We start from the raw sequence: 230,686 nt of genomic DNA, 5'->3' as shown, positions 1-230,686 counted from the left end.
GAACGCCAATGAGGAGCTACGTAACCTCAAGCTTATTAATGGGAATAAGATTGACCACGACAAGGACAAAACTAAAGACTTCTCCGATGCCCGTGCAGGAGCTACTTGGATTTGTTCCATGGATGAAGTCGAGTCAACTGAGCACTTTGCTATGCCAGTAATCCAAGGAGCACGTAGAAAGTCGTAGATGCTTTAGTGCGATAAAATCCTGTTTTTTGGGATATTAAATCCTATTTTTTGGGACGTGAAATCCTGTTTTTTGGGACATGAAATCCCAAAATTTGAGCACAAAGAATATAAAGATGATAATAACCAATCTGAGCATAACCAATGCTAATATTCCCTCGCGTTGCGCGGGACTTTCTTCCAAGGAGTCTACCACTTTTGGTAGGCTCTTTTCTTATACCCTCCCCAACCCCTCCCGCGTCAGGACTTGCGTTGCCGCCTACTTGTTTCGGTCTAGTCTATATAAAGACTAAATAAGGGGAGGAGAAAGTGAATGAAGCAGTTCTTATCGGGATACAGCGGCTCTCACCAGTCGATGTACGTTCTACCGATTGGAGACATCCACTTCGGAAACAGGTACCACAATCCCAAATATCTTGACAAAGCATTGCAGTTTGCTGTTAAGAACCGAAATCGTACTCGCATTCTATTGATGGGAGACTTAATGGAGGTAGCTACTAAGACATCTGTAGGACGGTCTGTTTACGATGAAGCATACCCAACTCAAAGACAGTTTGAGATCGCAGTGGAGACATTTAGACCTGTAGCAGACCTTATAGACATTGTAATCGAAGGTAATCACGAGGAGCGAATCATACGAGACACCTCTTTTGAGATCATGCAAGAGTTTTGTCATCGAATTGGTCGTCCTGATGCTTATGGCAAGTTCTCTGGAATTGTGAACTTCAATCTTGGTAGTGGGCAGACATATTCCACATACGCATGGCACGGAGCCACTGGCGGTACAACGGAATCGTCTGTTATCAATGCCATGTTAAAGATGCGTGAGACTGCAATAGCGCATATGTACTTCATGGGTCACACTCATAAACTCCTGAAGTTTGAACGTGAAGTATTCTTACCCGCGCCTGGGAAAGACGAGCCTGTAGTACTCAAGCAGATGTTCGTCAACACAGGTGCATCCCTCGAACACGGCGGATACGGTGAGCAGAAAGGGTTCCCTGCGAGTCTCCCAGGATACGGAGTAGTTCAACTGTTCGCGGAGGAGCATCGAAAAGTGTTCCACAAGATTGATGACTTGATTTAAGAGGAGGTGTGACGAGTGGGTTTACTTGATAGATTTACAAGCCTGTTCCGCAGGAAGAAGCCCGAGCAACAAAGCCGACAGACCTATCAGCAGTATCAGCAGAAGGCTCCCGAAAAGAAGGGGTTCTTCGGTAATCTGTTCGGTGGCGGTAGTAAGCGCGGTCAACGACTTGCCGCAGGTGAGATTATAACCAGTAGTGACCCGTTGTGGACGGGTGAAAGCACTTCTGAGTTTGGCGGCACCCGTACCACGATTCCTAAGTTTGCATCGGGCGGCGGTGGCGCGGGTGGTGCATTACCTCGGAGAGTTCAGAGGGACATGCGTCTTGATGATCGGAGCTTGTCAGGCTCTTCCATTGAAGACCTTATCGACATCCTTATGGATGCTCACCCTGATATGTCCTTTGCGCTTTGGAACTTCCTGCGACTTGGGCGAGGAAAGTTCACCACAAAGGTGTACAAGGTCGGCAGTGATAAGAACGACAAGGCAGGGGAGAAGCTGATTCAACAGCTTTTCCAACGGCTTGAAGCTCCTAACATCATGCAATTTGAGCCATCTCACTCAATTCATAAGGTTCTGAACCAGTTGTTGCTTAGCGTGGTCACCCGTGGGGCGGGGGCACTTGAATTGGTTCTGACCCAGGATTTGCAGAACGTGGCTTTCCTGGCACCAGTTGACCCAGGGACGATCACATTCAAGTTTGAGCAAGACCGCTACGTGCCGTACCAAGACACTGACAAGGTAAACCTGGACATTCCTACGTTCCTGTACGAGACACTAGATGCCCGCGTAGACGACCCTTACGGACGATCTCCGCTACTGGGAGCAATTAACACGGTAATGTTCCAGATGCAGGTCTTGAACGACATCAAGGCGGTTGTCCATAACCAAGGTTATCCGAGGTTTGACATTACGATTCTTGAGGATGTTCTTCTACAAAGGATGCCTGTGAACATTCGAAATAACGAATTGGCAAAACAGAAGTGGTTGAATGAGAAGCTGAAAGAAATTATCGACATGTACAACAACCTGGAAGTCGATGACACGTTTGTTCACTTCAACAGCATCGAGATCGGAATGGTTGGTGGTAAGGGCGGCAGTGGTGGCGGTTCCTTGATCGACCCTGAGAAGCTGATGCGTGCTATAGATGGACTCATCACAGCAGGTCTCAAGACGCTCTCCACGATCTTGGGTAGACGCTCCACTGGTAACACTGAAAGCTTTGCCAAGATGGAGATTAAGCTCTACCTGAAGGGCGTAGAAGCCATGCAAGAGGTTGTCGAGCGTATTATGAGTCGCGCACTCACGCTGTACCTCAACATCATGGGTAAGCAAGGAATCGTGGAGTTTAAGTTCGAGCCAGTTGAAATCCGCACAGAGCTTGAGCAAGCACAATTCGAGCAAATAGCACTTCAAAACTGGGCGTACAAGCGTGACCAAGGATGGATTGACCAAGAAATGGCATCTATTGGTGCTGTGGGAACTCCTGCGGTGGCTGAGCCTGACTGGGAGCACTTGGGTAAGAGTACGGTTCAGAACAAGGATGGAAGTGACACGAAAGGAACCACAGACGAGAAGGACGCGACAGACCCCTCAGACACGACCAAGTGACGTTTGAGGAGAAGTGTCTACTCTAAGTTTAGAATAGATGAATCAAGGAGGTGTTCACATGCCAAGACCAACACCCGAGCAACTTGAGCGAATCAATAAATTCACTGCACGAGAGTTGACTACTGAGGAAGTATATGTCTTCCCCAACATGATGATTGACGATCAGGTGACTGCTTATTCGTCCAAGTTGCACCCGAACCTCCTTCGAAAATTCGTCAAGGACGCGAACAAAGGGGTAGGACTTCTTATGAACCATAACAGCAGAAGTCTACCCGTAGGTCGCTCTTTTGGTGCGGATATTCGTGAGGAGTTTGACGAGGAGTATGGGTACACACAATCTGTCTACGGACAGTTCTATATCGACCTTGGTAGGCAGACCGAGAGCGGTATGAGCACTGATGACATTGTTAAAGGGATTGACGCAGGTACGATCTTCGATACGTCCATTGGATTCAATGCAACACAGTGGAACTGCACAATCTGTAATCACGACATTAGAGATTACATAAACTGCTCTCACTTTCCTGGTGAGAAGTACGAGGTTAAAGGTGAAGATGGAGTTTACCGTACCGATACTTGTTACGTTATGGCGGGCGAGGACGGAGATGGTGAACTGTTAGAGAACTCCCTCGTGTATTCGGGTGCTTGTAATAGAGCCGCAATCAAGAATAACTTTTCTCGTGGTGGTGGCGTTAGCGGAGAAACCAAAGGTTCTAAACTACACTTAGTAGAGAACTTCAAAAACATTCCGTTAAACGCGACCATTACCCAGTATTACACGAAAGACGGTTCTGTACTATTTACGGATACTGATGATCGCACTGACGGTGCTGAATATCTGAAGCAAAGGAGTGAATCCGAAGTGGAATATGCAAAAATCCAAGCTATGTTCTCACAAGTAGGTGTTGAGATCACTGAAAACCTGACTGCTGATGAACTTACTGCAAAGGTTAAAGAAGCGTTCTCAGCAAAAGACTCGCAAGTTCAAACTTTGACTGCTGAACTTGAATCTGTTCGCGGTGAACTAGCTACAGCAACTACGGATTTAGAAGCTGAGAAACAACTATCTGCAACTAAAGACCAGGCTATCGAGGAACTTACTCGCACGAACGAGGAGCTGACGGAGAAGGCTGAACTGGGAAACACATATCGGCAAGACTTGACTAATCAAGCACTTGAGCTAGGTGTTCGCGCACAAGGCAATGCCTTTAACTCGAAGATGTACGAGAAGTTCTTGGGTACATTGTCTGTTGCTGAAATCAAGGAAGTCATTCAAGGATTTGATGCTGAAGTGAACACTCGCTTCTCAGGAGCGCGAGTTAGTGACGGAAGTACTGGTGGAGAGCAACGATTGAATAATGGTACTCCAAAGTCTCGTGAAGATTTCGAGAATGAGACAGAGTTTCGAAACTTCGTAGCCGATGAAGCTACCAAGTACTCAAAGGAACAAGGTGTTTCGATCACAGAAGCAACTAAGTTCATGTTTAAGAAATATTCTAAACAAGATGGGAGTGCTGAGTAATGGCAGGTCAATTCACGAGACATCAAAAGTCTTACCGCATTGATGCGAATAACGTCAACCCTGACACAGGGAAGAACGAGATTCCTCTGTACCGCATTGTCGAGCACAGCGGCGAAGACTTGACGAAGCTTGCAGGTGCCAACACTATCCCGTTGGGTGTCGCTGACAATGACGAACGAGTGGATGACCCGTTGCGTGATGGTGGTTCTCAAGCAGGACGCCAAATTGCAATCAAACTGGAAGGTATCGCAAGTATCAAATTGGCGGGTACCGTAGCGGTTACTGATCGCATCTACACGGTTGCAGGTGGTAAGGGTGATTCCGTGGACAACGCTCCTGCGGGCACTTACAACGTCTTAGGCTTCGCTGAAAAGGGCGGGGTTGCAGGTGATGTAATCCCTGTACGGATGTCGTACCACTTGTTCACAAAGTAATAACTGGGCTTCGGAGACGGAGCCTTCTTATCCTAATATTAACTAAGGAGTGACATAGATGCCAACAGTTCAGAAGGTGCATATCGACAAACCCTTGTCGAACATCTCCATCGGCTACAAGAACGAAGCGTATATCGCTGACCAAATCTTCAAACCGTTGGAAGTAAAGAAGCAGTCTGACCGTTACTACGTATACGGTATGGAGAAGTTCCGTACTCATAACGACCTTCGTGCCCCTGGTACAGAAGCGAATGAGATCAACTGGACGCTTTCCAATGATACGTACTTCACCGAAGGACATGCCCTCCGTCACGCTATTGCTGACGAAGAAAAGGCAAACGCAGATGAGGAGTTCGACCTCGAAACCGAGGGTACAGAGCTTGTTACCGAAGGTATCCTCTTGAATAAAGAGGTTGACGCGGCTAACCAAGTAATGAACGCGAACAACTATCACAATGATCTGCGGCTGACTCTCGGTACGGCAGGTACGTACAAGTGGAGTGACTACGAGAACTCCGACCCAATCCTGGACGTTCACAAGGCAAAGGAAGCACTTCACCAGAAATCGGGTATTCGTCCTAACACGATGATTATGTCCGAGCAAGTCATGAACGTGCTGAAACTTCACCCTAAGATCAAGGAAGTCATCAAGTATGTTGAGCGTGGAATCATCTCCACTGAACTGCTAAAAGCAGTGTTTGGCGTTGATAACTTCTTGGTCGGTTCAGCGCTAGTGTCTGACGCGACCAACGCAGGGTCTTACCAGCCTGGACAGCGTGAAGACCTGAACTACATTTGGGGAACCTCGGTAGTTCTTGCATACATTGCTCCACGTCCAGGCAGGAAGCAAGTGTCGCTTGGATACAGCTTCATGTGGAACAAAGACGGTAACGGTGCTGTCCAAGTGCGTAAGTGGTACGAGGTTGGTCGTAAGGCTACCATCGTAGAAGCTGAGCGTTGGTACAACCAAAAGATGATCTCGGATGTTGCGGGCTTCATCTTCGCAGATGCGGTAATTCCGTTCAGCGGCTAATCCGCGTCACAATAGGTCGCTACTGTAAGGCTATCGCCTAGCGGTAGCGACCTTTCTTATTCTAAACCAATTGAGGAGGGCTAACCCCTATGAAGAAGGCTGACGTAATCAAGGCACTCAAAGACCTCGGTGTACCTGCTGAGCAGATCGAGGAAATGGAATACAACGAGCTGAAAGCATTGCTCAAGGAGAAGGAGGAGGTTCAGGATGGACAAGCAGATGCAGGAACTCAAGGTGAAGAAGGGGGAACTGGCAAAGCAGTTGTCGAGAAAGAACAGCTTAAAGCCTCAAGCAATGATGGTACAGACAAAGCTAACAACGCTGAACCGCTAGTTGCTTTCGACTATCATCTACGACTGTACGAGAACAAGATCATCAGCGTACATCCGCAAGCTAAGCGGGTGGTCATCACAAACTTGGGTGAGGGAGACCTTTACTCGGATGTGGACGCGATTAGCTTCGACCCTGCTGACCGATTGGAGCCAGGAGCTTCTAAAGAGTTTAAGGGAGCCAACAAGGTGTTCGTTCGATCTGCAAGCCGACCAACGGTACGTATCGAGCAGTTTACTAACTAAGGAGGAGGGGCACCATGCTAATTCTAAGCGAAGGTTATGAGACATCTGTCAGGTCTAAGTTGGGGGCTAAGGAGTCTGAGCTTCCTAACCAGGAGATCAACCAACCTCTAATAACTGACCTCGCTGAAGCTGTGATTACCAAACGGGTGCCCAAGTACTCCGAAATCACTGATGCTGTCGATCTCCTACTTATTAAAAATGCTGTGGTCTGTTATATCTGCTACTTGGTTTGCCCGAGCATGTCACGGCGGGTGAACCAAGAGGTATCGACCATTGATGTGAAGTGGAAGAAGGACAAAGTGGACTGGGATGAAAGGGCACAGCAGTTCTTGGCTGATTGTGAGAACTCCTTAGGTCAGATCAGTACGGTAGAGGTGGACAACGGAAACGGTGATGCCGCATTGCTGACGGTCATCAAGTCCAACCGTAACTGGGATTCGGGAGCGTGATTAAGTGAAGGACATCAAACGACAAATCATTCTTGATGAGGGCACTCCCGTAGAGGTTATCGACTCCACGGGATCTGTTGTTGAATCTACAACTGCGCTCGTAGGTAAGGCAAACAAGGTTTCCTACGCTGAAATCTCCCTGGAAGCCCACAGGCAAGGGCAGTTCATTCCCGAGGTAGCTGTGGGGAACGGGAACCTAATCCGAAGCGTTATAACGGACACTCACTACCTCGTACTTGCTTCAATGGATGAGATCGTCCAGGCAGAGAAGATCGCCACCATCTGTCGGATGCTTGAGTGCAATAGCGGTATGACCCTTGAGCGAATTGAGGAGACCGCTGATGATAACGGGAACATCAAGAAGACTCCCGTTAAGGTGGCAGACAACCTAAAAGTCTATGTCGAGTCGGGGCGGGCGACTATCGAGCAGAAGAAGCCAGGACTACAGCCTGAAGTGGAGTTCCGCGTATACGCTCCGCTGATTGATGTAAGGCTCCTCGACAAGATCACATTGGACATCAACGGTAAGCAGGTACCTTTCAAGGTAGATGCCGTGGACTATGTTAGTTTTGCAGGTGTTGTCATTGCTGATGTTTGCACTGAGACAAGGAAGTGATGCGAATGGCGCGAGGAGGACGAGGAAGACCGTCACAAAAGAATAATATTATCTACTTCCAAGAGCAAGAGTTTTTGATTGCACTAAAGAGTGCTCTGAAGGAATCGACCATGACTATCAGGCAGAACATCCTTGCTACTGCTCTTGCAAATGCAAGGAAACTCGACATGAGGGAAAAGAAGACAGTTCGTATAGAAGGACAGCCTATCACGAGTGACCGTGACCGAAGAAACGATTTGATAAAGTCCATTGTGGCTCTACAGACTGAGTGGTTGTCAAGCTCTGTCGGTGGTAAAGCCAATACACTCTTGAGGATGGGTGTAGGGGCAATGGAGCAGGACGCATCGTTTAAGAAGTCGTATGTGGGTCTCTACTACGAGTACGGTATTGGGGGAAAGCAAGACCCTTCAGGTTACTGGATTGAAGTTATGGCTGACCCTAACCCTTGGCGTAGTCCAGGGCAGTATTCTGTAACAAGGTCTAAATTCAAACCTGAAGGGAGGAAAGGACGTTGGCGAGACCTCGGTGGGAACATACGTATCACTAAATCACCAAGGGGTGGTGAGAGGAATCCAGTATTAAAGAGGATTGGGCAAGACTTTAGCGCACAGTTTTGGTTTCGGAGTGCCTTTAAACAGTTCTCGACCAAGAAGTTTGTCCTAGACCAGTACAAGGCGGCAATCAATAAGGTAGACCCGAGAAAGTATATCGTTTCCAAAAAGACATTTACTCTCGGAAAAGACTAGAGGTGGAAAACTAAATGGCAGTAGTTGATTTGTATAACGGTATCTACAAGGTGTTAGCGAATGACACTGACGTTCTAAACTACTTAGGAGTAGGGGGTAGTACTAATAATCTCACGAAGGCAAGACGCATTCAGAAGCGTTCTAAGCCTACTAACTTGGTTGAGGATAACGTCCCACTCGTGGCTTTCTATACACCTAACGGAGGTCGCAATCCTGATAATCACTATGTGTACGTTTGCCCATTTGTCTTCGACATCTACACCAATGATGATGTGGATGCCGCACAGCGATTAGCAAATCGAATCATTAAGTTGTTTGATGGTGAGCTACACCCAATGCAAGGAATCGAGAGTTTCGAGTCTTATTTCGTTCAAGGATTCGAAACCGATGTGGATGTCACAAATATGTATTGCTTCACGGTAGTCATCGAGTTCTCGGTGACTCTTGAGGAGTAACTTTTACTAACTAAAAGGAGTGAACGAGATGGCAAAGAAAATGATTATCAAGGGCGTAGGTACATTCATGGCTAAACGCCTCCCTACTGACCCGTTGGGTGCTGTAGAGGTAATTACTCTTGGTACACTTCAAGACTTGAAAATCGACCTTAACGTAGAGCTTGAGGACATCTTCGGCGGTGACGGTCTGTTCGCAATTGACGTATTGGTTAAATCCAAGTCCATTGAAGTATCCGCAACGGACGCGAAGTTCGATCTGGATGCGATTCAGTTGATGATGGGTTCCACTGTTCAGGATCAAGTTAACTCCTTCGTGTGGGTGCTAAATGAACAGGATTCGGCTTCTGCTAGTACCGTCAACAAAGGGTATGCAGAGGTAACTCCTAACTTCGCGGATACTATCTACGGAGCTGACGGTGAGATGGCTGTTCGCTTGAAGGATGTTAACAAGTTGCTGAAGAAGAAAGCGTCCCTGGGTACTACACCTGACCTTGCGACTGATGAGTTCTACTTCGATGATACTAATGGAGTTGTTGTCTTGAACGCGGCTCACGTAGGTAAAGATGTCGTGATGAACTACAAGCGCGAAGAAGTCGTTGACATGGTAGACCTGCTTGTTGACGAAGTACCGTTCCCAATCACGGTTATCCACCACGGTACATTCCAACAAAAAGATGGTACGTTCGCGGGTGTAGAAACCGAGCTGTATATGTGCCGTGCAAAGGGTACGTTCAGTATCAACGCTCAACGTGCTTCCGCTTCTGCGTCTGCTATCTCACTGCAAATCCTAGACCCTGAACGGGCTGACGGTAAACTGGGTAGCATCAAACGCTTTAGCGCGACTTCTAGGGTCTAATCTATAGCTGAATAATCCTGGCAAGGTATCGAACGGAATCTGTGTCTTCCCCTGCACAGACCCTTGCCTTGCCAGGTTTTTTATTTTCAGGGGATATAAACTCAGGGGAGGATTACATAATGGAAACAGAAAAGGAACGTGCAGAGCGTGAGTTGGCTGAGAAGATGAATGCTGAAGCCGCTGAACGATTTAAGAATGACCCAAACAACAAGAAGGTAACTCAGGAGGAAGCAGATGCCGCTGAGAGGGCTTTCTTCGAGGATGATGAGGTTATTACTCTCCGAGATAAACGAAAATACCGTATCCCTCCGTGTAACCTGAAGGATGCCCGCCGATTGATGAAGCTCCTGAAGACGGTGAACGTAGATGCTATCATCCTAAACTTCATCCCAACGGACGATGCAGAGAACGATGAGAAGCGGCAAAACGACTTGTTCGACATCCTAGCCATGGCGTTCAAGAACTACCATCATATTGTTACTAAGGGAGAGAACGGGGAGTATATTGTGAACCGAGACTACCTGGACGAGTACCTTGATCTTAATACCGCACGTTCGGTGATCGACATCCTTATCGGTTTGAACGGTCTAAAAAAGTAGAACGCGCCGAGGGGGAGCCAATGGAGGGCACCGAAATCCGTGACGTGGAGACACAGGAGCCACTGCACTGGGGAGAGATTTTCTTCACCCTCCATAAGCATTGTGGACTGAACAAGTGGGAGATATGGGAGTACACACTCCCTCAGGTTGCGGAGCTGTGTAAGTCAGCCGATAAGTACATTCAGTTCGAGGTTGAGCTTATGACAGCACCTCTCCGTATGTTCGGTGGCGGTGGGGGAGAAGAAGCAGAAGCAGTAGGTGCTGACGGAACTATCAGACGTAAGAGAACCTTCGATGATGAAGACTATATTGAGATTAGCGAAGATGACATCGGTCTCTTAGCACAAGCTCTTGGAGGGTAAGTGAGTTCTATCCCGTTCTGCCTAAACTAAGGTAGGACGGGATTTTTTTATGAGGACGGTGATTATTTTGGGTGAGACTCAAGGACAAAAACACTCTTTAACAACCGAGATTCTTATGGACTTCGGTCAGTCCGTATCTGAGACTGGAAAGTTCGCGGGTGAGGTTACTAAACTGGGGGCTTCATTCAATGTCCTCTCGGACGCTGTTCATAAAGTAGCTAACGATTCTGAGCGTATGAACCTTGCTATTGGCGACAAGATTGCTAGAGCTGTTGCTGAAATCAAAGATGGTTCTAACATAAAGCTCAATGCAAATTCGATTAAGAGTGCGGTAGAGTCTGCTATTGCATCTAAGCTTATACACGGTAAGGTCAATATCGAAGGAGACCTGTCACCGCTTAGCGTAAACCTTACGCAAAAGAAGTGGAGTAGTATGACTTCTGAGGTAAGAGCTAAAATGAAAGAAGCCATTGAAGCGTCTTCGATTAAGGTAGGAAATGTTAAACCTTTCGTCTTCTCGGAGTACGGATTCCGTGAGCTTCAAGAGAGATTCAATAAGGAGCTTCAGAGCGCAATCTCTACACGTATGTCCTTCGCTTGGGGTAGTGTAACTAAGGAGATGAAGGACGGTACGATGGCTAGGGTTCCTAAGCCTATGAAGTTTGAGGTGAAGGAAGAAGACCTGAAGCATCTTATGAACACTGTATCCAATGAGTTCATGAAGCATATTAGTGACCCTAAGAACATTGTAGTCGGAAACATTCAGCCAGTACAGTTCGACTCTGCTCGTTTGAACATGGCTGTAGGACGTATCAAGGAAGCTATTGGTGACATTGACAAGCATTTGCTGAATGTTAACCTGGACGAACTGAAGAAGCTCCCTAACCTTGACAAGAGCATGATGAACTTCCGTACTGCGATGGAGACCACTGTAGCACAGATCACTCAACTTGACGCTGAGTTGAAAGGTCTTCGCCTTAACGGTCAGGAGAAGGAATTGGCATCCGTGCTTAGCAAAATTCAAGGTCTTAGAACGACAATCGTGGATAAAGTTGGTTTACTTATCACAAGTGTGGGCGAGGAGATCAAGAAAGTCCCACTAGGTACTAAAGAGTACGCGAACTACAAGGCTACTCTTGACAATGTTGGTCATATAGTAGACAGGCACATCCAAGCTGAGATCAATGGTATGGTTACGGGTTTGGCGGCTCGACTTGGAATTGACCCTGCAACAGGAGCATCCACAAAGGGCGCAGGTGAGAACAATAAGTGGATTGCCAGTATCAAGGGGGTGCAAGAGCTTCTTATTACTTCTGCTGAAAGTGCGGTTAAGAACCTTGCACATGCTGACTTAGGAATCGACTTCAACCTGATTATCAACCACTTCCGTGAATGGTCTTCTCAGATGAGAGCTAAGATGCTTCTTGACTCCCAACATTCCTTAGAGAAACTGACAGCACAGCTAACTGCAAGCAACAAGGAGGTTCTTGACTCTTTTTCTCAAGCCATTACTAGGGTTGCTAAGTTCCAATTTGAACCGACTGCTGTAGGTAACGTGATGGTAAACCTTCCAGTAGATCAGCTACGTCCTCGTGTTCTTGCTGAGATAGAGAAAGTAGTAAAAGAGATGGTTCAGGGATTCAAGGCAGTCCCTCACGGGGCGGCAGGAACAGTAGATACTGTTACCTTGCCTGAGAGTACTACTTCCTCTATCAATACTGCGTTAAAAGGTATTCTGATGGCTCAATCCGAGCAGTTGTTGGCTCAGCTTCGTGCGGGAGAAGGTGTAAAACCATCTGCTTCTGATCTTGCTCAACTTGATGCAGTAATGGCACAGGAGTCCAAAGAGCTGATTAAGTTGATCGTTGACCAAGCATCCAAGAATGCTCGAACCCTTGCTGAAGGAATCAGTGCAAACGGGTTCCAATCCTTTACGAAGGACGACCAAGCACGAATTAAAAAAGAGATGGAGATGACACTTCAGAAGACCGTTACTGAGTTTACGAAGGCAGTAGATTCTGCTTTTGGGGCTTTCACTATGACTGTCGCTACAGCTCAGTCCATGCACAGTAAGTTGAGTGAGGAACTGAACCGTAAGATTGCTACGAGCAATATCACGTTCCTCGATGCTAAGGAGCCTTTGGTTCTTACGGGAGCTGTCACAACCATTCAGAAGAAACTACATGAAGCTGTATTGTCCAATATCGCGGCATGGAAGCCTGACTCTATTCCCTTACATATCGCTACTGATGCTCCTGCTACAGCTATGCGTAATGCCATTCAATCCATGCTGAACATGGCTTCGAGCAAGGTTGTTGAAGGTGTGGGAGGTATTGCTGATGGTGCTAATGCGATCTTTCTGAACCCTAAGAAACTCCATAAAGATGTTAGACGTGCACTGGCTACAGCGGAAGGGTTTGATAAAGTAGCTGACTGGGAGAAGGCTTTCAAGGCGGGTGTGTCTCTTGAGAAGGCTACTGGTCAGATCATGGAAGAAGGGGTACGTACTGTACTTAACAAGTTCCATAACGCAATTGCGAAGAATACTTCCTCAGCAATTTCTGCATACAGCGAAGCTTTGGGGAAAGTAGACGTTCAACCTGATCTTACTAGCGTTCATGTCCTTGTAAGACGTGTTGGGGAGATGATGGACAATGTTCAGTTCCGTATGGTCGAGGTACTTACCAAGAACTTGGAATCCTTCTACAAAGGTGCTATAGACGGAATTAAGAATTTGCCACACATCACATCGAGTATTGGGTACCGTCCACCTGCGGGAGGTTCTTTGGAATTGACCTCTCAGCCATTCCCATTTGGAGAGCCGAGAGCGAACCTTCCTGTAGACACACGTTACCCTACAGCAGACAAGCCACCTAAAGGGTACTCAGAGTTCGACATGATGAATCGTTGGGAAAGGGAAGCACGAATTAGGGTTCTTAACACCAAGAACAGATTCGAGAAAAGCAACCTTTCCGAAGATCAAAGAAGTCGTTTGCATGACTTTCTTGACAACGACTACATGGTGCGGGTGCAGGAAGCTGTAAGTAGATTCCAGCAAGGTCATAGAGTAGGGGATATGTCTCCTTATCAAACCTTGCGTGAATCCATCCTTGATGCGTCTTTGTCACTGAGATACATGGTTGAGCAGTTCAGGAAGATTAACTTGGGTGCAACGACTCAATCCAATGTAGCGGAGATGAAGAACAAGCTGACTGAGTACCGAGGCAGTTCTGCTATCAAGATGGAGTCTCTAAGAACCAAATTTATCGGAAAGCTCAATTCTGAGCAAATGGGGGACTTGGAAGATCATCTTAGTAGCTTAAAACGTAGGGTAGACTCTCTTGCCAATGCTGACATTATTAACGAGGAAGACATCACAAAAGCTCAGAAGGCTATGAGACAGCTCAACCGCGAGATTGACTTGGTTGCAAAGGGATATGACCGAATCCTGAAGGTAAGTGGTATTGAGCGTGAAATCGACAAGCTTAGCGAGAAGATGAACCGTTTGATGGCGGGAAGTCTGTTGCCAGTTAATAAGATGGCTCGACTTGGTGACCTCATTAACGATTCATACGCTGATCATTCGAAGTTCAAAGACGCGAAAGAGTACTACGCTGACCTTGTTCGGGAAAGCAGACAGCTTAATGCTAATCAACGCCATGAGAAGTCCCTTCAAGTATCGAAGAACGCTCTTAACAGAGACCTCGAAACGCTTAGAATGGACAGCCTCGTTGACGAAGGGCAGTTGAGCCGCTTAGCTGAACTCATTGATCGGGCTATTGACCCTCAGGACATTGCTGAAGCCCGTGCTTTCAAATCTGAGCTTATGGCGATCAACCGTGAGCTAAAGAAGCAAGAGGAGATCAGACGTAAGCGCGGCGAGAAGATTGCAGAGTCTCCGATGTTGAAGGGTGATAAGGTAGTATTTACTGAGCAGTTGAACTCTGTTCTGAAGACTGTAGATGCCCTCAAAGGGTATGAAATTACTCAGATGAATGTTAATAATGCTACCAATACCTGGACGGTTAAACTAAGGGATGCTGAGGGTAATCTCAGAACTCTTACTGGTTCAATCGACAAAGCTACTGGTGAGCTGTTCAAGCACAGTGAAGCATTGCAGATGGTTACTCAGAACGCCATGAGAGCTTCCAGTTCCATCGGTTCAACAATCGGTAGGACGGGTGATATCCTCGGAAACTACGTGAGCAATCCTGTCCAGGATAAACGTCAGAATGGCGGCGGGATTAGGGGTGGATTTGGTACATCAGTAGTCAATACCATGCGGTACATCACAGCGGGTGCGCTTATGGGGTACCCTACAATGCTTCTGCACGAATCCTTCCAGTCTGCTAAGGAGTTTGACTATCAGCTTGCGAAGGCTAGGCAGAATTTCGAGGTTAAGTACCTGGAACCAGTTGGAGGTAACTACGAAATTACTGATTCCAACGGGGAGAAGGTTACAGCTCCACGAGTTCTTCCTAACATGTCCCGTCTTGGTGAGGTGTTAGTCGATGGGGCTATGAAAGAGTTGGAAGATCGCAACGGTGGTAAGCTGACAAAACAGAAGAGAGATGATGAAGTTGCTCTCGCTACAACCGAAGTAAAGGAGTACATGAAAACAGGGGTTGTAAAAGACCTTCAGATGATTGCCCTCCTAAACGGTCTTGATCAACAGGAGGTGGGTCTTGCTTACCACATCGCTTCCCGTAGGTACGATAACCCTTACGAAGCTACTGCTTTTGCAAGGGAAGTCGCTAAGGTACGTTCGATTGAGGAAGTTGACGTTGAGAAAACGGCTACGGGCTTTGAAGCCATCTCCTCGCAGTGGGGTATTAACGGTTATACTCTCCAAAAAGTCTCTAACATGATGATTATGGCGGCTAACATATCTCAAGCGAAGATCGAAGACCTTATTGCTACTCAACAAAAGGCAGGTTCCCTGTTCCGTAATGCCATGGGTAATAGGAGCAAAGAAGACGCATTGGCACACTCCATTGCCTTCTCGTCCATGTTCGTTCAAGCGACTGCCCGCTCTGGTACGGAGGGTGGTACGTTCTGGAAAGCTATCATTGAAAAGCCTTATACCAAACAGGGTCGAGATGAGCTTGTGAAAATGGCATCTATGAATCCTGAGCTGTTCGGAGACCTTAATCCATACAATAAGGACGGCTCCGCTAGGGACTTTGTAGACATCTTCGGAAGTATCCTTGAAACGAGCATGAAGATGACAGATAAAGACCGTATCGAGATGTGGAAGCCGCTGTTCCCTCAATGGCACACGGGTAGTGCGGCGGCTGTATCTGCATTCACTCAAGACCTTCAACATACCATGGAGAAGGTAATGCACGTCACAAAAGACGACAAGTTTGATGCCAACAAGGATGGGGAACTAAGCATTAAGGAATCCATAAATGCTTACGTTGAGAGCATCAAGAATGCAGATGAAGATACCTCCACGTACATCCGTGCAGGAATGATGGATACATGGAAGTTCCGTCAAAGCCAAGTCAAAACAGCATGGCAAATCTCCACATATGACGCTTGGGAGGAACTAAAAGGGGAGTTCTCTAACCTTGCAACTTACCTTACTTCTTTCTTGCGTATGATCGGTGAAAATGCGGGAGGTATTGTAGACACCATGGGTCTAATCGCTCGTATTATGGCGGGCGTAGGGGTTAAGATCGCATGGGGCAAGTTCAGTGATGCGGTGGACAATGCAGATAAGAAGAAACACGCGAAGAAAATTGAGAGCTACGGTAATGCCATTAATGAGAACGCTCGAATGGAAAATCTTAGACGCATTGGTATCCAAGAAGAGATCGCTCACCATCAGAACCGTGCGAACGCTAGAAACTCTTACAGAGCTGAGGTTAACACAAAGATCGTGGGTAAGGAGGGAGAAATTCACGGACTGAAAGCCAAACGCGACGAACACCAATCTCTCTATGAGAAGGCTATTAAGAAAGGTGATACAACAGCCGCTTCTTTCCACTCTGTAGAGCGAGACCATGCGGAAAGTACAGCCAAAGCTAAGGGTAAAGAGATTGAACAGCTTCGTAAGGAGCTTCAACAATTGGACCAGCAGGACGGAAAGACGAGACGTAGTCTTGAAGCCCTGGACGCTGAACTTGGTGACAATGGTAGGGCGATGGCTCAACTTCAAAATCGTGCTAGGGCACTGACATTGGCAATGGACGACATGGGAATCGACTCGACACAGCTGAAGAGTAACCTGAACTTCTTGAACCGTGAGTTCCAAACTGGCACCATAGATGCTTCTCGATATGATGCCGAGATCAAGAAGATCGGTAAGGAAGCAGGAATGTCGGACGGCGACATCTCGAAGTTGAAGCGAGAAGTTGATAAGCTCAACAAATCCTTCAAGGAAGGTGCCATGGATGCCACAAAATATGTCAGCAAGATGAAGGAGCTTGAACGTGCCCACCTTACAGGTTCCCTGGGTGTCCCTGGTGGCGGTGTTGCGAATGTGGGAAGTGCAGGTCACAGCGGTGTCGGTCTCATGGATATGGCTATGATGGGTCTCCTAGCCAAGGATTTGATTGGCGGCGGTAAGCGTGGTGTGTTCGGTAAGGTTAAGGACGTGTTCCAAACCAAGAGCCTGGGTTCACTGTTCAGCAAGAACACGCCTATGCGTGGAGTTAACGGCGAAATACTCCGCGACCTGGATGGCAAGGTCATCAAAGAGCGGGCTGTTAACGCTGAACGTGCCGCAAGAGCAGGGGCGGCAGGTGCAGGGGAAGCAGGGGCGGCGGCAAGAGCAGGTAAAGGTCTTCTCGGTGGAATCACCAAGGCAGGTAAGACTGTAGGGAAGTTTGGCAAGTTGCTACGACCACTGAAGGCGATTCCGTACCTCGGAACAGCACTTGCGGGGGCAGATGCACTAATGGCTCTTATTGACCCTCTTACTGCAATGGGAATGACCGACCATGAGAAGAAGGCAATCAGGTCAGAGAACAAGAAGGAGCTTGCTAAGGACTTCAAGGATTGGGAGGAGTCCTCTGGCTTAGGTGCTTGGTGGAAAGGTGCCAACCTTGCATGGGACGGTGTATTTAGTGGAATCGGAGCCGCGCTCGGTGGTAATAACTCTTCGTGGAGTGACTACTGGAAAGGGTTCAAGGCAGTAGGTGATGGTGACGGAAAGTACGTAGAGGAAACTCTCAAGAAAGAGTACAACTACGAACAGGAAGCCCTCGATGCTAAGGTAGAAGCCCAAATGGAGATTAACAAGAAGTTGGAGGAACAAAACAAGTACCATCCACTTGATACCAACAAGGATGGATTACTTGACCCTGCAACTGACGGTGCAAACCAAACGATAACATACGAAAGCCTCGATGCGCTTCTTCAGAAAATCAACGGAGAGCTTGCCAAGAGTGTAGGTAACAACGAGACTGACTACCAAGTAACACGTTCCCGACTTCTTATCAGCGGGGTTCGTGAGGACTCTAAGCAGATGCGTGACCTGATGGAAAACTACCTCAGGGAAAACATCAAGTTCTTCGACAAAGCCATCAATAAACTCCAAGAGACTTACGATATGATGGCAGATGGTGTAGAAAAGGACAAGGTTGGTGCGGAGCTGAACGATAAGAAGCAACAGAAAGCCCAATCCGAGCTTCAGTTGACAGGGGTCAAGAATAGTAAGATTGACGAACTTCAACGTAGGATGACTGACCAACTTGACCTTACTCAAATGGGGTACGACAAGAGGATGTACGAACTTCTGGCTAGTAACGGCGGGAAGGAAGACGCTCCTGAGGTTGTAAAGCTGAACAAGGAACGTATATCAGCAGTTAATGAGAAACTTGCGGGTTTCCAAGGTGAGTGGGACGTTCTTCTCAAGACTGGTGGGTTTAAACCTAACTCTGATGAGTACATGACCATTTGGAAGAATCTTCAGTCCATTGGCGTGGAACAGGCTAAGAACCTAGCTGAGATGAATAAGAAGATGAGCAAGCCACAGTCTACCTTCAACGTTCCGAGTGGTCTCAAGGTAATGGACTACTACGATTACATGACTAAGAATAATACTCACAAGAGTACTATAGTCGGTGCAGGTAACGTCACTGTGAATGTGAACATCGACAACATGACAGGCGACACCAAGGATGTTGAGAAGATGACTTCTGCGCTTGAGAATACCCTCAAGAAAAACAACAGCAACCAGTACCTTGTGAACCAGTTCGCGGGCAACGTAAAGGCGAACATGGGTAGTAACTACAAAGGAATCAAAGGAGGCTAAAGAATATGTCCCAACGTGACCCGTTTGGTTCACCCAATGATAAGTACAAGCGTAAACTGTTCGTTGACACTGGGGCGGGATTCGTGGAGGTAAAGGCTCGTATCATCGAGCCTTACTCCTCCCCATCCCCACAACCGCAGGTTAAGGAAATTAAGATAATAAATGCTCCATCACACTTCCATCAGATGGGGGTCTCATCTTATAAAGCCATCCTGAACATGTTATTTAAGGACAAGGAAGCATACCATGACTACGCTATGTTCGTAGGTTGGACTCATAAGTACTACGATGAGAAGGGGAACATATATCACGGGGTGGTTGAATCAATTAAGATTGACCCTGTGTTCTATCATCAAAGAGACCCTAACATAGATCAAAAGGGTTACAAGGTAGAACTTACAATGACCCTGATTAAGAAGGATGGGTATGATGCCAAGAGCGTCATGCAGTACCAGGATTTACAGACAACAGAAGGTAAACCTCACTGGGCGAAGGGGGCTGTGGATGAGATGGCAAACCTTGGACTTATCGTAGTCACTGAGCTTGATGGTACACCTATTCTATACTTCAGACCAGAGGATTATATCACGAGAGCTGAGTTCGTAACGTTCCTTATGAGAACAAAGAGATTACTAGAGCGAATCATCAGGGAGTAGGGCGACCTACTCCTTTTTCTGTCTATCCTAAAGTGAGGAGGTGTTTTCATTGCGAAAGTGGGTAGATGTTAACGAAGGTGACTGGTTCTACAACGACATTATGGAAGCCACTAACCTATATCTCGAAGACGGGGAACCGCTTGTAGCAGGTATTAATTACAATCAGTTCGCCGAGGGTAAGCCATTCCTTTTTGAGGAGATCAAAGCTGTCAAAGATCAGAAAGTCTTTAAACTTTCTGTCAAGATCGAGCCTACAGACGGTAATCCTTTGTATGTCTTTATTGACGGTGTTCAGACCATATACAAGATCGCAAAGACTAACACATCAGGTAAAACAGATGTTGAGTTGTTTGTGGGATGCAAGGATGGGCAGATCGTGGCTTTCTGTAGCTACGGAGCACCACTACTAGACCCTGATTGGAAACGACCGCCCAAGAGTTGGTTAGGCGATCTTCCAAGAACAGTAATTCCTAAAAACGACCTGTATTTCTACGACCCTTACAGCCGAAGCCACCAAGAGTATCTTTATGCTGGAGGGCAACCTCTAAAGAGACTAAGTATTCCAAAAGAGGTTTGGGCAAACACAATGGGTGATGTATCAAAGGTAACTGAAATTGCAACTAAAGCAATCGGGTACCGAACGGATGTTTACTGTGTAAGCCCAGGAGGTTCATTATTTCTACCATTTAACCTGAACGGGGTTACTTGCAAGTTCAATTACTGGATTGTAGAGAATGGTGCTTACAAGTTGATGAGTCAGAATGTAAAGGCGGTATCAACCAACCCTTCATATAATAACCGATTCTTTCCTAATGCGGTCATTACAAGAGGAGAAGCCTTCCATCTCATCAACAAACTAAGGAAGATTTTCTATTCTCGCTTCACTGATATAGACGCACCTACCAATGGAGTTAAGCAGACGGTAATAGCGTACCAAGGTCAGCGTGTAATCCGTATCAACGGAAACTACCCTGCGGGGGCGAAGAACCTGATAGTTAAGCTAAATGGGTCGAAGCGTGAGGTTGACAAGCACTACAAGGAGATTGATAACCACACTATCGTATTTAACTCCCCATTATTAGATGGGGATAAGGTGTATGTGGAATACGTTAAGGGTGAGAGCGAACGGTTTGAGGACATCGGAAGACCTTCAGCGTTCTACTATCAAAATAAGAATGAGAGGGTAGATCAAGCCGCTAATGTTTGGTGGAAGGTGTCCGTATCGGAGATGGAGGATGAGACCTTCTCAAATGGAGACCACCTCATCGAGGGTATACCTATTAAGAAGACCCTAAGTGGAGCGGCAGTGGTTACCAACATGGGAAGACCTGTTGGTGGAATTCAAACACCCGAAACGTGGTTCTTAGGAGACTCCGCAATGACCCGTGCGGAAGCTGTTACGTTCCTTAACAGATTTATAAAGTGGACTATCGAGAGATTTAAATAAGGGGGAGAGCAGTATGATTCCAATTTCAGAGGAGGTTTTAAAAGTCCTATCTCAACGCTTGAAACTAGGGGAGAGGTCTCTCCCTAATGTAAGGGTGGAGGTGGACAGGCTTGCCTTCATCCCAGGTCGTACTGAGGAGTTCAGGAACATTATTAACGACCCTAAACAGGTTACGCAGGTTAAGAAGGTTTGGATTACTGAGTCCACTGACGGGGTTTACGATGGGTCTACTTCTGCGAACGGGCAAGACATCTGCTTCCCAGTACAAGGTAAAACAATAGACACCATCACGATTACAGATGAGTTCGGAGCGAGCCGTGATGGCGGCAAGAGTCACAGAGGTATTGACCTATGGGACGATATGGGGAAACCAATCTTAGCGGCGTGGGAAGGTAAGGTAGTAAATATTACTCGTAATAGAACAGAAGGTGCAGGGTACTCTGTAACCATTAAACATGCGGGCGGTGTTATGACAAAATACATGCACCTTAGTGAGATCAATTGCTCCTTGGATGAAATTGTTACCCAAGGTCAGATGATTGGTAAGTTAGGGAATACGGGAAATGTTTATACTAACGGGCACAAAGTATCTGAAGCTGAACGTGCTGAGGGTAAAGGTCGTCACCTTCACTTTGAAATCTGGGATGGCGTAAACCAGGACTCCAAAACAGGTGAGGGAGGGAAGGCGGTTAATCCGAAAGCATACCTTACGGGACAGAGAAAGATGTACGGTGATACTGTGTCAACTGGAAACGTAGTGGACGAGGGTTTTGTAACAGGGTTTCCAGGAGAGGTAAAGCTAAGCGAGAACTTCGATAAGAGAAACTGGTACGAGAATGGAGTGTATAGGCTAGGATTTAACTTCCATCAAGTTGGTTCGATTCAAACAGGTTGGACTCTATTTGATTCAGGTGGAAAACTGGTATACACCTTTGGACAAAGTTCCACTACTGTTGAGTTCGAGATTGATGTCTCAAAGATGAGTATGCCTACTGAAGGACTTCTTAGTATTGGGCTAGGTACGAACTTCACGAGTTCAACGGACGGGGATTCGTTTACAGTCCTTATTGATGGCAAGGCTTTCGCAAATGTCACCGAATTCACTGGTGCCTACGACCTCTCAAAGCTAACAGAGCTGAAGAACATTGTAGTACCTGCTAATTCCAAGATCATAAAGATTAAAGTCGTTTATGGGGGGAAAATGCAGGAGTTCTATAAAGGGTTCCCTGAGCCTAAGAAGTTAGCGATTGACTACATCCGTATTCAAGAGTTGCTTCCCGCACCTCCGACAAACGATAAATCGGAAGAAGGTCTCGACCCTTCAAAAGGGTACTGGCATGAATTGGAATATAATACTTTCATTAATAACGAAATAACTCAAGTGGACTACTTACAAGTTGGTTCGTTCGTATACATGGATACCCAAGTTCTTCCGAATATCATTAATGTTGAAGTTGACAATCAGTACGAAGCAGAAGCAATGGAAGCGAGAATTTCAATCTCAAATCCAAGAGGTTATTTCTCCCCTGATTACAACCCTGCTTACTTTCCAGAGATGGTCGGAATCACCTCACCGTGGTCGTACTTCGTCAACGGTTTCCATATCGGGGTGCTTAGCGAGAACACACCAATCAGAATTTACATGGGTTACGGACTGCACCTAATGAGGGTATTCACTGGACTCATTGATAAGGTGGATATGACAGGTGAGGGTTCAATATTGGACATCTCTGCTAGAGACATGTACAAGAAAATAATCGAGAAAGTAATTAGCGAGAAGAAGGCTTACCCTGACGTAGGGCATGTAGACAATGTTCCCGACCCTGTTCCTCCATCAGGAGGTGGAGGTCGTCTGAACGAGATCATCTTAGCGGCTCAGACTCAAGCGGCGGCTTACGGAGTTCCCGATCACAAGTTTCTACTTGCTATCTGTAAGCATGAGACAGCCCTTGGTACGGCGGGCATGGGTACAGAAGCTAATGGTAGCTTCGTCTTGGGATACGGGTGTGTTAGAGATGGATACTGCCATCCTCAATATAAAGGTGTACAAGAGCAGATGAAGCGCGGAGCCGAGCGTATGTCGAAAGCATTAGCATCCCGTGGTAAGAAGGTAGCAACTAAGGCAGATGTGTTGTACTTCCATGGTGGCGGCGACATTGCTCCGATGGTTTGGTCAGGAGACCGAGATAACTGGGTTAATAGAGTTTGGACTTATTATCAGGAGATGCTAGCTAACCCAAGCAACTGGGAGAGAACTGCTTCGACTCCTTCTGCACCACCTGCCGCTAAACAACCTATGGACTTAGAGAAACCTGCATGGGTAAAGTCTACGGTCATCCTTGATCTTGTAAAACATGCAGGTATGGTCGGGTGGCGGGCAACAAGCGAAGACTTAGCCTACCCTGACTATGTAATTGACGAGACATACCTTATCGAAGTAAATCAGAAGACTGGTAGGGTTATTGTCCCTGTCCCTGGTCAAGAAGGAGAGTTTGAAGTCAAGGTTGCAAGCACTATCCTTACACCTAACGGATGGAAGAATCCTTTTGTAGAGGAATATGGAAGGACGTTTGAAAAGTATTCTACAAAGGTAGCTGAAGCCCTCTCTGAAGTCATAGGTGATCTCGCTTATAGGAGCTATTGCGACAGGTACGGAACCTACAGGTTTGAGCGAATTAACTACAATAAGCCAGTTGTTGCAGAGTTCACAGAGCATGAGAACCTAATCTCTATCAATAAATCCCTTGACTGGTCTCGGGGAAGAAGTCACGTAGCAGTCATCGACTCGGACGGAAACCACGGAAACTTCATTGATAAGGAGATTCTGCTTGAGTTGAAGGGGGAGATCAGAACGATGGTCGCTCCTGTGGCATGGGCTAAGACTATTGAAGCAAAGAAGGCTGTTGCAGAAAAGGCATTCTTCGATATGAAGCGATTGTGCCGAACTCTTCAAGTTTCCATCCCTGCTAACCCTGCTCTGGAATTGTTGGACAACGTGCTCATCTCGGATAAAACCACCACAACACGTTCCGTCTACACTATTAAGGGAATCAGAACTAGCTTCTCTATTGATAGTGGAATGATTCAAGTTATTGACCTCATGTGGTCTCAGAAAGGAGCAATAGTCTAATGGCGGGTATAGTTAATGATAACATAGTCTTTCCTGTCCTTGACCTCATCCATAGGGAAATTCGTAAGTATACCAACATCAACAATATGGAAGGCGACCCTCTTGAAGGGGTGCCTTCCGTTACTTTATTTAGGGAACACCCGATGGATGTTGACCGAGTAACGGGAGCTGACATGCTCTACGAATCTGCGTGGAAGATTTCAGTTTGGATGAAGTTTGGCTCGGAGGATGGTTTAGGATTTCCAGCGGGCGTTGGATACTCCCACCCTGATTATTCTTATTATAAGCACTTCCGCTTGACGCAAGTCACACAGCGGGCTTTTAATCCAAATGGCGAGTCGGTAGTCACTTACCACATCAGTCTAAACTATGATGATGAAGGACGCTTAACTGGGACAAGTGTGAATCGTATATAGAAATTAGGGGGTGGTTAGGTGGCATTTAATATTGTATATGTCGCGGGCGGAGTTATCGACAAAGTGCGCGAGTTGCCATATCCACACTTCAGCAAGAAAACTATCCCTTTCATTAGGGGTCAGATGTTGGACATACCTGCCGCTAAGACCACTAAATCTGACACATTTAGCCTTCCATACGATACAGAGTTCTTGTCTATCGCTTTCGCGGCAAGTCAGTACTGTGTAGGGGATTACTGGGAATTAACTATTGGAAAAGAAAAGGTGTGTCAGACTATTTTTACTAAAGAGCTTCCTGAGTCAGTCTCGATGGGTAACAGCTTTGGTATCGTTTACCCTATTGAGGCGGGAACTCCAATCAAATTTGACTTCGTAAACACGAGTGGTCAGGCAAAGTCGGTATGGTACAACATTAAATTCTTGAGATAAGGAGGGTGACAGGGTGGTATTACAGAAACCTCTAAACAATGTAGGTGCCTTTATTGATGGGGAAACTGAAGCACAGAACCTCATCTTTAGCTTGGCTGACGAGATTGTAGGGGCTAAAGTCCCTAGAATCGAGGGAGGCACTGATGCTAATAGGTGGGAGGGAGTTTACCAGTCTGAAGGGTCAAAGTGGGTTACTTATAAGAAGGATTACCACAAGGACATACAAGGTATGTATAAACATACTGATGGTAACCTCTATGAGGTGTACAAGATCCCAGACTGGACTGAAGCAAAGAACAGTAAGGGAGATTTTGCTGTTGATAAGGAAGGTAACCTTTGGGAAGTAAGGCAGTCTTACTGGGATGAAGCAGTCGAAGATAGGTCTGAGCCTAATTCATCGGATATTGGAAGACATTGTGGGAACTATCAGACAGGAAGGAAGATTCAGGTAGTGCAGTTCTCCTACATAGACAGTCTGACAAACGAGACCAAGTATGTAGACGTGCCAGGGTGCTTAGTTACTGTTGTTCCAGACGTTTCCGTTCCTGAGGGATACCGAGCCTATTTAGTTCGTCAGGTTATCAAGAAGTTGGACGGGACAACAGTGCCTACGTCTGAGTGGAATCAATTTGAGATTGTCACGGAGATGCCGACTGACTGGGCATACGCTATTAAGTTAGCGCCTAGAGGTAAGTTCCAGTACAACTTCAGTAGACCAGTTCAAAAATATGATAATTCTCCTGGTTGGAATTGGGGAGCTTTTGTTGACAGCTTCTACGAACCTACCAAGCAGTTATACAAGTTTAATGAGCGATTCTATGTAGCAGACCCGTTGCATCATGTACCCGCGCGAGCAGTTATTAAAGGTACTCCAACCGTTCCGACTGGAATCCCTGTTCGAGATTATTTCGTAATGTTTGAGCAACCCGATGACTGGAACTACATCAACGTATACTACGGAGAAGGTTTTGAGGGAAAGTTGGCTCAAGGCGAAGGGGCAAAGACCTATGATGGCATTTGTGACCCTGACACCATCAAGATTGGGGTGGCACCAAAAGTTATCGACCAGTTAAAGGCTCACCATATGTACCTGACATGGAATGACCCAGAAGCTGTTCAACCGTTCACTCCGCCATCTATTAAATGGAGACTTGACTATGACGGTAAAACGGAGATCGTAAGCCCTGCGGCTCACTTCTTCCATGGTAGGGATTCAACAACATCATGGTTGCCTAACAAGAAGAGAAGACCTGACTACTTGGTGGCGTATACAATGTCCGTGAATAATGATCGAGTGGTCTTAGTTCTTGAAGGAGACCCTTCGCCAAACATTCACGGGTACTACCGTAGCTTCGGGTACATTGGTAAGATCGTTTCATTCAACGAGTACGACCATGCAGGTAACTTCGGTGTTACAGTGGGTATGGGCGACTTGTTAACAGACATGACAGGTTTCACAAAGGAAGACGTACTTACTGACCTCAATCCTGAGCTGTACGCGAAGTATGGAGAGTATACTTCAAATGGGATGGATTCGATGTCGATGTTGAGGACGCGAAGTAACGTATTATTCCAACGATACTATCCTGCATTCATTACGCATCTCCCTAATTATCCATCGGTAGGTACACTTCCACCAGGTCTGTCTAAACTAATTGTTGACAAGGACGGTTTTCAAAAGTCGGTGTGGACGGACAAGTACCATGCAAGTCCGATCTACTTAGTCCATCAAGCTGAGGGTTATCGTGGCTACATGGACGGAGTTGTTGCAATCCACGACCATAACTTAATTAACCGTGACGAGCTTATCGTTGACACTGAGATTCATAAAGACAATGAAAATCCTGCGTTAGGTACCTGGACTGAAGTGTACAAGTTCTTCAGTATCAAGAGTCCATTGAACCTGTTCAAGCACTCACCATCACCTGACGTAATTACAATTGCGTTCTTGAAAGAGATAAAATAAGGGGGACTTCAACTCGATGGCAAACTTCAAATACGTTGAGACAATTACCACTTCCCAGGACGTACTGACACATATTAGAAACGAGGTTACTGGGTTTGATAGTTATCCGTTCGAGACTACAGCAAAGGAAGCTCAAGTGCAAAACCTGTGGGAAGTGTTCTATGAGGAGAAAGACGAAAATGACCGTGTAAAAGAACTTATTCTTCAAGGGGTAATTACGATTGGTACACAAGCCGCTCCGATTACCAAGAAGTTCTATGTAAGCTTCATCAACCATGCACTTGTTCCGCGTGTAACGTCACCTTCATCTAAACCTGCTTACGATGAACATAGTACCTTGACAGTTCAGTTGCTTGAAGGGCTGGAAGGTAAGGAGCCTGTAGAGCTTCCATTGACCACACGACCTACATTTAAGCTAACAGGTCACCCAGTACTATACCAATGGTCGGTTGAGGATTACACTCCTACTGACCGCAACAAAGAGAAGCCAGTGTATATGTACATCAACGTTATGAACAACCGACTGGCTATGGTGCTTGTTGCCGACCCTGCGGTTAACTTTTTGGACTACAAGAAATCATTCCTGTATGTTGGTGCCTTGAAGCCGTTCAAATACAACCTGAATGATGTGGATGGTAACGTAATGTTGACTGCGGGAGCTGTAATCGCGGAGCCTGACATCACCAAGATTGCTACCGATAAAACGTACTATTTTGGTCAGTACACATCAGCAGGTAACAACACCTTGCAAATGCTTAAAACGAAGTCGGGTATTGAGTTCCAACGTCACTACCCATCCTTCATAACGCAGGCTCCACCTAAAGGTAAAGCGTACCTTGACCCTGTTTTGAAAGACACTGGTCTGGAACTAGAACCACAAGGTTTCCAAGCATCCAAATGGACTTCTAAATACCACTTGTCACCAATCTACGTTGTCCATCCTTACGAGGGTTACCGTGGTCAGTTTGATAACTGTATTGCGGTTGCTAAGCACAACATTCTACATCTGGATGAGCTTATCATTGACGTAGAGGGAAAGGCTTGGAGCCAAGAAGTGTACCGATACTTCGATACGGATACAGAGCAAACCTTCATGAACCTTTCTGCTAACCAACGAATGGGTGTAGCAATTCTGAAGGAAGTCCGTTACCCAGTTGCTTAGTTAAACTGTATGATAGCTGAATCGTATAGATTCAGTGAGGGAACTTTCTGAGACTCCTCTCAGGAGTTCCCTTTTTTAATACAAGGGGGCGGTGACGTGAACCGAGTAGTAAACCAGTATGATTTTACTGTAATAGATTACACGACCACTCAGCACGGTTACCTATTCACCGTTGGGACTACAGGTAGCAGGAGCGAAGAATATCGGTTTATTTACATTCCTTACAGTCGCTATCCTAGTGTCCTTATGCTTGATTTCCATATTGCTCGATCTATCTCCCAGGGTATGAACCACGATCTTGTCGAAGCCATTCGTAAGGACACGGAATCCGAGGAAGGGTTCATCCTGCTAGGTGATGGGAAGCAGTCAAAAACGGGGGTAATGCACGAGAAATCAGAAGGTTCTACTTTCAATAATATAGGTAAGATAATGGAGTTTTCGTTTGAAGCCGAGAGAACGGCACTGATTGAAGCTCTTGAATTAAATGAGCAACCTAAAGCCCATAGACCCAACTTCCTGAAGGACGCATCACTTGATGCTGACATGGGAGAAAGTTGGCGGGTGGACAACGACAAGGAACTGAAGATCGTTCGTAATCTAGGACTTACCCGCAGGTTAGTTCAGAATCTCGGAAAAATTGACCCTAGTAAGATCAGCTTCAGAGAAAATGAGTTCGGAATGGTCGCTGACTACGCAGATAGTGCTGAGATAGATGATAGTGAATACGAATTGGTGATTAGTCAACTCGTGGACTCGGTAAGGGACAATCAACCCGACTTGGACTTGGCAGGGGTTTACGCCGAGGTTGAGCGCCTTGTTGGTCATTCCTCTGAAAACGCCCCACTATTAGAAGCTGTTGTGAACTACCTGAGGGACACCGAAAGAAGCGAGACCATCAAGGCTGAACGTGTCACACGGCATGATGTTGAGCTACTGTACCAAGACCTTCTAGGTATCCGTGTCAGCGATAAACACGCGACAGTCCAAAAAGCAACTATTACAGGGATCATAGTCACTGACAACCATGGCATTGTCGAACATTCATTTTCTATAGGTACGCGGATAGATAATGGCGCAAGATTGGAAGTCTTAAAGAAGTTGAGTGTGGCGGCAAGGAAAGATACCTTTGGTGGATCAGCGACAGGGGATGTCGTTCAAGCGTTAAGAGATTTCGAGGAGAAGATGCTCATTTCTGATGGAGAGTTAGCCCGCCGTGTTATCGCCCATGAGCTTACAACCCATCATAATGTCCTAGCAAAGCTGAAGGAAAGGAGATACCCAGCGCTTCTGATTAAAGAAATGCGGGCGGTTCGGGAGAACACCAAAGATCAAATCCATAGGCACAATAAGCTTGTCGGCGGTGTTCGTGTAGAGCACCGTTACGAGTCTATACTCCGTCCCAGTGATATTTTATGGCACCCTATTCATGCCCATAGAATTATTGACAAGAACCCTACTGTAACAGAGTCGGGAATCATTCTTGCCCACAGAGATATTGATACTCTAGTGCATGTAGAGCGAACATTGCCATGGGCGGTGCGGGACATTACTGAGCAGATGCAACTGATTGATACTCTTACACCTGCACAGCGAATCTTCGTTGAGAGTATGTACGTTGAGCGGGATAGACCAACCGCTCATCGAATAGCGGTGGTACGAGGGGTAGTTGATAGAGAGGAAGCTCAGCAAGCGTACCGAGATAGCACTGAATATGGATTTGTTTTCAGAGACTTGCAGGAGTCCAGAAGGGTCAGTAAGTTTGCGGGATGTGTAAGTCAGGAGAAACCACTGGCTAAGAGAGTGCTTACCGAAGCCATAGACGTACTCAGTAAGTATGCTCTTGGGGAGCGTGTAAGTAAGGTTGAAGCCTATATTGAGGAAGAGTTCTATGAGGGTAGGACAGAGCCTAGGAGTCTGCTTCTGCCTAAGGTAGATAGTGGTGCTGAAAGAACAAGTGCCTTCGACCTTGAAACAGCAGAGATGCCTTCCGCAGACAGGGAGTTTGAGCATGGCTTGTGGTTACTGGAGGATTACCTTGCTGATAAGGAAACAGTACGACCTACGATTCTGCATACTACGAACACCTATGATAAGAACCATGTTCAGAAGGACATGCACTTAGCTAATAAGCCTTTAGAGTTTGTCAGGGCACCTAAGCGAATGAATTTAGAGACTATCCTTCGATCAATTAGGGAGATCGGAAGACCTACGACAATACGTGACCCTTTACTAGATCAGTTAGAGGGCGGCGGATGGCTTGGCAATAAAGAGTACCAAGGATACCTCGATGAGGATATGATCGTGGGTGAACTGCTTCAGGATAACCCTGCTGTTATCATGGAAATGATGATCGAAGCTGTGCAAAATGCTGGGGCACCTGCATACTTGGATAATGACTTTCTTGGCGGGGTGAAGAAGCGTATTGATGCTCTGATAGATAGTGGTATCCTAACAGGCTCTAAGGACAGTACGAAATCAGGTATTATTACGCTGAACTTAGAGGGTGTAAAGGAGTCCTTGAATGGCGACTATGCCGATGACCAACTGCAAGCTTCTAAGACAACCCTAGACGGTGACATTGACGAGAGTCTTACCGTAGCTGAAAAGGGCGTAAAGGAGTCCTACCTAGTAAACGAATACTTCGAGGGAACTAAGACAAAAGAGACTTTGCACGGAGAGATTACTGAGGTCATTTACGGTGCAGATTATAGTTCACGACCAGCAATCATTCAGATTGAAGATTATCAAGGACATCTACCCACTGACAGAGGACTTTTCCCTGATGACCCTGAGTATATGGGAAGTAAGGGTGAGCGCGGCGGGATTACATCAGAAGAATACGCTATGGGTAGTAAGTACGAACGCGGCGGGTACACATCAGATGAGTATGCTATGGGTTCTAATGAAAGTCGTGAAGGGGAACTTCATATTGAGTTTGTAATGGGTAGTATACCCCGTGATCGCGATCGCACAGGAATCCTTCATGAGGAGTACAATCTAGGAACACCTAACATGCGCAATATGTATCTGAGCGAAGATTACATCTTAGGTAAGTCATTATCTCGTCAGATGCACCTTAGTGATAAGTATTCTATAGGTACGGCGAAGAACAGGGAGCTGTACATTAACGAGGATTACTCCATCGGAGCATTAAAACCACAACAAAGTATTATTGACATCGAGCATCCTCTTGCAATACTTCAACTTAGACAGACGTTTCTTAGGGATGAATATTCTATCGGAACAGCTCGGGATAGGGTTGGTTCTACGAGTGATGAGTACACTCTTGGATCAGCTAACCTAAGACAATTACACATCAACGATGAGTACACCATAGGTACCAGTAAAGCTCAGCAATCATTCATTGAAGATAGTATGAATGAAGCAGTCAGGGGAGATCGGCACGGAACCGTAAGTGACGACACCCTATTCGCTGTCCCTGGGCAAAGGCTGTCATTCCTAGATGCATGCGAAGTGTACGCTGATAAAAGCTCTAAGGACTCTGAAATTCAAATTGAAGTTGTAGCAGATAAATTAGTTCATCCCTCCATCATCGTCAAAGAAACAGTAGCCACTAAGTTGTCCAAAGGTGCCCACCTCCATGAGGTAGAAAACAACGAAGGGCTGTTCGGGGTGAAAGGTGCTAAGGATACGGTTACCAAGTTGTTATTGGAGGGCATCAAAGGTGAGAAGGTAGCAGAGACCATTTCCGAGTACTTGTTTGGTAATAAGCTTCCAAAAAACTCCTTTAACTTCGGAGATAAGACCATCTTCGCGGTAAAAGGGTTGAAAGAATCGGTCACGATTGAGGACACCTTAGTGGGCGATAAGAGAGTTAAAGATTCCTACCTATATGAAACCTTGTTTGCTACCAAGAACCCTAAAGACTCATGCCTTCATGAGAGCGAAGAAAGTAGTAAAGAGAAGCAAGGGGAGCTTGAGGAAAACCTTGTTGCAGATAAACCACAATATGGTTACCTTGACTCTTCGTTGCCACTTGGTGGCACCCCAGTTAAGTACGGAACTATCGAAGAGGAGAATTTATTTGCGTATAAAGGCGTTAGAGATACGTTCCTTCATAATACTCTTGCCGCGTTTAAAGGTGTCAGGGATGCAGAATTACCCTTCTCACTCGTTGTAAGCAAGGAATGCAGAGAAGCAGACATCCAGGATGAGTTGTTTGCTAGAAAGGATGTTAGGGATTCCCACCTTCATGAAACTATTGATGATGTATTAAAGCTCAGAAATGGTTCAATTGATGAAGGGATGTTATTTGGTGGCAAAGGTCTTAGGTACTTTCAGTTAATCGAGAACATATGCTCTTATAAAGGTATGAGGGGTGCTTATATCGAGGGTGATCTTACGGGTGGCACGGAAATTCGAGAAGGTCTTATGCACGAAGGGGAGTCGAATGTAGTTAAGTTAAGGAATGCAAGGCTTGACGAAGACATTATATTCGCAAGTAAATCAGATCGAAGTGCTCAACTGCATGAAATTGAAGGTAATGTTGTCAAGGAGAGGTACGGAGATGTAGAGGGGGATTTTTATGGTATCTCAATACAACGAATAGGCTACGTGGATGATGAGCTAACATACGGAAGAAAGATTCCTGATAGAGGATTCGTTGTGGGTGACGGAGAGATAATCGGTAAGAAGTTGACAGATGCAGGGTACACAAGTGATGAATACTCACTTGCTACTCATCTGAGCAGAGTTGGTTACGCTGAGAATGACTACTCGTTGGCTCATAAAGAGGATAGAGAATCTTACGTTGAAAGATCGCTTCCAGTCGGAACAGCTAATGCTAGGTTGTCAGAGATAGTAGACCCTGAATCCTTGGTAGCATCTTTTGAGGAGCGTTGTGCTCATGTAATTACGGGGTTTATCTTTGCAGAACGTCCTGAAGCACGGGCTGAGTATCTGGAACAACTCTTTGCTTTCCTGCCCGAGAGAACAGCGCATCTAATGGAGATCTACCATGAAGCGAAGATGGAGCCGCGAGACAGCTTCTTGCAAACTGATGAGCACTTAGCTTTCCGCGATCAGCCTGCTGAAGGGTATCTACCTATGATGGATACAATGGGGCAAGGGTTGATCTATGACTACTCCAACGACTTGCTCGATCAAGGAATGAACCCTGAAGACTGGGAGGGGGGGTTCGGAGTTCCCGAAGACTATGACCCTGATGACCCGTTCAACGTATACTACCCTTACTCTAAGGACATGGATGCGTTGGAACTATCTCAGACTGATGACTGGATGGAGTTTGGTAGCGGTTCGTGGGAACGTGATAGATTAATAGGCAAGTTCTATTCTAAGAGTGACACACCTATGGTTAGTGGTTGGTATAGAAACAACTTCCTATCCGATAAATACAAGTTTTCTATCGACTTCAAGGTAGATACAGAGAATGAAGGGGAGGGTGCGGGAATCATCTTTAAGTACTACGATCAGAACAACTACTGGATGTTCATGGTACACGGAGGAGACCCCGACAATAGCCTTGGTATGAGAGTTCCTATGCAGTTATACAAGGTGGTCGGTGGCAACCCTACTCCAATTGGTTCCCCCATGCAACCATTTAAGTGGGAGAAAGACAAGTGGTACAAGCTATCGGTGTCGGTCATGGATGGTAGAATCCAAATCTATACTGATTCAAAACTTCAATACGATTTGACGGGCACCGATTAACTCGGTGCTCTGTTTTTCGTATAGAGAGGGTGAGGGGTGATTTCATGGGACATACGTTTGGATTATTTACTAAGTCTCAAAAAGGTGTATTGTTCGCAAACATGCATGCGAAAGTCGCTGAAGACTACGACACAGGGAATCCTAACCATCCCAAACACCTGCCACAAAGCCCGAACGCCCCTAGGTCGGAAGTAGATCGTTACGGTGCGGAAAACAATCCGATACTTGGAGATCAAGGGTATGGTCAGATCGGAAGGTGGCAGACGGTTCAGCTTGATGCGCTAGAGAATACGATTGACCAAATCATTGAGCAGTACCTAAGGGACAAGTCGTGGTATGCCAGTGTAAGGTGCCGTGAAGCATTATGGAATATGTACCGCAGGATTGAGTGGTGGGTGCAACAACAAATGCCGCCTGACAAGACACAATATCAGAGGGTGTTGCAAATGATTAGGGATTGTATCTACAAGATTCTTGAGAACGCCGAGGAGCCAGGGGGAAGTCATCATGGAATATCCCTACCTACGTGCCCTGCCCCCTACTATCACCACTATAGCGGAAACTACTTTAACCATTTCGATGCTAGAATTTACGAGATTCCACTGTTCTTAATGAAGAAGGATGTACCGTTTTCCCACAAGTTTCCTGACTTCTTCCGCTATGTGTCTACCACGGAAGACCAGGAGTGGGTAACTGTACACTCTGTAGGGAAGAACGAGCAGTCGGGTGCGGAGATGATTTTGAAGCTCGACCTTGGATTACTTGAAATTGGTAACTCCTCCAAGATTACGTTTAACTGGCGTGTGAAGCGTTATGGGCAGGTACGGTTCAAGTACCTTGCAAGTGCTAAACGAGGGAACGGTTTGCTATTTTACATTAACGGTCAGCAGGTTGGTGGGGAGTGGAGCGAAAGTACAGGGTGGAAAGAAGTGGCGTTTACGCTACAGCCAGGACAGATGTACAAGTTCGATTGGCTAATTAGAAAAATGCGACCTGAAGTTTGGCAACACAACGGCATTTATATTAAAGACATCGAGGTTGTAGAGATCGTAGACACAAGTAAACCACCTGTGCCATTAGACTATGATGTTCATGGTGAAGAAACTTACGCAATAGAACCGTGGGTTGTGTACTCCTCAGAGAGCATTGTTCAGGCGCACTTCAAAGGCTTTGTTATCAATGACAACATCCGTTCCAAGACGCTGACGATGGAATTAGAAAATAACTGTGATGGTGAAATTTCATTCGCTTACAAAACTGGTATTGACGACTACCCTGAAGACAATATAGATTACGATATTTTCTTCGATGATCTATTCGTGAGCAAGACACAGACGGGATACGGGGAACACGGGAGTATCGCTGAATCCCAACACGGGTACCCTTGGTTACTTGACGGTAAGCAATCTGAGACAGTGGAAGATGACGCCCAGATCACCTATGAGATCATTGTGGGTAAGAACTGTAAGGTTGATTTGACTGGAACCCTAGAAATGTTGTGTCCACCTAGGGAGATCGACCACTACGAGCCTTACAACTTTGGTATAGGTGTCGGGGAGTACAGTTGGTCGATGTCAGGAAACCCAACGTGGGTTAATCATGGTGATTGGCTTAGACTTGATGAACCTGAGGAGGGGCGCAGTGTTGCAAGTACCTCTGTTAATCTTCCAGATGATGGTTGGTTCATATTTAGTTTTGAGCATGAGTTAAGACCAACGGAAAGATTTGAGGTTAGGGTCAACGGAGACCGTGTGCACTATAGCAAAGGTGATAGAAGTGGGACTGAAATTGAGATTCCATTGAAGGCGGGCTATAGCACAATCAGCTTCTACATTATTGATTCTCAAACTGAGACTCCATTCACCTACGACTTTAACAGACCGTTTTACTACGGGAAGGGGTCAGAAGGAAAAACCTATACAGTAGAGTCTCCGATGGGGAGTACAGTGGATATCACCCGAGATTGGAGTGTAACGGATGGTGGGGCGAAAACCACCAATGATGGGGATGAGATAACCTACGATATTACACTTAACCCTCACTCTAGTGTAACTATCAAGGAGCACATGAGAATCTTTCCTTCTATGGATGACGGGTACGACCCTATTACGGGAGCAAGCCGTGACATTCTTGAGTTTGAGGAACTTTTTAATGAACCCAATAGATATAACCCTGCCCTAAGTTTTGAAGGTAACTGGAAGTGGGTTGACATGGCTGTTGAAGCAGGTCACGCGGGTGGGGATGGTGTTATGTTGGCACAAGGTCATAATCAGACTCATATAGCTAACTTCTCAGCGAGAATGAGGAACCCAGGATATATAACCTGGCAGTACGGTGGGAAATTTGACCCAGGCGAAGCACTTGAGCTTCAGGTAGATGGGGTTACTGTTTGGACAGGGAATGTTAACGGTGGAGCGGTAGGAACAAACTGCATGTACCCACTACCACCTGGACGACATGATTTCCGTTGGGTTTACAAAGATGGAACGAAGTTCACCCCAGGTAGTAATGGCGGTTCTGGAAGCGAGAGCGGTGCGGGTAATGGCGGTTCTTCTGGTTCCTCTGGAAGTGACCTTTGGGGAGAGCGGTGCTATCCAAAGGGGGATGCGACCAGTAAATTGGACTACGGGCAGTCAGATGGTGAAATATATTCTGATAGAACCTCTGCTTGGAGATGGGGTAGTGGCGGCAACAAGACTTACTACGATGGAAATGGAGTGGCTGTGGGTCACGGTGTTGAATTTGATGGCGGGGTAATAACTCGGGATTTCTACGCCCCTTATTTCGGGGAGATCAACTACCTTGAGAAGCTGAAAGTTTACCCTATCAAATACGCCAAGGTGGATGGTCTTCGTAGTATTGACACTACAAAGATGATGGCAGATGACGGCGAATATAAAACACCTGTCTACCGTGGGAAATATTACGGTCTCCCTGTTACTGACTTATCTCCGCTAAATAACAAAAAACCAAACGATGAAACTGTGGCACCAAAAGAATTGGATTCTAAATATACACGGAAGATATTCGACAAGTTCTATACCACAGGGAAGTTCAAACTAGACTTCGATTTCTATAGCTACTTGAAGAATAGTGAATATCAGGGTGCTCGGTTGCGTGTATGGTTAGTCAAGGATTCTGATTGGAGTAACCCTATAATTCTCGACAATATACGCCATAACTATGGGGGTAACTATAAGAAGGATTATCGTTATCTCGGTGATACTGATTGGACTACTGCCAAGCACTTCTCAGTCACCAAGAACCTGTCTCCTGGGTGGTACTGGATTTGCATTGGTGTCACGGATACCAAACCTGATAGAGACCAAGACCCTCATACAAAACTTAATTGGTATACCGCTATAAAGAATTTAACTCTCAAGGTAAGTGACCCAAATAGCGTCAACGGGGGGCAACTTGTAGATCGACCTCTTGTTGACTACGAAACATATGTATGGGTTCGCCTTACAGACCTCACCACAGGTATGGTGGTTTATTCTGATAAGTACTACGGAAATGCGGGCGAGGTCGCGGAGTACATGATAGACCTAAATGGATATGTGGAACCAGGTCATGCGTACAGTGTTTCGTACACCTTGAGTAAAGGAACTGGCGTTGCTGAGGGAACCTCAGGACTTGACGCGGGAGCATTTACACTAAGTAAGGGTGGCTTCCAAGAATACTGGGATGCTTACTGCTCCGATGCAAATGGCAACGTGTACCGTGTAGGAGATTCTCCGCACCCTGACACGGGGTGGTGGAAAGACCCGTTTCCTGACACTGATCTTGATGACGGAGGTAGCTACGCGTGGCTTGATGTAATCAGACTCTACGAAAACCGCTTAGACCCTTGTAGGAATACTAGAATTGCTATTGAGGTCTACGAGGAAGGAGATCGAATTGATAGATGGTATGTTACCAGTTTTGATGATGAGCTTGTAGAGATACCCATTAAAAACGATTCTGACCAAAAGAGAGACTACAAAGTTGTTGTTAGATTAGATCAAGGATGCCCAGGTGACGGAGCTATGATATGGGGCGGCGAGATGGATATGCACGATGAGGAGCCTGTTCCCCCTTCATGGGCTGAGGTAACCCACTTCGAGGTGTGGGATAACAAGCCTATTTGGATGGGCGGGTGTGACGGAAGCAGTATGAGGGTTCAAGTCCTCAGGGAAGACGGACAATCCGTGTATGACCAGACTTACTACGGAGATGGGTATAGCTCCTTTGGCGTTAGCCAATTGCTCCCTACGCCCTATACTAAGTACAAGGTAATCATCACAACAGACCAAAAGGGAACTATCAGCACTTGGACAGGAAAAGAGTACTTCACGACCTTCCGATTGCATGAATTCAAGGCTTACGAATGGTTTAGGTTTATACCAAAACCGTACAACTCGAAACTTGAGTTTTTCATAGATGGTGACTTGATTCAGACATTTACGACAGAGGGAGGGTATTACACCTTCAAATATCCTGTTATGAAAGGTAAACATGTATTCCAGTGGAAGTTCACTACCCACATTGAGACTGGTGAGCGAAGTTGGGAGTTTGCTCAACTAGACTGGGTGGAATTGACTAACTGGATATGTGAAGACGTGCATGTTACCCCGTACTGTGAAGGTGGCGGGGGCGACAAGTGCATAGAAGCCCTGATTAAGTGCTTACTTGAAATATGGAAGAATCGTCCAAAGATGTGCGTGATAGGTAAGCGCATATGGTTATTCACGTAAAGAAAGGGGTGTCCGTATGGGAGTTGCTAGGTTAGTAGAGTCAGGAAGGATTTACGAAGATAACTTCACTAACTCTACCCTTGACCCCAAGTGGGAAGTGCTTCTCAACGACCCTACCCGATATGAAGTAAGTGGGGGCAACCTTGTTCTCAAACATGGTGCCTCTACACTATATATGTTCCTCAAGCCGTTGACGGATGAAAAGCAGTTCGTTATGGATGTGAAGAACAGCTACAACCCTGATACGGGAGGTTGCTATGGAGGGATTGTCGTTTTCATTGACGAGCACAACTACATGGAGATCGAGGAGTTCTTAGATGCATCATTACCTGAACCTTTACTGAAGACGTACCCGTGGATTCGTCTTGTGAGGGATTATAACTACTATACTGCTTACTGGTCGGAAGACGGGTTCACATGGAATATCATTGGTTTGGTGGAACTGGGTGGGGCACCAAAGATCGGTTTGTATCTTAGGGGTGATGGAGATCATCCAATGACTGTTGAGTACATCAGAGTCAACAAAGGAACGAGCGTGACCGTTGATAACCTTACCAAAGGGACTGTAGTTGATTTGATCGACAGCAACGGTGTCGTACTTGAATCAAGGGTTTGTAGGAGCGAGGAGACATCGGTCTCTTTCGACATGGATAAGTACCCTTACCCATTCCTTGGAAACTTTGGGGTGGGTCTTACTGACGGGAACAGGTACCAAGCAATGGACACAGTGAAGCTGTACAAAGGAGACCTCCTCTACTTTGAGGTTACACCTGACCTTTACTACAAGGAGTCTAATCCCGAGACAGACGGTTACTTCGATATTCTCCTGTACCCGAACACCGACAGGTTCCTGGGTTACCTGACAGCGGGTGGCGCGGCAACACAAGAGGTTCAGATGTTCGCTAAGAATCCCATGATGATGGGCGACTTCAAGGATGTGACCTTCGCTTTGACCGCGGGAACGAACAAGGTTCAGATCGCTCCTGATGTCGGCGGTGTTCCAGGCTCGTACAGCTACTCGATTACAGCGTTCAAGATCGCCCCTGGAGAGTCCTACAAGTTTTGGTTGAGGATGGCGCGGGAGGAGTCACAGGACAGATACACTTCGCAGGTTAAGTTTTCTCTGAAGATGTACTCGACTTACCTGTGACTTAAAATAGTCGAAGTCATGTCGTATAGATAGATTAGGGACAAGATTGGAGGTGATCAAATGTCTGTAAGAATTAACCAGTCTCATACGGATTTACTCAAGAGCCATAAAGAGCTGACCGACATTGGAACCCGAACACATGAGGAGATCGACTCTGCTCTTGCTGAGTTGGAGGTTGCCCGAGGGTCTGAGCTAAGCCTTGGTAACCGTATAGATGAGATCGAAACAACAGCGAACGACAACAAGACATCAGTGAACGACCATGAACAGAGGATTACTGATCTTGAGACTCAGGTCGCTACCAACACGAACCACATTGAGACAGCGGAGAAGGATATTCTCAACATTGCGGAGGACGTGTCCAATCTTCAGACAAGCAAAGCCGATCACGAGAAGCGGCTTAGTCTTGCTGAGACTGAAATCAAGGGAGCGCGGGGAGCGAAAGTGTCCATTGCTGACCGATTTGATACCTTAGAGGATTATATCGAAGAAGTAGCCAAGCAACCGATCACCGACCTCAGTGTTACAAACCCCGTGTATCAGGATGCGACCAACAGTGTTCGAGTTACGATTCAGGCAGGGCGGGCAAGCATTAACAAGGTCATTGTCGATAAGTTCACTCAGACATTTGATGTCCCGAACATTGCGGCGAATACTTCTTACTACATCTTCCTTCACGAGAATGGCTCCTATTCATACAGCACAGACAGCCAAGAGCCACAGGATGCCATCATCATCGGCGGGATAGACGTAGGTCTTTCTCCTACTACTTCCCTGACTCCATTGGACTTCAGGTATTTCCTTACCAAAGGCTCATTGGAGAATGACCTCAGTAATCTTGAGCAGAGAGTGACCGATCTCGAAACGGAGATTGCAGATCATGCCACTGTGATCAGCGACCACGGAACCGCGATCACAGACCTGGAAACATCTCTGACTGCGGTGGAGACCGAGCTAAAGGACTCACGCGAGGATAAGAACGGTGTTGTGTACGATGCGTTGAAGGACAGGCTCGATAACATGCAGAGCCGCCTGGAACTTGCGGAGAGCCGAGGAACGATGGAGCACCAGTCAGTATTCCATTTCACCTCGCCACCTGATGTAAGGCTGAAGCCACAGAGGGACTTCACCATCCCCAAGTACGTGATCGGCTCCAACTCTGCTGAGGTGTTTTTGGACGGTATCCGCATGGACGTAGGTGATGACTACATCGAGTATAGCGATACCGTAATCCGCTTTACATTTGATGTTCCGAAGGAAGCACGGGTGACTGTGATCGGCAGGGGTTCGATCATCAATACGACCTCCGTCAAGGATTACACTTACTACCCTGACGGTAAGATCAAAACTGAGACAATAGTCGGGGGTATTAACCGTACTGTGGAGTACTTCTATGACGCTGACGGTAATCTTGAACGTCAGTCGATCTTGGAAAGTAACGGTCAAAGCAAGAGTATCGAGTACCAAAGAGATTCTGAAGGGAAGACCCTGCGTGAGATCAACAATGGTGCAATGTACTATGTCTTGCAGGGAGGAGCTACCTATGACGACACCGATGTTAAGAGGAGATTAGCGCTCCTTGAGGGGGCGGGAGTCGAGCTTGATATCATATACAACTACTTTCCTAACGGGGATATTGAGTCAGAGGAAATCTACTCTGTAGATGTTATTCCTCAGCTCTTAAAGAGAACCTGCTTCACCTACAATACTGATGGTAGTGTTGAAACAGAGACATTGATTTACGATGGTCAAGGAGTTAAGAAAGCCTTCGAGTACGATGGCTCGGGGAATATCAAGGGAGTTAAAATTAGAAAGGTCGTGATATAAGTGGCACATACTGTTCAGGACGTGAAATTTGCTCTACATTCGATCATGGATAAGTTTGTAGGGAATAACCAAGAGCATTATACGAGCGAAGAGATTAGTGTAATAATCTTTGCTTTTGAGAGTAATATACTGTTTGACGGTGTGGCACAGAAGTTCCTGCCATCACTTCGGAATCTTCCTAATATTCCTGATGTTGTGTGGGAGGAGAATGATACGGAGGAAGACATCAAGATGAAGACAGACACAAGGGACGAAAAGATTAAAGAGCGGAGTGACATGTTGAAGGTTATCCTCCTCACAGTTTTTAAGACAAGTATGCTACGTGAGTTGAGTATTAGATTCGGAACCTAAAGGAGGTTGTGTACATATGGCTGAAAATATTCTTCTAGGTGGCTTGAGGAGGTATGAGTTTTACTCCTACTGTTCCGACTTCCCCCAGGAACTAAACAAGGTAGTTAACCAGGACTTGTATGGAGATATTCATTGGAAGTGGACATATATTCCCGATAACCCATACGCAAAACCAAAGGCATCGAACAGTTCACATAATAGCTACCCTAATGAAGGAACTATTACAGCGCAGAATGTTAAAGACCCTAGTCTTTTCTTCACCATCTGCTTGAACTACAGTTATTTCTATAGTAACTCAAAGTATCCAAAAAGGAATTATGTGCTTAGGACTGGTTTTCGTAACAATGGAGCGGATGTAAAACCCGACCTGTTCACGGATGTAGGGGCAATAACAGAAATCCCTTTTCACGTTACCACTGAAAGTACGAGTACCAGTGATTATTTATATAATGTCTACTTCAAGTGGTCTCTTCTCATTACCGACAGGTACATCTTTCTGTACGGGGAGCCACAGACCTACCAAGGGATAGCAATTCCTGTAAGAATATACTTTGGGCGGTTAAAACCATTTGAAGCTGAAGACCCGTTAATAGCGAATGACTTCGTAGGAGTATTCTCTCACTACCCTTGTGGTTTAAATGACGCAAATGACGAGCTAAAGTACCGAGCAGGTCGTGGGTATGTACGAAGCTCAAGAAACGGAACAAAAAACGCACTGTATCACTTCGCTACCAGTTCTCAAGTACCGTCACCAGGGGTGGGCGGTAGATTCTTCATATCGCCTTTCTACGTATGGCATGCGACCGAGGGGGTTCGTGGAGAGTTTCAAGGAGTTAGGACAGCAGTGCTGAAGGACGCAAGCAAGTACCCTGATGGCTCCATCTTAGACCTGGGAACCGAGCGTTACCATGTGTTCCATGCCTTTAGTGAGTCGAACCCTGACTCCTATGAAGGGTGGTATGCAACAGATGGTAAATACTACAAAGGACAACCCTACTTCTTCGACAGCCCGCTCCTTCTTGGAGGAGGTCAGAGGGTTCTATTATTCGAGATCGAACGGGAGGTGTAGACCGATGACTATGATTCGCAGGTACGAGTTTACTTGTCAATTAAGCGTATTCGCTCAGAATCTTGTGGATGCCCTAAAGGATACTGACCCCTACTGGGGTGCTTTATACTCCACAAACACAGACTATGCTAATTGGGGTAACGCCGTACTAACCAACAAGAAAGCTCCTAAAATGCGGTTCACAATAAGTATGTATGCTCATAGTTGGGGTGTCAGCATCAGGTGGGGGATGGTAAACGATGGAGAAATCAACCCGAAGCCAGACCTGTGGGTTAGCCCTCCTAGTGGGGTTGACAAGTTCCAGACGGAGACCCCTCTAATGTGCTACAGCAGTCAGTACAATATTAAACACAAATGGACAGTTATTACAAATGAGGGCATCATGTTCCTTCATGGTGAAGTCCAAGACTATCATACCTATGGGTACCCTGTACGAATTTTTCTTGGTCAGTGTCAGGCTCTTGAGAAGGAAGACCCTGCAATTGCCGATAAATTCTACGGCATATTCCCTCACATGCCTTTTGCGCTGAATCATGATGATTATGCCGATCAGTATGACACCTCGCGAGGGTTTGTAAGAACGTCCCGAAATGGCACCCCTAACCAAATGTATAACTTTGGAACAGAGTCACTTCCTTCCCCTGGGGTAGGTAAAAGATATTATGTGACTCCATTCATGGTGTATCACCCTCAAGAAGGGGTACGTGGTGAGTTCAAGGGGATGAGTTCTATAGTGTTCAAGGATGGTGCTCAGCACCCTGACGGTTCCATATTGGACTTAGGAGTTGACGGTATATACTACGTGTTCCATGTGGTTGATCAAAACTACCCTAACCAAGATCAAGGTAGATATTACTACCACTCAGGGGGTAGTAGAATGAGTTCCCGTCCTAAATTCTTTCACGGGGCACAGTTGCTTGGCGGTGGTCAGAGAGCTTTGCTATTCAAAATCTAGGGGGTGTTCTTGAGACATGGCAACATTTTCAGGTAAGGTTAAAATGAATGAACTATTCGCAAATATCGTGCAGGGGTTTAAGACAATAGTTGGCTCCCCTTGGTCTGTTTACTATGAGAACGCAAGCTCTATCGTGTTAAAGTCAGTAGGAACTTCAGGATCGGATAAGTTGTTCTTCCGACTTGAAGTAGGCAACACCAAAGATTCTACAGGCAATAAATTGGTTGTAGGGATTGCTGAGGATGCTATTTCCTCAGACGGAAGTGTGCCTGTAGATAAGGTTGAGTTTAAAAAGGACTTCCTATGCCACAGTGATCTTGTCGATACAAACCTTCTGATTGAGTACCAAGTATCGTTACAGGCTAACCGCATTATCATCTACCTCCAAGGTGATGTTAACTCAGTTACGGGTATCGCAAATCTAGGTTATTTCGGGATTCTGAACAGATACGCTACTGAGACTGATTCATCAGCAATGGGTATTGGTCTTAGCTACTACGGTGATAACGGAATTAGGACGCTGAGAGATAAGGATAAACTGACAGTTAATAACATCTACGATGCTTACTCGGCTATGTTACCTGTTAACCCAGGTTGGGGTTCCTTGTACCACTTAGCCCCGCTGATTATGTGCAACGGGGTTGAGGGTGCGCGAGGAGAGATCATCGACATATACGCTGTTCCGTCAGCAGGAGTGTCTTACGGTGATGAGATCAAAGTAGCGGCGAAGACGTACAAGGTTTACTCCTTATCAATTGGTGGTCAGAGCTTTCTTACGGGCGCTACTGTAGCCGTACTCATGACCTAAGGCGGTGATCGTCAATGGCTGTGCATAAGGGAAATATTGTGGGAACCGCCGCTAACGGTTCCCTTTATACTAAAAGTAGGCTTGCCACGTATTTCAGCATTGGCTATAACTTCGATGAACTCCCATCTGTTTACGATGGTAGAGAAATGTCATACAGCGTTGGTGAGCTAACCTCGATGTCCCATAACGTAGATATATACAGATGGGGAACATGGCGTGAACTGGATACACACGGGGATGACCTAGTGGGGTATATTACGGATAAGTATCAGTATGGGAAACGTGTTAAGGAAGGGCAGTCTATCTCGCTAAACTTAATGCCCATGGAGCACATATTAAGTAGCGTGAATGGTGTCGGGTTAATAAGAGAAAGTATCCGAGGGATAAGAGTCAAGGAGAGTTACGCAGGTAATGAATCAGTCATTAAAATCCTTATTCCTAAGCACCAGGATAACCTGATAGGAAAGACATGGGGGAATTGGACGGATGGTGGTAGTGGTGGTACAGCTATAACACATTTACGTCCTCGTAGGTACCCTGATACACACATCCCGAGAAGGAGGGAGGACACTTGAACAGAACATGGAAGCTGATTGAGGAGATGAGGAAAGTGTTCTTACCAGTATCGTTTAACTGGGAAGTCAAATATGTCGGTGGTGGGACGAAGGCGTTGGTCGCAATCCCGATGGAGCATCCGAGGTTTCTCATTAAAACACTGAGGGTAACCCCATCAAGAGAGACCAATGTGGAGCTGAACGTATTAAACAGCGCGGGAACTACGCCAGAGATTCTGTACTTCAACAATGCCCAGTACTCCACGGGCAACTTCCTTGAAGGGATTTACGACATGATTGACCTTCCCTACGAGGATGCTGATGGGACATCCACTCTTCACCTGTCTATTAAAAATCTGGGAACTGACGTTGCTGACTTCAAGATTGAGGTTACTGGTCTGACTACAAGGTAGGAGGTGAAACCGTGGATATTGTTTCTTTCAGCAAGGCGGCGAAAGTCGAACGGGAGGTTAAGCAAGCTCGGGACTCCTATGCGTCCCTGGACAGCAGATTGGATGCAGTATCTATTGGGAACGTAGTTTCCGTAAAACTGAAGACCGAGCTTCCCTCCAATGGAGAGATAGGAAGGCTTTACCTCGTTCGTCAGGACAGCGGTAATCAGAACAACCCAACGACCTACACCTACAGCGGTGGAGAGTACGTTAAGGCAAGCGGAGATCGTGTTTCCAATCATGCTGATAATGGAGCCTTAACGATCAATGGGTCTAAGACCGTGGTTTACACCCATCCTGACACTCACAGTGCCGACATCTTGACGGATGGCAACAGCAAGGTGGCAATGACGGTAGGGGAGAGGGATAAGCTCAAAGCAATCGAAGATGAAGCCAACAAGTACGTTCACCCTGATAACCACAGTGCCGACATGATTACGGACGGAGTGACCAACGTAAGCATGACTGTAGATGAACGAGCGAAGCTGAACGTGATCGACCAGTGGGATGCAATCAGCGACTTGGTTGAATACAAGGACGTTGTTACCTACTCCGCTTTTGATGGCGTGGGGAGGGTAGTGAGGCAGGTGGTCACCGACTACTATGTGGAGCAGAACGTCAAGGAGCCAATGCTTACTATACCTGATAACCCTGACGGATTCACTGAGGGAGAATCTTTCCTGGTAACATCCATTGGGGAGATTTACCTCTTTGACGGTACTGACTTCGTGGTGCTCCCGACACTGGTAGACGTGGTTTACCAATACGATGCGGCGGGGTTGCTTGAGAACAAGTCAATCTCGACAATGGGTGCCACTCCGACACAGACGCACTACAGGTACATCTACGATTCCAAAGGCAACCGCATAGCCGTTAAGAAATACTAAAGGACAGCTCAAGGCTGTCCTTATTTTTGTGCTAATGGATGACGCATGACCGCACTTCGCGCCCGACTCTTACTTACCTGGGCATATATCTTAGTGGTCTCAGGACTACTGTGCCCTAAGAGTTCTTGAATGTCGCCAAGATCTGCTCCGTTGTCTAGCAGGTGAGTGGCAAATGAATGTCGGAATTTATGTGGGGTTATCCAGTCAAGACCTGCGGCACTTCTCCATTTGTTAACGATCTCGTTGATCTGCCGCTTGCCTAGGTGCCCACCAGTCTTAATACTAGGGAACAGCCATTCTTTTCCATGCTCTGCCGCTAGTGACTTCATATACCCAAGGGTACGAGGGAAGATAGGGACGATTCGTTCCTTGTCTCCTTTACCAACAACCCTCAGTTCACCCTTCCTGAAGTTGATCTCATCCACCCTAATGGAGCACAGCTCCTCTCTACGAATACCTGCCCCATACAATACCTCGAAAACCGTGCGATCTCTCAAATTATCAATAATATCTAATAGTCTATCTATATCTTCTGCATCTACTGGTTTTGGTAACCTCTTAGGCTTCTTCATGCCTTCTATGGATGCCGCAGGGTTGTATTTCATTTTTCCTTTACGCACTAGAAAAGTGTAAAAAGACTTAATTGCTGATAGCTTTCGACTTACGGTAGCAACCCCGTCACCTTCAGCGCGACGGTGGGCGAGGAACGATGAAACATCTTCTGAAGTTATCTTCGTAATAGTCTTATCAATAAATGAAGTGAATTGGTTTAAATCCCTTCCGTAACCATCCACAGTGTTCAGAGCAAGGTTCTTCTCGTTCATCATGTAGTTGTAAAAATCCTCAAGTAATCTCATGAAGGTTCCTCCATATCACATAATTTGATCGCTCATAATCTTGAGTATAATCCTGATGATTCTTTCCTGTCAACTATTTAACACTCGCCTACCCGAGTCGTATAGAGCAAGTAGGGGGTGTGTATTTACCATGGAGGAGAGATTCACAACAAGGTTTGCTTCATCCGAGAAAGAGTTTCTTACTCAGTTTGGAGTTAACTTTGGCTTCACCCAAGTTCACAGCAAGGTAGACAGATGTTATTTTCTTTCGAGTGATGCCAAGGCTCTCTACCACAATCTAAATCAGTATGCGTACAACGGTAGCAAGGAGTGCTTCCCGAGCCAAGCCCTGCTTAGAGCTGAACTAGGGTGGTCTAAGAACTCGGTTACCAAGTATGTCAAAGAACTTAGAGAGAAGGGGTTAATCAGTACTATCCGCAATACAGGGAGACCTTTGATGTACCTTATTGAAGAGCTTCATAAGGTTCCTGTAATCGCACACTCGGAGATAGTACACGAGGTTCGTAAAGAGTTGTTTGGTGCGGACGAGCGTGAGGTATTCACCAATGCCTTGGAAGTTTACAAGGTGTCTGGTGAGTTCGGGATCATCAGTAATGCTGATAACCCCTTGGATTATCGAGAGATAGTTTTTCAATGGTTTGTACGGTTCAAGGGGGAGCCTAAATCGCAAGAGACTGTCGAGGTAATTGAAGAAGCTCCGAAGCCTTTAGCGCCTAGAAGTCGTCAAGTGACGATTGTTAATACAGAGGGCGTGGAGAAGGTTGGAGACCCTACAAAGCCTGAGAAAGGCAAGAAGAAGGGAGTCAGCAAGAACCCTGATGAAGCTCCAGTAGAGGACTGGAATACCAACCATTTCCGCACTTACTTCATGCGGCAGTATCAGAACAAGTACCATAATACCTACTCTTGGACAGAGGAAGACCAAAAGACGATGGGTAGGGTAGTAGGTTCCAAAGAGGATAACAACACTCTAAAGGAATCCATCGACAGATTTTTCAGCATTGACCAGTTCTCTCCTAAGACTGTTAGGTTGTTCGGTTCCACCAACACCCAGGCTGTTCTGGATGAGTTCTTTCGGACGGGTAAGCTCCCATGGTATATGACCAAGGATGAAGAGAAACCACGGCTAGAGGAGGACTCAAGCGGTGAGCAGTACGACTTATTTAGTTAGGGGGAATGAACGTGAAAGCGCCATATGAAGATTGTACAAAATGCTTGGCAACACCTTTCTGTAAACGGTATTCGGGAGAAGTGGTAACTCCTTCTTTCCCTGAGTGGTGTAACCCGAAGTTCCGATTGGACAAGGCACTAAAGCTATCTGAAATCCCTAAGAAGTTTCTGAAGGCTAACATCTACAACTATACCGTTGATGACGACAACAGGTACGTCTACGAAGGTCTCAGCGAATACATCCATAACATCGTGGAGGAGGTTGAAGAAAACGGAACCAACTTCTTCTTCTGGAATACAGGTGCAGGAACAGGAAAGACATACAACGCTACAGTACTTCTGAGCCAGTACATCTACAAGACGTGCATGACAGGAAAATTCGACTTTGAGAATCCCCTCGGGCTGTTCGTTAGCTACACCGATCTGATGGACGATTTACGTTATCGCAGAGATGACGAAAGTGTTCAGCGGCGGGTTGCGTTAATCAAAAAAGTTCCGTTCCTTCTATTAGATGATGTTGGCGCGGGTACAACATCGAAGTTCACGGCAGAGCAAACTTACCTCATTGTCAACGAACGTTTCAATGAAGGGCTTGCTACGATTTGTACGTCAAACTTCAATTCTATAGCACTTCAACATGTGGAAGTATTAGGCAAGCGAACAGTATCTCGACTGATGTCGGACTGTGTGGGCATCCAGATTGAAGGAAGGGATAGACGAGTAGGTTCAGCTAAGGGGGTCATCAAACGTGCTTGAGGAACTTTCATATCTTAATCATTGGCTAATCAGCAAAGACCCTTACCTCATGCGGAAGCATGGGATAGATAGCACCTACTTTATTGCCCTTCAGGATGTCGTCCAGTGGGTTGAGAACTTCCGTAACGACATGAACGGGCATATGCCAACCATTGAAACAGTGGCAGTAGAGTTTGAGGATTTCAGGGTTCTGAAAGAACTTGACCCAATAGAGTACTGCGTGAATGTCTTGCGAGAACAGCGGGCGTATATGGACTACCGTCCAGTTCTTGTAGAGAATGCTAACCTGACGAACGAGGGCAAGACTCTCGAAGCTATGTGGAAGATGCGTAACGATCTTGATGTAATGCTCAAGAAGTTTACAGGAAACATAGGGCAGTACGAATGGACGAAACACGCTGAAGATCGCTACAACAAGTACATGGAGAAGCACGGTCAGACAGGTCTGTCAGGAATAACCACAGGCATTAAAGGATTAGATGATCTTACGGGCGGGTGGAAGATGGATGACTTGGTTCTTCTAGCAGGTCGGACGAACGAGGGTAAATCATGGGTGGGCGAGTTCTTTGCTTACGTGGCATGGCTGTCCTTTGTTAAAGCGAACATTAATGACCCTATCATCTACCTAAGTACAGAGATGCCTGAGCTTGAAGTTGCTTATCGGATGGATACCTTTAGGGCGCACTTCAGTAACCGCGCATTGAATGAGGGGCGACTAATGGATGCTGAGCTGTACCGTGAGTACACCCAGGAGCTTATGAAGAAAGACCAACGCATGGTCATCCTCTCACAAGACTCTAACCGCGGTAAGCCTTTTACTCCAATGGACATACGAGCGATTATCGAATCCGAGCGACCAGGGCTGATCGTGCTTGACCAGTTGTATGACCTTTCGGACGGGACGGGGGAGAGAGATATTCGCCGTCGCATTATCAACGTGACCAACGGCATCCGTGAAGTGAACCTCAGTACGAAGACACCTACAATCATGTTGGCGCAAGCAGGTCGTGATTCAGCGAAAGATCAGAAGAAAAACCCGAATGCCGCGCCCGAGCTTCACCAAATTCAGGAGTCGGACAATCCTGCACAGAAAGCTACGAAGGTTGTCACCCTTCGTAAGATTGACGATATCTTCAAGCTCTCGTTAAAGAAAAACCGTGGTGGTAAAAAGGATGAGGATGTCTTCATGCGTACCGACCTTGACACTGGTATATGGGAAGAAACTACAAAAGAAGAAATGGTGTTTTAGCTCTTAACTCTTGGCTCCCCTCCTCGTATAGAGGAATTAGGGAGCCATTTTATTTTAAGGAGGTACTACCTGATGAATGTACAACTCACGGCTCATTTCTACTTTAAGGGGAATGGCAAGAAGAAGACCGTCACCTGGGTTGAGAGCAATCCAATAATTCAGCAAAAGGAAAAAGAAACTGGAAAGGTCATCCGTGAAATCCCTCTAAATGCTGATGAAGTTAAGCAAGAGTACCGAAGGCTTTTCACTAAACACAAGAACGAGGGTAAGGCGATTACGTTGGAAGATACAGACGATGTAGCCCATATTATTGATCTCACAGAAGTTCGAGACATCGAGCTTACTGCACAAGAGGAGGATGAAGATGCTGTACAGACTGACATTCGCCCTGAGTAGGGACGAGATTATTACCACTGAGTTCCGAAGCTTTGCATCTGACATTGTAGGAGCTACTGAAGAAGCGTTTTCCTTCATTGAAGAAAACCATGGCGCAATCACAACAGTTAGTCTCGTAGCCTTCAGTTTGCTCAAGATCGAGGAATCCGATGGAAAACAAAATTAACGTAGCCTGTAACGGTTGCGATTACTTCAATAATTGCCGCAAGGCACTGGTGATCGGTGGGGATAAAATCCCTGCCAAACACCAAGATCGAGTGCCTATGAGATGCCAGAACGTGGTTCAGCAAATCTGCCGCGATTGCAAATGGTACCTCGAAAACAAGTGCGCATCGTGGTTTGAGCTGAACGGCAAGAAATCCCGTCATCTACTTAAAGTATGCCCGAAGAAAGTAACCAAACTCTAGGAGGTAATTTTAATGCGTGATTATCCATTGGACAAGCATGTACTGCCTATGGGAGGTACTTCTGTAAAGGATGGTTCAAAACTTGAAGCCTTCCTCAGTGACCTTAACTACATTGCTGAGGAGAAATGGGACGGTTCTCGTTATCTCTCAATCTTCGGCAGATTCTTCTCACGCCGTATCAGTGATGTTGACGGTATCCCTGTCGAGAAGACTGATCGGATTCCACACCTAGCCGAACACCTTTCAATCTTCCCTGGAATCATTCTTGATGGAGAACTGTACATTCCAGGCAAAACATCAAATGAGGTTACTTCAATACTTGGGGCAAAGGCAGATAAGGCTATCGAGCGTCAGGAAGAACAAGGAAATCTTCTGTACATGGTCTACGACATCCTGATGCTTGAAGGTGAATGGTTGATCGACAAGCCATGGCACGAACGCCGAGCTGTTCTTGAGCGAGTATTCCCAATGGTAGCTAACGATTACATGAAGCTCTCGCAGTATGTTCGTACTGACAAGAAAGAGTTCCTTGAGAGTATCTTGGCTCGTGGCGGCGAGGGCGTGATGCTGAAGAATGTGAATGGCAAGTACGTTCCAGGCAAGAAACCTGCGAAGAACTGGATAAAGGTTAAGACAGAGATTGATGATGATGTGGTCATCATAGGCTTCAAGGATGCAGTCCGAGAGTATACAGGCAAAGAAATCGAAACATGGTCTTACTGGCTTAACCCAAGCGGCGAGAAAGAGCTTGTTCTTAATACCTATGAGGTACTGGACGTTAAACTGTTGGAGGACGGTGAACAGGTGTACATGCCTATTGAGGGATGGGTTCCTGTTACCAAGTTCTTCTTCAATGACTGGGTTGGGGCGGTGAAGTTCGGGAAGTTCGGGAAGTTCAATGAGCACGGGAATCTGATTGAGTTAGGCGAGTGCTCTGGCATTACAGAGGAGCTTCGTAAGGACATGTCAGAAAATCCTGACAAATATATCGGAGAAGTTATGGAGATCAAAGCCATGCAGAAGACAAAGGATGGATTTTACCGTCACCCACAGTTCTCACGTATGCGTGACGACAAGAACGCATCGGAGTGTGTTCTATGAATTGCCCAAGATGTGAGCATGAACTGATTTGGGGTGGCGACTTCTCTTTTGAAGACTACGGGAGGGAAGGGGATGGAATTGTCTCTAACCTCTCTTGCCCTTGTGGTGTGTACGTTGAGGTTTCTATTCCAAATGAACGAGAGGATGAAGAAAATGCAAACAGTAATCTACGGTAATCATGATGAGAAAACAATTGGACAGTTCAACACTTGTTTGAGTACAGGTAATGTGGTCGGCGGTGTTCTATGTGCAGACGGTCACTTCGGATATAGCCAACCAGTCGGCGGTGTGATCGTGTATGACGGTCAAATCTCTCCTTCAGGAGTTGGGTACGATATTGGTTGCGGCAATAAGGCAGTACGCACGAACCTTCAAATCGAGGACGTTCAGGACAAGCTACCTTCCATCATGGACGAGGTTGCTCGTAGAATATCCTTCGGTGTCGGTCGGACTAATAGTGAGCGTGTCGATCATGAGCTGTTTGATGATGCTGACTGGGCTGTGTTCGCTGAACTGGGTGTTCTTGAGAAGATGAAGTCTTTAGCCCAGAACCAACTGGGAACGGTAGGCTCTGGAAATCACTTCGTAGACATCTTCGTTGAACCTGCCACAGGAGCTATCTGGATTGCGAACCACTTTGGTAGCCGTGGGTTTGGTCACAAGACAGCTAGTGGGTTCCTGAACATTGGCGCGGGGCGTGAGTTCTTAGGTAAGACTCCTGGGGAAAAAATGGAACAACCACCAACACTATTTGACCTTGATACTGAGATCGGGGATATGTACTACCGTGCAATGAAGTTGGCAGGTCGGTACGCTTATGCAGGTCGTGACTATGTGATTGACCAAGTGCTCTCCATCCTGGGAGCCAAAGCAACTTTCTCAGTGCATAATCACCATAACTATGCTTGGAAGGAAAACCACTTCGGTAAGGATGTGATCGTGGTTCGTAAAGGAGCAACACCTTTGGCTCCTGGTCAAACAGGCTTCATTGGTGGCTCAATGGGTGACATCTCTGTGATCGTCCAAGGGCGTAACACCGAGGAAAGCGAGAACGCATTCTACAGCACTGTCCATGGTGCGGGTCGCGTAATGAGTCGTACACAAGCGGCAGGGAAAATGAACTACCACACTAGGACTCGTTCGGGTGGTGCAATCTCTCAGGAGATGATGGGTGACGCTATCAAGAAGTACGGCGTTGAGTTGCGTGGGGCGGGAACCGATGAAAGTCCGTTCGTGTACCGCAAGCTCCAAGAAGTACTGGACGCTCACGTGGGAACACTTGACATCCTGAATGTGCTCAGACCTATCGGCGTGTGCATGGCGGGAGCTAACGAGTTCGACCCTTACAAAGACTAGGGAGGAAGACATCAATGGCAGTAAGGCTTGAATATAACGGGAAGAAGTATAAGAACGTGATCGAATTAACTCGTGAAATCCCACTAATGACTTCGGTCATGGTGGGGTGGTATGACGGGGCAGAAGTGCTCGTAGCAAACGCGGGGGCACTGTGTTACGACACGGTACAGGTAGCGCACGATGATGAGACCTTGATACCTAATAAGATTGGACAGAGGATTTCATTACACTGCCGAGATAGTCACCACAACACAGTGATTGAGCATGGCTCGGCTACATTCGTGAAGAAGGTTCCAATCTTCGTTGCACGGCAGGACTTGAGGGCACGACTCGCATCATTCGATGAGCGTTCCCTGCGATACTGTCGGGCGGCAGACGGTGGATTGACCTACTATGTACCCAACTATCTGGAAATGTCCTATATATCAAGGGTAATGGATAAAGACCCTGAACGGGCGGGGTTCTTACTCGGTATGCGTCAAGAGTGGATTGACGATCACGAACGGGCAATATATCGGTACTCGAAGTATACTGACGAGGAGCTGAACGACTTTTGGGATAGCCTTGACCTAAACCCTGAGCGTATTCGTGAGACCATGAGAGCGCGGCTCCCTGTGGGAATTAATACTGTGTATATGGACACCCGAAACCTGTGGTCGTGGATTCACCACGCAGAGAAGCGGTTGTGCTTGAGGGCACAGGATGAGATTCGGCGCATCCGAAGACAGGAGACCCACCAACTGAAGAAAGTTTTCCCTACGATCTTTGGTGATGTGAATATGCCTTGTTACATGGCGAGTGGTTGCCCTGAAAAAAAGAAATGCGGGTTGATTGAGTTAGATGAGAGTGGGAAGTGGGCATTACCATTCTACAAAAAGAGTATAAGCACTTAGGATATATGTCCCGAGATACATCTTGGGGCATATCTTTATACCTAATGAATGGTTGGCTGTTAATGAGAGCTTTTGTTGCTTGTCTAGCTGTACCAGTTTTAGTTAATATAAATAGACATAGTTGGGTAGACGGGAGTGAAGATGTAATTGATAGCAGGGACTTCGAGAGAACACTCGCTAAAATAGCATCAAGACTGAGAAAAGAATTTATCGAGAGGGGTCCAATTGAAACAAGGGTTGCAGTAATGGGTGAATTAATCATCATTAAATACACTGCTAAACATACATACCCTGAGTCGTTTATGCTTAAACACATGCAGACGCACCCTAGTCAGGCTTATAACGATTACAAGATAAAACTGGGAGACGCAATGAAGGAGGAATTTAACCCTGTTTTTGCTTTTATGCACCTTGGATTACAGATTAGAGAGATTAAGATTGTATATTTTAGTCCTGATTTCTCGGAACAGGTTACTGTAATGAAGATGAATATGGATGTAGAAGTGCTACTAAAGAACGAAGAAATTCGTTTATCGTAAGTCGGGTATTACTGGTTAATTCAGCAGGTAGGTACTATTGAACTATTTTTGTGTTGACTCATTACATACCTTTCCCTTATAATTCTACCTGTGGCGATCAGATAGACACTACACCTTGATGAAGCCTTTGGTAATCCTTTATACATAAAGACCATATTTCGGTAATTGGGAAGAAGACAAGTCAGACCAAGACCGACACATTCCACCTTCCTAGGTAAAACCTAGGGATGTGTTCTGTGTTGGTCTTTTTTGTATGTTTCTTGTTGCCTTAGTTAAAGTGTTATACCCACATTATTTGATTGAATCAGAAAATAAAAATCTCCCCTTAACAATTCTTAACTCGCTTCGTATAGAGCAAGTGTAAGGAAGTTTTAACATTTGGCATCGAAATAAATTTTGTGAGGTGGTAAAATATTACTTGCGAACATTAGTTCTCATTTGATATTCTTGTAAAGTGGAGATTTGTCTTGAAAAATACTCTAAATAAATGCTCTTGCATTTTAGTAACGTTTAACTTTTAATTGTGAGGAGGGCGAATCATGGAAAACTCTCTACTGTCCTCTTATCAGCTAGAGATTGAAGAAGTCCTTGATGATCTTAGAGGTTACTGGATTGAGAGAAATATCTCTCGATACAACGTAACAGCTTTCTCTAAGGTCATAAATAAAGGAGCGAACATTATGTTTTGCTGTCCCTCGCATGACGAGAACAATCCATCATGCGGAATTGAGAGTACTTACCCTTATAGATGGAACTGCTTTGGATGTGGGGCAGGTGGAAGTCTTGCAGAACTAGTCAAGATGGCAGTAGGTTTTCCTAACGAACTACTCGGGATGCAGTTTATTATAAAGAACTACCTCGTGGTTAGCTCAAATGAGCGCAACCCTATTGATATGGAGAGCATACTCGATGGCGGCACCAAGAAAGACAGAACGCGCTCTTTACCTGAAGAAGAAGTACTTCGCTTTACAAAAAAAAGGCATTCATACATTTATGGTCGTGGTTTCTCGGAGCACACAATCAGCAAGTATGAAGTGGGCTACGATGAAGAAACCAAGGCTATCACAATCCCAGTGAGGACAAGTAAGGGGTTAGTAAGATTCATCAAGAAGCGTTTTGTTTCACGAAAAGGGTTCCTAAATGAAAAAGGTATAGATAAGAAGGATATTATTTACGGTCTATACTATATCTTGCAAGCACCTAACCCTATTACTGAAATTTACTTGAATGAGTCTGAAACCGACACTATGGCTTGCTACGAAGGACGTTTACCTGCTGGTGCTATTCTCGGACGGGTACTGTTTGTAGATCAAATTAGGGAACTGATGCGGGCGGGGATAAAGACAGTCAACTTATTCTTCGATAACGATAAAGCGGGAGTCGAGTGTACGATCAAGGCTTACGAGCTGATCTCAAAGCACTCCGCTATTAGGGTGAATGTTGTACTGTACCCTAACCGCCAATACGGAATTACTGACATCGAGGAGCAGAAGTATAAGGACTCAAACGATCTACTGAAAAGTAACATGCTAGGTACCATTAAGGTAATTCCTTACCTCCAATATGAGTCACTGGTAAGAGAAGCAAGGTTCCTAGACATCGAAGAAATCAAAACATCGACTAAAACTAACATTGGGGGAAAATAAAATGTCAACTACTACTTTAGGTTTCGATGAACTGTTTGCTATTGGTGATATGGATGCTTTCTTGAGTAAGGCTCAAGACAAGTGCCGCAAAAAACTAAGAGGTAAGACGTTCGCGGGCATGGAGAAGAATGACGTAACCCAGGAAGTTATGATTAAATTGTACAAGTCCCTTGACAAGTATGATGCCGATAAAGCAAAGATGTCTACCTTCGTTGACCACTTGATCAACAACAAGATTAAGGACATGTATCGTAAGTGTATGTCTGAGAAAAACTTGAGTGTGGTAAACGCTGTTCAAATTTTATCTACTGACCTCGATACGGATGATGAAAATGTTAACGGTGCAAGCTTTGTCCTAGGTCACGAAGGGTACGGTTTCGAGAACTTCGAGTTTGTGACTGATATTATGGATAATATGAAGCTGAACGACCGTGAAAAGGAAATCTTCAAATTACGTTCTTCGGGATACGAGTTTGTAGAAATTGCTGAAATTCTTGGAGTCTCAAAACCTCGTGTATCTCAACTATGGAAAGGGATTCGTGAGAAGTACGAAGCACTCTAAACAAAGTTATACATACCCCAAAAGCCCTGAGAGATCATACTCTCAGGGCTATTTTTATGTCTTCAGGTATCTCCTTGTTTGAAAATTATTAGCTCTTGCACTTAATTATCTCCTGAACACCTCGTATAGAGAAAGTGAGGGGCAAGAAGCCCACCACTAAAAAACGAAAAGGTTAAGGTGAACAAACATGGCAATGCAAAAAGGTCTTGGTGCAATTCGTGACGCGGCAAACAACTCCACATCTATGCTGAAAATTATGCCTAATGAGTCGGCTGTAGTTCGTATCCTGACTCCTGCTGAGGAGATTATCTCTATCTGGGAGTACACGTTAGAAATCAACGGTCAATGGAAAACAATTACGGCACTACCACGCAACGAAGACCCGTTGCAAGGTAGCGGTAATAAACCTGGATTCAAGTCCTACTTGGAAGTGTACGACTACACTGATAAGAGGGTTAAAATCCTCAAGGCATCCCAGACTATGGGTACCCAGTTGCTTGGTCTAATTGAGGAATACGGTGATCTAACGAAACGTGACTTCAAGATCGCTCGTCAAGGTGAGAAGCTGAAAACGAAATACCAGTTCTTCGCTCGTGACCTTGAGCCATTTACTGAGAAGGTTGAACGCTTGAACATCGAAGCTTTGATTGAAGATCAAACGCTGACCCGTGATGCAATACTGGCATTGATGAACACTATTGGTAATGTTACTGATGCTCCGAGTGGTGATGTAAGTAATAGCGGAAACCAAGGTGGCGGCTCCAAGAATAACGATGACTTTCCTTTCTAAGAAGAGGGTCATCTATAAAGACCTAACCGCTGATATTATCATTACGGAATACCTGATGGAGCAGGAATTTATGAAACTGTTTGAATTAGGTGAAATGTATGATGTAGCTCAGTGGATAGAACTCCCCGAATGGAATGAAAAGATCGCGAAGTGATTCGCGGTCTTTTTATTTTAACTGTGGTCAGATCATGTCGTATAGAGAACTTGAGGGAGGGGTTATGTTGACCAATGAGGAGTTAGCCGCTAAAGAGGTTGACGTATACCGCGTACTAAACTAAATAAGAGACTCCTCAAAGCACCCTTAACTGGGTGCTTTTCTTTTCGTATAGAGAAAGTAGGAGGTGGTTGTGAGTGAATCTCGAAGTGGTGGAATTACCTAAGCGTAAGAGAGCATCACGCAAGAAAAATGCTATCGAGGAGACAAGTGCCCTAGAACTTACAGAACTCCTTGAGAGCCGTGAAGCCAAGACTGAGAAAAAGAAGTCTCGTGCTAAGGTGGGCGTAACGGAGAAGTCAGCCGCTAAGAAGGTCACTAAGAAAGAACAGCAGATTACAGAGATGGCAAACAACACAGTCTTGCCTGACTATTACCACATGGTTTGGACTATGGAGGAACTGGACGATATGTGCAGTTGGCTACGTACCCAAAGTGTTGTGGCGGTGGATACGGAGACAATGGGTGTCAATCCGTTTGCTGACGAGATTGTGGGTATCAGCGTGTATGCACCTCACAGAGGATATTACATTCCATTGAAACACGTTGAGGAGATTTGCTTACCACGAGAACTTGTAGCTGACATGCTACGCCCAATATTTGAAGACAGAAGCACAAAGTTCCTTCTGCACAACGCTAAGTTTGATATGCACATTTTATGGAACTGGATGCGGATTCGTCTAGTCCCTTGGCTCGATACTATGATCGGTCAGGCTGTGCTCGATGAGAACCAGTCGAAGGCACTCAAAGATATGGCACCGTTTTACTTGAAAGTAGAAGCAGATAAGTTCTCCACACTGTTCGGTAAGGTCACGTTCGATAAAATCCCGATCAAGCTTGACCCTAACACTCGGACTGGGTGCTTAGCGGGTTACTACGCCATTAAGGATACCGAGCTTACTTATCGTATGGCTGAGTTCCAGGGGCGGGCGTTGAATCGTGGGAACCTCAAGAAATTATACGATCTGTTCTTCGATATAGAGATGCCATTTCTCGACATCGTATGGAAGGCAGAGCAAGCAGGGGTTCTTCTTGATCGTGAGTACCTAGTAGAGAAAGTTGCAAAGGACTTACACAACGAACTTGAGCTTCTTAGACAGAAGATTTGGTCTTATACGGGAGAGATCAACCTTAACTCCCCTGTACAGCTATCTGAAGCCCTCTATGTAAAGCTAGGGCTTCCTAAGGTCAATAAGGACAAGCCAACAAGCACCGACAAGAAAACTCTCAAAAAGCTGAAGAAGGCACATGAGGTGGTAGGGTTCCTCTTAGAGTTTCGTGAGAAGGTTAAGTTGACTACTGCCTTTGCTGACAAGCTACCTAAGAGCCTTGTTAACGGTCGAGTACATACGTCATTCAACCCTGTTGGAACCAAGACGGGGCGAATGAGTTGTAATACCCCGAATCTTCAGCAAATACCCGCTAAGGTTGGTGGACTCATCCGTAACGCCTTTATTGCTGATGACGGACGACTCCTAGCTTCTATCGACTTCTCGCAACAAGAACTCCGAGTACTTGCACATGTGTCGCAAGACGAGACCTTGTTGAAGATTTACCGAGATTGCTTGGATGTTCACAGCATGACCGCTGTAGGGATGTGGAATCGAAACAATGACAGTGTTACTTACGATGACTTCGAGTATCGCCGTGGTATGAAGGAGCTGTTCCTTGACCCTGACGGAAATCTCGTAGAGGTCAAGCTTATGGATGCTGAGTATGTTCGTAAGCTATTCAACGAAGAGAAGATCAGAACCAAAGACCCTGAGACTATTCGAATGGATGTCGAACTGGGTATTAAGTACGAGAAATTCCGTAAGGATGCGAAGGTAGTTAACTTCGGTATTATCTACGGAATGTCTGAAAAGGGGTTAGCAGAGACCTTAGAGATCACCGAGGAGGAAGCAATCGAATACATCAAGGGTTACTTCGATGCCTACCCAGGAGTTCTAAAATGGATGGCAGAACAACGCAAACTGATGAATGAGCTTCAGTATACGGAGACAATGTTAGGTCGCAAGCGCAGAGTCTACGAGGAGATGCAGTCAGGCAAGAAGTGGCTCATCGGTCGTGGACATCGAATGGGAATTAACGCAGTAATTCAAGGTTCTTCTGCTGACATGGTTAAGCTTGCTTCGATTAAGCTCCAACCTCTGCTAGAGGAACTGGACGCGAAAATCGTGATGTGGGTGCATGACGAGATCATCTTCGATGTACCCGAAGACATTGGTATGGACAATCTTCGCAGAATTGCTGACATCATGTGTAACGCGCTTCCACTCGATTGCGGATTAAAGTCTGACATCGAGGTAGGTAAGAAGTGGGGTCAAAAAATGTCTGAGGATGATCTTTCTATGTTCTTGGAGGAGGATGCGGCATGATGCAAGTCAAAAGCGGCGTGTGGGTCAGGAACTCTGACCCTGAAGTTCGCATTTTAATAGAGCGGGTCTACAAATCCAAGGACTATGTGGACTACTTTTACTTCATGTGTAAGTACACGGGCGGCGGCAGAATCACAAAAGCCGAACTGCTTGATCAATATACCCGAGAGAAGAGAAATGAGGAAATTTGAAATGGTAATGCCTAAAGAAATCGAGCGTAAGTTCTTAGTACTAAACCCTGAGGAAGTCTTGGCTCAAGACTATCGAATTGTCACTAATACAATGACATATCAATCATACCTTGCGACAGGGAATTCTGAAGTTCGTGTTCGTCATACCGAGATGCAGGACGATAATAACCAAACCATTGACCACCACTACTTCTTGACTATTAAGCATGGTCTTGGACTGGTGAGAGATGAGTTGGAGAACCGCATTTCACAGAACACATACTATCAAATTAGTGACTTGATTCCTGAGAAGCACATCTCAAAACGCCGCAAGGAACTTTCTATCGAGATTGACGGGGTAGAGCGCTTAGTTGAGTTCGATCACTACGAGGACATCAACACCTTCATTATTGAGATCGAGTTCCCGTCTGAAGAAGAAGCAGAAAAGTTTATCCCTCCTTCTTGGTTCGGTAAAGAGGTAACTGAAGACAAGAGCTACAAGGCTCAGAACATTTGGAAAGCTCTAAACAATAAAAAATAAACTGGGGGAAAATGTAGTCATGACACCTATTCTTGAGATTAATAAAGGGTTCTCAATAAGTGATGCCCGTAATCTACCTGAAGGTAACTGGTTCAAAGAGAAGGGTTACTTCATGCAAGGCAAACCCAAATCATACACTCCTATCCATGTGTACCTAAAAGAGCAAGACCTCCGTTTGTATTTCTGGTTTGACCATGACTTCTCTGAATGGTTCCGAAAGTACCTGACTCTTACAGGCGACTACGAGGGTAATGCTCTCGAAATCTATGGGATGTACTCAGAGCAGAGGGTCAAGGAGCTAAATAAACACGAAGCTAACCTTGGTGACAAAGCTATCGAAAAGAGCTATAGCTATACTCTTGGTGGACGTAAGTTCTACTTCGTTGAACGCTTCGTAAACGTGAAGGTCGAAGTCTTGTGGCGTAAGGGTGGTTACTAATGCAAATAGCCATCTTCACTGATGGCTCGACATCTGCTAACGGTAAGCCAAACTGTGTTGGAGGGTGGGGAGCTGTGCTCCTCGTCCTTGACAATAACAGGCAAGTGCTTCACTACAAGGAGCTGTCGGGCGGTAAGAAAGGGACGACCATCGGAGAGATGGAACTGATGGCGGCATATGAAGCCATCAGAAGTCTGGACTTCGACAAAGCAAAGCATTGGAACATCCACATCGTATCCGACAGCCAGTATGTAGTGAACGCCTTCAAGGAGCGTTGCTACAAGTGGAAGATGGAGGGATGGGTTGACCGACCAAACCTTAACCTTATCAAGTCAATATACCGCATGTCCGAATACCTCAATGTCAAGTGGCACTGGGTTAAGGGGCATGACGGAAATAAATACAACGAACGAGCTGATGAGCTTGCAAAAGAAGCCAAGGAAAGGATGAAGGAATTGTGACGGTAGTAGCTTGGATTTTCCTAACTGTATTCGGGCTTATTGGTTTCTTATTCCTTCGCAAGTTGATGTTGGAGAAGGTGAACAAGCACGAGCTGTACTTGATGCTGTTCTCTATCATTGTTACCGCATTATCTGCGGGTGTTATATGGGGAGGGTTGTTCCGATGAGTCTAAAGAAACTTGCGAACATGGTAAAGAAGGAACAGAAGGCAAATAACAAGACCCCTGAGGAACTGTTTGTAGCTGTGCTCGACAAATTCCTCACTGGTCGTGACAATAAACGGTCAGGTAGATTGGCGTTTAACCCATCGAGCTACTACAAATGCGGGCGTATGCAGTTCTACAAGCTGACGGAACAGCCCGCCAAGAAGAAGCGTTATCCTCGCTCCGAGCGCATCCTTGACGTTGGTACTCAGCTTCACGAATGGGTTCAGACCCAGGTACTTATGAAGATGGATGGAGACGACAATTCCACGATCAAGCTGATTCCTCTTGAGGAACTTCCTACCTACGGAGCTGAAGGCATTGAGTGGATTAAAGAGCATAACGCCCCACCAATGGAGGTTAAATTCGTGGATAACCGATGGACGAAGAAGTTCCCGATCTCCGCAATGGTGGATGGGGCGTTGACATTCATGAACAAGGACATTCTGTTTGAGTTCAAGACCATTAACCCAACGGACTATGAAAAGATTATTGAACCGCTAAAAGACCACCTGAAGCAGGGTGCTATCTACTGTTTAGGAACAGGAACGAAGTACGTGATGTTCCTTTACCTTAACAAAGGTAACCAGGAGTGGAAGGCTTACATGGTTGAGTACCGTCAGGAGCAATTGGACTGGGTGGTAGCCCGCATCACTACTATTGAGGACTACGTTATTCGTGGGGAATTACCTCCTAAGGAGGAAAGTGCTAATTGCAAGTACTGCGAGTTCAAGTACCTATGTGACGCAGACATAAAGGAGCCGAAGAAGAAATGACCGTGATGAAGTGGGAACAGGAGCGTCGAGAGTGGGTCAAGTCGTTGAAAGAAGGCGACAAGGTTGCTTATTACAACACTATACAACATGGGTCTGAGAGACGATACAAGATTCTGACCGTCAAGAAGATTACTTCAAAAGGAAAGATTAGACTCTCTGACGACACTCTATTTGATGAGAAGGGAGACTATCGTTCTGGTACGGGATGGTACAGAAACTTCTACCGTCTTGAGCCAGTTACTAAAGAAATTATCGACCACATACGTAGGACTAAAATTCTTTACGATCTCAACAACACCAAGTTCGATAGCCTGACGTTGGACAAACTTGAAGAAATCATAAAGATCATCTCTTAACAATCACCACCTCGGTTCGTATAGAGAAAGTGTAAGGCGATTTAAGAACATCGAGGAGGAATTAGGATGAAAGAGCAACCAAAAGTTAGCCAGTTCTTCAATATCCGTAAGAACATCATAGAGATGGTTAAAGCCTTCCCTGAAGTTAAGGAGAATTACAACGAGCTTATATCTACCTACTGGGTACTATACGATAACCTGAAGGATATATCGGAGATTTGCAAGTCTACACCTGCTGAGACGATTACTCGCCAGTTCCGCAAATTGGTCGAGCTTGGAGAGGTTACACCACCTGTAAGGGTTCTTGAAGCTCGACAGGAGAAAGCTCGTGAGTTCCGAACAGAGTTCACAGCATTAGGGGGATGAGATGATGTTTAATAAGCAGGTTGATCCACAAGTTCTCACTGTAATAATACTTCTTTTCTTCTATGCTCTCGGCGTACTTAGCGGATTTTTGTACTACGGGGGTTAAGAGATATGGGAGATAAGTTATGGAAAGCATTCGAACGATGGGTAGGTAAAAACATATTTGACGGGGCTAAGCGGAACATGGGGTCGGGGGCAATCAACAAAACCGACCAAGGTGAAGATCGTACTGGTGATGTCATTCACCCTACCTACGAGATTGAGTGTAAATGTTATCAGAAGATTGCGGTATTTCGTTGGTGGGACAAGCTGAAGTTGGAAGCCAAAAAATCAGGTAAAACTCCTATATTAGTCATGAAAGAAAAGGGAGATAACCAGGATGTACTAGTGACTATTCACTATACCCACTTTAATGAACTGAAAGAAACAAAGAAAAAATTGGAGGAATTGACATGAACAAAAAATCAAAAGTATGGCTTGTCGTTGGTATTTGGGTGAACCTTTGGAATATTGGACTGAATTGTTACGTCCTTTGGCTAATAGCAAAGAAATTTGGTCTGTAATTGCCTAAGAAAAAATTGGGGGATTTATAGCAAATTTAATTCTCCTCGTTTTGGATTTGATTACATTACCTACTATGGTCGCTAATGTATATGTTTGAGGAAATATATCCAACAAAACTGAAAGGTGCGAAGTAATTAATGCCCACTATTACTCGACAGCATATCGAGCAAGGCATCGAAAACTTCACGTCAAGAGAATCTACCAAGTCTAAAATAGCTAAGGCGGGTCTACCAGTCCCGCCGAAGCCTGAGGACGCTGTGAATGGGGTTGACCTTTTCACGGAGTGGGAACAGATGAAACGAAGGTACGGTGGGGTGGCTAACGTGCCATTCTCCGAGCTAGGTGACTTCCTTGACAGGTGGACAACGATGATCTCCTATGCGAGATACTGTGAAGCCTTAGCTGACATCGACCAAGCTACTGCTCGGGAGATCAGGGACACAATCAAGAAACAATTGTACACGATACAGGAAGGTAGCCGCGAATTACGGGATGCCTCAGTTCATACGGAGCCTGTTTATATCGAATGGGAACAGACGTATACACAGAACCTCGCAACATTTATCACATTCCGCGCTCTACGCGAAGGATACGAGCACCGCGCAAATGCGATCTCTCGGGAGATAACCCGTAGGGGTAACGATAATCTGGATACGAGAAGACAATTGAACAGGGGGAATCTGGCATGAGTAAGGATTTTCGATTGGTTGAGTTGGGTCACGAGCTTTTGGGGTTGCGTCTGAAGAAGTCTGAGATTGAGATTGCTGAAACCCGAATCAAGGACGTTATCGCGGATATCCTTCGGGAGGAAGGCGTTGCAGAGAAAGTGGTTCCAGTGGATGAGCTTCATTGCCTTGCGTTCAAAAACAACTACCGTTACACGAAGTCCTTCGACAAGGATGGTCTCGCATCTAAGACTGGTCGTGAGCGTGATGAACTGGACTACCAAGGGGTGTCTGCTCTCGTTGAGAAGCAAGTCGTCACTTCCCATGTAGTTGGTCAGTTCCTCAGCGAGAATAAGTCTGAGTTTGTAACAGTTCGCAGACGCAAGCTTGAAAAGAAAAAGAAGTAAGGAGGTAGCGGCATGGAGATGAGCTTCCACAACTTAGTTCACGAGAAGATTATCCCGTTCATGCAGGGGAATAATCTCACGGATGGTACATTTAAGACCTCCGTGGGAGACTCCGCTGTAATCAAACGGGATAAGCACGGCTTCTACAGCGTGAAGATTACCACAAGGGAGGATGTACGACTTGGTAAGGTTTGATGTTGTGGTCAGGGATGGTAGTAGTTACGTAACGATATCACAGGGTTTCGAGCGAACTGTAATGGCTACAGGCATAGCCCTCGCTGACTTCAAGAAGTACCCGAAGATTAACAATGAGTACTCATACAGTGAGTATGTGTATAAAGTCCTTGGCGGGTTCACAGACTTGCTTCGCGCTTTGAATGAGGTTGATAAGTTTGATGAACGGTCGCTCAACAATGCTGTCGGTGCATTCGCTCCCTTCGTAACCATGAAGAAGGGTTGGGCAGAGATAGAAAAATTCGCAGAGGGGGAGTAATCAATGTCTGAAATCACCATTGACGAACGTGACGGTGAGAGAGTAAAGCTCCTCAATCAATTCCGAAAGGAGTTCGGGGAACAGTCGATGTTTCTCCTCGGTAAGTCCGAGAAATTGTTCGACATCAATGTTCGCTCCTCAGGTTCCTTGATGCTCGACCTTGCACTTGGCGGCGGGTACGCCCAGGGTCGAATGGTGTTCCTGCGCGGCGGTGAAGCGGCAGGTAAGACAACCTTGGCACTTATGGCTATCGCTGAAGCACAGCAAGTAGAGCCTGAACGCGACAATGCAATCATTGACTTGGAAAATGCCTTGAACCTTGAATGGGCTAAGACGTTAGGTGTTGACACTGACAAGCTGTTCATCTCTCAGCCAGATACATATGCTGAGAAAATCTACGGAATGATTCTGTCGATGCTTCGTAGTAAACGGTTTGCTTATATCGTACTGGACTCTACTGATGGTCTGATGTTGAAAAGCGAGATGGAGAATGATGACTTTGAGAAGGAGAATCGGGTGGGTGGTACGTCCAAGTTGAACTCCTCTGCAATGCGTAAGCTTGTCAATTCAGGTGAGTTGAAGAATTCTGGAACCACGTTGATATTCATTCAGCAGTTAAGAGACAAGATCGGAGCCTTCTCAATGTATGGTACACCTACAGATTCCTCAGGCGGACGAGCTTTCAAGCATAACTCCACCCAAACACTAGACGTTAGTAAGGGTGAGTTCTTTGCTAAGGGGTCAGGGGCGTCCAAAGTAATCCTTGGTCAGCAATCCAAACTCAAGGTATCCAAGAACAAAATCGCTCCGCCTTTTAAGACAGCTACCATTGATCTGTATTATGCACACGGCATGGACAGAATTATGGAGCTTGTGTCGGTAGCAAAGGAAGTCAGTGTACTAAGCGGTACATCCTGGCTTAAACTTGTTGACCCTACCACGGGAGAGATTGTACCTGATGCGGAGGGCAAGGAGCAGAAATGGAACGGTATCGCCAAGGCGAAGGAAGCAATAGAACAGGATGTTCAAGAAAACGGCGGTCAGCTTTACAACCTGATCTACGATCTTGTGCAAAAAACAATCAGGGGGTAAAAACGTATGGAAGCCATTGCTTGGGGTATTGGGGTTGCGGGGGTAGCTTATGCTACCTCCTTATCTTTAGGCTACTTACTCAATTATTTACTAGAGAAGAAAGCTCAGAAATTGTATGAGGAAGCTATTAAAGACTTAGTAGAAGAAAACAAAGAACAAATTATTGAGAACGTAGAGGGTGCGTTCACAACTAAGATTGCTCACTTCATGGAACAGGAGCGTTTAGCAAGAAAGCGAGAGGAGATCCTTCATGTCTAAGAGCCAAGGTCAGATCGCATCTAAACGTCAGGAGATGCGTATTACGCGCAGTTTACAGATGATCAAACAGGAAGCAAAGCGTGTTATGGCTTCAGGGGCGTTGTGGTTTGCAAAGAGTGATGTGGTAACACCGCTCTTTCAAATTGAAGCCAAAACTAAGGCAAGAAATTCTAAGTCTATAACCTTGAAAAAGGAGTGGATGGAGAAGATCGAGCAGGAAGCGTTCGATAACAGGAAAATTCCTGCTTTGGTATTCTCTTTTGGTGACAGCACTGACTACTTCGTATTACGAGACAAGGACTTCTACGCGATGGTTGAGGAGCTTTCTGAGTTGAGGGGGAAGGTGTATGGCGAGCAGTCAGATAACAGTTAAAGTCTGCGAGTTCTGCGGCAAGGAGTACAAGGATGATGATCGTTACGGTTATTGCCTTAACCACGAGTACCCTGTACGTCCGAAGCTGAAGCAGATTACTCGTGACAAGCAACGGGTCGGCGGGACGTTCAAGATTGTGGATTGGTTCTCAACCCGTGCAAGTGCAGGGTTAACTATAGAGCATGGGGAGACTGGTGAACAGTTCAACGTTTATATGTCTGATCTGTTCAAATATCTCGATGGTAAGGAGCTTGGTACTCTGACTCTTGAAGAAATCAAGAAAGGTCAAGCCTATGGATGGATGGTGTTAGATAATGCTTAGTGCTACAGCAGTTGGTTTCACAGTAGATGAGGTTACCCAGTTTTCCCACATAGCCTGGGCACTTCATGACCCTAGATCAGCCGCCGACCTGACGGAGAGAGAGTACATGCTTATGGCTAAGCAAATGGTATATCAATCAGATGTACTTGTATGCAATCTTAATCGTGAAGGACTTACTCCTGATGAGGTCGTCTTAATCCATTCTGCCTATACTAACTCTACACCTATTCTAGCAGTAGGATACAAGATTCTAACACCTCTCCTGAAAGAGATGGTGTCTCATCGTTTTGCTGATCTTGAGCATCTTGTTGACCATCTAATGGCTAACTACAAAATATCGAAATAACGGGGAGGAGAAGCAAAAAGATGGCGTTACTTGTAACTACACGACCTGCGGAAACAAAAATCATTAATGGCAAATGGGTTCTCGGTGAGGACTTTCTAAGCAAGTATCGCGGAAAACAACCTAGATGGGGCTTTGACGGTCTCGGTTGGGTAGTATATGTACGTACTTATGCACGGACAAAAGAGGATGGAACCCTTGAATCCATGCATGAAACGGCTGAACGTGTTACCTTGGGTAACTTCAACCTGATCATGACTGAAGGTAACTTCGTTGGACAAATAGACCCTACGGTAACGAAGGAGGAAGTAGAACGCTTCTATCACCTGTTCTTCAACCTTGCTCTCACACCGCCTGGACGAGGTTGGTGGATGAGTGGTACCGCATATGCCCTTACTTGCGGGGATGCCTTGAACAATTGTTGGTATACCGATGTGGTGCCCCAGGCTCGTCACATCGGCGGCAAAGTGCTTCACTCCACCCCGTTCGTGTTCACTTTCGATCAGGCTATGAAAGGCGGCGGTGTGGGCGCGGGCATCTACAAGGAGAACATCGACCAATTCGCTGTTACTTCCAACGAGGTTAAGCTCACGTTTGTAGTGAACAAGGGCAACGCAGTCATTCCTGAGCTAAAGCAGGTCGGAGTCAAGTTCATAACGAAAGAACAGTACACTTCCCGAATGAAGAAGAAAGGCAAGAACCACAAAAAGAACATCCGTTACTTCACTGTGCCTGATAGCCGAGAGGGTTGGGATGAAAGCTTAGCTAAGACCATCGACCTTCACTTCGAGAATCCTTCTAAGTATGCTTCCAAGCCAATTCGTCTATACGTAGACCTGTCTCTCATCCGTCCTCGTGGAGCGAAGATCGCTCGTTTCGGCGGCACAGCTAGTGGCTCAATGCCTTTAGCTAAGGGTCTCACGCAGATCAACAGCATCTTCAATCGTTCTGCTCAGGAGAATCGCCGCATTACTACCGTAGAAGCAGGTGACTGTATCCAAATCATCGGTACCGTGGTTGTAGCGGGCAATGTCAGACGAACGGCATTAATCCTTATTGGTGACGAGGACGATGTAGCGTTCATTGAGTCCAAGGATTACTCTAAGATGGGTCTTGAGCCTTCGCAGTGGAGATGGGCTTCCAACAATTCCATCATTATCACTTGTTCGACTCCTCGTGAACGTTTGAAGGATGCCGCAGGTTCGATCTACTTCAATGGTGAACCAGGAATTGTAAACATCGAACTTAGCCGTAATTATGGTCGCATCATTGACGGATTACAGGCACTTATTGATGGTCGTGCCCGTGGGACTAACCCTTGCGGTGAGGTTACGTTGGAGGACAAGGAGCCGTGTAATCTATTCGAGATCAATCTCGTGCGTTGCCGTGAGCTTGGGGTATCGTGGGAAGAAGCGGCATATCTAGCAACTCGTTACGCATATCGTGTGACCTTCATGCCTTATGAGTGGGACAGGTCGCGTGAAGTAGTGTATGAGAACCGCCGCACGGGGGTGGCAGTGACAGGGGTCTCTGACTATGAACTCTTGTACTGTGATGGAGACTATGACCTTCTTGCGAAAGATTTAGAGGAGCTATATGGTCATGTAGTGATGACTAACAAATACCACGCTAAGGCTCTAGGAACAAAGGAATCCATAAAGAAAACGACTGTTAAGCCTTCAGGTTCACAGTCCAAAGTAATGGGTGTGTCAGCGGGACAACACGATCACTGGGGTGAGTACTTCATCCAACGTATGCGTATCGCGGCAGATGCCCCTATTATGGACTTGATCTTCCAGTCGGGCTACCCTGTTGAATATGCTATCAACGGTCGTCATAACGATGGTACGCCAGTATATGATATGAACACTTGCGTGGTCGAGTTTCCTGTTAAGGCACCAACAGCAGGTCACCCTAAATTCCGTTCCTCCGCAGAAGTTCCTTTAATGGAGCAAGCTGAACGTCAGGCACTTCTACAAACGTACTGGGCTGACAATGCAGTATCGGCAACCCTAACGTTCAAGAAGGCTGAGAAACTTCCAAATGGTACTTGGAAGAACGGAATTCGTGATGAGGATGTAGTGGACGAGATTACTGAGGTGCTGACTAAGTACCAAAACGTGTTTAAATCCACTTCACTACTGCCACACCAAATTGGAACCTACGATCAAATGCCTTGGGAAACAATTGACAAGGTAGAGTATGATCGCCGTGTAGCTGAGTTGAAGGGGCGTCCTTGGGATTTTATGCAAGGCGGCTTGAGAGCTGTAGAAGATGAGCTTGAGCAAGATTGCGTAGGCGGGGCTTGCCCGATTCGTTAAATAAATAAGGCGTGATTCCTTCGGGAGTCACGCCTTTTTAAATTTGGAATCAACACGAATAGACCGATCCGCGTCCAGATCAGCCTAAGGTCTTGAATTTCCCAGGTATGTAAACGACAAAACCTCTGCGACTAGCCACAGATTCGTGTAAAGCAGTGGTACCACATTAGCTTTATACCCAATTTAACTTCTTATTATTCATGTCGTATAGAGAAATTAAGGAGGTGAAATTAGTGCGGAAAGAATGCACAAGCATAACCCCGTTAGAAAGAGAAGCTATCATGCGGTTCGTGGATGGTAATTTTACCTTTACTACTGATTGTCTATCAGGAATGTTAAGCCGAGGTCTAGTGAGAGCTAATGTGATGGAGTCCTTGGCTAATGGTGACATCATAGAGTACATCTTCGAGGGAAACAAGAGTTGTATCCTTGTGAAGTCTCGGATGAAGTTCTCAAACAAAAACGTCCTAGTAACCTTGCAATTGAAATCACGAGAGATCGTGAGTGTTGCATGGGAATCCGAGAGGGATACACCTAATCAATCGGAGTATAGCTCTAAGCTTGACATCATAAAAAACTTGAGCAAGCACGCTTAACTTAGGTTAAACCGTGTCGTATAGAGAAAGTGAGAAAGCGAAACGCTCTAAAACAAATTTGGAGGAATGACAAGATGCCACAAGTTATCAAAGCAAAAGACCAAGCGATCACTGAGGAGATCGTAAAACGCCTAATCGGTAAGTTCGTTCACGTCCCTACTAACTTCCATGATGTTGCTACACCTACTGGCGCGACTACCAAGGTCAACGTTTGGTTCGCAGGTGTTGTGGCAGGGTACGAGAAGGCTGTCATCGGATTCGACTATGAGACAGGTGAGTTCAATGAGAAACCAAAGACCTTCTTCAACGTTCACCTGACTGATGGTATGGGCTATGTTCTGACCAATGACTACGACCTTGAGATCAACGAACTTACTGAAGAGGAGTTCACTCAACTGGTTGAAGAACACAAGGAAGCCCAGAATACCCCTGAGATCATCCTCCCTGAAACACCGAAACTACAACTTCTTGACGGTGACAAGTAATGCGCGTAACTAAACATGCTCCAGAGTTTGCTACTAAGACTTTTGCCGCCACCTCTGCGGGTGAGGTGGACGCGAAGATTGATGAGTGGCAGGACTCCAATCCAAATGCTCTTGTTCTAGGTATGGAGTTGTCGAGCCACTGGAACGAACTTAATCAACAAGTTGAGTACGTTGTACTAATGACATATCAGGTAGGTGAAAAAGATGGGGTGTGAAAATTGTGGTAAGAAAGGCAAGGTGCAAGAGGTTCATGGGTTCATTCCTTACAAACGTATGGATACTAGCCGCCCAGGTTTCAACAAAGAGAATCCACGCAATGCAGGGTACGACATGTTTGCGAGACTTGATAAACCTGTAAGTCTCGAACCTGGGGATGTGGCAGTTATTCCATTGAACGTAGCTACTGAGATTCCTGCGGAAGCGGTGGGGTTGTTGTTCCAACGTTCCTCTACGTACCGCAAATGGGAAGTGAAGCTAACCAACGGTGTCGGTGTAATGGACTCCCTGTTCTGCGGGGATGACGATGAGTGGGCGGCTGAGTTCAAGAACGAAAGCAACACACGTATCATCATTTATGACGGAGATAAGGTCTGCCAAGCCGTGTTTCTTCCATTATATATGAAGGAACTGTACGAAGTGGCAGGGTTGAGTAACGAAAATCGCGGCGGGTTCGGTACTTCATTCGATAATGCAAAGGAGCTAAGCAGATGAATCCAGTGATTGAGAATAACTTTATGTACCACGCTCCAAATGAGGAGCAACGAAAGGCTTTTGAGGAGTTACGTGAGCAGTACAAGCAGATGGCTTACACCATCGGGCGACTTTGCCCGAACTCCCGTGAACGCTCCACTGCAATGACCAACTTGGAAACATCCATGTTTTGGGCAAATGCTTCTATTGCCCGCAACGGGGCGGTGAGCTGATGAGTGTCAGTAAACCTACTTTCTATCCACTGGTGCCGCTCAACAGAAAGGGAACTCAGACGGGGCGATTCGACTCCCGCCGACCAAACGTTTCCCAGTCTCCTCGCTCAAGCAGTAATGGCTTCGGCAGTTACTACGACTCCCAATCGTCCCCGCCCTACTACGAAGACAACAGCAGTAGTTTCGGAAACGACAACTGCGAAGGGAACGACTCAGGTTCATCCGATAGCGGCTCTGAGTAAATTCAACCATTACAGGAGGTAACCAAATGTTCAAAATATTACTAGCATTATTCATGAAAGCACCTAAGCACCGCATGGCGCGGGCACAAGGAAAGGTCAACGCTCATCTGAAGACGTTTCAGAAAGCTCGGGACGGTATTGATGTAGCAATTGATGACCTTAATGCCGCTAAAGCAGAAGCATTGCGCCGTGAGGAAAAGCTGAAGGACAAGCTTAATGTCCTTAACACTGAGAAGTCGGGCATTGACCGTGAGATTGCACAGAACTCCAAGCTGATCTCTAAGTTTGATGAGTTCTTGACTAAGGAGGACTAACATGAGACTGATTGCGGTTGAGGGGATTGACGCAAGCGGTAAAGAAACTCAGGTCAACAAGCTGTACCTTGCCCTGAAAAACAAGGGGTACGATGTGGCAGTCGTGGGATTCCCCCGCTACCACACCCCAATTGGTCAGGTTCTCCTTGACTACTTCAAGGGAGAAACCTCCCTGACGACTGAAGCGGTTCATATGCTTCTCGAAGCAGACCGCCAGGACTTCATGGAAGACCTCTTGCTACTGGAAGAAACGGGCTGTGAGTACGTGATACTTGATCGGTTTACCCTGTCTAATCTAGCTTTTGGGGTTGCCCGTGGAGTTGAACTGGACTGGCTTCGCGGTCTCGCGGAGAAGGTTCGGCAACCCGACATCACGTTCATCTTGGACATCTCGGCAGAGACTTCGTTCAAACGTAAGGTTAATCGAGACATCCTTGAACAGGACGCTGATTTACAAAACAGGGCGCGGGTCGTGTATCAAACGTTGGCTCGTAGGCTGTCTGAGGAAGAAGATTACCTCGTTCATGTCATTGACGCGAACACGGCAACCCCTGATGCACTTCATGAGGTGCTGATGTCCCATATCGAAACGCTGTACCTGGGTGTACAGTACCCCGAGGTGGCGACTGAAGAATAACCACAGGAGGTGAGAACATACCTTGGTCGCTCGTAAAAGAATCGCAGTAGTCGCTACGGCGGCAATCGCATCCGTGGTGATGTACGGAGGTCTTACGACCCCTAAGGGAACAGAGAATGAGCCTGTGGCAAGTACTACCGTCACTGAATCGGTTCATAAAAGAGAGATTAGTCTCGCGCCTGTTGTTCCTCTGGTACCGCAGGTGGGAGCAGAGCCTAAGAAAGCTGAGACAGTTGAGATAGCTAAGAAAGTAGAGAAACACGAAGTAAAAGCCGCTGAGGTGGTCAAGAAGGATGTGTCGGATATTGTTCCCCCGTCACACGAAACTATCGCGGCGGTGCTTGAGAAGTACATCGAGATGCACCATGGGAAGGCAGTCAGTAGGGATAAACTTCTAAAGTATATATCCTGGGCTGATACCTACACCCAGGATACGGAGATCGACCCTCTATGGATTCTCGCCATGATGTGGCAGGAAAGCAGGTTCCTTGAAAAGAGCAAATCATCCCATGGAGCTATTGGACTCCTACAGATTCTCCCTAGCACCGCTAAGTCCTTCGGTGTAAGCCCTAGTGAGCTTAATGACCCCGAGACAAACATTGACACTTCCATCAAGTACCTGAGCTATCTGTTAGACAGGTATGATGGTAACCTCCGCACGACTACTATTGCTTACAACCAAGGAGAAGGTAATGTAGCGAGAGGTAAGGCACGTTCCTGGTATTACACCAGTGTGAAGAAGCACTACGACAAAATGGCTCGGATGCTTGAGGAAGCAAGACAAGACCGTTAGGTTTTCATGAAACTGCCATAACCTACGGTAAAGGCTTCATTACAACCAATCATTCCGAGGAGGATTTACCCCAATGGCAAACACAAACGAAGTTGTATACAAGAAAGACCTTGTAGCTGAACTAGCTGATAAGGAGAAAATTACAAAAGTGGAAGCGGAGCGGCGCATTGACATTGTGCTAGATATGGTGACTGATAAGCTCGAAAATGGCAAAGATGTCAAACTGGCTAACTTCTTCAACTTCTTCAATCGCAAGCGCAATGCGAAGAATGCGAAGAATCCACAGACAGGTGAAGACATGGTTATCAAGGCTACTAAGACAGTAGTCGCTAAGATGACAAAGCCACTTAAAGACCGCATCCAAGGCAAGAAGTAGACCTTCAAAGCCAATGGCGGGGGTTTGTTGAAATACAACGGACTCCCGCCATTTTTATACCCAAAAGACAACGAGGAGGGCACATATGGAGAACTACCCTGACCACATTACTGATAATTTAGCCGTTTCTAACAATTACTATTCGATGGATTTGACAGGTAATATCCACAGGTGCAAGGTGGACGAGAGTTTCCTCGGAGACTGTATGTTGGTAAACGAGAACCTAATATGGCACTCGGTTCATAAATACATCGGCAAGCCTGAAGCGATTGTCAGAAATCACTGTGTAGAGAAGGATGACATTCTTCAATTAGGTAGAATGGGGTTCATCAAAGCTGTTAAGGCTTTTGACACGGAGCGGGGCGTGAAATTCAGCTCATTTGCTGTAACAGCCATTGTAAGGGAGATCAGATGCTTCCTCCGAGACAGTGCCAGTATTATCCGCCCAACCCGCACGGCAAATGAGCTAATTAACCGAATCAATAGGGTAGAGTACGAAATGGGTTACCTTCCTAGCATCTCCGATATTGCTATGATGCTAGATGAGGATGAAGAGAAGATCACTAAAGCCCTTCGGGTAGGAAAAGGTGTAAAGTACCTTGATGAGCCTGTAGGGTCGGATATTCAACAATCTCAAGTGGTGACCCTTCTTGACATAATCGACAGCGGCGAGGGTATCGAGGATGGTGTAGTAGATAGAGTATATGTGGACGCTGTAATAGAGTCTGTGAAACGAAAGCTCAATGAGAAAGAACTTAGTGTTCTGAAACGAAGACTAGAAGGATTTAATCAGACTCAGACCGCTGACATTGAAGACATTAGCCAAATGAGAGTATCGAGAATTATGAGAAAGGTAGCTCGGATGCTTGATAGCCATGAATATGATGTCGGGGTATAAGCAGACTAGAACAAGGAAAATATTAGGGGGAAGGGATTGATACTGATGAGCGAGGACAGTCAGCAAGAGGGGCTAATGGTGGAGGATATTGTGGTTGATATGGGTCACAGTACGTTAATCGTAAGTGGGTCTCCTTCCCCTGAAGCCTGTGAGCGGTTCATTAAGATACTGTCGGAGATGAAAGCCGAACAGCGTTCTAATCGCATCAAAGCCTGATAAAACGCCCAATCTGATAGTTGTCAGATGGGCGTTTTTGTATTAAACTGAGGAAAGAATATACATGAGGAGTTAGTAAAAGAGCCAAGGAAGGGTGGTAGGGAGAACCTTGAGTAAGTATGAAAAACACGACATAAGGCACGTAGCCATCTACCTCCGTAAATCTAGGGGAGATGAAGATAAAGACCTAGATAAACACAGGGATGAATTGGTAGAACTGTGTTTACGGAATGATTGGCAGTATATCGAATACGCGGAGATCGGGACAGGGGATTCCATCCTCGCTCGTCCCAAAATGCAACAGCTTTTAGTGGACGTAGAAGCACAATCATTTGATGCTGTAGTGGTAATTCACTATGACCGACTCGGGCGGGGTGACAAGGTTGACCAATCCCGAATAGAGAAGACATTCGCTATGTCGGACACTCTTATCATCACCCCTCAGAAGGTATTTAACCTGAATGACGAGTCCGATATGATGCTCGCAGACTTCCAAGGGATGATCGCCCGCCAGGAGTACAAGGCAACGTCAAGACGTATGCGTGGTGGTAAGCGGCGGGGTGCTCTAGCGGGTAATTGGAGTAATGGAACGCCACCGTTCCCTTACATATATAATCGTTTAACAAAGAAAGCTGAACCTAGTGAGATCAACCTTCCAGTGTACCGTAACATGATCGAGAGTGTGCTCAACGGGTACACGACTACTGATATTGCCTGGGACTTAAATAAAAAGGGTATCCCCTCTCCACGCAATCAGCTTTGGACTCCTGAGGTAGTAAGACGCATCGTTTGCGATGAAGTTCACCTCGGGAAAGTCATTGTCGGTAAAAAGACAAAGCACCCAACGATGGGGACGATTATGCTGAAGCCTAAAGAAGAGTGGGTTGTCGTGAACAACGCTCACAAGGCAGTTAAGACTCAGCGAGAGCATGACAAGATCATGTTTATCATTAGCCGAGAGCGTGAAACCCCTAACGCAGGGAAAGCGGGAAAACACGCTTTCTCAGGGATAATAAGGTGCGCTATTTGTGGTAACACATTGGCGATACAGAAACGGTCTAACCGCCCCCATGACTTATTGAAATCTTGTAAACACTATGACCATTGGGGTAACCGATGCATTAATATGGGGAGTTCAATGGAGATCATCGAGGAGAACGTCTTACAAGCGATACTGCTTAAAGAGTTAGAGTTAGAGGAAGCCATCAAGAAGGGTGTGACTCTGGATGACATCCGCAACCTTCTGGCTATGTCTGAGAAGAAGCTTGAAGAAATCAAGGAGCAAGAGAAGGCGATAGATCGCATCTATAATGCCTACGAGAAAGGTGTTTACTCAGATGAAGTGTTCGCTGAACGGAAGGATAAGGCTGAAGCTGTTCTGTACAAGCTGACCCAAGAGTATGAGTTCATACAGAAAGAGTCAGATAATACACAGAATGCAAGGAACGAGGATATGCTCGTTACCATCAGAGAAGTTAGGGATATAATTACGGAAAGCAAAGACCCTAAAACATGCAATCGTGCTTACAAGTCAATCATCCACAGTATCATGTGGTCTAGGGAATCAATTGAATGTAAGCCAACGGTAAAAGTAAATTTTCTGTAGGGGTTTAGCGCGTCTAAACGGTCAAATTCTGACCTGTTGCTAGTTGGCTCTTTCAACGACATCACACGGAAGCGTTATCTTACCCATTTCAAAAGTAGGCTTTGGTTTTGCTTCTGGAGGTAGTGAATTCAAGATTACTGGAGATCATCATCCTGACCACAGCCATCCATTTGGTGGAGGTAGTGGTGGAGGTGTGTCTATTACTCCTGTTGCTTTTTTGGTTGTCGGTAAGCAAGGGGTTCGTTCTATTCCACTGGAAAACTCGACACATTTGTACGATCGCATCCTAGACTCCATTCCACAAATTGTGGATAAGTTCTCCGGTATGTGTAACAACAAGAAGAATCAAGGTGAGGAAAGCTGTTCACATACGGGAACATATACACACCAAGTGCAAGAAGATCTAGGGGATTTGCTAGATAAGCAATAAAATGTGGATATGTTTCACTGATAAAAAAGAGCCGTTGGGGGATCATCTCCTCAACAGCTCTTTTTTGCACTTCCAAATACCTGTATTACTGCTCTAGTTCAACTAGAAGATCCCCTACCTCAATGCTATCTCCTTCATTAACGTGTATAGCTTTAATTGTTCCGTCCGCAGGTGCTTGGAGGGTTGTCTCCATTTTCATTGCTTCACTAACAATTAAATTATGTCCACGGGAGATGGAATCGCCTGGTTTTACTAATACTTTTAGAATTTTACCTGGCATAGAAGCGCCAATATGGCCTGGATTCTTACGGTCAGCCTTTAAGCGTACCGAAGCCGATACTTGTGCAGATAGATCACGTACCGTAATAATACGGTTTTGGCCATTCAAATCAAAGTTTACTTTGCGGGTTCCGTCAGGGAGTACTTCTCCAATATTGTTGAGTTTAATAATTAAGGTCTTCCCTTGTTCAATCGTAACGGAGGTTTCTTCACCTAAACGCAAACCATAGAAGAAAGTTGACGTTTCTAAATTGGACAGGTCACCATATAGTTTGGTTGTTTGTTCATATTGTAGGAACACTTGTGGATACATGATGTAAGATAGAACTTCCAGATCATCCACCTTGCGTTCCGCTTTTTCTTCTACTTCTTGTTTTACCTTGTCAAAATCGATAGAGGAAAGCAATTCACCAGGTCGGCATGTAAATGCTTTTCGTCCTTTTAAAATAATATGTTGTAGCTTTTCTGGGAAACCATTAGGCGGTTGTCCTAGATAGCCTTGGAAGAATTGAATAACACTGTCTGGGAAATCAATTCGATCCCCTTTTTCATAAATGTTCTCTTCATCCAAGTCATTTTGGACCATAAACAGAGCCATATCACCAACTACTTTGGAAGAAGGTGTTACTTTTACAATATCGCCAAACATTTTATTGACAGTGCTGTACATTTTCTTTACTTCGTCCCAGCGACCTTCTAAACCAACGGCCTTTGCTTGTTGCTCTAAATTAGAATACTGACCACCTGGCATTTCGTGTTGGTAAATTTCAGCACTAGTGGATTTCATATCGCTGGCAAAACCTTGGTACATCGGGCGAACATCTTCCCAGTAATCCGATAGTTTATTGAAGCCGTCTAGATCAAGCTTTGTATCCCGTTCAGTTCCTTCTAGCAAGGCTACAAGGGCATTAAGGCTTGGTTGAGAGGTGAGACCAGACATAGAGCTTACAGAAGCATCTACAATATCTACCCCTGCTTCAATAGCTTTAACTAACGTAGCACCACCATTACCAGAACTGTCATGTGTATGCAGATGAATCGGAATGCCGATCTCCTGCTTCAGAGCATGGACAAGCTGATAAGCCGCATATGGTTTTAAGAGTCCTGCCATGTCCTTGATAGCAAGAATGTTGGCCCCTGCTTTTTCTAGCTGTTTGGCAAGCTCTATATAATAAGATAGGGAGTATTTTGTTCGATTTGGATCAAGAATATCGCCGGTATAACAAATGGCTGCTTCTGCGACCTTGCCTGATTCACGTACAGAATTAATGGCAAGCTCCATACCAGGCAACCAGTTTAGGCTGTCGAAAATACGGAATACATCAATCCCATTCTCAGCAGATGCTTTAATAAACGCTTTAACGCCATTGTCTGGGTAATTGGTGTAGCCAACTGCATTTGCTCCACGCAACAGCATTTGGAACAAGACATTTGGAATTTTTTCGCGTAACAGACGCAATCGTTCCCATGGTGATTCACTTAAGAAGCGCATGCTGGTATCGAATGTTGCACCGCCCCACATTTCCAAGGAAAATAAATCTCCGCCCATTTTACCCGTTGCTTCAGCGATAGCAAGCATATCGTAGGTACGTACTCTTGTAGCAAATAAGGATTGATGGGCATCCCGGAAGGTGGTATCTGTAAGCAAAACTTTATTTTGGGCTTGAATCCATTTTGTTAAGCCTTCAACGCCTTCTAGCTCCAAAATTTGTTTTGTACCGGCCGGATAAGGCTGGTCAAATGGTGTTTTTGGTACACGAGGAGAATGAAATAGCGGTTTCTCCTCTTTAGTTAGCCCAGGATAGCCATTAACTGAGATATTTCCAATATAATTAAGCAAACGTGTACCACGGTCTTGTACACCAGGGAATTTGAACAATTCCGGCTTTGAATCAATAAACGAGGTATTATAATTGCCTGATAAGAAATCAGGATGTGTCACCACGTTTTTCAAAAATGGTAGATTGGTCTTGACCCCGCGAATCCGAAATTCTCGTAAGCTACGTAGCATTTTACGTGAAGCTTGTTCAAACGTATTTGCATAGGTACAAATTTTAACAAGTAGGGAGTCATAGTATGGTGTAATAACAGCCCCAGGGTACCCATTGTTTCCGTCCAAACGTACGCCAAATCCTTCGCCAGAACGCCATGCCAGCAATTTCCCAGCATCAGGGATAAAGCCGTTTTCTGGATCTTCTGTCGTAACGCGACATTGGATGGCATAGCCGCTCATTGTAATGTCATCCTGCGAAGTAATACCTATTTGAGGATCGCTTAAATGTAAGCCTTCTGCTACACGGATTTGGGTTTGCACGATATCAATGCCAGTAATCAGCTCTGTAATCGTATGTTCTACCTGAATCCGTGGATTTACCTCAATAAAATAAAATTTATTATCTGGTGTGAGTAAAAACTCAACGGTCCCTGCATTTGAATAACCAGCCGTTTTCATTAAGGTTAGGGCGGCTTGGCAGATTTGTTCACGTAGCTCGTCAGAGAGTGTTGTACTTGGTGCTACTTCTACGACTTTCTGATGACGGCGTTGGATAGAGCAATCGCGTTCAAATAAGTGAACCAGATTACCATACTGATCTCCTATGATTTGTACTTCAATATGTTTTGGATTTTCTAGGTATCGTTCCAGATAAACCTCTGCGTTTCCAAAGGAAGAGTTGGCTTCTGAGCGGGCCCTTTCCAATCCTTCCTGCAATTCCTCTGGACCCCGAACAATTCGCATACCTCGACCGCCGCCGCCGGATACCCCTTTGATAATGATAGGGAAACCTGATTGACGCGAAAAATCTAAGGCTTCATCCAAAGATTCAATGGAGTCTTCCGTACCTGGGATGACTGGGATACCAGCCTCAATTGCCAGTTTACGGGCTTCTACTTTATCACCAAATTTTTTGATTAAATCTGAAGAGGGACCAATAAAAATAATTCCTTCTTCCTTACAACGACGAGCAAACTCCTCATTTTCCGATAAGAAACCATAACCGGGATGGATAGCATCGATATTGTGTCTCTTAGCAATCTCAATGATTCCCTCGATATCCAGATAGGCTTCAATTGGTCCTTTTCCCTCGCCAATTAAGTAGGATTCATCGGCTTTAAATCGATGTAGTGAAATATTGTCTTGCTCTGAGTAAATGGCAACAGTACGAATTGTTAACTCAGTAGCTGCGCGGAAAATGCGAATAGCAATTTCTCCACGGTTTGCTACTAGCAGTCTTTTAATTTTTCTCTGCTCCATGATTTTTCTCCCCTATCGGTATGTAAGTGGTAGGTCAACAACTCTATCATGTGCTTTCTTTCCATGATACAAAAAAACACTTGTATTTACATTATTTTTTGTACCATTTTTCTTGCCTTTTCAGCTAATGAGACAAATTCGTGACTTTATCTACAACTATACCCAAAAAAGGTAGTTTTGAACAAAACGATAAAGAAAGTTAATTTTTAGATTTTCATAAGGATGGTCAAAATAACTCAATTAGAGAGGAAACATACTTTTCTTCTCCTACGAAACATTATAAAATAGGTTAGCGTTAATCAAGAATCATAGATTGCACCGTTATGTAATGTGAATAGGAGAATACTTATTATGAAACTAATGATCGTGGTGGTGGTTACCATGTTGATTAGCTGTGTAGAAACGGTGTCCTATGCTGCACGACTTTCCGGTGCACGTACAGGAAAAATTGGTGCTTCTACTTCGCTTTTCAACATATTGGTGTTATTCGCCCGGTTTGCTGTTATGAGTCAGTCCATTCTGTTGGCCTCGATGCTTGAAGCTGTTACTCGTTTTAAGGATAAGATTCCATTCATGAACTACGAGGAATTAATTAATGATTTGTTAATAAATTTTCGCATTGTTTTGTTTGGAATGAGCATGGGTATCGTGTTGGGGATGTTTCTGTTGCCTACAGTTGCACGTGTGCTAGCCATTGGTACACGTAAATTGGATAAGCATGGTAGTGTTCCTAAAATTTTTCGTAGAGAAGGCATCCTGCGTCTATTTTGGAAAATGCCCTCCCAATTTTGGATTCCATCGTTTCGAAATAATTGGCAGATTATAAAAGAAACCCGTATAGGTGCTAATTTCTTTTGGATGAATGCCATTATTTTTTCATTCTATTCCATTGCTATCCTATCATCGCTGTATGCAGGGGTCCTCGTGCCCGATCATCGTACGGTAGCGAACCAAATGGCTACGGTCATTAATGGAGTGGGAACCATTTTATTGGTTATTTTTGTTGACCCGATCTGTTCAAAGCTACTCGATGATGTAGTTAGTGATGCACGACCTTATAAGGATTTAAAGGTTACGGTATTTCATCTCGGTGCTGGACGGTTACTGGGTACAGTAATTGCACAAGTTTTACTATTTCCATTTGCCTACTTGATATCACTCATTGCACCACATATTTAGGAAGAACAAGAATAGTACTACTTGGAATGCCCGAAACGGCTGTTAGGTGCTTCCTCTTACTAGCAGTATATAAGTGTGACCTTCACAGCGCAATTCCTCCCAAAATGGGGAATGCGCTTTTTTTGCTGTTTATCTGATGAAGTCCACAAAGGGCATAAAATTTCTACTAGACGTGAAAAAAGGCAGTATTTAGGAGGGTTTTTAAATAGCAAATAAACTCCTGCCTATGTTAGGTAGTGGAAGCCAGATGATAAAATTAAAATAATCTGATCCTGATATGGATGGTGTATTTTGCATGAAACGGTTTACCGGTTCTTTTTTTTGTCCAAATTAGGGAGAGGAGGGAATCATATGGACCTGCTTAGAAGAGAGCCAGTGGAGATTTGGAGACTACTTATTCCACGAAAACAGTGGTTATTTGCTCAAGATACTGATCCCAGCGAATTTATTTTTGGCTATCGAGGTAAAGTGTATGTAGTAAACGAGGATGGTTCTGTGATTTCACTACCTAGACCCCTACAAATAGATCGGATGAGTGTTGTTCAACTACTCGATTTAATGGTGATGGGCTCGGGTACATTTGATTACGATGATAATGGCATTTTTGATGTGGGTGGTGTGTTGAAGGATATGGGCTATATGGCGGCCATTGGATCGGAGAAGTATGATTATCATGTAGAGATTGTTAATACTCTTGATCCAGATACGATGAGTAGCCGCTATACTCTAAAGGGTGTAAGCTTCACATTTGCCTTATATCACGCTATCCTGCGATGTCATGAGTTAAATCTAAAAAGTGACGGGCTATTTGAACATGAAGTGAAAGAAATCGTAAAGATTGAACCTAGAAAACATAGATCGAAACGCTATTTACATTAAGAATTACATTTTTAAACGTTTTGATAGTGAAATGTTTCATAAAAACATGTATGATAATTGTACTACATAGTTACAAAGTTAGAGGAGGGTTACCTATGTCTACAATTGAACGTCAAGGTGTCGTTACTTTTAAAGACCAACCAGTTACACTACTAGGTCCAGAAATTAAAGTGGGAGATACAGCTCCTGAGTTTTCCGTGCTTGCAAACAACCTAAGCCCAGTTACACTGGCTGATTCCAAAGGTACGATTCGTCTTATTTCTGTAGTGCCATCCTTAGATACAGGTGTTTGCGATCAACAAACTCGCCGTTTCAACGAAGAGGCAGCTAAATTAGACAATGTAACAATTCTGACCGTTTCTGTAGATTTGCCATTTGCCCAAGCACGTTGGTGTGGAGCTGCTGGCATTGATAAGGTTCAAACTGTATCTGATCATCGTGATCTTTCTTTCGGTTTGGCTTACGGTGTAGCTATTAAGGAACTTCGTTTATTGTCCCGCGCAGTATTCGTTGTAGATTCTAATGATAAAGTTGTTTACGTAGAATATTTGCCAGCAGTAGGCCAGCATCCTAATTACGAAGCAGCAATCGAAGCGGTAAAAGCAGCGAAATAAGGAAGGGAACATTCGCTGTTTCTTTTTTCATAAAGGAAATAAAAAAGTCTTCTCAATTAGAGAGGGCTTTTTTCGTTTGAAAAAGTTAAGTGCGATAAAAAAATTTTAGCATTTAAGAATAATGGTTCTCTATGGTTTTTTTGTATGAATAAATGATAACAATTGGCAAAAATGTTGACTTTTATAGATGTGCTACCCCATAATATGGATAAAATTGTTTTTATAAAATTTTAATTTATCACATAATTCATTCTACTACTCGTGCAAAGCAGGTGACCTATGGAGAAAAAACAGACCGAACCTTTGCTGGAAATCTCTAACCTAGAAGCTGGCTTCCGTATTAACAAACAATTTTACAATGCGGTAGATGGTGTTTCCTTTACGGTTGATCCTGGCAAAGTGATTTGTATCGTTGGAGAATCAGGTTGCGGAAAAAGCGTCATGTCTTTATCCATTATGGGATTGTTACCAAAAGAAACAGGAAAAGTGGCAAATGGAAGCATTCTTTTCCAAAATAAAAATTTGGTGGGACTCCCAGCAGATGAATTGAATAAAATACGTGGAAAAGAGCTGGGAATGATCTTTCAAGAACCTATGACAGCATTAAACCCCGTGTTTACGATCGGATTCCAGATAGAAGAGGTTTTGTTTAATCATCTGAAAATTTCGAAAAATGAGGCAAGAAGTCGTTCCATTGAATTGCTCTCACATGTTGGAATCCCACGACCAGAAAAACTTGTAGACCAATATCCTCATCAACTATCGGGAGGAATGAGGCAACGTGTCATGATCGCCATGGCCATTGCATGTCAGCCAAAGCTACTGATTGCCGATGAACCTACTACTGCATTGGATGTGACGATTCAGGCACAGATTTTAGAACTATTACGTGACATTCAATCCAAGAGTGGGATGTCTGTCATGCTGATTACACATGATTTGGGAGTAGTAGCTGAGATGGCAGATGAAGTGATGGTTATGTATGCCGGTAAAATTGTGGAGCAAGGTAGTGTAGAACAAATTTTTTATGAGCCAAAGCATCCATACTTACAGCTGTTGTTAGAGTCTATTCCTAAATTGGATGAAAATAAAGACCGACTATATTCCATAAAGGGAATAGTGCCATCACTGGTCAACATGCCAAGGATAGGATGCAGATTTGCTTCCCGATGTCCAAAAGTCATGCCAGAGTGCACCGCGGTCTCGCCAGAGCTAGGTGATATTGGTGATTCACATAAAGTGCGTTGCCTACTTTACCCTCAAAGCCAACCTAACGAAATTGCGGAGGCGTCGCTATGAACCAAACCACTGCTCATACAAAAACAAAAGCTTTGCTAGAAGTCAAGAATCTTAAAAAATATTATCCAATCACAGGTGGCTTATTTAAACGAAAAATTGGTGAAGTGAAGGCAGTAGACGATATTTCATTTGTGCTAAGAGATGGAGAAACACTTGGACTGGTAGGGGAATCAGGCTGTGGAAAATCGACAGCAGGACGTACCATCTTGCGGCTAACGGACCCGACAGCCGGTAGCATTTACTTTGATAATAACGACATTACAAGCATGAAAGGAAAACAGCTATGGGATACTCGTCAACATATGCAAATGGTTTTTCAAGATCCCTACGCTTCGTTAAATCCTAAGATGATGGTAGGACATTTGGTGGCTGAACCAATCCGTAATTACACCAATCGGACGGAAAAAGATATAAAAGCTGAGGTTATGGAGCTACTTATACGTGTCGGGTTACCAGAAGAGGCTTATTATAAATATCCTCATGAATTCTCTGGTGGTCAACGTCAACGGGTTGGGATTGCAAGAGCACTGGCGTTAAAGCCTAAATTAATTTTGGCAGACGAGCCTGTTTCGGCTTTAGATGTATCAGTCCAATCACAAGTGTTGAATCTTTTGCAGGATTTACAGGAAGAATTCAAATTATCCTATTTGTTTATAGCTCATAACTTAAGTGTTGTTAAACATATCAGTGATCGGATAGGGGTTATGTATCTCGGGCGATTGGTTGAAGTAACCGATAAGCATAGCTTGTATAAAGAGCCATTACATCCATACACACAAGCGCTACTATCTACAATTCCTGTTCCTGATCCACGAGCTAGATTCAACCGAGAGCGAATTATTTTACAAGGAGATGTTCCTTCACCTGAGAAGCCTCCTGCTGGCTGTGCTTTTCATCTTCGCTGTCCATATGTAAAGCAGGAGTGTAAAGAGATAAAACCGAGCTTGAAGGAGGTGAGCGAAGGACATCAAGTTGCTTGCCATTTATATTAGTCAACTAACTTTAATTAGAATAAAATAAGGGGGATTATTACATGAAAAAGAAAAATACAGTTGTTTTGTCAGCTTTTTTAGCTCTATCAATGGGCATAGTAGGGTGTTCTAAGCCAGCGGATACAACACAAACCAAACCAACTGAGCCAACACAAGCGGCTACCACTGAACAACAACCTAAAGATGGTGGAAAAATTGTCTATGCCTATGAAAGCCCGTTTCAAGGCTTATTGGATCGTGGTTTTTATGAAGGGGATGACGATGATCGAATCCTGCGCTTTATGATGGACCCCTTGCTAGATACAGGAGATGATTTGAAAACCTATTCGAAGATCGCTTCCTGGAAAGAAAGTCCTGACCACTTAACCTATACGTTTACCCTTAAAAAGGGCGTAAAGTGGCACAATGGTGATGAGTTGACGGTTGAGGACTGGTTATATGCCTTTGAGGTAATAGGACATAAGGACTATAAAGGATCACGCTATTCGAATGTAAAAATGATTGCAGGAATGGATGAATATAATAAGGGAGTTGCAAAAACCATTTCTGGTGTAAAAATTATTGATCCGTACAATATTGAAATCAAAATTAAAAAACCTATGGTAAATTTCTTAGATAATATTTGGTCGAATCCAATGCCGAAAAAATATTATGCAGGCATCTCTGTAAAAGACCTACCAAATTCTCCAAAGGTTCGTCAGCAGCCGATCGGACTTGGACCATTTAAAGTGAAAAAAATTCAACCAGGTGAGTTTGTTGAACTAGAGCGTTTTGATGATTACTGGCAAGGCAAACCTCGTTTGGATGGTGTTATATATAAAGTCATTGACGGAAAATTAGCAAATAGCTTGTTGAAAAAAGGCGAAGTTGACATTATGGCAATTCCGCGTTCCCAGGTTAAAGAGATAGAAAAAAATGATAATTTGATATTGAAAGAAGTGGATGAGCTAGCGTATAGCTATATTGGATTTAAGCTAGGTCATTGGGATGAAAATAAAAAGGTAAATGTGATGGATAATCCAAAATTTGCTGATAAGCGGTTACGTCAGGCGATGGCCTATGCGCTGGACCGTAAAGCGTTGGCTGATGCCTTTGAAAATGGTAAGGCTGTACCACTTAACTCACCAATGCCACCTGTGAGCTGGGCAAAGGTTCCTGCTGACCAAATTAATGCGTACGAATACAATCCTGAGAAAGCAAAACAGCTATTAGACGAGGCTGGATATAAGGATATTAATGGGGATGGATTCCGGGAAGATCCGCAAGGTAAGAAATTCACAATTAATTATGATGCGATGACACGTGACGAGACTGCCGAACCTCGGGCACAAGCAGTGATGCAATTCTGGAAAGAGGTAGGTTTAGATGCAAAGCTAAATGGTGGAGCATTAAAAGAATTTAACCTATTCTATCGAACAGTCGAAAAAGATGAGCCAAGTGTTGAGGTGTTTGCTGGAGCTTGGGCTCTGGCAAATGATCCTGATCCCACAGGTTTATGGAAAATAGATGCTTTCTGGAATTTCCCTCGATGGGTAAATGCGGAATCAGACAAATTGATTGAAGAAGGAATTAGTGAAAAGGCGTTTGATGAAAATTACCGTAAAGAAGTTTATTTTAAATGGCAAAAACTAGTCAACGAAGAAGTGCCGATGATTATCTTGCACGCTCGTAAGGATATTACCGCGTATAACAAACGTCTACAAGGCGTTCACACCAACTCCTTTACCAACCAGATAGATACACATAAATGGTGGGTTACCAACTAATACAGCTGTAGAACAAGGGGAGTGTACGAATGGTTGCGTTTGCGCTGCGGAGATTTTTTACCATGATTCCAATTTTGATTCTGATCTCCATTGCGGTGTTCACCCTGGCAAAATTAATGCCAGGGGACGCCCTTTCGGGGAAGATTGACCCTAATAATGCCAATCCTGAGTATATAGCCAAAATGCGAGAATCACTCGGATTTAACGATCCGATTCCTGTTCAATATGGACGCTGGGTGGGTGGCTTTTTACAAGGAAATTTAGGTGATTCATTCAATCATAAAATGCCAGTTACTCAGCTAATTGGTGAACGGTTACCTAATACCATTTTTCTGATGAGTATGTCCTTGATTTTTACTTATCTGGGCGCTTTGGTGATGGGGATGATTGCAGCACGGCGTCGTTTTACATGGATAGATAATATCATTGTGACGCTAAATTATGTTGGATATGCCATTCCATCGTTCTTTGCAGCTATTGTGTGCATATATGTGTTTGCCATTTTATTGGGCTGGGTACCCGCGAGCGGTTCCATCGGCGTGGATGTTGATCAGGGAACCCTATCTTACTATTTGAGCAAAATAGGACATACGATTTTGCCTGCTACTGTACTAGGTCTATTTAATACGGCTGCCTATACACAATTTTTGCGCAACGACATTATCGAAGGAAGCGGCAAGGATTATGTACGTACAGCAATGGCAAAAGGCACAGGTGAAACAGCTATTTATAACAAGCATATTTTGCGCAACTCTCTTATCCCGATGGTAACATTTCTAGGACTTGATATTGGTAACCTACTTGGGGGAGCGGTAATAGTCGAAACCATCTTTACTTATCCTGGACTGGGACAACTCTTTATCAACTCCGTTAACAACCGAGATTATTCTGTCGTTATGTCGATCACTATGCTGCTAACCTTTATGGCGCTATTAGGAAACCTGATAGCGGATTGGTTGTACAGTGTCGTTGATCCTCGGATACGATTGAAATAGGGAGGAAAGAGGTATGGAACCCGTAATTACAACTAACAGTCCAGAGGCTTCTGCTCATCAGGGGAAGCGTCGGGGAACTTCTCCATGGGCTATCGGAATGCGCAAGTTTACAAAAAATAAGCTGGCAATCGCTAGTATCATTTTTCTAGCATTGATCTTTCTAATCTGTTTTTTAGCAGACTTTTTGACTCATTATGATCCCATTAAGATTGATATCCGCAATTTGAACCAAGCCCCTAGTTCTGAGCATTGGCTAGGTACAGATAAAGGGGGACGTGATGTTTATACACGCCTTTTATATGGTGGACAAATTTCGCTCACTATTGGTCTCTCCATTACCTTATTTGTCGTGATCTTCGGTACCCTAATAGGGTCTATGGCTGGTTACTTTGGCGGAGTGGTGGACAATTTACTTATGCGTTTTACGGATTTTATTATTACATTTCCGTTTCTCATTTTCGTTATCGTATTAAACTCAGTCTTTACGGCCTCGGGTGTATTGACACTTATTACAGTGGTCAGTGTACTTAGTTGGGGGTCTACCGCGAGGATGGTACGCGGAAAGATTTTAGCAGAAAAAGAGAACGAATATGTGCATAGTGCTGTCTCAATTGGATGTACGCCCGCACAGGTTATTATCAAGCATATTTTACCTAATGTTATCTCCACTATCATTGTACAAGGGGTTTATCTGTTGGCTTCCATGATCGTAGTAGAGACAGGGCTTAGCTTCTTAGGATTTGGTGTTCCTTCTAACGTACCATCGTGGGGGAATATCATGTCAGATGCAGTCTCTCCAGAAGTAATTGAACAACAATGGTGGATTTGGCTACCAGCAGGTGCTTGTATTACGTTGACAATTTTGGCGATTAACTTCGTAGGAGAAGGATTAAAAGACGCTTTTAATCCGAAATCACTACGCTAGCAAAATACACAACTATCTTAGACGAAGCTCTTCTTGCACTGTTTTCTCTTTAGAGGACGCAGAGTGAGGAGGGCTTTTGTGCTATACTAACGGTAATCATTTCTCAGAGCGAGGATATAAATATGAAAGAGCTGTTATTACGTTTTCATGCAAGTGAGCAACAAGCAGGGCGAAGTTTGCGAGAGGTTCTACAAAAAGACTACGAGATATCTCGTAAACTGTTGATCCGAGCTAAATTCAGTGGTGAAATACAGATAAATGGAGAGCTTGCTTTTGTAACAAGAATTGTAGAAGCAGGAGATATTATTACGATCTGGATGGATGAGGAAGAATCTGAAAATCTTGAGCCCGAGGCAATGGATTTACAGATTCGATATGAAGACGAGGATGTTTTAGTACTAGCTAAGCCTCCCGGAATAGTAGTCCACCCTACTGGCATGCATGTAACAGGTACCTTGGCAAATGGTGTCATACATTACTGGAAGCAAAAGGGGGAACGTCGTAAATTTCGTCCAGTGAGTAGATTAGATAAGGATACCACTGGGCTAATTATTATTGCTAAAAATCAGTGGGCGCATGACCGATTCTCACGTATGCAAAAAGATCGAAGCTTAAAAAGACGTTACCAAGCTCTCGTTCATGGATGTGTAACCACGCAAAGTGGAGTAGTTGATGCACCAATTGGCCGCAAAGAGGGGTCCATTGTAGAGCGGGAGGTTCGCCCAGATGGACAGCAGGCGGTGACACACTATCAAGTGTTACAAAGCTCAGATGACATAAGCCATATTCAGCTACAATTAGAAACAGGACGAACACATCAGATACGTGTCCATATGAGTTATTTAGGTTATCCATTGCTTGGAGATGATCTATATGGAGGAAGACGTGAGCTCATTGCAAGACAAGCGTTACATGCCTTTGAGCTACGATTTAAACATCCACGAACTGGTGAAGAAATATATCTAACAGAGCCACTTCCAGAAGATATGCAGAAAATCGTAGAATGTTCAGAATAGTTCTAGTCAAAGTAAAGCATTTGCTTTATTATGGAAGAAGGAGGGGGGAGGGATCATGGCAAATGTGCCCCTACCTCGTTATACCGACGACGCTTACATTTTAGCCACAGGATTTGCTCAATTACCTAAGGGAACACCTTTGACAGATACCCAAAAGATGTTTGCCTGTTCGTTAGTGATTGATAGTCGAACGGACCAAGTAGTTGATGCATCATTTACTTTTTTAATGGGGTTAAATGAAGAGTTTATTCGGGGATTGGTAATCGGTGTATGCTTGCCATTAGAATGGGATAAGCTACAGGCAACCATTCGCAAACGAGCTTTGGTACCGACACAAGGGACAGTGTTGCAAGCTCTCCGCTCTGCACTGGATCGATATTTGGAAGGTAAGCAATGAGTAACACATAAATCTTAGATATCTTGAATATGTAATAAGATAGCAGAGAGGCACTGGGTGTTTATGGGGAATAAATCCTAAGAAGATTTTTCTCAATGAAGTAGACATAAGCCAGTTGCTCATACTGCCATACAATAAGTGACTCGAAAGGAGGATTCCTTTTGGTTTTTCTTGTGTGGTTTTATGTGCAACTGGTTTTTTTGTTTATGTATAAAATAGGAGGTGAAGTCATGAAATTAGTTAGTTATCAACGAAAAGTAGAAATTACATCGGTAGGAAATCAGTTAGAATGGCGTGCTGGCTTGTATGTAGGTAAGGGAATAATCGACATAGCTCATGCAGTGAAAGGTGCTCCATCTACCATGCAGGGTGTATTAGACGAATGGGACAAATGGTACCCATGTTTACTTGAACAACAGCGAGTAGAGTATGGCGGTTTTATTTCTATGGAAGAGGTACAGCTTGGTGCTCCTATCCCTCGACCGCCCAGTTTCCGAGATTTTTATGCCTTTGAGCAGCATGTAAAAACGTGTCGGCAGCGTCGAGACCTTGAGATGGTCCCTGAGTGGTATCAGTTACCTGTCTTTTATTTTTCAAATCCAGCTGCGTTTGTGGGTACAGAAGCTAGTATCACTATCCCCAAGCAAACGATGTCTTTGGATTACGAGTTAGAGATCGCTTGTGTCATTAGTAAAAAAGGGATTGATATACCCATAGAAAAAGCAGACGAGTATATCGCTGGCTTTATGATTCTAAATGACTGGAGTGCACGCGATATTCAACGAGAAGAAGTGAAAGTGGGGCTTGGTCCTGCCAAGGCAAAGGATTTTGCAACCTCCACGGGTCCTTGGTTAGTTACTGTTGATGAACTACAAGGCCGCCTTATCCCCTCCTTAAAAGGCAATCGCTATGATTTACAAATGACGGCGAGCATAAATGGCAAAAAGTACTCACAGGGAAACTTTGTAGATATCTATTATACATTTGCCCAAATGATTGCCCGTGCTTCCGAAGCTTGTTTTTTGTACCCTGGAGATGTTATCGGCTCGGGCACGGTAGGTAGTGGATGCTTGTTAGAATTAGGCGGTGGAGAACAGTACAATTGGCTACAGCCAGGAGATGTTGTTGAATTGGAAATCGATCATCTGGGTACGTTGCGCAATACTATTATAGAAAAATAAGGGGAGGAATGATTCATGCCATTTTACGCAAAAATGGGTGAAGTACCACACAAGCGTCATACCACATTTTTCAAGCCAAATGGTGAGTTGTACCGTGAGCAGTTAATGGGAACAAAAGGATTCTCTGGAATTCAATCCATTTTGTATCATCACAATCCTCCTACACAAGTGACGGAAGTAAAGAAAATTGCTACTATTGATATGGAATATGTTGAGCGAGAGGAGCTGCGTCATCAGCATTTTTTGAGCTTTGACGCTCCAAAAGGTGGAGACCCTATTCTTGGCCGTCGTTACTTATTGGGAAATGATGATGTGGTGATGGCTGTCTGTTCACCAACTGAAAAAATGGATTATTATTATCGGAACTCGGAAGGAGACGAGGTAGTCTTCGTTCATCAGGGCGAGGGGGAACTTCAAACCATCTTTGGCACAATTTCGTATCGGCCTGGAGATTATTTGGTTATTCCGATTGGGACGACCTATCGAATTGTACCATCTACGGAAGAGACTCGTTTCCTTGTGATTGAATCTCAAAATGAAATTGTTCCACCTAAACGCTATCGAAACGAACATGGACAGTTGTTGGAACATTCTCCATTCTGTGAGCGGGATATGCGTCTGCCAGAGCGATTGGAAACCTACGATGAAGAAGGTAGCTTTGAAGTTCGTGTCAAACAAAATCAAACATTATATAGTTATACGTTTGATTTTCATCCGTTCGATGTTGTTGGTTGGGATGGTTATTTATTCCCTTATGCGCTGAGTATTCATGATTTTGAACCGATAACGGGTCGGGTGCATCAGCCACCTCCAGTTCATCAAACATTTGCTGGTCAGAATTTTGTGATTTGTTCCTTTGTCCCGCGTTTATATGATTATCATCCGCAGGCTATTCCAGCACCGTATTACCACAGTAACGTAGAGAGTGACGAAGTACTGTACTATGTGGATGGTAACTTTATGAGTCGCAAAGGTGTGGTAGAAGGCTCCATAACGCTACATCCAATGGGTATTCCTCATGGGCCACATCCGGGTAAGATCGAAGCAAGCATCGGTAAAAAAGAGACGAAAGAGTTGGCGGTCATGCTAGATACATTCCGTCCGTTAAAAGCAACAAAACAGGCTCTCGCAGTAGAGGATACAGCTTATATGTATAGCTGGTTACCTGTAAAAGAATAAGGTAAAAAGGAGGAATGGCGTGTGGAGTTACGAATAAGCGATTTAGATAGACAAGAAAAATATAAATTACTAATAGGTGGCATAATTCCTCGTCCCATTGCCTGGGTTACATCGCATAATCAGCTAGGTGTGGTAAATGCAGCTCCATTTAGTTATTTTAATGTTGCTTGTATTGAACCGATGATGATATCCATATCGGTTTCGCGTAAACCGGGTCAGGTAATGAAGGATACAGCTCGAAATATTTCTGAAACAAAAGAATTTGTCGTTAACACAGTAGATGTGCATAATGTTGCGTTGGTTAACGAAACTTCAGCCGACTTTCCAGCTGATCAAAGTGAGGCAGAGGCGCTAGGGCTTGATCTGGTCCCTTCTCAAGCAATAAAGGTACCGAGGTTAGCGTTATCTCGCATCCATTTTGAATGCAAGCTACACCAGATTGTTACTTTAGGCGAGCCTGCTGCTTCTGATTTAATCATTGGCGAGGTTGTGCATGTGCATGTCGATGATTCCATGTATTTTAATGGAAAAATCGATGCTGAAAAATTTGCTCCTGTTAGCCGTTTAGCAGGGCATACGTATGCTACGTTAGGTGAATTGTTTGATCATCCTCGACCTGTGTATGATCCAAAGAAATATTTGTAAGCAAAAAGGCACCCTCTGAGTGAGGATGCCTTTTATTTTATTTCTTGAGTTCAATACCCGCCAGCCATTTTTCTACTATATCTGGGTGAGCCGAAATCCATTCGTTGGCTGCATCATCGGGCTCGATGCCTTCCTGAATACGAACCATTACTTGAGCCATATCATCCGGAGTCCATTTAAACTGGCGCAGGAATTGATACGCATCTGGTAAGTCCTCTTGTAATCCTAAGCGGACGATCGTGTGAATTTGTTCGTCTTCACCAAATGAATTTTTTGGATCGTCAAGATACTTTAATTTCATTTTGGCGAACATCCAATGTGGTGTCCAGCCTGTGATAACAATTGGTTTTTGCTGGCTATACGCTTTTTGTAGCTCAGTAGCCATTGCCGCGGATGAAGCCTCCATTAGAGTCCAATCCGTTAGTTGATAATCCTGGAGCATTTTAGTAGCCGCCGACATCAGACCAGCCCCAGGTTCAATACCAATAATCGTTGCTTTGGTAGCATCTTTTATATCAGAACGTCTTAAGTCTTGAATAGACGTGATATTCATATATTCTGGAACAACCAAACCAAGTCGTGTACCTTCTAAATTTGCTCCTAAGTCTTCTACATGATCTTTATTTTTAGCGTAGAAGCTAGCGTGCGTTTTCGGTAGCCAAGCAGCAACAAGGGCATCAGCACTTTTGGTAGCAACGCCTGTCCACATTGGACCTGCTTCGACCTGCAACATATTAACTTGATAACCTAATCTTTGTTCTAGCACTTGTTTGACTACATGTGTACTAGCAATTTCAGAATCCCATGCTACATAGGAAAGGGTAATGTTTTTCGCATTGCCTCCATGACCAACTACACCATTTACAATGCTAGAAATAACCAAAATGGCAACTGAAGCTAAAATCAATGGCCTACGATGTTTCACAGTAGCCTTTGCTGATTTCTTCTCTTGTCCTTTAATGAGCGTTTGGGTAAATCGATCCAAAATGATGGCTAGAATAACAACAGCAATCCCTGCTTCAAAGCCTACACCGGTCTTTGTTTGTGTAACGGCACGGTAAACATCCGAACCCAAGCCTTGTGCCCCGATCATAGATGAAATAACAACCATCGATAGCGACAGCATAATGGTCTGGTTAATCCCAGCCATAATGGAAGGAATGGCTAATGGGAATTGCAGCTTGATTAATTTTTGCATAGGGGTAGAGCCAAATGCATCTGCTGCTTCCACTAAATCCTCTGGGACTTGTCGAATCCCTAGATTCGTTAGGCGAATCGTTGGAGGAATTGCAAAGATAACAGAAGCGATAACACCTGGTACCACGCCTAGTGAAAAGAATGTAACCGCTGGTAGCAGATATACGAATGCTGGCATGGTTTGCATGAAATCTAGAATTGGTGTAACGATGTTTTGAACCGTATTTTTCTTTGCGCACCAAATCCCAATCGGCACCCCAAGAAGAATAGAAATCATGGCTGCCGTTAGAACCTGGGCTAACGTCATCATTGTTTGTGGCCAATAACCAAGGTTATATATGAGGAGTAACCCCAATAAAGAGAAGAGAGCCATTTTCCAACGTGCTACAAAATAAATAATCAGGGAGAACAAGACGATAAAGAGCAGAGCAGGAATATTAATAAATAGCCACTCAAAACCGCTAACCAAACCGCCAATAATAGCACTAATCACGGCAAATAAAGGACCAAAGGAAGCATCGAACCATGCTTCTAATGATTCAATCCATGAACCTAAAGGAATTTTAAACATATTCATTATACTGGTTCACCGCCTTCTGTGTTGCCTGAGAGTGCGGCTAGTACGGCTCCGCGAATGATAATTCCCTGCAATCGATTTCCCTCATCTACAACTGCTACAGGGACCCGAGTAGAGCTTACGGTATCAAAGAGATCATTGAGCACCGTATCAGGAGCAACAGTAGGAACCTCTTCCTTTATTAGAATATCCGCTAGCTTTTTACCCTCTTTCACTGCTTGAACGGCATCATCAGCAGTAATGGCTCCTAATAAACGTTTATGTGTGTCTACCACATATAAAGTAGATACACCACGTTCTTGCATAAATTGCAAAGCAACACGCGGGCCACGTTCCAATGTAATGGTTTCAGGGCGTTTCATAACATGAGTAGCTGTGAGTACCTTGGACAAGTCTACGTCCTCTACAAAGCGTTCTACATATTTATTAGCCGGGTTGGTCAAAATTTCTTCCGGTGTTCCAACCTGGACGACATTTCCATCCTTCATTAAGGCAATACGGTCACCAATCCGTAATGCTTCATCCAAATCATGCGTGATAAAAATAATGGTTTTTTTCATTTTTGATTGTAATTCTAATAGTTCATCTTGCATCTCTTTGCGTATCAAAGGATCAAGGGCACTAAATGCTTCATCCATCAACAATACATCAGGATCATTAGCTAATCCACGAGCAAGACCGACACGTTGTTGCATACCACCGCTAAGCTGATCGGGTAAAGAGTTTTCCCAGCCTTTTAAACCAACCAATTCTAGGGATTTCATTGCTTTTTCTTGTCTTTCCGCTTTAGGTATGCCAGATACTTCCAAACCATACTCTACATTCTCCAATACTGTGCGATGTGGAAAAAGAGCAAATTTTTGGAAAACCATTGTAATATTTTTACGGCGTACATCACGAAGATCCTCATGATTTAAGGACACGATATCCTTTCCATTAATAAACACATGGCCATCTGTCGGCTCAATTAGACGATTTAGTAGTCGTACTAATGTGGATTTACCACTACCGGACAGCCCCATTATAACGAATATTTCTCCAGCCTCTATGGAAAAAGAAGCTTGATTTACCCCCACAGTCATTTTTGTCTCTTTGAGGATTTTTTCTTTTGTCCAGCCCTCTTTGAGCAGAGGTAATACTTTTTTTGGATCACGTCCAAATACCTTTGTTAAGTTTTTGACTTCAATAATTGGCATGAAGACACTCCCTTCTTCTGGTAATTTCTTTCTTTTGCTCCCAGAGAAAACGTTTAATTTAGTAACTAAACGCTCCGGTAAGTGTATGAAAAATGTATGAACATGAGCAAACAGGAAATAACTTGATCAAGTACGTACAGAAAAAACTTTACGCACTTTATGTACAGTATACTCCATTTTTCGTAAAATTTCACCTATACCCAGTCCTTTACTAGGGTATGGTTGCCTCCTACAATAAAATCGATATAATGAAAGATGAAGTTTGACCTGTCCTAGGAGGTAAACAACAATGGATGAATTTGAAGGACTTCCTGAAGAGCTTCAGGTTGCCATTCAAAAAACGCGCCATCGCATGATTGAAACGGTTGGTAAAAACATGGATTTATTTGGAGTGACGCAATCAGTTGGTCATTTGTATGGCATGATGTACTTTTCACAAGGCCCAGTTACTCTTGACGAAATGGGTCAGAAGATGGGAATGAGCAAAACCAGTATGAGTACTGGAATGCGAACCCTGATAGATCTGAAAATGGTCAACAAAGTTTGGAGCAAAGGTTCTCGTAAAGATCTTTATGAAACAGAACCAGATTGGCATCAAAATCTGGGTGATTACTTTTCGATTCGTTGGCGCAAATCAATGGAAAGCAATGTGCATCATTTGCACAAGTCCCTCAGAGAACTACAAATTCTGTTAGATAAGTACGGAGACAATCCTCAAGCTCACTATTTAATTAAGGGTGATATGCTTAAAATGCAACATGCACTGTCTTATTATAAGTGGTTAGAAAAATTAATCCGTTCCTTTGAAACAGGTGAGATATTTACTTTCTTACCTAAGGAGGATGAGTAATACGACAATACAAGTGTAGCGCTGAGGGAGTCCTTAGCGTTTTTTGTTTGCTCCAAAAAAAATACTAATTTATTTGTACCCATATATTGCTTGCTCAAAAACATTTATAAAGAGTTTTTACTTTAGCTTGCTGTTATTTGTGATAGGGGGAATTTGGGTTATTCGTCAAAATGATTTGTTTTTTCCCGAACAAACCTCCGTAATCGGACACGGATTCAGGTATAACAACCAAATCATAATCTGTCCCACTCCCTGAATTTACCGGCATACCATATGGAGTAAAGTTATCTTGATTTGTTGCTGTTTGTGGATGACTTTGTAAAAAATAGACATGCGGATTAGATTTAATGGTAGCTGGTATGCCTTGTATTTGACTTGAATGGTTCCTATCACAGCCAGCTACACAAAGCAATCCTAGGCCAATACACAATACGGTTATTGCTTTTGTCTTACTCACATTGATCACCTCATCAATAGCGTGAGCAACCTGATCCTTTTTATGCAAGCCTGTCTCCGCCTATAGACGGAGGAAAAATCCCACTCTAGCCAGTTTTGAACAGTAGCTGATTTCGGTATCCTAGTAGTATCAAGAACAGGTATATATATTGAGAGGGGATGCGCCTATTATGAATCGTATCTATCGGTCCCAATCTGATAAAAAAATCTTTGGGGTTTGTGGCGGTTTCGCTGCTTATCTAGGAATTGATGCGACATTACTACGTTTGGTAACCGCTGTTGTCACCTTTTTTACAGGGGTACCATTATTGCTGTACTTCTTACTTGCTTTCATCATGCCAAAAGAACCAATGTGGGAGCAGGCACGTTATCAGCGACCACAGCCTGAATTTGCATCAGGATTTTATCAAGAACCTTTCTATGAAAAAACAAACTATGATAAAGGTTTAGATCAAGAAATGGAACGACTGGAAAAAGCCGCAATGCGTCAAGAAATAAAACGGCTTCGTGCGGAATTAGAAAAATATCAGTCCTGATGCAAAAGAAAGTGGAAACAATATGCTGTCGTTGCATATGATGTAAGGTGGTTCGTTGGATCTTACATAGGGAGGGAAACGATAGTGTATATCGGTGTTTTTGATATGCAAGAGCGCTTAGATCAAACACGAAAGATGCTTCGGGATAAAAAGCATCTGCTTAAGATGCTAGAAGAAGACGTTCGTGGTTTAGAAAATGATGTCCAAGTGTTAGAAGAGATGCTGACAACATGTCCATCGGTTACAAACAAATAATGACATGCAAAAGAGGCACAAGGGATTAGGTAGCCTCTTTTGAGTTTGTAAGGAAGTATATTTACTGTCTAAAGCTGGCAATACATAAGGTTATGGACAGAAGGTTGATTCCTTGGACAGTTTGGGAGATAATAGTTTCTATACTGTAGGATGAGGTGGAAGTTAATGTCAACGACTGAACTATTGTTAAAGACGAATTTTGAAGGGCGTGTATTGCGAACGTTGCAATCCTTTTTCCGTCGCAACAACGACGTTCTTTTAAAAGAAAGTCTAATCGCGACCGGTTTAGAAAAAGAAGACGTTGAACATGTTATGACAATGATTCATAACAAACATACGGTTAGCGAAATTATGGTAGTTCTCCATGAACGTAATGCATTTGCTCGCGGCCAACAAGCAAAATAAAGTCATGAAAGGGACCAGCGCATTATGGAGCGTGGTTCCTTTCTTTTTTATTGAGCCAATTTATAAGCAAACATGTTGTGTATTTGTATGCAACCAATGATGGACAAGGACGTCATATTGGGTAGATAAAGACAACTTGAACTTACTTGCTATGATTTGGCACGATATATAGAGAAAGGAAAGGGAAGACCTGAATGAATGAATTTATTAATCATTTTGGCGGATATATCTCACAATATGGTTACTTTGCTCTATATGGACTATTCTTTTTTGGCTTGATTGGCTTACCTGTTCCTGAGGAGACACTTCTGGTGTTTTCAGGGTTTTTGGTATCTAGGGGAGACCTGTATTTTCTACCAACCTTTTTAGTCTGCTATCTAGGCTCCATAAGTGCAATGACGGCAGCTTATTGGATTGGATTTAAATTGGGGCATCCTTTTATTGAAAAGCGTTTGAAGCGTTTCGAAAAAGGGTATCGAGTGTTTAAAAAGACGGAGGAATGGTTTCAACGTTTTGGAAAGTGGGCCATTCCCATTGGCTATTTTTTGCCAGGGATTCGTCAATATACTGCTTACTTTGCTGGTATTACAGAGTTACGTTTTCGTACCTTTGCTATTTTAGCCTATGCAGGAGGGGCATTTTGGACGGCTTTGTTTGTTAGTTTAGGTTTTATTTTAGGCGAGAGCTGGGAGAGAGTCTTCCAATTAGCTATTAAAAAAGTGACTATTTGGATTCTACTCATCTTTGTTGCAGTGGTTCTTGTGGTATATATTTATCAGCGTGTTCGGAAAAAAAGAGCAGGAGGAAAACCAGATGAATGATGAACAAATTATGCTGATCCCAAAAAATCATCAACGATTTTATGATAAGCTAAGAGAAAAAGTGGAGAAGTTCATTCGTGGCAAAGGCATGCGGGAGGATTCTACTCAATATATTCTACTTGCCCCTGATCTATTTGTGCTTTTGGCCAGATTGCTAGTGGACAAGCGAGTTGCTACGAAAGCCAAGGCTACAGCAGCATTTGCCGTTGCCTACTTTATTTCACCTGTAGATTTAATTCCTGAGGTTCTTACAGGGCCTATTGGTTATTTAGATGATATAGTACTAGCTGTATATGCTTTACATAAGATTCTTAGTAGCACTGAGCAAGTCATTGTCCAAGAGCATTGGAACGGAAAAGATAACTTGCTACAGGTGATTACGGATGTTATTTCGAAAGCGGATGATTTAGTAGGGACTCATATCTTGAAAAAGATTGAAGCCCTCCTTTTCCAAAAAACAAAGGGGAATTAGATATGAAATTTTTGGCTGATTATGTGGAGGGAGAACGCGTAATCGCCTTTTGTCTCGTTAAAAGTAGAGAAATTGGCGTTGCTAGTAACCAGAGCGAATATATGAATTTAGAGATTGGTGACAGATCTGGTAGCTTGCCTGCAAAGATTTGGGATGTCACGGATGAGCTTAAAGAAAATCTTCAAGTAAAATCGATCATTAAAATTGATGCACAGGTCCAAATGTACCGTGGTAAAAAGCAATTGGTCATTCAACGAGTACGCCATGCTACTCCTGCGGACGAGGTTTTAATGGAATCTCTAGTCCCTACTTCTAAATATGCGACAGATGAATTGTGGACAAGGCTGGAAAGTCATATATCCGATATTCAAAGCCCAACACTGCGAGCCATCATTTCACATCTGATCGGGAAAGAAGACGTTTATGAACGGATGCGTTCTTTCCCTGCGGGTGTACGTATGCACCATCATTACTACTCAGGCTTATTGGAGCATATCGTCTCTTTATTGGATTTAGGCAAACGCTTATTACCTCTATATCCGCAGGTAGATCATGATGTATTGCTTACAACCTGCATCTTACACGATATTGGAAAACTGTATGAGCTATCCGATCCAGTGGCACCAGAGTATACGACTCCAGGACAGTTAATTGGTCATTTGGTTATGGGAGTAGAGATGGTGACGAAAGCATGTACAGACTTAGCTATTCCATTGGAGGATAGTGAAGTGTTGCATCTGAAGCATTGCATTTTAAGTCACCATGGCGATTTGGAAATGGGATGGGGAAGCGCTGTTTCCGGTAAGACACCAACCGCTGTCATTTTCCACTATCTTGATCAAATTGATAGTAAAATGAATGCGTTAGGAAATACCTTACAAGAGATGCCTGAAGAGCAAGAATGGCATTATGCACCCGTGTTAAAACGGAAGGTATGGAGAGGTTTTTAGACGACTACAGATAAGTGTATGTTTGTTAAAGGAAACGCGTGTAACCAGATGTAGCCTTCCTAGAAATTAGAAATTGATAGTAAAAAAGCTGACGTAGGCTGTATCCTACTTCAGCTTTTTTTGTGAGTAACGGACATGGGGGGGTGAAGCAATATTTCCTCCTCTATCCTTCCCGTTCGTAAGCGCAAGATTCTATTTCCTAGCTTGTACGCTTCTGCCTCATCGTGTGTGACTAATAAGACGGGAATGTTCCAGAGCTGATGCAAGCGAAGCAACTCGTCCTGACACTCTGCTCTGGTTGCAGGATCTAGGGCTGATAGAGGCTCATCTAAAAGCAATAAATCTGGTTTGATTGCTAAAGCACGAGCCAATGCAACTCGTTGCTTTTCTCCACCTGAGATTTTACTCGGAAAGCTTTTCCACAAATGACGAATACCTAGCGTTTCGCAGATTTGCTCCAAGAAGGCCTTATCAACAGCCTGTTTTCTGGAATGAATCCCGTACAAAATATTTTTTTCAACGGTCATGTGAGGAAACAATGCATAGTCCTGAAAGACATATCCGATATTTCGTTTTTGGGGAGGTACGCTTTTTACAGGAGTGCATAATGCTTGTCCGTGTAGTGTAATTTGAGCTGCATCCGGAGTGAGCAAACCAGCGATACATTCCAAGATACTGGTTTTCCCTGAGCCAGATTGACCAAACAAGACGACAATTTCGTTATGAACAGTAAATGATACTTCTAATGCGAAATGCGCACGTTGTTTCATGAGTTGGACCTGTAGCATGGAAATACCTCATCTACATAAAAGTGACTTCTAATCTTTAAACTGCGTATGACGATTTAATGTATGTTTACTCCACCAGTTAAGCCAAAGTATGGTACTAAAGCCGATGGCAACGATAATAGCTACCCAAAAGGCGGCGATTTCCATACGCCCACCCTCGACGGCAAAATAGATGGCGATGGGAAGTGTTTCCGTTTTCCCAGGAATATTACCAGCTAACATGAGTGTTGCTCCGAATTCACCCAGCGCTCTTGCAAAGGAAAGCACAAGTCCAGCCAAAAGCCCGGGCCAGCACAAAGGAAACGTGACGGTCCAAAAGACCCTCCAAGCAGAAGCGCCAAGCATAACAGCTGCTTGCTCGTAGCGTCGATTCATATTTTGGAAGGCAGCGTGAGCGGCTTGATACATCAGGGGAAATGAGACCACAGCAGAGGCGATCACTGCTCCTACCCAGGTAAAAACAATTTGAAATTGAAAAGCTTCCAATAAAAATTTACCTATTAATCCGTTTTTACCAAACAGTAGAAGCAGACCAAAGCCTACTACAGTGGGAGGAAGCACGAGAGGCAATAGAAACAATGCCTCCAAAATACTTTTGCCAAAAAATTGACGACGCGAGAACCAATAGGCGATAAATAATCCGCTGATAAATACAACGATAGTGGAAATCCCCGCTACCTGCAACGACAGGTAGAGCGGGGAATAAGAGATGTCAGGCATGAAAAAGTACCCTCACTTTATATTGCTTTGCATATACATGATTGAAAGGTTGCTTATTTTACAGGGTGAAATCCGTATTTTTCAAAAGCAGCTTTTGAAAAATCAGCGGTGAGGAATGTTAAAAATTCTTGAGCTTCCTTTTGATGCTGTGTAGCTTTTACTATAGCTGCTGGGTAGACAATGGGGCTATGCCACTCTTGCTTGGCAGTTGCTAGAATTTTGATCTTATCAGATGTAAGTGCATCACTTTTATATACGACACCCAGTTCGGCATTACCTGATTCAACATAGGTTAATACTTGACGTACATCTTTTGCATAAACCATGGTTGGCTTCATTTTTTCCCATAGACCTAATTTTGTCAAGGCTTCCTCCGTATAACGACCGACTGGGACGGAGCTAGGCTCACCAATCGCAAATTGCTTACCTGCCTCAGGTGCTATTTTCTCAAATGAATCAACGGAAATGGTACTTTCTTTTGGAGCAATTAATACCATCTCATTTGTGACTAGTTCGGTTTGGGAGTCTTCGATGATCAGGCTTTTATCTTTTAACGTATTCATATCCTTGGAACTAGCAGAGATGAAGAGATCGCTTGGTGCTCCCTGTTCAATTTGTTGGGCGAGTTTACCTGATCCACCGAAGTTATAGGTCAGTGTAATTTCAGGATGGTTTGTTTCATATTCTTTTTTTACATCTTGGAGCACATCGGTCATGCTTGCTGCGGCAGACACAAAGATTTCCGTCTTGGTTTGTTGGGATTTCGAATCAGTAGTAGGTTGGGTGGTCGATGGAGCGGGAGTGGAACAGCCTACTGTTGCAAGTAATAAGGAGAAACTGACCAAACTGCTCAGAAAGGTTTTTTTCTTGCGTGATGTTAACATGAAAGACTCTCCTTCAATATAAGTAGTTATAATTAATTATATTTAGATATAACTAATTAAGAACATTATAGCTTGGATTACTAGTTATGATAAGATATTTTTACTATCGAAGATTCGGTACTTGAAAAGGAGGCTATTCATGACGCAAAACATCTCCTATACGACAGAAGAAGTTGCCAATATTTTGCGAGTATCCAAGCTGACAGTATATGACCTCATTAAGAAGGGGGAGCTGTCTGCTTATCGGGTTGGTAGACAGATGCGAGTAGATGCAAGCGACCTAGAATCCTACAAGCAAAAAACAAAATCGAAAAAAGGTGCTTACACCCCCTCCTTTTCACAAGCGGGAAAACCTATCGTAGCTGATCAACCATCTTCTAGTGGAGTACAATCTATTATTATAAGTGGACAGGATATGGCGCTAGATTTGTTAGCTTCTCAGCTAGAAAAGCAAACAGGCCAACTGAGAGCGCTACGTTCCTACCAAGGAAGCTTGAATAGCTTGGTTTCTCTTTATCGAGGAGAAGCGCATATTGTGAGTACACATCTATTTGATGGAGACAGCGGGATCTACAATGTACCTTATGTACAACGTATATTAACGGGGCGGCCATACCTGATTGTTCATATGATGGCTCGCCAAGCCGGTCTATATGTAGCGAAGGGGAACCCCTTACAGCTACGTACGTGGGCTGATTTACAAAAGTCAGGAGTCAGAATAGTCAATCGGGAGGCGGGTTCTGGAGCGAGAGTTCTATTAGATGAGCAATTGCGCCTTCATCAGCTTGATCCATCTCGATTATATGGCTATTTTGATCATGTGGAACATAGTCATTTAGCAGTTGCAACGGCTGTGGCGAGGGGATCGGCTGACGTAGGGATTGGAATTGAAAAAGCTGCTAGGATTGTAGACGTGGAGTTTATCCCCTTAATCAAAGAGCACTATGATCTGGTAATGTTAGTGACGGAAGAGAGTCATTATTGGGTAAACAGTCTCCTGAAATTGTTACAAAGTGAAGCTTTTAAACAAGAACTACAGGCTATCGGGGGATATGATGTAACGCTCACGGGCCAGACCAAGCTGAAGGGTCCTATTCATTCTTGGTGATAAATTACTTTACAAATGATCAAAATCCCGGTATGCTATAGGGTATAAACTTGATACGAATGTGTTATGGAGGAGCCTGTCATTAGATGGGCTCTTTTTGTCGTTTTTTACATCCAGCTTTTGGATAATATAACAAAATAAACTTCATGGGAAAGAAAGAGAGGTTATCAAGTGGATAATCAAGCATTACTAGCAATTGCGATTTTTCTCATTACCTACGCTTTTATTATCAGTGAAAAACTGCACCGCACAATTGTTGCGATGGCAGGGGGATTGCTCATGATCCTCACGGGTATAGTTACCCAGGAGGAAGGGATTCATCATATTGATTTTAATACATTAGGCTTATTAATCGGGATGATGATTATCGTGAGCATAACCGCACAAACAGGGGTGTTCACCTTCGTAGCCATTAAGGCCGCTAAAGCAGTAAAGGGTGACCCGGTTAAAATTCTGATTGCACTGAGCTTAATTACAGCTCTTGCGTCTGCTTTACTGGATAACGTAACGACTGTTCTACTCATGGTCCCTATCACATTTAGTATTGCTCGTCAGTTGAACGTAAATCCGATTCCTTATCTGATTAGTGAGATCATTTGCTCCAATGTTGGGGGAGCTGGGACACTGATTGGTGATCCGCCCAACATCATGATAGGGAGTGCTGTACCCGAATTAACCTTTGTGGCTTTTCTGGTACATATGGCTCCAGTCATAGCTATTATTTTAGTTGTTGTAATTATTTACTTGCTACTTGTTTATCGAAAGGGATTAAAGACAACTCCAGAATTACAGCAAAAACTAATGTTACTAGATGAAAAACAAGAACTAACGAATCCTACTTTATTAAAGAAGTCATTAACAGTGCTTACGCTGACCATTATTGGCTTTGGCTTGCATGGTGTATTCCATTTAGAATCAGCCACGATTGCATTAGTAGGAGCATTCTTATTACTACTGTTAACAGGAGAGCATTATTTAGAAGAAGCTTTGCTTAAAGTAGAATGGAATACGATCTTCTTCTTTGCAGGGTTGTTCGTATTGGTATCTGGTCTGGTTAACACAGGTGTTATAGCTTCCTTAGCTGAAAAAGCAATCGAATTCACACAAGGTGATACAATGAAAACATCGCTAATCATTCTGTGGATGAGTGGGATTGCATCTGCATTTGTTGATAACATTCCATTCGTAGCAACAATGATCCCCATGATTAAAGAGATGGGAAGCCTTGGTATTACTAATCTGGAGCCACTATGGTGGAGTCTTGCGCTTGGTGCTTGCTTGGGTGGGAATGGTACGATTATCGGTGCTAGTGCTAACGTAATTGTTGTAGGAATGGCTTCGAAAGAAAAATACCCAATTAGCTTTGGGATGTTTTTCAAGGTTGCGTTCCCGATCACGATCATTACATTGCTCGTATCTCACTTATACGTCTATTTGCGTTATTTCTACTTTGCTTAACAGTATCTAAATATGTTTAAAAACCATCGAAAGAGGCGAGAGCCTTAGCCGATGGTTTTTTGCTACTAGTCTGCTTTTGTAAGATAATACATGGAGCAAAAAACATCGATCAGGTAAGGGAAGTGGCCGGAGTGTTGCAAGTTACACAAGAGCTCGCGCAAGAAATTGTTACTAGGATGATGAAAGTCATTGGTTATAACGTAAACGTGATGGATGAGCGTGGATACATCATTGCTTCAGGAGATAAAAAGAGACTGCATCAAAAACATGAAGGTGCGGTTATTGCTATTGAGCGTCGAGGTCGTTTTGAAGTGTATCCAGAAGATGTAAAGCGTTTGGTTGGTGTGCAGGCTGGGACCAATTTAGTTATTCAATTTCAAAATGAAATTGTGGGTGTCATTGGCATCACCGGTGATCCACGTGAAGTGACGAAGTATGGAGAGCTTGTCAAAATGACAGCAGAAATGTTTCTAGAGCAATCCTATTTGCTAGAGCAGGCCAAGCTGGATAAACGGTTACGGGAAGATTTTTTGTTGTCGATCATACATTCTGACCAGCAGGATATATCCTTATGGAAGGAACAGGCAAGGCGACTGCAAATCGATTTGTCCATTAAGAGGGTGGCGGTTGTCATTGAATTAGTGGATATAGGAATTTCTGATGATAGTGCTTACACGACATTACGCCAAATGGTCGGTTTATTGGAGATGCGTGATACCATTGAGATGATGGCTATTAAGAATTCAAAACAGATTGTTTTAGTGAAAGAATCACGTCATTATCGAGATAAGGAAGCAATTTGTGAAGGTGTTGAACAAATTTTATCATTGCTAAAAAATCAGCTCATTACACCTATTAAGGTTTCAGTAGGAAAAGCTTTTTCAGGTGCAGAAGGGCTACGGTATTGCTATGAGTCTGCTCAAGATACTTTACTAGCTGGTAAAGCTATGGCTCCAGAATTAACGGTTTATTACTATGATGATTTTTTAAATGAGACACTGATGGTATCGGTTCAGGATTCTTGGAAATCAGAAGAGATGATCAAGGTGTATAAGAATCTTATCGCACAGGATAAAAGCGGAGAGCTTCAGCAAACCCTTCAAGTTTATATGGCAGAAGAGGGAGAGCTGAATCGAATTGCTAAGCGGCTCGTAATTCACCGTAATACGCTCAGGTACCGACTACAACGCATTCATGACATCACAGGAAAGGACCCTAAGCGAATCAGTGATTTAATTTCGTTACAATTTGCTATGTGGCTATATAAGCTAAAAAAATGATCATGTAGTAAATAAGTAACAACTTCCAATTCTGCCAACTGAAAAGAATTTATTGTGCAAATGAACAAAAACTCCTTGTCCGTAAGGCGGGAGTTTTGTTTTAGTGGCTGATGAATCCGCTTTCATGAAAGCGCTATGATATAGACAGGAAATAAAAATGAGACAAATAGAGCAAAAGTCAGAAGGAGGAGTCATACATGGATGTAACCGTAAGCGTTTTCGGGGCATTGGCGGCGTTGATTGTAGCTATCGTTCTTATTTTACGTAAAGTGCCACCTGCTTATGGAATGATTGCTGGTGCCTTGGTTGGTGGCGTCATAGGCGGAGTCAATTTGCCGGATACTGTTACCCTAATGATTGAGGGAACCAAGGGTGTTATACCAGCTGTCTTACGTATCCTTGCAGCTGGTGTTTTGGCAGGGGTACTAATTGAATCGGGAGCAGCATCCACGATTGCTGAGACCATTGTGAAAAAAGTAGGCGAAACGAGAGCACTACTAGCCCTAGCTATCGCAACGATGATTTTGACAGCTGTGGGGGTTTTTATTGACGTAGCAGTAATTACCGTAGCTCCGATTGCTCTAGCGATCGCGCTGCGCGCTGATATATCGAAGATGGGTATTTTGCTTGCGATGATTGGAGGAGGTAAAGCTGGTAACATCATGTCACCGAATCCTAATACAATCGCAGCGGCAGATACATTTCACGTACCATTGACCTCTGTGATGGCCGCCGGAATTATTCCAGCTCTCATTGGAGTAGTTGTGACCTACATGATTGCAAAAAGATTATCGCAAAAAGGAAGTAAAGTAGCGGCAAATGAAAGTAATGAAGTTGATAGAAGTAAGCTTCCGAGCTTTGGAACAGCGATTTTAGCACCGCTTACAGCTATTGTTCTACTGTCTTTACGACCTCTATTTGATATCAATATCGATCCGTTAATTGCTTTGCCAGTGGGTGGTCTTGTAGGAGCAATTGCAATGGGACGGATAAAGAAAGTTAATCAGTACGCGATATATGGGTTAGGTAAGATGTCTGGTGTAGCAATCATGCTGATTGGAACGGGAACGCTTGCCGGAATTATTGCTAACTCAGAACTAAAAGGTGTCATTATTTCTGCATTGACTGCTTCTGGTCTCCCTGCTTACTTGTTGGCACCAATCAGCGGTGCGTTGATGTCTTTGGCTACAGCTTCTACAACAGCTGGTACTGTGGTAGCAAGCTCTGTATTTGGCAGTACGATCGTTGAGTTAGGTGTAAGCTCACTAGCGGCGGCAGCGATGATACATGCAGGTGCGACTGTATTTGATCATATGCCACACGGAAGCTTCTTCCATGCTACGGGTGGTAGCATTAATATGGCAATGAAAGAACGGTTACGCTTAATTCCTTATGAGACAATGATTGGTTTTGTACTTGCTGTAATTTCTACTCTTTTATTTGGTATTTTTCAAATTATGGTATAAAGATGGCGAGTACGACACATGAGAGGAGAGACAACGATGAAATTCGTTATTGCACCGGATTCTTTTAAAGAAAGTCTAACGGCTATGCAAGCAGCAGAGGCAATTGAAAAAGGAGTAAAAGAAGTCTTCCCTAACGCTAAGTGTGTTTTGATACCAATGGCAGATGGTGGAGAAGGAACGGTTCAATCGCTGGTTGATGCAACAGGTGGAGAGATTGTTACTTGCCAAGTAACCGGTCCTATGGGTCAACCTGTGAAGGCATTCTATGGTTTATTAGGTGATAAAAAAACGGCAGTCATTGAAATGGCAGCAGCTTCAGGCTTGCACCTAGTACCACGAGAACAGAGAAATCCGCTTGTAACAACAACGCGAGGTACTGGCGAATTAATTCTCCATGCTCTGGACTCAGGCGTCAAACATATTATATTAGGTCTTGGTGGAAGTGCAACGAATGATGGTGGTGCGGGTGTAGCACAAGCGCTAGGTGTAAAGCTACTAGACCGTAACGGTAAGGAGCTTGGTAATGGAGGCGGAGAGCTTGATAAGCTTGTTCAGATCGACATAAGCGGTTTGGACCCCCGTTTGCAGCAAGTAACCTTTGAGATAGCGTGTGATGTTGATAATCCTTTGACAGGACCAAAGGGAGCTTCCGCTGTATTTGGACCACAGAAAGGCGCAACCCCTGAACAGGTAGCCCTACTGGATCAAAATTTAGTACATTATGCTAAAAAACTGAAAGAATGCCTTGGAAAAGATGTTGATAGGATCGAAGGAGCTGGGGCAGCAGGTGGTCTAGGAGCAGGTGTGCTAGCTTTCTTTCAATGCGAATTAAAACGAGGCATTCAAATTGTAATAGAGGCAACTGAGTTAACTAAACATGTACAGGACGCTGACTTTGTCATCACAGGGGAAGGGCGTGTAGATTTCCAGACCATCCATGGAAAAACTCCGATTGGTGTAGCCAAAACAGCTAAGCTATTCAATGTTCCAGTGATCGGAATTGCGGGTTGTGTGACAGAGGAGAGTAAGGTTGTACATGAGCATGGAATCGACCTTTTATTCCCGATTATCCCTCACTTAGCTCCCTTGGAAGAAATTTTGCAAGAAGGCGCACAAAATATGGAGCGGACGGCACGTAATGTGGCAATGTCTTTGAAACTGGGTGCCATGTGGCAGAAGAGTAAATAGAAAACCAAAAAGCCCTTCTCATCAGGAAACTTGCTGAAGTTTCAAGTGATGAAAAGGGCTTTTTATCAGGTTACTATTCAATCGTGTGATGTCTTTTGCGTGTAGCTGATTTTTTAGGTGGTATGATGGCACTCTCCATTTTTTCGTACAAAAGAATACCCTCATCGATTAAGCCTACTACACGAGGGAATTTTGGAAGTAACCTGTGAATAGCATAAGCACAACTCATTCCAAGCACCATACCGGATAAAACGTCTGTTGGATAATGCACACCAATGAATACGCGGGAAAGGGAGACACCCACAGCAAGGATCATCCAGAAGCGTCTACCCTTTGGTTTGATGTAATACCAGTAGGTAGCTGCGATGGCTAGTGCTGCTGTCGCATGGTCACTTGGAAAAGAAGCATCCGCATCATGTGGTACCAATGGTGTAAGTGGTAATGTGACGAATGGTCGCTCACGATGGATGAGCTGTCCTAGCAACCAACTTATTCCCATGGAAATACAACAGACAATAATGGTTTGGATAATCATTCGCTTATTTTTACGATTTCCAAAAAACCAATAAACTGGGATGCTCAAATAAAACAGGTATTCTGCATATTTAGCTAGAAAAATACTAATCCAGCCGACAACTGAATAGGAACCAGCAAAGGAGCTGAGGGCTTGTACAACAGTAGAATCCAACGTTATTTCCTCCAGTTCATAAACTCTGTCAAACAACCTTTCCCCATTATATACCGTAGGGGTAGTAAATCCACCACCAATCCTTACTATTTTATCTCCATCTAAAATCAAAGATGGAAGTATGCTTTCCATAGGCTATTTACCATTACGTTTGAGGAAAGAAAAAGGTTACGAAGCTAACGAGTTGTTTTAAAAAAATGACTGAAGCCTAGATAGGATAAGCATGTATGCGATTACAATGGTGGCTAGGCTGTTACAAAATCACATTCAGTCATAAAAAAACAATAGTAAATGTAGGATTTTCTGCTTTGATGTAGAATATAGGTTACTATTCCGTCTTGTGGAAAGTCTTTGCAATGCAGAAGGAGAATGTTTCATGAATAGGCCAACATATACCATCGCTAGTTACATCAAGAAGGTTTTTCGGCCAGGGGAGCGTTCACTTCCAAGAACTGATATCATTACGCGCTTGGAAGAGCAATTACATCTTATGCCAAATGGAAAAAGCGCGGAAGAAACCCTCTCCGAAGCCATGCAGCTTACTGAATCGCCCATAAAGGTTGGCAGAACCGAAGCGATACTAGAGCTTACTTACCAACCACATCAATTATTTGATCAGGCATATCGTTTTGTGAGAAAATCTCATTCTCCCAAAAATTTAGACCAAATGATGCGTGAATTGCGTCAACATACCCATTTTTCCTGGAATCAGATCACAAAATTGCTGATACTGGATAAAGATCCTCGTTTCATTCAGTACGTTGGAGATGAACGTTGGTATCTTGCTGAATGGAAACTGGCCAATGACTCCATTTATGAATTTTTGGTTAGTAAGGAAATCGACAGACTCTCCATCCGCCTTTTGTTCCACATGGTGGAAAATGAGTTGAAGCTGTCCATTAAAGAAAGCATGTTTGTACCGGAATTGGACGGGCGCTTTACTGTTAGTGGTGAAAACATTTACGTAAATGGCCAAGATGATAAGGTAATAGCTGTGCAGGAAATGGAAACAGCACAGGCACAAGTAGCTACGACAGATACTGTGATTGAAATCGAACAACGAGCACTTGACCAAACCGAGCCACAAGGAAAAAATTTAGAGGCCGTACAGGAGGAAAAAATCATGATTACAACGCAAACGAAAAACGTATTAGCAGAAGTAGAACAGCTATTAAATAAAGCAGTTTCCCTTTTGGATCAACGCAATGCAGAAATGTCCCAAGAGGTAATTTCTCATTTCCAAGAGAGTAACATGGATGCGATTGAAATTTTGATGAAAGAGAAACATAAAAACGAACAGGTAGTTACCGACATTAAAACCATTGTGACTACACTTGATCAAGAATAATGAAAGCAGAAGAGTCCATTTGCATGGAAAAGAGATTTTATGTGATCCGTGAGATCATTTTGCAGTATGAGGCTCGCTTAAAGCATATGGAAATGATGGTGGTACAATTTTTTTCCACCAATCAATTAGAAGCGATATCTGAATGTGTTGCTGAACGTGAGAGAATTGAGAAGCTTATTAAAAAGCTACAACAATTTGTTGAAAAATGGGAAGCATACACAGATATGAGTATTGATTACTAGGCATTCGGGTAGAATAACTTGCAATCAATTCGGGAAATGCGATATAACTAGAAGGATTGTGGCAATTCCTAGCTGAAGGTTAGCTGGGTCGAAAGGAGAAACAACCCCCCATGTCAGTCGGTAGAAATGAACTGTGTCCATGTGGCAGCGGTAAGAAATATAAAAAGTGCTGTGGTGTTGTGACGGACATTGCCCATGTACGTATGGCTCGCGAGCAAAAGCTGCGCAAAGAGTTTGCTACTTGGACAGAACGTCTAACCAAGTATGTGGTGCAGCATGTAAACGATATAGAAATAAGTAGAGCTAGAGACCGTTTTGCTGAAGAAACAGGTCTTACTCTAAAAGAGCTGTTCCAACCACGCTGGATGGACCATTTTATGAATTGGTATGTGTTCGATGTGAAAAACGAGGGTGTTTCTGTCCTTGAACATTTCATCGCTCAATACGGTAAACGAATGGATCAAGAGATAAAAGATGGGTTATTGCATCTTCAATTAGGTCTATACGAGATTACATCTGTTACAGAAAATATGACTGTTGTTACTGATTTGTACAGTAATCAGGAACACAATCTAATCTCTTCCCAATCTGTTGTGTTAAAGCCAGGCCAGTTATTGCTCGGTAGATTGATTCCGCTTGGCTTCCGTGATTCTATCTTCTCAGGTAGTCTAATGGTCAGCGCTACTTTAAAGGCAGAATTGCTATCGATAGTGAAAAAGCTGGAGAGTGCTGGGAGAGAAGCTATTTCACTAGCTCTTTACAAGCGTTTAAATGAACAGGGTGTAAGCTATGAGCAGGAGCCTGAGGAAGAGAGTATGGTTCGCTTTGTTTATGAAGGCGTGCATGCTCCTGAAATCAGACGCTTATTAAAAACACACGGGTCTGATCTTGCCCCTGTCAAGTAGACAACTTTAAACAAGCCCCATCTAGGCTACCTGAGTTCGGTATTCTATCGGACTCAGGTTTTTTAATCGAGATTGAAACCGTTGCTGATTATAGAAATTAATGTAACCGTGAAGAGCTTCTTCCACTTCTTTATCTGTTTGAAACGAATGAAGGTACAAACACTCTGTTTTTAAATGCCCAAAGAACCCCTCAATACAGGCGTTATCTAAACAGTTACCTTTTCTAGACATACTTGCTACGATTTTATATTGCTGAAGGAACTGGTTATACTGCTTTGAGGTGTACTGGTATCCTTGATCACTGTGTAGGAGGACTCCGCTTACATCCCGCTTTTTAATCGCTAATTTTACGGTATCCATTACGAGTCGTAAATCATTACGTTTGCTTGTTTTGTAGGCAACAACTTCGTTGTTATACATGTCGTATATGACAGACAGATAAAGACGGCGACCATTAAATAGTATGTAGGTAATATCTGTAGCCCATTTCTCATTTGGCCGTGAGGCGCAAAAATTTCGATTCAGCTTGTTTTCGGAGATGACAACCTTCTCTTTGCGCCCAAAGAATTTTCGTTTTTTACGGATTAGCGCTTGTATCCCAAGTTCCTTCATAATGCGATACACACGTTTATGATTGACTTTTAGCCCGTACCTTCTAAATAACCACACTTTTATTCGGGGATACCCGTAAATACCTTTGACCTCTTGATGACACTCCATGATCATTTCTCTTAATTTTTCATTTACCAATTGTTTTGAGGTGGGGTGTTTCTCACGAGAAAGCCACTTGTAAAAACCACTACGAGATACTTTCGTAATTTTACACAATAAAGTAATAGAATACTTTTTAGACAATTCTTTAATAAGCTCGAAAAAACAGCATTTATCTTTCGGTTTCACCTCTTTTCTAGACCTAGCCACTTTTTTAAGAATTCGTTCTCTGCACGTAATCGAACTATCTCTTCCTCCGTACTCTCTGGCCTTATTCGTGGTCTTCCTCTAAGAGGATTTTTTGTTCTCCCGCGTTTTTCATCTAGTCCCTGTATACCTTCCTTTCTATAATGATCAACCCATCTTCTTAAAATAGAAGGGTCACTAATGCCGAGATCCCTTGTAAGTGTTTTGTACCCTTGTTCACCGCTCAAATAAAGCCGTACGGCTTTTAACTTAAAATCCTTTGAATATGTTTTTCTAATTTCCCCCATAGAAAATTCCCCTCCTAGTTAATACAGTAAGGGGTCTTGCTTCTTACTGTCTACTAAAAGGGGATAATATCAGTCCTTTGAATCAAAAAAGCAAGAAGCTTCTCAAGAGACTTGGGTTTATGCTTCGCAAAAGGATGAGTTCCTGATTCGCTCTTTGGATAGTGCTTTGTTGGAACTTCATGAAATAGCAGCTGAATTGATTTTAGAAAAAAATCGACTAACGATTGAAGGCTATAAACCAGGCGTCGAAAAGGCGAGTGATGCGCTTCAACTAAGTGCTCCCACTGAAGAGATAGCTATTGATCAATTAAGCTCGACAGGAACCAAATTGACGAAGGGTACTTTGTTTATCACGAGTGCGCCTACATTACCACCTAAAGTATTACAATGGGCTATCCAGAGTTACTTTACAGAGAAGTGGTTGCAGACGTCTCAGATGGAGCTTCAGGATGTACCACCATTGCTGGTAGCTGCTTCTGATAAACAAGAGTTAAAAAATATTCTCAATCAAATTCTGGAAAAGCTAGAGCATGAGGAATCGATGGGACAAGGTCTTGCGCGCTTTATGAATATTGAAGTGCTGAAAACCAAACTGTCCATGCCGAATCATCTACATCATGTTGCTAATTTGTTGGACCGTCCGTTAATCGAAGGTCTACCAGAGAGCATTTTTACTGTTCGCCCAGAAGTGCTGGCTGATATTGCGTCTTTCGTAGAGGAAATGACAACAGGAAAATCTGAGCTAACGATGAAAAAATATGATGAGACGATGAATTTGTTCCGTACATTTATTCGTAATGCATTTGGTCCTACTTTTGATTGGAACACATTACGTATTCAGCATGTTGCTTATTTCTTAGCACATGATGTGTTGGAACGTGTAGATACGCCTTCCAAAACATTGGCAACCAATCTGCTTTCTGTATTGACAGCGTTCTTTAAATGGCTAGATAAGAAGCACCAGACTTTATTGTCTACTGATATGCTTACATTGATTGGTCATCTTAAAGAAGATTTACCTGAAGCATACCGTATGCGTACGTTACTATCCAAGGAAGCTAATCATTCTTTGCACCAAGCCACTCTACAACCGCAGGTGGTGCTAGAAGAAATGTTAGCTTATGCTGGACCTGAGCATGTCTTGATGCGTCAAAATGGTGAACAACTATCATTTGTAACAGAACAAGAAATAGTGATGAGCGAGGGTTGGAGTATGTTTGCTATCGCTGGTCTTGTAGAGGATGGTACACTCCGTCTCTATGGTGCTCCAGAGATTTATCCACCTGCCATCACTGATTTGGTGATAGCTGCGACTAAACAAAAAGCGTAATTTACTTTCATCCCGTCTTACTAGTTGAGTGAGACGGGATGTTTTGCTTATGGTCAATTATGAATGGAGAAGGAAGCATACTCACACAATAGAGAAAGCAAGATAAAAGGAGGAGAGCAGATGGCAAAGCAAATCAAAGGTAAAAGCGATAAGTATCATATTCGTCATGGCGGAGATGCGCACCATAGTGGTCAAAATGCAAGGCATGAGAATGAAAGTAAGCCGGTAAAAGGCTTTAGCCAAGCACCTCATGGGATGCAATAGCTCATCTGTAGACTCCAAATAGTATCTCGCTAGCTTCATTTTTCCTGCCCCCTTTCGTTTCTTATTAGCGAAAGGGGTTTCTAATTTCATAGACATTTTTCTACAAAATCCCACATGCTTGTGATATGATAGAGGATGTAGTTTTTAGCAAAAATAGGTGAAAAGCTCTATTTCACTTCCCGAAAACTCAATTTATAATGATGGGAATTGTGAGACAAGAGGCTTGAGTTGTAATGTTGATTGTAACCTTTCGGAGATATTGGCTGTCTTATCAAAGGAACATAGATTGCGAGTGACAAGATTATTTGTCACATAAGGAGACTGATTACATATGCAAGAAACGGTTGCGAACACGAGTAAGCGCACCGCTTCCAAACCGAAGAAACCTAAGAAAAAGAAGACAAAGCTGCGCATAATTCTACTCACCCTATTAGCCTTACTGGTTTTGGGTGGCGGGGCATATGCCTATTATGTGTACCAGACAATCGATAAAGCTATGGATAAAGCAACGGAAGATCCTTATCAAGACGTAACCAGTACATTGCCTGTTGATACGAGCTATAGCTCCAGTAAACCTATCTCTGTTGTAATGTTAGGACGAGATTCGAGGCCAGAGACAGGCTCGGCTAATACCGACGTAATGATTGTGGGAGTTATTGATCCTGATACGAAAAAGGTGACAATGATCTCCATTCCTCGAGATACTCGAGTAAAAATTCCAGGCTACCGCGGATATCATAAGGTGAATGCTGTATTTGCCAACGGAGAGGTTGAGCGCCGTCAGGCAAAAGCAAAGGGTGAGACACCTACTGAAAATGGGATCACCTTAACGAAAAAAACTCTTGAGCAAGTATTAGGCATTCCAATTAACCACTATGTTGAGGTTGATTTTAATGGATTTAAAGCGGTCGTGGATGCGGTAGGTGGAGTGGAAGTCAACATAGATCGTCGACTTGTATACGATGATCCAACTGATAACACCCATATTAACCTTAATCCGGGTCAACAAGTGCTGAATGGGAAGAATGCACTTGATTATGTGCGTCATCGTCACGATAATCGCGGGACCAAGTATTATTCCAACGACTTTGATCGAAACCAACGTCAGCAGGAAGTAATAAAAGCGATTATGAATAAGATGCTATCGATCGAAGGTTTTGCTAAATTGCCTAAAGTGATCGAGACCACTGGCGATCATGTGCACACTGATTTTAGCAAGCAACAAATACTAGGAATTGCAACTGATTTTAAAAGCTTTAACATGGATAATTTTATCGTAGTTGACAGTGGGGCTTTCTGGAGTTCAAGTACAAGCTACACATTGCTACCAACGAGCAAAAAAGATGAGATTCGCCAAGCCCTACAGGCTGCTATGAAACTAGACAGTAGTGAATTGGCTAAAATTGATTACAATGACTCTCCATTTGATAATCAAGTAGTGGAATATGTAAACAATTCCAAATCAAATAAGAAGCAGCAATCAAGTAAACCAAAGGAATCGGTAAACAAAGTCCAATCGGAAGCAAAAGGTTCCGAAACAAACAAAGATGCTACCTTGAATGAGCAACAACAAGGTAACGAACAAGAGCTGCTAGATAATAATGGACAAAACGGTGTAAATGGTTCGGGGAACGATGGCTTGGATAACAATAATGGAAGCTCAGGACAATCAGAGAGTAATTCACCACCAGCTGATATTATTGACGCACCTAATTTCCAGCAAAACACTCCAGCTTCTAACAATGAAATGACACCTCCACCAGTAACTATTACGCCATCTTCAGGTATGAGTTCACCTTCAGTTGGACGGGTAACACTTCCGGAGAGACAGGTGTCTTAAAAGGTTGGACAGCCAACGAGAATAGAGATAGTAGGATATCTATAGCCCCAAAAATATAGTAGCAGGCCAGCTGGAGAACCCCAGCTGGTTTTTTTTGCAGATAAGAATTTATAACTCAGCTTTTTTAGCATAAGTAGACAGGTAATCCTTTATCCTTTATATAACTGGGAAGGTTGCTCATCAACAGTATAGTAAGGGTCTGCGTGTATATGAGGACAAACTCTCGGACTTTCGCTAAAGTAAAAAATAACCGTCAGAGTAAGTCCTGCCCGTTATTCTTAGTTGCAGGCTTTTGGATTTATAAAAATTTTCCAAATAAATTGTTGCAAAGGGAAAGGGGCTAGTTACCAAAGAGTAAAAACATGATAAAATAAAAGGAACAATCAGAATATTTATAGTGGTATATGTTATGTATGAATGACATTGGCTGTAAGGGAAAGGGGAGATAGGTATGACACTTTTTTTGGTGAATACGGGCCTTGTTCTTTTATTCTTGTATTTTATCAGTCATCAGAACGAAGATGAAATCCTGTATGATGAAAATTATTTCCTCGAACACCCTTCTGCGTTGGAAGAATATCAACAAATGCCAATTGAATTTCAGAATGCCTTCTTCCGTAAGCATAAGGAGTGGCTAAAAGAAAAGTATATGCTTGGAGATAGTTACCTGCTTGGATACTGTCCAAATAAAGATGTCAGGCGGATATGGCTGTCGGAATTTCTCAATAAAAAGGACTGCCATCCGACATCATGAATAAGAAAGCAATCTGTCCCCTTTTTTATGAAAGCGGTTTCTTTGTGTGTAACTTTACGGCTTCCTCGGATTTCAGTATGATGGATGAAGTGCATCATGAGGAGGAAGAAAACAATGTTAGATATATTGGTAGCAAAAGTAGATGAGGAACTTTCAGCCTACGGTGTAACCACAGAGGTATTGCTAAAAACAGAGCGCTCTATTTTAGAAGGGGAAGAGTACCACGAAGTAGAGATGAGATTTATGGAAGATGAAACAAGAGAAGGTGCTCCGGTCGCTGTTATTCATTTATTTCCGCTTGAAGAAGCAAATATGTGTGAAATTGAAGTAGAGGTTACTTATCCTGTAGAGGGACGAGATACCAATGCTTTGTGGCAAGCTGCTCAAGCAATTGTGCCAGAGATCGCCATCACAAGTAAAAAGCGCATGCTATCGCCAGATCAGGACTCACAGGTGGAGTGGATTGCTGATTTTCATTTTATGCTTCCGTTACATCCAATGGATGAGAAGGTTGAGTGGGAAACAGTAATTACAAACATGGCAGCACATATAGGAAAATTGGTTCGTATTAGTTATTAATCTGCTAAAGGCAAAAGGCTCTCAATCGAGAGCCTTTTCTTTAACCATAATTCCAGTTTTTTCTTCATAAATTTTAAATAAAGCAGCCATATCCTCCAGTGGATATTTTTCGCAAGCTTGTTGGTACATTTGTTCAGCCAACTTATTGATAGGCATGTCCAACTCGTAGGCTTTTGCTAATTCTCCAGCAATACGCATGTCTTTATATAACAATTGATTACTAAAGCGTGCATCAAAATCACGTTGGTGTACCAATGGAACGATACGATGCAGCATTTTGCTATCACCTGTACTTGCTGATAGAACCTCATACAACTGAGTTGTATCAACCCCTGCTTTGGTAGCCAAAATGAAGGTTTCTGCTAAAGCAGCCGTATGTACACCAATAATGTAGTTATTCATCAGCTTAGCAATACTACCATTACCGATTTTTCCTAAGTAAAACAAATTTGTTCCGAGTGCTTCAAATACTGGTTTAGCTCGCTCATAATCGTTTTCTAAGCCACCACACATGATAGCTAGAGTTCCGGCAGTAGCCCCCATAGGACCGCCACTGATAGGAGCATCCATGTAAGATCCACCTTTTTGTGTGATAGCATCAAACACACGTTGATTTAATAATGGGCTTATTGTTGAGTGATCAATAACCAGTGTTCCCGTCAGATCGGCGCTTAGAATGCCATTTTCTCCAAAATAAACTTCCTCAATTGTAGAGGGAAGAGGTAAGCAGGTAAGTAAAATATCTACCTTTTCCGCTAGATCAGCAGGATTTTTAGCTTCAACGGCGCCTAGAGAAACAGCTTTGTCTATAGGACCACGACTTCTCGAAACAACATGCACAGAAAATCCAGCCTTTAGTAAATTTTGTACCATAGGTAGTCCCATCGTACCTAGTCCAATAAATCCAATCGTATCCAGTGTAATCTCCTCCAATTTTACATTACTAATGCTTACGCTTACGCTTACGTTTTATTATAACAGGGCAAACAAACATAGTCAGAAAAAAAGGAATTTTTGAAGTCTGTAGAGAAATGAGTGAACATTCATTCAAAAATAGAAAGCGGGGATTTCGGATGCTATCGCATATTTTCCAACCGATTCAAATTGCTACACTAAAGCTGCCTAATCGTGTCATTATGGGTTCCATGCATGTGGGATTGGAAGCATTAGATCATGGATACGAGCGTCTTACTGCCTTTTATGTAGAGCGTGCAAGAGGGGAAGCAGGCTTAATTGTTACGGGAGGGGCCGCAGTCCTACCAGAAGGAGGTGGCGGAGCAGGCTTTACGAACATTTATGCAGATGAGCATATTCAGCCACTTTATAACATGACCCGTGCAGTCCATGAAGCTGGTGGAAGGATTGCACTACAGCTGTTCCATGCGGGACGCTATGCTTATAAGGAAATGACAGGTCTCGATCCTGTAGCTCCATCTCCATTACAAGCACCAATTAATCGAACTGCCCCTCTTGAAATGAATGAAGAATTAATTTTACATACCATTCAAGCTTTTGCAGAGGCAGCGCGTCGAGCAAAGGAAGCAGGGTTTGACGCTGTTGAAATCATGGGCTCGGAAGGCTATTTAATTAATCAATTTTTATCACCTGTGACCAATCAGCGTTCAGATGGATGGGGAGGAGACTTTGAACGACGTGCACGATTTGGACTGGAGGTAGCTAGGCAGGTTAGGAAAGCTGCTGGTCCTGGGTATCCTGTTATCTTTCGAATGTCTGGACTTGATGTCATGCCGAACAGCACAACGCTAGAAGAAACTGTTCAATTTGCTGTACGACTGGAGGAACTAGGTATCGACGCCTTAAATATTGGCATTGGCTGGCATGAGTCGCAGGTGCCAACCATTTCAATGATGGTTCCTCGTGCTTCCTATGTCTGGGTAGCAAAGGAGATTAAAGAGGCAGTTGGCATTCCGGTTATTGCTAGTAATCGTATAAACGATGTTCGTTTGGCTAATCAAATCGTTGCAGAGGGACATAGTGATCTTGTTTCCATGGCTCGTCCATTTTTGGCAGACCCTTATATTGTAGCTAAGAGCAGAGCTGGGCGTTTTGCTGAGGTTAACACATGCATCGCCTGTAATCAGGCTTGTCTCGACCATATTTTTGAAGGAAAGACGGCTTCTTGTTTAGTTAATCCATTAGCAGGGCGTGAATGGGACATCAGTATTACACCAGCTGAAAAGATCAAGAAAGTGGCAGTTATCGGAGCAGGTCCAGCTGGGATGGAAGCGGCGCGTGTGCTGGCATTACGCGGGCATGACGTGTCATTATGGGAGAAGAATAATCGATTGGGTGGTCAACTTAATTTTGCCAGTCAGGTACCTGGGAAGAGTGAGTTTAAGGAGACGCTCCGTTACTATGAGAATGAGTTACGTAGGCTTGGGGTACAGGTGCATCTGGGGGAGGAGGCAACCAGTGATAAACTTGTCACCGAAGGGGTGAGTGAAGTCGTTCTAGCTACTGGAGTAACACCACGATCACCTGAGCTTCCAGGAATAGAGTTACCACATGTCGTAAGCTATGCTGATGTTTTTACAGGAAAGGTACCAGTGGGTCAACAGGTAGTGATCATTGGGGCAGGGGGAATTGCCTGCGATTTATCACATTTACTGGTAACGAACACCACCCTGTCAGCAGAATCAGGCCAATACTTGGCGGAGTATGGAATCGTGTCTGCCAAATCATATGTTAGCATGCAACATAACAAGCGTTCTATCACACTTTTACGCCGTGGCAAACATGTTGGAACCGGATTAGGTAAAACCACTCGTTGGGCTGTTCTATCGTTATTAAAGAGGCATGGAGTAATGATGAAAACAGAAATTGAGTACAAAGAAATTCTACCAGATGGTGTGCGTATTATAGAGAAAGAACAAGAAGTATTTATTCCGGCTGACACTGTAATTATTGCAGCTGGAAGCACACCTAATCGGATACTTGTGGATTCTTTGCCACCTGATATGAAAGTTCATCTGATTGGTGGAGCTAAAGAAGCAGGGGAATTGGATGCAAAACGAGCAATATGGGAGGGCATGAGCGTGGGGAGAGAAGTGTAGTGTTTAAAAAGCTGGCGCATGACAGGAGCTTTTAGTGCTACATGAAGTCATGCTTTACTTTTTTCCATCACATAGAATCACAGAATTGAAGTGCTCGAACGAAAATATTTCAAAAAACCTCTCACCCACTTTTATTAATTACTGTGGGTAGAGAGGCTTTTTAGATGATAAGAAGGGAATAAACTTTTCTCTTTATGAAATGTAAATTGAATAGTCGTCCCCTGCCCAAGCTCACTTTCCACCTGAATTTCTCCTCCATGTGCCAATGCTAACTCTTTTGCAATTGCCATGCCTAATCCAGTTCCTTGGGCCAATCCTTCTGTATTCGTTCCCCGATAGTAGCGTTCGAATAATTGTTGGGTAACTTCGGGTTCCATTCCTGTACCACAATCGCGGATCGTTAACGCGAAGCCCTCTGCATCCAGACCATCCGTTTCACATGCTGACAAGCAAATTTCAATTGGTGTACCTACAGGATTATGCAGGATGGCATTTGCAATCACATTATCAACCATCCGCTGAAAGGCGTACGAGTCTACAGGATAATGAATGGTTTTTAAGGCTGGTTGAAAGGTAAGAGCTGCCTCTTGAAATGGAGGATGATTCAAAAAGGAAATAATAGACCGTCGAACAAGCTCATTAATATCCTGAGATGTAAAAGTAAGCGAATAAGCTCCATTTTTTAAACGATAGGTCATGCTCAAATCATTTATTAATGCATCCATATAAGCAGATTTTTCGCTCATAATAGAGCCAAAATCCTGAATTTCTTCCGGTGTCCATTCATAGGTTGTATTCTCCAGCATCTTGGAATATCCCAGTATCGAGGAAAGAGGAGTCTTTAGGTCATGTGAGACACCCGCTATCCATTCCTCACGAGTTTTCTCTAGTTGATTTCGAATTTCGTTGTTACGTTGTAAGCATTCAACAAGATGATGCATAGACAGCATAACTTCCTGATAGATGCGATAGTTACGTTTATAGCTACCGGATTTGGTGAGACTTTTAGGTAACCCATTCCTATCTTGGGGTTCCTCCCATGTTCCTTTCGCGATCTGCTTCAGCCATTCTAATAAATGTAGCATAGGTGTTCCAAACCGATGTCCATACCAAAGAGACAATAATAAAAATAAGGTAATGATAGCGATTAGCAGGACAATGATAGTGACACCAGCAATCTGATCCTCGGATGAAAGGGAAATCAAGCTTGTAGGCTCACCTGAAGCAGTGGTAGGTACATGGAGAATCCAGGTTTGTTCCGTTTTATCATCATAGGTGGTGAAAAGATGTTCTTGATAGCGGGCTGGATACTGTACCCGCAGCGTTAATTCTTGCACAGAATAGTGGTTTAGGGCATTAGGTGGTTTCGATAAGGAAGCAATTTCTGTCCCGTTTGCATCTAGGATTTGAACCCACATATTCCGTTGAATTATTTCCTGTTCTAAGGAGGGTGGGATAGATAATCTGTCTGATTGCAGGGTTGCAGCTTTGCTAATTTGTTTAATTAGTTCTGCCTCCCTGTATTTAACCCCATATAAAAGTGTGTAGGTTATACCATCTTTAGGTTCAATCCAAATGTACAGAGAGTAAGGAAACTGCTTTTCACCGCTCCAAATCGCATGAATTTCTCCAGGTTTATAGTGAGTTGGCACATCAGGAGGGGTCAAGTAGTTGGAGGTTACTACTCCGTTTTCATCAATGGTTTGCAACCAACCTCCTGTTCTTTTCACCAGAGCCAGCATGTCAGGGTCAAAAATAATATTCCCGTTCTCTAAGCGTAGTGTGGTTACTAAATTGGATAAACCTGCACGAGTAAAATCTCGGTTCATCTCTAGCTCATTGATTTTGGAGCGCATAAAAGAAAAAGCAACAGTGACTAAGCCAATCGAGATTAATGAGGCGACCAATAATAAGGAAATGAATTGAAGGATAAGTCGATTCTTCATATTCATACTGACTTGGCCCCGTGCTGAAGTAGCTTGTAACCCAGTCCTCTAATAGTAATTAGATAGATTGGATTACTTGGAATTGGTTCAATTCGTTCACGAATCCGATGAATATGTACCATTACCGTATTGTCATCAGAAAACGAATCGTGTCCCCAAACGTGTTCATAAAGCTGTTGCTTGCTAAAAATCCGATTAGGATTCTGGCATAAAAATAGCAAGAGCTGATAAACCTGAGCGGGGAAATCGACAACCTTGTTGGCTACTCTCACTTCTCCAGCTTGTTCATCTAACTGAAAATGGCCAAAATTATAGATTGTAGTCGGAATGATTGGCACTGGCTCACGTTCTGTTGATTGTAAATAACGACGGAGATGGGCTTTTATACGGGCGACCACTTCTAAAGGATGAAAGGGTTTGGTAATGTAATCGTCTGCACCCACCGCAAAGCCAGACAGTTTATCTAAATCCGTATGCTTTGCTGTTAGAAATAGTATGGGGGCATTGGTATGTAATCGTAGTAATGGACATATCTCTATTCCGCTTTTTCCAGGCAACATGACATCCAATAGGATAAGATCATAGGTTTTAATCTGACAGGCATTCAAGGCATCTTCGGCTGAGGTTGCCACATCCACATCCTCAAACCCTTCTTTAGAGAGAACGGTTGTTAGCATTTTACCGATGGCTAGCTCATCGTCCACCACCAAAAGTTGTGCATGAAGCATGCACCATTCCTCCTTTATGTATGTATCCTTTCCCAAATGCTTCTAGGGTTTATCATACCATGATTCTGAAGGGATTTTAGACACTCGATCTTAACTCAGTCTTAACGAATAAAGGAGGGAAGTAGGAGGACAGGGGTACAAAGTAAGCTACTCGTAAGGCAGAGTTTCGTGAGTTGTAATGTTATTTTGATATGGTTATAGAGAAAATTTCGAGAGGGGTTTATTCATGAAACGATCTATTTGCCAACCTATTCTTTTAGTAGTTGTGGTGGGGATAAGTCTCACTGCTTGCGAACAACAGATGGTTAATCAGTCTGGGAAAGAACAAGTAGTGCAAAAAAAGGAGATTGGAAGCACTATGCAGCCCATCGAGCCCAAGCAATTAGGTGATGTATTTTTACACGAAGAGTATGAGCGGATCCATGCACAAATGTCTCAGGAATTTCAGCAGCAAGTAAGCCTAGAGCAGCTAAAACAAATTGCCCATCCTTTTCAGGAAGGAATAACAGGCTATACTTTACAGGCTACTGTACCGATAGGTGATGGACAACAGCAATATCTGTGGCTTGATCAAAGTGGGACAAAGGGATTAAGTTCTATATTTGACCAACAACAAAAAATTGGGGGGCTTCAAATTATGCCGCTCAAAACTTTTCCACAGACGGATCAAACCTTCACCAAAAATGTCTATTCTCCCCCTCTCAAACAGGATTGGTTTGTCTTCTGGGGAGGGACCAATGAATTATTTAACTATCACTATGATTATGAAAGTCAACGCTATGCCTACGATTTGGTTATCATGAAGCAAGGAAAGTCCCATCAGGGTGACCCTACTAAGAATGAGAGCTACTATGCTTACGGGCAGGAGGTAAGTGCTGCGGCAGACGGAAAGGTAGTCAAGGTGGAAAACGAAATCCCTGATAATGACCCAGTTGGCACGACGAATAAAACACAACTGCTCGGTAATCATGTGATTATTGACCATGGGAATGGCGAGTACAGTGTCACTGCACATTTAAAAACAGGATCTCTTACAGTAAAAGTAGGAGATCAGGTAAAACGAGGCGAGGTCATCGGCCTGTGTGGAAATTCAGGTAATTCTAGTGAGGCACATATTCATTTTCAAGTCTCTAACTCACCTGAGGTTATGGAGAATAAGTCAGTTCGTATTAAATGGGAAGGGAATGTCAACCCGATACGTGGCGAGATCATGAAGAAGGGCTCATAGAATTTTACGTGAAAGCTGTCGAGATACCTCGGCAGCTTTTTTTGCCGGGACATCATAGATTTACATTGGTTTATCAGAGAACCAACAAAATGAACTATAAATAACATTTTAATTTTGATTGCAAGAAATAAAGAAAACGTAGCAAGAAGCATGAGTATAAAGCTTCTTGCTACGTTTTTTTCTACACAGATAGGGATTTATTAGCTTCTATTATAAATCGAGTAAGCGAAGTGATAGACACTGTCTACATTAGAATTCAGCTTCGTTGATCCACTTGCTACTACAAGCGGAATCACATCATAATAGTGTATAAATGAGTAGAGGTAGTGGGTGTTCTGACCGATAGCTGGACCAATTCCGTTAACAGCGATACTAAAATTACCATTCGCATCAGCTGTTCCTGTACCTGAATAGACTGTATTATTCAGACGCGTCACGACATAAACCGTAATGGGAACGTTATAAGCAGGGTAACCATTGGCATCGAATGCTTTTCCATGTACGGTAATATTATTTTTAATTCTCCATTTTTTTCCCTGTGAATAATCGACTAATCCTTCCACACCTCCATCTGAGTTAATGCTACTGATGACAACAGAGCTAGCTACTGATTGGTCTTTTACACTTAACGTATAGGTCTGAGAATCACTATAGCCTGATGAAGAGAGAACACGGACAAAATAGTCACCTTTAGGGAAATTAATGAGATACTGTTTGTTTTGATCGAGGCTAGCAAGTACATTTGCTGCTGCATCTAATATATCTGCACGATAAACGGTACCTGGAATTTGATTGTTTAAAGTGACAGAGATTGATTTTGGTTCTAGTACGTGGAAGTAGCTCCAATCTTCATCGAATGGGTTATCAATGGTTTGGGTATTGGTAAAGGTGGTGGATTCTTTCTCATGAGCGAGCCATGCGTTGTCATCGGGTTCAGAGGTGTCGTAGGTAGTGGAGTGTTTAACTACGAGAGCAAATGTATTAGCTGTATCAAAGCCTTGAACTGAGTTTACGGCTATGTAGTAATAGCCTTCAGGGGCGATGCGGGCAACCTGTTCGTTTTTCCCCGCTTGATAGGAGGAGATAATTTCTTCTTCAAGTTTCATCGTATTTTCATTTAATTTAAAGAAATGCAGATCATAATTGACGTCAGTGGAGCGAACCGTTTGAAGGAAAACGGTTAATTTTCCAGGCTTAGTATTATAGAAAGCATACCATCTAATTTCGCCTTCCTTATTGATGGTACCCGAGTGAATGGAATCGATCGTGATTGGCTTCGCGTTATTTGCGTCCGTATTTTCTGCTTCAGTTTCGGCAGTAGCGGATTTTTTCTTTTTGGCGGTTGACAGAGTGTCATCAATGTCGACAGTCTTTTCTTCAGGCTCAAGTAGGTCTTCTGCACCTTCTTCAACAACTAGCTTATCTCCTAGAGGTTTTCCTAGCTTTTCTGAGCCTAAATCTACTTCTTTAATAAGGGACTTGTCTTGCTTTTTCTTTGTCTCTTGCTCTTTCACATGTTCTTTCTCTTCTACTACTTCTTTGGCAAAACTTACATTACTAAAAGCGGTTGTAAAGAGAATAGCGACCGATAATAACACTTTTTTTAACATATAAATAATAAACCTCCCTTTGTGATGAAATTAACATCTTGAATACTATATTATCAATAAATTACATAATATTCCATTCTTATTTATTACATTTTTTTGAATTTAATATAAAAATTTAATTGTGGATTTATCCTAATAGATTAGTTTCTACTATTACAAACTAGGTAAGATGTGGTAAAACTAGAGAAGAACGGAGGAGAATGAGATGCATTCCATGATTGTAAGCAAGATTGAAAGTCAGTTAAGTAGCTTTACGCAGGCAGAGAAAAAAGTAGCAAGCTATATTGTGAATCATGCCGAATTAATTCCAACCATGACAACAAAACAAATTTCCAAACAATCGGGGGCAAGCGAAGCGAGTGTCGTTCGGTTTTGTAAATCAATTGGGATGAGTAGCTTTCAGGCGTTTAAGTTGGCACTAGTTCGGGATTTAACCCGCTCAGATATGAATATGAGCGACTTCTCCATCATTAAAAAGCAGGATGAGCCATATGAATTGTTTCAAAAAGTCCAGTATCACAATAAGACTGCGATTGAGGAAATATCAACTTCTCTCGATAAAAGGGAATTAGAAAAAGCCATAGAGGCCATTTTACAGACGAAAAGCGTCGTCTTTTATGGTGTAGGTGGTTCTTCAGTGGTGTCTTTGGATGGTTGTCATAAGTTTAGAAAAATCGGCTATTATTCTGAGATGACCACCGATTTTCATATGATGCTTCCGGTAGTGTCCAATATGAAAAAAGGGGAAGTATTGATTGCTATTTCCGTAAGTGGTAATACAAAAGAGGTACTGGAAATTGTACGTTTTGCTAAAAAGAAACAAGTGATTGTGATCGCTATTACCAATTTAACGAAGTCTCTTTTGTATAAAGAAGCTGATATTAAACTATGTACGCCAAACATTGAACAGGATTTTCGAGTAGGTAGTTTTGCTTCCAGAATCATGCATTTAACGATTGTGGATGCCTTATATGTCAGCGTGTTTAATCAAATAGGAGAAACGGTAATTGAGCACTTTAATGAAATTCGTGAAGAGGTATTAAAGTCTAGCAGGTAGGAAGGGAGACTAGATGCGCGGATGCTTGCCTTTATGCTGCATCCTTGCTCTTTTGCCTACCTATTTTTTTGTTCAATAATGAAATGTTGATTCATAAATTAAATAAAATAATTGACGTTTTATTTCAAAGTGGTAAAATGAAAGCGGAAACAAAATAGGAGTAGAAGGTGAGCGCATGCTGGAGAAATTGGTAACAGAGACACGTAATAATAGAACGATGAATTTGGACCAGATGACGATCCTAAACGTATTGCAAATCATGAATGAAGAAGATCAAAAGGTACCACTCGCCATTGCAGCTGAACTGGAACAGATCGAAAGAGCCATTCAGCTAGTGATCCGATCCTTTAAACAAGGTGGGCGACTCATTTATATAGGGGCTGGTACCAGCGGGCGATTAGGAATCCTAGATGCAGTGGAATGCCCTCCTACTTTTGGTACTGATTTTGAGATGGTACAAGGATTGATTGCTGGGGGCAAAGAGGCTTTTGTCGTTGCGGTGGAAGGTGCCGAGGATAATGCTGAGCTTGCTAAAAATGATTTGCAAGCCATTGGATTAACTGACAAAGACACCGTTATCGGGATTGCTGCCAGCGGACGTACACCTTATGTTATCGGCGCTCTTCAGTATGCGAGCAGTGTAGGAGCCAGCACGGCCAGCCTCGCTTGCAATAAGGGTGCGGAAATTAGTCATTTTGCTCATGTAGCAATCGAGGTAGTTCCGGGTCCTGAAATCTTGACTGGTTCCACTCGACTAAAGGCGGGAACAGCACAGAAGCTCGTGTTAAATATGATCTCTACCTGTTCGATGATTGGTGTTGGCAAAGTGTATAAAAACCTGATGGTAGATGTTCAGCCAACTAATCTAAAGCTGGTGGAACGTTCCAAACGGATTATCATGCAGGCTACAGAGGTCAGTTACGAGCACGCTTCCCAATTCTATGAAAAGGCTAACAAGAATGTAAAAGCAGCAATCGTGATGATTTTAGCTGGATGTGAGTATGAAGAAGCGCTAGAGCGCTTGCAAAAGTATGAAGGATTTGTCCAGCATGCCCTACAGCAACCGTCAGAATAGTGACGCAAGTAGAAATACAACCATTATAAACAAATCGATTCGACAACATGCATAGTGGGGTGTAACACTAAAGGCAGGTACTAAGCAGCTATCGAAAAGTATTCCGATATCATCAGGTTTGTATATAAACCTAACTGCTGGTATCCAAGGGCTTCCCCCGCTCTTGTAGCAAGTGCTTTATCCATCAAAGGTTACAAAAAACTTTCATACATGCAAAAGGAGGAATCATAATGAAGGTATTATTCGTATGTTCCGCAGGGATGTCCAGTGCTATTGTGGTAAACGCTCTTAAAAAAGAGGCAGATAAGCATGGGGTAGAGATGGAAGTGAAGGCTGTCAGTACACAAGAATTTGCTGAGGAAGTGAAAAATGGCTGGAATGTAGCCATGGTAGCTCCTCAGGTACGTCACCGTTTTGATCAGTTAAAACAAGAAGCGGATGTAGCGGGAGTGCCGTGCGAACTGATTCCACCTCAAGGCTACACACCACTTGGTGGAGCAACATTATTTAAAAAAGTACAAGAAGTAGCAAAGTAATCAGACACCTAGAACATTTCTTGTAAAGAGGATGTACGCAGGAGTAAAGGGGGAAGTAAGACATGGACGCTTTTGTGCAATTTCTAGATAAACACTTGTCAGGTCCTATTGCTCGTATCGCTGAACAACGACATTTACGTGCAATCCGCGACGGGGTTATCTCCGCTTTACCATTTATTATCGTAGGTAGTTTCTTCTTAATCATCGCTTTTCCACCGTTGCCACAAGATTGGGCAATTACCATGTGGGCAAAAGAGAATGCAGGTCAAATTCTAATTCCTTATCGTTTGACGATGTTTATCATGTCGCTCTACATTTCATTTGGGATCGGGCATAATCTAGCGAAGAGCTATAATCTTGATCCGTTGGCCGGTTCACAATTAGCAATCATGGCATTTCTAATGACGATTGCGCCTAAAGTGATGGATGGTGTAGGTTTTGTTCTTCCTATGACCAATCTAGGCGGACACGGCTTGTTCGTAGCGATGCTAGCTTCTATTTTTGCCGTAGAGGTGCTGCGTTTCTGTAAACAGCGCAATTTAATGATAAAACTTCCAGATCAGGTACCACCTTCCTTGCTACGTTCCTTTGAAGCCTTGATTCCAGTAGCAGTAGTACTTCTGGTCATGACAATCATTACTGTTGTCTTCAAAATTGATTTACATGGACTTGTTGATAAAATTATTGCACCGCTAGTTAAAGCAGGAGATAGCTTACCAGGTATTTTAATCCCAGTCATTTTAATTACTTTCTTCTGGGCATTTGGTATCCATGGAGTTTCCATTGTAGGTACGATTGCCCGTCCACTATGGGAAGTGTATTTGGCCAAAAATGCTGAGGCCGTTGCCGCAGGTCAAGCGATTCCGCACGTGGCACCTGAAACCTTCTTTCAATGGTTTATCTGGGTTGGGGGATCTGGTGCGACACTTGGTCTCGTCCTATGCATGCTGTTGTTTGCCAAATCAAACTATCACAAGACATTAGGGAAAACTGTCATTGTACCAGGGATCTTCAATATTAACGAACCAGTTATTTTCGGGATGCCAATTGTGTTAAATCCAGTGCTGATTATACCTTTCGTTATTGTTCCCGTTATTACAGCCTCCTTGTCGTATTATGCTACTGTGCTCGGGTTGGTGAATCCGACCTACATCATGGTACCGTGGACACTGCCAGCACCAATTGGAGCTTATCTGGCAACTGGTGGGGACTGGAGAGCCATTATACTGGTCGTAATTAATATCCTAATTTCATTCCTTGTCTACATTCCATTCTTTAAAATGTATGACAAAAAAGTAGTGGAACAAGAAAGAGAAGCTGAGGAAACAGCAACAATCTAAACATGATGTAAGATAAAGAGAGGAGGGACGTGGAGCAAAGGGAGCTTATGGCATTCTTTGTCCACGTCTCTTTTGTTTTAGTAGCATACATGAGGAATAAGTAACTAGGGTTCTACGACATATAGGGGAGGAATGGACAATGGAAGAGAGCAACAAGCTTATGAAATTTCGTTGGAAAAGCGCCTTTTTCTTTTTTACGTTTGTTGTGGGTTTAAATTTGCTACTCACCCCGCTCCTGACGTGGTTGGGACTATCCCAACGAGCAAGTCTGTTTCTAGTAAATAGCTTGGCTGGAGGCATAGGAGTTAGCATGGTCATGCTCTACTTTGAAGGCAAATATAAAAGTCGTAAGCAGGCCATCACATTTATCATCGGTTCATTGGTGGTTTGTACGGCGGCTAGTTATTATCTCGTTTACTTGTATTAAGATTACCAATATTTCCTCAAAAGACTAGAAATCTACGAAAAAGTATAGGAGAAATGGGACAGAGAGGAGAAACTAAGATGAATAAAAAAGGGATTAAAATTGTAACGATCGGTGGCGGCTCTAGCTATACTCCGGAGTTGGTGGAAGGTTTTATTAAGAGATATGCTGAAATGCCAATCCGTGAATTATGGCTGGTAGATATTGAAGAGGGACGAGAGAAGCTACACATTGTGGGTGAATTAGCCAAACGCATGGTCAAAAAAGCGGAAGTACCGATGGAGATTCATCTAACGTTGGATCGCAGGGAAGCTCTACGGGATGCTGATTATGTTACGACACAGATGCGGGTTGGATTACTGGAAGCGCGGATTAAGGATGAACGGATTCCATTAATGCATAACATGATTGGCCAGGAAACAAATGGAGCAGGTGGATTATTTAAAGGATTGCGTACGATACCTGTGCTGTTACAAATCGCCGAGGATATGCAAGAGCTTTGTCCGAATGCGTGGCTAATTAACTTTACCAATCCGGCTGGTATGGTAACAGAAGCCTTATTGCGTTATGGTAAGCATTCTAAAGTCATTGGTATTTGTAACGTACCTATTACCACAAAGATGACGATAGCAAAGATGCTTGATATTGATGTAGGACGACTTCATATTGATTTTGCTGGACTTAATCATCTTGTATATGGACTTCGGGCTACTGTTGATGGAAAGGATGTAACCGAGCAGGTCTTGCACATGTTGGCTGACCCGGAAAAACAATTATCTATGCGTAATATTGCTCCAATGCCTTGGGAACCAGCTTTCTTGCAAGCATTAGGAGTGATCCCATGCCCATATCACCGTTACTACTATAAAACACAAGATATTTTAGTAGAGGAATTAAAAGCATTCGCATCAGGAACCACGCGAGCAGAGGTAGTAAAACGGTTGGAAGACGACCTATTTGAGCTATATCGGGATGAACATCTACAAATAAAACCTCCACAATTGGAAAAACGAGGTGGTGCGTATTATAGTGATGCCGCATGTAGCCTTATTTCCTCTTTGTATAATGGAACAAATGATATTCAGACATTAAATGTTAGAAACAATGGAACCATTCAGGGGATTCCTAATGATTCGGCTGTAGAAGTGAATTGTATCGTTACGAAGGAAGGCCCAAAACCAATCACAGTAGGCGAGTTACCTACAGCTATTAATGGACTTGTTCAACAGATTAAATCGTTTGAACGAGTAGGAGCAGAGGCGGCTGTGACTGGTTCCTATGAGAAAGCATTGTTGGCATTAACTATTAATCCTCTAGTGCCAAGTGATGAAAAAGCTAAGGCTGTTCTAGATGATTTGTTAGAGGTACATCGTGATTATCTGCCTCAATTTTATAAAGAGGAGCAAGCTTGATATGGCCTACGTGATCGGACTTATGTCAGGTACGTCTTTGGATGGCATTGATGTAGCCCTGGTCGATATTCATGGAAAGGGTTATGACTCACAGGTTAAGCTACTTGATTTCATGACACTTCCATTTGCTCAGTCTGTGCGCGAGGAGATTGTGGATAGCTTGTCACTTGATCGCTCGAACGTACAGTTAATTTGTAGTCTTAACTTTAAACTGGGAGAATTATTTGCTGATGCCGTAGAAGCCATTTGTAGGCGGAATCAGCTTGACTTTACCAGTGTTTCTGTCATTGGTTCCCATGGTCAGACGATCTATCATCAGCCCCAGTCAAATGGACAGTATGTAGCATCCACTTTGCAGATCGGTGAACCTGCAATAATTGCCTATCGTACCAACACAACTGTCATTTCCAATTTTCGCACCATGGACATGGCTGCTGGAGGACAAGGAGCTCCTCTTGTACCTTACACTGAGCTGATCATGTACCGAGATCAGGAGAAGTCGCGGCTGTTGCAAAACATTGGTGGGATTGGTAATGTAACCGTCATTCCTAAAGCAGCTCAGTTACATGATGTGTATGCCTTTGACACAGGTCCAGGTAACATGATTATTGATGAGATATGTCGAGTATGCTTCGGTACAGCTTATGATAAGGATGGGGCATGGGCGGCTAAAGGAGTTGTGAATGAGGCGTTGCTTGAACAGTGTATGAGCATCGATTATATGCAGCTAGCACCACCTAAATCTACAGGTAGAGAGCTATTTGGGAAGCAGTTTGTAGAGAGGATCATACGAGAAAATACCCATCTATCCCCATACGATTTACTTGCTACCATGACGATGTTTACAGCTAGCTCCATTGCTTATCATTACAAGAAATTTATCTTTCCCACATTACAGGTGGATGAGGTGATTATTGGAGGTGGCGGTAGCTATAACAAAACGCTACTCTCCATGTTACAACAACAGCTGGGGAATACGTGCAAAGTTATCACACAGGAAGATGTCGGATTGTCATCCGAGGCTAAGGAAGCAGTTGCATTTGCGTTGTTGGCCCATGAAACATTACACCGCCTGCCAAGCAATGTACCAACTGCAACAGGGGCCCGGGAACCTGTTATTTTGGGGAACGTAACGTATCCTCCGAGAAGAGTGTAAAGAATAGCAAGTAGGATATGAATAGGAGTGGATCAAGATGCAAAACGAAATGAACAACGAAATCAATAACAATGAAACAGCCATTTTCGAAATTATCGTCCACAGTGGAAATGCTCGTGGTCTTGCTTTTGAAGCCTTGTCAGCAGCCGAAGAGTACAACTTTGATCAAGCGGCTGAGTTGATGAAGCAGGCACAGGAAGAATTAACACTTGCTCACCACACACAAACAGAGTTAATTCAAGCTGAATTAAACGGAACACCTGCGGAGAAGACATTATTAATGATTCATGCACAAGACCATCTTATGACCTCAATGAGTGAGCAAAAGCTAATTGAGCATATGATTCGTATTTTACAAAAAGTAAAAGCAGAGACTTCAAAATAGACAAGGGAGGGTTTGGTATGCATCAGCTAGGTATCTCTATTTACCCTGAACATAGTACAGTCGAGAAGGACAAAGCGTATATCGCACTAGCCCATCGGTATGGTTTCACACGGATTTTTACTTGCCTATTGTCTGTTGAGGGTGATGCTGAGACAATCGTGCAGGAATTTAGGGAAACCATTGATTATGCTAATAGTCTAGGTATGCAAGTCATCGTAGATATAGCACCGCGTGTTTTTGGTAAACTGGGCATTTCCTATGATGATCTATCCTTTTTCCATCGTCTAGGTGCTTATGGCATTCGTCTTGATATGGGATTTACTGGTCATGAAGAAGCGATGATGACCTATAATCCATATGGGCTAAAAATTGAGTTAAATATGAGCAGTGGAACGAAATACATTGATAATATCATGACCTACCAGCCTCAAGTAGATAATATTTTGGGCTCACATAACTTTTATCCTCATCGGTATGCAGGTTTATCATTGAAGCATTTTGAAGCTTGTAGCAGACAATTTAAAGAAAAAGGAATTCGAACAGCGGCGTTTGTTACTTCGCAGGCAGCTACGTTTGGACCATGGCCCGTGACTGAGGGGCTTTGCTCACTGGAAATGCACCGTACGCTCCCTATTAGTACACAGGTTAAACACCTGTATTCAATGGGGCTGATTGACGATATCATTATCGCAAATGCTTATGCGTCAGAGTCTGAGCTGCGTGAAGTAAGTGAAGTGAATCCTAATAAATTAACATTTAGGGTCGAACTACATGAGAGTATTACATCTCTTGAGAAAAAGATTGTATTAGAAGAGCCACATTTTTATCGTGGGGACGTTTCCGATTACCTGATTCGTTCCACACAGTCTCGCGTGAAATATAAGCAAGAGGATTTCCCACCATCAAACACACCACACATTCGCCGTGGAGATGTACTGGTGGAAAATAATCTATATGGACAGTACAAAGGAGAACTACAATTAGCTTTGCAGGATATGGAGAATTCAGGTAAAACAAATGTGGTTGGTCGTATTGCTGAAGAAGAAATTTTCTTGTTGGATCAATTACAGCCATGGGGTAAGTTTGCGTTTGTGGAAAAAGCGTAAATAAGGTGAGTGAAGAAATTGGCCTATATCATCGGAGTTGATGGCGGCGGAACGAAAACAATAGCAGTAGCCTACAATTTTCAAGGCACAGAGCTTGCTAGGGCAGAGAGCGGATACGGTAATGTCCTGGTGCATACAGAGACAGCTATCTCTCATATGATCCAAGCCATTGAACAATGCCAGAGTGCAATTGATGATGATAGTGAATGTGTCTATTTATTTTTGGGGCTAGCCGGAATTGAGGGCGGAACACATCGGGAAGTAGTAGAAACAAGTCTACAAGAGCGTTTTGGGATACCCCTCACGATCACAAATGATGCTCGAATTGCCCATGCGGCCTGCTTGCAAGGGAAAGACGGTATATTGACTATAGCAGGTACGGGAGCGGTAGCGCTTGGCGTGCACAAAGGTCAAAGCTTGATGACGGGAGGATGGGGGCATCTACTAGGTGATGAAGGTAGTGGATATTGGATTGGAATTGAAGCTCTACGTCAGTTGATCCTAGAGGAAGAGTGTGGACTTGAATACAGTTCATTAGGCCAGGTGCTGGTCGAAAATTTGAAGATCCAAAAGGCAGCACAGATGAAAGGCTTTGTCTATTCTTCTTCAAAGGATAAAATCGCAGCCCTAACTCCATTAGTTGTGAGAGAAGCGGAAGCTGGTGAGCCGAATGCGCAACGAATTCTACGGATGGCAGGAAAATATTTGGCCCAAATGACGATTCGTTTGTATCATAAATCCAAGTTTGAAGCACCTGTTTCCATTGCTCTAAAGGGTAGTGTATTGACCAAGATTACCATTGTCCAAAAGGCGTTTTACAAAGAAGTAAAAAAATTGATACCAGACGCCGTATTTGTTATAGACGAGGTTTGTTCTTCTAAAGGGGCTTATTATTTGGCAATGCAAGCAATGAGTGAGCAGTGAGCAAAACAGATAGAGCATCAGAGCAAAACGGCCACGTAGGATAGAACAAAATAAACAATCCATAATCAAGTTTATCAGGAGTAGTAGAAAGGAATTTGTCCTTCTATCGCTCCTTTTTTATTTCCATTGTCTCATATTTCAGTTCTAATTCATTAGCTATATGTGAAAATACCCAAGAAATTAGCTAAAGATGTATCTTAAATAGTGTATTTTACCCACTAAAATTAGTATAATATAAAATTTTTGTAATATTATTGAAATTTTCAGAACTATCTGTCACAATAACGATATTGATAGATTTTACTCCTATCATGTAAGTCTAGTTATAAGGAGGGTGAATGATGAAAAAAGTAGTAAAAGTAGAACTCTCGGATAACAAAAATGTAAAGCAAATGAAAGATTTAATGTGGCGTGTAGTTGTTGATGTTTGTTTGTAATGTAGTACTTTTTTTAAAAAGTAAAATTATCTTTCAACGTAAAGGAGAGTTTTTACTGTGAAAAAAGTTGTAAAAATTACGGTCAACAATGAAAAAGTAGCTGAACTTAAAGTGTTGCATCATCCAATTATCACCATGGTTTGTAAATATTAATGTTAAAGGCAAGAGCACGTATTTTATGACGCGTGCTCTTGTTTTCTTATCGGAAGAAGGCATTTCTATCAATCGAAGAAGGGATAGGATAAAATGAATTCCTTTCACATGATACAGCGTTATAAAGAACTTCGTCAGCTAGCTCATCATACCGATCAATGGTTGGAGTCTAAAATGGGCTCGGACCTCTGGGTAGATGGAATTAATGTATTTTTAACGATCGAGCACGAAGATTTTGTAGAGGGCCTTGAACAGTTTCAACAACAATATACATATGAAGTAGAAGGTGTCACGAATTGCCTCAGACAGCTACAGCTGTATGCACGACATTCGGTTGCACAAGGTGAATTTGCGCTGTATCAGGCTTTGGCAGTGGGAATGACATGGTTATCTTTGCAGGAAGAAACGAATGGTCTACATTTTAATCTGCCTGTACAAATTACCAACCATTCTATTGCACTTTTATTAAGTCCAACCTACCTAGCCGTATGGGCAAATAGCTATAACGCTGGCATCGAGCTCTTTTTAGACATAGATTCCACATTACCTACCTTGTTCCGACCTGAACACGGGAAAATTTATCAGAATGCAGGCTCCTACCTCCGTGGGGAAAATCTCAAATTTCCATTCCAAAATTATTTTCATGAGATTGCTCATATTCTCTTGTTTCACGATGTGTATCAAAGGGTACTGGGATCAGAGGCGGAATGTAGAAGCTATTGGACTCACATCGAGGGATGTATCTATGCATTAGAAGAACAGGTACTAAGTGAGCTGATGGAAGTGCAGACAGACTTGCATATTATTGATGATGGTTACGGAAATATGCAGGGCTTTGAAGATTTTGCTGCCTTCCGGATTCAGCTTTATCAAGGAAGTGAGGATTCTTCTTTGACAGGAGAAACATTGCGGACCTATGTGAAGAGAGGAATGCAATTGGGGGAAGGGAATTTTCACATTCCAGATAATATCGTTAAACAAACGATTTTGTCTAATCATGAATTAGAGGAATGGGAACTGAAATCATTACATACACATTGTTTTTCCTTTGTGAAAGCTCTACAAGCTCATAGTGCTTGGGGAGTTAAAAGCTATGCAAGAAATACGTTACCTGTCTTCAGAGAAACGGTAGAATTGCTACCTGCTCATGCGTATTGCATGAAAAAGCTGGAGGAATCACTTCAGAAAAAACCATGGCCAGACGTGCAATCTCTCCTATCCAGTGAGCCGTTCCCACTTCTAGATTCGAAACAACGTAAACAGCATAAGCAACTATGGAAATGGAGAGAATTATTGTCACGTCTGGCGGAGATTCGTGGATATTTAGAACAGCGCTCTGATCAACTTCTAGAGCAAAATAATCACGAATTATCAACGATGTATACAAGCATTCAGCAGGCTCTATTACCTGTGGCAAAGAAAGTAGCAAGTTGGATAGTAGAGCATGAAGCCACTGTGGAATCAGAGCAACAACACCAGCTTCGCTATGAATCTGTCCAAAAGGAGATCAGTGAAATTCTTCAAGGTGTTCAGGAAGAAGAGGGGCAAAACCGTTTACTTTCCTTTTTACATGTACCATATTCGTATGTTTTAGAACCGAATTGAGAGAAGGGTAGCTATAGAAAGTCTGATTCTCTTATAGGAGAGTCAGATTTTTGCTGTTTTTCCTATGACATCGATTTGGTTTTAACGGACTACACATAAGGGTATAGAGAATGTGAGGGGGGATGAAGATGGAATGGGAGTTACTCCTACGTTTATTTGTTGGTGGTTTATGTGGCGCGCTTATTGGATTTGAGCGTAAAAGTAGACAGAAAGCTGCGGGATTGCGTACCCATTTCCTAGTAGCGGTGGGCAGTTCATTGATCATGATTGTTTCTAAATATGCTTTTTTTGATGTTTTAGGGGATTCTGTCAAACTAGATCCAAGTCGTATTGCGGCCAATGTGGTGAGTGGGATTGGCTTTCTTGGAGCCGGGACGATCTTAGTACAAAAACAGTCTATTCGTGGCTTAACAACAGCAGCTGGTTTGTGGGCTACAGCGGGTATTGGACTTGCTATCGGTTCAGGTATGTATGGCATCGGGTTTTGTGCCACGATTCTGGTGTTGATTGGGTTGGAAATTCTAGATCGTAGCTTACAATTGCTATTTCCCAAAACGATGCACCTAGTTGTTCATTTGCAGGAACAAAACCACGTACGGGATGTTATTGATAAATTGGCCAATAAAGGAGTTACAATTACGACCTATCAAGTTGAAATGCCCAATGAACAAGAGGACACAAAAACAATTCTAGATTTGCAGATTCAGGCACAGATCTCTACAGAAATAAATCACATGCTACTAGAAATTCAAGATATGAGTGGGGTTACATTTGTACGTATGGATAAATAATCCGATGAATAGAAAAATGCCCGCCAATCTGCATGTTTTAGGCGGGCAAATACTTGCGGATATCAGACTATCCATGATTTAGTTTACTTGGTTATTCGTATTTTCTCAAACGTAATAATTGGGTTTTTTGAGAAAGTTATCATAATTCTTTTATAGATATCCTCACAAGGAGATGGAATAGGAAGCAATACCGAAAAAAATATAATAGCAAAAAATTGATAATGAAAAAAGGCTCGAAATTAGAGGAAAATGTCGAACGATAAAGAAAAAAGTTTAGAGTAAAAAGAAAAACAAAAGGGAATTTTCGGAAAATATAAATAAGATTTCATATTATTCCTGCTTCAAGATGATTTAAGTTTAGACATTACTAAAATATCTCTTGCATAAAATTTGGAAATAAATACATAAGATAGGGATTATACACTTGTAAATAATAGGTGCGATGAGACGGACAGGGAGTGGCTGTTAGTTTATCGCACAAATTTATCTGTAAATGTAAAGTATTTACAGTGTTTTACTTATGCTGTCGCTTTATTGGAGTTTTTGTCGAAGCACTTTCTTTTCTAACGATTTCATTGCACAATAAAAATAACTTTATAGCCCTTTAGGGTGAAGGTGGCGTGGAAATGGGCGAGCACATGATATTATTAGGGAAGCGTCATTTTCTTAATGCACAACAGCAGAATATTCGAGTAAAAGGTTGGAGATTCTGTTTGCCTGCAGGTTGTCGATTTATAGCAACGAGGGATGGCTATCCAGAAAATGACCATGCTATCAGTTTGTTTAAGAAATCAGAAAAAATAGCACAAATGATCTTGCGTAGATCTGATGGAGAATTTCAATTTATTATGGAAGCAGTATCTAGTGATTATGCAGTAGAAATAATTGGGTTATCAAAAACAGTTGTTTTTCAGGAAAAGTAGGTATAATAGGCTCAATTTAACATAGGCACCCCTCATCGGGTGTCTTTCTTTTATCGGTTTTTAAGCAGATAGGAATAAATTTATGATGGTATTCATAGGCTTTAATTTATCAGGCTTTCCTTGCCTACAAATTTTTCAGATTTATCCACAAAACAATCTAATCAAGGAAGTTTTCTTTACCAGGAAGCTGTCTTGGTGTAACGTAGAGATAAGAGTTGCGTGTGAGAAATGGCTAGAGGAGGAGTAGCATGAATACATTGCAAATTGGTGATTGTAAACTAACGTGGATGAAGGGTGGAATGACCCAGTTAGACGGAGGAGCGATGTTTGGAGTTGTTCCAAAGGCTTTGTGGAGTAAACGCTACCCTTCTAATGAACTCAATCAAATTCCGCTACGTTCCGACCCTATTCTTGTACAAGTTCACGGAAAAAATATATTGATCGAATCGGGAATGGGTACAAATCGCTTAAATGACAAACAGAAACGTAACTTTGGTTTGGTTGAAGAATCGGAATTATCAGAATCCCTTCAGGCAGTCGGGTTACTTTTTGAAGACATTGATATGGTTCTGATGACTCACATGCATTATGATCATGCAAACGGATTAGTAAGTGTTGCAGAAGATGGTAGTCTCTATTCTACTTTTCCTAATGCCACTATTTATATCAACGAAATTGAATGGAATGAATTACGTTCTCCTAATATCAGATCTAAAAACACGTATTGGGAAGATAATTGGCGCCCTATCGAGAAACAAGTGTGCACATATGCCGACCAAAAAGAGATTGTGCCAGAAATAAAAATGGTACATACAGGCGGTCACAGTGATGGACATGCTATCATTTTGTTTGAAAGTAAAGGTGAGAAAGCTTGTCATATGGCGGATATTATGCCAACACATGCACACCAGAACCCACTCTGGGTTATGGCTTATGATGATTATCCAATGACGTCTATCTATGCAAAGGAAAAATGGTTGAAGGAAATGATATCCCAACAGGCGTGGTTTACTTTTTACCATGATGCCAAGTATCGAGCAGTGAAATGGAATGAACAAGGTCAGATGCTTCAGTCCATACCAATTAACCATCACTAAGGTGTTTTTCACTCTAAAGGGATAAAAATTAAGTTTCTAAAAGGAAGAATGGCGGTGAAACAACATGCAATTGCATCGTGCGCAAAGAGTGTGGTATTGGCTTGACTTTATGCTGGTACTGATTACTCTGTCTCCCATTATTGCGGCGATCGGTTTTTACACCCAAATGCCCGATAAGCTATTAGTAGCGACGAGGATTGGGGAAAAGACCGGATACTATCAGGATAAACTGCTGTTTCTCCTTATTTTTAGTCTTGTCCAAATCGTAGCACCCATTTTGTTACGAGCATTTATTACGATCTCTCGCCAACGAGAACGGCAGACGAAACAGATGGAGATTTGCTTTGATTTATTACGAATAGCTCAAGCAGTAGTATTTAGTACGATGTATTGTTTATTGATATTGCAAAATTTACTTATTCCTATAGGCATGGAAATGTATATCATGATTCTAGTAGGGATTATTTTGTTAGTTTATGGATATTTGTTGCCGTGGATATCGTATTTACATCCGTTGGGTATGCGTACGTCCTGGACCAAAACCGAACAAGAGGTCTGGGTTAATACTCATCGTAAGCTGTCCGTATTCTGGATGCTGACAGGTGTAGTCTATCTGCTATGTCCGTATTTACCAGGATGGCTGGGCTTGGTGTTAATCATCTCTTCCGTGTGTCTAACGATTCTATCTACTTATATTTACTCCTACTTATATTTCCGCCGTGGGAAAGGAAAACAGAACAAGCCATCCCTAGAAGCCTAGGCTTCGAAGGGGATGGTTTTTTACATGTCCTTTTTGGTGCAATCATGATTTTCGTGTATCTAAAGACAAACGAACAAGGGAAGCCGCTTGAACTAAACCGCCGCCAAATCCGTATAGGATAGCTGTGTCGTCTTGTTTAATTTGTTGGGTAGATAAAGCCATATCTAAAGCAAGGGGTATGGTAGCACAGGAAGTATTTCCGAAATATTCCAGACTGTGTAGGGTTCGCTCTAATGGAAATCCACTTTTTTCGCAAATCGATTCAATCATTCGTAAGTTAGCACTGTGTGGCACAAACCAATCTACATCTAACAAGGAAAGATTGCTTTGTGCTACCAGTTGGTTCATTCCCTGAGGTAATTGCGAGACCACCCACTTATATAATTCCCGTCCATTTTGATAGATATTTCCCTTCCCAAGAAGTTCTACATCTCCCATTTGTTTAGAAAGACCTGAACGATATAAATGAATCCCGCCATTACCATTGCTGCTAATGAAGGAATGAAGGAAGCTAGGGTTCTGTTCATCACGTTCTACAAGTGCTGCACCTGCGCCATCTCCAAACAAAACACAGGTATTACGGTCGGAATAGTCAGTTACTTTTGATAACGTCTCGCCGGCTACTACAAGAATTTTTTTATGTAGGCCACTACTTATAAGGGAATTTGCCATGTGTAATCCATAGACAAAGCCAGCACATGTTGCATTTAGATCAAGTGCTCCAGCTGAACGAATTGATAGCTTAGCCTGTAACTGACTAGCTACACTGGGAAAAGCATAGTCTGGGGTGGAGGTACATACAAGAATGAAATCAACATCTTCTACTTCTTTATCATACGCTTGCTGCAAGTGCTGAACGGCTCGTAGACAAAGATCGCTTGTAAATTGGTTGGGTTCAGCTATGCGTCGCTCTCGCATGCCAGTTCTTCTAACAATCCATTCATCGCTAGTTTCAACTAATTTTTCTAGATCAAAATTAGTGAGTCGCTTGTCTGGAACGTAAGAGCCTATAGCGGTGATACGGGCTTTAGAGGACAAAGCATGCGGACCAAAATGTTGTGAAGAAGAGCTTGTAAAAGTATTCGAGTAAGCAGACATCGGTAAGACCCCATTTCTTACTTAATTGAAAATGAATTATTTTATTATCTGGTATTAGTATCAGGTACTAATAATGAAAAGTCAATAGTTTATCCCCATTACATTTTTAGATAATCCTAATCAAATTTTTCATATGGAAGAATAGGTAGCTGTCATTGACTTTTCATTTGAATATTTCTACAATTTGGGTTATCTGAAAAAGATAAAAATAGATAAAGGGGAGTAAAGAGATGAACAGACTACGAGCATACTGGCAAGAATTTCACCCTATAATACACTCCTTACTTATCGGGACGATTTTTGTACGAGCGGCTAGTTCTATGAGCATGCCATTTTTGGCCATTCATTTATCAAAGACAACGGATCTGAGTCCAGTCATGATTGGTATTACAATTGGGGCTGGGCCTCTGGCATCTACAGTGGGCGGATTTATTGCAGGAACGTTATCTGATTTGTTTGGACGAAGAAGAATTATGCTGTGGGCTTTGTACACCTGGATACTTGTTTTTTTAGGATTTGCGATTGGAAAAAGCGCAATCTTTTTTATTTTACTTAACATTTTGGCGGGATTTTGCCGCTCATTTTACGAACCTGTATCGCAAGCACTTATGGCTGACTTAACAGAACCAGAGCGACGCTTTCGAGTTTTTTCCATGCGATATCTGGCCATTAACATCGGTGTCTCTGTAGGTCCTTTGCTTGGGGCTTATTTAGCCTTATTAGGAGGGGCTCTTCCGTTTATCGTAACGGCGATTATATATTTGCTCTATGTCATAAGCCTACAATATTTGTTGAATAAATTTGGTATCAAACAAATTGAAGGTCAAAAGAAAGAAAAGGTTACATTTGCCTCGGCTTGGAAGGTAGTACGTCAAGATGTCGCTTTGCGCTATTTTATTGTCGGTGGCATCCTAGTCTCAGTAGGCTATTCACAAATGACTGTGACCTTGTCTCAATTCGTTCAGGGAATGTTCATTGACGGAGCCATCCTATTTTCATATCTCATGAGCTTAAATGCAATAGTGGTGGTTGCTTTTCAGCTTCCGTTATCCAGATGGGCCGAAAAAAAGACCCCGTTGTTTAGCCTTGTAACTGGAACGATCATGTATGCCATGGGCTTGTTAGGCTTCGGAATTTCATCAAATTGGTGGGCGTTTATGATTTCGATGTGTGTCTTTACCATTGGGGAGATCTTAACCTTCCCTGCTTCCACGGTTTTCATTGATTATTTAGCACCTGATGGTATGCGCGGGACCTATTTTGGCGCCCAAAGCTTTCATAATCTAGGGCAATTTTTAGGGCCGGTGCTAGGGGGATATTTACTCGGAGTATATAATGGAACGGTTATGTTTACGATCATTGCCTGTATAACACTTTTTAGTATTCTGTTTTATACCCAGGGACGTAATTGTTATACTGCTCGTACGGGTGAGCCCATGACGATGATCCGGTAGGAAAATGAGTAACAGATAAAAAAACTGTCGGGAAGCATAAGTTCTCGACAGTTTTTTGTGTAAGTGGATAATACGAAATCGAATTATTTTACTGCCTGCATAATTCGATTTGCTATACGTTCATATCCAGCATGATTAGGATGGAAATGGTCCGTGTATAAATAGGCTTTCTCCTTGTTCCAAAATAGGTCATAGGACGGTATTACTAACACGTTATGATAACGTGCTGAGATGGTAGCCGCTTCATTATTCCATTCCTGTACATGGGTACTTGATTCTTGTTTGAACTCTGTATCGCCAAATGGATTATAGAGAGAGGTGTAAAAAATAGGTGCTTCTGGATTTATAGATCGAATTTGTTTTACAATGGCTTCATAGTTGATAGTAAGTTGGGTTGAAGCATCCAATAGTTTTTCAAGATCAAATTCAAATATACCACCGCTTTGGCGAAACAAATCATTCCCCCCAATCGTAAACAATATGAGGTTGGCCTCGGAAATCAGGCGTTTGACATTTGTTTGTTTCAGTTGGTTTACTAAATCTCCTGATTCACTGCCACTAATGGCTAGATTGCTTAATTGAATGCTTTGATTACGCTCTTTTTCAGCTCTTTGTTTAAAAATCCCAATATAGCCTAATCCGCTTGAATCTCCTAGCCCACGTGTTAAGGAGTCACCCAACGCTACCATTTTTAATGTGCCTGTAGTGGGCAAGATAGCAGGAGGAGGAGTTTCTGATGTTTGGTCTTGTTTGGGGGCCTGAAGCTCAGCTGTGCTTTTGTCAGCTAAATGCACTGGCGTAAAAGCAAAGCAGAAGCCAACTAATAGAGCAAAAAAGGATAAGCAAGCCAGTAGCAGCAACCATTTGGTTAACGGATGTTGTTTAGATCTGAGCACAGAGAACCTCCTTATCATAGAGCATGTCCATGTCATGTCTTGTTACATTGTACTTCTATTGTACCATTCTGGTCTGTGATCAAACCAGAGAGGTTCATGTGGAAGAAAAGGCATGGGGAATCTGTCCTTGTGAAAGAATAAGAAATCCTATGTTAACGAATTTACAGATAGAAAGGTGGGAGACATGTGGCAGACAAAGTTCTTTCTGTTGCTCGTTTACAAAAATCAATTAGGAAAAAACGACTGATTCATGATATTACATTTGATGTGCGGGCAGGGGAGGTATTTGGTTTTCTTGGACCCAATGGAGCTGGAAAAACCACCACAATTCGTATGTTGGTCGGGCTTACCAGACCTGATGCGGGAGAGATAAAAATTGGTGGCTACTCTTTGCAAAACAATTTTTTGAAGGCGATTGATCAGGTGGGATGTATTGTCGAGAATCCTGAATTGTATCCCTTTCTAACAGGGCAGGAGAACTTAGAAATGCTTGCTCGAATGAGTAAAAAGGTAAGCTCTGAGAGAATTCGTGAAGTAGTAGAACTGGTGGAGCTGACGGGAGCGATTCATGAACGAGTAAAAACTTATTCGCTTGGTATGCGTCAGCGTTTGGGAATTGCGCAAGCGTTACTACATCGTCCCCGCTTACTCATTTTAGATGAGCCTACCAACGGATTAGATCCGGCTGGTATTCGTGAATTGCGGCAATTCATACGTCGTCTGGCGCTGGAAGAAAGAATCGGTGTCTTTATTTCCAGTCATATGCTAAGTGAGATTGAGCTCATGTGTGACCGTGTAGCTATTATTAATAAGGGACGAGTTATTTCAATTGGTCAAGTCAAAGAATTAATGGAGCAATTCGCTGATCAGGTTAATTGGAAATTTATAGATAATAATTTACCGAAGGCTGTTGAGCTGATGCAGGCAAGTCCACATGTATATGAACTTATGGCGTTGTCAGATGGCAGAGTGAAGTGTCGAATGGATACGGATAAAATAGCTGAAGTTAACCGTGCCCTCATCCTGGCAGGAGTACATGTTACTGGCATTGAAGAAAAGGCTGTTACATTGGAAGATCTCTTCCTTACACTAACTCAAGATAAATCACTAGATGAGGAGGGGAAGCATGCTTGATCTGGTGTATAATGAAAGCTTAAAGCTAGTCAAACGTAAGCGCTTCTATGTAGTCGTCCTCATTTTGCTTATTCTGATTCCGCTATTTACATATGCGCAATATCAATCAGTAGAGGTGGCTAGAGCGCAAATTGGTACAGATGACTGGCGTACCATTCTGCAACAAAAGATTGTAGATACCCAAAATAGATTGGCTTCCAGTCGTATTCCCCCCGAATGGAGAGATTTTCTAAAAACCCAATTAGAGCTACAACAGTATTATCTGGATCATGATATCGATCCTTCAGCACCAGGAGCAGTTACGTTTGCACGTGGATTCATGGATCAGTCTGTTGGGCTGTTTCTACCGATGATTATTGTAATTTTAGCAGTTGATCTCGTGTCTTCAGAATTTAGTGAAGGGACAATTAAACTGTTGCTGACAAGGCCAGTCAAACGTTGGAAAATCCTTACGAGTAAATATATTACACTTCTATTGTTCACCTCGCTGACCTTGTTGTTATCTTTGGTACTAGCGTATGCTATTTCAGGGGTTGTCTTTGGCTATGGAGGGTGGACGATGCCTGTTTTAACAGGTTTTAAGGCGACAGGAGAAGTCTTACAAACCTCACAGGTATTCGTATTAGATCAATGGAAATATATTTTGATGCAATATGGATTAGGTTGGTTCGTTTGTGTCGTGGTTGGTACAATATCGTTGATGATCTCTGTATTGGTGAGAAGTACAGCGGCTGGTATGGGTATTATGATGGCTGCTCTCATTAGTGGAGCTATTTTGACCCAAATGGCCTCTACGTGGGAACAAGCTAAGTATTTATTTAATGTAAATTTACAGCTTACGACCTATCTAGCAGGAAGTTTGCCACCGATTAAAGGGATGAATCTCCCTTTTTCCCTTGGAGTATTATCTATTTGGGGAGTCGTTTCTTTAGTGATTGCCTATGTAGTGTTTACTAGACAAGATGTTACATAATGAAGATATAACCAAAAACCCTCTAGCTACCGCTTTACCTTTGGCTAGAGGGTTCTTTTATTTGGTCTGGCAAACGCCATCAAGCTATGACCAATTCATGGTTTTTACAATATCCATTAAATCTTGCAAGCTCATTCCTTTTGCTGTTGCAATCACATAGAGCGGTTGGGAAGACTTGGTGGTAATAAGGTGAACAGCATGCTGCATTGTGTTTTTTTCTTGAGAATCGAAAGTTACTCCGATTGCTTTATCAGTACCAACATAGAAAATTTGCGGAGAACCCGCAAAGGTCCCTGGAATGGACAAGGTGCGTTTTTGCGTGTCATTACGTAGTACCTCTAGCTTAATCTGAGCATCACCATGATGATAGACAGAGGTTTGGGAAGTAACATGCTTACTTGTTTCTGATTCATAATGAATAGCAACAGAAGCAAGCTTATAATCTGCCTTGACTAAAGCAGCAAGTGGCATATCAGAAGATTGCTTTGCTTTTTCCAAGGAGGTAAAGCTGGAGAAGGTTTGTGGTTTCTCCTTTTCCTTCTCTGCCTCTTGGGTGAACATTTCACTTGTTGCGCCACCAACTGACTCTACCTTATTTTCGTCTACGGAGGGAGCCTCAGTTGCTGTCAAGGAATTATTTGGGCTTGTTACGCCTCCTTGATTCTCAGGGCCCGCTATTGCCATGTCATTCAATTTTTCTAATTGATCAGAGGACAGTGTAGACTCTGAACCAGAATTTTGATCAGCTTTTTTCTCTGTTGCACTAGAAGCTGTTACCGCATGCTCTTTGGACGCTGTTTGCATCGGAGATAGTGAGCGTGAAGCGAGCAGAGAAGACGAAGCTGGCTTATTGTTTTGGTCTTGTTGAACGGCTTGTTTACTATTATCATGCATAGCAATTGCTGAGTTTGCGGAAGGTGCTTGCGATTTCTTTGCCTGAGCTACCGCCGTATCTTTGTCACTTTTAGCCTGCTTGATGTCCTTCTTCTCTGTTGTTCCTTCCGCTTTTTTCAAGCTAGGTGCAGGAGCTTCTAGTAATTTTTCTTGTGATGTAGCTTTTGGATCAGATACTTGCGCATTAGTTTCAGGTGATCCTCCCCCGATAGGAGCTTGCTTGGTGTCAATTTGTGGTGACTGAGCCATATAGGAAGTAGACCCCTCAGGAGTTGGTGCATAAGCTACCTGTGGAGGCTGAATTTGCTCCGTACTGTTACCTGTAAATCCTCCATTTAAAGCTTGAACACCCACAAGTCCCATGACCAAAAGTACACTAGCGGCTCCCAAGACAGGATAGGAAAGGAATCTAAAGCGTTTAGCTTTAGGCATGCTACTTACTTTTGCTTGATCAGTTGCTGCAAGTGGAATGATTCCCGGTTCTGTTTTTTCAGATTGACTAGAACTTCCATGATGTTGAGGAGAGGCATATATCTTATTCATAATACTGTTTTCTAGGTCAATGGAAGGTTGTGGAATCTCTTTTAGGAACAGGTTTTCCTCGCTAGATGACCATTCATTCTCTAGCCAAGCCAAGCATTCATCACAGGTTTCTAAATGGGAAAGAGCGATATCGTCGTCAACAGTGTTAGTCCATTTTGCCTTAAATTCATGGCAATTCATGTACGAGTCCTCCTTCCATTTTCGTTAACACTTTGGCAAATTCTTGCCTTGCTCGTAAATATCGAACTCGTGCTGTAGACTCTGCTACCCCAAGTAGGGAAGCTATTTTATCAAAGGGATATTCGTGCGTACAACGAAGCACAATAACTTCTTTATAGGAGTCAGATAGCAGTTCGAAAGCTTCGGCGATGGTCTTCTGTTGTTCTTTTCGCAAAAGCGATTCTTGTGGTAATTCATTCTGCACTCCTGAAGGGACGAAAGCCAAATGTTCATCCGTATCATGGAACTTCCGGCGCCGGAGAAAGTCAATGGTACGATTCCTTGCTAAAGTATGGAGCCACGTAGATAGTTGACTTTCACCTCGATAGGTGTTCAGCTTTTCGTAGGCTTTGATAAATACCTCTTGGGTCAGGTCTTCAGCGTCAGCCTTGTTATTTACCATCTTATATATGAAGATATAGATCATATGCTGGTATTTTTGAATAATGTCACGAAAAGCTTCGACGTCCCCTTGCAAAACCTGTTGTACAATTTCACTGTCGGTTTGCATCGAAGTATTGCCTCCCTTCACTTCATCTGACGATACGTTGTTTTCAAACGTTTCAGTTGATCTTTTTGATTTTTATCCATAAATATTTCCAATTCTCTTACATGACGAAACAGCATGGATAGTCGTAGTAAAAAAGCCGGTGCATGCAAAGTTTCTTTCCCATTCTATCATTTTTTTAGGGAAAAAAACGTTACAAAAACTAGGAAAGGATTGGGACATATCTTACGCTTTACTTTACTACGTTTCCAGATCTGATGTATCTACATCAGGTTCAATAATTTGATAGTGATATCCTTGTTCTAATAGAAACATCTGACGTTTGCTAGAAAACTCCTGCTCACGGGTATCCCGTGACACCAGTGTATAAAAATAGGCTTGGTTGGTTGCCTTGGGACGCAAAATACGACCCAATCGTTGAGCTTCTTCTTGTCTTGAACCAAAAGTGCCTGAGATTTGAATTGCGACATTGGCATCGGGCAAATCTACAGCAAAATTGGCCACTTTAGATATCACTAACTGTTTGATTTCCCCACGCTTAAACATGTCATAATAGCGACCACGGTCTTCTTCAGGTGTTTTACCTGTGATAAGCGGTAATCTGAGTGTATTAGCCACCAATTCTAATTGTTTGATGTACTGACCAATAATTAGGATTTGATCGTCTTTATGCTGCTTCAGCAGTTTTTTTATCCAGTCCACCTTAATGGGATTCTCCGCTGCTAATCGATATTTTTCACGTGTGCCTGAAAAGGCATAGGCCTCACGATAGATTGAAGGGAGTGGTAGTCTTACTTCTTTACAGAGGGCTGTTGCGATCCAGCCCTGAGCTTCTAAAGCTTTCCATGGCATTTCGTATTTTTTGGGACCAATCAGTGAGAAGACCTCGTCTTCTTTTCCATCTTCACGTACTAGCGTAGCGGTTAAACCTAATCGGCGTTTGGCTTGAATGCTCGATGTCATCTTGAAAATGGGAGCAGGGAGCATGTGTACTTCGTCATAAATGATTAACCCCCAATTATGGTCCGTAAATAAATTCATATGGGGAAACTCTTCTCCACCTCGCTGTCTCGATGTCACCATCTGATAGGTTGTAACTGTAACAGGCCGCACCTCTTTTTGTTCACCAGTATATTCGCCTACCATGTCAGCGGTCAGGGTGGTTTTTGTTGTGATTTCGTTGATCCATTGTCGGACAGATGTCGTACTTGTTGTTAAGATGAGGGTCGCTGTCTCAAAGCGTGCCATGGTACCAATCCCAATGATGGTTTTTCCGGCTCCACAGGGCAAGCACAAAACACCACTGCCACCATAAGCAGTACCGTTGGCATAAAAGGCATCCACGGCGGCTAGTTGATAATCTCGTAATGCAAAAGGAGTTCCTGCTCTATCGTGAGGCACAAGCTTCATTGGGCACGGTTCACCCTCCTGATAGCCAGCTAAATCCTGCACAGGATAGCCAAGCTTAATGAGAGCCTGTTTTACCAGTCCACGTGAGTAAGGCTTCAGTATATACAGACTATCCGAACGTTTTTCTTCTATATAAGGTTGTAGAGATTGGTAGCCCATGACTTCAGTCAAAATAAGAGGGTCAATACTGGTTAATCCGATTTGATCCTCGTATGTATGCATCTGAATCAATCCATATCTCGCAAACGCTCTTTTTACCTCATCTGCGACAGAAGGGGGAAGTCCGTATTTACTGTAACGGCTCAGGGCATCTAGGATTTGTTCTGCTTGTAGCTGACTTGCCGCTGCATTCCACAAAGAAAGTGGAGTTAAACGGTAGGTATGTATATATTCTGGGCTTTTAATGAGCTCAGCAAAGCCACTAATTGCTTGTCTTGCTTCATCAAATAAGGGATTCTCAACTTCTAGTAAAATACTCCGATCACTTTGTACAATTAGTGGTAAATGGGGTTGAAAAGACACGTTCGTCACCTCATAGCGGTATCAATACGCCAATGGTACCATATTTGGGGACGAAAGGGAAAAGCAGGGGAGGGCTCTTATTTTGATTCAAAATCAAGGGCTCAGGTTACAATAAAAGTACCTTTATAGAGATAGGAGGGAAGAATGTGGAATCGGGTAGCATTCTTGGGACAAGCATTAATTTATTGTTTGTTCTGTTTCTTGTTTTCCTAAATGGGTTCTTTGTAGCAACTGAATTCGCCCTGGTAAAAATACGTGAATCTCGAATTACTCAGCTTGTAGCAGAAGGTAATGTAAAGGCTAGATTAGTTGATACATTATTACATCAACTAGATGCTTATTTATCCGCAACCCAATTAGGAATTACACTTGCTTCTTTAGGATTAGGCTGGATTGGAGAGCCAGCGATAGCGCACTTATTGCATCCCGTTTTTACATATGCAGGGATAACAGAGCCATGGATGAGTTCGATATCCGTTGTGATTGGATTTTTGATTATTACATTCTTACATATTGTGTTAGGGGAGTTGGCACCTAAGTCATTAGCTATACAGCGGCCTGAACAGGTCTCTCTATTTGTAGCACGTCCAATGCAAGTGTTTTATAAGGTGATGTATCCCTTTATTAAGCTGTTAAATGGAGCAGCCTCCAAAATCTTACGCTTGTTTGGTATTGAACCTGTATCGGAGCATGAAGCGGCACATACAGAGGAAGAAATTCGTATCTTGGTCAATGAAAGTCACAAAAGTGGATTAATTGATAACACCGAATTGATGCTAGTAGATAATATCTTTGAATTCTCGGAAACGACAGCTCGCGAAATCATGGTACCTCGAACAGATATGGTTGTGCTCGATATTAGGGACAGCTTTGAGGATAATTTGGATATCGTGAGTACAGGTAGATTTACCCGTTATCCCGTGGTAAATGGGGATAAAGATCATGTGGTTGGAATTTTGCATATCAAAGATATTTTAACCTATGCTTTAAAGGAAATAGAGAAGGAACGTCATTTAACCGATTTATTACGCCCTGCTTTATCTGTACCAGAGACCATTTCTATCAGTCAATTATTAACCATGTTGCAAAAACAACGGAGTCAAGTAGCTATATTAATTGATGAATATGGTGGTACAGCTGGATTACTTACACTCGAAGACATTGTGGAAGAGATTGTAGGAGACATTCAGGATGAATTTGATGATGAGCGTCCTGAGATCGAGCAATTTAAACAAAAGGAGGAAAGTATCGTTTCTTTTGATGGTCGTATGTTGCTTGAAGAAGTGAATGATTATCTTAATATACAGCTAGACACCACAGAAGTAGATACAATTGCTGGCTGGATTTACACCAAAATTACCCATCCTCCAACTTTAGGCATGAAAGTATCAGAGGGGGAGTATGAATTCGAAGTTGGAGAAGTGAACCATTTGCGTATTACGCGTGTTTTTGTTAAGAAGCTGATAAAAGAAAACGCGGAAACATAAGCCACCTAGTAAGTCCCTGCATAGGATATCAAATAGACATGATATTCGTGGAGGGGCTTTTGTGTATAAGATCATTTCATTTCCCAAAACGCTTGGTTATAGTATTTGTGCAAAAAAATTGGCGGAAAATCAATCCATTATGCCCTCAGTTAGGCATTGTGCATCGGTTGGTTGTTTCTTAGTAGCGCAGGATGAATTTGAAAAGTTAACTAAATTAATTGGCCAAGAAGGATATACGGTATCAAATGAAGTACAGGTGCGTTTACACAGCCAGGATAGCCAGGATAGCCAGGATGAAATTCCATGGGGTGTAGAGCATATGGGGGCTCCTGCCCTGTGGCATGTAACACAGGGCAAGGGAATCAAAGTTGCCGTCATTGATACTGGTATCTCACATTCTCACCCAGATTTGAAGGGACAGGTAAAGGGAAAAGTATCAGTGATAAGTGGAGCAGGACGGAACAATCTGGGAGGTCACGGTACGCATGTGGCAGGGACCATAGCGGCTGTAGCTAATAATCGTGGTATTGTTGGCATTGCCCCACAGGTTGATCTGTATGATGTGCAAGCGTTTGGAGCGGATGGAACAGCTAACATCAGTGACATCATAGCTGGACTGAATTGGGCTATCGAGCAGAAGGTAGATATTATTAACATGAGCTTTGGAACGAGTGAAGATCATCCTGCTTTCCATCAAGCTTTACGTGTAGCCTCCAAGAATGGAATCAAGCTCGTAGCATCCGCAGGTAATAATGGTGGTGGATTAGAGTATCCCGCTGCCTATCGTGAGGTAATTGCGGTAGGGGCGATCAATCAACAGGCAAAATTGGCTGAATTTAGCGCAAGAGGCAGAGGATTGAACACAGTTGCCCCTGGTGTTGGCATTAAATCGACCTGGCTCAATAAAGGGTATCGTACGTTGGATGGTACTTCTATGGCAGCTGCTCATATTTCGGGATTATATGCATTACGTCTAGCACAACAGCGTAGTAGAGCCACGAATCGTTTTAATAAACAGGCGAATAATCGTAGAAATAAACGAACAAATATACAGGAAGAAGCGATTGAAAAAAATCATGAAAAGAATCTTGTAAAGAAACATGAAAAGAAATCTGAAAAGAAATCTGAAAAGAAATCTGAAAAGAAACATGAAAAGGATCGAAAAAATATCGAGGAGAATAACCCTGCACATAACCGTCGAAACAGATTCAACCTTCTTTCTTTATTTAAAAGACGCTGACATGCAACGAAGGGATGACAAAGTGAATGCATTATGCGCTTGATTATTATGTGAAAACAGCTCCTTCTTATCAAACAGCAACTTCTATTTTTAAAGATGAATGGATTAGCATCTTTCCAGCAGAATATCAAGTTGATGGGGGCTTTGCCCCCTTATTTGAAGATGATCGTGCCATCTGGGCGATTGATAAGTTGGGAGGAGTAGCAGGTAAATCGGTACTGGAATTAGGCCCGATGGAGGGGGCACATAGCTATCTGCTGGAAAAAAAGGCGGATGCCGCTAGTATTCTGGGAATCGAAGCAAATACCAAGTGCTTTTTGCGTTGTTTGGTAACAAAAGAAGTAACTAATCTGCAACGTGCACGCTATCTATGTGGGGATTTTGTAGAATTTTTAAAACAGACAGATCAAACTTTTGACGTTTGTTTCGCCTCTGGTGTCTTATATCATATGGTCAATCCGATTATGGTACTGGGATTGCTAAAGGAACGATGCAAGCAAATGTACTTATGGACGCATTATTTTGATGAAAATATCCTACAGCACTCGGTTGATTATCGTCTGCGATTTAGCGGGAGCCAATCAGCTTTAGAGTATGGCTTTGCCCACACGTTATATCAACATAATTATTTGCAAGCACTGGATAGTAACCTGTTTATTGGTGGAACACTCCCCTTTAGCAATTGGTTGAGTAGACAGGATTTACTTGCAGGTCTGCAGCATGTTGGTTTCCAAATAGACGCAATTAGCTTTGATGATCCGAGCTATCCTAATGGTCCGGCTCTTGCCATAGTTGCAAGTGTTCGAGAGTAACTAACTGAATGATCAATTCAAATAGATAACCGGGGGACACAGCATAACTCCTATGATAGTAAGGCATCATACGAGGGGGCTTGCTTTCTCGGTTTTTTTGGCTTTTTATATGAATGGAGCAGGAAGGAGAGGTGAAACTTTCCAATCGATTTGATACAATTACAAGATCAGATGGATAAAGGAGATTGGTATCATGCGTATTCTACTTACAAACGACGATGGCATCGAAGCGTTAGGTATACGAACCCTTGCGGAAGCCCTTCTTCCTTTACAGGACCTTGAAATTTATGTGGTTGCTCCGAGCGAAGAGAGAAGCGGAGTGGGTCACGGTGTTACATTTCGTGAAGCATTAGCGCCTGCACCGCATGATTTTTATGGTTTACCAGTAAAGGCCTGGAGCGTAAATGGAAATCCTGCTGATTGTGTAAAGGCGGCATATTACCTGCTATTTAAAGATCAAGAGCGTCCAGACCTTGTGTTATCCGGAATTAACGTAGGTGCTAATTTAGGAAAAGATGTTTACTATTCAGGGACATGTAGTGCAGCTCGAGAAGCTGTAATTCTAGGCATACCAGCTGTTGCTTTGTCCTATGATAATTATCATAATCCAGCAAGTTTTGGTGAAGTAGGAAATATTATTAAACCCCTGCTAAAACAATTTATGGAACAAACCAAACAAAAACAAATGCCACAGAAAGTGTTCTGGAATGTAAATGTTCCTGATTTGCCCCAAAGCCAAGTTAAAGGAATAATCCCAGCTGTTCTAGCGTTTGATTTTTATCACGACGTGTACAGTCCATCAGACTCGGGTTATTTTCTGGGAAGGGAGTATCCTGATCAATTGGAAAACCAAGGTACGGAGGAGGATTTTCAGTTGTTAAAAAAGGGATATACGACTGTTACACCTATTCATATCGATTCCACTGATCGAAAGTTACTGGAGAAAATGAAAGAGTGGCCACTCTTAAAAAAATAACCTAAGGGGAGAGTAACAAATGGCAGAAATGCAAATGCAACCCTTACTTTCTTTCCCTGGACCGTCTCCTGATGCTCATACATCAGGGGAGGTTCTCTCTACAGATGCTTACGCTTTCTTGTACCAAATCGTGAACGATGAAGGCTATCCCTGTTTCGGACGATTAAATGATCAAGGTGTAGCTGAGATTTACCTGGTATTTGAAGATATTGATGCTTTTAGTCAAGCCGTGGAGGGACTTAGTACGGTCGAGTTTCGTACGTATGAGGAGCAATTGCTTCTGATCGTATGGACAAAATATGAGAAAAGTGCCCCACTGGGTTTCCCTCTTTCGTTTATTCCACATGTACCTGCTGAACGCACTTGGCTTCATGCATTGTTAGAGCAGCCCAATCTGGAGCTGTTTTTTTTAGCAAGGGAACAAGGCATGCTAGTTCACATCTTCACGGAAATACTTACCTTTTCCTCTAATGAAAGATCGGGTGTTACTCAAATGCTACAGGAGTTGGAAGAGCGTACTCACATGCCGATTGTGTTAGCAGGCTCAGATCAACAAGAAGGCAAGAATGAGATAGTCTCTAAATCTGCGCTGGAATTACCAGATGATGTCTTGTTACAACCTGGAGAAGCATATGATTTTCTTTATCAAATCCATGTGCAGAAGTATCAGGATAAAGCGGAGCATGTCTTAATGGAGAGCTTGTATCAAGCATTACACATGCTAAATAGACATCCAATCAGTCGTATTCGAGAAGCGGATCTTCTTGTCTGGGTCTTTGGGGATGAGCAAAGGTTCTCGATCTATACAAGCCCTTCACTACGTGACATGTATCCGACTCAGCAGGATGATCCGTTTTTGGAATTATTTCGTCGGTTTACGGCTTTTCAAAACATTCGAGGAATATCTCCAATAAAGGAAGGAGCGTTTCCGATTTTTCAACGAAAAGCGGGATGTTTTTACCACTTGGAATTAAATGATGAGATGCAAGGCAAGCTTGCTCGACTTTTTTCTCATATGGACAAGAAAAGCGTAAATCCATTTGTCTAAACATACAGAAAACTAGACATGTTTCAACAAAGGATTAGACATGCCAAAATGCGAAAAGGAGTATAGATAAAAAGTGATGGGGGTGTAGGTAGTGAATTCTTCCCAACAAGGCAGTATCGCACTTATTTCTCAATCCTTTCAAGGTCTACAAAAAGAGGTAGAGCAGGTTGCTCAATCATTGTCTCTTCGCACGGAAGGAGGAGTACGACTTTCTATGCAGGGAGAGGCGTTTGCAAACACCTTTTGTGCTGACTTTACTCTTTGGGATTTGGCAGGTGTCATTACGCTGAAAAGCAAACCAGGTAGATACGGGATGAATCGTGACAATAACCAAGATATACCAGTAATCATGAGGTTTTCATTTACTTACAACTCGCCCAGGGATGCAGAAACTATTAAACAAAGAATCAACGAATATTTTTCGTACGAAGCAGAAGTTCACTGGAATGTTGCTTCGACGGAGCAAACGAAGCAGATGGATTTAGCGGTTCATTTCGAATATCAACCGCAACATGATATTGTAGCTGCATATATTCGCTATGTATTGGGCATGATAACGGGACGAAATACGGCTGCCTAAGTGTGGCTGGAAAAAGGACGCTCTATGAGAGGGTCCTCTTTTTTACTGATGGGGATGAGAAAGGACTGAATATCTATTGGTAAAACGCCTATTTATAGCCTTACATGTTCCGACCGATGTAATTGCTTATATTGAAGCTGCCCAGCTACAGGTGAAGCAGGAGCTTAGTGCCGATCGATGGCAACCTTTACATAACTTACATTTAACCTTGCATTTTCTGGGGGATGTTGATGAACAAAAAATTCCAGAGCTTACGAAGGATATCCAGATTGTTAGTTCAATTATCCGTCCCTTTTCTTTGTCCATTGATCATTTTGGTTCGTTCCCTCAAGTAGGCAAGCCACGAGTATTGTGGTTGGGACTGCAAGGGAATATAGAGTCTTTGCAACAGATGCATCTCCTTTTGGGGAAACGCTTAGACCGTCATCAAAACATACAGTATGACAAACGATCGTATGAGCCTCATGTAACCATAGCACGCAAGCCAAAATTACATGAAGAGCGGTCCCTCCCGTTAGCCGATTGGTCGCACCGGTTTTTACCCCATCCAAAACCTAGCTGGAGGGTAGAAGGAATTACCTTATTTCAGTCGGAATTACGACCAGAGGGGGCTATTCATACTCCGCTATTCACTAGTTTATTAGGCGAAACAACGAACTTATAGAAAAAAACGCCGTTTTGCCGTTCAAATTTGCTCACCATCTGAATAAACTTAGTAAAACAGAAGATCGCGAATGAATGCGATCACCATGATGAGATGTCAGATGCTGAGAAAGCGGTGGAAATTCAAAATGAGTGAGTTTACTACCGGGGTATTATATCCAAGACGATACGAAAACAAACTGATTAAACAACTACCTGATTCAAAACAACCCTATTTTCATAAGCGGTTAAATGATGAATGGAATGTGTTTTTTCTGGAAGATGAGTGGGTACAGACAGCGGAAACTCTTCAATATTTATTGGATTTATCCAAACTCGGAGTGGCTCTGTTGTGGTTTCATGATGCGGAGGACAGTGGTTGGGGGTTCCGTTTATTTGATGGCGGCTACGAGGTATCGTCTGCTACGATTAGCTATATTTTAGATATGGAATTGGCGGAAATGGAAATGAAGCGGAGATATCCAAGTATAATAGATCCAGATGACTATATGAAAGAAGAAGAGCTACGCAAGGAATATGATGAACTAATTGATACAATTATTACCTCACAGATATATCGCCAGGAAGTGCAGAAGGGATTATCTCGCTGTAAGCCACAGCTGTTCCGTTCCTTTTTGCCTCCCAAGCAGATTCAGCAACTCCATTCTTTGTTTGACCTCAACATTCTAGTCGAAATTGATAATGAAACGGGTAGTAGTCTACTGTATGATTCAGTGGATTTGTTTAAGGAAATCTTAGGGATTGAGGAAATGATGTGGGTTAATTATTCGTATTTAGCAAGCGGTGGAAGAGATAGTGGGCTGGCATGATGTTGCGTAAAAAAATTGATAGGAAGATCATAACCTTCCCAGTAAAAAGTAAGGAGCAGAGGCTTTGCCAAGCAATGATGCGGGCAAGGTCTTTGTTGCGTTCATTTTGTACATATTAAAGCCTACATTTGTTTCGGAAAGCGGTCGCAGATATTATTCTGATTAGGATTTTATTACAATCACTCAACAACTATGGCGACTCATTTTGATATACACAAATGAGCCGCCGATAATCGCTTACGCTTCTGATGTAACAGGCTGAATCCATTGGGCAAAAATAGTAGGGAGATCAAGCAAGAGGAGCAGACGCTCTCCTTCTTGTGCAATGCCTGCTAAATTGGAGCCATCTAATCCTGCAACAACTGGTGGAGCCGTTTTTATGGAAGAAGGCGCAATTTTGGCTACTTCTGATACGCCATCCACAACGATACCTGCTTCAAATCCGTCTATCTTAAGAACGATAAAGCGGCTCTCCTCCGTAAGCTCAATGGATGGTAGTCCAAACATTTTGCGGATTTGCAAGATAGCAAGGATATTCCCACGCAGATTAATGACACCTTCTACGTACTCAGGTGATTTAGGAACCTTTGTAATAGGCATAGGCTTAACAATCTCCAAGACATTCTCCAACGGAAAACCAAACGTTTCATTACCCATGGTAAATAAAATATAAGAAAGGGCCTCGACTTCGCTCTGCGATTGGTTAAGGCCTAGTTGATCTTGATTTAATTCCATGAGGCTTCCCCCTTTCTATTTTTCCTTCTAAAGTATGTTTATTATATCATCTCAGATCGAAACCGGAATCGTTGCTTTTAGAAAAGCCGTTTATTATCTTTTTCGATCTGAGATTTATTAGTATTAAAATGTTCGTGGGACCGATCAAATCAATATATAAATAGCTTTTTGTGCAGGACGGAAAGGTTTTTTTTAGATTAATAAAGAATACGTAGATCTTTTTTATTAGTACAAGCATGAAAACGTTAAAAGAAACTATTTGAATAAAATGAAAATATGGTGTTTTTTTTCAGTTTATTTTTGTCTAAATATTTAAATATAAATAAAAGTTCATAAAAAATAAGTAAATACCATTTTTTCCAATTACAATATATGTATAATTAAATTATAAGGTGATTGAAAAGTTAAAAGTGTTATTTTTATAACAACTTATAAAAGGAGGTAGTAACTAGAGAAAGATGTAGCATTTAGTCTGTTTTGAAAACAATGAATTGGAAAGCCCCGAACAACAAATCATGAGTGAATCGTTCAATATTGATTTAGGAGGGACTACTAGAATGTTGACAAAAATGAGTCTCGTGCAAGAAAAAAGGGATAAAACTTATGAACAAGCCCTTGAACTAACGAACGTAGAAAAATCTCTTTGGATAGCACACCAAATGAATCCAGCGTCATGCAATGAACCTCTTGGAATTAAGATGCAAGGGGAAGTTTCTCTTTTCCTTTTGCAAGAAGCTTTAGATAGAATCGTTCAACGACATCCAGCTTTGCGTATGATCTTTGTTCGCCAAGATGAAGAAATCCCGCAAAAAATGATTTTACCTCAAGTAGATGTCCCAATAACTCCGCATGATTTTGCATCTATCCCGTTGTTAGAGAAAGAAAATATGATTCAGGATACATTAGAGCTTTTACGAATAGAAGCATTTTCGCTGGAAGAAGGACCATTATTACGCCCTCATTTAATTAAAATAAGTAACGAAGAATATCTATTTTTTATTGTTTTCCACCATATCATTTATGATGGATGGAGCTCTGGTATCTTTTTACGCGAACTGGCTACCTTCTATACAGCCTTAAAAAGGAAGGAAGAAATTGATCATAACAATCAAGAAGATAAAGTAATTGCTAAGATCCTACAAGCTACTGAAATGGGAGCATTAACTTATCATGAATCTGATACATACTGGGTAAATAAGATGCAAGGCTCTATTCCTTACGTGGGATTCTCTTCTGATCTTTCTCCTTCTAAAGGCTTGTCTTATCAAGGAGATTACGTAAGCTGTCTACTTGACTCTGCTCTGATGCGAAGGGTGGAGAAATATTCGAAAGACATGCAGATAAGTGTGTATCGTGTTATGCTAACGGCCTATTTTATCCTTTTACATCAAATGACTATGGAAGAAGATATCGTAGTTGGGATGCCTGTAAATCTAAGACCTAGAAAAGATTTTGAAGAAATTTTTGGTTATTATATTAATACTCTTCCTATCCGTATTTCTTTGGCTGATGTTCAAAATTATGATCAATTACTTAAGCAAGTTGACCAAAATGTTAGAGAGGCATTGCAACATCAAAACTATCGAAGTGAATATTTAATAGAAAATACCAATTCAGCTGAAAAGGGAGATAGACCGATAGTTTCTACTGTATTTAATATGGTAGGTCTTCCTACAATTGAACTTGAAGGACTTGAAGCGGAGGTAACTTACCAATTCAAACGTACGACGCTATTTGATATCGTGTGGAGAGTAGTAAAAAGCCAAGAGAAGGAGTATATGATAGAGGTAGATTTTAATACCGACTTATATCATTCGAATACGATTGAAGACCTTCTACAACACTATATTCATACATTAGAAACCTTAATTCAAAATCCCGAAGCATCTTTACATACATTGTCATTTCTTATTGAGCAGGATTATGAGATTTATGGAAAAATAAATCATAATCATTCGGATTTTCCGACAACGAAAACGTTGGATCAGCTTATAGATGATCAAGCTTCTCAATTTCCAGACCGACTAGCGATTACTATGGGAGAGGAAGCTATTACTTATAAACAATTGCAGGATCGAACGAATCAGCTAGCTCATTATCTTCTTCAACATCATCTCAAGAAAGGTGAGCGGGTTGCCATAGTAATGGATCGTCATATTGATACCATCGTTGCCATGATAGCGATCTTAAAAGCAGGTGGAGCTTATGTCCCTATTGATCCAGATTTTCCTGCCGAACGCATACAATATATGGTTACAGATAGCGGAGCAACTCATTTGATAACGAGAAGGAAATGGGCGCATAAGCTTCAGACTGATTTTGGATGCTGTTTATTATGGGAAGAGATACCTACAGATCTTTCTGTTGATTCAGTTGAATCGTTTCATATTGCTGAGGATATTGCTTACATGATCTATACCTCAGGATCGACTGGTAATCCAAAAGGTGTATTATTGTCCCATACTGGAGTTGTAAACTTAATTTACTCTTTAAAGGATAAGTACAAATTAACAGAAAAAGATGTATATTTACAATTTGCTTCCTTTATTTTTGATGCCTCGGTGTGGGAGATTTACTCTAGCCTGCTATGTGGAGGAAGACTTCACCTGCTTTCAGATCTAGACCGAACATCTCCAGAAAATTTCATCCAGACCGTGAAAAGCGTCAAAGCAAATTATTGTGTTCTTCCAGTCATTTACTTTAAACAATTATCACAATTGCCTGAGGAGACTTTAGAGCAATTACATTCATTTAAAGCAATTTTTATTGGCGGTGAAACATTATCACCAGAAGCAGTACGTATGTGGCAGCGTAAGCTAGGAACGAAGATTCTAATAGCTAATGCCTATGGACCTACAGAAGCCACTGTTTGTAAAACCATCTATGATATCAAAGAAATGCTGCCAGAGGAGAAACAGAGTATCCCAATAGGAATGCCTCTAGCAAACAGCGAGATCTCTATTTTAAATAAACACGGCATGCTCTGCCCAATAAATGTCCCAGGAGAAATCATTATTGGGGGAGTAGGATTAGCAAAAGGTTATTTAAATCAAGCTGAACAAACAGAGGCAGCTTTTGTTTCACTTGCTCTTCCTAACCAACCAGAGAAAAGGTTTTATCGGACTGGGGATATAGGGCGTATTCTACAAGATGGTAACTTGGAATTTATGGGGCGTATGGATCATCAGGTGAAAATTAGAGGCTATCGAATAGAACTAGACGAGATTGAAACGGTTTTATTACAACATCCCAAGGTTAAGGATTCTGCTATCGTTGTTTATAGAGACGATCATGATCGTACTAGATTAGTAGCTTTTTATATCACTGCTGATTCTGTTGAAGAGGCATCAACGGATGAATTAGTAACCTACCTGAATCAAAGGCTGCCCGTTTATATGGTACCGGAGCATTTCTATTCTCTTTCATCAATGCCTCTCTCACCTAGTGGAAAAGTGGATCGGAAGTCATTAGCTCAAGAAGCTAGATCACTTTTAGCAACGGAGAATAAGACATATATATCACCCAATACGTCTACAGAAAGAGCTGTAGTAAAAATTTGGGCAAAAGTGCTTTTGATAGAAGAAGCAAAAATCAGCATTAATGATGATTTTTTTGCACTAGGAGGTCATTCATTAATAGCTATTAAGGTAATCAATCAGGTATATAAACAGCTGAAAGCCAAAATCGAGCTTAAGGATTTATTCCGGTATCGTACGGTTGAACGCTTGGCTATATTCATCGACGAGCAAGCTACTACAAATACTGCTCATCAAATAAACACTGATAAGAATTTATTACCACACGTAATTGAACAAGAGCATTATACATTATCAAATGCCCAGAAAAGGCTATGGTTTTTAGAAAAATGGAATAATAGCGCTGGCGTTTATCATGTTCCGATACAGGTGAAAATCAGACCAGGCCTTGATCCTGATCTGTTCAGACAAGCTCTAGAAATGCTGACTGATCGACATGAAATTCTGCGTACTACATTTGTGGAATTCCAAGGTGAACCTAGACAGATTATACACAATACTGGCGAGTTAGCATTTTATCATAAGGATGTATCTCATTTGTGTGAAGAAGAGCAGATCGCTTTGATTGAAACAGAGATACGAAATGATGTAAAAGAGCCATTTGACTTGTCTAATGGACCTTTGTTTAAAATCTCGGTATATTCGCTTACGGATGAGTTGAGCCATCTATATTTAAATTTTCATCATCTTATCACGGATGAATGGAGTCTACAGCTACTCCTGCAAGAATGCATGGAGGTGTATCATGCCTATGAGCAAGAGAATCAGCCAACCTTACAACCTATTGAGCATCGGTATATTGATTATGCAGAATGGCAAGAACAAAAGCTCAAGGAGGGCTATTGGAAGGTTGAAGAGTCATATTGGCTTGAACAGCTAAAAGGACCTTTACCAGTCCTAGAATTACCTATGGATTTCATTCGACCTAAAGAACAAACCTTTGAGGGCGAGACCATTGATTTCCCACTTACTAAAAAGCTCACCCAGCAGCTAAAGGAAGTGGGAAAAGAAGAAAGTGTTACGATGAATATGCTATTATTGGCAGCTTATTTTAAACTTCTAAGCCATTTCTCTGGACAAGAAGATATCATTGTGGGGACTCCTATCGCTGGGCGAATACATGAATCCTTGGAACATATACAAGGTTTTTTTGTAAATACATTAGCTATTCGGATGGATATTCAATGCATGGATACCTTGCAACAGCTTATCCAAAAGGTAAAGGAGACCACCTTATCGGCTTATCATCATCAAGCTTATCCATTTGATAGTTTAATAGAGCTGATAAATCCTGATCGGGCTGAAAACCAAACACCTATCTTTTCAACCATGTTTACCTTTGAAAATAATCTGAACCTAGAGCAGGGTGACTATCAATTAGAAGTGCTTCCATGCGATATCCATACAAGTAAATTTGATCTTTCCCTAGCCGTAAATGAGAAAAATCAGCAATTACATCTTACGTTTGAATATAACAAAGATTTATTTACACAAGCCACCATCTCTCGATTTGCTCGTAGCTTGGAAAAAATCTTGGAAGCGATCATCAACCAGCGACTGTCTGCACCACATTTGCTAGATTTATTGACAGATGAGGAAAAACATCTGTATCAGGAAGTAAATCGTACACAAGCAGCGTTTCCTTCCGATCAAACCATTCAAGAACGGTTTTATGAACAGGCAAGCAAGTATCCTAGTAAAGTAGCAATTTCAATGGGAGAGCATTCCCTTACTTATGAAGAGGTAGACCAAGCTTCTAATCAGGTTGCTCATTATTTACGTCTTAAAGGAATGAGACCGCAAGAGAAAGTAGCCATATTACTTGATAGAAGCATCGAGAGCATAATTGCTATGCTAGGTATTTTAAAAGCAGGAGGAGCTTATGTTCCGATTGATACGGGTTATCCAAAGGATCGAATTGAATATATCTTAGAAGACAGCAAAACTTCATACATGATTACAAGAGATGCTCAAATGAAAGGCTTATCACGTTATACAGGTGTCATCGTACGAATGGAAGATGTGTATAAGCTTGAACAAACAAATTATGTGGAAACCTTGAATACTTCAGAGGATTTAGCCTATGTCATTTATACATCTGGCTCAACAGGGAAACCAAAAGGTACATTACTGCGCCATCGTGGAGTTCTTAATCTGATTCAGTGGAGGAAGGACCAGTTTCAGGTAAACAGCGAGGATACTTTTGTTCAGTTTGCTTCCTTTAGCTTTGACACTTCTGTTTCTGAGATATTTTCAGCTTTGTTACATGGAGCTAGATTACACATCTTATCTGAAGATGAGAGATATTCTGTCAGCGCATATGCTCATGCAGTTCAAAAGGTGCAGGCTACAATCACGGATTTACCAATTGTATTTTTCCATAATGTGATTGCTTCCTTGAGTAATACGGAAGCAGAAATGATCAAAACGTTACGTATGATGATGGTTGGAGGAGAAGCGTTACTAGCTGAATCTGTGCGAGCATGGCAAAACAGATTTGGTCAGCAGACGTTGATTATCAACGAGTATGGACCAACTGAGGCTACTGTTTCTGCAACTTTTTATCCAATTAATCGGATTGAACCTGAGCAAAAAAATGTTCCGATTGGAAAGCCTCTTGCCAATACCAAGATTCATATCCTTCATTCTCAAAAAACTCCATGCCCAATTGGTGCAATTGGTGAGATTTATATCGAGAGTGTCGGACTTTCGCCAGGATATTGGAATCAAGAGCAGAAAAATGAAGAAGTATTTATTTCCAATCCGTTCTCTCATGAGTTTGCAGACATACTTTATCGAACAGGTGATTTAGCAAGATGGTTACCAGACGGCAATATTGAATTCGTAGGTAGAAGAGATGATCAGATTAAAATAAGAGGTTACCGTGTAGAACTGGGTGAAATAGAAGAGACCCTTTTACAACATCCATTGATTCAGCAATCTGTTGTTTTAGCAGTAGATTCAGCAACTGGGAAAGTTCTTGTCTCCTATTACACTACGAATGGAAAACAAGAAATCGAAGTAAACGAGTTAAACTCCTACTTATCTGGAACGCTTCCAGAATATATGCTACCAAGGCATTACATTCATCTTGAGGAGCTTCCGTTAACGCCGAATGGTAAAGTCGATCGAAAAAGCTTGATGCAGAACTCTCCACATTTAGTAACGAAAGAAAGAACCTTTACTATGCCTGAGACGGAGATGCAAATAGAAATTGCGCAAATTTGGGAACAAGTGTTGGATGTGAAGCCTGTTGGACTAGATGATGATTTTTTTGAATTAGGTGGACACTCCTTGAAAATCATGCCTGTTCTTGTACAACTGAAGCCAAAATATCCTATGATTCGGATTCAGGATTTTTTCAAATTCCGTACAGTAGCAAAGCTTGCTCAATATTTAGAAGAAAAGACAGAAGAAAGTGCACAAATCGTTGAGCAACAATCTCAGATAGCTACCAAGCCTGTAACAAATCATATACAGAAAAAGAAAAGAGAAAGATCAGTGTCTAGCATTACTGTGAATATACCGAAAGGAGTTTTTCTTACTGGTGCTACTGGTTTCTTAGGTGCGTATATTCTGAAGGAACTACTTGAAATACCTTCCATTTCCATCTACTGTCTCGTACGTAAAACGGGCGATGCTTCAATTGATAGAAAACTAGCTGAAAAAATGGTCTTCTATTTTGGGCAAGGAATTCTTTCGCAGATGAAGGGTAGAGTTTTCACAGTGGAAGGTGACTTAAGCAGCAAGAGCCTAGGTGTAGATTATTTGACATGGGATCATCTGGTAGGGAAAATTGATTCGGTTATCCACTGTGGGGGAGAGGTAAGACATTATGGAGATCGTGAGCATTTCCATAAAGTAAATCTTGATTCTACGAATGAGCTCATACAATTATCGAAGAAGTTGAAAGCGCGCTTCCATTATATCTCCACATTAAGCGTGGTTGGACACTCTATCCATGATCCAGAAGAATTTTTGTTTTATGAAACAGATTTTGACCGTGGTCAAGAGATAGAAAATGTCTATGTCGAAAGTAAGTTTTTATCCGAGAAAAGTGTAAGGCAAGCTATTGAAGAGGGATTGGATGCTACCATTTACCGAGTAGGTAATTTGGTTGGACATTCTGTGACGGGTAAGTTTCAATATAATATTCATGAAAATGCATTTTATCGCTTATTAAAAGCCCTCTTCCTATTACGAGTTGCACCTTCAATACCTGGTTACATGGATATAACGCCTATTGATTATGGAAGCAAGGCTATCGTACAGCTTGCGTGTCAGCTAGAGACGATTGGTGAAACCCTCCACATTTGTAATCCGGACCAAATCCCTTGGGAGGATTTTATCCGTAACGTGCAACAAGCTGGATATCCAATTTCTCTCATTCAAGCGGAAGAGTATATTCAGACTCTTTATCAGGGAGACCTGTCAGACGAGCAACAGCAGGCATTAGAGCTGATCTTGCCTTCCTTAGAAGCTAGTGAAGGAATGTCTATTTCAATACCTGATTGTACGCTCACACAGGAATTTTTACAAAGAACCTCCGTTGTTTGTCCTAAACCGACGGAGCAACTTATTAGAGGTATGATCGAATATGCTATAGAGGTAAACTTTTTTCCTACAATACAAGAAACTGTCTTAAAGTAGAAAGTAGTATAGTACCTTTTTACAGCCAATAAAAAGCGTGTAGACCTTTTGTACTCGGGTGCTTTGTCTACACGCCAAAGGCTTATCCATTTGTTATAAAGGATAAGCCTTTCTTTTTCTCTATAAATAGAGTTTGGGCTCCACGGCAAAATCGAAGTCCTCAATATCATAAAATTGAATTGGAATTACATATTCCAGCAAACGATCCTGCCATTCGGTTTGATCAGTAATTAGGGGAACGTCCCATTTCATCGCTGTTAAGATTAATTCGGTTTCAATGGGGTCAAAAATCTCTCCCCACATGGCGGTATCTTCCGCTTTTACAATGGTAAAGTGAACAGTATCACTATGTTCAAAAGTAACGGTAGACCATGGTGCTACCAATGATTTTCCCATCATTTTACGTCGAAAAGGATTGTGGAAATATTGGATCATGTCTCCAATAATTTCCCTTACCCGTTGCTCTTCTTCCGGGTCATGCATGATGGGACTAGAATTTCCGATAAATTCGTCCAGTTCACGGAGAGTAGAAGAGGGGATGAGGTATTCGACAGGCTCGCTTGGCACTAGTAAATTGCCGTATATAGCCAGCATGATGGCTTCAATCACAAATGGTTTCTTCACTTTTGTCTCCTCCTCCTTACTCATCCATCATACTGAAAAGGATGCTTGACAACAAGTGGAGTTACTCGTATGATGACATTATAAAACTTAAAAGAACGTAACTCTCAGTCAAAGGGGAGTAGCTTTTACAGCAAAGTCGTCATTACAGGGTGTGAATCCTCGGCTTTGTTGGCAACTGATCGTTGTTAGCAAGACCTTTGCCTATGTACAGGATATGTGCGTAGGTAAAGGTCTTTTTTGTTGTCAATCATGGAAATTTGTATTCATGAAGAATCAGCAGGGAGATCAAGGAAAGTCGTTCAAAGGTGAGATAAGCCCACGAGGGCAGGGAGGGAAGAAATTATGTTTGAGACAGAATTTATTATTCAGTTACTAATGATCATTGCTATCGACATTTTGCTTGGTGGAGACAATGCAGTGGTCATTGCCATGGCAAGCCGAAACCTGCCGCTGGAGCAAAAGAAAAAAGCGATTTTCTGGGGAACAGGATTAGCTGTAGTTGTACGTGTAATTGCAACTATTGCAGCAGCGTATTTGTTACAAATTCCGTTCTTATTTGTTGTCGGAGGTCTCTTGCTTGTTTGGATTTCTTATAATTTGTTGGTGGAAGATGGGCATGAAAAGGACATCAAAGCAGGGGATTCGTTAATGGCAGCGATTCGAACCATTGTGATCGCCGATGTAACGATGGGAATTGATAACGTTGTAGCCATTGCTGGTACTGCTCATGGTAACATGGTGCTCATTATTATTGGCTTACTGATTAGTGTGCCAATCATGGTATGGGGAAGCACGTTAATTCTCAAGGCGATGGATCGCTATGCATGGATTCCTTATGTAGGGGCAGGAATTCTAGCTTTAGCGGCTGCTAAAATGATTACGCATGAGGCTCATTTACAACCATTCTTCAACGCTAATCCTTGGATAAGCTATCTATTGAAAGGTGTTGTTATTGTGGGAGTAATCGCATCTGGTTACTGGCAACGTAATCGGATGGCGAAAAAAGCCAAGGCTAACCAGATGATGCAGGAGAATAGCTCTCATCATGAAGTGAATATTGGATCGTAAAAAGTAGCCACGTGAGCAAGCATGCTCCGTGGCTTTTCTTGTATTTTGGAGGCAGGAAGTGTGGCTAGGATCTTTTAGCCTGCCATTCACTACGCAAAATTCCCATCTTGATAGAATCATAGTATGCACCACGGACAATTCTTGCTTGTCGTATTCGGCCTTCTTCTTGCATACCGCATTTTTGGGCAAGACGCATCATCCGCTCGTTACCTGACCATGTGGAGATTCCTAAACGAACCACATTCATTTCGGTAAATAAATAATCAATCCACGATTGAAAGGCAATGGTTCCGTAACCGCCAGACCAATAGGACGAATCATAAATTACAATGCCTATTTCGCACCAATTAGTCGCTTTGTCTACCCAGTAACGACCTACTGTACCTTTTAGCTCACCATTAATTTCGATCACTAAATTCCTGCGGGGAATTGTAGTGTTTACTAGGAGTAAATCCTCATGGTATCGTTTTGCGTATTCCTCTTCAGGCACATAGACGACAGGTTGATAGGGGCCATTCCAGTTATGAAATTCTCTGTCCGCAGCCTCAAAGTTATAGTGCCATATGAGAGGAATATCCTCTGGCCGAAGATCACGCAGAATAATATTTTGAAGGGAAGGATTTTTTATTTGCATATGCATGGTTGTAACCTCCTATCCTATACATTCATTTGGAAGATATTTTTGCAAAAGTAATAATCTTTTATCATTATAAGACAGGGAGCTTATGCCGCAAAGCCAAAAAAAATACCGGCTTATGCCGGAGGGACAAAAGACAAAAGTCTCTACTCTGAAATTACACTATGGTTGTTACTACGAGTAAACCAGCGAAAAGGATTAAGTGACCATCTACTTTCATAGCGATTAGAACGTTGCTTACGACGTGTCAAACGTTGATGCATGAGATCCATTTCAAACGTCACGCGGCGCATTTCCAGACGAAGAGCTTCTTGTTTATCTTCAATTTCAGCGATTTTTTCTAATATAGAAGCATGCAACTGTGGCAGAGTGGCTAATTGACTTATTTCTTTTTGGAATTGAAGGAGTGTATCTTGTACGGTCATCTCTACCTCTCGAAGTGCGTTTGTGAGAGGCTGACTAGGTAATGCTTTTGATTCAGTAACCTGTGTCTCCATATTGGCAGCGACTTCATTATCTAAGATTTCTACAGGTAGGATGCCTTCTTCTAGCATTTCTCGCTGAATTTCTTTTAGGGAACTGTTCCCGGAATCTTTGCGTTTTTTTGCCTCTTGCAGCAAGGTGAATCCGTCTGTGCTAATTAGATAATGTCCTTGTGGATTTTTTTGTCGTTGGCTTGTAGGGACAAATAAATCTAGCCAGTTACGCAAGGTACGAACATGTAAGTCTAATTTTTCGGCTACTTCTTTAGAAGCCATCCAGGTATGCAGCATTTGCTTCATGTGATCACTCTCCAATCGAAATTCCTCAAAGCAGATTTTAGACAATTGTGACCAGCTAATACAACAGGGCGAAGGTGAATGCGTACCGAACAGATTTCGATTCTATTTTCTACAGGTATTATAGCACCTATTTTTCCCGGAAAAAGCCAATCGACAAAGGTTCTAAAAACTAGTGATCTTTCGGCGAATTTGGACAAGTAGAGGGATGGGTGTCTAGCTTTGACATGAACAGAAGGGCATAACTATCTATCGGTATGCGTACAATGAATCAGATCAACAGTTTGTCTGATTGTGGACAAGGAAGGCAGGGCATGAAATAATGTGGCATCCTTCAATATCACTTCTGTTGTTACTGGTTTGTGCTGCTAGTTTGCTTGGCAGTTTTACGATTTGTTTTCGTAAAAAGTGGTCTGAGCAGGCGTTATTTGTGATGATTAGTTTAGGAGGCGGCATTTTACTGAGTTTAACGGTTCTGGATCTTTTGCCACATGCCATGCTAGGTGGTGGACATCAATTTCTGCCGTTAGTACTGGTAGGCTTTATGATGTTATTTTTATTAGAAAGCATTCGACATGATCAAGGAAAGCCACATACGAATAACCTGATCGGAATAAGTCTCGGATTTTTCATGCATGCCTATTTTGAAGGCTTTTCGATTGCGGCAGGATTGGATACCGATGCAGGCCTTGCTCTTCCATTGCTAATAGCGCTCATCTTGCACCGATTGCCAGATGGAATTACGGTATCTTCGCTATTGCTAGCAGCAACGGGAAAACGTGGAATGGCTTTACTGGGGGGGCTTGGTTTATGTGGGGCTACTATTCTTGGAGCCGTGACCTTGCGTCTGGCTGGACAATGGATTTCCGAAGCATGGACAAGCGCAGGCCTAGCTTTGTCAGCAGGGGTATTTTTATACGTAGCAGCTAGTCACCTGGTTCCTCTCATACAAAATCGAAATTACCCTAGATTAAGTCTTTATTTTTGTGTATCGATGGTGTTGTATATGGTTTTTTCGCTCTTTTTTCATACACATATTCACTAAATGACTAATCAGACTACTAGCGATAACTCGTAGAACAGGCTAATATAAGTTATAATGTTTGGAGTATGTTGGGAAAGAAAGGGGTTTTTACATATGAAATTGTTGCAAGGTAAAAATATTTTGGTTATGGGTGTAGCTAATCATCGCAGCATCGCGTGGGGAATTGCACAATCCTTGTCGAAAGCGGGAGCGAACTTGATTTTCACATATCAAGGAGAGCGATTGAAAAAGAATGTAGAGGATTTGGCAGCAACGCTGGACCAGCCTGAGCAAATATTGTACAACTGCGATGTTACCAATGATAAAGAGGTAGCAGCGTTATTCCAATCTATTAAAGAAAAAGTAGGAGTATTACATGGTATCGCTCACTGCATCGCATTTGCTAAAGGAGAAGATCTAAGTGGTGAGTTCGTTGATACCTCCCGTGATGGATTTGCGTTAGCACATGATATCAGTGCGTATTCTCTTGTAGCGGTAGCTCGTGAAGCTCGTCCGCTTATGACAGAGGGTGGTAGTATTGTTACGTTGACATATCTAGGTGGTGAGCGCGTAGTCTCCAATTACAACGTGATGGGTGTAGCAAAAGCGGCCCTCGATATGAGTGTACGCTATTTGGCAAGTGATCTTGGCAAAGACGACATTCGCGTAAATGCGATCTCTGCAGGTCCAATCCGTACATTAGCTGCAAAAGGAATTAGCGGCTTTAATGCTATCATCAAAGAAATTGAGGAAAAAGCTCCCCTACGTCGTACGATTGATCAAACAGAAGTAGGCGATACAGCTTTATTCTTAATGAGCTATATGTCTCGTGGTATTACGGGTGAAGTGTTGCATGTTGACGCTGGCTACAATATCATCGGTCGTTAAGCTAGACCGCTAAGAAAAATACCCCCATGGATTGCCGTGAAGGTAAGGTTCAATTCTGCTCTTTAGAAAATGAACCTTATCCAGGCAAGCATAGGGGTATTTTATTTGATCGTACAAGTACTATTCTGGTTCTTTTTTTCCTCGACCCATCTCTGAAACAAAGCGGGACATACGTGTTTTACGACCGAATCTCTCTGTAGGTACACCAATAAATAAATCATGTCTTGCTCGGGTAACAGCTACATACATGAGGCGACGCTCTTCTTCAATAGCGTCCTTGTTTCCTTGGCGTGCTTGATCCATAGCAAAATCATGAGGGATTGCCCCTTCTACTACATCTACTAAAAAGACAGTATCGAATTCTAAGCCCTTTGCTCGATGAATACTTAACATTTGTACGGCATTGTTATTGTTTTGTGGTTGTTTACGCCACTCGGCTTCCTTTTTTACCATCTCATCAATATACATAATGAAATCTCGAATGCTAGCATGACGTTTAGCTGATACCAATAATTGACGCAATTCATCTGTGGAGCGTTCCTGGTCTCGTTCTGGTCGATCTTTATCACGTTTTTTTACGTAATCACGTAATTTAAGATCCTCATAAATCGTTTCAAGCGCATGAGCGGGAGTAGCATTATGTAAGCTACTTAGCGTATCCACTACTTTACGTATTTGTGCCCGTTGAAAGGTTTTTAAATGGGTTAATTCGGGAAGCACGGTTAACTGTGAACAATTATTTAAAATCGACTGGCTTCGAATATCGTTCCAAACGGTTGGCGACAGATAAAGCGTGGGCAATATTTCTCGCAGTGCTGATTCATTCTCTCGATCTACCACTAATCGCAGGTAGCCCAGTGCCCAGCGAACCACTTGCTTGCTATAAAAAGGCTCATCCTCTCGTGTAAAGGAGAAAGGAATATCTGCCTCGCTTAGACGTTCTAATAAAGGGCGTGTAGACTCGTAGGTACGAAACAACAGCGCAAATTGGTGGGGCTGTGCTCCATTTTGCAGGCGTAGTTTCATTTCATCCACGATGCGGGATGCTTGTTCCTCTTCATCCGCTGGTTGGAATAGATAGCAAGAGCCTTCTTCCTGATGAAATGACTTTAGTTCCTTTTTCCAACGAGTGCGATTGTTCCCGATCAGGGAATAGCCAAGACCCACGATAGAAGAACGAGAACGATAGTTTACTTCTAATGAAATGGTTTTTGCATTAGGATAATCTGCGGTAAATCCAAGAATGTAGCGTGGGTCACTTCCGCGAAAGCCATAAATGGACTGATCGTCGTCTCCGATTACGCAAAGATTGTTTTCAGGAGATGCCAGTAATTTTACCGTTTCATATTGAACACGATTAATATCTTGGAACTCATCAATCATAATGTATTGGATGCGTCCTTGGTATAACGACAAGATATGCGGATCATCTTTTAGCATTTCATAACAGCCAATTAGCATATCATCAAAGTCAAACCAACCATGTTGTTTTTTTAGCTTTTCATACAGAGGATATAGCTCCTGTGCTTGCTTTTCTTCTGAGCTGTCTACAGACAATAGCTGTGCATCGGAAGGGGTGATATATTCATTTTTCCAACGGCTTATGATACTCATGACTGCTTCAAAATCTGACTCTTTGACTATTGGATTCTCCATCTGTGCGATAGCACCTGTTTCACGTAAAAATTTACGCTTTTGCCATTCTTGTTTTAACAAGCGTTGCTGATCCCAGCGTTCAGGCTGATGAAATAGTAGCATTCGATAAAACAAGCTATGGAAGGTACCTGCAATCAGAGCAGATGATTGATGTGAAGGTAAAGATTTCATTAAACGACGTTTAATTTCTCCGGCTGCTTTGGTAGTGAAGGTGACCACCATGATAGAACGTGGGTCAATATTCATCTGTGTAATTAAATGGGCAGTACGGGCAGTCATAACACGGGTTTTACCACTTCCAGCACCTGCGAGAATTAATAAGGGCCCCTCTGTACAAGTAACAGCTTGTTCTTGTGCAGGATGCAGGGCTGAATGATAGCGTTCTTCTAATACCTGCGTGCGTTGTTTTGGTGCAATTAAGGTTCGGAAGCTTTTAACAGGTGTAGCAGGCGCTTGTGTTACAGTTGTTGCTGGGGATGCAATACTCCGCCCCTTAGGTAACCGGAACCCACCGACCATGACATCATTGGATTGGTCATGATTAGCAGAGGTTTGTACAGATTCCAGGCTTGGTGTTGATGTAGGGTGTTCCGCTTTGAGTACACTATTGCTGGTAGTAGCTGCTAATTCCGTAGATACCAATGCTTGTTGTAAGTAGCTGTCCAGTTCGTCTAAGGAACAGGGAGCAGTATGTAAATGAGTAAAAAATGGCTCACGGCTTATGCCAGCAACGATATGAACAGGTTGTCCACAAACGGGGCAAGATAGTTCCCCTTGCTTTGCATACATGCGCCAAGTGGGAATTTTTGCATAGTTGTCTTTGCGTAACAAAAGCAACTCATCATTGTACTTGGCAATATTCAATATACATTCACTCCTATACAAACGGAAATGTCCCTCAATGATAGAGGGACATTCCAGTTATCAGGCTTGCAATAGGATGTCGCCAGACGAATCTTCTTGTGCTGGCTCTACTTCAAGCTGTTCAATGGCAATTCTATTTATGCGGTGATTATCGAATTCTGTAATCGTAAACTTAAAGTTTTTATAGAGAACAGACTTCCCAGCTGTCACTTCTTCACTTAGTTGGCTATATACCCAGCCAGCAATTGTATCTACATCATCGGAAACCAGCTCTATAGGTAAGATATCATTCAAGTCGTTAAGCAATGTTTTACCAGATACTGATAAAATATTTTCCGCTTTGGACTCTATCTCAGGACGCTCAAATGCATCAAATTCATCCTGAATTTCGCCTACGATCTCTTCTAGGATATCTTCCATGGTAATGAATCCGGCAGTACCGCCATATTCATCAATGACGATAGCAATCTGTGAACGACGCTTTTGCATCAGACGCAGAACATGACTTACTTCCATGGACTCTGGTACCGTTAAGATAGGGCGCAAGAAGTCATGCAGATTGGCTTTGCCTTCTGTGAGAGCCGCTAGGTAGAAGTCTGAAGTATGCACAAAACCAATGATTCTGTCTTTGTCGTTATGAGCGACAGGAAAACGCGTATGGCGTTGATCACGAATCATTTGCAGGTTTTCTTCAAAGGTATTGTCATCATATAAGCAGATCATGTCAATTCGTGGAATCATGATTTCACGAGCAAGACGTTCGGAGAAATCAAACACATTATCCACAAGCTCCATCTCTTCGACATCAATGTGACCGCTTTTGTGACTTTCATTTACCAACAAACGAATTTCTTCTTCTGTATGGGCCGTCTCATTTTCAGAGACAGGTTGAATGCCCAAACGGCGCAATAAAAAGGTAGCTGCACCATTCAGTACCCAAATGATGGGGAAACTGATTTTGTAGAAGAACATGAGCGGAGCCGCCACCAGTAGGGAGGTTGATTCCGCTTTTTGAATGGCAACCGATTTTGGCGCCAATTCTCCAAGAACGATGTGCAAAAAGGTAATAATACCGAATGCAATCGCAATGGAAATGGAGTGTAAAAGAGCCTCAGACGCGATCCAGTGGCCAAGGAGTGGTTTGACAATCAGATTGCCTATCACTGGTTCCCCGACCCAACCAAGTGCCAAGGATGCGAGTGTAATCCCCAACTGGCAGGCGGATAAATAAGCGTCTAGTTGTTGTGTTACCTTTTGCGCGTAAACGGCGCTTTTGCTACCTTCGTTAACCAATTGGGTTAAGCGCGTTTGACGCACCTTTACCAAGGAAAACTCGGCTGCAACGAAAAATCCGTTTAAAAGAACCAACAGGATAGCTACAAATACTTGACCTGCTATTAACAGTAGGTTCGACGGATCTATCGGTATACTGTCCAAATAGTTTCTCCACCTTCTAGCTTGTAGAAAGGGAGAACTCACCTCCATCTTTCGTTGAATTTATATATAATGTTGTAGATTATGAACGTTTGGACAAATGATGACATGTTTGTATGCCAAGGAAAATAAAAAGTTTATATAAATTGTTTACACATTAGTATACCAGCAGGAGAATTGGATAGTCAAAACCAGATATCTCTAATCCTGGCAGGAAAAAGCTACGAGCATCGCTGTGGCTCCTTTTTTCTGGAAATCATGCATGTATTCATTCACTCGGCCCGATTTTTTTGCAGGAGCAATTGACTCATTTCGATGCTCAGTAACAACTTGTGGAAATAAAGGATTGCTAGAGGCAAAAGTGGAAAAAAGTAAATAATTAATAAAAAGGGGGGCTTACTTATGACGAAAGTCTACGTTCCAACTATGGTGACCAAAAGAGTTGGATACTTTCCAGGGAGTGTCAATATTGGCATTGTGATAACAGAGAACGGGGCAGTGCTGATTGACTCAGGCTTGGATACACAAACAGCCAAAAAAGCAAAGAAAGGGTTGGACGAATTGTCGCAGCCCTTGTATGCCATTATACAAACACATTCACATGCAGATCACTTTGGGGGTAATCATTATCTGCTTCAGCAATATCCCCAAGCCTTGGTGTTTGCGCCAGCTTTGGAAGAAGCTATTATTCGAAACCCAAGATTAGAACCTATTTACCTAAGTATGGGGGCATCTCCACTACCTGAATTGTGTAATAAATTTTTGTTAGCTGATCCCTCGCGTGTAGATGAAATTTTACCAGAGAATGGTGAACTGATCTTAGCTGATTGTACCTTCCAAACGATCAGCTTGCCAGGACACAGTTGGAATCAGCTTGGTATTGTGGTAGATGGCATCTGTTTTGCTGCAGACGCTTATTATTCACCTGAGGTATTAGAGAAACATCGTCTCCCTTTTCTTATCGATGCGGACGAAGCAGTACAAAGTATCCAACGCTTGCAACAAACCAACTATCAAGGATATTTACCAGGGCATGGAATGTTTGAGACGGATGTTTTATCTACACTAGCTTATAATGAAGGATATCATCAACAAATTTTGGGAGAGATAGAGCAATGGTTTAGCGTCCAACCAGCTACCTTAGAAGAGGGCTTAACATGGATTTGTGAAAAGCGTAATATTTCCATTCAGAATATGACTAGTTATGCTTTATTTCGTACGGCTTTTATGGGCTATGTGACTGGGCTTCACAGACAAGGAAAACTTTCCTATTACTTCGAGGGAAATCGCTTGTTATTTTGCATCAAAAATGAATAAAATATTTATTTTTGATTACATAGATATAAAATGTGTGCTAAAATCACCCCGCCTATGTAGAGTAAAATTCGTTTATGTTATGATAAAAGGGCTGGTTAATGGCTTATTGAGCGGCTTCTTGATAAGGTTTGCTTAAATAATCGGCTATTTCAGCAAGTTTATGTTCCGCTGCCGCCTTTATTGCCCGGGGAATCAAGAGACCTTCTCGGGATGTTCGTGAGGCCATCTTTATTTTTAAATAAGGGGAACCGATTTTTATCATTTCCTCATCTTTAATTTCCTTGAGGCCCGTATGACGGGTGGGAATCCGCAGATAATAGGTCATGCCTGTTGATGAATCGTAGATCATTGCGTTATAGGTGGGTGAATCTTGGTTTTTGTTCCGACGAAAACCTTGCTCTAACAGCGTCTTCTCTACATACCACAATGGCTGAACCATACCTACTAAAGTATTGCATTCAAGTTGCACGAAGGCTCCCTCCTTGCTTTACTTTCCAGTTTATACCTTCAGTTATATGTAAGCGCTCATTTTTTCAGACTGCTTTTTCTATAGATTAGATGTCATTTGGAATTTTATCTATAGAAGTGGTAAAACCAAGTTTAAGTTTTCTAAAATTGGGGTGATTGATTTGGAGATTTCATGTGATTTACATACCCATACGTTGGCATCTGATGGAACAACGACACCAGCAGAAAATGTGCAGCTCGCTAAAGAGGCAGGCCTCAACGCGGTTGCTATTACAGACCACGATACGATAGCTGGAATAGCAGAAGCGATTCAAAAGGGAATTGAGTTAGGTGTAGAAGTGGTACCTGGTGTCGAGATTAGTACTGCTCACGAGGGAAAAGATATTCATATCCTTGGTTATTTTATTCCGTTTGATGACCTAACTTTCCATAAAGCATTAGCAGAGCTACGTGATGTGCGTCATCTACGTAATTTGAAATTGATTGCGCGTCTTCAGGAGATAGGAGTAGATATTACGGTAGAAGATGTGTATCGTCGCAAAACCTCTGATGATAAAAATATTGGTCGCCCACACATTGCAGAAGAATTGGTAATAAAGGGGCTTGCTACTTCTATTGACGATGCTTTCCAGAAGTATTTGGGAGAAGGTGGAGCCGCTTATGTAAATGTAGAGCGGATCGAGCCATTAGTAGCAATCAACATGATTAAGAAAGCGGGTGGCGTGGCAGTTATCGCTCACCCTGGCTTATATCATAACAACGAATTGGTAGAAGAACTAATTGTCTATGGACTAGATGGTATCGAGATTAACCATCCTGACAATTCAGAAGAAGATAAGAGAGTATATCGACAACTAGCAGAAGAATATGGATTGATTGTTACAGGTGGTTCTGATTTTCATGGATACCGTGGAAATCAGACATTTCATGCACCACTGGGGACCTATGGCACATCTAGTGAGGCTGTTGATAAAATGCGAAAGCTGGCAGCGTTACGACAACAAGAATAAGTCATATTTGATATGAAAATAGGATGGCAAACAAAAACACACGTAGGGGAGTAAATTGCCCTGCGTGTGTTTTTGTGTATGGGTAGTTCACTATCTATTCAACTGTTTTTTCATCATAATATGATCGATACCGGCATCATCAAAAATTTCACCGTATCCCACATACCCTAATTTCTCATAAAATGGTTGAGCATGTAACTGAGCCGAGAGCTTTAGTGTAGAGTATCCTTGTTGAACAGCGAGTTTTTCCATGTGATTCATTAGATCACGACCAAGGCCTGTCCCACGAGTTTCTTGTTTAACAGCAACACGTTCAATTTTTCCGACTCCTGTTTCATGAGAGCGAAGTCGTCCAGTAGCTACTGGTTCGTTATCTCGGTAGGCTACAACGTGTGTTGTTGGATCAGAAAGTTGATCATACTCATCAATTTCTAGGTCCTCTGGTACCTGTTGTTCTTCTATAAAAACAACACGGCGAACATGCAAGGCGTCTTGTAATTCTTTTTCTGCGGTTACTTGGCGTATTGTATACATCTGATTTTCCTCCAAAATGTGTAAGAGTATCTATTGTATATAGATGATTAGCTGAGGTTGAGACATTGATCTGTTAAAAAACAAGGCCATAACGAGCATGGCCCTGTTTTCGTCTCAACTTACAGACAACAGTTAGGCCAGTGGAAAGCTTCTTACAATTGACCACTTACCATCTACTTCTTCTTTCATTAAATGCAAACTAGTTATTTCGGAAGGAAGATCAAATTTCATCATGCCCAGCTGGTCGACAACATCCTTTAATTCTGACTCACTAAGGTCACGTCCTATGGTCAGATGGGGGACAAAGGCAAACTCCTCTTGATGATCGCCAAAGTTTTTCAAAATGTTGGCATGTAAGTCTTCAACAGCTTCTTTGTTCTGAAAAGATAGAAAAATAACGTTTGTAGTAGGGTGGAACGTAGAAGCTCTGTGGAAATTAATAGAAAAAGATGAGGTCGATTTCGCGATGTCTTCCAATTGAGCGGACAAGGTAGCAATCTGTGTATCATCCGCTTCAAATGCCTCTTTTAACCGGATATATGGCTGGACCAAGGCATAGGCAGGGTCGTACCGTTTGCGGTATGAGTTGGCGATTTCTTGCACTTCTTTTGATGGGAAAAGTACGATACTATATTTCATGGAACACCCTCCTCCTCATATAAAATGCCCATTAAAAGCTTTCTTTTATTTTAACAGAAAATTCTTTCGGTGTATAATGTTGCAGTTGTCTTGTATATACTTACCTTTTTCAGGAAACCCTACTGGAAAAGGGGGTGATACATATGAAAAGTGCTGTTCTGATGACTTACGCTTTTTTAGGAATTACGATGCTACTTGTGCTTCTCTTTACTATACTTTGGGTTATTCTTAAAAGCGATAAAACAGTTGTAACCAATGGAGCTGCCCGTTCTCAGCTACGTGACCCGACAGATCCAGCCCCTAGAGAATAAAGCTATCATTTGGGCTTATCTATATTTTTTGCTATGAGTAAAAATAACGAATAATCTGGGGCAAATGGGCTTGCCAATGCTCCCAGGTATGGTCGCCTTCGCTTATTTCTAAGTGAAAGGTGGCCTTTTTTTGTTGCAACAATTCTACAAAGCGTTGGTGTGGAGTAAATAGATCAATAACACCGTAGCTTGTGGAGACAGCCGTTTCTTTTGTACCAATCTCCAAATAAAGAGATAATTGCCCATAGGAATGACTATTTGCTGCCAATGTATAAAAGGATTCATACAGGGCTCCTGATTGGGAGGCTACATTACCAAATGTATGGGGATAACGGATAGCTGCCGCTAAGGAAACTGTACCACCGAGTGAATCACCGATCAGTGTCCGTCCACCACTCAATGGCTCTGTGGCAAAATGCTTATCCATATACGGTACTACCTCTTCTGCCATAAAGCGTATATAGGCATCAAATTCCTCGCCATCAGGGTGATAACGCAAACGTCTTTTTTCCCGTTCGACGGGAATAAATACGACGATGAGATTCTGAATTTCCTTTTTATGCAACATACTGTCAAGCATACCTGGCAGGCGTCCCAAGCTTAAGTAATCCCGTCCATCTTGAGCGTATAAGACTGGATAAGAATACAGCGACGAATAAAAAGGGGGTGTATAAATAAGTAGCGTTTCTGTGGTGCCCAGATATTGACTAGCGAGAGTCACTTCGGACAAGCTACCTTTTGGTGTCTGAGCAGTAGACATGGGATAACCTCCTTTGCTAGATAATCGTATTTTACTGTATACGGGAGGGTAACGGCAAAAGGGAAATGGGCTCAAACTTTTGGAAGAGCATACTGAACGAAACCAAAAAGTAACCATCTGCGTGAATCTGGTAAAGAATGAGAGAAAAACAGCTTGATCTATCAGTGCAGGGAGTCGCAACCCAAACAGAATGTGATACTATATAAGATGTATTCATTATTTTGCCACTCATGTGTGTAAGGAGGTTGGCTTTATGAAAATCGAGAGAGTACACAGTAAACAAGTTAGAGATGCAGCTTTAGCCAGCTTGACAGAACGAGGAGTATCAATTGAGGCTATTGCAGAAATTGTGCACGCAATGCAATCGCCCTATTATCCGACTTTGGCCATGGAAGCTTGCATAGAAAGTGTTCAGGCCGTTTTAGAAAAACGTGAAATCCAACACGCCATTTTAGTGGGCATCGAACTGGATAAATTGGCTGAAAAAGGTTTGCTTTCAGAACCTTTGCAATCCATAATCGCAGGTGACGAAGGTCTGTTTGGTTGTGATGAAACATTGGCACTTGGTTCCGTTTTTGGCTATGGCAGTATTGCTGTAACAACGTTTGGACATCTAGATAAACAAAAAATTGGAATAATTAAACAGCTAGATAATAAAACAGAAGGTAAGGTAAATACGTTTTTGGATGACATGGTGTGTAGTATAGCCGCGAACGCATCCAGTCGAATGGCGCATCGACTACGCGATGAAGAAGAGACTGAGGCAGCGAGAAAGAAAGAAGAATCAGATGAATTACGAATCAGCATTGGAATGGCAGGTCAGTCAGCTACTACGGCTTCTGATCAGGCTGGATAAGTATTTAGGTACTATTCTTTTGAAGAGAGTAGAGCGTACAAATGCTTCTCATATGAAGGATAGAAAGTTGAAAGCACTCAAGCCAGGTTTTGGCAGGGTGCTTTTTGTATGTGAGGGTAGTCAGCTTTTCGTGCATATTTGTCGCAAAAGTACTATATAGAAGCTGACCGTGAAATTGGAAATTGAGCTAGATGTTCAGGTTTCTTCCTGTTTATCTTGCGCTAGCTATCATTAGATTTCTCTAGCTTGGAAGCTACTATCGATCTGATCCCCCTAGGCAGTTGCTATTTATACGGTGCCTAAGCTCATTGATGAGTCAAAGAAAACGACTTATGTTAAGGGCAAACATCCTAATATACATGTACTATCGCAATCATATGAACTAACCAATCAAAAGGATCTGCAAGAAAAGCTGGGGAAACAGGTTATTATGCCTGCTGAGCTTGCAGGTGGGTCGGCTTTCAGGAAGCAAGCGTTTACTTTAAACCAGAGGAGAACTACGATGTGAAGGCGATGAAGGAAGAAGTAGAGAAAAATCGTAAAGAATATGTTGTCCATGAAGTAAAAATGAGCAACGTTTTGATCAGACCTTTGTGAGTTATAAATCAACAAAAGGTGGGGTCGAGGTGAATGTGATGAATAAAGGAGATCTTGCAAAAGACGGGCCAATCAGTGAAGGTGGTCACCACGATAGCGCTGAAAAAGTAAAGATTGGGGATAATGAAGCAGCCTACACAACCATGAATAGACCGGATGGGGAAATGCATAAACGAATTAGTTGGATAAAAAACGGAACGAGCTTAGGCTATTCGGTGTGGACCTTCTCTAAAGATATTACAAAGGAAGATAGATAAAAGTAGCACAGACCCTTCAAAAAGCAAAATAATAATAGCATCCTGCTTAACCAGCAAAGGTGGAGCAGGATGTTTTTTTGCGTAAAGGTTGTAAGCAAAATGTTTTTTCTATAAAGAAAACCAAGGTTTTGTACGAGAAACATGAATAAAAAATAAAGAGCATGAATTTATGATTAAATATTCAAAAAATAATTGACAATTGCACGTAAGAGGTAGAATATGTAAATTAAAGTATTATTATGAATAAGGAGTGATAATTAATGCACATATCTAAGCTGTATCATGCTGTAATTTGTATTACTCTAACTTCGAGTTTATTACTACCTACCGCCATGTTTTCTACTAAAGCGTTAGCGGCCGCCCCTGCGCCTACTCTACACGATGAGAATCCCAATGGTGCTTTTGGTGATTGGTATACGGGAGCTACTCCACCTAACGTTTCGCTGGACAAGCCTGTCATTTTATTCGTTCAAGGACTTCACTCGGACTACAAAAAATGGTATCGAGACGGCGGATTATATGAAGCAGCCTACAACTCAGGGTACCGCACTGCTTTTGTGCAATTAAGAGATGCTGATGGCGATGGTGGCAACATGTATACAAATGGAGAGAAGCTGGCTGAAGTTATTAAAAAAGTAGCCGATTATTATCACGTAAAACAAATAGCAATCGTAGCTCATTCAAAAGGTGGTGTTGATACACAAGCAGCCCTTATACATTATGGTGCGGCCCCTTATGTTCATACGGTTCATCAGCTTGCGACTCCTAATAAAGGCTCTGAGCTAGCAGACTTAGCCTATTCCTCGTGGTTCTCTTGGCTCGCTGAAATTCTAGGAAAAAAAGATGACGCCGTATACTCCTTACAAACCTCCTACATGGCTAATTTCCGACAGCAAACAGATAGTCATAGGGATGTAAACAAAACTAGAACCTATATGGCAGCAGGTACGGGCGATGATGGCATGTTTACAAAGTATTGGTTTGCCCATGCAGTTTTACCAGGTGAGGACGATGGAGCCGTTACCGTTGATTCCGCGTTTGGCTTACCCTACGGAATCAAGACATTTAAGAAAAATATCTCTCACTCCGCCATAACCGATGCTAAACACGTATGGTCAGAGGTAGACTCCAAAATACGTAAAAGCCCTAAAGAATTACAAGCAAAATTTGCGCCGGAAGCAGACAGAGAATATCAGGTGGATGAAGAAGAAAACAATCCAACCTCAATCGTTAGCAATACGATTGTAAGAGGTGGGGAAATCAGAGGAAAAACACAGGATACCTTCATGCTAGAAAGCGGAGTTAGTCAGATGATGGTAGATGTTATGACAGCGAATGAAAAGACAAAAATCAAGCTAATAAGCCCATCTGGCAAGGAGTACACCCCAGAGAGGCTAGAGGACAGCGACTTTAGCTCTGATACTGACGTGGATGTGGACGAGTCTCAGGAATTGTTTGCAAGTGCTATTCATAATGGATTTAAGATTGATGAGCCAGAAAAGGGAAAATGGAAGCTTGTTGCGTCAGGCAAGAAAGATGCCTACTTTATGTTTGCTCAGGTGGAAAGTGAACAACCAATGGAAGTAGTAAGCGAGAAAAAAATCTATGGACCAGGCGAACGTGGAGAATTACGAGTCGAATTACCTGAAGCTACTGTTAAGAAACAGGCAATTACTAATGTTAGCATGGTTGAAACAAAGAATCGACAGCTGTTGGCGGCAGATGATTATCTGAAAATTAAGGAAAAAGACGATGAGATTCAAGGAACTTTTAAAGCCCCACGGGAACCAGGAGTTTATAACATTTGTTTAGAAATCACTGGAGTTAATGAACATGGGGAAGAGTTTTCACGGTCTGTCTGGTATAATTTTGCGGTAGTAGATGAGGATACAGAGACAGATCTATAGGTATATTTCGTAATAAATTTTGACATTTCATTACGTGAATAGAGTAATGGCACAATTATGATATTATTATTAAAAAATGAAATTTTATATTGTATGCGTTTACATTGTGTGATATTATTCATTATACAATAATGAAATCAGTTATACGGCGTGTTACTAGTACGACTAGGCATGAGCCAAAAGGTGCGAAAAGGAAATTTTTCTGCTACCTTTTTGGTTCATGCTTTTTTACCTTTTTAAAGCCATTTCCTTATGCTGAAAAAGGCAGTACAAAGCCGTACTTCTGATTATCCTAACAACATAGAACTGTTCATAAGGAGGAATTTTTTATGGTGTTACTCAACAAAAAATTACTAGCTAGTGTAATCTTAGCAGCGTCCTTGGTAACAACGTCTAGTGTATTTGCTAACCCAAGCACCACTTCTGTGAAAAATGATGAGCCTACAACCTACCGCATCAACCAGCTTAAAGAAACAGCGATGTATTATTACTGGCACGGTGGTGATTTAAAGAAAGCAGAAGCGGAGATTTTTAAAGGTATTACATTAAAAGGTAAATACGATGTTGTTGAAAACGCTTACCTAGAAGCAACTATGCTTGATCCTTTTGATAATGACCTGAAATTCGCACTTGCTTCCACTCAAATCATTCAAAAGAAGCTTCCTGAAGCTTTGGAAACCTATCAGCAAATCTTGAATCTTGAACCTACTAATTTTAATGCTAATTTGTTATACGGCGTTTATTCCAAGGTTAATGGAGATACAAAAACGTATGAAGCTCAAATGGCCAAATTAAAGAAATTGGACGAGCAAAAAGCAAATGAGTATGTCGCAAAGCTTGCCTCAGCAGAAGCATACATGCAGACTGTCTTTAACAAGGACGTACCAAAAGGCTTGCCACAAAAAGACCATGCCATTGTCATTTTAGGCTATGCTCTAGCAGAGGATGGAACTATGCGAGAGCCATTAATTGAGCGCTTAAAAGCAGGGCTTGCCCTAGCAAAACAGTATCCCAACTCTAAAATCATCGTGAGCGGTGGAGTACCGAAAAAAGGTGTAACCGAGGCAGACGCAATGAGCAAATGGTTAATGGAGCAAGGCATTGATAAGGATCGCATCCTATTAGATAACAAAGCGACTGATACCGTTGAAAATGCACTGTTTTCCATTGCAATTATGGAACGTGAGGGCTTAAAGGATATGACACTGGTATCTAGTGCGAGTCATATGCGTCGAGGACTAAGTGTGTTTAAAGAAGCAAGCGAGCATTATGCGAAGCAATTGGGTAAAAAGAACGATCGTACAATTACGAATATGGTATATCTAGATTACAAATCCTTAGAAGAAGCCCATAAAGTAACAAAGGATGAGCAGTTAGTTATTTATCGTGATTTATTGAGAACAAGCGGAATTTGGGCGTACCCTGGAGTACAACGATAGATGTTACGTTTCATCGTGAGATCGGGCTACTTCGTATTATGTAATGAAAAATAATGACTTTTATTAGTAAGGCAAATGCTGACGTTACAGACAGAATTGGACAGAAGGATAGATGTAACTAGCAGAAGCAAACACTGTTATTTTATTTCTTCAAGTAAAAAAGTCTAAAGGCTGTGGAGCCGTCTTGTCTGTAGGTTACTCTGTGGATAAGACGGTTCTTTTTACGTGTATTATTTTAGTGATATGTAACGGTATTTAACTTTATTTACATTTAGAGGTGTACATTAACAATAATGTTTTTTTAAAGAATTTTCCTAAATAGTTACATAAAAGCTGGAAAAAAACCGATGTAAATAATAGATATAAAGTCCTAGTCAGCTTTGCTGTTCAGGCTGATCTACTATCAAGGGAGGGCATAGGCTAATGAAATGGCTAGACATACGAAGCAGTATATTTAATCGAAAGACCTTACGGAGTAGACTGATGTTTCTCATTATTGTTGTGCTAATTTTACAGGGGGTTCTCATCGGTTACTCCTCCTACTACATCTCGAAGTGGCAATTGGAACAAAAATTAGAAGAAACAGCCGAGTCTAACGTAAGCTTATTAAATCAAGCAATTGATCAGATTATTCAATTAGAGGTTGCTAATCTTGATACTCTGGTCCTACAAATTACCTCTAGTCAAATCGATGAACAGAGCCCTGAGCTTCGAAAAATAATGGAGGACTTTGCAAAACAACATCCTGAAATCGAAATCGTAACAGTTGGGAATCAAAATGGTGCATGGATGAAGGCGCCTAATCCAGGCAAACAAGAGTACGATCCGCGTACGCGAGATTGGTATAAACAAGTCATGCAAGATCCAAGTGTCATCTCCATCCATAATCCAGTTGTTTCTATGACGACGAAAAATTACATATTGAATATCGGGAAAGCGCTTCCGGATGGACAAGGTGCTGTAAGTATTAGTTTAAGTATTAATAAGCTTCACGAGTTAGTGGGGGGTGTGAAATTTGGTTCAGAAGGGTATGCGTACTTGTTAGATCGTACGAACAAGTTCATGTCGCATCCTACACAACCCATGGGAAAACAGGTAGAAGGTGAACAATACGACTACATACAAAAAACAGATAAGGGCTGGATCAGCTATGACTCCCCTGAGAATGGTAAAAAATTAAAAGCTTTGTTTGAAACCAACCCTTCAACAGGCTGGAAGATCGCAGGGGTACTTTCTAATGAAGAATACGCAAAGGCTTCTGCTCCCATTCTGAATCAAACAGCATTTATTTTAGTGGTCTTTCTTGTAGCCGCTTCGATCTTAATATTTATTTGGACTAGTAAAATTACAAAACCATTAGAACTACTGGCTATCTCTGCAAAACGAGTAAGCGATGGTTATTTAGACGAAAAAGTGAATATCAATCAGAACGATGAAATTGGTCAATTAGCTACCAACTTTAATGAAATGGTAGATTCCCTGAAAGGTATTGTCACAGAGATGATGGAGACGTCCACTCAGTTGGCGGCGTCAAGTCAACAAATGACAGCTAGTACGCTGCAAAATTCTAAAGCGGTTGAATACGTCACCGAGCTAATAGAGGAGTCGGCAAACGGATCAAAGGCACAAGCAGTGGCTACATCAGAAAGCGCTCGGACAATGGAAGAAATGTCATCGGGTATTTTTAAAATCGCTGAGTCAGCAAATGCCATTGTAGATTCATCAGCCAAAACCTCAGAGGATGTACAGAATGGTAATCAAAAAGTAATAGTAGTGACAGAACAAATGGAAGCAATTCGTCAATCTGTAGAAGAATCGGCGAGTATCATGGAACAATTACAAAAACATAGTGGACAAATATCTGAGATGAGTACAGCAATCGTTGACATCGCGGAGCAGACGAACCTCCTATCATTAAATGCAGCGATTGAAGCAGCGCGAGCAGGGGAGCAGGGAAGAGGCTTTGCTGTTGTTGCGAATGAGGTAAGAAAGCTAGCAGATCAATCCAAACAAACGGCAGATCGCATCCAAGAGATTATCATTCAGGTAACGAGCTTGACCCAGAATGCATCAGAAGTCATGAAAAGGAAAGTTCATGCAGATGTCCAAAAGGGGATTGTCGTTACAACAGAAGCTAGAGAAGCTTTTACTAATATTCAAGCATCGACACAGCATATTGTTGAGCAAATTCATGATGTATCGGCCATTACCGAACAAATGTCGGCAAGTGCACAAGAGGTCTCTGCCTCTATGCGTGAGATCGCACAGATTGCTCAGGGCATGGCAGCCTCTTCGCAGAGTGTTACCGGGGCATCTGAGGAACAGCTAGCATCTATGGAAGAGATTACTTCATCTTCAACTGCGTTGACTCAGATGGCAGAAGGAATGCGGCGCTCTGTTGAAAGATTTAAGGTCAAGGAATAAGAGACGAGTAGAAAAGGTATAGGAATATGATTACATGCCTACTTAGCAGAAAGAAAGTTCTGTTAGGTGGGCTTTTTTTATCTGGTATCATTGATGTTATAGGCCAATATTTTAGTCTGTTAGCTACATGTAAGTGATCGATGAGATATGTATTTGTTTCAAGACTTTTCTATTTCTTGAGACTAAGGAACTTTGACGAGGTGAATCATGGCTTTAATTATAGTCGCGAATAGAATTTTTTGTTCGGGGAAATACGGGATATTAATAGGAAATGGAAAATACGGTTTAAGGTAGATTCTTTAAAGTTTATTTTGATAAGTAATATATGATTTAGTAATGTAGAGACGTATCTTCATTACTAAATATATACCTAGAGTATAATGTGAAAAGCGGACGAAACCACGAAACCAGAGCTTTTAGTAGGTGTGGTAGATATTCACAGTGGAATGAAAATCTCGCTTTTCGATACTAGCGATATATGATAAGCTTAGGAAAAAATTCACAAAAAAAAGCAGAAAAACTTTTATTTAACTATTGAAACTTAAGTAAAAATGAGTTATACTTATTTTTGTCAATGAGTAATGCTTATATATGTTATACATAACTTTTTAAGCATAAGGGGCCCTTAGCTCAGTTGGTCAGAGCGGTCGGCTCATAACCGATTGGTCGTAGGTTCGAGTCCTACAGGGCCCACCATATACATATTTCATTCCCAGAAAAAATTTGATCCGGTAGCTCAGCTGGGAGAGCACCATCTTGACAGGGTGGGGGTCGCTGGTTCGAACCCAGTCCGGATCACCATAAAATAAGCGCTAAAACCCTTGAGAAATCAGGGGTTTTTCTTATTTCATCTATTCCCACCCTGACAACATAATCCCTCTTAACCGCCGCTTGACAACATTTTGACAACCTTTATTTAACTAAAGTGTTTTAGGTCGCTTTTGTTTCATCATTTTTTCAAAGTTGTCAGCTGCATCTTTTTGCATATCTGGCATGACATGACTATAAACGTCCATTGTGATACCAACTCGACTATGACCTAATCGTTCAGATACTACTTTTGGATGCTCTCCCAGTTGTAAAAGCATTGTTGCGTGAGTATGTCGTAAATCATGAAATCGTATAGGCGGCAATCCGCATCCTTTGATTAAACGTTCATAATGTCTCAGGAGATTGCGAGGGTCTTGTGGTCTTCCGTCATCATAAGCAACAATCAAATCAAAATCTTGATACCCCTCGCCATATTGTAGCTTGTTTTTATTTTGTCTTGCCTTATGAGCCTTTAACTCATCTATCACAAAGTTAGGTATGGAAATTCTTCTTTTTGCGCTTTTAGTTTTAGGCTCTTGAAAAGTAATTCCTTGTTTAGCAGGTCGGTATAATGTTTGTTGAATGCTTATTTTTGCTTGTTCGAAATCAACGTCCTTCCATCTAAGACCAAGTATCTCCCCGCGTCTCATTCCTGTATATATTGCTAAAACAAAAGCAATAAGGTATTTGTCTTTCCTGGCATAATCTAAGAACTCATTTGCTTGTTCGGGGCTCCATGTAACAATTTCTTTTTGCTCTAGCCGAGGCGGGTCAACATTGTCCATAACATTTTTTGAAATCAGTTGCCATTTCACTGCTTGATTCAATGCTTTTTTTAGTACAGAGTGAAGATATTTAATATAGTCAGCAGAGAGATTTTCTTTTTGAAGATCAGAGAGATATTTAGTCACCTTAATAGGGGTTAACTTATCTAAATCAATCGTACCAAGAACAGGTTTAATGCGACTATTTACAGCTATTTCATGGTTAGCATAAGTAGATGAGCGAAGTTTATTTTTTGCGTAGTTCTCCAGCCAAAATTCCAGATAGCTTCCTAGAGATTGTTTCTTAGAAATAGTTAAATCACCATTTTCATATTTCGTGATCATTTCCGCACAAGCTGCTTCGGCTTCTTTTTTTGTTTTAAATCCGGATTTAGTAATCTGTTTTCGTTTTCCAGTTTCCGAATCAACTCCTAAAGAAATGGCAAATGACCACTTGCTTCCTCGTTTCCTGAAATGCCCCTTCAAAATCTAACTCCCCCTTTTTGAAAAATCAAAAAAAACAATGTAGGCGTATCAAGTCAGATACGCCTATTCATTTTTGTCTGGAACATGCTCGATAATGTCCTCAATCTTGCAATCCAAATGAGTACAGATTTTATCAAGTACTTCTAGTGCTACATATTCGTCCTTGCCCATCTTTGCAACGGTGGAGGCAGAGAGGAAATCCCTTAAATCTCCTTTTTTAATGCCACGGTCAATCATCATCTTAAAAAGCGGCTTATAGGTGAAAGGCAATTTATTAACACCCCCTTTAAAAGGTTTTAAAACCTTTTAAAGTATTCTAAAACAATATTTTGAGTTTGTACATGTTTTTTTGATTTCGCAAACATTTATATTGACATTTCATACTTCGCAGAGATATCATTTGTATTGTGATATAAAAGTATGAGAAATCAAACAAAAGGTTGTGATCGCATTGCTTACTTCTGATAAAATTATTGAGATGGCTAAGCATAGTCATTTCAAATCAAAGGTTCAGCTACGAGAATCAATTCAAGAGCATCTTATGTCTCTTAAAGAGAAATTAGCTCCTTCAACGTTGAGAGTGTTAGATGTAATTAGAAAGCGTTCAATGAACTCCTCACAGGGAACCCTAGGTGTTGCCTATCTCTTAATTGATTCTATATGTAAGATGGCTAAAACGAGCCGTGCGAGCGTTGAAAGAGGCATAAGAAAGCTAGAGCAGGTGGGGATTATCAAACGTATTGCCACAGCTAGAAAAACGGGGCTTCAGGGCGCTAATATGTTTGTCTTTTTACCCTCAAATGACGGGGTTAGATGGAGCGAAAAGATCAACAGTATCAAGCTCAGAGGCTGGCAAAGGCAAGTCTGATACAGGTTTTCTTAATACTCCTAAAAACCAAAAAGAAAAGACCAAAGATAACGTTAAAATAACACGGCTGGAAAAGGATTTCTCAGTTACTCCAAGCTACATCCCGAGAGATTTTGTTAAGGCAATTAAACCAGCATTCCCTCATGGGGCAGTTATAAAGCAGTTTTGGAGTAGAGTAGTGATGTTTAAGCGCATAACAGGCTGGGAAAGAAACGAGAATGTCATGCCTGTTGCCTTAGATGCTTGGGAATACACGAAAAATGAGTATAAACGGGACCAGAAGGAATGGGGGGTAGATAGATTTTTGAAATGCTTCTACGGTACGATGAAGAGGATCGAGGAGAAGAGAACCAAAGAGCTGGTTGCTCAGTGGGCGTAAAAAAGTTATATACTAAATATTCCATTTACTGCTATAATTCACCTTAATACAATAGTTCGGCTCTCAAGGGTAGTCGGCTCACTCTCTTTTATCCCAACAGGGAAGGGGGTGAGAGTATGACGGTATACGAGGCAATTTCATTAATGATAGCGTTTGGATTGTTAATCGTTGCCATACTGTCTTTTCCAAAACGGAAATAGACTTCCCTTGACCTGACCAGTTGGGGAAGTCTATTTTCTAATAGTACTTTGAGCCGACCCTTAGCAGGGACAGACTATTGTATCGACCGTAGGTGTTGGAGCACCTGCGGTCTTTTTATTATACGTATTTACGTTTAGTTTAACACAGAATAGGGCTAAACTAAACTAAATTATTGCTTTTTTAACAAAAAGTTATACAATGGGTGCCATGTATAAGTAAAGGTAAAATCGTTTCGGGTTAATGGTTTGAATTAAATCAAACAAAAACACAATAAATCAATCCAATTAGCGTCAGAATATGGAATTTAACAAATAACTATTCCAAAATTTTCATGGATAGGTCTAGCTTAGAAAGTTAAATTTTGTTAAGATAAAGAAAAATTTAGTGAAAATAAAAAGCAAGCCAACATGCCTGACTGGATTCGCCAATCTAGTCAGGTCTGACCACCGACCACAACTCGGTGAACAGAAGCACTTTTCGTACCCGTCAGCTTACTTGCTATCCATTGTAGCGAGTTTTCAAATTTTTGTCATTAGTTATTATTCAGCTACTGGCAAAAGTGAACTGTGACCCGTAAGATGGACACTTTGAAAAAAGTGACCTTCTTACGGGTCTTTTGTGTTTTAATCAACTTATTAAAATAAAGCGAGGAAAGAATTGTGGGAAAAACAGTTTTCACGGAACAAGAAATGAAATATCTTGAAGCTAACCCTTATGTTCAGCATGTAACGTACAAAAGTATTACTTATGCACCAGCATTTAAGGTAGCAGCTGTCAAAGCGTATCAAGAGGGGCAAACACCTATGGAAATTTTTTGTGGTGCTGGTTTTGACATAGACGTTGTTGGTCATGACAAACCAAAAACATGCTTAAAACGTTGGCGTAATGTGTATCAAATTCATGGAGAGATCGGCCTTTTAGAAGAACAACGTGGAAAGAAAAGTACGAATAGACCCTCGACAACGGAGTTGTCCGTAGAGGAGAAAAGCTTAAACGAGCTGAGGCACGTATCAAGTTTTTAGAGGCGGAGAACGACTTTTTAAAAAAGCTCGACGCGCTCGAAAAGCAGAAGTTGCAGAGGTAACGTTATCCCCCTCCGAGCGCTATCAAATCATTAATCGCACCATACGTCAGTACAATTTGCGTGATGTAACACGATATCTTTGTAAACTTGCATGTGTTAGTGCGAGTGGCTATTACCGTTGGCTTCGTGCGGAGAAAATTCGACAGTTACGAGAGGATGCGGACGAGCATGACATTAAACTTATCAAGAAGCACTTTGACGCTCTTCATGGTAAAGCAGGAGCATTAGTTATTAAGATGCGACTTGAGCGTGAAAGTGGAGTGATCATGAATCATAAAAAGATTCGTCGATTGATGCGAAAGTATAAACTTGTTGCTACCATTCGCCAAGCCAATCCCTATAGAAAATTAGCTAAGGCAACACAAGAGTACCAAACATGTCCCAACCTGTTGCAACGTCAGTTTGATCAGGGAGAACCTGAAAAAGTGCTGCTCACCGATATTACGTATATGTATTACGGTAATGGTCAATGTGCCTACCTGTCGGTAGTCAAGGATGGGGCAACAAAACAGATTTTAGCTCACTATCTTTCTTCATCTTTAAAGCTTCCATTGGTGAGGATTACTTTGAAACGACTGTTCCAACGGCTAGATGGCAACATTCACCCCGAAGCCATTCTACACTCAGACCAAGGTTTGCATTATACCCACTTTAAAACCCGTCGCTTAATCAAGAAAGCAGGCTTTAGGCAGTCCATGTCCCGTAAGGGAAACTGTTGGGATAATGCTTCAATGGAAACCTTTTTTGGTCATATGAAAGACGATTTGGAATATAAGACATGTCAAACGATACAAGAGTTGAGGGATCGAGTAGACAGTTACATTGATTATTACAATTCTGAACGTTACCAGTGGTCATTAAAAAAGATGACCCCTGATGAATTCAGAAGTCATCTTTTAGCTGCCTAGTTAGGTATTCTTTTAAAACTGTCTACAAATAGGGTCACAGTTCATTAAACCGTTGGAGGGCTTTTTTTATTGGTAAACATGTAATTTTACCCATTGCATAATCTCTTCATGATCTAATAAAACAAGAACACACATTCGTATTTAAGGAGATGTTTTCATGGCTAGCAAAATTTTTGATCCACTTGTAACGAAATTCATCTTGCCAGAGCATGTAGAGATGTTACGCCAGCTTCACGAGAATAAGAAACTGATCGAGAAGACCGATTATAAGGATGAGCTAGCCGAGTTTTGTTACAGGATATCTGACTCACGTCAGTATGACTATGCCCTTACAATTAGCTGGTGGAAAGAGACAAAAGAGGGTAGAGGAGTAATTGAATCAGCTTGGGGATGAGTGGAGAAGTTTGATTCAACGTTTAAACAGATCAAGTTAAAGAATGATGAGGATTTCTGGTGGATACCTGTAGAGGATGTAGTGAGTGTGGAACCTAAGTAGAGTATCTTACTATAGATACATTTAATGAAAGAGAAATAGGAATATTACCATAATAAATACTTAAATGTTAAAAAATAAAAATATAAACTAAAAAAACATTTACAAGAAATTATTGTAAATGATATAATTCCAAATGCTAGAAATTGCACTTATTTTTCAGGAGGTAAGTAATGAGTAAAAAGTCCCTGATTTCAGTAACTGTAGCAAGTGTATTATGTTTGAATGCGGTTACACCAGCTTTAGCCGCGGTAGAAAATGTTAACGCTAAGAAAAATATTACCATCGAGCAAGAAGTTTTGGAAAAAATTTCAAACCAACTACAAGACTTTAAAAAAGCAAATGGTTCCGATGATGCTGTAGAGAAAGTTTTTACAGAAATGACTCCAGAGGCTCAGAAAGAATTTTTAGATTTTATTATAAGACAAAAAGAAAATGGTGATTCCGAATTATTTAATTATCATGAAAAAGTTTTTGGAGAAATAACACAGGAGAAAATTGATAAAAAGCGTGTAAAAAGAATGGCTAAAGCAAGCTCTAAAGACGGCCCAATAGATGTATTATCCTATGAGTTGAAAAAATTAGACCTGCCTACGCCAGCCTATTATGCATTTCTTGGAATTGGTGTTAGTATTTCAGCTGCAGCTGCAGATGGACCATTACCTATTGGTGACATCATTGGTATTATTATTGCGGCAGGATCAGGAGCAGTAATTGCATGGTATTGGGACGATATTTCTGATCAATTTGATGATATTGTAAGAGCGTTTAGAAAAGCATTTAATACTATGAAAGGTAAAATTGAAGAGGCTTTCGATTATCTGTATGCTGAAGTAATAATTCACTACGCTGATATTCCTAAGAGATTACTAGGTACAGATTCTGATGGTAATGTAATTGTTGATCTAGATGTATTTACTGATAGAATTGATGGAAGAGAGCGTAGGGAACCAAAGACTGGTTGGACTATAGACAAAGATAAAGGAAGTAAACCTCATGGTGGGAGTGCTTGGAAACTAAAAAATTTCAAAGGAAAACGTGTTGCTACTTTGGATAAAAAAGGAAAAATACTTAGGGAGTAGATTCAAATGAATATTGAGTCAATTATTAATGGACTATGGGATTATAAGTGGGATATTTCGACAGACCCTAGTAAAGATTTAGAGGCTAGTACCTTGTTGCTAGAAAATGATGAACTAGTGTTTTCAAGATTCCCTACCGATATTTATACGCTAGATAGATATCCTTTCCAGATTGTTGATAATAGAAAATTTGAAGAAAGTAATATTTTTTATGAAAAAAGTCTTGAAAATAAAAATTTAGCTGACATTTATAAGAAAGAAGAGGAAAAATTTATACGGGTGTTTCAAATATTGTGGTCAAATAGTTCGGTTTATGTTGAAACTACGCTTCAATATAAAAATATCGAGTCTATAATTGCTGCGGTTTCAGATGAGGCAAAAATAAATCGTATACGTGATCTTCATAAACAACTTAGTAGTAGGAATGAAAACATGTTAGAAATACAAGATTTTATTGATCTTCAATTACTACTTGAATTGGGATTAAGAGAACAGGTTTCCTCTGTATTTATATTTGAAACAATAAAGTTATGTATTTGGTCAAATTATGATTTAAATATGCCCGTTTATTCTGGAAGTAAGTCCAACACAGAGTTATTGCGCTTAATTTGTACTACCGAAGGTTTGTATTTACGTTAAAATCTATTTAGGAATAGTATACAAAAAAACCGCCAAGGTGATTGGTGGTTTTTTTATCACTGACCTACATTTCCTCGCTAAAGCTAGGAGCTAGTGCAAATGTAGGCTGTTTATACGGGAACAGGATACAGAAAACCCTCCAACTTGGAGGGTCCTAGTAAGATTCAAGCATTATATGTAGATGCACTAAGAATTAATATGGTTTGTAAAAATCAACGAAAAATACAATGAATGCGATAGAAGTAACCGAGAAGAAAACGTCCCCTACACAGAACTGTTTTTTGAGTTGCTTTTTGAAGAAAGGCAATAGGCCAATCGAATAACGTTGAGAAATGAATAACAATCCAAAAACGCAGAAAAAGGTACCTATCACGGACACTGTATTCAAAAACATATCCACAGGTTATCATCCTTTCTTCTGTTTCGTGTGAATTTGAGCCAATACATTTCATAGTATATACCAAATAATTATTTTTCAGAAGTGATATTTTGCCTATTATCTGATTCTACAGCTTTTAGAAGCTTGACCAGTTCATCAGGAGCTTTAACATCCAAATGATCCATGTATTTTTTTAACAATAAATCTTGTTGTTCACGAGCTTGTTTTTTATCAAGGAATTCCGATACCTCACGAATAGCGCCATTTAACTTAATTTCAATTGAAGCCATTTTAGTAGATTCAGACAATGGTATTGTGACACCGCCCCCTACAGCGGCTACTATTAGAAAACCGATAATACTGACTATTAACATTTTTCCACCAAAGGTTATCTTGCCTGGTGATTGTACGTTAACCTTTATCTCTACATCTTCAAGGCTAATGTTGAAGCCTTTAGACTCTTTGCTAAATTCCTCAACAAGGTCAATAATCTCACTTCCCATACGGTAGAAATCAGGCATTGGTATTTTGCCTTCTTTCTTAACTTCAAGTACTAAATGAGCTTGATCATCTCTAATGAAAAAAGAGTGAATCAAACGTTCAATAGAATCAGCATAGTTATTGGCTTCGGAAATTGTATGCTGAGCGTGTTGTAGGAGTTGAAACAAATCTTTTTCAACATCCACTTTATTCACGGTGTTCAACCATTTTACGCGTCTTCTTTTTTGATATGGGCACAGGCGTGAATTTTCTTTGAGTTGTTGTTCAGTCACAATTCCTATGTAGGGTGGATCATCAGTGACTTCACCAATTGCTAACTCATTTGAGGAAGGGCCTGTAATAACTACAGCGTCACCAGGTTTAATCAGTTGATGGAAAATACGTAGCATGTTTGCGCTTCGTTTAGAGTTTTGTTTATCTGGATACTCGCTTTTTACTTTACGAGTAAGATCATCTGGTGACAGTGATTCGATATCTTCAAACGTAATTGCATCCCAATTAATTGCAATGAAACCACCAGACTTGTAGTTTTTATAGTATCTACCACCATGTGTTCTAATACCAATATTGTTTCTTTTGCGGGATAACAGGTATAGAATTAAGAACGTTCATTTATGGCACCTCACGAAGTGGATTTTATTACTATATTTTACACTATTCTACAATATCTTTTAAGAATAGAACAGTATTAATATGAGTCGATAGAACTACGAGAGCAGGAGTCTAGTATTTGCAAATAAAAAACCAAAAGAACGGCAATATCCTTTCAGGATAAGCCATTTTATATTTTAAAAGGTTGCCTACAATTATTTATAATCTACACGATAAAGGATTCGACAAAGCTGACATGTAATAACGTAATAATGATTTCTGGTGGATACCTGTAGAGGATGTAGTGAGTGTAGAGAATAAATAATACTTCTATGCTTTAAAAATGAAAACTTAAAAAGCCTTGCATTAATCGCAAGGCTTAATGCTTTTATAGTAGCTCAATATAATGCTTTGCTTCCTGAGTTGTTAATTTAAGTTTATCTTGGACTAGCTTTATTGCCCCAGCCTTTTCCCCACGCAAAATTAACGATCGAACTTCTAAATCTAGTTGATTTTCAATAGATAATTTTCGAGAAATTTCTTTTAATCTTATATTGGTTATTTTTATTGAAGTGTACAGATTTTTAAACAAAATCAAAGTCACTATAAAAAGAGTAGTCGTCCAAATAATGATAGAAACACTATCCATACCATACCTCCTTAAAAAGTAAAAGTGAATCAGTTACGATCCACTTTACTATAATCTGGAAATTGACTCCAGTCTTTAATTGTATATGTGAAAAATCTAATTTTTATATCTATTTAATTTGTTGCAGATTCGAATCTATAGTCACAATCCTGTTTTGCTTTATAAGCTTGCCACACTTTGTACCCTGCTGTTACTGAGCCACCAAGACCTGTGACGATAGCGACAACTGCAGTAGATCCGAGGGTTGCTGGAGCTGCTACAAGCTCGGCTATCACAGCGGCTGTCGTAGCACCAAGTACAGCGTATGCTTCTTTTTGGTAAGATTCCATTGTATCCACGGCATTTCTAAAGTCGACTAAATCGGATTTATTAGAGGAGTTTTCCTTTACTGTTGAACTTTTATCGGGAGTATATATTTTCCACTTAAAGGTTTTTTCGTATCTGGTTATTTTATAGCCATACCCCCACCAGTCGTCTTCTGCTTCTGCAATAACTTTATCTTTAGCTGTCGCGTCTAGGTTAAATTCACTTTTACTAGACTTAAAATGGTTGGAAGGTTGTATTTTAACAGCTTTTTTTCCTTCTTCTTCTATTGTTATCTCATTGTTGACTTTATCATAAATAGCAATTGTGATTTCGTCTCCAGATGTTACTTTGACTTTACGAAACTCTTCATTATCTTCTAAAATCTCAGAAGTAATTTTTTTACCGTCTATGACGATTGATTCAACTGATTTGGTTTGTTGCATTTGCTTAACGTTATTGGTTTCAGATGCATGTGCTATATTCTGAGAGAACAGCATTGCAGTACATAATACGGTTGGAATCAAGATTTTTTTCAAAGTGAAACCTCCTAAATATTTGAAATTGTAGCCACAAATACTATTATATTACATAATTACATATATTTACAAATTGATCATTTAAAAAGTATTTATCGACAAAACCTTTATTTACTCGTCAAAGGATTCGACAAGCCTGATACGGAATAACGGAATAACGGAATAACGGAATAGCGGAGGGATGAGGTTATGATGAAAAGCAGATTGAAGGTGATCTTGGCTGAACGTAATTTGACACAACAAGAGTTAAAAATGAAAATGAAATACCCTGTTGCGAATTCTACTTTAAGCAATATTGTAAACGGGACGATCCCTAAATTAGAGACAGCATCAGATATAGCTCAAGCCTTAGCGATGAAAGTTGAGGATATATGGGTATTTGAATAAGAGTAGCATTCACAAAATAAATTTAAGGTGGACAGGAAATATTTAGTTCGAATGGGAATACACTGTACCATCAAGATTAAGGAGCTGGTGCAGATGTGGATCGTCCACCAACGTATGGCAGAGCTTTGGTTTATCAATAAGACAAGGGAGCTTACTGATTCGGAAATGACAGAAATGAGTCATTGCTTGAGTGCAAACGCTAAAAGAGCTTGGAAGATTGCAAAACTCAAAAACTTATCTTTGATCGCCAGTATGACGAATGATACGGACTGGCAGCACGAGCTATGTTCAAGGATAGAGAAGATAGAGGGGTGAACAAGAAAGTCATCCCTATAGAAAGGGACTGACAACATTGACAACCAAATTGACAACGCACTTAAATAAATCAGGTAAATTTAAATCATCTTAATTACACATAAACCGCACTACAGTAAGGTTAATGCACTTAAATTAACTAGCGTAAAGGCGTTTGACCAAATTGACAGGGTGGGGGTCGCTGGTTCGAACCCAGTCCGGATCACCATAACAGAAACGTTAAAATCCTTGATTATCAAGGCTTTTTTTGATGTGACAGAGTTGTTTAATTTACTAGTACAGGCTCTAAAATACCTGGCAATCAGGGATAGGTTGACTTGGAGACGGATTGGGGACGAAACTTTTTTTGGCTTTTTTTTTGTTTTCTAAAATTCGAGTAATGCATTTTTGGGGACCGATATATTTTGGAGTTTATATCCTGATCTGAAGGCATGCGTTTCTGCTTTCAATTATTCTTAAATTTTCAGATGAGTTAGTATTTAGCACAAGTTATCAAAAATACTTTCTGTTGGAAGTGTAAGATTAATATAAAAGAGGTGTTGGCGAATGGATTACTTTGAAAGAATTCAAAACTCAATTGAATTCATCGAAAAGAATCTACAAGAGGAATTAAATATTACTGAAATTTCCTCGAAATCTTGTTTTTCAGCGTTTCATTTCCAACGAATTTTTCAAGCGATTACAGGTTTTTCTGTACAGGAGTATATAAGAAGCAGAAGACTTTCCGAAGCTGCTATATTACTGAAGGAAACAAGAAAGAATATTTTAGAAATAGCATTTTTTTTTCAATATGGCTCCCAAGAAGCATTTACTCGAGCATTTGTAAACTATTTTGGTTTGACCCCAGCTAAATATCGAAAAGAGCGAACTATTATAAAACAACAACAAAAAATTAACTTTTTGGATTATAAAAATAAGACGAAAGGAAATCTAGTTATGAACAAACCTGAAGTTGTTGTTTTAAACAAGAAACTTATTATTGGTTATGAGTACAAAACCAATTTAAATAACGAAAAATATTTTGAGGAAATCCCTGTGTTTTATATTGATTTTGGAAGGAATGAATATTATTGTCGGATATCGAAGAAAATTTCACCTAATATGTCATATGGTATATCGGCTAATTTTGATGATGAAGGTCATTTTTCTTTTATTGTTGGTGAAGAAGTTAAGGAAATTAATTCAGAATTAGAAAATGGATTTGTGAATTTTGAAATTCCAGAGGGTAAATATGCTAGATTCAAGGTCAATGGAACTACTGATTTAGTTCAAAGTACTAGAAGATATATTTATGGTACATGGCTACTGAACTCTAAATACGAGAGAAGAGATGGACCAGATTTTGAGATTACCGATGTCTTAAACTCAACACTTCCAAATGAAATGAAAATGAAAATATATATACCAATCAAATAATAATGTAGAGAGGGGAGAATAAAATGAACCTTGGAAAGATTTTTGAGGATTTTCCAGTATTGGAGTCTGTACATTTCGTATTGAAAAAAATAGAAGAGGTACATTTACATGAAGTATATAAAATCTACGACAATGACAAAGTATTTAAATATTGTGGGATTATTCCTAAGCATAATTTACAAACTGTAAGAAAGATGATTGATCATTTTGATAGGGATTATCATAAAAAAAGCAGAATCAAATGTGGGATTTTTCAAAAAAGTGAATGTAATAAGTTGGTTGGAATTATTGAATGTATGGATTTTAATCAAAAAGTGAACATGGTATCTATTGGTTACTTTTTGGCAGAGGAATATTGGAGAAAAGGCATTGCAACTGAATCTATTGGGGAGTTAGTAAAATTTTTATTTGAAGAAGCTGATGTTAATAGGATCCAAGCAGAGATCATGCCTGCAAACCAGATTTCAAAGAAAGTCATCTTAAAAAACGGATTTATAAAAGAAGGATTATTAAGACAAGCTTCTTTATGGTCTGGTAAAGGAGTAGTTGATTTAGAAATATACGGCTTACTTAAGGAAGACTACACCAACAATATATACATAAGTAATGAATGATGGGTAGATAGCGGACTATTTAACGAACAAAAAATTGAAAGCTAAGCATCAGATTAGGGAAAAAAATAAACTTGTCGTAAAAAACAGGATTTAATTTAGCATGGACAAAACAAATTAGCTCTTTGATGAAAAAACGTTGGAGGACTAATTTGTTGAGCATTAGCACTTATCTAACCTGTAATTTTACCTATTGCATAATCTTCTCATCATCTAATGAAATAAGAACACGCATTTGGATGAAATCTCAACTGGTCAAGAACAAGGAAGGAAATTACAGCTACAGTATGGTGTTGACTGTAGAACAATGGGAACAAATCCTAAAAATCATTACGATAAATACCCACCGGATTCAGTTGCAAGATAAGGATGTCAACTCGAAAGTACCAATTCAATTGGAAGCCAAATAGCAATCAGCAAGTACCTAAAGCATCGCTTTACTTCCGAGGTGATGCTTTAGCATTATGGGATGTCCAGCCCAAAAGCTGAAGTTTCCATTTTTGATGGAAGATTCATATGGAATGTATTTTCTGCGTGAACAGGGACAATACCAGTACTGCTAGGATTAACCAAGCGAGGTTTTGTATCGAACCGAAAGCTCATGTTCCTACGTGATCTATGTTGTAGGTGAGATGGGCTTTAATATTTATAATTACAAAATTCCTCTAGGAAGACCTAGAGGGTTAAAGTTATTTAAACAACTATAATAATTCCCAAACATGAGACAACCCTCCTTCGTAACGTTGAAGGTTTTTTTAGATAGGTTATAAGTTCACTATGCTGTATAAGTAAGTGATAGTATCATAAGCTGGGAGATACCATAATCCATCGTGAGCATATACTCCAATGGGACGTATGTATTTTGTGGTGTTACCTGATTTCGATTCATACTGAATACGCACATTCTTATTTGCAATCGATGCTTCTAGCACATCAGTTAGATATGGTGCTTCTATGCTTCTTTTTGGATTCCAAAAAGCGATATAAGAGCGCATTTTATCTACTTTTAATTTCGAATCACTTAAAAGCGAATGATATAACTTATGTGCAACAGAATTAATTTCAGTATCAAACGGAAGATTACGATAGTAACGTAAAGATTGAAAAGCAAAAAAGATTGAAACGGCCTCTTCCTCTGTAAATAAAATAGGCGGAAGAATTCGATCCTTTAATACGGTATATCCACCGTTTCGTCCTTGCTCTGCATATATCGGTAGCCCCATATCACTTAAATCCAACAAATATCTATGAATGGTTCGAACTGATATGTTAAATTCGTCAGCTAATTCTTGCGCTGTAAACTTTCTTTTGGTAGTCACAAACATGAGGATATCTAATAAGCGTTTTGCCTTTGACATATTTCTCACCTTCTTGTTTTAAGTGTCAGTAACTGTCATGTTTTAAGGCTAGTATAATACATACCTTATTGTTTCATCGATAAGGGACATTCTCAATAAAAAGGGGGACTAAATATGTCAAGGGAAATTGTTTTGTATATTGCAGCGAGTTTAGATGGTTTTATTGCTAAGGAAGATGAGGATTTACAATGGCTATTTGAAACAGAGGGGGAAGGTGACAATGGCTATTTGGAGATGTATCAATTTATTGATACAGCGATTATGGGGAAAAAAACCTATGATTATGTAAAAGGAATAACAGAAGTGTTTCCGTATTCTGATAAAAAGTGTTATGTGTTTTCCACCTCGGAACAAGGCTCAAATGAAGATGTAGAATTTGTAAACGAAGAAGTAATACATTTCACCAAAAAGCTAAAGGAACAAGAAGGGTCTAAAATATGGATGGTCGGTGGAGCTGCTATACTGGATGCTTTTATGAAAGAAAATCTTATTGATGAATTCATTATTACAGTGACACCTCATATATTGGGCTCTGGTATCCCTTTATTTAAAGAAAATAATCCACAAATAGATTTAATTTTACAGGGAACAAAATGTTTTGGGCAATTTGTACAACTCCATTATAAGGTGAAAACAGTATCACCAAGCATTACATGTAAAATAACGATGCATTGCATGTGGAAACAAGAATACCAGAAAACTCCCTCTTTCGGTTTGTGGCCCGTTAGAGGGAGTTTTCCGTAATGGTTGGTAAACATGTAAAGAACAACATGTCACTAGCCACGACTATGCTCAACAATCCATCAGGATGCTGGACAGTCATGTTTTTTCCTGTTGGAACCTGTCTAGGCTCTCTCATAAATTTATAACCATTTTCTTTAAAAGACGTTGCAAATTCATCCAGAGAATCTACAACAAAGGTAGCTATTGTAGGTAATAAGATTCATTACATTGTATCGATTGGATACTTTTACAATAATTAGTTTTAAGAGAAAGTCACTTTAAAAGGAACCAGAAACACCCAGCAAGAGAAAAAGCTAGAGTAACCAAACAAGCTATACATCAAACTACTTTACCATATGTTTCCTCAAACTAATGATAGCACACGAAGAACTAACCCTAATACCGATGTTCTTTTTACCAGAAGGATGAGGAAACTCTGTGATTTTGTCATTGTACATGCTTGGGCTTTAAGATAAGAATGAAAAAGGAGGAATGAGCAAGCGGATCATAAAACTTTTCGACAACGAAATAGGCAAGCAGTGTGCAATAATGATACAAGAGGATTTGAATTTTGCCCGTCCGCAATGAGCTGTAAGAGATGGTTAAAAAGAGACATAATCGGAGAAATCAAGATTGATATTGATCGTTTGTTTAGGAGGTATGAAGAGTGAAAGCAATTACTATACATCAACCATGGGCTACGCTCATCGCCTTAGGGGAAAAGGAATTCGAAACGCGGAGTTGGCGCACGAAATATCGTGGAGAATTAGCAATCCATGCCGGCAAGAAGGTGGATAAGGAAGCATGTCAGCAGGAACCTTTTCGATCCGTTTTAGCCAAATATGGATTAACCGCAGATAATCTTCCAACTGGAGCTATCGTTGCGACATGCCTGCTTACAGAGTGCTTGCAAGTGCATGCACATGCCGGGTTTTACGCTGTCGCTGGAGATTCAAACCACCAGATAGAGGGAAATGAATACGCTTTTGGATGGTATGAACTAGGACGATTCGCTTGGAAATTGACTAACGTAAAGCAAGTAGAATTAATCTCAGCGAGAGGAAAACAAGGATTATGGAATTGGAATAAATAAAAAAGCTCCCTTTTAATTGTGAAGTGCTCCCCCTGAAGTTCATCGGATAACCTCGGGGCTTTTTCCCATGTCTACTTTAAGGGGTGCACTTCAGTTATCCGTTCGAGGGATTTTCCTAAATAATATAGTTTTAATATTGGAATCTATAACTGTATCCCCTTCTGATATTTCTTGTTCTGACGAATTCGAATAGAGTTTATTTATTAGAAAAATCTTTCGTAGTCCCTCTAATTATTCCGACTTCACCAGAAACATATGTACCTTTATTTGGTTCCCCTTTTTTATTATACGCATATCCAAAACCATAAATGTTTCGATTAATATAGTATTGTTCCTCAAGCCTTTGTCTATACACAAATTATCAACTATAAAAATTCTTATATGGTATTTTTATATATCTTAGTGTCACAAACCGACAGCCTCAGGGTTTATACATAGTGAGAGGAGGCAAACAAGTGGACAAAGTAGAGCTAGAGAATCTGATCGCAGAGATCAAAAACGGTTCTCTTGATAAATTTGAAATCATCATTGATCATTTTCAACAGCCCATTTTTACCTACTGCTATCATATGCTCGGCCACAAACAAGAAGCAGAAGATGCTGTACAGGACGTTTTGTTTAGGGCATATAAGAATTTGGATCGGTATACGTATTCGCTTTCATTTTCTGCATGGCTGTACAAAATCGCCTATAACTATTGTGCGAAACAACTGAAGCGTAGGAAGCTAAATCGCTTGCTACCTTTTTTCTACAACAGGGATCAGGAAGGTCGAAACTATGTGGAGGAAAAAATCGATCACGATTATCTTGGCGAGCCGTTATCTAGCATTTGGAGAAGGCTATCCACGGAGGAGCGAACCCTTCTGATTCTGAGGGTGTTGGAGGGAAAGGATTATAAGGAGATTTCAGAATTGATGAACAAGAATCCCGCCACCTTACGCAAGCAATTTGAGCGGGCTTTGAAAAAATGTAAGCATTACTTTGTCAAAAAAGGAGGGGTGCTCGATGAAGGACAGAGATCCATATAAGCAAATTCAGGAACTGCTTACATCGCAGCCAGTCCCCAAAATTGATGTTAAGAAAAAGCTTATGAATGCGATATATGCAGATCAAAGACAGGAGGAAAAGAAAGTGAAAAAGAAATTAGGCCTATTGTTGACTGTAGGATTACTGGTAGGGGCATCATCCGTGTGGGCGGGCATCCAGACGATTGAACTGAAAAACGATAAGGGTGAAGTAGTCTACGAAGTCACAAAACTAGGTGAATATCAACAAGAACAAATGATGAAAAATTTGCAACCAGAGGTTAAGGAGAAACTCCAAAATCGATCTGAAGAGATTTACAGACAGCTTGATATTGGCGATAAAATTCTCACTGAAATGAAACCTGGATCGGCAGTTGCCATCTATTGGCCTATCACAGAACTTCAAAAGCAAAATCAGTTGAATCCACGTCCTGTTATTGACGTGAAGTCCAAACCATTCACCTTTACAACGTGGAAGAACATGGAGCAAAAAGTAGGGAATCTGTTTAAGTTACCTTCCGAGTTAGGTGACGGCTTTCATTTCACCGAGGGAGAAGCAATCTATTATCCGAGCAAGAAGTATAATGAAGAATTGATGAAAGCAGAACAAGAGAAAACGAAAAAAGAATATATAGTTCAAGAAATTCCGATAACAGATAAGCTTCGTAATGCCGAAGTTGAGTACAAAGGAGAAAAAGGAAGTGTATATGTGGACGTAAGTCTTGTAGAAGACGGAAAATCTAATGGAGGAACTTTTGCCAAGACTTTGGAAAAAGGAATGGTAGGGGATAATGAAGCGGTTTACTCCATCTTTACCTCGAAAAATGAGGACAGCACCCATAGCTTGGATTGGGTAAAAAATGGAACAAAGGTTGAATACTCTCTTAGAGCCAAGATGAATTTAGTTACTAAGGAAGAGTTGTTCAAAATGGCGAAACAGGTGAACCAGGCGAAGTAATAAGAGCAAAGCTCATAATCATCTAGTCTATGTCAGAGGGACTTGCTTATCATTTAGGGTTTGCAACACATAAAAAGTAGAAGAAAGGGCGAAACGTGTCGTTTCGTCTTTTTTCGTTGTATTTTGTAAGCAAAAAAATGTCGTAGGGTGAAGGAATATGTAGATGGAACGAGAACTTCTAATCAATAGGCTGGATTTACCAGTCATAACGAATCAAATAGAGGGGAACGAGGTTCTTGTTTTTACGTGTACATACCATTTTAATAGCTGTTTGTTTCCTGCTTTTACTAATACCTCAATCGTTTGCACAGGCGGCCACCCATGTGGAGGTAACTGTTGATCAACTAAATATTCGCAGTGCTCCAGGTACAACGAACCAGATTGTCGGAACCATCACCAGAGCTACACGGCTACCGATCCTTACAGAGAAAAATGATTGGATACAGGTGGTGAAGCTCGCTAATGGGAAAACAGGCTGGGTACTACATAAGTATGTCAAAAAGCTTGAAATTCCACAGGTGAAATATGTAAAGAGCAACGTAGACATGCTAAATGTCCGGGCTGAGCCGAATGCAACTGCACAAATATTGCAGATCATCGACCAAAACGGTGTATTTTTGCAAATAAAAAAACAAGGGGATTGGGCACAGATCAAGCTATCTGACAATGTCAGCGGCTGGGTAAATGCGCGTTTCTTGACGGAAACCACCGAACCAACCCCAAAACCGATTCCTAATCCAGTACCTGTATCAACACCAGTTCCATCCTTAGCATCTCCTGAACCGGTTGTTCCTTTACCATCTTTTGTTACAGAGAATGGGCAAGTGGCAGGTACAATTGTATTATCGGAAAGCTATGATGTTTATGTTGAGCCAAATGTTTTAAGCACAGTTATTGGTCAGCTACCTGTCAATACAACCATCAACCATTATGGATATACAAATGATTGGTACAAGATCAGCTTTAACGGCACAGACGCTTATATTTTCAAACCAGTGGCTCATGAGGGTGCGGTTCAGGGACAGCCAAGTGATATACCGGGTGCACCTACTCCTAATACAGGACAAGCTGAAGCAATGATTCGCGTGAAAAATCCCGATACTAATCTGCGATCTGGACCTGGAACCAATTATGCTGTCGTCGGGAATGTTCAGCCTGGGCAAGTCTTCCCGGTTGTACAGAGCGAAGGAGACTGGTACGAAATTCAATTAACTGACAATTCGACTGCCTATATTGCTAGCTGGATAGTAGATCGCGTTCAGCCAGGTATTAATCAGCCAGCAAATGTACCCAACACCTCTGGGGTAGAATATAACACTGGCATGATTGGGAATGAAACAGTCTACATCTATCACACACATAACCGTGAGTCATGGCGAAATGTCGCAAGAAATACGAGTGGTAGCTCAGTGGATGATCCCCAAATCAATATCACATTGGTCGGAAAACGGTTGGGTGAGCTGTTGCAGGCGCACGGTATTCAAGCGATGGTGAATCAGGACGACTTTGCCAAAAAACTGGCGGAGCAAAAGAAAAGCTATTCGCTTTCCTATGCGGAATCATACAAAGCGGTAAGCGCAGCGGCAGCAATGAATCCAAGCCTACAATATATTTTTGACATCCATCGGGATAGTGACGAGCCCCGCAGTAAGGTAGCCCTTACCTTGAATGACAAGACGTATTCGCGTATTTTATTTGTCATCGGAACAGCCCACCCGAACTATTTACAAAACAAGAAGCTAGCCGAAAATCTGCATGCCCGTTTGGAAGCCTCGTATCCTGGCTTATCACGGGGAATTATCCTGAAAGGTAAGAACCAAGGGAATGGCGTGTATAATCAGTCTATTTCCGAGGGGAGCCTGCTGCTGGAATTTGGCGGGACTAACAATACATTGGAGGAATGCTACAATACGGCTGAAGCATTTGCCAATGTGCTTGTTACTTATATGTTTGAATCGCAAATTGCGGTAAAGTAAAAGAAGCATTCTTATATAGAAATCACAAGAAAAAATCCTCCAAAGCGGGGATTTTTTCATTTTTATTTCATACTGCTAAAAAAAAATTTTAAAAAGGTGTGACACGATCCGTAGCTCATGGATCAATATATGTGAGCGGACAGAGGAGTAACGCCATGGATTTGGAATTGCATGAAACCAACGAAGCCATCATGGAAAGAATTATGAACGAATATGGAAGGAGAGTCGTACATCTTGTTTATTTAATTGTAAAAAATCGGACATCTGCTGAGGATATTGCGCAGGAGGTATTCGTAAAAGTATATCGTCACCTGCCTTCTTTTCGGGGAGAATCAAGCATTCAAACATGGATTTATCGAATCGCCATAAACGAAGCCAAGAAGCATGTCCGATCCTGGTACGTTAGGAAACATCTTCCCATCTTTGTTTGGGGAATACCTGCATACACAAAAAGAGCAGGATGAGACAGAGCCACTGGTCATGAAGCAAGTGGAACGGAAGGAATTCGTACAGCTCGTACTGAAATTGCCGCTCTCCTACCGTCAAGTCATCGTTCTTCATTATTATCAGGACTTATCCATTGAAGAAGTAGCTCATGTTCTGGAAACCTCCCAAGGAGCTGTGCGAAACAAGCTTTATCGGGGACGAAAAAAACTGAAACAATTGCTTGAGCGGGAGGGATTGTCATGGACATCGATCAAGAATTAAAGGAGTTTCAATATAGTGATAAAGGTCCGATCCTTTCCGAGTTAACATTTACCCAGAAAATGAAAAATCATGTACGGGAGAAAATGATCATGACTTCAAAACCAAAGCGCAGAATCTGGTACTGGACTTCCTCCTTTGCTGGATTATTGATTATCCTGCTGGCACTAACGGGAGTGCCTAGTGCGGACACCATAAAGAATCTGTTTCCTACACTTACTAATACTCCGCGTATCAGTGCCTTTGTGGCATACGGTGATGAAGAGCTGAAAGCCTTTCATGAAAAAGGGTTGACGGTTCCTTATCATGTAAGCAAAACCGATCAAGGAGTGACTGTCACAATAACCGATTTGTTCTTTGACGGACACCAGTTGGCTATTGGGTATCTGGTTCAAATGCCGCCGGAGAAAGATCTCAATAGGGATTTGTTTTCTGATTATCTTGCTGATTTTAAGGAGCTTACTTTGAATGGAATTGGAGAATCTTTTTTTAACGGTGGAAGTAAAGACGTAACACGAATCGGGGACCATTTGTATGCAGGGATTGACTCTACTTATTTAAAAGCAGGGGCACCAAATGATTTTTTACTCCACGCACAGATAGAACGAGTAGGTTTAGTAGGGGGAAGTGGGAAATGGCAGTGGGATCTTGAGTTTAAAATGCCCGAATCTCTAAAAGCCTTGCAACGAACAGTTCCTCCACATTTTGAAAAGGATCGGAACGGATTACAATTTACAGTTGAAAACATCAGGAGAAATGCTACAGGAACAACCTCACGAATTATAGTCAATGGTCCTAGAGAGAAACTGAAGAATCTTCATATCACCTTTTATGACCAATATATGAATAGACGACCACATTCTTTCATGGGTCACTTTTTAAATGACAATACCAAAGAATACGAGTTTATACTTTCTAAACTAAATGGAGAAGAACCATTTATTTACATGAATCCCCGTGTAGTAGTGGAGAAAGAGACAGAGCTAGAGAAGTCAAAAACAAAAGAAAATCCTCCAAAGGATGCAGAGATTGATCTATCACACCCATTACCTTATGTATTGTCCGAACAACAAGGAGACTTTATTCTAAAAAAGGTAGATTTCCTTTCAACAAAAACGGTTATCCATTATGAGGTTAAAAATCCCTTCAATCAATCACGTTTTTTAATAATAAAGGATGAAAAGAATAACGAATACAGAAGTTCACCTGAAATAAGAGAGTTTACTGAGTCTTATTCGTTCATGACAGAATTTCCACCCTTTCCATCTCCAAAAAACTTGAAGCTAGTCATTCCTACAGATGTTATGAACAAAGAAGAGCAAAAGATTCGTGAACAGAATTTAATCAAGATTCCTTTGCTTTAAATGGTACTAGGCATGGTGAATAGTAATTGTCATTCTGATTGGATCAGTACAGCTTACAGGAAGAACCGGTGAGAAAATTCCAGCATACATTCTTCTAATAACCACTTATGATTTATAGACTTGGAGCGGGAGATAGAAAAGTCCTGACGCTAAAATGCTGTCAGGACTTTTTCTGCACTGCTTTTATACGTGAAACATTTATTACATGAAGCCCTCCAATAAAGAAGGGCTCATTTACTCTATTTTCATAAAATTTGGTATGATAGTACTTAGCATGGCTAGAAGAAAGTGAAAGAATCGTTCATACTGCAAATTGGTATTCACAAAAAATTTCAGCCAATGAAAGTTATTAGACTAATGCTCATGGATATATGTGAGTAGAAAGGATGAAAGAGAAAAATGAAGAAGGTTGTTTTGTCACTTTTTGCAACAAGTCTGCTCTTTCATGGACCATTGGCTAGTGGCGTTTATGAAGACCAGTGGGGATTTTCGACTCAAGATGGTGATTATATCAACATAGGAGCAAAAACTGGCCGGGTGTATAGCTTGGTTTTGAGATATAATGATTTTGATTGGCCAGATAAAAAAATATCAGATTCTGAAGTGACGAAAAAGGCAAACATAATTTTAGAAAAAGCTTTTGGAATGAATAGTAATGAATTTACTCCAGCAACCAAAGAAATTAAACATAGATATGGGTCTTATATCATGGAGAAGGAGGATGGAACAGTAGCCTATGTACACATGACAAAAAAAGGTGAAATCCAAAGTATTAGAATAAAGCCTACATATTTCAAACAAGAATAAATAATGGCTAATAACAGCGAAACGTCCGAATTCTCAAATTCGGACGTTTGATTTTACATAATACTATAATCAGGATCAAATTATTTCAAGTTATTATTTTTTAATCCTCTTATAATTTGCTGGAGGTTCAATAATATCACCAGAATATAAACGATAGGTATAAAAATAGAGTTAAGTCCACTATAGTTGTTATAGAAATAGTTGCCTAAGATAATACTCAGAATAATAATGTTGAGTATATAGATTTTAACTGACGATTTTTTTGGATTTTTTCTATTTGTAAAAAATAAAGAAACTAACAGTATTGCAATAACTAAAAACAATCCAATATTCGTTGCGGTTACATTCATTCCAAACAACCCTCCTAATAATGAAGTAAAGCCGCAAATATGCGGCTTTTAAATCCAGTTAATTAACGCCCGTAAATATTAGTTGTAAATCCATCCCACCCAAAATCACAATAGACACCTTTTTTGGTCTTGTTTTTATCTATCTTCTTAGCTATGCTACTAGCGCGTTTGCTAAGTAATTGAGTTGTAAGAGAGAGGAGTTTCGAATAGTATATTTCGGGAACCATAATTAAAGCAATGGAGTAAAAATCATATGCTTCTTCGGCATCCTCTAGTGATTGCTGAAAGTTATCAGCTTGTTTTCTATTTAGAACATAATGCGTACCCCACCAAAAATATTCAAACTCCTCATAAGCATCTTCGGAAGCTTTTACTTTCAATTTGCTAGCGTTTTTAATAATCTGACCATCTTCATCAACTTTAATGACCCCATCTTTAATAAGTTGATTAATTTTTTCGTTAGATTTCACAAAGAATTCATACTCTTCTTCACCCAGTAGCTCTTTTAACTCAGGTTTTAGGTGATAAAATCCATCCTCATCCAAAAATACATTCTCTCTAACAGTTTTCAAATTTTTATTAACAATTGAAAGACCTTTAGTGTCTATTTCTAACTGCTGATGGAGTTAAAGGAGTAGCTAAGCATAGAGCAGGTTACAAGTCCCTCATTAATAATATGTGATAGTTGTTAACTATATTACTTCAATTGTATATATTTGTAAATAACGATGGGGTTATGTAATTATTTTCTAAGAATATCTATAAAAAGAAAAACTCCATTCCCTTATCGAAAAGTCCATGCCTAACAAGATAATTACACTTAATTGCAAATATTGACCTAGTTCAGATATTTATACAGCACCCTCTCTGTCATATGAAAAACGGTATTTTTGCAGAAAATAATTCTTGTCCCTTCCACATTCCTGCTGTTCCTGCCACAATCAATACAGTTGCAATAGAAGTCGTCCATCTTTTTACTGCTTATATTTTAGTCGCTCTCTTGTATTTTGGGTCTTTGATATCAGTTTACTTTTTAGTTTTACTACAATAGACAATTTAGATGAAAAACAAAAGGAAGCAGAGGAAAGAGAATCGGAAAGACAAATGGAAATAGTAAACAACGTCATGGATAAACTGAAGCCGGGTACGGCGGCAGTTGTCTATGTTACTCCTAAGCTATCAGAAAATGGGGGTTCTCTTGAGAATAGTAATTTTGTCTTAACTCATGTGATCCAGCAACCGTTCCATTCTATGAATTTGGCAGAGGTACAAGCAAAAATAGGAGAAAAATTCGTTCTTCTTACTGAACTAGCTGGAGGGTATAAATTCTCAGAGGCTTATGTTGATTATCAAGAAAAGAGAGATTTTAATGCTGACGCACTGAAAGCAGAAGCAGAAAAAAACATGAAAGAGCTAATCGTTAAAGAGCTTCTATTAACGGATGTATTAAAAGAAAGTACTTTCTTTTACAAAGGTGAGAAAGATAAAGTCATGGTTCAAGTCAGAAATGAAGAAGGAGTAGGAGATAAAATTTCGACAGTTGGCAGTTTTGACAAGATGGAGAAGGTGAAAGTCCGAGAAAAATGAAGCTGCGTACCTTTTATGGGATCATGATAAAGTATATAGTCAACAAATTGAATGGTTGAAAAATGGCACGAAGCTGAGCTACAGCGTGATGACGAGGTCCAAGGATGTTACTAAAGAGCAACTTATTAAATAGCAGAAAGCCTTTACGATGCTAAATAAATCAAACTTACTAGTAAAGTTTCATTGCAGCATATAGACAAAGGAACAATTATATGGTGAAGGTTGAAGTCTTTGCGTGCTTGCAAAGGCTTCTTTTTTGTCAATTCTAGCTTTTCGTAAGCTAAATCTTTCGGTTCTAATGGTAGCACGAAGGAAAACCGGAGTTGTAATTTTTCCTGACCTCTAATGACAGTAGTGAGGCCTTGCAGGTCTTTCTTACCTACAAGGCTTCGCTCACCGACTAAGGAATTCAGATTATATAGGTAAAAATCTTGTTTTCCAAGCCAGCTACTGTGGAAATCATTCTGTAGTACACAAGTAGTCCATTAAAGCCTACTTCCAAGCATGATGCTAGTTGAAGAGGGGAAAGTTAACAATTATCTGGGTTAAGAGGATCTGTGCATTCGTAAATACCACCAACTTGGGTAGCTGAGGATGTAGCAAAAACAGAAGTAGAAAGGGAAAGAAGCATAAGAGCAGTAAGTCCCATTACCAACCACTTTTTCATAGAATCACCACCTATTTCTGAATAGTATGAAAATAATATAGCATAAAAAGCTAAATGTAGGTATTTTGATAAATTGCTTACTTATTTACAAGTTTTGTCCTCTGTTCATTCTATGTAAGGATTTTGAACAGAACGAACTTCGATTGCCGAGCTAATCGTCAACCTCGATCCTTCTTCACTTTAAAATTATCATTTGTGAAGTGTCTGACCGATCTACAACAGCCCTTGAGTATTTATTGAAAAATATTTAAAAAAACTTGAATAAAATTTAAGTTTAGATTAATATAATTAAAGGGGAGGTGAGCTGATGGAGCGTGAAGAAATTCCATCTTGGATCTTGGCTTTAGATAAGGAGTCACTCGAATTCATAAGAAAATTTATTATAAATTCGGGTTCTCTAAAGAATATGTCAACAATATATGATGTTTCTTATCCGACGGTTAGAGCTAAGCTGGATCGATTAATTAAAAAAATTGAACTGCATAGCAAGGAAGACGAAGTAGAGTTCGTTCATATGATTAAAAATCTAGTAATTGATGAGCGTATTAGCCTTGAAGTAGCAAAAATAATTATAGATAAATATAAAAAGGAAAGAGCTGATAATTGATGGTTCACGCGTTGCAATTCGTAGTGGGAGTTGTCATATTGGGGATTCAATATTACCTATCCAGAAGAAATAACACATATTGGGGAGCTATCTTACCAGTGATATACATTGCATGTTTTGTGTATGGAAAGCTGACTGGATTATTTAATGAAGGTAAGGAAATGTCAATGATATTGGCAGCTTTAGGTGGGACAGCACTTTTATTACTGGTCTGGATTAAGGGAAGAACATCTGTTAAGGATAAAAGACGGAAAGAGTTAGAGAAAATAGAGTTACATGATCTTTAATCAACTACAAGTCGAGATAGATCATTTACATGGCTGAAAAGACACTATGATTATTTTGTTGAATGTAACGGGATAAGAATTCAGAATGCAGAGGAGTATTTATACAAGGAGATTTTCACCTATATCTTCTAGGTTATAAGTATTGCTGGGAATGTCTGCTGAAAGGTGTAGACGTATGCCGCACACACCCTCTACTAGAATTTGGAGTCTATTTTAAGCCCTGAGTCAAAAAGCTACAGGGCTATTCTACTTGACTATATATTAAAATTAAGCTGATGATCTACTGTGGATAAACCCAATCCTATTCCGATTGGCTGGTTTGTTTGACCTAAAATAGCCAGATCATCTGGGACTTTGTAGTTAAGGGACAATCCATACCGAAATATCCCTCCGGCAACCTCATCTTAGTTTGCATAGATTGCAGTGGGTCTCGTGTTCAAATTCATTGCTGATTCAATTCTTTGAGAGTCGTGTCATAATTTCACCCCATGGAGCATTGCCAAGAATTTTAAAGTCTAGTTTTTTGTAAAGATAGGCAGCGGCCTGATTTTCTGGATGATAGGCTACCATAATATCTGTGGTATCAGGTTTTGCTTTTATTCTTTCTATCACCTGTTTCATTGTTTCACTACCATAACCTTTTCCTTGGTGGCTTGCATCGATCATAAGTCTATAAATCCAGTATTGCGAATCATCTGGATCTTTTCCGAACATGACAAACCCCACCATTTTTTGATCTTTGTATACAGCAAGAGTTTCAAAGTTAGGTAAGAATTTTGACTGTGCTAAGGAATATAGATTTGAGGCGATAAATACTTCTTGATCCTCATGGGGCTGTAGTTCAATACATTCCTCCCAGTTTTCAGCAGTTATTTCTTTTAAGATAAGATTCACACAGATGTCCCCTTTACTTCATTTAGGAAAATCATACCATAGGAAGAGGGGACAGAGATGTGTAATTTATCCATTTTTCCTCCGAGATTTCCTTTTTATTTACCGTCTTAAATTTCGTATCTCTCTATTGTAATAAATAGTGGAAGCATTGAGTATACTCGGATTCTGAATGAGAAAATGGTGAAAAATCTATTCTTCCACTAATAAGAATAAAAAACGTTGGTAGGAAGCATCTTTCGTGTTTGCTATCGGATCACCAATAGTAAGTAGAGCAATAATGTTCATGAGAATAATACCTACTAAAGCGAACCCACGTAAATAATCTAGTGTTATTACTATCTTCGGTATCAATCAAGGATTTGGATTTTATTTGCAGGATCTGTAAGTGGCCCTTACTATATAAAGTTTGGATTTATAACGAAAGACGTGCCATAAGACTGAATAAAGCCCGCTCAGATTATGGAGAGCGGGCATACATGCTTGAGTAATCATTTGTTTAAGGTATTAACGATACGAAAACATCCATTCAGCTACCATTTCGGCATTGGACGGTGTAGCATAATCAAAACCGTAATATTTTCCATATTTCGGGCGAAGGGTATCGGTAGACTGTTTAGAGACAGCGTTTAACCAGCTAGGTAAAAAGGCAGTATGAGCCCCCTTACTAGGGTCAACAAAATCGGTGAATTTCTGGCTTTCCATAGCATCTGCCACTGCTTTTTTAAGATCTTTGATAAAGGTCAGATCAAAGTCAAAGTCTTTCTTTTCACCAATGTTGCCATGCCCGCCATTTACCCATTTCCACGACAGCTTACGTGCATCTTGAAGATTCTGTTCATGATAAAGGAAGGTATCTGAACCGGCGAATCTCCAAAATGGAGGTTGATCTGGGTTTATCAAGTCTGGTGCGTGAAGTACTCCTTCGTCTTTAAGCAACCAAACAGAATGATCATCCGAATGAGAAGCTCGTGCAAAACCATGTAATTGAACGGTCAAATCCTCGAATTTAAAGGAGCCATTTGGCCAGGCAACAACCTCAGTGGGACGAGGAAGCTTACTATTCAGATAGAGCTGCTTGTCAGATGTAGCTTTACTTGCAACAATGCGTGGTTTTATTCCTGACTTCTTTAATGTAGCAAGTAGTTTAGAAGAATCACCAATGTGATCCGCGTGATTGTGAGAATAGACGACGCTGGTAATTGGTAATTTGGTCACCTTACGAATAGCTGCTAGGATTTGCTCTGTGCGATCTTCTAATGGATCGAACAGTAATACGCCTTTTTTACCAACAAAGAATGTTGTACTGTAAAAATTACTCTGAACCCAATACGTACGAGGAGTAAGGCGTTGCAAGATATACTTCTCATTCAAATTTCTATTATATAGCCTATCTATTTTTTCACCAGAATGGAGAACTTTTTTAGACGATGGCTCCACGTACCGTGCATTTACTGTTGACGGGGCTTCCTTAATGGATTTAGCGACGGTTGCTCTATTGGCCATTTGATGTACATTCGATTGTTTATTTTTCACACCAGCATTTTGAACTGTTTGGGTATGTCCTGATTTCTGATTTGTACCGCCAATGTTAGAACAGGATGTTGCAAGTAATGCGATACCAATACTTATGCTCATGATATATATTTTGTTCATGGCACACCTCCTGTGAGTAGTATAGCCACTAGATTTTTCTATTATGTAGGGGAAGAGACAACGCACAGGGGGGGAAGTGAGGATGTAGAGCGGCAATCGCTGATTTTCTATTGGATAAGTAACCTTTTTAGCGTGCTTGCAATAAAATAACCATGCATAAGCGATTGAACAATGGTGCTGTCGATTTGTAAAGATCGACGTGATGTTGCTTATGCCAAATAAAGATGCCAGACTTTATTTGTAAAAACAAAAAGCTCTCCAGCAAGTAAATCGGGCTGGAGACTTTTTGTATTCTCATTTTGCGTCCTTTTATGGAATGAATCGTGTAGCAGATTATTTCTTACTCATAAGTTCGACTTATTCATGGTTGGGTTCGGAAAAACAAATAGGTAGCATGGTCGTATTTTCTAATCCAGATAAATCAGATGAGTGTATGATTGGTGTTACTGGTAATGGAGAAGATTTATTCTATTGTACAAATGGGTTCTAAGTGAAAATAGATAGGTATATGTAGGTGCTCGGTGATTCGCAACCTTGTCTCGTTATTCTTCGTCAAGAGATGCGCAAGAGCATAATAATACATCTTGAGAGGAGAATGAACGATGAAGAAACTGATATCCGCATCCTTGGCAATTGCTCTTCTAGTAACAGCCGTACCCGCAGTATTAGCTAAAGAGGAAGACAACGGAAATGCAAAGGGGAAGGGTAAGGTAGAAGTTGAAGTTTCAGTAGATAGCAAAAAGAATGAAGAGAAAGAAATGAAAAAGGAAAAGACCTCCGAAAAAGAGGAAACAACGAAGAATAGTTCTTCAGCTAAGCCAGTACTGGAAAACGTCGAGCTGAAAAAAGAACTAATCGAGCTACGTCAGGAATTGAAACATACTACAGAGATAAGCGATAAACAGAAATCTAAATATGAGACACTGGTATCCGAATTAGAAAAACAAGCGGACATTTCCCAAGCAGTAGAGGTTCAACTGGAACTAGTTGAGCGTTACTATAACAAAGCAGATCGCTCTTCTGTTGATAAGCTGGGCAAACTGTTAAAGAAAAACGGTAACACTGAAATTACTACACTTGTAGATGGTAAGGTCATTACGTCAGATGTAAAACCATTCATGCAGGGGGGACGAGCACTGGTTCCGATTCGCGTTATCAGTGCGGCACTTAAAGCAGACGTGAAGTGGGATGACAAAACACGTTCAGTATTAATTACTCGTGGCAGTCAGTCAATCACTCTATATTTGGATAAAAAAGAGGCAACTGTTAACGGAAAAGACATCACTTTAGAAACTGCACCTGTTCTTAAAAATGGGCGCCTTTTCCTGCCGCTACGTTTTGTTAGTGAACAGTTGAAAACGAGCGTAGATTGGAAGGAAGAAGGCAAAATTGTCTTGATTGACGATTTGCAAGACTAAATTGAAGCTTGATGTCAAATACGGTATAAATAAACGAATAGACCCCATATGATAGTGATATTCGATCTACGCTCCTCGCTACGGCGAGGGCTTTTTATTTTCTTTATCTATTTGCTTGGGACAAAGAGGGTCACTGGAAAGACCAGAAATCCTCCACTTCCCAGCGTGGTCGAAACGTATAAGAGTTGAATTAGACTAAATTTATGAAATTGCCCAGATTACTTCTTAGTGCAATGGTTGAATATGAACCTCAGATGGACTTTTCACAATTAACGAGCTTATGAAGGCGATGACTTGACAACAAATAAACGTTGTAACAAAAAAAATGCACTCTTTTAAAGTAGACATTGGAAAAAACCTTGAGGTTAGCCGATGAACTTTAGAGGGTGTATTTTTTATGACAGCATAACGAGTTGAAGCTTTAAGTTTTATTTTTGAATCATTTGGAGGTGCATATGTTGAAAAGAAACATATTACTAGTAATCATCATGGCTATGTTTATTCTACCCATTGGCTTGTCAGAAGCGCATCCTGGTAAGACAGATGCCAATGGTGGTCATGTTTGCAAAACGAACTGCGCTAAATGGGGATTAAAGGATGGAGAGTATCATATTCATCGGGATGGTAAGGTAATCCGTACTAATCAAACGAAGCAACCCCCAGTATCACAACCCAAAGTACAAGCTGTCCCTTCTGGTAAACAAGCACCTGCTTCGATCGTTCCAGTATCATCAACCACAAACGATCTAAAAATCTACTTCCTTGATGTTGGGCAAGGGGATGCTACTTATATAAAAACCCCTAAGGGTGACGATATTCTCATTGATGGTGGGAATACGGACAAGGGCGATTTGATGGTGAAATACTTAAAGGACCTCAAGGTGGATGACATCGAGGTTCTAATCATGACTCATCCAGATGCTGATCATATCGGTGGCCTACATAAGGTCATGCAGAACTTTAAAGTTAAATCTGTGTATGCACCCAAAGTAGCTCACACAACCGATACATACGTTACCCTTTTGAAGCTAATCAAAGGACAAGGTTTATCCATTAAACCAGCAACAGCAGGCACACAGATACCTCTTCAGGGCATTTCAGCTAAATTCGTTGCTCCGGTTGGTACATACGAGAAGGAATTAAATGAATGGAGTGCCGTTTTACACCTTACTTATGGAACAACCTCATTTTTATTTACTGGCGATGCTGAGCATAAATCAGAGGCTGATATGCTTAAAAGCAAGCAAGTTCTCAAGGCTGACGTGTTAAAGGTTGGCCACCATGGTTCAAATTCTTCTACATCACCAGCTTTTCTGAAAGCCGTAGCCCCTAAATATGCTGTCATCAGCTCTGGGAAGGATAATAAATACGGGCATCCAACCCAAGGTACGCTACAGAAATTACAACAATCAAAAATTATTACATACCGTACAGATCAAAAAGGAACGATCTTAGCTGTAAGTAATGGAAAGACGATCACATGTAAGACTGCGAGGTAGAGGGGAAAAAAATCGGTGGAATGCTAATCTATTGTTCTACCGATTTTTTATGAGTACGATAAGAAATATAACCTACCGAACGATCCTAGGACAAATTCGAAATAGTAACTCCTGTAGCTTGTATTTTTTTGCTAGTTTTAGAAGTTGATATGACTCCAGCAAATTATCCGTTAATACTTTTCTATTGTTTTGCAAGTATTGACTTATAATGAATTCAAAGTCTTGCCCCTAGTAAGACTAGTATATAAAGAATGTGAGGTAGTGAGTATGAAAACAACAAAAGGAATTATCGATCGCTTTGAGGAGGGCATGGTTGTTGTGGAGATTGATGGTCAGACATATGACCTTCCTATCTCTATTTTCCAGGCTAATGTGCAGGTTGGGCAAGTGATAAATATTTCTACCGAAGTAGACCAAACGGAAACTGAGGCTAGAGAAAAAGAAGCTAATGATTTGATGGATGATTTGTTTGAATAACGGCATAGATCTCTATCAGGAATTTCTTTAACAAGAATTGCAGAATCCAAAAGACGTAACAGGGATTGTTTAGCCTAGAAAGCCTTAGCACCCACTGTGGTGCTTTTTTCTTGTCCAGATCACATATAAAAAGAGAGAGTGGGGAGTTAAAAAAATGTCCCAACAACTGTCGGGACATTCGTGTACTAATTTCGTTTTACTCAAAAAATCTTTCAGGATCTGCCGCACCTGCGAATGTAGATACAATTCGTTCGCCCACAGCCATATCGTATGTGCCTTGATCAGATTGGAAAAGGGTACGTCCATGATGACTAATCTTGCATTGATTAAAGGACAGAAGCAATATCTTGCCTTCCTGACGGACGATTTCTTCCAATCTTCCTTCCACTGTTATTCCACCTTCAAGCACAAGGTTCACGTGCTCCTTCATTCTAATACCGTGTGCCTCGAGGTCTCCATCTGTAAACAACTCCAGTGGAAGTGAAACACCTTGCAGACGGCCAATTGGAGAAGAAAAACCATCAGTGTGTGTGGATTTACCATGTCCGTTCAATTCCCGATTGTTCCAAGCAAGAGCAGTCGGGCCCTCTGTACGGAAGAAAACAATCTCACTATTTTCAGTGTATACCATTGACTCTAGTGTTCCAGTTACCTGTAGGCCAGAGCTGTATACCACAGTGGAAGTAGCACCTGAACGAAGTGCTTTTTCCATAGCAACCTTACCACCTGTATGAAAGGCCATGCGATATTTAAAACGTTCAACAGAATCAAGTAGCTGGTCAAAGCTTTCGCAAACAAACAGTTGAGGTTGCATTTTCGTTATGTCAAATGCTGTGCTGATCGTCTCTTCTAAAGAGAATGGTCGCTTGATGACAGCATCGGTTAGACAGTGTCTACTTTCCTCAATGGAAGAAAGTAGACCAGCGCCGTATAGCAATGGCTGTTCTATTTTTCCAAATAAACCGTATTCGACTGTCCACCAGTATAATCTGGCAATCTCTTCTGCTTCCGATACACCTGTTACTGCACTTTGCTTTGCATCAAGAATTTCTTTGGCTAGCTGAACCTCTTCTTGCGTTGCCTTCGGATCTTCCATTAATTTGGAGTATGAACGAATCGCTTCAAATACCTCATGTTCTTCTCTGGTAGCAAATGCTTTGGAACCGATCTTTCCAAAACGTTTAACATAATCCGCATACCACTTATCACTTAGAATAGGAGCATGACCAGCCGCCTCATGTATGATATCAGGTGCTGGAGTGTAGTCGATATGCTCAGGCTTACGGATATCGGTAGCGATCGGAAGAATCCCACGTGATTGAAAATCAAAGAAAACCACAGCAGGAATAAATCCATCTATTGTAACAGCTCCCCAGCCAGATGGCTGTAGGCATTGGTTCATTTCTTCAACACGAGGTATATGATCTAGGCTTATCCCTGTTTTACGTAATCCATCTACATATGCTGGATGAGCCACATCTTTTAAAAAATTGTAATTTCTGTGCAATACATGACGCCACACTTGTTGGTCAACTTCTGTATATTTATCATAATTTTGTTCGACGACGTATGGTTGAAGATGTTTAGGAATAACGAAATTTGTTTTAGTAGTAGCTTGCATAATAATGTCCTCCTGTCCCATCCTTGCTGTATAAGCATAAGAGTGGGTTGCTTCACTTTTTTGCTTTTAAGCTGTTATGCTTTTAAACTGTTATGCTTTTAAACTGTTATGCTTTTAAGTGATAAAGTATATGGATAAGTATATGTCGGGAAAATAAGATCGTCAATACGGCTGGAAATATTCATGCAATTGAGTTAATTTGTTGATTTATAAATGTATCAGTTTGTAAAAGGGATAAACTTTAGAATAAACCGTAGCATGGGAATGTATCTTATTGCGGGAAATGATAATCAAGTTTTTAATGACGGAAAGTAATAATGAAGGGAATTGTGGCATACATTATTTGATGAAAAAAGTCTCTTTTCTTGTCAAGTCCACTCTCCCTATGGGATCGTTCCCGAAAGCTTTACGTATCGGTTATTAGCTCAAAAACCAATTAGAACACCTGGGGGAAGTGTTAGAATTGTGGACTCATCTAATTTTCTGGCTTCAAAAACAGTTGCTGCCGCCTTAGTTGAAGTTGAACCAGGAGCAATGAGAGAACTGCATTGGCATCCGAATAATGACGAGTGGCAGTACTACCTTACTAAGCGAGGAAACAACCTCTTTGGTATCAAAGGAACAGGTCCAGCAGGCGTTTGCGCTATGCCTACAAAGGAAAATTACAACGGTAAATGGACAACCATTACAGCTAATTTCAGAGCTTACAACAACTGGAGCGAGTCTATTGCGGATCATTCTAAACTAATCTTAAACGGTACAAGAGACAAGCCAACGCGCTACCATGGTGTGTTAGGTGTCGATTATAAGACTGCTTGCCATGCTATCCACAAGGGAGGATATGCCACTGATCCAGGTTATCCAGGTAAGCTAATTGGATTGATTGAAAAGTACGGTTTAGCTAAATATGACAAGGAGGAAAAAACGGTGAAACCAGAGGTAGCAAATGAAATTATTAGTCATTTACAGGGACAATGGGCTTTTTACAATCAAATGGATATGAAGGATAAGGCTGTTAGGATCGGGCAATTGGCAGATGAGTTGAGGGTTGCTAGTGGACAGGAAGCACAAAATAAATAGTTCTTAGAAAGTGCTGGTTAAAAGCTGGCACTTTTTCTTTTCCCTACTACGCACACACATAATTTACTACATCAACGGGAGCTGGTACGATGATCTACAACATGGATTGCATAGCTGGAGCTAAACAACACCTACAAGACGAATCTATCGACCTACTCATTGCCGATCCACCTTATAATCTAGGTTTTTTTGGTAGAAAAAATCCTAAAACCAAAAAGCATAGATTTAACATAATTGCTAACGATCATCTTAATCCAAGGAATTATCAGCGGTTCACTTTCCAATGGCTCCGAGAAGCATATAGGGTCCTGAAGCCTGGCAGACATATCTACGTGTTTATTGATTGGCGGATGTATCCTCTTTTATATTTGTGGATGCAGCGTGTCGGGTTCGTTATAAAAAATTGTGTGATATGGAACAAAGTACACATGGGAATGGGATACCAATATCGCTATCAGCACGAATTTATCGTTTTTGCAGTTAAAGGGAAAAGTAAAGAACGTCGTATTCCTAATAGACGGATAACAGACATTTGGCCAATACCAAAAGTAGCAGGACAAAGGATGATTCACCCTACTGAAAAGCCGGTTAAACTTATGGAAGATATCATTCTGAACAGCAGCCAGGAAGGCGAAACGGTAGCGGATTTCTTTTTAGGATCTGGCCCAACGGTAGAAGCGGCAAACAAGCTTGGCCGTAAAATAACAGGCTTTGAAATAGATGAGGTTTATTTTAATTTGGCAAGTAGTAGACAAGGATTGCCCCCTTTATAGGGGGCGGTTCTTATACATAAAGAGGAAAAAGGTTACATATATAGAAGTAAGTATTTATGGTCGAAAAGAAAATCAGCGTGGTTTGATCTGAAAATAAAATATAATAAATTTCAAATTATGACAATATCTTACATTATGTTTCTGATAATCTATTAAAAAGACTTTATCTGACATATTGTAGGAGGAATAAAAATGTTCAAAAAGATTTTGATGATGTTCACTTTCTTAGCTTTATTTGCTACCACGATTATTGCACCATCACCAAATGCTTTTGCTTTCACAGATCAGACTAAATCAGTGTCTGTAGCTGCAGAAGGGGATTTTACAAAAGAGGATATTCTCCCTCTGAAAAAGTATGTTTTAGTGAATAATGAAGGCTTTTTTGAATTCGATATTGAAAAAGCAAAAGCCGATGGTTTCGAAGAGGAATTACTGATTGGCCAGCAAAAATATCTTCAACAACTTAATACACAGATAGCAGAAGGAGACTTAAAGGCATATAATAATTTAGATGTGAAAGCAATTCATTCAAATAAGCCTTCGTCAGTTATTAGTATCAAAGGTAAAGGTAATTGTAATGGCATAACTACTGAAAAAACTACCTATTGGTGGGGTTATAGCAGAAAATTGGATAGCTGCGAGGCTAATAAAGTTGCGGCTGATTTTGCCGGTGCTGCATCAGTAGCCGGAGGTGTTGCAGTTGTAGCAGGTATTTGGGGTGTAGCTCCAGCTGTTCCACCTGGAATAGCTGGAAGTTATTGGGCGTTATTGTCTTCTCGTATATATGCTAATAACAGTGATAATACTGGCGTAGTGCTAGATATGACATGGGCATATATTTTTGACATAGAGCCGCAGTAAAATGTTTTCTTAGTTTGACTATTTTTTCTCTAAAAGTTTCCTCTTTTCAAAATAAAAAGGGGAAACTTTTAAATTTCTATACGTGGAGGATAAAGATATGCAGCAGTTGGCAAATACAATTCTAATTTTTTCTTTAGCTATCACGGTTATTTTTAGTATCAGAGCGATATATCAGTATAAGAGAGGAGATGTTTCTGAGAAGAAGAAACTTGTTAAAACCTCTCTTATTTCCCTTGTAGCAGTGTTTATTGCTATGGGATTAGTTACAATGTTTATTATCAGCTCCCCATAGGGGGTGCCCAAACTAACCTTCGACAAAAATAGCTCTCTGACGGAAATTAAACCGTTGGAGGGCTATTTTTGGTTGATAAACATGTAATTTTACCCATTGCATAATCTCCATGGCTAGTAAAATTCTTGATCCCCTTGTAACGAAATTTAACCCTCCTTAATCGGGAGGGTTTTCATTCTTTTTCTTGACAATCATCTTTGCAACCATTTTGCTTATTTTCATGAAAATTTGCAACCAAACATTAGCTATTTAAAAAACTTACTGATCACCTTAAAAAACATGAGAACCCCCTCCACACATAGTGTAAGAGGGGGTATCTTATTATCTACTGTATTCTTGAACTTCAAAACTCTCTATATGACTGTAGCTAATGAAGTCTTTTCTAGAATTAAAAGGTCCGATGTTGTATTTTTTATTAACGATGTATGCTTCTTTACCGTTTCCTTTAGCTCTATCTTCATACCATTCGGTAAAGTTTCTGATTTCTTCATTTGTCATTTCAAATTCTTTGATTAAACCACTATCCATGTAAATAACTAAGAGTGCGTGTAGATAAGTTTGATCCCCAATTTAAACAGATCAAGCTAAAGAACGATGAGAATTTTTGGTGGATACCTGTTGAGAATGTGGTTAGGGTAGAAAATAACTAAGTTACTTCTCTTACTCAGTTTTATACGAGGGTTTTTAATTAAGTACGGGTATTTATCCAATTTTATTTAGACAATCACCTAAAAATTATACAGTTAAATATACTATCGAGAAAACTTAAATATAGATAAGGAGGAATTACCTTGTGGTTTTATAGACAAGATTATGAACCACTACCGGTTCAAAGGCTACCTCGACCTGATTTACCCCCACCACGAGTACCTTGGCCAAATTATCCACCCATAATACCTTATACCCCACCGCCTCGTCCCCTAACTCCCGGCTATGAT

The 230,686-nt window shown here is 41.9% G+C and carries 221 protein-coding genes, 2 tRNA genes and 6 pseudogenes (1 of these 229 cut by a window edge); 186 read left to right on the top strand and 43 right to left on the bottom strand.

The annotated features are described in order from the left end of the window. From BrL25_RS05500 to BrL25_RS05340, 33 genes are all read left to right on the top strand, one after another. Positions 1-187, top strand: the 3' portion of a protein-coding gene (locus BrL25_RS05500; protein ID WP_018671615.1) for a hypothetical protein. It extends 1,517 nt beyond the left edge of the window; 187 of the gene's 1,704 nt are visible here — the last part of the coding sequence; its start codon lies beyond the left edge, outside the window; its stop codon occupies positions 185-187. A gap of 312 nt (positions 188-499) precedes the next feature. Next, positions 500-1,273 carry a metallophosphoesterase gene (locus tag BrL25_RS05495; protein ID WP_018671617.1) on the top strand — a complete coding sequence of 258 codons (774 nt, stop codon included), beginning with the start codon at positions 500-502 and terminating at the stop codon, positions 1,271-1,273. Between the two features lie 15 nt (positions 1,274-1,288). Further along, positions 1,289-2,884, top strand: coding sequence for a hypothetical protein (locus tag BrL25_RS05490; RefSeq protein WP_018671618.1), 1,596 nt, complete (start codon positions 1,289-1,291; stop codon positions 2,882-2,884). Positions 2,885-2,942: 58 nt separating this feature from the next. Next, positions 2,943-4,406, top strand: coding sequence for a GumC domain-containing protein (locus BrL25_RS05485; protein ID WP_018671619.1), 1,464 nt, complete (start codon positions 2,943-2,945; stop codon positions 4,404-4,406). A gap of 119 nt (positions 4,407-4,525) precedes the next feature. Further along, entirely contained in the window at positions 4,526-4,840 is a 315-nt protein-coding gene (locus BrL25_RS05480) for a hypothetical protein (protein ID WP_155803012.1), read from the top strand. 58 nt (positions 4,841-4,898) lie between these two features. Beyond that, complete coding sequence (locus tag BrL25_RS05475; RefSeq protein ID WP_018671621.1) at positions 4,899-5,873, top strand: major capsid protein; 975 nt, start codon at positions 4,899-4,901, stop codon at positions 5,871-5,873. Between the two features lie 89 nt (positions 5,874-5,962). Next, on the top strand, positions 5,963-6,448 hold the full coding sequence (locus BrL25_RS05470) for a hypothetical protein (RefSeq protein ID WP_018671622.1): 486 nt from the start codon (positions 5,963-5,965) through the stop codon (positions 6,446-6,448). 14 nt (positions 6,449-6,462) lie between these two features. Beyond that, a complete protein-coding gene (locus tag BrL25_RS05465) occupies positions 6,463-6,897 on the top strand; it encodes a hypothetical protein (protein WP_018671623.1) in 435 nt (144 codons plus the stop codon). Between the two features lie 4 nt (positions 6,898-6,901). Further along, positions 6,902-7,513 carry a hypothetical protein gene (locus BrL25_RS05460; protein WP_018671624.1) on the top strand — a complete coding sequence of 204 codons (612 nt, stop codon included), beginning with the start codon at positions 6,902-6,904 and terminating at the stop codon, positions 7,511-7,513. After that, on the top strand, positions 7,513-8,259 hold the full coding sequence (locus tag BrL25_RS05455) for a hypothetical protein (protein WP_157775847.1): 747 nt from the start codon (positions 7,513-7,515) through the stop codon (positions 8,257-8,259). The genes BrL25_RS05460 and BrL25_RS05455 overlap by 1 nt, the downstream gene beginning before the upstream one ends. A 14-nt stretch (positions 8,260-8,273) precedes the next feature. Then, the gene (locus BrL25_RS05450) at positions 8,274-8,714 is read left to right on the top strand and encodes a hypothetical protein (RefSeq protein ID WP_018671626.1); all 441 of its coding nucleotides are present in this window, start codon (positions 8,274-8,276) and stop codon (positions 8,712-8,714) included. Positions 8,715-8,742: 28 nt separating this feature from the next. After that, the gene (locus tag BrL25_RS05445) at positions 8,743-9,570 is read left to right on the top strand and encodes a hypothetical protein (RefSeq protein WP_018671627.1); all 828 of its coding nucleotides are present in this window, start codon (positions 8,743-8,745) and stop codon (positions 9,568-9,570) included. A 119-nt stretch (positions 9,571-9,689) separates the two neighbouring features. Beyond that, complete coding sequence (locus tag BrL25_RS05440) at positions 9,690-10,169, top strand: hypothetical protein (protein WP_018671628.1); 480 nt, start codon at positions 9,690-9,692, stop codon at positions 10,167-10,169. A 20-nt stretch (positions 10,170-10,189) separates the two neighbouring features. Further along, a complete protein-coding gene (locus BrL25_RS05435) occupies positions 10,190-10,531 on the top strand; it encodes a hypothetical protein (protein WP_018671629.1) in 342 nt (113 codons plus the stop codon). A gap of 49 nt (positions 10,532-10,580) precedes the next feature. Continuing rightward, complete coding sequence (locus BrL25_RS05430) at positions 10,581-18,794, top strand: phage tail tape measure protein (RefSeq protein ID WP_018671630.1); 8,214 nt, start codon at positions 10,581-10,583, stop codon at positions 18,792-18,794. A 5-nt stretch (positions 18,795-18,799) separates the two neighbouring features. Continuing rightward, positions 18,800-19,450 carry an S-layer homology domain-containing protein gene (locus tag BrL25_RS05425; protein WP_018671631.1) on the top strand — a complete coding sequence of 217 codons (651 nt, stop codon included), beginning with the start codon at positions 18,800-18,802 and terminating at the stop codon, positions 19,448-19,450. Between the two features lie 49 nt (positions 19,451-19,499). Beyond that, positions 19,500-20,897, top strand: a complete 1,398-nt coding sequence (locus BrL25_RS05420) for a hypothetical protein (protein WP_018671632.1) — start codon at positions 19,500-19,502, stop codon at positions 20,895-20,897. A 94-nt stretch (positions 20,898-20,991) separates the two neighbouring features. After that, the gene (locus BrL25_RS05415; RefSeq protein ID WP_157775846.1) at positions 20,992-24,027 is read left to right on the top strand and encodes a M23 family metallopeptidase; all 3,036 of its coding nucleotides are present in this window, start codon (positions 20,992-20,994) and stop codon (positions 24,025-24,027) included. Beyond that, positions 24,027-24,443 (top strand): hypothetical protein, encoded by a 417-nt coding sequence (locus BrL25_RS05410; RefSeq protein ID WP_018671634.1) that lies wholly within the window; start codon positions 24,027-24,029, stop codon positions 24,441-24,443. The genes BrL25_RS05415 and BrL25_RS05410 overlap by 1 nt, the downstream gene beginning before the upstream one ends. Positions 24,444-24,461: 18 nt before the next feature. Next, the gene (locus BrL25_RS05405) at positions 24,462-24,872 is read left to right on the top strand and encodes a DUF8551 domain-containing protein (RefSeq protein ID WP_018671635.1); all 411 of its coding nucleotides are present in this window, start codon (positions 24,462-24,464) and stop codon (positions 24,870-24,872) included. 13 nt (positions 24,873-24,885) lie between these two features. Next, positions 24,886-26,838: a hypothetical protein gene (locus BrL25_RS05400; RefSeq protein WP_018671636.1), complete on the top strand. Its 1,953-nt coding sequence runs from the start codon at positions 24,886-24,888 to the stop codon at positions 26,836-26,838. Between the two features lie 16 nt (positions 26,839-26,854). Continuing rightward, positions 26,855-28,000 (top strand): hypothetical protein, encoded by a 1,146-nt coding sequence (locus BrL25_RS05395; protein WP_018671637.1) that lies wholly within the window; start codon positions 26,855-26,857, stop codon positions 27,998-28,000. A 96-nt stretch (positions 28,001-28,096) separates the two neighbouring features. Continuing rightward, complete coding sequence (locus BrL25_RS05390) at positions 28,097-33,691, top strand: hypothetical protein (RefSeq protein WP_018671638.1); 5,595 nt, start codon at positions 28,097-28,099, stop codon at positions 33,689-33,691. 44 nt (positions 33,692-33,735) lie between these two features. After that, on the top strand, positions 33,736-38,427 hold the full coding sequence (locus tag BrL25_RS05385; RefSeq protein ID WP_018671639.1) for a hypothetical protein: 4,692 nt from the start codon (positions 33,736-33,738) through the stop codon (positions 38,425-38,427). Between the two features lie 16 nt (positions 38,428-38,443). Next, complete coding sequence (locus tag BrL25_RS05380; RefSeq protein ID WP_018671640.1) at positions 38,444-39,577, top strand: hypothetical protein; 1,134 nt, start codon at positions 38,444-38,446, stop codon at positions 39,575-39,577. Positions 39,578-39,637: 60 nt separating this feature from the next. Continuing rightward, positions 39,638-41,404 carry a hypothetical protein gene (locus BrL25_RS05375; protein ID WP_018671641.1) on the top strand — a complete coding sequence of 589 codons (1,767 nt, stop codon included), beginning with the start codon at positions 39,638-39,640 and terminating at the stop codon, positions 41,402-41,404. Next, positions 41,405-41,755: a hypothetical protein gene (locus BrL25_RS05370; RefSeq protein WP_018671642.1), complete on the top strand. Its 351-nt coding sequence runs from the start codon at positions 41,405-41,407 to the stop codon at positions 41,753-41,755. Positions 41,756-41,771: 16 nt separating this feature from the next. Next, a complete protein-coding gene (locus BrL25_RS05365) occupies positions 41,772-42,824 on the top strand; it encodes a hypothetical protein (protein ID WP_018671643.1) in 1,053 nt (350 codons plus the stop codon). A gap of 4 nt (positions 42,825-42,828) precedes the next feature. Next, entirely contained in the window at positions 42,829-43,779 is a 951-nt protein-coding gene (locus BrL25_RS05360) for a hypothetical protein (RefSeq protein ID WP_018671644.1), read from the top strand. A 16-nt stretch (positions 43,780-43,795) separates the two neighbouring features. Next, positions 43,796-44,587 carry a hypothetical protein gene (locus BrL25_RS05355; protein WP_018671645.1) on the top strand — a complete coding sequence of 264 codons (792 nt, stop codon included), beginning with the start codon at positions 43,796-43,798 and terminating at the stop codon, positions 44,585-44,587. Between the two features lie 14 nt (positions 44,588-44,601). Beyond that, positions 44,602-45,162 (top strand): hypothetical protein, encoded by a 561-nt coding sequence (locus tag BrL25_RS05350; protein WP_018671646.1) that lies wholly within the window; start codon positions 44,602-44,604, stop codon positions 45,160-45,162. After that, positions 45,159-45,554, top strand: coding sequence for a hypothetical protein (locus BrL25_RS05345; protein ID WP_018671647.1), 396 nt, complete (start codon positions 45,159-45,161; stop codon positions 45,552-45,554). Before BrL25_RS05350 ends, BrL25_RS05345 begins: the two co-directional genes overlap by 4 nt. A gap of 11 nt (positions 45,555-45,565) precedes the next feature. After that, positions 45,566-46,480: a hypothetical protein gene (locus BrL25_RS05340; RefSeq protein WP_018671648.1), complete on the top strand. Its 915-nt coding sequence runs from the start codon at positions 45,566-45,568 to the stop codon at positions 46,478-46,480. A 20-nt stretch (positions 46,481-46,500) separates the two neighbouring features. On the opposite strand, the gene BrL25_RS05335 is transcribed toward BrL25_RS05340, so the two are convergent. Next, entirely contained in the window at positions 46,501-47,337 is an 837-nt protein-coding gene (locus tag BrL25_RS05335; RefSeq protein ID WP_018671649.1) for a tyrosine recombinase XerC, read from the bottom strand. Between the two features lie 130 nt (positions 47,338-47,467). On the opposite strand from BrL25_RS05335, the gene BrL25_RS05330 reads away from it, so the two are divergent. The 47 genes from BrL25_RS05330 to BrL25_RS05100 all read left to right on the top strand — a co-directional run bounded on the left by BrL25_RS05330 (position 47,468) and on the right by BrL25_RS05100 (position 78,460). After that, on the top strand, positions 47,468-48,508 hold the full coding sequence (locus BrL25_RS05330) for a helix-turn-helix domain-containing protein (protein WP_018671650.1): 1,041 nt from the start codon (positions 47,468-47,470) through the stop codon (positions 48,506-48,508). Between the two features lie 11 nt (positions 48,509-48,519). Continuing rightward, positions 48,520-49,263, top strand: a complete 744-nt coding sequence (locus BrL25_RS05325; RefSeq protein ID WP_018671651.1) for an ATP-binding protein — start codon at positions 48,520-48,522, stop codon at positions 49,261-49,263. Continuing rightward, entirely contained in the window at positions 49,256-50,512 is a 1,257-nt protein-coding gene (locus BrL25_RS05320; protein ID WP_018671652.1) for a DnaB-like helicase C-terminal domain-containing protein, read from the top strand. Before BrL25_RS05325 ends, BrL25_RS05320 begins: the two co-directional genes overlap by 8 nt. A 72-nt stretch (positions 50,513-50,584) precedes the next feature. Beyond that, positions 50,585-50,908, top strand: a complete 324-nt coding sequence (locus BrL25_RS05315) for a hypothetical protein (RefSeq protein ID WP_018671653.1) — start codon at positions 50,585-50,587, stop codon at positions 50,906-50,908. Next, on the top strand, positions 50,877-51,074 hold the full coding sequence (locus BrL25_RS05310; protein ID WP_018671654.1) for a hypothetical protein: 198 nt from the start codon (positions 50,877-50,879) through the stop codon (positions 51,072-51,074). The genes BrL25_RS05315 and BrL25_RS05310 overlap by 32 nt, the downstream gene beginning before the upstream one ends. Positions 51,075-51,327: 253 nt before the next feature. Continuing rightward, complete coding sequence (locus BrL25_RS05300; RefSeq protein WP_018671656.1) at positions 51,328-52,416, top strand: ATP-dependent DNA ligase; 1,089 nt, start codon at positions 51,328-51,330, stop codon at positions 52,414-52,416. After that, entirely contained in the window at positions 52,413-52,592 is a 180-nt protein-coding gene (locus BrL25_RS05295) for a hypothetical protein (protein WP_018671657.1), read from the top strand. The genes BrL25_RS05300 and BrL25_RS05295 overlap by 4 nt, the downstream gene beginning before the upstream one ends. Beyond that, on the top strand, positions 52,570-53,772 hold the full coding sequence (locus BrL25_RS05290; RefSeq protein ID WP_018671658.1) for an RtcB family protein: 1,203 nt from the start codon (positions 52,570-52,572) through the stop codon (positions 53,770-53,772). The genes BrL25_RS05295 and BrL25_RS05290 overlap by 23 nt, the downstream gene beginning before the upstream one ends. A 14-nt stretch (positions 53,773-53,786) precedes the next feature. Then, complete coding sequence (locus BrL25_RS05285; protein WP_018671659.1) at positions 53,787-54,665, top strand: FAD-dependent thymidylate synthase; 879 nt, start codon at positions 53,787-53,789, stop codon at positions 54,663-54,665. Beyond that, a complete protein-coding gene (locus tag BrL25_RS05280; RefSeq protein WP_018671660.1) occupies positions 54,626-55,204 on the top strand; it encodes a Na-translocating system protein MpsC family protein in 579 nt (192 codons plus the stop codon). The genes BrL25_RS05285 and BrL25_RS05280 overlap by 40 nt, the downstream gene beginning before the upstream one ends. 539 nt (positions 55,205-55,743) lie before the next feature. Next, complete coding sequence (locus BrL25_RS05275) at positions 55,744-56,850, top strand: toprim domain-containing protein (RefSeq protein WP_018671661.1); 1,107 nt, start codon at positions 55,744-55,746, stop codon at positions 56,848-56,850. Position 56,851: 1 nt separating this feature from the next. Beyond that, complete coding sequence (locus BrL25_RS05270) at positions 56,852-57,412, top strand: sigma-70 family RNA polymerase sigma factor (protein ID WP_018671662.1); 561 nt, start codon at positions 56,852-56,854, stop codon at positions 57,410-57,412. Positions 57,413-57,599: 187 nt separating this feature from the next. Further along, complete coding sequence (locus tag BrL25_RS05265; RefSeq protein ID WP_018671663.1) at positions 57,600-58,202, top strand: hypothetical protein; 603 nt, start codon at positions 57,600-57,602, stop codon at positions 58,200-58,202. Beyond that, complete coding sequence (locus BrL25_RS24670) at positions 58,165-58,356, top strand: hypothetical protein (RefSeq protein WP_155803022.1); 192 nt, start codon at positions 58,165-58,167, stop codon at positions 58,354-58,356. Before BrL25_RS05265 ends, BrL25_RS24670 begins: the two co-directional genes overlap by 38 nt. Positions 58,357-58,553: 197 nt before the next feature. Continuing rightward, the gene (locus BrL25_RS05260; protein ID WP_018671665.1) at positions 58,554-60,794 is read left to right on the top strand and encodes a DNA polymerase; all 2,241 of its coding nucleotides are present in this window, start codon (positions 58,554-58,556) and stop codon (positions 60,792-60,794) included. Next, a complete protein-coding gene (locus BrL25_RS05255; RefSeq protein WP_018671666.1) occupies positions 60,791-60,985 on the top strand; it encodes a hypothetical protein in 195 nt (64 codons plus the stop codon). Before BrL25_RS05260 ends, BrL25_RS05255 begins: the two co-directional genes overlap by 4 nt. A gap of 1 nt (position 60,986) precedes the next feature. Continuing rightward, positions 60,987-61,505: a CYTH domain-containing protein gene (locus tag BrL25_RS05250; protein ID WP_018671667.1), complete on the top strand. Its 519-nt coding sequence runs from the start codon at positions 60,987-60,989 to the stop codon at positions 61,503-61,505. A gap of 19 nt (positions 61,506-61,524) precedes the next feature. Continuing rightward, entirely contained in the window at positions 61,525-61,944 is a 420-nt protein-coding gene (locus BrL25_RS05245; protein WP_018671668.1) for a hypothetical protein, read from the top strand. Continuing rightward, a complete protein-coding gene (locus BrL25_RS05240) occupies positions 61,944-62,405 on the top strand; it encodes a ribonuclease H family protein (protein ID WP_018671669.1) in 462 nt (153 codons plus the stop codon). The genes BrL25_RS05245 and BrL25_RS05240 overlap by 1 nt, the downstream gene beginning before the upstream one ends. A gap of 10 nt (positions 62,406-62,415) precedes the next feature. Further along, positions 62,416-63,384, top strand: a complete 969-nt coding sequence (locus tag BrL25_RS05230) for a PD-(D/E)XK nuclease family protein (RefSeq protein WP_155803024.1) — start codon at positions 62,416-62,418, stop codon at positions 63,382-63,384. Next, entirely contained in the window at positions 63,381-63,740 is a 360-nt protein-coding gene (locus BrL25_RS05225) for a hypothetical protein (RefSeq protein ID WP_018671672.1), read from the top strand. The genes BrL25_RS05230 and BrL25_RS05225 overlap by 4 nt, the downstream gene beginning before the upstream one ends. A gap of 66 nt (positions 63,741-63,806) precedes the next feature. Next, positions 63,807-64,106: a hypothetical protein gene (locus tag BrL25_RS05220; protein WP_018671673.1), complete on the top strand. Its 300-nt coding sequence runs from the start codon at positions 63,807-63,809 to the stop codon at positions 64,104-64,106. Between the two features lie 111 nt (positions 64,107-64,217). Next, complete coding sequence (locus tag BrL25_RS05215; RefSeq protein WP_018671675.1) at positions 64,218-64,562, top strand: putative PDDEXK endonuclease; 345 nt, start codon at positions 64,218-64,220, stop codon at positions 64,560-64,562. Positions 64,563-64,807: 245 nt separating this feature from the next. After that, positions 64,808-65,359: a hypothetical protein gene (locus tag BrL25_RS05210; RefSeq protein WP_018671677.1), complete on the top strand. Its 552-nt coding sequence runs from the start codon at positions 64,808-64,810 to the stop codon at positions 65,357-65,359. Further along, positions 65,356-65,742, top strand: coding sequence for a hypothetical protein (locus BrL25_RS05205; protein ID WP_018671678.1), 387 nt, complete (start codon positions 65,356-65,358; stop codon positions 65,740-65,742). Before BrL25_RS05210 ends, BrL25_RS05205 begins: the two co-directional genes overlap by 4 nt. Before the next feature lie 12 nt (positions 65,743-65,754). Further along, positions 65,755-65,937 carry a hypothetical protein gene (locus BrL25_RS05200; RefSeq protein ID WP_018671679.1) on the top strand — a complete coding sequence of 61 codons (183 nt, stop codon included), beginning with the start codon at positions 65,755-65,757 and terminating at the stop codon, positions 65,935-65,937. Beyond that, a complete protein-coding gene (locus tag BrL25_RS05195; protein WP_018671680.1) occupies positions 65,924-66,235 on the top strand; it encodes a hypothetical protein in 312 nt (103 codons plus the stop codon). Before BrL25_RS05200 ends, BrL25_RS05195 begins: the two co-directional genes overlap by 14 nt. A 3-nt stretch (positions 66,236-66,238) precedes the next feature. Beyond that, positions 66,239-67,327: a P-loop NTPase family protein gene (locus BrL25_RS05190; RefSeq protein WP_018671681.1), complete on the top strand. Its 1,089-nt coding sequence runs from the start codon at positions 66,239-66,241 to the stop codon at positions 67,325-67,327. Between the two features lie 6 nt (positions 67,328-67,333). Then, a complete protein-coding gene (locus BrL25_RS05185) occupies positions 67,334-67,585 on the top strand; it encodes a hypothetical protein (protein ID WP_018671682.1) in 252 nt (83 codons plus the stop codon). Beyond that, positions 67,578-67,958 carry a putative PDDEXK endonuclease gene (locus BrL25_RS05180; protein WP_018671683.1) on the top strand — a complete coding sequence of 127 codons (381 nt, stop codon included), beginning with the start codon at positions 67,578-67,580 and terminating at the stop codon, positions 67,956-67,958. The genes BrL25_RS05185 and BrL25_RS05180 overlap by 8 nt, the downstream gene beginning before the upstream one ends. Continuing rightward, a complete protein-coding gene (locus BrL25_RS05175; RefSeq protein WP_018671684.1) occupies positions 67,933-68,280 on the top strand; it encodes a hypothetical protein in 348 nt (115 codons plus the stop codon). The genes BrL25_RS05180 and BrL25_RS05175 overlap by 26 nt, the downstream gene beginning before the upstream one ends. Next, positions 68,273-68,626 carry a hypothetical protein gene (locus tag BrL25_RS05170; RefSeq protein WP_018671685.1) on the top strand — a complete coding sequence of 118 codons (354 nt, stop codon included), beginning with the start codon at positions 68,273-68,275 and terminating at the stop codon, positions 68,624-68,626. The genes BrL25_RS05175 and BrL25_RS05170 overlap by 8 nt, the downstream gene beginning before the upstream one ends. Positions 68,627-68,646: 20 nt before the next feature. Beyond that, on the top strand, positions 68,647-70,944 hold the full coding sequence (gene nrdJ, locus BrL25_RS05165; protein WP_018671686.1) for a ribonucleoside-triphosphate reductase, adenosylcobalamin-dependent: 2,298 nt from the start codon (positions 68,647-68,649) through the stop codon (positions 70,942-70,944). A 233-nt stretch (positions 70,945-71,177) separates the two neighbouring features. Next, complete coding sequence (locus BrL25_RS05160; RefSeq protein WP_018671687.1) at positions 71,178-71,540, top strand: hypothetical protein; 363 nt, start codon at positions 71,178-71,180, stop codon at positions 71,538-71,540. A 74-nt stretch (positions 71,541-71,614) separates the two neighbouring features. Continuing rightward, entirely contained in the window at positions 71,615-72,025 is a 411-nt protein-coding gene (locus BrL25_RS05155) for a hypothetical protein (protein ID WP_018671688.1), read from the top strand. Beyond that, positions 72,025-72,240, top strand: a complete 216-nt coding sequence (locus BrL25_RS05150) for a hypothetical protein (protein ID WP_018671689.1) — start codon at positions 72,025-72,027, stop codon at positions 72,238-72,240. Before BrL25_RS05155 ends, BrL25_RS05150 begins: the two co-directional genes overlap by 1 nt. Next, positions 72,230-72,736 (top strand): dUTP diphosphatase, encoded by a 507-nt coding sequence (locus tag BrL25_RS05145; RefSeq protein WP_018671690.1) that lies wholly within the window; start codon positions 72,230-72,232, stop codon positions 72,734-72,736. Before BrL25_RS05150 ends, BrL25_RS05145 begins: the two co-directional genes overlap by 11 nt. Next, the gene (locus tag BrL25_RS05140; protein WP_018671691.1) at positions 72,733-72,948 is read left to right on the top strand and encodes an Acb2/Tad1 domain-containing protein; all 216 of its coding nucleotides are present in this window, start codon (positions 72,733-72,735) and stop codon (positions 72,946-72,948) included. Before BrL25_RS05145 ends, BrL25_RS05140 begins: the two co-directional genes overlap by 4 nt. Before the next feature lie 3 nt (positions 72,949-72,951). Beyond that, complete coding sequence (locus BrL25_RS24665; RefSeq protein WP_155803030.1) at positions 72,952-73,212, top strand: hypothetical protein; 261 nt, start codon at positions 72,952-72,954, stop codon at positions 73,210-73,212. 4 nt (positions 73,213-73,216) lie between these two features. Beyond that, a complete protein-coding gene (locus BrL25_RS05135) occupies positions 73,217-73,504 on the top strand; it encodes a hypothetical protein (protein WP_018671692.1) in 288 nt (95 codons plus the stop codon). Position 73,505: 1 nt separating this feature from the next. Beyond that, entirely contained in the window at positions 73,506-74,141 is a 636-nt protein-coding gene (tmk, locus tag BrL25_RS05130) for a dTMP kinase (protein ID WP_018671693.1), read from the top strand. A gap of 22 nt (positions 74,142-74,163) precedes the next feature. Then, a complete protein-coding gene (locus BrL25_RS05125) occupies positions 74,164-74,934 on the top strand; it encodes a lytic transglycosylase domain-containing protein (protein WP_018671694.1) in 771 nt (256 codons plus the stop codon). Between the two features lie 73 nt (positions 74,935-75,007). Further along, positions 75,008-75,310 carry an HU family DNA-binding protein gene (locus BrL25_RS05120; protein ID WP_018671695.1) on the top strand — a complete coding sequence of 101 codons (303 nt, stop codon included), beginning with the start codon at positions 75,008-75,010 and terminating at the stop codon, positions 75,308-75,310. An 85-nt stretch (positions 75,311-75,395) separates the two neighbouring features. Then, a complete protein-coding gene (locus tag BrL25_RS05115) occupies positions 75,396-76,208 on the top strand; it encodes a sigma-70 family RNA polymerase sigma factor (protein ID WP_018671696.1) in 813 nt (270 codons plus the stop codon). 36 nt (positions 76,209-76,244) lie between these two features. Continuing rightward, the gene (locus BrL25_RS05110) at positions 76,245-76,424 is read left to right on the top strand and encodes a hypothetical protein (protein WP_018671697.1); all 180 of its coding nucleotides are present in this window, start codon (positions 76,245-76,247) and stop codon (positions 76,422-76,424) included. A 109-nt stretch (positions 76,425-76,533) separates the two neighbouring features. Further along, on the top strand, positions 76,534-78,030 hold the full coding sequence (locus tag BrL25_RS05105) for a recombinase family protein (RefSeq protein ID WP_018671698.1): 1,497 nt from the start codon (positions 76,534-76,536) through the stop codon (positions 78,028-78,030). Positions 78,031-78,073: 43 nt separating this feature from the next. Continuing rightward, the gene (locus tag BrL25_RS05100; RefSeq protein WP_236848093.1) at positions 78,074-78,460 is read left to right on the top strand and encodes a spore germination protein GerW family protein; all 387 of its coding nucleotides are present in this window, start codon (positions 78,074-78,076) and stop codon (positions 78,458-78,460) included. Positions 78,461-78,545: 85 nt separating this feature from the next. Here the strand turns inward: BrL25_RS05100 and pyc are convergent, their stop codons facing one another. After that, complete coding sequence (gene pyc / locus BrL25_RS05095) at positions 78,546-81,992, bottom strand: pyruvate carboxylase (protein WP_018671700.1); 3,447 nt, start codon at positions 81,990-81,992, stop codon at positions 78,546-78,548. A 351-nt stretch (positions 81,993-82,343) separates the two neighbouring features. On the opposite strand from pyc, the gene BrL25_RS05090 reads away from it, so the two are divergent. The 13 genes from BrL25_RS05090 (at position 82,344) to BrL25_RS05030 (ending at position 95,059) form a co-directional block, all read left to right on the top strand. Next, on the top strand, positions 82,344-83,171 hold the full coding sequence (locus BrL25_RS05090) for a lipid II flippase family protein (protein ID WP_018671701.1): 828 nt from the start codon (positions 82,344-82,346) through the stop codon (positions 83,169-83,171). A gap of 351 nt (positions 83,172-83,522) precedes the next feature. Continuing rightward, complete coding sequence (locus BrL25_RS05085; RefSeq protein ID WP_018671702.1) at positions 83,523-84,050, top strand: hypothetical protein; 528 nt, start codon at positions 83,523-83,525, stop codon at positions 84,048-84,050. Between the two features lie 95 nt (positions 84,051-84,145). Beyond that, positions 84,146-84,664 (top strand): thiol peroxidase, encoded by a 519-nt coding sequence (tpx, locus tag BrL25_RS05080; RefSeq protein WP_018671703.1) that lies wholly within the window; start codon positions 84,146-84,148, stop codon positions 84,662-84,664. 279 nt (positions 84,665-84,943) lie between these two features. Further along, positions 84,944-85,963: an ABC transporter ATP-binding protein gene (locus BrL25_RS05075; RefSeq protein WP_018671704.1), complete on the top strand. Its 1,020-nt coding sequence runs from the start codon at positions 84,944-84,946 to the stop codon at positions 85,961-85,963. Beyond that, positions 85,960-86,955, top strand: a complete 996-nt coding sequence (locus BrL25_RS05070) for an ABC transporter ATP-binding protein (protein WP_018671705.1) — start codon at positions 85,960-85,962, stop codon at positions 86,953-86,955. The genes BrL25_RS05075 and BrL25_RS05070 overlap by 4 nt, the downstream gene beginning before the upstream one ends. Before the next feature lie 41 nt (positions 86,956-86,996). Beyond that, a complete protein-coding gene (gene opp4A, locus BrL25_RS05065; RefSeq protein ID WP_018671706.1) occupies positions 86,997-88,721 on the top strand; it encodes an oligopeptide ABC transporter substrate-binding protein in 1,725 nt (574 codons plus the stop codon). A gap of 29 nt (positions 88,722-88,750) precedes the next feature. After that, the gene (opp4B, locus tag BrL25_RS05060; protein WP_018671707.1) at positions 88,751-89,716 is read left to right on the top strand and encodes an oligopeptide ABC transporter permease; all 966 of its coding nucleotides are present in this window, start codon (positions 88,751-88,753) and stop codon (positions 89,714-89,716) included. A gap of 13 nt (positions 89,717-89,729) precedes the next feature. Then, the gene (opp4C, locus tag BrL25_RS05055; protein WP_018671708.1) at positions 89,730-90,641 is read left to right on the top strand and encodes an oligopeptide ABC transporter permease; all 912 of its coding nucleotides are present in this window, start codon (positions 89,730-89,732) and stop codon (positions 90,639-90,641) included. Between the two features lie 122 nt (positions 90,642-90,763). Continuing rightward, positions 90,764-91,657: an RluA family pseudouridine synthase gene (locus tag BrL25_RS05050; protein WP_018671709.1), complete on the top strand. Its 894-nt coding sequence runs from the start codon at positions 90,764-90,766 to the stop codon at positions 91,655-91,657. Positions 91,658-91,712: 55 nt separating this feature from the next. Then, positions 91,713-92,054: a DUF3870 domain-containing protein gene (locus BrL25_RS05045; RefSeq protein ID WP_018671710.1), complete on the top strand. Its 342-nt coding sequence runs from the start codon at positions 91,713-91,715 to the stop codon at positions 92,052-92,054. A gap of 230 nt (positions 92,055-92,284) precedes the next feature. Next, on the top strand, positions 92,285-93,235 hold the full coding sequence (locus BrL25_RS05040) for a fumarylacetoacetate hydrolase family protein (protein ID WP_026315157.1): 951 nt from the start codon (positions 92,285-92,287) through the stop codon (positions 93,233-93,235). A gap of 15 nt (positions 93,236-93,250) precedes the next feature. Next, entirely contained in the window at positions 93,251-94,414 is a 1,164-nt protein-coding gene (locus tag BrL25_RS05035; protein ID WP_018671712.1) for a homogentisate 1,2-dioxygenase, read from the top strand. A gap of 21 nt (positions 94,415-94,435) precedes the next feature. Next, positions 94,436-95,059 (top strand): flavin reductase family protein, encoded by a 624-nt coding sequence (locus tag BrL25_RS05030; RefSeq protein WP_018671713.1) that lies wholly within the window; start codon positions 94,436-94,438, stop codon positions 95,057-95,059. Between the two features lie 37 nt (positions 95,060-95,096). Here the strand turns inward: BrL25_RS05030 and BrL25_RS26295 are convergent, their stop codons facing one another. Continuing rightward, the gene (locus tag BrL25_RS26295; protein WP_018671714.1) at positions 95,097-96,833 is read right to left on the bottom strand and encodes an ABC transporter permease/substrate binding protein; all 1,737 of its coding nucleotides are present in this window, start codon (positions 96,831-96,833) and stop codon (positions 95,097-95,099) included. Further along, positions 96,833-98,029 (bottom strand): quaternary amine ABC transporter ATP-binding protein, encoded by a 1,197-nt coding sequence (locus tag BrL25_RS05020; protein ID WP_018671715.1) that lies wholly within the window; start codon positions 98,027-98,029, stop codon positions 96,833-96,835. Before BrL25_RS05020 ends, BrL25_RS26295 begins: the two co-directional genes overlap by 1 nt. 289 nt (positions 98,030-98,318) lie before the next feature. On the opposite strand from BrL25_RS05020, the gene BrL25_RS05015 reads away from it, so the two are divergent. Further along, positions 98,319-98,879: a GbsR/MarR family transcriptional regulator gene (locus BrL25_RS05015; protein WP_018671716.1), complete on the top strand. Its 561-nt coding sequence runs from the start codon at positions 98,319-98,321 to the stop codon at positions 98,877-98,879. 133 nt (positions 98,880-99,012) lie between these two features. Here BrL25_RS05015 and BrL25_RS05010 read toward each other — a convergent pair whose 3' ends face one another. Then, positions 99,013-99,384, bottom strand: a complete 372-nt coding sequence (locus BrL25_RS05010; RefSeq protein ID WP_018671717.1) for a hypothetical protein — start codon at positions 99,382-99,384, stop codon at positions 99,013-99,015. A 121-nt stretch (positions 99,385-99,505) separates the two neighbouring features. On the opposite strand from BrL25_RS05010, the gene BrL25_RS05005 reads away from it, so the two are divergent. The 6 genes from BrL25_RS05005 (at position 99,506) to BrL25_RS04985 (ending at position 102,774) form a co-directional block, all read left to right on the top strand. Beyond that, positions 99,506-99,871, top strand: a complete 366-nt coding sequence (locus BrL25_RS05005) for a PspC domain-containing protein (protein ID WP_018671718.1) — start codon at positions 99,506-99,508, stop codon at positions 99,869-99,871. An 84-nt stretch (positions 99,872-99,955) separates the two neighbouring features. Beyond that, positions 99,956-100,126, top strand: a complete 171-nt coding sequence (locus tag BrL25_RS25115; RefSeq protein ID WP_018671719.1) for a hypothetical protein — start codon at positions 99,956-99,958, stop codon at positions 100,124-100,126. A 165-nt stretch (positions 100,127-100,291) separates the two neighbouring features. After that, a complete protein-coding gene (locus tag BrL25_RS05000; protein ID WP_018671720.1) occupies positions 100,292-100,531 on the top strand; it encodes a hypothetical protein in 240 nt (79 codons plus the stop codon). Between the two features lie 194 nt (positions 100,532-100,725). Further along, positions 100,726-101,352, top strand: coding sequence for a DedA family protein (locus tag BrL25_RS04995; RefSeq protein WP_018671721.1), 627 nt, complete (start codon positions 100,726-100,728; stop codon positions 101,350-101,352). Then, positions 101,345-101,824, top strand: coding sequence for a YkvA family protein (locus tag BrL25_RS04990; RefSeq protein WP_018671722.1), 480 nt, complete (start codon positions 101,345-101,347; stop codon positions 101,822-101,824). Before BrL25_RS04995 ends, BrL25_RS04990 begins: the two co-directional genes overlap by 8 nt. A 2-nt stretch (positions 101,825-101,826) precedes the next feature. Beyond that, positions 101,827-102,774: a 3'-5' exoribonuclease YhaM family protein gene (locus tag BrL25_RS04985; RefSeq protein ID WP_018671723.1), complete on the top strand. Its 948-nt coding sequence runs from the start codon at positions 101,827-101,829 to the stop codon at positions 102,772-102,774. Positions 102,775-102,884: 110 nt separating this feature from the next. Here BrL25_RS04985 and BrL25_RS04980 read toward each other — a convergent pair whose 3' ends face one another. Genes BrL25_RS04980 through modA form a run of 3 tightly spaced genes read right to left on the bottom strand, consistent with a single transcriptional unit; the run spans position 102,885 to position 105,166 of the window. After that, positions 102,885-103,562 carry an ATP-binding cassette domain-containing protein gene (locus BrL25_RS04980; RefSeq protein ID WP_018671724.1) on the bottom strand — a complete coding sequence of 226 codons (678 nt, stop codon included), beginning with the start codon at positions 103,560-103,562 and terminating at the stop codon, positions 102,885-102,887. Between the two features lie 30 nt (positions 103,563-103,592). Beyond that, a complete protein-coding gene (gene modB, locus BrL25_RS04975) occupies positions 103,593-104,282 on the bottom strand; it encodes a molybdate ABC transporter permease subunit (RefSeq protein ID WP_018671725.1) in 690 nt (229 codons plus the stop codon). A gap of 53 nt (positions 104,283-104,335) precedes the next feature. After that, on the bottom strand, positions 104,336-105,166 hold the full coding sequence (gene modA, locus BrL25_RS04970) for a molybdate ABC transporter substrate-binding protein (RefSeq protein ID WP_018671726.1): 831 nt from the start codon (positions 105,164-105,166) through the stop codon (positions 104,336-104,338). A 139-nt stretch (positions 105,167-105,305) separates the two neighbouring features. Here modA and BrL25_RS04965 point away from each other — a divergent pair, with 139 nt between their 5' ends. From BrL25_RS04965 to BrL25_RS04945, 5 genes are all read left to right on the top strand, one after another. Further along, the gene (locus BrL25_RS04965) at positions 105,306-106,274 is read left to right on the top strand and encodes a substrate-binding domain-containing protein (RefSeq protein WP_018671727.1); all 969 of its coding nucleotides are present in this window, start codon (positions 105,306-105,308) and stop codon (positions 106,272-106,274) included. Between the two features lie 171 nt (positions 106,275-106,445). Then, entirely contained in the window at positions 106,446-107,732 is a 1,287-nt protein-coding gene (locus tag BrL25_RS04960; protein WP_018671728.1) for an ArsB/NhaD family transporter, read from the top strand. Between the two features lie 131 nt (positions 107,733-107,863). Then, positions 107,864-109,012 (top strand): sugar diacid recognition domain-containing protein, encoded by a 1,149-nt coding sequence (locus BrL25_RS04955; protein WP_018671729.1) that lies wholly within the window; start codon positions 107,864-107,866, stop codon positions 109,010-109,012. Between the two features lie 197 nt (positions 109,013-109,209). Continuing rightward, positions 109,210-110,478, top strand: a complete 1,269-nt coding sequence (locus BrL25_RS04950; protein WP_018671730.1) for a GntP family permease — start codon at positions 109,210-109,212, stop codon at positions 110,476-110,478. Positions 110,479-110,514: 36 nt separating this feature from the next. After that, positions 110,515-111,666, top strand: coding sequence for a glycerate kinase (locus BrL25_RS04945; RefSeq protein WP_018671731.1), 1,152 nt, complete (start codon positions 110,515-110,517; stop codon positions 111,664-111,666). A 73-nt stretch (positions 111,667-111,739) separates the two neighbouring features. Here BrL25_RS04945 and BrL25_RS04940 read toward each other — a convergent pair whose 3' ends face one another. After that, positions 111,740-112,486: an undecaprenyl-diphosphatase gene (locus BrL25_RS04940; protein ID WP_018671732.1), complete on the bottom strand. Its 747-nt coding sequence runs from the start codon at positions 112,484-112,486 to the stop codon at positions 111,740-111,742. 244 nt (positions 112,487-112,730) lie between these two features. Here BrL25_RS04940 and BrL25_RS04935 point away from each other — a divergent pair, with 244 nt between their 5' ends. From BrL25_RS04935 to BrL25_RS04925, 3 genes are all read left to right on the top strand, one after another. Then, the gene (locus BrL25_RS04935) at positions 112,731-113,702 is read left to right on the top strand and encodes a hypothetical protein (RefSeq protein ID WP_018671733.1); all 972 of its coding nucleotides are present in this window, start codon (positions 112,731-112,733) and stop codon (positions 113,700-113,702) included. Between the two features lie 23 nt (positions 113,703-113,725). Further along, on the top strand, positions 113,726-113,944 hold the full coding sequence (locus BrL25_RS04930; protein WP_018671734.1) for a hypothetical protein: 219 nt from the start codon (positions 113,726-113,728) through the stop codon (positions 113,942-113,944). A 110-nt stretch (positions 113,945-114,054) separates the two neighbouring features. Next, complete coding sequence (locus BrL25_RS04925) at positions 114,055-114,849, top strand: SEC-C metal-binding domain-containing protein (protein ID WP_018671735.1); 795 nt, start codon at positions 114,055-114,057, stop codon at positions 114,847-114,849. Positions 114,850-114,870: 21 nt separating this feature from the next. Here BrL25_RS04925 and BrL25_RS04920 read toward each other — a convergent pair whose 3' ends face one another. Next, entirely contained in the window at positions 114,871-115,749 is an 879-nt protein-coding gene (locus BrL25_RS04920; RefSeq protein WP_236848055.1) for an IS3 family transposase, read from the bottom strand. Continuing rightward, complete coding sequence (locus BrL25_RS04915; protein WP_099327224.1) at positions 115,746-116,054, bottom strand: transposase; 309 nt, start codon at positions 116,052-116,054, stop codon at positions 115,746-115,748. The genes BrL25_RS04920 and BrL25_RS04915 overlap by 4 nt, the downstream gene beginning before the upstream one ends. Positions 116,055-116,223: 169 nt before the next feature. On the opposite strand from BrL25_RS04915, the gene BrL25_RS04910 reads away from it, so the two are divergent. The 5 genes from BrL25_RS04910 to BrL25_RS04895 all read left to right on the top strand — a co-directional run bounded on the left by BrL25_RS04910 (position 116,224) and on the right by BrL25_RS04895 (position 120,821). Continuing rightward, on the top strand, positions 116,224-117,384 hold the full coding sequence (locus BrL25_RS04910) for a site-specific integrase (protein ID WP_236848092.1): 1,161 nt from the start codon (positions 116,224-116,226) through the stop codon (positions 117,382-117,384). A 120-nt stretch (positions 117,385-117,504) separates the two neighbouring features. Further along, positions 117,505-117,648, top strand: a complete 144-nt coding sequence (locus tag BrL25_RS25110) for a hypothetical protein (RefSeq protein WP_018673193.1) — start codon at positions 117,505-117,507, stop codon at positions 117,646-117,648. Between the two features lie 331 nt (positions 117,649-117,979). Then, on the top strand, positions 117,980-119,488 hold the full coding sequence (locus BrL25_RS04905; protein ID WP_018673192.1) for an LCP family protein: 1,509 nt from the start codon (positions 117,980-117,982) through the stop codon (positions 119,486-119,488). Between the two features lie 451 nt (positions 119,489-119,939). After that, the gene (locus BrL25_RS04900; protein WP_018673191.1) at positions 119,940-120,242 is read left to right on the top strand and encodes a hypothetical protein; all 303 of its coding nucleotides are present in this window, start codon (positions 119,940-119,942) and stop codon (positions 120,240-120,242) included. Positions 120,243-120,356: 114 nt separating this feature from the next. Next, positions 120,357-120,821: a hypothetical protein gene (locus BrL25_RS04895; RefSeq protein ID WP_018673190.1), complete on the top strand. Its 465-nt coding sequence runs from the start codon at positions 120,357-120,359 to the stop codon at positions 120,819-120,821. 21 nt (positions 120,822-120,842) lie between these two features. Here BrL25_RS04895 and BrL25_RS04890 read toward each other — a convergent pair whose 3' ends face one another. Beyond that, positions 120,843-121,754: an NAD(P)-dependent oxidoreductase gene (locus tag BrL25_RS04890; RefSeq protein WP_018673189.1), complete on the bottom strand. Its 912-nt coding sequence runs from the start codon at positions 121,752-121,754 to the stop codon at positions 120,843-120,845. Positions 121,755-121,894: 140 nt separating this feature from the next. Between BrL25_RS04890 and BrL25_RS04885 the strand changes: the two genes are divergently transcribed. Further along, the gene (locus BrL25_RS04885) at positions 121,895-123,895 is read left to right on the top strand and encodes an oxidoreductase (protein WP_018673188.1); all 2,001 of its coding nucleotides are present in this window, start codon (positions 121,895-121,897) and stop codon (positions 123,893-123,895) included. 134 nt (positions 123,896-124,029) lie between these two features. On the opposite strand, the gene BrL25_RS04880 is transcribed toward BrL25_RS04885, so the two are convergent. Both BrL25_RS04880 and BrL25_RS04875 read right to left on the bottom strand, forming a co-directional pair. Continuing rightward, positions 124,030-125,847 carry a sensor histidine kinase gene (locus BrL25_RS04880; RefSeq protein WP_018673187.1) on the bottom strand — a complete coding sequence of 606 codons (1,818 nt, stop codon included), beginning with the start codon at positions 125,845-125,847 and terminating at the stop codon, positions 124,030-124,032. Beyond that, the gene (locus BrL25_RS04875) at positions 125,844-126,569 is read right to left on the bottom strand and encodes a response regulator transcription factor (RefSeq protein WP_018673186.1); all 726 of its coding nucleotides are present in this window, start codon (positions 126,567-126,569) and stop codon (positions 125,844-125,846) included. Before BrL25_RS04875 ends, BrL25_RS04880 begins: the two co-directional genes overlap by 4 nt. Positions 126,570-126,795: 226 nt before the next feature. Here BrL25_RS04875 and BrL25_RS04870 point away from each other — a divergent pair, with 226 nt between their 5' ends. Next, complete coding sequence (locus BrL25_RS04870) at positions 126,796-127,797, top strand: M23 family metallopeptidase (protein ID WP_018673185.1); 1,002 nt, start codon at positions 126,796-126,798, stop codon at positions 127,795-127,797. A 200-nt stretch (positions 127,798-127,997) separates the two neighbouring features. On the opposite strand, the gene BrL25_RS04865 is transcribed toward BrL25_RS04870, so the two are convergent. Further along, positions 127,998-129,407 (bottom strand): hypothetical protein, encoded by a 1,410-nt coding sequence (locus tag BrL25_RS04865; RefSeq protein WP_018673184.1) that lies wholly within the window; start codon positions 129,405-129,407, stop codon positions 127,998-128,000. Between the two features lie 205 nt (positions 129,408-129,612). On the opposite strand from BrL25_RS04865, the gene BrL25_RS04860 reads away from it, so the two are divergent. The 15 genes from BrL25_RS04860 (at position 129,613) to BrL25_RS04790 (ending at position 144,588) form a co-directional block, all read left to right on the top strand. After that, complete coding sequence (locus BrL25_RS04860; protein ID WP_018673183.1) at positions 129,613-130,464, top strand: MurR/RpiR family transcriptional regulator; 852 nt, start codon at positions 129,613-129,615, stop codon at positions 130,462-130,464. A 175-nt stretch (positions 130,465-130,639) separates the two neighbouring features. Further along, positions 130,640-131,539, top strand: coding sequence for an N-acetylmuramic acid 6-phosphate etherase (gene murQ, locus BrL25_RS04855; RefSeq protein ID WP_018673182.1), 900 nt, complete (start codon positions 130,640-130,642; stop codon positions 131,537-131,539). 230 nt (positions 131,540-131,769) lie between these two features. After that, the gene (locus BrL25_RS04850; RefSeq protein WP_018673181.1) at positions 131,770-132,075 is read left to right on the top strand and encodes a PTS sugar transporter subunit IIB; all 306 of its coding nucleotides are present in this window, start codon (positions 131,770-131,772) and stop codon (positions 132,073-132,075) included. A gap of 62 nt (positions 132,076-132,137) precedes the next feature. Next, on the top strand, positions 132,138-133,415 hold the full coding sequence (locus tag BrL25_RS04845; protein ID WP_018673180.1) for a PTS sugar transporter subunit IIC: 1,278 nt from the start codon (positions 132,138-132,140) through the stop codon (positions 133,413-133,415). Positions 133,416-133,554: 139 nt separating this feature from the next. After that, positions 133,555-133,842, top strand: a complete 288-nt coding sequence (locus tag BrL25_RS04840; RefSeq protein ID WP_018673179.1) for a hypothetical protein — start codon at positions 133,555-133,557, stop codon at positions 133,840-133,842. A 77-nt stretch (positions 133,843-133,919) separates the two neighbouring features. Beyond that, on the top strand, positions 133,920-135,251 hold the full coding sequence (locus BrL25_RS04835) for a 6-phospho-beta-glucosidase (protein WP_018673178.1): 1,332 nt from the start codon (positions 133,920-133,922) through the stop codon (positions 135,249-135,251). A gap of 1 nt (position 135,252) precedes the next feature. Continuing rightward, complete coding sequence (gene anmK / locus BrL25_RS04830) at positions 135,253-136,407, top strand: anhydro-N-acetylmuramic acid kinase AnmK (protein ID WP_018673177.1); 1,155 nt, start codon at positions 135,253-135,255, stop codon at positions 136,405-136,407. 49 nt (positions 136,408-136,456) lie between these two features. Next, positions 136,457-136,792, top strand: a complete 336-nt coding sequence (locus BrL25_RS04825) for a PTS lactose/cellobiose transporter subunit IIA (protein ID WP_026315292.1) — start codon at positions 136,457-136,459, stop codon at positions 136,790-136,792. A gap of 17 nt (positions 136,793-136,809) precedes the next feature. Continuing rightward, entirely contained in the window at positions 136,810-137,898 is a 1,089-nt protein-coding gene (locus BrL25_RS04820; protein ID WP_018673175.1) for a DUF871 domain-containing protein, read from the top strand. Positions 137,899-137,907: 9 nt separating this feature from the next. Beyond that, positions 137,908-138,822 (top strand): BadF/BadG/BcrA/BcrD ATPase family protein, encoded by a 915-nt coding sequence (locus BrL25_RS04815; RefSeq protein ID WP_236847818.1) that lies wholly within the window; start codon positions 137,908-137,910, stop codon positions 138,820-138,822. 683 nt (positions 138,823-139,505) lie between these two features. Continuing rightward, positions 139,506-141,017 (top strand): hypothetical protein, encoded by a 1,512-nt coding sequence (locus BrL25_RS04810; RefSeq protein WP_018673171.1) that lies wholly within the window; start codon positions 139,506-139,508, stop codon positions 141,015-141,017. Positions 141,018-141,139: 122 nt separating this feature from the next. Further along, the gene (locus tag BrL25_RS04805) at positions 141,140-141,808 is read left to right on the top strand and encodes an MgtC/SapB family protein (protein WP_026315291.1); all 669 of its coding nucleotides are present in this window, start codon (positions 141,140-141,142) and stop codon (positions 141,806-141,808) included. Between the two features lie 626 nt (positions 141,809-142,434). Further along, positions 142,435-142,731 (top strand): hypothetical protein, encoded by a 297-nt coding sequence (locus BrL25_RS04800; protein WP_018673169.1) that lies wholly within the window; start codon positions 142,435-142,437, stop codon positions 142,729-142,731. Positions 142,732-142,979: 248 nt separating this feature from the next. Then, positions 142,980-143,828 (top strand): YtnP family quorum-quenching lactonase, encoded by an 849-nt coding sequence (locus BrL25_RS04795; protein ID WP_018673167.1) that lies wholly within the window; start codon positions 142,980-142,982, stop codon positions 143,826-143,828. Between the two features lie 64 nt (positions 143,829-143,892). Then, positions 143,893-144,588, top strand: coding sequence for an SdpI family protein (locus tag BrL25_RS04790; protein WP_018673166.1), 696 nt, complete (start codon positions 143,893-143,895; stop codon positions 144,586-144,588). Positions 144,589-144,630: 42 nt separating this feature from the next. Here the strand turns inward: BrL25_RS04790 and BrL25_RS04785 are convergent, their stop codons facing one another. After that, positions 144,631-145,686, bottom strand: coding sequence for a ketoacyl-ACP synthase III (locus BrL25_RS04785; protein ID WP_018673165.1), 1,056 nt, complete (start codon positions 145,684-145,686; stop codon positions 144,631-144,633). Positions 145,687-145,916: 230 nt separating this feature from the next. On the opposite strand from BrL25_RS04785, the gene BrL25_RS04780 reads away from it, so the two are divergent. Beyond that, on the top strand, positions 145,917-147,140 hold the full coding sequence (locus BrL25_RS04780; RefSeq protein ID WP_018673164.1) for an MDR family MFS transporter: 1,224 nt from the start codon (positions 145,917-145,919) through the stop codon (positions 147,138-147,140). Between the two features lie 83 nt (positions 147,141-147,223). Here the strand turns inward: BrL25_RS04780 and BrL25_RS04775 are convergent, their stop codons facing one another. Continuing rightward, positions 147,224-148,036 (bottom strand): GDSL-type esterase/lipase family protein, encoded by an 813-nt coding sequence (locus BrL25_RS04775; protein WP_018673163.1) that lies wholly within the window; start codon positions 148,034-148,036, stop codon positions 147,224-147,226. A gap of 186 nt (positions 148,037-148,222) precedes the next feature. On the opposite strand from BrL25_RS04775, the gene BrL25_RS04770 reads away from it, so the two are divergent. Beyond that, positions 148,223-149,170, top strand: a complete 948-nt coding sequence (locus tag BrL25_RS04770; RefSeq protein ID WP_018673162.1) for an ABC transporter ATP-binding protein — start codon at positions 148,223-148,225, stop codon at positions 149,168-149,170. After that, positions 149,163-150,143: a DUF2705 family protein gene (locus BrL25_RS04765; protein WP_018673161.1), complete on the top strand. Its 981-nt coding sequence runs from the start codon at positions 149,163-149,165 to the stop codon at positions 150,141-150,143. The genes BrL25_RS04770 and BrL25_RS04765 overlap by 8 nt, the downstream gene beginning before the upstream one ends. 84 nt (positions 150,144-150,227) lie before the next feature. Here the strand turns inward: BrL25_RS04765 and BrL25_RS04760 are convergent, their stop codons facing one another. The 3 genes from BrL25_RS04760 to BrL25_RS04750 all read right to left on the bottom strand — a co-directional run bounded on the left by BrL25_RS04760 (position 150,228) and on the right by BrL25_RS04750 (position 154,239). Next, positions 150,228-151,760 (bottom strand): hypothetical protein, encoded by a 1,533-nt coding sequence (locus BrL25_RS04760; RefSeq protein ID WP_018673160.1) that lies wholly within the window; start codon positions 151,758-151,760, stop codon positions 150,228-150,230. Then, positions 151,747-152,310, bottom strand: a complete 564-nt coding sequence (locus BrL25_RS04755) for an RNA polymerase sigma factor (RefSeq protein WP_018673159.1) — start codon at positions 152,308-152,310, stop codon at positions 151,747-151,749. Before BrL25_RS04755 ends, BrL25_RS04760 begins: the two co-directional genes overlap by 14 nt. A 237-nt stretch (positions 152,311-152,547) precedes the next feature. Further along, the gene (locus tag BrL25_RS04750) at positions 152,548-154,239 is read right to left on the bottom strand and encodes a DNA repair helicase XPB (RefSeq protein WP_018673157.1); all 1,692 of its coding nucleotides are present in this window, start codon (positions 154,237-154,239) and stop codon (positions 152,548-152,550) included. Positions 154,240-154,385: 146 nt separating this feature from the next. On the opposite strand from BrL25_RS04750, the gene BrL25_RS04745 reads away from it, so the two are divergent. The 8 genes from BrL25_RS04745 to BrL25_RS04710 all read left to right on the top strand — a co-directional run bounded on the left by BrL25_RS04745 (position 154,386) and on the right by BrL25_RS04710 (position 161,854). Then, complete coding sequence (locus BrL25_RS04745) at positions 154,386-155,726, top strand: hemolysin family protein (RefSeq protein ID WP_018673156.1); 1,341 nt, start codon at positions 154,386-154,388, stop codon at positions 155,724-155,726. A gap of 61 nt (positions 155,727-155,787) precedes the next feature. Beyond that, entirely contained in the window at positions 155,788-156,966 is a 1,179-nt protein-coding gene (locus BrL25_RS04740) for a S8 family peptidase (RefSeq protein WP_018673155.1), read from the top strand. 26 nt (positions 156,967-156,992) lie between these two features. Continuing rightward, a complete protein-coding gene (locus tag BrL25_RS04735; RefSeq protein ID WP_018673154.1) occupies positions 156,993-157,778 on the top strand; it encodes a class I SAM-dependent methyltransferase in 786 nt (261 codons plus the stop codon). A 193-nt stretch (positions 157,779-157,971) separates the two neighbouring features. Beyond that, positions 157,972-158,754, top strand: coding sequence for a 5'/3'-nucleotidase SurE (gene surE / locus BrL25_RS04730; protein WP_018673153.1), 783 nt, complete (start codon positions 157,972-157,974; stop codon positions 158,752-158,754). A gap of 19 nt (positions 158,755-158,773) precedes the next feature. Then, complete coding sequence (locus tag BrL25_RS04725) at positions 158,774-159,802, top strand: hypothetical protein (RefSeq protein WP_018673152.1); 1,029 nt, start codon at positions 158,774-158,776, stop codon at positions 159,800-159,802. A 91-nt stretch (positions 159,803-159,893) separates the two neighbouring features. Continuing rightward, the gene (locus BrL25_RS04720; protein ID WP_018673151.1) at positions 159,894-160,382 is read left to right on the top strand and encodes a hypothetical protein; all 489 of its coding nucleotides are present in this window, start codon (positions 159,894-159,896) and stop codon (positions 160,380-160,382) included. 76 nt (positions 160,383-160,458) lie between these two features. Further along, positions 160,459-161,046 (top strand): RNA 2',3'-cyclic phosphodiesterase, encoded by a 588-nt coding sequence (gene thpR / locus BrL25_RS04715; RefSeq protein WP_018673150.1) that lies wholly within the window; start codon positions 160,459-160,461, stop codon positions 161,044-161,046. 127 nt (positions 161,047-161,173) lie between these two features. After that, complete coding sequence (locus BrL25_RS04710) at positions 161,174-161,854, top strand: hypothetical protein (protein ID WP_018673149.1); 681 nt, start codon at positions 161,174-161,176, stop codon at positions 161,852-161,854. 237 nt (positions 161,855-162,091) lie between these two features. Here BrL25_RS04710 and BrL25_RS04705 read toward each other — a convergent pair whose 3' ends face one another. Further along, positions 162,092-162,589 carry a chemotaxis protein CheW gene (locus BrL25_RS04705; protein WP_018673148.1) on the bottom strand — a complete coding sequence of 166 codons (498 nt, stop codon included), beginning with the start codon at positions 162,587-162,589 and terminating at the stop codon, positions 162,092-162,094. 557 nt (positions 162,590-163,146) lie between these two features. On the opposite strand from BrL25_RS04705, the gene BrL25_RS04700 reads away from it, so the two are divergent. Then, on the top strand, positions 163,147-170,775 hold the full coding sequence (locus BrL25_RS04700) for a non-ribosomal peptide synthetase (protein ID WP_018673147.1): 7,629 nt from the start codon (positions 163,147-163,149) through the stop codon (positions 170,773-170,775). 120 nt (positions 170,776-170,895) lie between these two features. Here BrL25_RS04700 and BrL25_RS04695 read toward each other — a convergent pair whose 3' ends face one another. Beyond that, a complete protein-coding gene (locus BrL25_RS04695; protein WP_018673146.1) occupies positions 170,896-171,399 on the bottom strand; it encodes a hypothetical protein in 504 nt (167 codons plus the stop codon). Positions 171,400-171,741: 342 nt separating this feature from the next. On the opposite strand from BrL25_RS04695, the gene BrL25_RS04690 reads away from it, so the two are divergent. After that, on the top strand, positions 171,742-172,467 hold the full coding sequence (locus tag BrL25_RS04690) for a TerC family protein (protein ID WP_018673145.1): 726 nt from the start codon (positions 171,742-171,744) through the stop codon (positions 172,465-172,467). Positions 172,468-172,531: 64 nt separating this feature from the next. On the opposite strand, the gene BrL25_RS04685 is transcribed toward BrL25_RS04690, so the two are convergent. After that, on the bottom strand, positions 172,532-173,107 hold the full coding sequence (locus tag BrL25_RS04685; protein WP_018673144.1) for a GNAT family N-acetyltransferase: 576 nt from the start codon (positions 173,105-173,107) through the stop codon (positions 172,532-172,534). A 143-nt stretch (positions 173,108-173,250) separates the two neighbouring features. Continuing rightward, positions 173,251-173,886, bottom strand: a complete 636-nt coding sequence (locus BrL25_RS04680; protein WP_018673143.1) for a MerR family transcriptional regulator — start codon at positions 173,884-173,886, stop codon at positions 173,251-173,253. A 319-nt stretch (positions 173,887-174,205) separates the two neighbouring features. Here BrL25_RS04680 and BrL25_RS04675 point away from each other — a divergent pair, with 319 nt between their 5' ends. Together BrL25_RS04675 and fabI are read left to right on the top strand one after the other, a co-directional pair. Continuing rightward, positions 174,206-174,928, top strand: a complete 723-nt coding sequence (locus BrL25_RS04675) for a ZIP family metal transporter (RefSeq protein ID WP_018673142.1) — start codon at positions 174,206-174,208, stop codon at positions 174,926-174,928. Positions 174,929-175,021: 93 nt separating this feature from the next. Then, positions 175,022-175,795 carry an enoyl-ACP reductase FabI gene (gene fabI / locus BrL25_RS04670; protein ID WP_018673141.1) on the top strand — a complete coding sequence of 258 codons (774 nt, stop codon included), beginning with the start codon at positions 175,022-175,024 and terminating at the stop codon, positions 175,793-175,795. Between the two features lie 120 nt (positions 175,796-175,915). Here the strand turns inward: fabI and BrL25_RS04665 are convergent, their stop codons facing one another. Together BrL25_RS04665 and BrL25_RS04660 are read right to left on the bottom strand one after the other, a co-directional pair. Next, on the bottom strand, positions 175,916-178,315 hold the full coding sequence (locus BrL25_RS04665) for a UvrD-helicase domain-containing protein (protein WP_018673140.1): 2,400 nt from the start codon (positions 178,313-178,315) through the stop codon (positions 175,916-175,918). 60 nt (positions 178,316-178,375) lie between these two features. Continuing rightward, positions 178,376-179,752, bottom strand: a complete 1,377-nt coding sequence (locus BrL25_RS04660; RefSeq protein ID WP_018673139.1) for a hemolysin family protein — start codon at positions 179,750-179,752, stop codon at positions 178,376-178,378. Positions 179,753-180,151: 399 nt separating this feature from the next. On the opposite strand from BrL25_RS04660, the gene BrL25_RS04655 reads away from it, so the two are divergent. Next, positions 180,152-181,066, top strand: a complete 915-nt coding sequence (locus tag BrL25_RS04655) for an MBL fold metallo-hydrolase (protein ID WP_018673138.1) — start codon at positions 180,152-180,154, stop codon at positions 181,064-181,066. Positions 181,067-181,169: 103 nt separating this feature from the next. Here BrL25_RS04655 and BrL25_RS04650 read toward each other — a convergent pair whose 3' ends face one another. Further along, on the bottom strand, positions 181,170-181,535 hold the full coding sequence (locus tag BrL25_RS04650; RefSeq protein WP_018673137.1) for a hypothetical protein: 366 nt from the start codon (positions 181,533-181,535) through the stop codon (positions 181,170-181,172). A gap of 160 nt (positions 181,536-181,695) precedes the next feature. On the opposite strand from BrL25_RS04650, the gene BrL25_RS04645 reads away from it, so the two are divergent. Then, the gene (locus BrL25_RS04645; RefSeq protein ID WP_018673136.1) at positions 181,696-182,544 is read left to right on the top strand and encodes a PHP domain-containing protein; all 849 of its coding nucleotides are present in this window, start codon (positions 181,696-181,698) and stop codon (positions 182,542-182,544) included. Positions 182,545-182,634: 90 nt separating this feature from the next. Here BrL25_RS04645 and BrL25_RS04640 read toward each other — a convergent pair whose 3' ends face one another. Both BrL25_RS04640 and BrL25_RS04635 read right to left on the bottom strand, forming a co-directional pair. Beyond that, the gene (locus tag BrL25_RS04640; protein WP_018673135.1) at positions 182,635-183,078 is read right to left on the bottom strand and encodes a GNAT family N-acetyltransferase; all 444 of its coding nucleotides are present in this window, start codon (positions 183,076-183,078) and stop codon (positions 182,635-182,637) included. A 132-nt stretch (positions 183,079-183,210) separates the two neighbouring features. Further along, a complete protein-coding gene (locus tag BrL25_RS04635) occupies positions 183,211-183,717 on the bottom strand; it encodes a 2'-5' RNA ligase family protein (protein WP_018673134.1) in 507 nt (168 codons plus the stop codon). Between the two features lie 143 nt (positions 183,718-183,860). Here BrL25_RS04635 and BrL25_RS25105 point away from each other — a divergent pair, with 143 nt between their 5' ends. Then, positions 183,861-184,028 (top strand): hypothetical protein, encoded by a 168-nt coding sequence (locus BrL25_RS25105; RefSeq protein ID WP_018673133.1) that lies wholly within the window; start codon positions 183,861-183,863, stop codon positions 184,026-184,028. A 31-nt stretch (positions 184,029-184,059) separates the two neighbouring features. On the opposite strand, the gene BrL25_RS04630 is transcribed toward BrL25_RS25105, so the two are convergent. Further along, positions 184,060-184,788, bottom strand: coding sequence for an alpha/beta hydrolase (locus tag BrL25_RS04630; protein ID WP_018673132.1), 729 nt, complete (start codon positions 184,786-184,788; stop codon positions 184,060-184,062). Positions 184,789-185,041: 253 nt separating this feature from the next. On the opposite strand from BrL25_RS04630, the gene BrL25_RS04625 reads away from it, so the two are divergent. The 7 genes from BrL25_RS04625 (at position 185,042) to BrL25_RS04590 (ending at position 193,069) form a co-directional block, all read left to right on the top strand. Next, entirely contained in the window at positions 185,042-185,644 is a 603-nt protein-coding gene (locus BrL25_RS04625) for a phosphatidylglycerophosphatase A family protein (RefSeq protein ID WP_018673131.1), read from the top strand. Between the two features lie 626 nt (positions 185,645-186,270). Then, positions 186,271-186,498: a hypothetical protein gene (locus tag BrL25_RS04615; protein WP_018673128.1), complete on the top strand. Its 228-nt coding sequence runs from the start codon at positions 186,271-186,273 to the stop codon at positions 186,496-186,498. Between the two features lie 260 nt (positions 186,499-186,758). Next, entirely contained in the window at positions 186,759-188,405 is a 1,647-nt protein-coding gene (locus BrL25_RS04610; RefSeq protein WP_018673127.1) for a lipase family protein, read from the top strand. Between the two features lie 329 nt (positions 188,406-188,734). Further along, a complete protein-coding gene (locus tag BrL25_RS04605; RefSeq protein ID WP_018673126.1) occupies positions 188,735-189,844 on the top strand; it encodes a YdcF family protein in 1,110 nt (369 codons plus the stop codon). A 423-nt stretch (positions 189,845-190,267) separates the two neighbouring features. Next, positions 190,268-192,268 (top strand): methyl-accepting chemotaxis protein, encoded by a 2,001-nt coding sequence (locus tag BrL25_RS04600; protein WP_018673125.1) that lies wholly within the window; start codon positions 190,268-190,270, stop codon positions 192,266-192,268. 619 nt (positions 192,269-192,887) lie between these two features. Further along, positions 192,888-192,964: transfer RNA gene (locus BrL25_RS04595), tRNA-Ile, on the top strand. Positions 192,965-192,993: 29 nt separating this feature from the next. Beyond that, positions 192,994-193,069: transfer RNA gene (locus BrL25_RS04590), tRNA-Val, on the top strand. Positions 193,070-193,188: 119 nt separating this feature from the next. On the opposite strand, the gene BrL25_RS04585 is transcribed toward BrL25_RS04590, so the two are convergent. Then, on the bottom strand, positions 193,189-194,328 hold the full coding sequence (locus BrL25_RS04585; RefSeq protein ID WP_018673124.1) for a site-specific integrase: 1,140 nt from the start codon (positions 194,326-194,328) through the stop codon (positions 193,189-193,191). 63 nt (positions 194,329-194,391) lie between these two features. Further along, complete coding sequence (locus tag BrL25_RS04580) at positions 194,392-194,598, bottom strand: helix-turn-helix domain-containing protein (RefSeq protein WP_018673123.1); 207 nt, start codon at positions 194,596-194,598, stop codon at positions 194,392-194,394. Positions 194,599-194,779: 181 nt separating this feature from the next. On the opposite strand from BrL25_RS04580, the gene BrL25_RS24660 reads away from it, so the two are divergent. The 8 genes and pseudogenes from BrL25_RS24660 to BrL25_RS04555 all read left to right on the top strand — a co-directional run bounded on the left by BrL25_RS24660 (position 194,780) and on the right by BrL25_RS04555 (position 199,982). Next, positions 194,780-195,196 (top strand): hypothetical protein, encoded by a 417-nt coding sequence (locus BrL25_RS24660; RefSeq protein ID WP_140576873.1) that lies wholly within the window; start codon positions 194,780-194,782, stop codon positions 195,194-195,196. Next, on the top strand, positions 195,111-195,575 hold the full coding sequence (locus BrL25_RS25100; RefSeq protein ID WP_169449959.1) for a hypothetical protein: 465 nt from the start codon (positions 195,111-195,113) through the stop codon (positions 195,573-195,575). Before BrL25_RS24660 ends, BrL25_RS25100 begins: the two co-directional genes overlap by 86 nt. 116 nt (positions 195,576-195,691) lie before the next feature. Then, entirely contained in the window at positions 195,692-195,775 is an 84-nt protein-coding gene (locus BrL25_RS26475) for a putative holin-like toxin (protein WP_140576894.1), read from the top strand. A gap of 660 nt (positions 195,776-196,435) precedes the next feature. Further along, positions 196,436-196,798, top strand: coding sequence for a helix-turn-helix domain-containing protein (locus BrL25_RS25495; protein WP_236848091.1), 363 nt, complete (start codon positions 196,436-196,438; stop codon positions 196,796-196,798). Positions 196,799-196,877: 79 nt separating this feature from the next. After that, a pseudogene (locus tag BrL25_RS04570) lies at positions 196,878-197,768 on the top strand (IS3 family transposase); the annotation flags it as partial. A gap of 157 nt (positions 197,769-197,925) precedes the next feature. After that, positions 197,926-198,264, top strand: a pseudogene (locus BrL25_RS04565) (YolD-like family protein). Positions 198,265-198,434: 170 nt separating this feature from the next. After that, a complete protein-coding gene (locus BrL25_RS25490; RefSeq protein WP_018671968.1) occupies positions 198,435-199,343 on the top strand; it encodes a hypothetical protein in 909 nt (302 codons plus the stop codon). A gap of 6 nt (positions 199,344-199,349) precedes the next feature. After that, positions 199,350-199,982 (top strand): hypothetical protein, encoded by a 633-nt coding sequence (locus BrL25_RS04555; RefSeq protein ID WP_018671967.1) that lies wholly within the window; start codon positions 199,350-199,352, stop codon positions 199,980-199,982. Between the two features lie 468 nt (positions 199,983-200,450). Here the strand turns inward: BrL25_RS04555 and BrL25_RS04550 are convergent, their stop codons facing one another. The 3 genes from BrL25_RS04550 to BrL25_RS04540 all read right to left on the bottom strand — a co-directional run bounded on the left by BrL25_RS04550 (position 200,451) and on the right by BrL25_RS04540 (position 202,944). Then, positions 200,451-201,251, bottom strand: a complete 801-nt coding sequence (locus BrL25_RS04550; RefSeq protein ID WP_018671966.1) for a hypothetical protein — start codon at positions 201,249-201,251, stop codon at positions 200,451-200,453. 590 nt (positions 201,252-201,841) lie between these two features. Continuing rightward, positions 201,842-202,102 carry a hypothetical protein gene (locus BrL25_RS04545; protein ID WP_018671965.1) on the bottom strand — a complete coding sequence of 87 codons (261 nt, stop codon included), beginning with the start codon at positions 202,100-202,102 and terminating at the stop codon, positions 201,842-201,844. A 113-nt stretch (positions 202,103-202,215) separates the two neighbouring features. Beyond that, positions 202,216-202,944, bottom strand: a complete 729-nt coding sequence (locus BrL25_RS04540; RefSeq protein WP_018671964.1) for a geobacillin-26 family protein — start codon at positions 202,942-202,944, stop codon at positions 202,216-202,218. Positions 202,945-203,133: 189 nt separating this feature from the next. On the opposite strand from BrL25_RS04540, the gene BrL25_RS04535 reads away from it, so the two are divergent. The 5 genes from BrL25_RS04535 (at position 203,134) to BrL25_RS04515 (ending at position 206,083) form a co-directional block, all read left to right on the top strand. Then, entirely contained in the window at positions 203,134-203,331 is a 198-nt protein-coding gene (locus tag BrL25_RS04535) for a helix-turn-helix transcriptional regulator (RefSeq protein WP_018671963.1), read from the top strand. 93 nt (positions 203,332-203,424) lie between these two features. Next, entirely contained in the window at positions 203,425-203,646 is a 222-nt protein-coding gene (locus BrL25_RS04530) for a DUF7667 family protein (RefSeq protein ID WP_018671962.1), read from the top strand. A gap of 546 nt (positions 203,647-204,192) precedes the next feature. Continuing rightward, positions 204,193-205,062 (top strand): AraC family transcriptional regulator, encoded by an 870-nt coding sequence (locus tag BrL25_RS04525; protein ID WP_018671961.1) that lies wholly within the window; start codon positions 204,193-204,195, stop codon positions 205,060-205,062. Between the two features lie 23 nt (positions 205,063-205,085). Beyond that, the gene (locus BrL25_RS04520; protein WP_018671960.1) at positions 205,086-205,676 is read left to right on the top strand and encodes a GNAT family N-acetyltransferase; all 591 of its coding nucleotides are present in this window, start codon (positions 205,086-205,088) and stop codon (positions 205,674-205,676) included. 152 nt (positions 205,677-205,828) lie between these two features. Then, positions 205,829-206,083, top strand: coding sequence for a hypothetical protein (locus BrL25_RS04515; protein WP_018671959.1), 255 nt, complete (start codon positions 205,829-205,831; stop codon positions 206,081-206,083). Positions 206,084-206,473: 390 nt separating this feature from the next. On the opposite strand, the pseudogene BrL25_RS04510 reads toward BrL25_RS04515, so the two are convergent. Next, positions 206,474-207,031: pseudogene (locus BrL25_RS04510) on the bottom strand (helix-turn-helix transcriptional regulator); the annotation flags it as partial. A gap of 114 nt (positions 207,032-207,145) precedes the next feature. Between BrL25_RS04510 and BrL25_RS04505 the strand changes: the two are divergent. From BrL25_RS04505 to BrL25_RS04470, 8 genes and pseudogenes are all read left to right on the top strand, one after another. After that, positions 207,146-207,664: pseudogene (locus BrL25_RS04505) on the top strand (dihydrofolate reductase family protein); the annotation flags it as partial. A 757-nt stretch (positions 207,665-208,421) separates the two neighbouring features. Then, positions 208,422-208,847, top strand: coding sequence for an ASCH domain-containing protein (locus tag BrL25_RS04500; RefSeq protein ID WP_018671955.1), 426 nt, complete (start codon positions 208,422-208,424; stop codon positions 208,845-208,847). Positions 208,848-209,302: 455 nt separating this feature from the next. Continuing rightward, the gene (locus BrL25_RS04495) at positions 209,303-209,875 is read left to right on the top strand and encodes an RNA polymerase sigma factor (RefSeq protein ID WP_018671954.1); all 573 of its coding nucleotides are present in this window, start codon (positions 209,303-209,305) and stop codon (positions 209,873-209,875) included. After that, positions 209,853-210,830 (top strand): hypothetical protein, encoded by a 978-nt coding sequence (locus BrL25_RS04490; RefSeq protein WP_018671953.1) that lies wholly within the window; start codon positions 209,853-209,855, stop codon positions 210,828-210,830. Before BrL25_RS04495 ends, BrL25_RS04490 begins: the two co-directional genes overlap by 23 nt. 236 nt (positions 210,831-211,066) lie before the next feature. Continuing rightward, the gene (gene spoIIP / locus BrL25_RS04485; RefSeq protein ID WP_018671952.1) at positions 211,067-212,806 is read left to right on the top strand and encodes a stage II sporulation protein P; all 1,740 of its coding nucleotides are present in this window, start codon (positions 211,067-211,069) and stop codon (positions 212,804-212,806) included. Between the two features lie 155 nt (positions 212,807-212,961). Further along, positions 212,962-213,514, top strand: a pseudogene (locus BrL25_RS26470) (sigma-70 family RNA polymerase sigma factor). Continuing rightward, a complete protein-coding gene (locus BrL25_RS04475; protein WP_018671951.1) occupies positions 213,493-214,875 on the top strand; it encodes a DUF4179 domain-containing protein in 1,383 nt (460 codons plus the stop codon). The pseudogene BrL25_RS26470 and the gene BrL25_RS04475 overlap by 22 nt, the downstream one beginning before the upstream one ends. Before the next feature lie 399 nt (positions 214,876-215,274). Then, a complete protein-coding gene (locus BrL25_RS04470; RefSeq protein ID WP_018671950.1) occupies positions 215,275-215,682 on the top strand; it encodes a hypothetical protein in 408 nt (135 codons plus the stop codon). Between the two features lie 412 nt (positions 215,683-216,094). On the opposite strand, the gene BrL25_RS04460 is transcribed toward BrL25_RS04470, so the two are convergent. Next, positions 216,095-216,577, bottom strand: a complete 483-nt coding sequence (locus tag BrL25_RS04460) for a hypothetical protein (protein WP_018671948.1) — start codon at positions 216,575-216,577, stop codon at positions 216,095-216,097. A 559-nt stretch (positions 216,578-217,136) separates the two neighbouring features. Here BrL25_RS04460 and BrL25_RS04455 point away from each other — a divergent pair. Continuing rightward, complete coding sequence (locus tag BrL25_RS04455; RefSeq protein WP_018671947.1) at positions 217,137-217,619, top strand: hypothetical protein; 483 nt, start codon at positions 217,137-217,139, stop codon at positions 217,617-217,619. A 529-nt stretch (positions 217,620-218,148) separates the two neighbouring features. On the opposite strand, the gene BrL25_RS24645 is transcribed toward BrL25_RS04455, so the two are convergent. Further along, positions 218,149-218,286 carry a hypothetical protein gene (locus BrL25_RS24645; RefSeq protein ID WP_018671946.1) on the bottom strand — a complete coding sequence of 46 codons (138 nt, stop codon included), beginning with the start codon at positions 218,284-218,286 and terminating at the stop codon, positions 218,149-218,151. Between the two features lie 307 nt (positions 218,287-218,593). Between BrL25_RS24645 and BrL25_RS04450 the strand changes: the two genes are divergently transcribed. Then, positions 218,594-218,893 (top strand): DUF2089 family protein, encoded by a 300-nt coding sequence (locus tag BrL25_RS04450; protein WP_018671945.1) that lies wholly within the window; start codon positions 218,594-218,596, stop codon positions 218,891-218,893. Then, on the top strand, positions 218,893-219,180 hold the full coding sequence (locus BrL25_RS04445; RefSeq protein ID WP_018671944.1) for a hypothetical protein: 288 nt from the start codon (positions 218,893-218,895) through the stop codon (positions 219,178-219,180). The genes BrL25_RS04450 and BrL25_RS04445 overlap by 1 nt, the downstream gene beginning before the upstream one ends. Before the next feature lie 453 nt (positions 219,181-219,633). Here the strand turns inward: BrL25_RS04445 and BrL25_RS04435 are convergent, their stop codons facing one another. The 3 genes and pseudogenes from BrL25_RS04435 to BrL25_RS04425 form a co-directional block, all read right to left on the bottom strand. Further along, entirely contained in the window at positions 219,634-220,074 is a 441-nt protein-coding gene (locus BrL25_RS04435; protein WP_018671943.1) for a GNAT family N-acetyltransferase, read from the bottom strand. A gap of 167 nt (positions 220,075-220,241) precedes the next feature. Next, positions 220,242-220,425: pseudogene (locus tag BrL25_RS04430) on the bottom strand (DUF418 domain-containing protein); the annotation flags it as partial. Between the two features lie 153 nt (positions 220,426-220,578). Beyond that, a complete protein-coding gene (locus tag BrL25_RS04425) occupies positions 220,579-221,727 on the bottom strand; it encodes an MBL fold metallo-hydrolase (RefSeq protein WP_018671942.1) in 1,149 nt (382 codons plus the stop codon). A gap of 602 nt (positions 221,728-222,329) precedes the next feature. Here BrL25_RS04425 and BrL25_RS04415 point away from each other — a divergent pair. The 3 genes from BrL25_RS04415 to BrL25_RS04405 all read left to right on the top strand — a co-directional run bounded on the left by BrL25_RS04415 (position 222,330) and on the right by BrL25_RS04405 (position 225,121). After that, a complete protein-coding gene (locus tag BrL25_RS04415; RefSeq protein ID WP_018671940.1) occupies positions 222,330-223,145 on the top strand; it encodes a copper amine oxidase N-terminal domain-containing protein in 816 nt (271 codons plus the stop codon). Between the two features lie 455 nt (positions 223,146-223,600). Continuing rightward, positions 223,601-224,644, top strand: a complete 1,044-nt coding sequence (locus BrL25_RS04410; RefSeq protein WP_018671939.1) for an MBL fold metallo-hydrolase — start codon at positions 223,601-223,603, stop codon at positions 224,642-224,644. Positions 224,645-224,911: 267 nt separating this feature from the next. Beyond that, complete coding sequence (locus BrL25_RS04405) at positions 224,912-225,121, top strand: DUF3006 domain-containing protein (RefSeq protein ID WP_018671938.1); 210 nt, start codon at positions 224,912-224,914, stop codon at positions 225,119-225,121. A 196-nt stretch (positions 225,122-225,317) separates the two neighbouring features. Here the strand turns inward: BrL25_RS04405 and BrL25_RS04400 are convergent, their stop codons facing one another. After that, positions 225,318-226,742 carry an aromatic amino acid hydroxylase gene (locus tag BrL25_RS04400; protein WP_018671937.1) on the bottom strand — a complete coding sequence of 475 codons (1,425 nt, stop codon included), beginning with the start codon at positions 226,740-226,742 and terminating at the stop codon, positions 225,318-225,320. 465 nt (positions 226,743-227,207) lie between these two features. On the opposite strand from BrL25_RS04400, the gene BrL25_RS04395 reads away from it, so the two are divergent. The 4 genes from BrL25_RS04395 (at position 227,208) to BrL25_RS04380 (ending at position 229,748) form a co-directional block, all read left to right on the top strand. Then, complete coding sequence (locus tag BrL25_RS04395; RefSeq protein ID WP_018671936.1) at positions 227,208-227,822, top strand: glucosaminidase domain-containing protein; 615 nt, start codon at positions 227,208-227,210, stop codon at positions 227,820-227,822. Between the two features lie 89 nt (positions 227,823-227,911). Next, a complete protein-coding gene (locus BrL25_RS04390) occupies positions 227,912-228,595 on the top strand; it encodes a DNA-methyltransferase (RefSeq protein WP_018671935.1) in 684 nt (227 codons plus the stop codon). 192 nt (positions 228,596-228,787) lie between these two features. Beyond that, a complete protein-coding gene (locus BrL25_RS04385) occupies positions 228,788-229,456 on the top strand; it encodes a hypothetical protein (RefSeq protein ID WP_018671934.1) in 669 nt (222 codons plus the stop codon). Between the two features lie 97 nt (positions 229,457-229,553). Then, on the top strand, positions 229,554-229,748 hold the full coding sequence (locus BrL25_RS04380; RefSeq protein ID WP_018671933.1) for a hypothetical protein: 195 nt from the start codon (positions 229,554-229,556) through the stop codon (positions 229,746-229,748). A gap of 786 nt (positions 229,749-230,534) precedes the next feature. Here BrL25_RS04380 and BrL25_RS26220 read toward each other — a convergent pair. Beyond that, the gene (locus BrL25_RS26220; protein ID WP_018671931.1) at positions 230,535-230,657 is read right to left on the bottom strand and encodes a hypothetical protein; all 123 of its coding nucleotides are present in this window, start codon (positions 230,655-230,657) and stop codon (positions 230,535-230,537) included. Positions 230,658-230,686: the final 29 nt, after the last annotated feature.

This window comes from Brevibacillus laterosporus DSM 25, assembly GCF_002706795.1.
Classification (GTDB): domain Bacteria; phylum Bacillota; class Bacilli; order Brevibacillales; family Brevibacillaceae; genus Brevibacillus_B; species Brevibacillus_B laterosporus.
Note: the sequence above shows the minus strand (reverse complement) of the source record. Positions and strands in the feature narration are given on the sequence as shown.

Bases quoted from the DNA above. Each gene is read 5' to 3' on its own strand.
- BrL25_RS04450 (WP_018671945.1), top strand. From the start codon at position 218,594: ATGGAGCGTGAAGAAATTCCATCTTGGATCTTGGCTTTAGATAAGGAG.
- BrL25_RS04630 (WP_018673132.1), bottom strand. From the start codon at position 184,788: ATGTCTACTGCTCAGACACCAAAAGGTAGCTTGTCCGAAGTGACTCTC.
- BrL25_RS04445 (WP_018671944.1), top strand. From the start codon at position 218,893: ATGGTTCACGCGTTGCAATTCGTAGTGGGAGTTGTCATATTGGGGATT.
- BrL25_RS04710 (WP_018673149.1), top strand. From the start codon at position 161,174: ATGAGTGAGTTTACTACCGGGGTATTATATCCAAGACGATACGAAAAC.
- BrL25_RS04915 (WP_099327224.1), bottom strand. From the start codon at position 116,054: ATGGGGGAAATTAGAAAAACATATTCAAAGGATTTTAAGTTAAAAGCC.
- BrL25_RS05140 (WP_018671691.1), top strand. From the start codon at position 72,733: ATGAATCCAGTGATTGAGAATAACTTTATGTACCACGCTCCAAATGAG.
- BrL25_RS04825 (WP_026315292.1), top strand. From the start codon at position 136,457: ATGAACAACGAAATCAATAACAATGAAACAGCCATTTTCGAAATTATC.
- BrL25_RS05170 (WP_018671685.1), top strand. From the start codon at position 68,273: ATGCTTAGTGCTACAGCAGTTGGTTTCACAGTAGATGAGGTTACCCAG.
- BrL25_RS05210 (WP_018671677.1), top strand. From the start codon at position 64,808: ATGCCCACTATTACTCGACAGCATATCGAGCAAGGCATCGAAAACTTC.
- BrL25_RS05045 (WP_018671710.1), top strand. From the start codon at position 91,713: ATGGCAAATGTGCCCCTACCTCGTTATACCGACGACGCTTACATTTTA.
- BrL25_RS05475 (WP_018671621.1), top strand. From the start codon at position 4,899: ATGCCAACAGTTCAGAAGGTGCATATCGACAAACCCTTGTCGAACATC.
- BrL25_RS04525 (WP_018671961.1), top strand. From the start codon at position 204,193: ATGGATTACTTTGAAAGAATTCAAAACTCAATTGAATTCATCGAAAAG.
- BrL25_RS05250 (WP_018671667.1), top strand. From the start codon at position 60,987: ATGGTAATGCCTAAAGAAATCGAGCGTAAGTTCTTAGTACTAAACCCT.
- BrL25_RS05290 (WP_018671658.1), top strand. From the start codon at position 52,570: ATGCAAACAGTAATCTACGGTAATCATGATGAGAAAACAATTGGACAG.
- BrL25_RS04705 (WP_018673148.1), bottom strand. From the start codon at position 162,589: ATGGAATTAAATCAAGATCAACTAGGCCTTAACCAATCGCAGAGCGAA.
- BrL25_RS05255 (WP_018671666.1), top strand. From the start codon at position 60,791: ATGATGCAAGTCAAAAGCGGCGTGTGGGTCAGGAACTCTGACCCTGAA.
- BrL25_RS25105 (WP_018673133.1), top strand. From the start codon at position 183,861: ATGAAAAGTGCTGTTCTGATGACTTACGCTTTTTTAGGAATTACGATG.
- BrL25_RS05395 (WP_018671637.1), top strand. From the start codon at position 26,855: ATGGCAAACTTCAAATACGTTGAGACAATTACCACTTCCCAGGACGTA.
- BrL25_RS05295 (WP_018671657.1), top strand. From the start codon at position 52,413: ATGAATTGCCCAAGATGTGAGCATGAACTGATTTGGGGTGGCGACTTC.
- BrL25_RS04875 (WP_018673186.1), bottom strand. From the start codon at position 126,569: ATGCTTCATGCACAACTTTTGGTGGTGGACGATGAGCTAGCCATCGGT.
- BrL25_RS04675 (WP_018673142.1), top strand. From the start codon at position 174,206: ATGTGGCATCCTTCAATATCACTTCTGTTGTTACTGGTTTGTGCTGCT.
- BrL25_RS04995 (WP_018671721.1), top strand. From the start codon at position 100,726: ATGAATGAATTTATTAATCATTTTGGCGGATATATCTCACAATATGGT.
- tmk (WP_018671693.1), top strand. From the start codon at position 73,506: ATGAGACTGATTGCGGTTGAGGGGATTGACGCAAGCGGTAAAGAAACT.
- BrL25_RS04520 (WP_018671960.1), top strand. From the start codon at position 205,086: ATGAACCTTGGAAAGATTTTTGAGGATTTTCCAGTATTGGAGTCTGTA.
- BrL25_RS05150 (WP_018671689.1), top strand. From the start codon at position 72,025: ATGCGCGTAACTAAACATGCTCCAGAGTTTGCTACTAAGACTTTTGCC.
- BrL25_RS05085 (WP_018671702.1), top strand. From the start codon at position 83,523: ATGGACCTGCTTAGAAGAGAGCCAGTGGAGATTTGGAGACTACTTATT.
- BrL25_RS04725 (WP_018673152.1), top strand. From the start codon at position 158,774: ATGGCAGAAATGCAAATGCAACCCTTACTTTCTTTCCCTGGACCGTCT.
- BrL25_RS04985 (WP_018671723.1), top strand. From the start codon at position 101,827: ATGAAATTTTTGGCTGATTATGTGGAGGGAGAACGCGTAATCGCCTTT.
- BrL25_RS05495 (WP_018671617.1), top strand. From the start codon at position 500: ATGAAGCAGTTCTTATCGGGATACAGCGGCTCTCACCAGTCGATGTAC.
- BrL25_RS04885 (WP_018673188.1), top strand. From the start codon at position 121,895: ATGCTATCGCATATTTTCCAACCGATTCAAATTGCTACACTAAAGCTG.
- BrL25_RS04800 (WP_018673169.1), top strand. From the start codon at position 142,435: ATGGGCGAGCACATGATATTATTAGGGAAGCGTCATTTTCTTAATGCA.
- BrL25_RS05360 (WP_018671644.1), top strand. From the start codon at position 42,829: ATGACTATGATTCGCAGGTACGAGTTTACTTGTCAATTAAGCGTATTC.
- pyc (WP_018671700.1), bottom strand. From the start codon at position 81,992: ATGGAGCAGAGAAAAATTAAAAGACTGCTAGTAGCAAACCGTGGAGAA.
- BrL25_RS04470 (WP_018671950.1), top strand. From the start codon at position 215,275: ATGAAGAAGGTTGTTTTGTCACTTTTTGCAACAAGTCTGCTCTTTCAT.
- BrL25_RS04735 (WP_018673154.1), top strand. From the start codon at position 156,993: ATGCATTATGCGCTTGATTATTATGTGAAAACAGCTCCTTCTTATCAA.
- BrL25_RS04835 (WP_018673178.1), top strand. From the start codon at position 133,920: ATGAATAAAAAAGGGATTAAAATTGTAACGATCGGTGGCGGCTCTAGC.
- BrL25_RS04605 (WP_018673126.1), top strand. From the start codon at position 188,735: ATGGTGTTACTCAACAAAAAATTACTAGCTAGTGTAATCTTAGCAGCG.
- BrL25_RS05075 (WP_018671704.1), top strand. From the start codon at position 84,944: ATGGAGAAAAAACAGACCGAACCTTTGCTGGAAATCTCTAACCTAGAA.
- BrL25_RS05355 (WP_018671645.1), top strand. From the start codon at position 43,796: ATGGCAACATTTTCAGGTAAGGTTAAAATGAATGAACTATTCGCAAAT.
- BrL25_RS05385 (WP_018671639.1), top strand. From the start codon at position 33,736: ATGGGACATACGTTTGGATTATTTACTAAGTCTCAAAAAGGTGTATTG.
- BrL25_RS05445 (WP_018671627.1), top strand. From the start codon at position 8,743: ATGGCAAAGAAAATGATTATCAAGGGCGTAGGTACATTCATGGCTAAA.
- BrL25_RS05330 (WP_018671650.1), top strand. From the start codon at position 47,468: ATGGAGGAGAGATTCACAACAAGGTTTGCTTCATCCGAGAAAGAGTTT.
- BrL25_RS26295 (WP_018671714.1), bottom strand. From the start codon at position 96,833: ATGAATATGTTTAAAATTCCTTTAGGTTCATGGATTGAATCATTAGAA.
- BrL25_RS04900 (WP_018673191.1), top strand. From the start codon at position 119,940: ATGACACTTTTTTTGGTGAATACGGGCCTTGTTCTTTTATTCTTGTAT.
- tpx (WP_018671703.1), top strand. From the start codon at position 84,146: ATGTCTACAATTGAACGTCAAGGTGTCGTTACTTTTAAAGACCAACCA.
- BrL25_RS05240 (WP_018671669.1), top strand. From the start codon at position 61,944: ATGCAAATAGCCATCTTCACTGATGGCTCGACATCTGCTAACGGTAAG.
- BrL25_RS04475 (WP_018671951.1), top strand. From the start codon at position 213,493: ATGGACATCGATCAAGAATTAAAGGAGTTTCAATATAGTGATAAAGGT.
- BrL25_RS05205 (WP_018671678.1), top strand. From the start codon at position 65,356: ATGAGTAAGGATTTTCGATTGGTTGAGTTGGGTCACGAGCTTTTGGGG.
- BrL25_RS05050 (WP_018671709.1), top strand. From the start codon at position 90,764: ATGAAAGAGCTGTTATTACGTTTTCATGCAAGTGAGCAACAAGCAGGG.
- BrL25_RS04425 (WP_018671942.1), bottom strand. From the start codon at position 221,727: ATGAACAAAATATATATCATGAGCATAAGTATTGGTATCGCATTACTT.
- fabI (WP_018673141.1), top strand. From the start codon at position 175,022: ATGAAATTGTTGCAAGGTAAAAATATTTTGGTTATGGGTGTAGCTAAT.
- BrL25_RS04860 (WP_018673183.1), top strand. From the start codon at position 129,613: ATGCATTCCATGATTGTAAGCAAGATTGAAAGTCAGTTAAGTAGCTTT.
- BrL25_RS04895 (WP_018673190.1), top strand. From the start codon at position 120,357: ATGTTAGATATATTGGTAGCAAAAGTAGATGAGGAACTTTCAGCCTAC.
- BrL25_RS05465 (WP_018671623.1), top strand. From the start codon at position 6,463: ATGCTAATTCTAAGCGAAGGTTATGAGACATCTGTCAGGTCTAAGTTG.
- BrL25_RS04790 (WP_018673166.1), top strand. From the start codon at position 143,893: ATGCAATTGCATCGTGCGCAAAGAGTGTGGTATTGGCTTGACTTTATG.
- BrL25_RS04785 (WP_018673165.1), bottom strand. From the start codon at position 145,686: ATGTCTGCTTACTCGAATACTTTTACAAGCTCTTCTTCACAACATTTT.
- BrL25_RS04550 (WP_018671966.1), bottom strand. From the start codon at position 201,251: ATGCTACGTATTTTCCATCAACTGATTAAACCTGGTGACGCTGTAGTT.
- opp4B (WP_018671707.1), top strand. From the start codon at position 88,751: ATGGTTGCGTTTGCGCTGCGGAGATTTTTTACCATGATTCCAATTTTG.
- BrL25_RS05070 (WP_018671705.1), top strand. From the start codon at position 85,960: ATGAACCAAACCACTGCTCATACAAAAACAAAAGCTTTGCTAGAAGTC.
- BrL25_RS05300 (WP_018671656.1), top strand. From the start codon at position 51,328: ATGCGTGATTATCCATTGGACAAGCATGTACTGCCTATGGGAGGTACT.
- BrL25_RS04945 (WP_018671731.1), top strand. From the start codon at position 110,515: ATGAAATTCGTTATTGCACCGGATTCTTTTAAAGAAAGTCTAACGGCT.
- BrL25_RS04810 (WP_018673171.1), top strand. From the start codon at position 139,506: ATGAATTCCTTTCACATGATACAGCGTTATAAAGAACTTCGTCAGCTA.
- BrL25_RS04600 (WP_018673125.1), top strand. From the start codon at position 190,268: ATGAAATGGCTAGACATACGAAGCAGTATATTTAATCGAAAGACCTTA.
- BrL25_RS04780 (WP_018673164.1), top strand. From the start codon at position 145,917: ATGAACAGACTACGAGCATACTGGCAAGAATTTCACCCTATAATACAC.
- BrL25_RS26475 (WP_140576894.1), top strand. From the start codon at position 195,692: ATGACGGTATACGAGGCAATTTCATTAATGATAGCGTTTGGATTGTTA.
- BrL25_RS05215 (WP_018671675.1), top strand. From the start codon at position 64,218: ATGGGAGATAAGTTATGGAAAGCATTCGAACGATGGGTAGGTAAAAAC.
- BrL25_RS04765 (WP_018673161.1), top strand. From the start codon at position 149,163: ATGCTTGATCTGGTGTATAATGAAAGCTTAAAGCTAGTCAAACGTAAG.
- BrL25_RS04795 (WP_018673167.1), top strand. From the start codon at position 142,980: ATGAATACATTGCAAATTGGTGATTGTAAACTAACGTGGATGAAGGGT.
- surE (WP_018673153.1), top strand. From the start codon at position 157,972: ATGCGTATTCTACTTACAAACGACGATGGCATCGAAGCGTTAGGTATA.
- BrL25_RS04490 (WP_018671953.1), top strand. From the start codon at position 209,853: ATGAAGGACAGAGATCCATATAAGCAAATTCAGGAACTGCTTACATCG.
- BrL25_RS04610 (WP_018673127.1), top strand. From the start codon at position 186,759: ATGCACATATCTAAGCTGTATCATGCTGTAATTTGTATTACTCTAACT.
- BrL25_RS05220 (WP_018671673.1), top strand. From the start codon at position 63,807: ATGAAAGAGCAACCAAAAGTTAGCCAGTTCTTCAATATCCGTAAGAAC.
- BrL25_RS04990 (WP_018671722.1), top strand. From the start codon at position 101,345: ATGAATGATGAACAAATTATGCTGATCCCAAAAAATCATCAACGATTT.
- BrL25_RS04405 (WP_018671938.1), top strand. From the start codon at position 224,912: ATGAAAACAACAAAAGGAATTATCGATCGCTTTGAGGAGGGCATGGTT.
- BrL25_RS05375 (WP_018671641.1), top strand. From the start codon at position 39,638: ATGTCTGTAAGAATTAACCAGTCTCATACGGATTTACTCAAGAGCCAT.
- BrL25_RS04950 (WP_018671730.1), top strand. From the start codon at position 109,210: ATGGATGTAACCGTAAGCGTTTTCGGGGCATTGGCGGCGTTGATTGTA.
- BrL25_RS05000 (WP_018671720.1), top strand. From the start codon at position 100,292: ATGTCAACGACTGAACTATTGTTAAAGACGAATTTTGAAGGGCGTGTA.
- modB (WP_018671725.1), bottom strand. From the start codon at position 104,282: ATGCCTGACATCTCTTATTCCCCGCTCTACCTGTCGTTGCAGGTAGCG.
- BrL25_RS05225 (WP_018671672.1), top strand. From the start codon at position 63,381: ATGACCGTGATGAAGTGGGAACAGGAGCGTCGAGAGTGGGTCAAGTCG.
- BrL25_RS04865 (WP_018673184.1), bottom strand. From the start codon at position 129,407: ATGTTAAAAAAAGTGTTATTATCGGTCGCTATTCTCTTTACAACCGCT.
- BrL25_RS05350 (WP_018671646.1), top strand. From the start codon at position 44,602: ATGGCTGTGCATAAGGGAAATATTGTGGGAACCGCCGCTAACGGTTCC.
- BrL25_RS04880 (WP_018673187.1), bottom strand. From the start codon at position 125,847: ATGAATATGAAGAATCGACTTATCCTTCAATTCATTTCCTTATTATTG.
- BrL25_RS04455 (WP_018671947.1), top strand. From the start codon at position 217,137: ATGGAAATAGTAAACAACGTCATGGATAAACTGAAGCCGGGTACGGCG.
- opp4C (WP_018671708.1), top strand. From the start codon at position 89,730: ATGGAACCCGTAATTACAACTAACAGTCCAGAGGCTTCTGCTCATCAG.
- BrL25_RS04385 (WP_018671934.1), top strand. From the start codon at position 228,788: ATGTTCAAAAAGATTTTGATGATGTTCACTTTCTTAGCTTTATTTGCT.
- BrL25_RS05035 (WP_018671712.1), top strand. From the start codon at position 93,251: ATGCCATTTTACGCAAAAATGGGTGAAGTACCACACAAGCGTCATACC.
- BrL25_RS04415 (WP_018671940.1), top strand. From the start codon at position 222,330: ATGAAGAAACTGATATCCGCATCCTTGGCAATTGCTCTTCTAGTAACA.
- BrL25_RS05185 (WP_018671682.1), top strand. From the start codon at position 67,334: ATGGAAGCCATTGCTTGGGGTATTGGGGTTGCGGGGGTAGCTTATGCT.
- BrL25_RS05435 (WP_018671629.1), top strand. From the start codon at position 10,190: ATGGAGGGCACCGAAATCCGTGACGTGGAGACACAGGAGCCACTGCAC.
- BrL25_RS05180 (WP_018671683.1), top strand. From the start codon at position 67,578: ATGTCTAAGAGCCAAGGTCAGATCGCATCTAAACGTCAGGAGATGCGT.
- BrL25_RS04940 (WP_018671732.1), bottom strand. From the start codon at position 112,486: ATGGAAAGCATACTTCCATCTTTGATTTTAGATGGAGATAAAATAGTA.
- BrL25_RS04700 (WP_018673147.1), top strand. From the start codon at position 163,147: ATGTTGACAAAAATGAGTCTCGTGCAAGAAAAAAGGGATAAAACTTAT.
- BrL25_RS04690 (WP_018673145.1), top strand. From the start codon at position 171,742: ATGTTTGAGACAGAATTTATTATTCAGTTACTAATGATCATTGCTATC.
- BrL25_RS04805 (WP_026315291.1), top strand. From the start codon at position 141,140: ATGAAGATGGAATGGGAGTTACTCCTACGTTTATTTGTTGGTGGTTTA.
- BrL25_RS05145 (WP_018671690.1), top strand. From the start codon at position 72,230: ATGGGGTGTGAAAATTGTGGTAAGAAAGGCAAGGTGCAAGAGGTTCAT.
- opp4A (WP_018671706.1), top strand. From the start codon at position 86,997: ATGAAAAAGAAAAATACAGTTGTTTTGTCAGCTTTTTTAGCTCTATCA.
- BrL25_RS04685 (WP_018673144.1), bottom strand. From the start codon at position 173,107: ATGCATATGCAAATAAAAAATCCTTCCCTTCAAAATATTATTCTGCGT.
- BrL25_RS05090 (WP_018671701.1), top strand. From the start codon at position 82,344: ATGAAACTAATGATCGTGGTGGTGGTTACCATGTTGATTAGCTGTGTA.
- BrL25_RS04905 (WP_018673192.1), top strand. From the start codon at position 117,980: ATGCAAGAAACGGTTGCGAACACGAGTAAGCGCACCGCTTCCAAACCG.
- BrL25_RS05245 (WP_018671668.1), top strand. From the start codon at position 61,525: ATGACACCTATTCTTGAGATTAATAAAGGGTTCTCAATAAGTGATGCC.
- anmK (WP_018673177.1), top strand. From the start codon at position 135,253: ATGGCCTACGTGATCGGACTTATGTCAGGTACGTCTTTGGATGGCATT.
- BrL25_RS05155 (WP_018671688.1), top strand. From the start codon at position 71,615: ATGCCACAAGTTATCAAAGCAAAAGACCAAGCGATCACTGAGGAGATC.
- BrL25_RS04850 (WP_018673181.1), top strand. From the start codon at position 131,770: ATGAAGGTATTATTCGTATGTTCCGCAGGGATGTCCAGTGCTATTGTG.
- BrL25_RS05275 (WP_018671661.1), top strand. From the start codon at position 55,744: ATGGAAAACTCTCTACTGTCCTCTTATCAGCTAGAGATTGAAGAAGTC.
- BrL25_RS05265 (WP_018671663.1), top strand. From the start codon at position 57,600: ATGGCAATGCAAAAAGGTCTTGGTGCAATTCGTGACGCGGCAAACAAC.
- BrL25_RS05115 (WP_018671696.1), top strand. From the start codon at position 75,396: ATGGAGAACTACCCTGACCACATTACTGATAATTTAGCCGTTTCTAAC.
- BrL25_RS04935 (WP_018671733.1), top strand. From the start codon at position 112,731: ATGAATAGGCCAACATATACCATCGCTAGTTACATCAAGAAGGTTTTT.
- BrL25_RS05175 (WP_018671684.1), top strand. From the start codon at position 67,933: ATGGCGAGCAGTCAGATAACAGTTAAAGTCTGCGAGTTCTGCGGCAAG.
- BrL25_RS05200 (WP_018671679.1), top strand. From the start codon at position 65,755: ATGGAGATGAGCTTCCACAACTTAGTTCACGAGAAGATTATCCCGTTC.
- BrL25_RS04640 (WP_018673135.1), bottom strand. From the start codon at position 183,078: ATGTATACAATACGCCAAGTAACCGCAGAAAAAGAATTACAAGACGCC.
- BrL25_RS04980 (WP_018671724.1), bottom strand. From the start codon at position 103,562: ATGCTACAGGTCCAACTCATGAAACAACGTGCGCATTTCGCATTAGAA.
- BrL25_RS04410 (WP_018671939.1), top strand. From the start codon at position 223,601: ATGTTGAAAAGAAACATATTACTAGTAATCATCATGGCTATGTTTATT.
- BrL25_RS05190 (WP_018671681.1), top strand. From the start codon at position 66,239: ATGTCTGAAATCACCATTGACGAACGTGACGGTGAGAGAGTAAAGCTC.
- BrL25_RS05335 (WP_018671649.1), bottom strand. From the start codon at position 47,337: ATGAGATTACTTGAGGATTTTTACAACTACATGATGAACGAGAAGAAC.
- BrL25_RS05270 (WP_018671662.1), top strand. From the start codon at position 56,852: ATGTCAACTACTACTTTAGGTTTCGATGAACTGTTTGCTATTGGTGAT.
- BrL25_RS04755 (WP_018673159.1), bottom strand. From the start codon at position 152,310: ATGCAAACCGACAGTGAAATTGTACAACAGGTTTTGCAAGGGGACGTC.
- BrL25_RS05430 (WP_018671630.1), top strand. From the start codon at position 10,581: ATGAGGACGGTGATTATTTTGGGTGAGACTCAAGGACAAAAACACTCT.
- BrL25_RS04930 (WP_018671734.1), top strand. From the start codon at position 113,726: ATGGAAAAGAGATTTTATGTGATCCGTGAGATCATTTTGCAGTATGAG.
- BrL25_RS05365 (WP_018671643.1), top strand. From the start codon at position 41,772: ATGGCTGAAAATATTCTTCTAGGTGGCTTGAGGAGGTATGAGTTTTAC.
- BrL25_RS04555 (WP_018671967.1), top strand. From the start codon at position 199,350: ATGAATATTGAGTCAATTATTAATGGACTATGGGATTATAAGTGGGAT.
- BrL25_RS04535 (WP_018671963.1), top strand. From the start codon at position 203,134: ATGATGAAAAGCAGATTGAAGGTGATCTTGGCTGAACGTAATTTGACA.
- BrL25_RS25490 (WP_018671968.1), top strand. From the start codon at position 198,435: ATGAGTAAAAAGTCCCTGATTTCAGTAACTGTAGCAAGTGTATTATGT.
- BrL25_RS04820 (WP_018673175.1), top strand. From the start codon at position 136,810: ATGCATCAGCTAGGTATCTCTATTTACCCTGAACATAGTACAGTCGAG.
- BrL25_RS04530 (WP_018671962.1), top strand. From the start codon at position 203,425: ATGTGGATCGTCCACCAACGTATGGCAGAGCTTTGGTTTATCAATAAG.
- murQ (WP_018673182.1), top strand. From the start codon at position 130,640: ATGCTGGAGAAATTGGTAACAGAGACACGTAATAATAGAACGATGAAT.
- BrL25_RS05020 (WP_018671715.1), bottom strand. From the start codon at position 98,029: ATGCCAATTATTGAAGTCAAAAACTTAACAAAGGTATTTGGACGTGAT.
- BrL25_RS04840 (WP_018673179.1), top strand. From the start codon at position 133,555: ATGGAAGAGAGCAACAAGCTTATGAAATTTCGTTGGAAAAGCGCCTTT.
- nrdJ (WP_018671686.1), top strand. From the start codon at position 68,647: ATGGCGTTACTTGTAACTACACGACCTGCGGAAACAAAAATCATTAAT.
- BrL25_RS25110 (WP_018673193.1), top strand. From the start codon at position 117,505: ATGGCAAAGCAAATCAAAGGTAAAAGCGATAAGTATCATATTCGTCAT.
- BrL25_RS04380 (WP_018671933.1), top strand. From the start codon at position 229,554: ATGCAGCAGTTGGCAAATACAATTCTAATTTTTTCTTTAGCTATCACG.
- BrL25_RS05470 (WP_018671622.1), top strand. From the start codon at position 5,963: ATGAAGAAGGCTGACGTAATCAAGGCACTCAAAGACCTCGGTGTACCT.
- BrL25_RS04845 (WP_018673180.1), top strand. From the start codon at position 132,138: ATGGACGCTTTTGTGCAATTTCTAGATAAACACTTGTCAGGTCCTATT.
- BrL25_RS05455 (WP_157775847.1), top strand. From the start codon at position 7,513: ATGCGAATGGCGCGAGGAGGACGAGGAAGACCGTCACAAAAGAATAAT.
- BrL25_RS04625 (WP_018673131.1), top strand. From the start codon at position 185,042: ATGAAAATCGAGAGAGTACACAGTAAACAAGTTAGAGATGCAGCTTTA.
- BrL25_RS05380 (WP_018671640.1), top strand. From the start codon at position 38,444: ATGGGAGTTGCTAGGTTAGTAGAGTCAGGAAGGATTTACGAAGATAAC.
- BrL25_RS05440 (WP_018671628.1), top strand. From the start codon at position 9,690: ATGGAAACAGAAAAGGAACGTGCAGAGCGTGAGTTGGCTGAGAAGATG.
- modA (WP_018671726.1), bottom strand. From the start codon at position 105,166: ATGTTAACATCACGCAAGAAAAAAACCTTTCTGAGCAGTTTGGTCAGT.
- BrL25_RS05450 (WP_018671626.1), top strand. From the start codon at position 8,274: ATGGCAGTAGTTGATTTGTATAACGGTATCTACAAGGTGTTAGCGAAT.
- BrL25_RS05040 (WP_026315157.1), top strand. From the start codon at position 92,285: ATGAAATTAGTTAGTTATCAACGAAAAGTAGAAATTACATCGGTAGGA.
- BrL25_RS04545 (WP_018671965.1), bottom strand. From the start codon at position 202,102: ATGGATAGTGTTTCTATCATTATTTGGACGACTACTCTTTTTATAGTG.
- BrL25_RS04400 (WP_018671937.1), bottom strand. From the start codon at position 226,742: ATGCAAGCTACTACTAAAACAAATTTCGTTATTCCTAAACATCTTCAA.
- BrL25_RS05135 (WP_018671692.1), top strand. From the start codon at position 73,217: ATGTTCAAAATATTACTAGCATTATTCATGAAAGCACCTAAGCACCGC.
- BrL25_RS04760 (WP_018673160.1), bottom strand. From the start codon at position 151,760: ATGAATTGCCATGAATTTAAGGCAAAATGGACTAACACTGTTGACGAC.
- BrL25_RS05410 (WP_018671634.1), top strand. From the start codon at position 24,027: ATGGCGGGTATAGTTAATGATAACATAGTCTTTCCTGTCCTTGACCTC.
- BrL25_RS04635 (WP_018673134.1), bottom strand. From the start codon at position 183,717: ATGAAATATAGTATCGTACTTTTCCCATCAAAAGAAGTGCAAGAAATC.
- BrL25_RS05005 (WP_018671718.1), top strand. From the start codon at position 99,506: ATGAATCGTATCTATCGGTCCCAATCTGATAAAAAAATCTTTGGGGTT.
- BrL25_RS05015 (WP_018671716.1), top strand. From the start codon at position 98,319: ATGGATGAATTTGAAGGACTTCCTGAAGAGCTTCAGGTTGCCATTCAA.
- BrL25_RS04655 (WP_018673138.1), top strand. From the start codon at position 180,152: ATGACGAAAGTCTACGTTCCAACTATGGTGACCAAAAGAGTTGGATAC.
- BrL25_RS05315 (WP_018671653.1), top strand. From the start codon at position 50,585: ATGAATGTACAACTCACGGCTCATTTCTACTTTAAGGGGAATGGCAAG.
- BrL25_RS05120 (WP_018671695.1), top strand. From the start codon at position 75,008: ATGGCAAACACAAACGAAGTTGTATACAAGAAAGACCTTGTAGCTGAA.
- BrL25_RS24645 (WP_018671946.1), bottom strand. From the start codon at position 218,286: ATGAAAAAGTGGTTGGTAATGGGACTTACTGCTCTTATGCTTCTTTCC.
- BrL25_RS04925 (WP_018671735.1), top strand. From the start codon at position 114,055: ATGTCAGTCGGTAGAAATGAACTGTGTCCATGTGGCAGCGGTAAGAAA.
- BrL25_RS04965 (WP_018671727.1), top strand. From the start codon at position 105,306: ATGACGCAAAACATCTCCTATACGACAGAAGAAGTTGCCAATATTTTG.
- BrL25_RS05285 (WP_018671659.1), top strand. From the start codon at position 53,787: ATGGCAGTAAGGCTTGAATATAACGGGAAGAAGTATAAGAACGTGATC.
- BrL25_RS04680 (WP_018673143.1), bottom strand. From the start codon at position 173,886: ATGAAGCAAATGCTGCATACCTGGATGGCTTCTAAAGAAGTAGCCGAA.
- BrL25_RS04870 (WP_018673185.1), top strand. From the start codon at position 126,796: ATGAAACGATCTATTTGCCAACCTATTCTTTTAGTAGTTGTGGTGGGG.
- BrL25_RS05425 (WP_018671631.1), top strand. From the start codon at position 18,800: ATGTCCCAACGTGACCCGTTTGGTTCACCCAATGATAAGTACAAGCGT.
- BrL25_RS05310 (WP_018671654.1), top strand. From the start codon at position 50,877: ATGCTGTACAGACTGACATTCGCCCTGAGTAGGGACGAGATTATTACC.
- BrL25_RS05485 (WP_018671619.1), top strand. From the start codon at position 2,943: ATGCCAAGACCAACACCCGAGCAACTTGAGCGAATCAATAAATTCACT.
- BrL25_RS04390 (WP_018671935.1), top strand. From the start codon at position 227,912: ATGATCTACAACATGGATTGCATAGCTGGAGCTAAACAACACCTACAA.